This is a genomic window from Paenibacillus sp. J2TS4, from assembly GCF_018403245.1.
Classification (GTDB): Bacteria; Bacillota; Bacilli; order Paenibacillales; family NBRC-103111; genus Paenibacillus_L.
The window spans coordinates 1-202,244 of the sequence record NZ_BOSH01000012.1; the positions used below are offsets into that span (position 1 = coordinate 1).

The 202,244-nt window shown below is 49.3% G+C and carries 166 protein-coding genes, 1 pseudogene, 2 riboswitches and 1 other annotated feature; of the genes and pseudogenes, 120 read left to right on the forward strand and 47 right to left on the reverse strand.

Features of this window, described 5'->3' with window-relative positions; genetic code table 11:
• Window positions 1-41: 41 nt before the first annotated feature.
• The 11 genes from KJS69_RS29775 to KJS69_RS21585 all read left to right on the forward strand — a co-directional run bounded on the left by KJS69_RS29775 (window position 42) and on the right by KJS69_RS21585 (window position 12,025).
• Window positions 42-308 (forward strand): hypothetical protein, encoded by a 267-nt coding sequence (locus KJS69_RS29775; RefSeq protein ID WP_374706701.1) that lies wholly within the window; start codon window positions 42-44, stop codon window positions 306-308.
• Window positions 309-789: 481 nt separating this feature from the next.
• Entirely contained in the window at window positions 790-1,971 is a 1,182-nt protein-coding gene (locus KJS69_RS21540) for an ROK family protein (RefSeq protein WP_249730651.1), read from the forward strand.
• A gap of 22 nt (window positions 1,972-1,993) precedes the next feature.
• The gene (locus KJS69_RS21545) at window positions 1,994-2,992 is read left to right on the forward strand and encodes an asparaginase (protein ID WP_213585860.1); all 999 of its coding nucleotides are present in this window, start codon (window positions 1,994-1,996) and stop codon (window positions 2,990-2,992) included.
• Window positions 2,993-3,113: 121 nt separating this feature from the next.
• Window positions 3,114-4,688 carry a glutathione ABC transporter substrate-binding protein gene (locus tag KJS69_RS21550; protein WP_213585861.1) on the forward strand — a complete coding sequence of 525 codons (1,575 nt, stop codon included), beginning with the start codon at window positions 3,114-3,116 and terminating at the stop codon, window positions 4,686-4,688.
• An 88-nt stretch (window positions 4,689-4,776) separates the two neighbouring features.
• Window positions 4,777-5,748: a nickel ABC transporter permease gene (gene nikB, locus KJS69_RS21555; protein WP_374706692.1), complete on the forward strand. Its 972-nt coding sequence runs from the start codon at window positions 4,777-4,779 to the stop codon at window positions 5,746-5,748.
• A gap of 77 nt (window positions 5,749-5,825) precedes the next feature.
• Entirely contained in the window at window positions 5,826-6,656 is an 831-nt protein-coding gene (locus tag KJS69_RS21560; protein ID WP_249730659.1) for an ABC transporter permease subunit, read from the forward strand.
• A gap of 17 nt (window positions 6,657-6,673) precedes the next feature.
• Window positions 6,674-7,660, forward strand: a complete 987-nt coding sequence (locus KJS69_RS21565; protein ID WP_213585863.1) for an ABC transporter ATP-binding protein — start codon at window positions 6,674-6,676, stop codon at window positions 7,658-7,660.
• Window position 7,661: 1 nt separating this feature from the next.
• Window positions 7,662-8,639, forward strand: a complete 978-nt coding sequence (locus KJS69_RS21570; protein ID WP_213585864.1) for an ABC transporter ATP-binding protein — start codon at window positions 7,662-7,664, stop codon at window positions 8,637-8,639.
• Window positions 8,636-10,261: a leucyl aminopeptidase family protein gene (locus KJS69_RS21575; RefSeq protein ID WP_213585865.1), complete on the forward strand. Its 1,626-nt coding sequence runs from the start codon at window positions 8,636-8,638 to the stop codon at window positions 10,259-10,261. Before KJS69_RS21570 ends, KJS69_RS21575 begins: the two co-directional genes overlap by 4 nt.
• Before the next feature lie 85 nt (window positions 10,262-10,346).
• A complete protein-coding gene (locus KJS69_RS21580) occupies window positions 10,347-11,045 on the forward strand; it encodes a copper homeostasis protein CutC (RefSeq protein WP_306434425.1) in 699 nt (232 codons plus the stop codon).
• Window positions 11,046-11,068: 23 nt separating this feature from the next.
• On the forward strand, window positions 11,069-12,025 hold the full coding sequence (locus KJS69_RS21585) for an ROK family protein (protein ID WP_213585866.1): 957 nt from the start codon (window positions 11,069-11,071) through the stop codon (window positions 12,023-12,025).
• A gap of 57 nt (window positions 12,026-12,082) precedes the next feature.
• Here KJS69_RS21585 and KJS69_RS21590 read toward each other — a convergent pair whose 3' ends face one another.
• The 6 genes from KJS69_RS21590 to pyk form a co-directional block, all read right to left on the reverse strand.
• Entirely contained in the window at window positions 12,083-14,062 is a 1,980-nt protein-coding gene (locus tag KJS69_RS21590) for an elongation factor G (RefSeq protein WP_213585867.1), read from the reverse strand.
• A 557-nt stretch (window positions 14,063-14,619) separates the two neighbouring features.
• Window positions 14,620-15,009 (reverse strand): FixH family protein, encoded by a 390-nt coding sequence (locus KJS69_RS21595; protein WP_213585868.1) that lies wholly within the window; start codon window positions 15,007-15,009, stop codon window positions 14,620-14,622.
• Window positions 15,009-15,590, reverse strand: a complete 582-nt coding sequence (locus KJS69_RS21600; RefSeq protein WP_213586011.1) for an SCO family protein — start codon at window positions 15,588-15,590, stop codon at window positions 15,009-15,011. Before KJS69_RS21600 ends, KJS69_RS21595 begins: the two co-directional genes overlap by 1 nt.
• A gap of 63 nt (window positions 15,591-15,653) precedes the next feature.
• A complete protein-coding gene (locus tag KJS69_RS21605) occupies window positions 15,654-15,992 on the reverse strand; it encodes a c-type cytochrome (RefSeq protein ID WP_213585869.1) in 339 nt (112 codons plus the stop codon).
• A 34-nt stretch (window positions 15,993-16,026) separates the two neighbouring features.
• Window positions 16,027-16,920, reverse strand: a complete 894-nt coding sequence (gene ctaG, locus KJS69_RS21610; protein ID WP_213585870.1) for a cytochrome c oxidase assembly factor CtaG — start codon at window positions 16,918-16,920, stop codon at window positions 16,027-16,029.
• 559 nt (window positions 16,921-17,479) lie between these two features.
• Window positions 17,480-18,913: a pyruvate kinase gene (gene pyk, locus KJS69_RS21615; protein ID WP_283777479.1), complete on the reverse strand. Its 1,434-nt coding sequence runs from the start codon at window positions 18,911-18,913 to the stop codon at window positions 17,480-17,482.
• Between the two features lie 88 nt (window positions 18,914-19,001).
• On the opposite strand from pyk, the gene KJS69_RS21620 reads away from it, so the two are divergent.
• The 7 genes from KJS69_RS21620 (at window position 19,002) to msrA (ending at window position 24,739) form a co-directional block, all read left to right on the forward strand.
• Complete coding sequence (locus tag KJS69_RS21620; protein ID WP_213585872.1) at window positions 19,002-19,784, forward strand: AraC family transcriptional regulator; 783 nt, start codon at window positions 19,002-19,004, stop codon at window positions 19,782-19,784.
• Window positions 19,785-20,079: 295 nt separating this feature from the next.
• Window positions 20,080-21,117, forward strand: coding sequence for an S-layer homology domain-containing protein (locus tag KJS69_RS21625; protein WP_213585873.1), 1,038 nt, complete (start codon window positions 20,080-20,082; stop codon window positions 21,115-21,117).
• Window positions 21,118-21,521: 404 nt separating this feature from the next.
• A complete protein-coding gene (locus KJS69_RS21630; protein ID WP_249730652.1) occupies window positions 21,522-21,800 on the forward strand; it encodes a hypothetical protein in 279 nt (92 codons plus the stop codon).
• A gap of 280 nt (window positions 21,801-22,080) precedes the next feature.
• Window positions 22,081-22,410: a PadR family transcriptional regulator gene (locus KJS69_RS21635; protein ID WP_213585874.1), complete on the forward strand. Its 330-nt coding sequence runs from the start codon at window positions 22,081-22,083 to the stop codon at window positions 22,408-22,410.
• Entirely contained in the window at window positions 22,397-22,942 is a 546-nt protein-coding gene (locus KJS69_RS21640) for an HAAS signaling domain-containing protein (protein WP_249730660.1), read from the forward strand. The genes KJS69_RS21635 and KJS69_RS21640 overlap by 14 nt, the downstream gene beginning before the upstream one ends.
• Window positions 22,939-23,781 carry a DUF4097 family beta strand repeat-containing protein gene (locus KJS69_RS21645; protein WP_213585876.1) on the forward strand — a complete coding sequence of 281 codons (843 nt, stop codon included), beginning with the start codon at window positions 22,939-22,941 and terminating at the stop codon, window positions 23,779-23,781. The genes KJS69_RS21640 and KJS69_RS21645 overlap by 4 nt, the downstream gene beginning before the upstream one ends.
• Before the next feature lie 298 nt (window positions 23,782-24,079).
• Window positions 24,080-24,739, forward strand: coding sequence for a peptide-methionine (S)-S-oxide reductase MsrA (gene msrA, locus KJS69_RS29780; RefSeq protein WP_374706693.1), 660 nt, complete (start codon window positions 24,080-24,082; stop codon window positions 24,737-24,739).
• 238 nt (window positions 24,740-24,977) lie between these two features.
• On the opposite strand, the gene KJS69_RS21655 is transcribed toward msrA, so the two are convergent.
• The 4 genes from KJS69_RS21655 to KJS69_RS21670 all read right to left on the reverse strand — a co-directional run bounded on the left by KJS69_RS21655 (window position 24,978) and on the right by KJS69_RS21670 (window position 29,129).
• Entirely contained in the window at window positions 24,978-25,784 is an 807-nt protein-coding gene (locus KJS69_RS21655; protein ID WP_213585877.1) for a DUF2935 domain-containing protein, read from the reverse strand.
• Between the two features lie 552 nt (window positions 25,785-26,336).
• Complete coding sequence (locus tag KJS69_RS21660; protein WP_213585878.1) at window positions 26,337-27,176, reverse strand: sugar phosphate isomerase/epimerase family protein; 840 nt, start codon at window positions 27,174-27,176, stop codon at window positions 26,337-26,339.
• 19 nt (window positions 27,177-27,195) lie between these two features.
• Window positions 27,196-28,200 carry a Gfo/Idh/MocA family protein gene (locus KJS69_RS21665; RefSeq protein ID WP_213585879.1) on the reverse strand — a complete coding sequence of 335 codons (1,005 nt, stop codon included), beginning with the start codon at window positions 28,198-28,200 and terminating at the stop codon, window positions 27,196-27,198.
• Window positions 28,201-28,319: 119 nt separating this feature from the next.
• A complete protein-coding gene (locus KJS69_RS21670; protein WP_213585880.1) occupies window positions 28,320-29,129 on the reverse strand; it encodes a helix-turn-helix domain-containing protein in 810 nt (269 codons plus the stop codon).
• A gap of 278 nt (window positions 29,130-29,407) precedes the next feature.
• On the opposite strand from KJS69_RS21670, the gene KJS69_RS21675 reads away from it, so the two are divergent.
• The 4 genes from KJS69_RS21675 to KJS69_RS21690 all read left to right on the forward strand — a co-directional run bounded on the left by KJS69_RS21675 (window position 29,408) and on the right by KJS69_RS21690 (window position 34,225).
• A complete protein-coding gene (locus KJS69_RS21675; RefSeq protein ID WP_213585881.1) occupies window positions 29,408-30,088 on the forward strand; it encodes a response regulator transcription factor in 681 nt (226 codons plus the stop codon).
• Complete coding sequence (locus KJS69_RS21680; protein WP_213585882.1) at window positions 30,085-31,461, forward strand: sensor histidine kinase; 1,377 nt, start codon at window positions 30,085-30,087, stop codon at window positions 31,459-31,461. The genes KJS69_RS21675 and KJS69_RS21680 overlap by 4 nt, the downstream gene beginning before the upstream one ends.
• Window positions 31,462-31,529: 68 nt before the next feature.
• Window positions 31,530-33,755, forward strand: coding sequence for an MMPL family transporter (locus tag KJS69_RS21685; protein ID WP_213585883.1), 2,226 nt, complete (start codon window positions 31,530-31,532; stop codon window positions 33,753-33,755).
• Window positions 33,756-33,784: 29 nt separating this feature from the next.
• Window positions 33,785-34,225: a hypothetical protein gene (locus tag KJS69_RS21690; protein WP_213585884.1), complete on the forward strand. Its 441-nt coding sequence runs from the start codon at window positions 33,785-33,787 to the stop codon at window positions 34,223-34,225.
• A gap of 71 nt (window positions 34,226-34,296) precedes the next feature.
• Here the strand turns inward: KJS69_RS21690 and KJS69_RS21695 are convergent, their stop codons facing one another.
• Window positions 34,297-34,980 carry a response regulator transcription factor gene (locus KJS69_RS21695; protein ID WP_213585885.1) on the reverse strand — a complete coding sequence of 228 codons (684 nt, stop codon included), beginning with the start codon at window positions 34,978-34,980 and terminating at the stop codon, window positions 34,297-34,299.
• Between the two features lie 80 nt (window positions 34,981-35,060).
• Window positions 35,061-36,563, reverse strand: a complete 1,503-nt coding sequence (locus tag KJS69_RS21700; protein ID WP_213585886.1) for a sensor histidine kinase — start codon at window positions 36,561-36,563, stop codon at window positions 35,061-35,063.
• A 138-nt stretch (window positions 36,564-36,701) separates the two neighbouring features.
• Here KJS69_RS21700 and KJS69_RS21705 point away from each other — a divergent pair, with 138 nt between their 5' ends.
• The 9 genes from KJS69_RS21705 (at window position 36,702) to KJS69_RS21745 (ending at window position 51,354) form a co-directional block, all read left to right on the forward strand.
• Window positions 36,702-38,021, forward strand: a complete 1,320-nt coding sequence (locus KJS69_RS21705; protein WP_249730653.1) for an ABC transporter substrate-binding protein — start codon at window positions 36,702-36,704, stop codon at window positions 38,019-38,021.
• Window positions 38,022-38,212: 191 nt separating this feature from the next.
• Window positions 38,213-39,097 carry a carbohydrate ABC transporter permease gene (locus KJS69_RS21710; protein WP_213585887.1) on the forward strand — a complete coding sequence of 295 codons (885 nt, stop codon included), beginning with the start codon at window positions 38,213-38,215 and terminating at the stop codon, window positions 39,095-39,097.
• A gap of 21 nt (window positions 39,098-39,118) precedes the next feature.
• Entirely contained in the window at window positions 39,119-39,997 is an 879-nt protein-coding gene (locus KJS69_RS21715; protein ID WP_249730654.1) for a carbohydrate ABC transporter permease, read from the forward strand.
• 48 nt (window positions 39,998-40,045) lie between these two features.
• Window positions 40,046-41,461, forward strand: a complete 1,416-nt coding sequence (locus KJS69_RS21720; protein ID WP_213585888.1) for a sulfatase family protein — start codon at window positions 40,046-40,048, stop codon at window positions 41,459-41,461.
• 134 nt (window positions 41,462-41,595) lie between these two features.
• Window positions 41,596-44,931, forward strand: a complete 3,336-nt coding sequence (locus KJS69_RS21725) for a chondroitinase family polysaccharide lyase (RefSeq protein WP_213585889.1) — start codon at window positions 41,596-41,598, stop codon at window positions 44,929-44,931.
• Between the two features lie 94 nt (window positions 44,932-45,025).
• Window positions 45,026-46,180, forward strand: coding sequence for a glycoside hydrolase family 88 protein (locus KJS69_RS21730; RefSeq protein WP_213585890.1), 1,155 nt, complete (start codon window positions 45,026-45,028; stop codon window positions 46,178-46,180).
• A 512-nt stretch (window positions 46,181-46,692) separates the two neighbouring features.
• The gene (locus tag KJS69_RS21735; RefSeq protein ID WP_213585891.1) at window positions 46,693-47,694 is read left to right on the forward strand and encodes a LacI family DNA-binding transcriptional regulator; all 1,002 of its coding nucleotides are present in this window, start codon (window positions 46,693-46,695) and stop codon (window positions 47,692-47,694) included.
• A 189-nt stretch (window positions 47,695-47,883) separates the two neighbouring features.
• Window positions 47,884-49,674, forward strand: coding sequence for an L-fucose isomerase (locus KJS69_RS21740; RefSeq protein ID WP_213585892.1), 1,791 nt, complete (start codon window positions 47,884-47,886; stop codon window positions 49,672-49,674).
• A 12-nt stretch (window positions 49,675-49,686) separates the two neighbouring features.
• On the forward strand, window positions 49,687-51,354 hold the full coding sequence (locus tag KJS69_RS21745; protein WP_213585893.1) for a ribulokinase: 1,668 nt from the start codon (window positions 49,687-49,689) through the stop codon (window positions 51,352-51,354).
• A 498-nt stretch (window positions 51,355-51,852) separates the two neighbouring features.
• Here KJS69_RS21745 and KJS69_RS21750 read toward each other — a convergent pair whose 3' ends face one another.
• Window positions 51,853-52,338 (reverse strand): NUDIX domain-containing protein, encoded by a 486-nt coding sequence (locus tag KJS69_RS21750; RefSeq protein ID WP_213585894.1) that lies wholly within the window; start codon window positions 52,336-52,338, stop codon window positions 51,853-51,855.
• A gap of 110 nt (window positions 52,339-52,448) precedes the next feature.
• Window positions 52,449-52,763 (reverse strand): hypothetical protein, encoded by a 315-nt coding sequence (locus KJS69_RS21755; protein ID WP_213585895.1) that lies wholly within the window; start codon window positions 52,761-52,763, stop codon window positions 52,449-52,451.
• A 63-nt stretch (window positions 52,764-52,826) separates the two neighbouring features.
• Here KJS69_RS21755 and infC point away from each other — a divergent pair, with 63 nt between their 5' ends.
• The 3 genes and pseudogenes from infC to KJS69_RS21770 all read left to right on the forward strand — a co-directional run.
• Window positions 52,827-53,300 (forward strand): translation initiation factor IF-3, encoded by a 474-nt coding sequence (gene infC, locus KJS69_RS21760; RefSeq protein WP_213585896.1) that lies wholly within the window; start codon window positions 52,827-52,829, stop codon window positions 53,298-53,300.
• A 341-nt stretch (window positions 53,301-53,641) separates the two neighbouring features.
• Window positions 53,642-54,727, forward strand: coding sequence for a lactonase family protein (locus KJS69_RS21765; protein WP_213585897.1), 1,086 nt, complete (start codon window positions 53,642-53,644; stop codon window positions 54,725-54,727).
• Between the two features lie 15 nt (window positions 54,728-54,742).
• Window positions 54,743-55,834, forward strand: a pseudogene (locus KJS69_RS21770) (DUF3900 domain-containing protein); the annotation flags it as partial.
• A 196-nt stretch (window positions 55,835-56,030) separates the two neighbouring features.
• Here KJS69_RS21770 and KJS69_RS21775 read toward each other — a convergent pair.
• Together KJS69_RS21775 and KJS69_RS30310 are read right to left on the reverse strand one after the other, a co-directional pair.
• A complete protein-coding gene (locus KJS69_RS21775) occupies window positions 56,031-56,924 on the reverse strand; it encodes a DMT family transporter (protein ID WP_213585899.1) in 894 nt (297 codons plus the stop codon).
• A gap of 474 nt (window positions 56,925-57,398) precedes the next feature.
• Window positions 57,399-57,521 (reverse strand): putative holin-like toxin, encoded by a 123-nt coding sequence (locus tag KJS69_RS30310; protein WP_374706694.1) that lies wholly within the window; start codon window positions 57,519-57,521, stop codon window positions 57,399-57,401.
• A gap of 605 nt (window positions 57,522-58,126) precedes the next feature.
• Between KJS69_RS30310 and KJS69_RS21780 the strand changes: the two genes are divergently transcribed.
• The 13 genes from KJS69_RS21780 to KJS69_RS21840 all read left to right on the forward strand — a co-directional run bounded on the left by KJS69_RS21780 (window position 58,127) and on the right by KJS69_RS21840 (window position 71,117).
• Window positions 58,127-59,161 (forward strand): sulfate ABC transporter substrate-binding protein, encoded by a 1,035-nt coding sequence (locus KJS69_RS21780; RefSeq protein WP_213586016.1) that lies wholly within the window; start codon window positions 58,127-58,129, stop codon window positions 59,159-59,161.
• Between the two features lie 157 nt (window positions 59,162-59,318).
• Entirely contained in the window at window positions 59,319-60,104 is a 786-nt protein-coding gene (gene cysT / locus KJS69_RS21785) for a sulfate ABC transporter permease subunit CysT (RefSeq protein ID WP_249730661.1), read from the forward strand.
• Between the two features lie 77 nt (window positions 60,105-60,181).
• On the forward strand, window positions 60,182-61,033 hold the full coding sequence (gene cysW / locus KJS69_RS21790) for a sulfate ABC transporter permease subunit CysW (RefSeq protein ID WP_213586017.1): 852 nt from the start codon (window positions 60,182-60,184) through the stop codon (window positions 61,031-61,033).
• Window positions 61,034-61,038: 5 nt separating this feature from the next.
• Window positions 61,039-62,097: an ABC transporter ATP-binding protein gene (locus KJS69_RS21795; protein ID WP_213585901.1), complete on the forward strand. Its 1,059-nt coding sequence runs from the start codon at window positions 61,039-61,041 to the stop codon at window positions 62,095-62,097.
• Between the two features lie 32 nt (window positions 62,098-62,129).
• Entirely contained in the window at window positions 62,130-62,795 is a 666-nt protein-coding gene (locus tag KJS69_RS21800; RefSeq protein ID WP_213585902.1) for a precorrin-2 dehydrogenase/sirohydrochlorin ferrochelatase family protein, read from the forward strand.
• 1 nt (window position 62,796) lies between these two features.
• Complete coding sequence (locus KJS69_RS21805) at window positions 62,797-63,600, forward strand: sirohydrochlorin chelatase (protein ID WP_213585903.1); 804 nt, start codon at window positions 62,797-62,799, stop codon at window positions 63,598-63,600.
• Window positions 63,601-63,669: 69 nt separating this feature from the next.
• A complete protein-coding gene (locus KJS69_RS21810) occupies window positions 63,670-65,289 on the forward strand; it encodes a nitrite/sulfite reductase (RefSeq protein ID WP_213585904.1) in 1,620 nt (539 codons plus the stop codon).
• A gap of 52 nt (window positions 65,290-65,341) precedes the next feature.
• Window positions 65,342-65,581 (forward strand): DUF3906 family protein, encoded by a 240-nt coding sequence (locus tag KJS69_RS21815; protein ID WP_213585905.1) that lies wholly within the window; start codon window positions 65,342-65,344, stop codon window positions 65,579-65,581.
• A 75-nt stretch (window positions 65,582-65,656) separates the two neighbouring features.
• The gene (gene cobA / locus KJS69_RS21820; protein ID WP_213585906.1) at window positions 65,657-67,186 is read left to right on the forward strand and encodes a uroporphyrinogen-III C-methyltransferase; all 1,530 of its coding nucleotides are present in this window, start codon (window positions 65,657-65,659) and stop codon (window positions 67,184-67,186) included.
• Window positions 67,187-67,337: 151 nt separating this feature from the next.
• Window positions 67,338-68,039, forward strand: coding sequence for a phosphoadenylyl-sulfate reductase (locus KJS69_RS21825; protein WP_213586018.1), 702 nt, complete (start codon window positions 67,338-67,340; stop codon window positions 68,037-68,039).
• Between the two features lie 36 nt (window positions 68,040-68,075).
• Window positions 68,076-69,245: a sulfate adenylyltransferase gene (sat, locus tag KJS69_RS21830; RefSeq protein ID WP_213585907.1), complete on the forward strand. Its 1,170-nt coding sequence runs from the start codon at window positions 68,076-68,078 to the stop codon at window positions 69,243-69,245.
• A gap of 48 nt (window positions 69,246-69,293) precedes the next feature.
• Complete coding sequence (cysC, locus tag KJS69_RS21835) at window positions 69,294-69,902, forward strand: adenylyl-sulfate kinase (protein ID WP_213585908.1); 609 nt, start codon at window positions 69,294-69,296, stop codon at window positions 69,900-69,902.
• Window positions 69,903-70,046: 144 nt separating this feature from the next.
• On the forward strand, window positions 70,047-71,117 hold the full coding sequence (locus tag KJS69_RS21840) for a mechanosensitive ion channel family protein (RefSeq protein WP_213585909.1): 1,071 nt from the start codon (window positions 70,047-70,049) through the stop codon (window positions 71,115-71,117).
• A 62-nt stretch (window positions 71,118-71,179) separates the two neighbouring features.
• On the opposite strand, the gene KJS69_RS21845 is transcribed toward KJS69_RS21840, so the two are convergent.
• Complete coding sequence (locus KJS69_RS21845) at window positions 71,180-72,241, reverse strand: stalk domain-containing protein (RefSeq protein ID WP_213585910.1); 1,062 nt, start codon at window positions 72,239-72,241, stop codon at window positions 71,180-71,182.
• Between the two features lie 332 nt (window positions 72,242-72,573).
• On the opposite strand from KJS69_RS21845, the gene KJS69_RS21850 reads away from it, so the two are divergent.
• Window positions 72,574-73,179 carry a TVP38/TMEM64 family protein gene (locus tag KJS69_RS21850; protein ID WP_213585911.1) on the forward strand — a complete coding sequence of 202 codons (606 nt, stop codon included), beginning with the start codon at window positions 72,574-72,576 and terminating at the stop codon, window positions 73,177-73,179.
• A gap of 366 nt (window positions 73,180-73,545) precedes the next feature.
• The gene (locus KJS69_RS21855) at window positions 73,546-75,423 is read left to right on the forward strand and encodes a PQQ-binding-like beta-propeller repeat protein (RefSeq protein WP_213585912.1); all 1,878 of its coding nucleotides are present in this window, start codon (window positions 73,546-73,548) and stop codon (window positions 75,421-75,423) included.
• Between the two features lie 68 nt (window positions 75,424-75,491).
• Here the strand turns inward: KJS69_RS21855 and KJS69_RS21860 are convergent, their stop codons facing one another.
• Window positions 75,492-75,995, reverse strand: a complete 504-nt coding sequence (locus KJS69_RS21860; RefSeq protein ID WP_213585913.1) for a DUF1648 domain-containing protein — start codon at window positions 75,993-75,995, stop codon at window positions 75,492-75,494.
• Window positions 75,996-76,040: 45 nt separating this feature from the next.
• On the reverse strand, window positions 76,041-76,295 hold the full coding sequence (locus KJS69_RS21865) for a hypothetical protein (RefSeq protein ID WP_213585914.1): 255 nt from the start codon (window positions 76,293-76,295) through the stop codon (window positions 76,041-76,043).
• Between the two features lie 66 nt (window positions 76,296-76,361).
• Here KJS69_RS21865 and KJS69_RS21870 point away from each other — a divergent pair, with 66 nt between their 5' ends.
• Window positions 76,362-78,422, forward strand: coding sequence for a 5'-nucleotidase C-terminal domain-containing protein (locus tag KJS69_RS21870; RefSeq protein ID WP_213585915.1), 2,061 nt, complete (start codon window positions 76,362-76,364; stop codon window positions 78,420-78,422).
• Window positions 78,423-78,566: 144 nt separating this feature from the next.
• On the opposite strand, the gene KJS69_RS21875 is transcribed toward KJS69_RS21870, so the two are convergent.
• Together KJS69_RS21875 and KJS69_RS21880 are read right to left on the reverse strand one after the other, a co-directional pair.
• Complete coding sequence (locus KJS69_RS21875; protein ID WP_213585916.1) at window positions 78,567-79,625, reverse strand: Gfo/Idh/MocA family protein; 1,059 nt, start codon at window positions 79,623-79,625, stop codon at window positions 78,567-78,569.
• Window positions 79,626-79,628: 3 nt separating this feature from the next.
• Complete coding sequence (locus KJS69_RS21880; protein WP_213585917.1) at window positions 79,629-80,369, reverse strand: ThuA domain-containing protein; 741 nt, start codon at window positions 80,367-80,369, stop codon at window positions 79,629-79,631.
• 441 nt (window positions 80,370-80,810) lie between these two features.
• Between KJS69_RS21880 and KJS69_RS21885 the strand changes: the two genes are divergently transcribed.
• From KJS69_RS21885 to KJS69_RS21895, 3 genes are all read left to right on the forward strand, one after another.
• Window positions 80,811-81,722: a helix-turn-helix domain-containing protein gene (locus KJS69_RS21885; protein WP_213585918.1), complete on the forward strand. Its 912-nt coding sequence runs from the start codon at window positions 80,811-80,813 to the stop codon at window positions 81,720-81,722.
• Between the two features lie 126 nt (window positions 81,723-81,848).
• Complete coding sequence (locus tag KJS69_RS21890) at window positions 81,849-82,076, forward strand: DegT/DnrJ/EryC1/StrS family aminotransferase (protein ID WP_213585919.1); 228 nt, start codon at window positions 81,849-81,851, stop codon at window positions 82,074-82,076.
• A 271-nt stretch (window positions 82,077-82,347) separates the two neighbouring features.
• Window positions 82,348-82,953: a carbohydrate-binding family 9-like protein gene (locus KJS69_RS21895; protein ID WP_213585920.1), complete on the forward strand. Its 606-nt coding sequence runs from the start codon at window positions 82,348-82,350 to the stop codon at window positions 82,951-82,953.
• A gap of 206 nt (window positions 82,954-83,159) precedes the next feature.
• Here KJS69_RS21895 and KJS69_RS21900 read toward each other — a convergent pair whose 3' ends face one another.
• Window positions 83,160-86,507, reverse strand: a complete 3,348-nt coding sequence (locus tag KJS69_RS21900) for a CapA family protein (protein WP_213585921.1) — start codon at window positions 86,505-86,507, stop codon at window positions 83,160-83,162.
• 617 nt (window positions 86,508-87,124) lie between these two features.
• Here KJS69_RS21900 and KJS69_RS30045 point away from each other — a divergent pair.
• The 5 genes from KJS69_RS30045 (at window position 87,125) to KJS69_RS21925 (ending at window position 97,612) form a co-directional block, all read left to right on the forward strand.
• Complete coding sequence (locus KJS69_RS30045) at window positions 87,125-90,772, forward strand: adhesive domain-containing protein (protein ID WP_213585922.1); 3,648 nt, start codon at window positions 87,125-87,127, stop codon at window positions 90,770-90,772.
• A 148-nt stretch (window positions 90,773-90,920) separates the two neighbouring features.
• Window positions 90,921-92,609, forward strand: a complete 1,689-nt coding sequence (locus tag KJS69_RS21910; RefSeq protein WP_213585923.1) for a hypothetical protein — start codon at window positions 90,921-90,923, stop codon at window positions 92,607-92,609.
• A 34-nt stretch (window positions 92,610-92,643) separates the two neighbouring features.
• Complete coding sequence (locus tag KJS69_RS21915; protein ID WP_213585924.1) at window positions 92,644-93,276, forward strand: class D sortase; 633 nt, start codon at window positions 92,644-92,646, stop codon at window positions 93,274-93,276.
• A 156-nt stretch (window positions 93,277-93,432) separates the two neighbouring features.
• Window positions 93,433-97,212 carry an MHYT domain-containing protein gene (locus tag KJS69_RS21920; RefSeq protein ID WP_213585925.1) on the forward strand — a complete coding sequence of 1,260 codons (3,780 nt, stop codon included), beginning with the start codon at window positions 93,433-93,435 and terminating at the stop codon, window positions 97,210-97,212.
• A 1-nt stretch (window position 97,213) separates the two neighbouring features.
• The gene (locus KJS69_RS21925) at window positions 97,214-97,612 is read left to right on the forward strand and encodes a response regulator (protein ID WP_213585926.1); all 399 of its coding nucleotides are present in this window, start codon (window positions 97,214-97,216) and stop codon (window positions 97,610-97,612) included.
• Between the two features lie 157 nt (window positions 97,613-97,769).
• Here KJS69_RS21925 and KJS69_RS21930 read toward each other — a convergent pair whose 3' ends face one another.
• Window positions 97,770-98,369, reverse strand: a complete 600-nt coding sequence (locus KJS69_RS21930) for a TetR/AcrR family transcriptional regulator (RefSeq protein ID WP_213585927.1) — start codon at window positions 98,367-98,369, stop codon at window positions 97,770-97,772.
• A 978-nt stretch (window positions 98,370-99,347) separates the two neighbouring features.
• Between KJS69_RS21930 and KJS69_RS21935 the strand changes: the two genes are divergently transcribed.
• On the forward strand, window positions 99,348-100,319 hold the full coding sequence (locus KJS69_RS21935) for a 2-hydroxyacid dehydrogenase (RefSeq protein WP_213585928.1): 972 nt from the start codon (window positions 99,348-99,350) through the stop codon (window positions 100,317-100,319).
• Window positions 100,320-100,373: 54 nt separating this feature from the next.
• On the opposite strand, the gene KJS69_RS21940 is transcribed toward KJS69_RS21935, so the two are convergent.
• Window positions 100,374-100,721 carry a hypothetical protein gene (locus tag KJS69_RS21940; RefSeq protein ID WP_213585929.1) on the reverse strand — a complete coding sequence of 116 codons (348 nt, stop codon included), beginning with the start codon at window positions 100,719-100,721 and terminating at the stop codon, window positions 100,374-100,376.
• Window positions 100,722-101,033: 312 nt separating this feature from the next.
• On the opposite strand from KJS69_RS21940, the gene KJS69_RS21945 reads away from it, so the two are divergent.
• The 5 genes from KJS69_RS21945 (at window position 101,034) to KJS69_RS21965 (ending at window position 105,270) form a co-directional block, all read left to right on the forward strand.
• Window positions 101,034-101,750: a cytochrome c biogenesis CcdA family protein gene (locus KJS69_RS21945; RefSeq protein ID WP_213585930.1), complete on the forward strand. Its 717-nt coding sequence runs from the start codon at window positions 101,034-101,036 to the stop codon at window positions 101,748-101,750.
• Window positions 101,751-102,075: 325 nt separating this feature from the next.
• A complete protein-coding gene (locus KJS69_RS21950; protein WP_213585931.1) occupies window positions 102,076-102,267 on the forward strand; it encodes a cold-inducible protein YdjO-related protein in 192 nt (63 codons plus the stop codon).
• 58 nt (window positions 102,268-102,325) lie between these two features.
• Window positions 102,326-102,514 carry a sporulation protein Cse60 gene (locus KJS69_RS21955; protein ID WP_213585932.1) on the forward strand — a complete coding sequence of 63 codons (189 nt, stop codon included), beginning with the start codon at window positions 102,326-102,328 and terminating at the stop codon, window positions 102,512-102,514.
• A gap of 568 nt (window positions 102,515-103,082) precedes the next feature.
• Complete coding sequence (gene rhaI, locus KJS69_RS21960) at window positions 103,083-104,303, forward strand: L-rhamnose isomerase (RefSeq protein ID WP_213585933.1); 1,221 nt, start codon at window positions 103,083-103,085, stop codon at window positions 104,301-104,303.
• Between the two features lie 520 nt (window positions 104,304-104,823).
• The gene (locus tag KJS69_RS21965; RefSeq protein WP_213585934.1) at window positions 104,824-105,270 is read left to right on the forward strand and encodes an NUDIX hydrolase; all 447 of its coding nucleotides are present in this window, start codon (window positions 104,824-104,826) and stop codon (window positions 105,268-105,270) included.
• A gap of 27 nt (window positions 105,271-105,297) precedes the next feature.
• On the opposite strand, the gene KJS69_RS21970 is transcribed toward KJS69_RS21965, so the two are convergent.
• Window positions 105,298-107,409, reverse strand: a complete 2,112-nt coding sequence (locus KJS69_RS21970; protein WP_249730656.1) for an LTA synthase family protein — start codon at window positions 107,407-107,409, stop codon at window positions 105,298-105,300.
• Between the two features lie 306 nt (window positions 107,410-107,715).
• Between KJS69_RS21970 and KJS69_RS21975 the strand changes: the two genes are divergently transcribed.
• Window positions 107,716-109,506, forward strand: coding sequence for a lamin tail domain-containing protein (locus KJS69_RS21975; protein WP_213585935.1), 1,791 nt, complete (start codon window positions 107,716-107,718; stop codon window positions 109,504-109,506).
• 107 nt (window positions 109,507-109,613) lie between these two features.
• Here KJS69_RS21975 and KJS69_RS21980 read toward each other — a convergent pair whose 3' ends face one another.
• Window positions 109,614-110,849, reverse strand: a complete 1,236-nt coding sequence (locus KJS69_RS21980; protein ID WP_213585936.1) for an Nramp family divalent metal transporter — start codon at window positions 110,847-110,849, stop codon at window positions 109,614-109,616.
• An 87-nt stretch (window positions 110,850-110,936) separates the two neighbouring features.
• The gene (locus tag KJS69_RS21985; protein ID WP_213585937.1) at window positions 110,937-112,079 is read right to left on the reverse strand and encodes an MGDG synthase family glycosyltransferase; all 1,143 of its coding nucleotides are present in this window, start codon (window positions 112,077-112,079) and stop codon (window positions 110,937-110,939) included.
• A 277-nt stretch (window positions 112,080-112,356) separates the two neighbouring features.
• Window positions 112,357-112,497: riboswitch (cyclic di-AMP (ydaO/yuaA leader) on the forward strand.
• 10 nt (window positions 112,498-112,507) lie between these two features.
• Here KJS69_RS21985 and KJS69_RS21990 point away from each other — a divergent pair.
• Window positions 112,508-113,287, forward strand: coding sequence for a CAP domain-containing protein (locus KJS69_RS21990; protein WP_213585938.1), 780 nt, complete (start codon window positions 112,508-112,510; stop codon window positions 113,285-113,287).
• 127 nt (window positions 113,288-113,414) lie between these two features.
• On the opposite strand, the gene KJS69_RS21995 is transcribed toward KJS69_RS21990, so the two are convergent.
• Window positions 113,415-114,632 carry a family 10 glycosylhydrolase gene (locus KJS69_RS21995; RefSeq protein ID WP_213585939.1) on the reverse strand — a complete coding sequence of 406 codons (1,218 nt, stop codon included), beginning with the start codon at window positions 114,630-114,632 and terminating at the stop codon, window positions 113,415-113,417.
• 299 nt (window positions 114,633-114,931) lie between these two features.
• On the opposite strand from KJS69_RS21995, the gene KJS69_RS22000 reads away from it, so the two are divergent.
• The 4 genes from KJS69_RS22000 (at window position 114,932) to KJS69_RS22015 (ending at window position 119,584) form a co-directional block, all read left to right on the forward strand.
• Window positions 114,932-115,891 (forward strand): ABC transporter permease, encoded by a 960-nt coding sequence (locus KJS69_RS22000; RefSeq protein WP_213585940.1) that lies wholly within the window; start codon window positions 114,932-114,934, stop codon window positions 115,889-115,891.
• A gap of 45 nt (window positions 115,892-115,936) precedes the next feature.
• Window positions 115,937-116,869, forward strand: a complete 933-nt coding sequence (locus tag KJS69_RS22005; RefSeq protein WP_213585941.1) for a carbohydrate ABC transporter permease — start codon at window positions 115,937-115,939, stop codon at window positions 116,867-116,869.
• Window positions 116,870-116,992: 123 nt separating this feature from the next.
• Window positions 116,993-118,525 (forward strand): extracellular solute-binding protein, encoded by a 1,533-nt coding sequence (locus KJS69_RS22010; protein ID WP_213585942.1) that lies wholly within the window; start codon window positions 116,993-116,995, stop codon window positions 118,523-118,525.
• 219 nt (window positions 118,526-118,744) lie between these two features.
• Window positions 118,745-119,584 carry a sugar phosphate isomerase/epimerase family protein gene (locus KJS69_RS22015; RefSeq protein WP_213585943.1) on the forward strand — a complete coding sequence of 280 codons (840 nt, stop codon included), beginning with the start codon at window positions 118,745-118,747 and terminating at the stop codon, window positions 119,582-119,584.
• 400 nt (window positions 119,585-119,984) lie between these two features.
• On the opposite strand, the gene KJS69_RS22020 is transcribed toward KJS69_RS22015, so the two are convergent.
• A complete protein-coding gene (locus KJS69_RS22020) occupies window positions 119,985-122,054 on the reverse strand; it encodes an LTA synthase family protein (protein ID WP_213585944.1) in 2,070 nt (689 codons plus the stop codon).
• A 356-nt stretch (window positions 122,055-122,410) separates the two neighbouring features.
• Here KJS69_RS22020 and KJS69_RS22025 point away from each other — a divergent pair, with 356 nt between their 5' ends.
• The 10 genes from KJS69_RS22025 to KJS69_RS22070 all read left to right on the forward strand — a co-directional run bounded on the left by KJS69_RS22025 (window position 122,411) and on the right by KJS69_RS22070 (window position 131,238).
• Window positions 122,411-123,481, forward strand: coding sequence for an ABC transporter substrate-binding protein (locus tag KJS69_RS22025; RefSeq protein WP_213585945.1), 1,071 nt, complete (start codon window positions 122,411-122,413; stop codon window positions 123,479-123,481).
• Window positions 123,482-123,486: 5 nt separating this feature from the next.
• Complete coding sequence (locus KJS69_RS22030; protein WP_213585946.1) at window positions 123,487-124,263, forward strand: ABC transporter ATP-binding protein; 777 nt, start codon at window positions 123,487-123,489, stop codon at window positions 124,261-124,263.
• Window positions 124,264-124,267: 4 nt separating this feature from the next.
• Complete coding sequence (locus KJS69_RS22035) at window positions 124,268-125,059, forward strand: ABC transporter permease (protein ID WP_213585947.1); 792 nt, start codon at window positions 124,268-124,270, stop codon at window positions 125,057-125,059.
• A 156-nt stretch (window positions 125,060-125,215) separates the two neighbouring features.
• Complete coding sequence (locus KJS69_RS22040; RefSeq protein WP_213585948.1) at window positions 125,216-126,142, forward strand: ATP-dependent DNA ligase; 927 nt, start codon at window positions 125,216-125,218, stop codon at window positions 126,140-126,142.
• 78 nt (window positions 126,143-126,220) lie between these two features.
• Window positions 126,221-126,934 carry a FadR/GntR family transcriptional regulator gene (locus tag KJS69_RS22045; RefSeq protein WP_213585949.1) on the forward strand — a complete coding sequence of 238 codons (714 nt, stop codon included), beginning with the start codon at window positions 126,221-126,223 and terminating at the stop codon, window positions 126,932-126,934.
• A gap of 223 nt (window positions 126,935-127,157) precedes the next feature.
• On the forward strand, window positions 127,158-127,904 hold the full coding sequence (locus KJS69_RS22050; protein WP_213586020.1) for a (Fe-S)-binding protein: 747 nt from the start codon (window positions 127,158-127,160) through the stop codon (window positions 127,902-127,904).
• Window positions 127,885-129,441 (forward strand): LutB/LldF family L-lactate oxidation iron-sulfur protein, encoded by a 1,557-nt coding sequence (locus tag KJS69_RS22055; protein ID WP_213585950.1) that lies wholly within the window; start codon window positions 127,885-127,887, stop codon window positions 129,439-129,441. Before KJS69_RS22050 ends, KJS69_RS22055 begins: the two co-directional genes overlap by 20 nt.
• Window positions 129,438-130,232: a LutC/YkgG family protein gene (locus tag KJS69_RS22060; protein ID WP_213585951.1), complete on the forward strand. Its 795-nt coding sequence runs from the start codon at window positions 129,438-129,440 to the stop codon at window positions 130,230-130,232. The genes KJS69_RS22055 and KJS69_RS22060 overlap by 4 nt, the downstream gene beginning before the upstream one ends.
• A gap of 88 nt (window positions 130,233-130,320) precedes the next feature.
• Window positions 130,321-130,878, forward strand: a complete 558-nt coding sequence (locus tag KJS69_RS22065) for a DJ-1/PfpI family protein (protein ID WP_213585952.1) — start codon at window positions 130,321-130,323, stop codon at window positions 130,876-130,878.
• 198 nt (window positions 130,879-131,076) lie between these two features.
• Window positions 131,077-131,238, forward strand: coding sequence for a hypothetical protein (locus KJS69_RS22070; RefSeq protein WP_213585953.1), 162 nt, complete (start codon window positions 131,077-131,079; stop codon window positions 131,236-131,238).
• 147 nt (window positions 131,239-131,385) lie between these two features.
• Here KJS69_RS22070 and KJS69_RS22075 read toward each other — a convergent pair whose 3' ends face one another.
• Window positions 131,386-132,249: an endonuclease/exonuclease/phosphatase family protein gene (locus KJS69_RS22075; RefSeq protein WP_249730657.1), complete on the reverse strand. Its 864-nt coding sequence runs from the start codon at window positions 132,247-132,249 to the stop codon at window positions 131,386-131,388.
• A 252-nt stretch (window positions 132,250-132,501) separates the two neighbouring features.
• Window positions 132,502-133,494 carry an L-glyceraldehyde 3-phosphate reductase gene (gene mgrA / locus KJS69_RS22080; protein WP_213585954.1) on the reverse strand — a complete coding sequence of 331 codons (993 nt, stop codon included), beginning with the start codon at window positions 133,492-133,494 and terminating at the stop codon, window positions 132,502-132,504.
• 657 nt (window positions 133,495-134,151) lie between these two features.
• Between mgrA and KJS69_RS22085 the strand changes: the two genes are divergently transcribed.
• The 4 genes from KJS69_RS22085 to KJS69_RS22100 all read left to right on the forward strand — a co-directional run bounded on the left by KJS69_RS22085 (window position 134,152) and on the right by KJS69_RS22100 (window position 139,195).
• Window positions 134,152-135,042, forward strand: a complete 891-nt coding sequence (locus KJS69_RS22085) for a GNAT family N-acetyltransferase (RefSeq protein ID WP_213585955.1) — start codon at window positions 134,152-134,154, stop codon at window positions 135,040-135,042.
• A 163-nt stretch (window positions 135,043-135,205) separates the two neighbouring features.
• Window positions 135,206-137,464 (forward strand): outer membrane protein assembly factor BamB family protein, encoded by a 2,259-nt coding sequence (locus KJS69_RS22090; protein ID WP_213585956.1) that lies wholly within the window; start codon window positions 135,206-135,208, stop codon window positions 137,462-137,464.
• Window positions 137,465-137,527: 63 nt separating this feature from the next.
• Window positions 137,528-137,610, forward strand: a riboswitch (ZMP/ZTP riboswitch).
• A gap of 60 nt (window positions 137,611-137,670) precedes the next feature.
• Window positions 137,671-138,537, forward strand: coding sequence for a bifunctional 5,10-methylenetetrahydrofolate dehydrogenase/5,10-methenyltetrahydrofolate cyclohydrolase (locus KJS69_RS22095; RefSeq protein WP_213585957.1), 867 nt, complete (start codon window positions 137,671-137,673; stop codon window positions 138,535-138,537).
• A gap of 19 nt (window positions 138,538-138,556) precedes the next feature.
• Complete coding sequence (locus KJS69_RS22100) at window positions 138,557-139,195, forward strand: cyclodeaminase/cyclohydrolase family protein (protein ID WP_213585958.1); 639 nt, start codon at window positions 138,557-138,559, stop codon at window positions 139,193-139,195.
• A gap of 99 nt (window positions 139,196-139,294) precedes the next feature.
• On the opposite strand, the gene KJS69_RS22105 is transcribed toward KJS69_RS22100, so the two are convergent.
• The gene (locus KJS69_RS22105; RefSeq protein WP_213585959.1) at window positions 139,295-139,543 is read right to left on the reverse strand and encodes a hypothetical protein; all 249 of its coding nucleotides are present in this window, start codon (window positions 139,541-139,543) and stop codon (window positions 139,295-139,297) included.
• 241 nt (window positions 139,544-139,784) lie between these two features.
• Window positions 139,785-140,129, reverse strand: a complete 345-nt coding sequence (locus KJS69_RS22110) for a YhjD family protein (RefSeq protein ID WP_213585960.1) — start codon at window positions 140,127-140,129, stop codon at window positions 139,785-139,787.
• Window positions 140,130-140,400: 271 nt separating this feature from the next.
• On the opposite strand from KJS69_RS22110, the gene KJS69_RS22115 reads away from it, so the two are divergent.
• The 3 genes from KJS69_RS22115 to KJS69_RS22125 all read left to right on the forward strand — a co-directional run bounded on the left by KJS69_RS22115 (window position 140,401) and on the right by KJS69_RS22125 (window position 142,376).
• Entirely contained in the window at window positions 140,401-141,354 is a 954-nt protein-coding gene (locus KJS69_RS22115) for a phospho-N-acetylmuramoyl-pentapeptide-transferase (protein WP_374706702.1), read from the forward strand.
• A 162-nt stretch (window positions 141,355-141,516) separates the two neighbouring features.
• On the forward strand, window positions 141,517-141,675 hold the full coding sequence (locus tag KJS69_RS22120; RefSeq protein WP_213585962.1) for a hypothetical protein: 159 nt from the start codon (window positions 141,517-141,519) through the stop codon (window positions 141,673-141,675).
• A 194-nt stretch (window positions 141,676-141,869) separates the two neighbouring features.
• Window positions 141,870-142,376 carry a dihydrofolate reductase gene (locus KJS69_RS22125; RefSeq protein ID WP_213585963.1) on the forward strand — a complete coding sequence of 169 codons (507 nt, stop codon included), beginning with the start codon at window positions 141,870-141,872 and terminating at the stop codon, window positions 142,374-142,376.
• Between the two features lie 119 nt (window positions 142,377-142,495).
• Here the strand turns inward: KJS69_RS22125 and KJS69_RS22130 are convergent, their stop codons facing one another.
• The 3 genes from KJS69_RS22130 to KJS69_RS22140 all read right to left on the reverse strand — a co-directional run bounded on the left by KJS69_RS22130 (window position 142,496) and on the right by KJS69_RS22140 (window position 145,871).
• Entirely contained in the window at window positions 142,496-143,470 is a 975-nt protein-coding gene (locus tag KJS69_RS22130) for an ROK family protein (protein ID WP_213585964.1), read from the reverse strand.
• An 84-nt stretch (window positions 143,471-143,554) separates the two neighbouring features.
• The gene (nagA, locus tag KJS69_RS22135; protein WP_213585965.1) at window positions 143,555-144,721 is read right to left on the reverse strand and encodes an N-acetylglucosamine-6-phosphate deacetylase; all 1,167 of its coding nucleotides are present in this window, start codon (window positions 144,719-144,721) and stop codon (window positions 143,555-143,557) included.
• 148 nt (window positions 144,722-144,869) lie between these two features.
• A complete protein-coding gene (locus tag KJS69_RS22140; protein ID WP_213585966.1) occupies window positions 144,870-145,871 on the reverse strand; it encodes a M23 family metallopeptidase in 1,002 nt (333 codons plus the stop codon).
• Window positions 145,872-146,293: 422 nt separating this feature from the next.
• On the opposite strand from KJS69_RS22140, the gene KJS69_RS22145 reads away from it, so the two are divergent.
• Both KJS69_RS22145 and KJS69_RS22150 read left to right on the forward strand, forming a co-directional pair.
• Window positions 146,294-147,013 (forward strand): response regulator transcription factor, encoded by a 720-nt coding sequence (locus KJS69_RS22145; RefSeq protein WP_213586022.1) that lies wholly within the window; start codon window positions 146,294-146,296, stop codon window positions 147,011-147,013.
• Window positions 147,003-148,772 carry a sensor histidine kinase gene (locus tag KJS69_RS22150; protein ID WP_213585967.1) on the forward strand — a complete coding sequence of 590 codons (1,770 nt, stop codon included), beginning with the start codon at window positions 147,003-147,005 and terminating at the stop codon, window positions 148,770-148,772. Before KJS69_RS22145 ends, KJS69_RS22150 begins: the two co-directional genes overlap by 11 nt.
• A gap of 66 nt (window positions 148,773-148,838) precedes the next feature.
• Here KJS69_RS22150 and KJS69_RS22155 read toward each other — a convergent pair whose 3' ends face one another.
• Window positions 148,839-148,940, reverse strand: a complete 102-nt coding sequence (locus KJS69_RS22155; protein ID WP_213585968.1) for a YjcZ family sporulation protein — start codon at window positions 148,938-148,940, stop codon at window positions 148,839-148,841.
• A 267-nt stretch (window positions 148,941-149,207) separates the two neighbouring features.
• On the opposite strand from KJS69_RS22155, the gene KJS69_RS22160 reads away from it, so the two are divergent.
• The 3 genes from KJS69_RS22160 to KJS69_RS22170 all read left to right on the forward strand — a co-directional run bounded on the left by KJS69_RS22160 (window position 149,208) and on the right by KJS69_RS22170 (window position 152,892).
• On the forward strand, window positions 149,208-149,948 hold the full coding sequence (locus KJS69_RS22160) for a nucleotidyltransferase domain-containing protein (RefSeq protein WP_213585969.1): 741 nt from the start codon (window positions 149,208-149,210) through the stop codon (window positions 149,946-149,948).
• Between the two features lie 421 nt (window positions 149,949-150,369).
• Window positions 150,370-151,785 carry a N,N-dimethylformamidase beta subunit family domain-containing protein gene (locus tag KJS69_RS22165; protein ID WP_213585970.1) on the forward strand — a complete coding sequence of 472 codons (1,416 nt, stop codon included), beginning with the start codon at window positions 150,370-150,372 and terminating at the stop codon, window positions 151,783-151,785.
• Window positions 151,786-151,851: 66 nt separating this feature from the next.
• Window positions 151,852-152,892 carry a hypothetical protein gene (locus KJS69_RS22170; protein ID WP_213585971.1) on the forward strand — a complete coding sequence of 347 codons (1,041 nt, stop codon included), beginning with the start codon at window positions 151,852-151,854 and terminating at the stop codon, window positions 152,890-152,892.
• A 50-nt stretch (window positions 152,893-152,942) separates the two neighbouring features.
• Here the strand turns inward: KJS69_RS22170 and KJS69_RS22175 are convergent, their stop codons facing one another.
• Entirely contained in the window at window positions 152,943-153,821 is an 879-nt protein-coding gene (locus KJS69_RS22175) for a helix-turn-helix transcriptional regulator (protein ID WP_213585972.1), read from the reverse strand.
• A 16-nt stretch (window positions 153,822-153,837) separates the two neighbouring features.
• The gene (locus KJS69_RS22180; RefSeq protein WP_213585973.1) at window positions 153,838-154,578 is read right to left on the reverse strand and encodes an IclR family transcriptional regulator; all 741 of its coding nucleotides are present in this window, start codon (window positions 154,576-154,578) and stop codon (window positions 153,838-153,840) included.
• A 674-nt stretch (window positions 154,579-155,252) separates the two neighbouring features.
• On the opposite strand from KJS69_RS22180, the gene KJS69_RS22185 reads away from it, so the two are divergent.
• The 8 genes from KJS69_RS22185 (at window position 155,253) to KJS69_RS22220 (ending at window position 169,821) form a co-directional block, all read left to right on the forward strand.
• Window positions 155,253-156,548 (forward strand): M20 family metallopeptidase, encoded by a 1,296-nt coding sequence (locus tag KJS69_RS22185; protein WP_213585974.1) that lies wholly within the window; start codon window positions 155,253-155,255, stop codon window positions 156,546-156,548.
• Window positions 156,549-156,552: 4 nt separating this feature from the next.
• Window positions 156,553-156,930 (forward strand): RidA family protein, encoded by a 378-nt coding sequence (locus KJS69_RS22190; RefSeq protein WP_249730662.1) that lies wholly within the window; start codon window positions 156,553-156,555, stop codon window positions 156,928-156,930.
• Window positions 156,931-156,948: 18 nt separating this feature from the next.
• Window positions 156,949-157,701: an SDR family NAD(P)-dependent oxidoreductase gene (locus KJS69_RS22195; RefSeq protein WP_213585976.1), complete on the forward strand. Its 753-nt coding sequence runs from the start codon at window positions 156,949-156,951 to the stop codon at window positions 157,699-157,701.
• A gap of 280 nt (window positions 157,702-157,981) precedes the next feature.
• On the forward strand, window positions 157,982-159,865 hold the full coding sequence (locus tag KJS69_RS22200) for a beta-N-acetylhexosaminidase (protein WP_213585977.1): 1,884 nt from the start codon (window positions 157,982-157,984) through the stop codon (window positions 159,863-159,865).
• A 210-nt stretch (window positions 159,866-160,075) separates the two neighbouring features.
• Complete coding sequence (locus KJS69_RS22205; RefSeq protein WP_213585978.1) at window positions 160,076-160,291, forward strand: hypothetical protein; 216 nt, start codon at window positions 160,076-160,078, stop codon at window positions 160,289-160,291.
• Window positions 160,292-160,522: 231 nt separating this feature from the next.
• The gene (locus tag KJS69_RS22210) at window positions 160,523-161,509 is read left to right on the forward strand and encodes an SGNH/GDSL hydrolase family protein (RefSeq protein ID WP_213585979.1); all 987 of its coding nucleotides are present in this window, start codon (window positions 160,523-160,525) and stop codon (window positions 161,507-161,509) included.
• A gap of 756 nt (window positions 161,510-162,265) precedes the next feature.
• A complete protein-coding gene (locus tag KJS69_RS22215) occupies window positions 162,266-163,468 on the forward strand; it encodes an S-layer homology domain-containing protein (protein ID WP_213585980.1) in 1,203 nt (400 codons plus the stop codon).
• 602 nt (window positions 163,469-164,070) lie between these two features.
• Window positions 164,071-169,821 (forward strand): glycoside hydrolase family 78 protein, encoded by a 5,751-nt coding sequence (locus KJS69_RS22220; protein ID WP_213585981.1) that lies wholly within the window; start codon window positions 164,071-164,073, stop codon window positions 169,819-169,821.
• A gap of 164 nt (window positions 169,822-169,985) precedes the next feature.
• Here KJS69_RS22220 and KJS69_RS22225 read toward each other — a convergent pair whose 3' ends face one another.
• Window positions 169,986-170,897: an immunoglobulin-like domain-containing protein gene (locus tag KJS69_RS22225; RefSeq protein ID WP_213585982.1), complete on the reverse strand. Its 912-nt coding sequence runs from the start codon at window positions 170,895-170,897 to the stop codon at window positions 169,986-169,988.
• 760 nt (window positions 170,898-171,657) lie between these two features.
• On the opposite strand from KJS69_RS22225, the gene KJS69_RS22230 reads away from it, so the two are divergent.
• Window positions 171,658-172,272, forward strand: a complete 615-nt coding sequence (locus tag KJS69_RS22230; protein ID WP_213585983.1) for a rhomboid family intramembrane serine protease — start codon at window positions 171,658-171,660, stop codon at window positions 172,270-172,272.
• 140 nt (window positions 172,273-172,412) lie between these two features.
• Here KJS69_RS22230 and KJS69_RS22235 read toward each other — a convergent pair whose 3' ends face one another.
• Window positions 172,413-174,671 carry a helix-turn-helix domain-containing protein gene (locus KJS69_RS22235; RefSeq protein ID WP_213585984.1) on the reverse strand — a complete coding sequence of 753 codons (2,259 nt, stop codon included), beginning with the start codon at window positions 174,669-174,671 and terminating at the stop codon, window positions 172,413-172,415.
• Between the two features lie 245 nt (window positions 174,672-174,916).
• Between KJS69_RS22235 and KJS69_RS22240 the strand changes: the two genes are divergently transcribed.
• The 4 genes from KJS69_RS22240 to KJS69_RS22255 all read left to right on the forward strand — a co-directional run bounded on the left by KJS69_RS22240 (window position 174,917) and on the right by KJS69_RS22255 (window position 179,529).
• Complete coding sequence (locus tag KJS69_RS22240; protein WP_213585985.1) at window positions 174,917-175,894, forward strand: ABC transporter permease; 978 nt, start codon at window positions 174,917-174,919, stop codon at window positions 175,892-175,894.
• A 12-nt stretch (window positions 175,895-175,906) separates the two neighbouring features.
• Entirely contained in the window at window positions 175,907-176,773 is an 867-nt protein-coding gene (locus KJS69_RS22245; RefSeq protein WP_213585986.1) for a carbohydrate ABC transporter permease, read from the forward strand.
• A 34-nt stretch (window positions 176,774-176,807) separates the two neighbouring features.
• Window positions 176,808-178,373, forward strand: a complete 1,566-nt coding sequence (locus KJS69_RS22250) for an extracellular solute-binding protein (protein WP_213585987.1) — start codon at window positions 176,808-176,810, stop codon at window positions 178,371-178,373.
• Between the two features lie 154 nt (window positions 178,374-178,527).
• Entirely contained in the window at window positions 178,528-179,529 is a 1,002-nt protein-coding gene (locus KJS69_RS22255) for a Gfo/Idh/MocA family protein (protein ID WP_213585988.1), read from the forward strand.
• 98 nt (window positions 179,530-179,627) lie between these two features.
• Here KJS69_RS22255 and KJS69_RS22260 read toward each other — a convergent pair whose 3' ends face one another.
• Both KJS69_RS22260 and KJS69_RS22265 read right to left on the reverse strand, forming a co-directional pair.
• Window positions 179,628-181,031, reverse strand: coding sequence for a UDP-N-acetylmuramoyl-tripeptide--D-alanyl-D-alanine ligase (locus KJS69_RS22260; protein WP_213585989.1), 1,404 nt, complete (start codon window positions 181,029-181,031; stop codon window positions 179,628-179,630).
• A gap of 155 nt (window positions 181,032-181,186) precedes the next feature.
• The gene (locus tag KJS69_RS22265; protein ID WP_213585990.1) at window positions 181,187-181,387 is read right to left on the reverse strand and encodes a hypothetical protein; all 201 of its coding nucleotides are present in this window, start codon (window positions 181,385-181,387) and stop codon (window positions 181,187-181,189) included.
• Window positions 181,388-181,642: 255 nt separating this feature from the next.
• Here KJS69_RS22265 and KJS69_RS22270 point away from each other — a divergent pair, with 255 nt between their 5' ends.
• The 9 genes from KJS69_RS22270 (at window position 181,643) to KJS69_RS22310 (ending at window position 193,173) form a co-directional block, all read left to right on the forward strand.
• Complete coding sequence (locus tag KJS69_RS22270) at window positions 181,643-182,413, forward strand: IclR family transcriptional regulator (RefSeq protein ID WP_213585991.1); 771 nt, start codon at window positions 181,643-181,645, stop codon at window positions 182,411-182,413.
• A gap of 400 nt (window positions 182,414-182,813) precedes the next feature.
• Entirely contained in the window at window positions 182,814-184,538 is a 1,725-nt protein-coding gene (locus KJS69_RS22275; RefSeq protein ID WP_213585992.1) for a dihydroxy-acid dehydratase, read from the forward strand.
• Window positions 184,539-184,592: 54 nt separating this feature from the next.
• Window positions 184,593-185,885: an aspartate aminotransferase family protein gene (locus tag KJS69_RS22280; protein ID WP_213585993.1), complete on the forward strand. Its 1,293-nt coding sequence runs from the start codon at window positions 184,593-184,595 to the stop codon at window positions 185,883-185,885.
• Between the two features lie 242 nt (window positions 185,886-186,127).
• The gene (gene yidD, locus KJS69_RS22285) at window positions 186,128-186,379 is read left to right on the forward strand and encodes a membrane protein insertion efficiency factor YidD (protein WP_249730664.1); all 252 of its coding nucleotides are present in this window, start codon (window positions 186,128-186,130) and stop codon (window positions 186,377-186,379) included.
• 96 nt (window positions 186,380-186,475) lie between these two features.
• Window positions 186,476-186,736: a binding site (T-box leader), on the forward strand.
• A 50-nt stretch (window positions 186,737-186,786) separates the two neighbouring features.
• Window positions 186,787-188,793, forward strand: a complete 2,007-nt coding sequence (gene metG, locus KJS69_RS22290) for a methionine--tRNA ligase (RefSeq protein ID WP_213585995.1) — start codon at window positions 186,787-186,789, stop codon at window positions 188,791-188,793.
• 979 nt (window positions 188,794-189,772) lie between these two features.
• Window positions 189,773-190,777: a metal ABC transporter substrate-binding protein gene (locus tag KJS69_RS22295; protein WP_213585996.1), complete on the forward strand. Its 1,005-nt coding sequence runs from the start codon at window positions 189,773-189,775 to the stop codon at window positions 190,775-190,777.
• A 38-nt stretch (window positions 190,778-190,815) separates the two neighbouring features.
• Entirely contained in the window at window positions 190,816-191,610 is a 795-nt protein-coding gene (locus tag KJS69_RS22300; protein WP_213585997.1) for a metal ABC transporter ATP-binding protein, read from the forward strand.
• A 17-nt stretch (window positions 191,611-191,627) separates the two neighbouring features.
• Window positions 191,628-192,434: a metal ABC transporter permease gene (locus KJS69_RS22305; RefSeq protein WP_213585998.1), complete on the forward strand. Its 807-nt coding sequence runs from the start codon at window positions 191,628-191,630 to the stop codon at window positions 192,432-192,434.
• A gap of 22 nt (window positions 192,435-192,456) precedes the next feature.
• Window positions 192,457-193,173, forward strand: coding sequence for a cytochrome c biogenesis CcdA family protein (locus KJS69_RS22310; RefSeq protein WP_213585999.1), 717 nt, complete (start codon window positions 192,457-192,459; stop codon window positions 193,171-193,173).
• A 10-nt stretch (window positions 193,174-193,183) separates the two neighbouring features.
• Here the strand turns inward: KJS69_RS22310 and splB are convergent, their stop codons facing one another.
• On the reverse strand, window positions 193,184-194,242 hold the full coding sequence (gene splB, locus KJS69_RS22315; protein ID WP_213586000.1) for a spore photoproduct lyase: 1,059 nt from the start codon (window positions 194,240-194,242) through the stop codon (window positions 193,184-193,186).
• Window positions 194,243-194,516: 274 nt separating this feature from the next.
• Between splB and mntR the strand changes: the two genes are divergently transcribed.
• Both mntR and KJS69_RS22325 read left to right on the forward strand, forming a co-directional pair.
• Window positions 194,517-194,939, forward strand: a complete 423-nt coding sequence (gene mntR, locus KJS69_RS22320) for a transcriptional regulator MntR (protein ID WP_213586001.1) — start codon at window positions 194,517-194,519, stop codon at window positions 194,937-194,939.
• A gap of 183 nt (window positions 194,940-195,122) precedes the next feature.
• Window positions 195,123-196,103: a patatin-like phospholipase family protein gene (locus tag KJS69_RS22325; protein ID WP_213586002.1), complete on the forward strand. Its 981-nt coding sequence runs from the start codon at window positions 195,123-195,125 to the stop codon at window positions 196,101-196,103.
• Here the strand turns inward: KJS69_RS22325 and KJS69_RS22330 are convergent.
• Together KJS69_RS22330 and KJS69_RS22335 are read right to left on the reverse strand one after the other, a co-directional pair.
• Entirely contained in the window at window positions 196,097-196,402 is a 306-nt protein-coding gene (locus KJS69_RS22330; RefSeq protein WP_213586003.1) for an MraY family glycosyltransferase, read from the reverse strand. The genes KJS69_RS22325 and KJS69_RS22330 overlap by 7 nt on opposite strands.
• A 91-nt stretch (window positions 196,403-196,493) precedes the next feature.
• Window positions 196,494-197,381 (reverse strand): DUF1385 domain-containing protein, encoded by an 888-nt coding sequence (locus KJS69_RS22335; RefSeq protein ID WP_213586023.1) that lies wholly within the window; start codon window positions 197,379-197,381, stop codon window positions 196,494-196,496.
• A gap of 261 nt (window positions 197,382-197,642) precedes the next feature.
• On the opposite strand from KJS69_RS22335, the gene aroQ reads away from it, so the two are divergent.
• The 4 genes from aroQ to KJS69_RS22355 all read left to right on the forward strand — a co-directional run bounded on the left by aroQ (window position 197,643) and on the right by KJS69_RS22355 (window position 201,338).
• A complete protein-coding gene (gene aroQ, locus KJS69_RS22340) occupies window positions 197,643-198,089 on the forward strand; it encodes a type II 3-dehydroquinate dehydratase (protein ID WP_213586004.1) in 447 nt (148 codons plus the stop codon).
• Between the two features lie 5 nt (window positions 198,090-198,094).
• Window positions 198,095-199,168 carry a M24 family metallopeptidase gene (locus KJS69_RS22345; RefSeq protein WP_283777480.1) on the forward strand — a complete coding sequence of 358 codons (1,074 nt, stop codon included), beginning with the start codon at window positions 198,095-198,097 and terminating at the stop codon, window positions 199,166-199,168.
• A gap of 47 nt (window positions 199,169-199,215) precedes the next feature.
• The gene (gene efp, locus KJS69_RS22350; protein WP_213586005.1) at window positions 199,216-199,773 is read left to right on the forward strand and encodes an elongation factor P; all 558 of its coding nucleotides are present in this window, start codon (window positions 199,216-199,218) and stop codon (window positions 199,771-199,773) included.
• A 308-nt stretch (window positions 199,774-200,081) separates the two neighbouring features.
• On the forward strand, window positions 200,082-201,338 hold the full coding sequence (locus tag KJS69_RS22355) for an aspartate kinase (protein WP_213586006.1): 1,257 nt from the start codon (window positions 200,082-200,084) through the stop codon (window positions 201,336-201,338).
• Between the two features lie 3 nt (window positions 201,339-201,341).
• On the opposite strand, the gene KJS69_RS22360 is transcribed toward KJS69_RS22355, so the two are convergent.
• Entirely contained in the window at window positions 201,342-201,806 is a 465-nt protein-coding gene (locus KJS69_RS22360; protein ID WP_213586007.1) for a DUF441 domain-containing protein, read from the reverse strand.
• Between the last annotated feature and the right edge of the window lie 438 nt (window positions 201,807-202,244).

Below are 202,244 nucleotides of genomic sequence, written 5' to 3' on the forward strand. Positions count from 1 at the left end.
TTGGTCACATCAAGGGCAATCGGTCGTTCCGACGGTTTTCCTTGCGGGGCCTGGAAAAGGTTCACACGGAGTTCGGGATTGTGGCTTTGGCCCACAATTTACTGAAAGTAGCAGGCATCCGCCTCGCCGCTTTCTTACAGAAACAAAGGCGAAAAAAAGTTGGACGGAAAACGTGCCTGTTTTCCGCCCAACTTTTTATTTTAGGGACTTATTGGACAGCCCCTTTTTTTAGAATATACACTCTGTCAGATGGAAGAAAAGCGCTGTGGATAATGCGTCATAGTCCCTTTTGGCTCATATCCCCTTAGCTCAGGAGAATTACACCAGGCTGGCAGGATAAGCATGCGTAGACCGACCTGCGGTTTGAAAAAAGAGTTAATTGGAGCGGAAAGCAGGCCTTCCTGATTGAAGGGGATAACAATCAAAAGCACTGCTTATGCAATGCATGCACCCAGAGAAGCAGGATAGATCCGATATTTGATTGATCTGCACCTAAAGTTAGTCACTCGTCTATCAATTAATACCTCGGGTGGAATAATTGCTCCGTAATAAGCAATGTCACATAAGAAAACGCCCCCGTTTCCTTAAATATCCTCAATAAAACCTTTACATTTCTGTTGACACCTAAAAAAATAGTCTGCTATTATTAATACCATTGGAGAATATAAAAGGTTGGTTTTGCACTTGAACGAGCTAAGAAAGATTTGAAACTGAGTTACTTTCTGAGGCGGATGAAGGTATAATCGGGTTTATTTATTCCTCCAGAGAAAATAAATAGGGGGGCAGGTGATGTTCCTCGTGCAAAAACACGACCAGGACTATATTAAAAAGAAAAATAAGGCAACCGTGTTTCAGTTAATCAAGTCTGGCTCTCCGATATCTCGGGCGAAAATTGCCAAGACTACAGGAATGAGTCCGACAACGGTAGGACGGATAGTCGCGGCGCTGTGCGAGCAGGGGTTCGTGAAGGAGGTCAAGGAAGCGGAGGAAGCGGCTGCGACCGGCCTGGGAAGAAAAGCGACCTTGCTGAAGCTGGATCGCACCTCGGTCTTAACCGCCGGAGTCGAGCTCGACAAGTCCAAATTTAAAATCGGTATTGTCGATTTTGACGGACGTATTATTAACTTGCGTGAGGTTCAACGCGAGGTTTCCGAAACTGTGGAGCAGACGATGCATCGGATTGCTGAAGAACTGCGGGCGATGATTGAGCAGGAGCAGATCGAACCCGGTAAAATTATCGGGATGGGCATCGGAATGCCCGGGATTGTGGACGTTCAGAACGGAGAGGTTATTCTGTCGGCTCAACTGGGCTGGAGGAACATCCAGGTAGCCAAGACGCTTAGAGAGTTGACCGGTTATGAAGTGGCTGTCGACAATGAGCTTAAGGTGAAAGCGTTGGCAGAGCATTGCTATGGTGCGGCCAAAGGTTCGAAGCGAACGGCGCTGATCGGCTTCGGCAGCGGAGTCGGCTCGGCTCTAATCATTAACGGGGAAATCTATCGCGGGGAAACAAACAGCGCGGGAGAAATTGGCCATACGATTGTCGATCCTAACGGCGTTATGTGCGAGTGCGGTAAAATCGGGTGCCTGCAAACTTACATAGCGGAGAGCTCGCTTATTGTGGAATCCAATAAAGTTAAACCGATCTCCACGCTGGATGAACTGTTTGAAGAGCGCCGCAAGGGTCAATTCTGGGCGGCCGGTATTCTGGATCGGGCGATTACTTATATCGGCATTACAATCGCCAATGTCATCTGCCTGTACAATCCCGACACGGTCATCGTAAGCGGGGATTTGGTGGAGAAGTATGAGGAGGTTCGCTCCTTCTTCAAGGAGAACCAGCTTCAGCAGTACGTCTGGGAGCCGCTGTGGGATACGTACCGGGTCGTCTACTCCGCTCTTGGCAGCGAGGGAGTCGTTATAGGGTCGAGCCTGTTGGCCCAAGACAAGTTTTTGAGCATTGAATGCTAAAGAACTATCTGGAGGGAAAACGATGAACTTTAAAGTTTTGGTCGAGGAATACCGTGGAGGCGTCCTGGAAAATGTGCATATGGGCGTCGTGTGCGGCCTCAATGAAGAAGGCCGCGTCATCTATTCGGTCGGCAATGAAAATCATATGACGTTCCTGCGTTCGGCCGCCAAGCCATTTCAGGCCATTCCAGTCATTCAGCACGGCGTGGTCGAGAAATTCGGGCTGACTCCGAAGGAGGCCGCTTTGTTCGCCGCTTCGCAGCGGGGGGAGAAATACCATATGGAGACGCTTGAGTCCATTTTGCAGAAGACAGGCATTGCTGAGGAGCAGATCTTGTGCTGTCCGACTTATCCGCTGAATGAAGAACCGAAGGCCGCCTTCCATCGGGAGCACGGCGAGAAACGGAAGCTCTATCATAACTGCTCGGGCAAGCACAGCGGCTTCCTCGCTCTGGCTAAATTGCTCGGATACGAACTGGATGGCTATTGGAGGCTTGAGCATCCGGTGCAGCAATTGAGTCTGGCCGCGATGAGCGAAATGGCGGATTACCCCAAGGAAGAGATTCAAATCGGGGTCGACGGCTGCGGGTTTCCCGTCTACGCTATGCCGTTAAAGCATATCGCCCGTGCGTATCTTAAGCTGGCTTGTCCGGATTTAATCGAGAATCCGGGAACAAGAGAGGCTGTCACCCATATTGCCGGGTATATGAATGCTCACCCGGAGATGGTTGCGAGCCATGATTTCATTTGCTCTGTTCTCCTGGCCGACTCCAATATTGTCGCCAAGGGCGGCGCCAAAGGAGTGTATGGCTTCGGTCTGAAGAAGGAGCGCATGAGCTTTGCTCTGAAGGTGATGGACGGATCGGAGCTGGTATGGCCGACTATTGTCGCTTCGATTCTTGAGCAGATCGGTTATGATAACCGGGAAACGATCGAACGGTTATATGCTCTGGCACCCAAGCAGATCAAGAACGACAACCAGATCGTCGTAGGCGAACGCAAGGCTGTTTTTACTCTATAAGGCTAACTGGCATAAAGCTGACAAGCGATTCGGTTGTCTAGACTATTCTGGCGACTTCCTCCTAACCATGATTTCGATGGGGAGATAAGTATATATTTTAAAAAGGGAGAGAGAAACAGAAATGAAGAAATATTTCATTAGCTTGATGGCTATTGTAATGGCCACCGTTATTTTTGCGGGCTGTGCAAGCAAGCCTGGGGAAACAAAGCCAGAGGGCGACACGGGAAAAGTGGTCAAGAAAGAGGGGAACAGCGTAACGATCGCCGTTAACGCCAACTTTATCACTTTGGACCCGCATAATGCTGCCGATACCCTCTCGATTAGCGGATACCGCACGATGTATCAAGGTCTTCTCGGTTTTGACCAAGACATGAAAGTCGTTCCGGTTCTGGCAGAAAGCTATGAAGCGAGTGAAGACGGGAAAGAGTATGTGTTCAAGCTAAAGGAAGACATCAAATTCCATGATGGCACACCATTCAACGCAGATGCCGTCAAAATTAATCTGGATCGTGTCAAAGATGGCAATCTTCGTATGTCCAAAAGCTTCGCCGTCATTGACCAGACAGAGGTTATCGACGAGAAAACAGTCAAAATCACCCTTTCCAAGCCTTATTCCGCGATGCTGAATAAACTGGCCATGCTGATGATTATCAGTCCGCAAGCACTGGAGCAATACGGCAAAGATATCGGTCAGAACCCGGTTGGAACAGGCCCCTTTAAGTTCAAAGAATGGATGCAAGGGAATCACCTGACGATCGAGAAGAATGCGGATTACTGGGAAGAAGGACTTCCGAAGGTGGACAGCATTACCTTCAAACCGGTGCCGGAGAACGGTTCCCGGGTAGCAATGCTGAAGACAGGAGAAGCCGATTTCGTCTATCCTTTGCCTACTGAGCAAGTGGAGCACATTGATGGCAAAGATGGCATTGTCGTAGAGAAGAATCCATCGACGATTGCTCGTTACATCACGATGAATACGATGAAAAAGCCGTTCGACGACGTACGCGTTCGTCAAGCGATCAACTATGCGATTAACAAGGACGCCTTTATCAAAGTCGTTAAGCAAGGATTTGCCGAGAAGCTGGATTCGGCTATGGCGCAAAAAACTCAGCACTATGCCCAACAAGGCATATATGATTTCAACTTGGAAAAAGCGAAGGAGCTTCTGAAGGAAGCCGGCTACGAAGATGGCTTTAAAGCGGAAATCTGGGGCAATACAGATTCCGAAACGATCAAGGGCATGCAATTTATTCAGCAGCAGTTGGCCGCTGTCGGTATAGAGCTTGATGTGAAGCCGATGGAGGAAGGAACGCTTTCGCAGGAAATCAATGCACCGAATACTCCGGAAGAAGCTAAGGTTCAAATGTGGTATGTAAGCTGGTCTCCTTCTTCTGCGGATGCCGATGCCGCTATCCGTCCTTTGTTTGCGAGCGAAATGTTTCCTCCGAATGGAGCTAACAGCGCATATTACAAAAATGAGCAAGTGGACGAAATGATCGCCAAAGCAAACCAATTGTCCGATCCGGAAGAGCAAAAAACGTACTATTCCGATATTCAAGCGCAAATTTTTAAAGACGTTCCATGGATCTTCCTTGTCGTAGACGACACGGTTTCAGGCAAGAAAAACTACATTGAAGGCATCCATGTGTATCCAGACGGTTCCATCAATGTCCGGGATGCCGAAATCAAGAATTAATTTTATTATCCAATACGATGCTGTGTTGAGCCGTCTTAGTGCTTAACACAGCATCGTTACTAAATGACAGGAACTTAACGTTCGGTGAATGCTGATTACCGGACAGATAAGCTGGGAGGTTTGGAATGTTTTGGCCAAATATGTGTTGAAACGGTTGCTTGGCGTGATTCCGATCCTGTTGATCGTTTCCGTACTTGTCTTTTTCTTTATTCATTTAATTCCCGGCGACCCGGCTCGTCTTGTGGCCGGCAAAGAAGCAACCCTTGAAGAGATCAATCAGATTCGCGCGGAGCTCGGTCTGGATAAGCCAATTTGGGAGCAATATGTTGTATATATGTCCAAGCTTCTGCAAGGAGATTTGGGCACCTCGCTCAAAACCGGTCAACCGGTAACCGAGATCATCTTGTCGCGACTGATGCCTACGGTATGGCTGACCTTGTTCAGTATGGGCTGGGCACTGATTATCGGATTAGTGATCGGAATTATTTCAGCGGTCAATCGTAATAAATGGCCCGATTATTTAAGCATGCTGACGGCTGTCTCCGGTATCTCGGTTCCTCCTTTTTGGCTGGGACTGCTGTTAATTCAGATTTTTTCGGTCCAACTGGGCTGGTTTCCAACCGGGGGTACCGAAACGTGGTCCAGCTACGTTCTTCCTTCCATTACATTAGGAGCGGGAATAATGTCTATGCTGGCGAGGTTTACCCGCGCCTCCATGCTGGAATCTCTTAAACAGGATTATATCCGGACAGGGCGGGCCAAAGGGTTGAAGGAGAGCACGATTGTCAAGGATCACGCGCTCAAAAACTCGATGATCCCCGTCGTCACTATAGCGGGGCTGCAATTTGGATTTTTATTGGGCGGCTCGGTCATTGTAGAGACGGTATTCAGTATTCCCGGACTAGGCCGGCTGCTGATCGATTCTATTTCATTCCGTGATTATACGGTTATTCAAGCAGAGCTGCTGCTGTTCGCTGTCCAGTTCATTCTGGTCAACTTAATTGTGGATGTGCTCTATGGAATTCTTAATCCTAAAATTCGTCTGTCGGATCAGAGTTGAGGAGGGTCACCGTGAATTCAAATGAACTTACTACGCTGCCGGCCGGTGAAGCCGCTCCTGCAGCGAAAAGCGGTCCTATCCGTGATTTTTGGAACAAAATGAAGAGGCAGCGCCTTGCTTTTGCCGCAGGAGTGTTTATTCTTCTGCTGGTCGTCATTGCTATCATTGGTCCTTACATTGCGCCTTATGACCCTGCCGAGCCTGATTACGACAATGTGTTATCTGGCCCGTCCTGGGAGCATTGGGCTGGAACGGATGAGTATGGCCGCGATATTTTCAGCCGGATTCTCGCCGGAACCCGTTTATCCCTATCGGTTGGGATCAGCGCCGTGCTCATCGGAGCTGTCGTCGGAACTATCCTTGGCTTGATCAGCGGCTATTACGGTGGCTGGCTGGACAGGCTCATTATGCGGGGCAGCGACGTTATGTTTTCGTTCCCGGATCTGCTGCTCGCTATAGGGATCGTTGCTATCATCGGACCAGGCTTGATTAATGTCGTCATTGCCGTTGCCGTGTTCGGCGTTCCTTCGTTCGCCCGAATTATTCGGAGCGCGACGCTCGAAACGAAATCGACTCTGTTTGTAGAAGCGGCCCGGTCGATTGGAGCTAAGGACCGGCGGATCATCAGCCGCCATATTTTTCCCGAAACGGTTCCCAGCCTGATTGTCTATTTCACGATGAGAATCGGAACGACGATATTGGCCGCTTCCGGTCTGAGCTTTCTTGGGCTTGGAGCCAAGCCGTCGGACCCGGATTGGGGCGCGATGTTAAGTATGGGCCGGGATTATCTGGAAATAGCCCCGCATGTCGTTTATTTTCCGGGAGCGGCTATCTTTTTGACGGTGCTCGCCTTTAATATTTTGGGAGACGGCCTGAGAGACGCATTGGATCCGAAGATTAAGAACTAGAATAGGAGTAACGCGCTATGGCTCAAAAATTGCTAGAAGTGAAGGGTCTCCAGACACAATTTACTAGAGATCAGGGAAAGGTCAATGCCGTTGACGGAGTAGATCTCCATGTGAACAAGGGGGAGGTTCTCGGTCTTGTAGGCGAATCCGGCTGCGGTAAAAGTGTTACCTCTCTGTCGATCATGAGGCTGCTCAAAAACACTCCCGGCAAAATTGTCGGCGGGACCGTTCATTTCGGTGATCGGGACTTGGCTGCTTTGTCTGAGAATGAGATGCGCAAAATCCGCGGCAAGGACATAGCGATGATTTTTCAGGAGCCTATGACTTCGCTTAATCCGGTGTTGAAAATCGGTAAACAATTGGAGGAAGCGATTAAGCTTCACCTTAAATATGATAAGAAACAAGCCCGCAAGCATGCCATTCATATGCTGGAGCTGGTCGGGATTCCGCGGGCGGATGAAATTATTAACGAATATCCTCACCAGCTTTCTGGCGGAATGCGTCAGCGTGTGATGATAGCGATGGCGATGTCGTGTCATCCGCAGCTGTTGATCGCCGATGAGCCGACGACTGCACTGGATGTGACCATTCAGGCGCAAATCCTCGATTTGATGAAAAAGCTGAAGGACGACAACAACATGTCCATCCTGCTCATTACTCATGATCTCGGTGTCGTCGCCGAGATGTGTGATCGCGTTGTGGTCATGTACTCCGGCCGGGTAGTGGAGGAAGGGAATGTTCTCGATATTTTCGACCATCCGAAGCATCCGTATACAAAAGGACTTATCCGTTCCGTGCCGAAGCTGCGGCAGCCGGTCAAAAGACTCGAATCGATTCCCGGCAATGTGCCGGATCTGACCAATATGCCTGCAGGCTGCAAGTTCGCTCCACGCTGCGCGGAGGCGATGGCGATTTGCCGTGAACGGGAGCCGGAGTTGCAAGTATCCGAAGGGCGAAGCTGTCGATGCTGGCTGTACGATCAAGTGGCCGAAGGGGGGGAATAACGTGGAGAAGCCGTTGGTAGAGGTCAAACACTTACACAAAGTATTTCCGGTTAAAACCGGAATGTTTGGGAAAAAAGCTTATTTGCGCGCCGTGAATGATGTCTCTTTTACTATTCATAAAGGGGAGACGTTCAGTATTGTCGGCGAAAGCGGCTGCGGGAAATCGACCACCGGGCGTTTAATTACTAACCTGCTTACCCCCAGCGAAGGGGAAATTTGGTTCAACGGGCAGGAAATCAGCAGGCTTAACGCGAATCAGATGAGACCGCTTCGCAAGCAAATGCAGATGGTGTTCCAGGACCCCTATGCTTCGCTAAATCCCCGAATGAAAATCAAGGACATCGTGGGAGAACCGCTGTTGATCCATGAATCGATGTCCCCTGCGGAACGGGAGAGAGAGGTTCACAAGCTGCTGGAAGTAGTGGGGCTCAGTTCCTTCCACGGCGAACGGTATCCGCATGAATTCAGCGGCGGCCAGCGTCAGCGTGTCGGTATTGCTCGCGCGCTCGCGGTCAAGCCCAGCCTGATTGTTGCGGATGAGCCGGTATCCGCGCTCGACGTCTCGATTCAATCGCAGGTACTCAATCTGCTGCAGGATTTGCAGGAAGAATTCAACTTGACCTATTTATTTATCTCTCATGACTTGAGTGTCGTAGAGCATATCAGTGACCGTATTGGGGTTATGTATCTCGGCTCAATGGTAGAGGTGGCAGATAAGGATACTTTATATGACAAGCCTCTTCATCCTTACACCCAAGCGTTGTTTTCCTCTGTACCCGTGCCCGATCCTCGCTTGAAGCGGGAAAGAATTGTATTGAAGGGCGATTTGCCGAGTCCGGTCAATCCGCCTTCCGGCTGCCGGTTTCATACGCGCTGTCCGGCTTGTATGGAAGTGTGCAAAACGAAAGTGCCCGAATTCAAGGAAGCGGCGCCGAATCATTATGTAGCCTGTCATTTATATGAAAAGGAGAACGAATGATGAATTTTTCGGTCGGAAGCGAACAGCCCGCGGAAGTCGTCGTTGATTTATGCTGGGAATCGGACGAGCAGCCGATTTCCGGCATCGAACTTAGACCGCATGCGCGGAGCCGTGGAGCGGTCACCTGGTTCTACAGCAGAGGTCAGCAGCCCCATGATCTGATCGTCGGCCTGGGGCCGGAGGAAGGAATCTCTGCTGACCGGGTGCGGGAAGCGGCGGGCAACGCCGCGCGAGCGATTCACAAGGAAGGGTTCAAGACGGTAACTGTCCGATTGGACCGGCTTGTGAAGCAGCTGACGTCGAGTGCGCGTGCCAAGCCGGCTGCAGGTGCGCCGACTAGTGCAGCTGCTTGCGAGGCGGCGGATACGCCGTCTGGTGCAGCTGTACGAGGTGCAATAAGCAGTGCGTCCACCATGCCGGGAAGTCCGGCGGCGGCAAGCACGACTGCGGAAGCGGTTGTCACGGCGTGGGCCGAAGGCTGGCTGCTCGGCTCCTATACTTTCGATTTATATAAATCGAAGAAGGAGGCCCGGACGGTCGAGCAGCTGCACATCGTCGCTTCTGCAGCGGATTCCGAGGATTCGGCTGAAGAGCGGGCGCTGGAGCAGGCGGTAAAGCTGGCCTTCATCCGGGCTGAAGGGACGATGCTCGCCCGAGACCTGTGCAATGAGCCGCCGAATGTTCTGCATCCGGAGTCGCTCGTGGAGCGCGTGGAGGAGCATTTTGCCCATCGTCCGGTTGGCATTCGCATTTATCGCGACGAAGCTCTGGAGCAGCTGCAGATGAACGGTTTGCTGACCGTGGGGCTAGGGAGTCGCTATAAGCCCGCACTGATCGAGCTCACTTATGCAACCGATCCGCAGCTTCCTCTGATCACGCTCGTCGGCAAAGGAATCACGTTCGATATGGGCGGCATGAATGTCAAAACAGGACGGGATCTTAGCGATGCCCGCTTCGATATGGGCGGGGCGTGCGCTGTGCTGGGGGCAATGGACATCATTAGCCGTTCCGGGATTCCGGCGAACGTGACCGCGTTAATAGCGACGGCAGACAATATGCCCGATGCCAACGCTTTCGTTCCGTCGACCGTCATTTCCTATCCGAATGGATTGACGGTGCAGGTTGGCAACACGGACGCGGAAGGACGGCTCGTCCTGGCCGATGCCTTGCTGCATGCCGGCCGTCTCGGCGCCCAAGAGATTATCGATATAGCCACGCTGACCGGCAATGTCGGCCAAGCGCTCGGTCTGAAAATAGCTGGAGCCTGGGGCGACCGTCCTTTCGTCGAAGCTCTCGCCGCCATCGGGGAAGAGAACGGCGACCGAATTTGGCCGATGCCTCTAATCGACGATTACGAGGAATTGCTGCATAGCGACTATGCGGACATGAACAATATGAGTCCGATTCCTTACGGAGGCGCTATTGTGGCCGCTTTATTCCTCCGCCGATTCGTCGATAAATCCGCCCGCTGGGTGCATATCGATATGGCGAACACCGTGCAGTCCAAAGCGGCCAAAGGGTATTACACGGCTGGCGCTACCGGATACGGCGCTCGTCTGTTGGCAGATTTCGTCTCCGCGCGGGCGAGGCTCGCTGCAGACACTGGCAGCCCAGAGGGATAAATGCGAAGATATAGGAGAAGCCTGTGTTAAAGCTTATGGTATGATCAACAATCACTTCAAAATGGCTTCATACAAGGAGGAGTCTATGATGATTTTGGAAATCATTGCTACCAGCGTGGCGGATGCGATAGCCGCCGAACGGAGCGGCGCCCATCGCCTTGAGCTGTGCGCAGCCATGTCCGAAACGGGGCTGACCCCGAGTATCGGTTTAATTGAAGCGGTAGTCGGAGCTGTTCAAATTCCGGTCAACGTTATCGTTCGTCCGCACAGCCGTTCCTTTTATTACAATGATCAGGAATTGTCTGTCATGGCCGCGGATATTCGCCACATTAAACGGGCGGGAGCGGCTGGAATCGTTATCGGCGCTCTTACCGAAGAGAAGAAGGTCGATACGGAAGCCATCTCTCGTTTGTTGAACGAGGCGGAAGGGTTGGATGTTACCTTTCATCGCGCGTTCGATGATATAGAGGATCAGTTGGAGGCTCTCGAAACGATTGCACTCTTTCCGCAAATCCGGCGAATTCTGACTGCTGGAGGACAAGCACCGGCACCACAGTCCGCCGAACAGCTCAAGAGGCTGGTGGATTCAGCGAAGAACACTTCGGTGAACATCATGGCGGGTTACGGAATGACGCCGGAATCGGTGGCGACACTGGTTCCCGCAACGGGCTTGACGGAGGTTCATTTTGGATCGGCCGCTCGCGTCAATCGAAGCTTTACCCATCCGATTGATTCGGCAGCTATAGAAACCATACTAAGCGATCTTAAGCGTCTGAGCGAATAGATCGGAGGATATGAGGAATAGGAATGGAGCAGAACAAGGAATATGTCGTCGGGGTGGATCTCGGCGGCACCAAAATAGCCACAGCCTTATTAGACAAAAGCGGAAGCGTGCTGCGGCGAACCCGGTTTCAGACATCGGAATTGAAGACTGCGGAAGAAGTGATCGACTGCCTGGTCCGATCTGTGGAGGAAGTGCGTGGTGATATGCCGGTCGCCGGAGTGGGCGTCGCTTCTCCGGGAGCAGTCGACACGGAGCGGGGGGTCATTCTGAACGGCACGAATTTGCCGGGCTGGGCCGGCATTCCGCTGCGGCAGGCCATGAAGGAGCGCCTGGGTGTCCCCGTTCAAGTCGTCAATGACGCCAATGCGGCGGCTTGGGGCGAATATTATGCCGGAGCGGGCCAAGGCTCGAAGACGATGGTATATGTGACGCTCAGCACCGGCATCGGCTCCGGCATTGTGCTGGACGGCAAGCTGCTGCTTGGCAGCAATGGAATTGCCGCCGAGCTCGGACATACGATGATCGGCATCGAGGGTCCGAGCTGCAGCTGCGGACGGTCAGGCTGTTGGGAAGCTTACGCTTCGGGGACATCTATCGCCCGCTTTGCCGCAGAAGCAGCCGCAGGGGGAGCTTCCCTCATGACGAAGCTCGCCGCAAGAGACGGGGCTTCGATCGGCGCCCCCCATCTATTCGAGGCAGCCGGGCAAGGCGATCAGGTTGCTCGCCATACGGTCGAGCGGATTACCCATTATATAGCGTTAGGCTTGATGAATGTGGTTCATACCTTTAACCCGGATTGCATCGTCATAGGCGGCGGAGTCAGCCGGGCCGGCGATGCTTTGTTCGGGCCGGTGCGGCTTAAAACAAGCGCGCTGGTTATGGAGCCTTACCGGGAGACCTTCCGCATTGTTCCGGCGATGCTGGGCGATGACGTGGGTGTCGTCGGAGCCGCAACCCTGTGCTTTGAGAGAAAGGAATAGATCACCAGATTCCGATGGAGCTAAAGCTTCATCGGTTTTTTTTCTACGACAGCAAGATTAACTAATGCGGAACACGTGGAGCAAATATTCGTCCCGGTTTAACGGGTTGCCGTCGGTTCGCGCTCTTATCGGAGGATCGGCAATTACTTTGGCGAATCCGGACGATTCCGTCATCATGACGCCTTCGCCTTGGGTAAACGAATGCAAGCTTCTCCTGAAGCCTTCGGTCGCAGACTCGGGAAGCGTGCCCGTCAAAAGCGCGTCATCGTCACGCAATATCGGCTCGTTCACAACTGCTCTGATCCTGGACAGCTTGAACAGCGCCCTGCTCATCGCGGCGGCGGGCACCGTCAGCTCGAACGCATGGACAGGCTCGTAAACGTCTGTGCCCGCACGTGCCAACGCTCCCATCAAGACGAGCGGGACGAGCTTGCGGAAATCTCCCGCCGCCGATACGGGGCTGAAGTACCCCGTATGCGTAAGCGTCACGACAATATCGACGACCTCCCATCCGTACAAGCCTTGTTTCAGCGTGCTGCGGACGGTCTCCTCGATCGCTTTGTGGAACGCCAGCGGCAGCGAACCGAGCTCCGCTTCCAACCGGTAAACGACGCCGCTGCCGGCCGGGCCGGGCTCCACCTTCAACCCGACCGTCGCATAAAACGGGTTGTCCGCCGTCGCGATGACATCCAAAGCATGTCCCGTCCCGACCGGCTTCTCGATGCAGACGACCCGGGTCTCGGAAAACCGCACGGCGACGCCGTACTGCTCCAGCAGCGCCGCTTCGATGACTTCTTTCTGCACCTCGCCGAAAAGACGGAGATAAAGCGTCTGGTGGACATCGTTCTTCGCCATCTCGATCAACGGGTCTTCTTCCGCCATGCCGACGAGCGCTTGGTACAACCGGCTGGCGTCGCCAGCATCCGCCGATTCGATCCGCGTCTCCATCCGGGGAACCGCGAAGCGGACGTGCTTCATCCGGGCGGAACGCTCGCCCAGGACATCCCCGATCCGCACGTCCTTCAACCCCCACACTTTGCCCATATCGCCCGGGCTCAATTCGGCGGCGGAGACGGACTTTCCGTTCAGGAACGCATGAAGCTTTCTGATTTTGCCGGCTCGCGCCGCGATTTCACCCTCCCGGCTTTCCCGCCGTACATCCACCTGCTGCCTGAGACGCAAACTTCCCGAGAACAGGCGGACATAAGCGATTTTTTCGCCCGTCGGTTCCCGCTCCAGCTTGAAAACAACGCCGGACAACGGTGCTTCCGCGGAAGGCGCGTTGTCCGCAAACCATTCCGTCACGCCGGCAAGCAGTTGGGGCACGCCGACTCCGGTAGCCGCGGACCCGAAATAGATCGGGTGCGCCTTCCCGCTCCTGATCCGGTGAGCCAGCGCCGCTCTCACTTGTTCTGCCGTCACGTGTCCGCCGGTCAAATAAGACGCAAGCAGCGCTTCGTCTTCCACCGCCGCCAGTTCGAGGCATTGCTCCATAAACCCCGGATTCGCGTCCCAATCGAACCGGTTATCGTCGAGAGACGCCTGCTTCGTTCCTGCATCCGCTACCCGGTTCAACACGAATGCGTCCTTCGTCAATCCGGTCCGTATGGCCGCTATCAGGGACTCGTATTGCGCGCCGGTTCGATCAATCTTGTTGACGAACAAAATCGCGGGAAGGCCGAGCTTCCGCAACACCGCCATAAATCGCTTCGTCTGGGCTTGTACGCCTTCCACCGCGGATATGACCAGAATGACGCCGTCCAGCACGGACAGCGACCGCTCCACTTCCGCGACAAAATCCGCATGCCCCGGCGTATCGATCAGGTTGACCTTCAGACGGCCGATGCAAAACGAAACGACCGACGCCTTGATCGTGATGCCCCGTTTGCGCTCCAGCTCCATCGCATCCGTCTGCGTGTTCCCATGATCGACCCGTCCGATCCGATCGATCGTTTTCGTTTCGAACAAAATACGCTCAGTCAAACTCGTCTTTCCGGCGTCTACGTGCGCCACAATTCCTATATTGATCACAATCATTGTAGATGAGCCTCTTTTCTCCGTTCATATGGTACTTCTTCCGAATATGGTTTGTTTGCCGCATTCCAATCACGCTCCCATTATTTGTAATGGTTTCATTATACATCGGAAGGAGGAGAAGAGCATAGCCCCCTCTTAAAAGGATTCCCGCCATCATATAAGAGGATGGACAAAGCCATGATTTTCAGAAATGAAATCCGGGTGAATCGGGGTCGTACCTCCAACTCAGTTCGTATCAACTATCCCTATAATGAATGTGCTGCATGGAGATTCTGTCGCGGCCAGGCTTGAGCTGAACGCATTGAACGTTATCGAAAAGCTGCAACTAAGCAATACAAGAGATTGCTTGTTAGAGGAAAATGGAGAAGAGTTTGTCATTTATGCGCTGCGCGGTGGTTCATCAGACTCCAGATGCTTTTAAGTAACCAGGAATCTACGAGTGGCTAGAAAAGAAGAAGCAAGGAGCGGCACGGAATAAAGTGCTGCTCCTTGCTTAAGCTGTACGGCTCACATGGGCATATCCCCGAAGGGTTAGCTCATGATCGAATCGCGCTCCGTCAAGGAATGACTTCAAATTGCTTACGCGGCATGGAATGCACTCCCCGGGCGGTAACATGCGCGACGATATAATAAGTACCCGTTTCTTCAAATTTCGTTTCTATCGAATAAACGCCGTCTTTTTGCCCCGAGCCTTCGATCATTTTTGGTTCGTCGCTGTCGACTTGTCCGATTTCAAAGCGAACTTCCTGGGCGTCCTCGACAGGTTGACCATTCTGGGTGACTCTGGTGGATAAAGCGACGGTCTCTCCGGCTTTAATCTGTGCCGGGGGAGTCAGCTCGACTTCAATCAATTGCAGGAAGTCGGTTTGGTTATTCTGTACCGTTCCGCATCCGGCTAATGATATCGCTGCTAGAATTATGATGAGAAGAAGGAAGGTACGCTTCATTATTTGGCTTTCTCCTTCCTTAGAATAGACTTTGCATCCTGGATGATTTGTTCAAAAGGCGTATCAAACGCACCTTCGTATCTGCTGACAATGACTCCCGCAGGGTTCACGAGATAGAATGCCGTTCCATGAATAACCTGATCCGAATTCGGGTCATTCTGCACCGCCGATCGGAACGTGCCTTCCGAGAACTTCTTAATTTCGTCTTGTGTATAACCGGTCAGGAAGTGCCAGTTGGCGAAATCCGCTTCATAGTTTTGCCCGTATGTTTTTAATACTTCGGGTGTGTCCCGGGCAGGGTCAACCGTGAAAGAGACGATTTCTACATCGACTCCGGCGTCGCGAAGCTTTTGCTGCAATAGAGCCAGATTGGAGGTCATCGGCAGACAGACGGTGACGCAATTGGTGAAGACAAAATCGGCTATCCAAACCTTGCCTTTCAAATCGGCAAGCCCAAAGGCCTGTCCTTCCTGATTGGTAAAGGTGAAGTCCTGCACCGGCCAATTCAGCTTGGAATTGTCAGGAGGTTTGCCGCAGCCTGCAGCAAGCAGAACAATGATAACCGTTAAAACGAACAGCATTCGGCTTTTCAAGATTTTGGCCTCCTTGATAGGTTTACTGGGCCTGATGATTATGGGCTAGAATCATTTTTTGTCGGCCAGCCATTCAGCTAATGAATGAATTTCTTCTTCTTTCAACCGGTTTTTGAAGCCGGACATTCTTCCTTTACCGTCCTCAATAATTTGCACGATTTCGTCTTTGCTTTTCTTAGCGCCGATAGTGCTTAAGGCAGGCCCCATATTTCCTTCGAGCTGCGCTCCGTGGCAGGATAAGCAGTTGCTTTTATAAATCGTATTCTCGGCTACCTCTTCTTTGGAAATGGTGGAGCCTGAGGCCTCCAGTCCATTGGGCTCTGCCTTGCTGCCGCATCCTGCTACAGCAATAGCTATTAAAATAACGGCAGTCCATTTTGTCCACTTCATAGATGAATTCCTCCTAATCGTTTATCACTTTATTTTAATAACGGGGTTCCGGAGCCATTTCTTCGAGATCCCAGTCCTCGTTTTCTTCCTTCGCTCTCTCCATGCGGTACCATCTAAAAAAGTTATAAGCCAGCACCCAGCCATAAATAATCTCTTGGGTGACTTTCATGATGACTCCTCCCGCCTGTTGATCTTCGCGGATGGACATCGGCAGCAGATTGAGTGACTGGGGTGTATCAAAGCTGACGAAGCCAAAAGGCAGGCAGAGCAAGGCCGCCCCTTCGGTATACAGTTTGTACAACGGAACGTCGGCAAAAATAATTAATGCACAGGCGGGCGTGATCAATACCCCATTGGCAAACATATACCCTATTTTCATCAATCCGCTCAAGCGTTCCATATCGGCGATTGGGCATACGACAGGCCACCACATCATAAAAGCGGTAATCTCCAGTAGCAAATGGACAGCGGTATGCAGTGAGAAATTGGACATCACCGGATCGAAGATAAAGGGCATGTGATAGAGCGAGAACAAAAAGTTGAAGGTCAGAATCGCAAAAATAGGCTGAGTCAAAACGGCCACCGTCTTTTTAACCCACTTAGGCCTGAGCAGCTTCTCGAACCATGGAACCGGAAGACTAAGTAAAATCAGCGGAGGCATAGCGAGAAACAGGATGGCCATCTGCAGCATGTGGGCTCCGAACAAAAAATGACCAAGCACATTGAGCGGACCGCCCCATCCCAGATATAAACAAACCATCCCGAAGATAAACAAAATTTTACGGCGAACCGTAACCAACGGAGCCTTGCCCGGCTGTTGGCGCGTCGCATACAAATAAGCAGCAGTCAGTACGATGATGACCGCAATCAGCTCGGGACTAAAAAAAGCTCTGAGGCCGTACAAATCAAGGAGAAGTGAAAACGACATATTCCCGTACCGTCCTTTCATCATGCATCTTTATTAACTATACGGAATGGACGGCAGGCAGGCTATGACTCGAGGGGGCTATGACGGTGAACACTTTGTGAGAAAGTTATGACAAAAGAGTGGACAGTGGGTGGAATAATCTCTTTTGTCGCTGAAAAGAGCGTTTCTAGCAGGAAAGTTCAGTAATAATCAAACTCTCACTCCAGATCTCAAATGGATGTGTAGTAGTATGTTAGGAAAGACTGAACGGAGTGATCTTAGGTTTCGACAAATCAGCAGAGGATTACGATGTTATAGCTTTTTATGGCAAGAATGGTTTTATTCCGGTTGCTACGCTACCGGATGTATACGGCCCAGCGTTGGAAGGGAATGTTTTTTTGCGTAAAATTTTGCGGTGAAAAAGGAGAAGGCTGCCTGAATGGCAGCTTTGTTCCATTTACCGGGTTGGAATGCTTCTCTCTAGGAAGGGGGTATCTATCGGTCTATGTATGGTGACCTACGAGAACAGGCTGCGAAAGACAGTCTTGTCCCGTAAGCTTATTATGATGAGTAAGCTTGACTAAATCTGCTGCACCTTCATTAAATTAGTTCTTCCTGCTTCGCCTATCGGTACTCCGGCCGAGATGACAATGAAATCTCCCTTCCTGATCAAGCCGGTTTGGAGTCCATTTTTGATAGCGGACTCGAACATTTCATCGGTCGTAGTTACGGGATTCCCTTTGACCGGAACGACTCCCCTTAACAGACATAGTCTCGGCAATACCTCATCATGTTGGGTGATGGCCAGGATGGGTGCCCTCGGGCGGTATTTTGCTACCATACGGGCAGTAGTTCCGCTTTCAGTCGGGGTAATGATCGCTGCAGCCCCCAGTTCTATGGAGGCGCTAACTACCGATTGGCTGATGATTTCGGTCATGTTCTTCACAGAACCTGCCTTTGGATAAGGTGAAATTTCTTTGCTCTCAAACATGATTTCCGCTTTTTCCGCAACGGAGGCCATCGTGGTAACAGATTCCACCGGAAATTGACCAACGGCAGATTCTCCCGAAAGCATAAGGACGTCTGCTCCCTGAAGTACGGCGGTAGCTACGTCGCTAACCTCAGCCCTTGTAGGCCGCGGATTGAATTGCATGGATTCCAGCATATGGGTAGCAATAATGACCGGCTTGCCGGCTAGCTGACATTTTTCAACCATTTCTGTTTGAACCATAGGGACATCTTCGACTGGAATTTCTACACCCAAATCTCCGCGCGCGACCATAATGCCATCCGATACGTTTATAATATCTTCTAAATTCCTTACGCCTTCTTCATTTTCTATTTTAGAAATAATCTGAATATGCCCTGTATTGTTTTCCTCTAGAATCCTTCTAATTTCTATAATATCTTCCGCTTTCCTTACAAAGGAGGCCGCAATCATCTCCAGGTTATGCTCTATTCCAAAAAGAATATGCCGAACATCCTTCTTAGTAATTGCTGGCAGATCGGTTTTGATCCCCGGAAGGTTGACACTTTTTCTTGGCTTTAACGTTCCTCCATGGACGATTCTGCAATGAATTTCTTTTTCCTCGATAGCGTCTACACAAAGCTCGATCAGTCCATCGTCGATCAGAATTTTGGTATTAGGTTTAACATCGTCGGGAAGCCTCTGATAAGTAACAGATACCCGCTTGGAATCGCCAATTATTTGTTCAGTAGTCAGAATAATTTTGCTGTCCCTGACCAGCGAATAACTGGAATTGTGCAAGCTTCCGATTCGGATTTCGGGCCCCTTAATATCGAGCATGATGGGGATGATTGCATTTAGCTCGGCAGCCGCCTGACGAAGGTTACGGATTCTTCCGATTTGGTCCTCCGGTTCGCCATGGGCCATATTCAATCTCGCTATGTTCATTCCGGCCTGAATCATTTCTTTTAGAACAGGGACGGTATCGCAGGATGGCCCCAATGTACATAGTATTTTAGTTTTACGCATAGTTTTCCTCCTATACATTTTCCCATATTCTATCTATTTCATTCGTGAGAAACCATGAATTATAGTACTATGATTATAAAATAGTACGGAAATTAGGAGATAGATAATGATAAAACTAAATCATGTATGCCACTTTGGAGGAATGGGCGGGTACGAGGAGGAAAAAGAAGTAAAATCGCGAATATTCCATTTAATCCTAGTGACTTATGGAAAATGCGTATATTGGGTTAATAATGAAAAGTTTATTCTGGAGAAAGGAGATATTCTGCTCATTCCTTCGGGAGCACAATATTATGGAAAAAGCATCCCTACCGTTTTTCATAGCAAGTATGGAATGGATTTCGTGAAAACAGGGGAAGATCCCCAACTGCCTATTTTAGAAAGCAAAGAAGCGGTGAAATTAAAAATAGGCTGTTACGATCTGATCTATGAGCGGGTCAAAAGAATAAAGGATCAGTGGACGGAACGGCCTTCTTATTATGAGGTCATGACCGCTGCACTGCTAACGGAGATTCTGACCTACATAAACATAGAATGGGACCGCAGGAATTTATCTTCCGGGAAGTACAGGTTAGTGGAAATCATGAGGATCTATATTAAAGATCATTATCGGAGCAAAATAACAAAGGAAGACCTTGGGGAAGCTATTCGCAGAAGTCCTAACTACGCCGCATCATTATTCAGCACTATTACCGGGCAAACCATAGGTGAATATGTACATATGCTTCGAGTAAACACAGCGATCTATATGTTGACGGAATCCCAGCTTACGGTTAATGAAATCTCAGAATTTCTGGGCTATAGTGACGTTTCCTACTTTCATAGAATATTTAAAAGAATCACCGGCAAAGTTCCGTCTTCCTACTTAAGCGAGCGACATCAACTGTAACCTTCAAACTACAAACTTTTAACTTTGAACTTCTATATAAATCTCGTAAATATTTTATCTGTATGGAGGGAGAAGCATGTCTAATTTTCAATGGAATCTTGTTGAGGATTTGAACGCTTTCGAATTAGGGGAATCGGGGGCCAAAAACTGGATCGTGGGATGGACGGGATGGGCTGCATTTAAGCGGTTTTCATACGATTCCGGTCCTGCTCCGAGATGCAATTCCTTTCGATTGCTTTTTGGCTTCCTTGTAGCGTCTTACACTATGACCTTAAAATGAGTGGAGGAATGTAGGATGAGTCAAAAGGGAATTCGACGATGTGCCATCTTGTGTATAGTTACACTGTGTCTGGTAGGGTTGCTTCCGGCCGGAGCTCAAGGTGAGAGGGGAGAATTTACAGACGTTACTAAAGATTATTGGGGTTACGACTCCATAGTCTGGGCTACTGAACAGGACATTGTCGATGGTTACCCCGATGGTACGTTCAAACCCGAGCAGTCCGTTACACAAACTGAGTTCATTGCTATGCTTGTTCGTGCTTATCTGGATAAAGATAAGTTACCGGACGAAAATGGCGGTTACTGGGGAGAACCATACTTCCAATACGCATTTAATATGGGATGGGGTGGCAGTATCATCGTCCCTCCATCCAGTAAATTAAGTGATAACTCCATGAGCCCCAAGTATAATGTGCTTATGGCTCGTATGTACGTTGCCAAGATTATTACCAATGCTAACGGCAGAAACTATAATTTTGACGATTCCATTCGTTTTTTATTGGATAGCGGATTGGCTGAAGGTAAAACCGATTCTAGTATTGAAGGTTTTAAAGGACATGATCTATTATCTCGAGCAGAAGCGGTAACCTTTATTAAAAATCTTAAAGCGAAGCAGGATATGCTTTACCCAAGCCCAATCCACGGGAACTCGTATGATCCAGCCACTTTGCAGCTAAGTCCTTTTGAGACTTTTCCTTTAGTTGTAGAGCAGCCCTCAAATGATTCTCTCATTCGATATAGTCAGGTAGATTTTGCCTCGCCAACTGCCGGGTATAACTTGGTCCGTCGTCCATCTTATACGATATCTGGAACTGTTGCTCAAGCCATAGGTAAGGACCTCTTCATTACAGTAGAGTACTGGGATTCGAGTATATTCAATCCTGTAACCACTGTTGAGATACCGATAAAGGATGGCCAATTTTCCACCGATATTGAGCTGCCTAAATCAGGTGTTTATAGGGTCATGGTAGCCTCGGAATATGAAACCGAAGGAAAAACATATGATCAAAAGATGACTCTCACTTCTTTTTATGTAGATTATAAGATTGATTAAAGACTGAGTTGGAAATAGTCGGTTCAATCCCATCAACTATGGGCAGGCAAGGAAACATTATCCAAGGTGTTTTCTTGCTGCCCCGTTTACGGGATTTTTACGGCCAAAGGCCAAAAGACGATGGGTCCCTGTATCCGTCTATCTGATCGATCATCCGAAAGGAAGGCTTTTGGTGGATATCGGATGGCATGAGGACATACGTACCGTTCCACGCAAGCATGTCTGTACAAGTTCTGTTGGTAATCGTCAAGCATTGATTAGAGATTGAGCCTTCTTTATTGCCGCTTATATCGTTCGGATAGGATTTTCTAAACGGATCAATCCTTTGTATAGATCCCATCTTATTCATACAAAATAATGAAACCGGATTGTTTAAGCGGGAATGTTTAGGAGGCTGTGATAACATGAATGTAGGGAATGATTCCAACCAAAATCAAGAACGGACGGAACACTGCGGAGAGGATAGACTTCTTGAACTGGATAGGGAGGGGATGGAGGTCGATTCCGATGTTAACGAGGATTCTAATCGGGAGCATCTTCTGGATGCTTCGTTTAAGGCGTGGTACCAAAACATCGATTATTGGGTAAAGCAAAAGGACCAGATCACCCAAGTCCCGGGGGAGAGCGTCTTTGATGCCGCAGTCGATATCGATGCGGAAGAAGACAGAGTGAATGACGAATAGACGAGAGGGGTTGCGCATGCGGCTGTTCCAAAGGTCATATCAGACCAAGGGACGGCCTTTTTTTAATATTTCACGCCAAGATTTATAACTTAACTTTCGGCGATCAGATTGAAATCGTCACCCAGCAACAGGACAACCCGTCCATTTTACTCTGAAAGCTATAAGTTAAGCAACAGTACCTTGCAATGTATTGTACCGCATGATATTATACAACGAACGGTACTAAGTAATATGCAGTAGATAGTAACGTTTACTACAAAACGAACAGGTGTGATAACCGTTGAACGTACAGTTCAAGAAAGGCGTTCTGGAGTTGTGCGTGCTTGTAATGACGGCGAAGAAAGACCGGTATGGCTATGAATTGGTGCATAGTATTTCTGAAAAGTTTCAAATCGCCGAAGGAACTGTGTATCCACTGCTTCGCAGGCTGACTCAGGAAGGATTATTTACAACCTATTTACAGGAGTCGCAGGAAGGGCCGCCGCGCAAATATTACAAGCTGACTAAGCACGGCTGGATGATGATGACGGAGCTTGTCGTCGAATGGAGGCACTTTACGCAAGGGGTCGACGAGATTATCAGGGAGGCATTGGGTGATGACGAAAGCTGAGTTTATGGAGGAATTGGAACAACTGCTCGCGGGGATTCCCGTTCAGGATCGGCGGGAGATTATGTCCGATTATGAGGAGCATTTTGAAATAGGCAAATCGCAAGGGAAGAACGAAGCAGAGATTGCGATGGGGCTGGGCAGTCCGAAATTGATCGCTAAAGAAATGAATGTGCACTATCACATTAAGCAAGCGATAGAACAAACCAATCTCCGCTCGACATCACGGGCGGTAATTGCGTCGGTTGGTCTTGGTTTTTTCAATCTGATCTTTATATTAGGTCCTTTTGTCGCTGTATTTGCCGTTATAATAGCGCTATTCGCCGCTGCCGGTGTATTGGTGGTCTCTCCCGTCTTGCTGTTCATATTGGAACCGGAGAGTGATCTCGTTTGGACCTTGCTGCTGGGTGTTACTTGCTGTTCTTTAGGGGTTCTTATCGGGGTCGGGGCTGCATCGCTGTCCAAGCTGTTTTTTCGCGGAGTATTAAATTACTTGCGCTGGAATTTGAACGTAATTGGAGGTAGACACAAATGAGCTTGAAAAATGTGGCACGTACAGCGGCTATCGTGTTTGCGCTCGGATTGGCCGGAATGGTCATCATGTGGATGAGCGGCAGGGTTGAACTGTTTATAACCGTGGATGAGAAAAAAACAGTAGACGCCTCCTCCGTCAGCTCCATCGAGGTAGATTCAGACTCTATTAATGTTAAGTTTGTTCCCGGTGACGGAAACGAAGTCGAGCTTCATTTATTTGGTGAGTACATCGATAGAAAATTCAAAGATAAGTTCCGGTTAAGCACCTCCGCTTCGGGAAATAAGCTCAAGGTGAAGGCGGAAGCAACCAAGAAATGGGGAATTCTCATTATGGGCAAATCCAGTCCTACACTAACCATTAAAGTTCCAGAGAAGCTATATGAGGATGTGAATATTCAATTGTCTTCGGGAAATGTGGAAGTGGATAGCTTGCAGGCTAATCGTTTGGCGATCCAGACCAGCAGTGGAAATATGCGGGTTAACCAGTTTGCCGGCCAGCGGATGAAGCTTCGAGGAAAGTCAGGCACTATCTCGATCCAAGAGGCGCAGGGAGAAATTGATGCTGCCTTAACATCGGGGAACGTAAAAATAACCAATGCTGCCTTGTCTGACAACATAACCGTCGAAACGACAAGTGGCGATATCCAGCTAAATGCTCATGAGCTGCCCCCGTCATTCAAGGTAGATATGCGGGCAGGATCGGGCGATGTATCCGCCAAAGTGCCGAACTTAACATTCCAGGAGAAGACGGAGAACCGAATTCTTGGCGAAGTGGGGCAAGGTGGTCCCCTTCTGAAATTGCAGGCGACCAGCGGCAATGTCCGTATTCGCCAACAGTAAGGCCGTCACAGCTTGCGGCAGTGCCGGTGCAGTATCGATTTTTCTCGATCCAGCTAAATAAAGATTTGTTGGCATCCCGGATTGGTATCCAGGGATGCTTTTTCATAATTTTAATAAACTAAACTATGAAATGATTCATCCGGGAGGAGATATGGGAATGGGGAGGAGCAAAGCGCTCTTATTATATCGGTACCGACGGAGTACTGGTGACGGTTGCGCCCGGGCACCAGTCCAATGAGATAATTACGAGTACGTTTAAGGACATTCAATAAATTAAGGAGGAACAAAAGGGGGGCAAATGATGAGGCGAATCTACTATGTCGGGTTATTCTGTCTGCTGACACTGTTAGTGACTGCCTGTGCACCTCAGTACGACTCGGTAACAGCTGGGGGCTCCAATGTTTTGCCGAACCATCCGCAAACGATGCCGGATAATCCCAATGCTACAGTAGATTATTCCAACATCGAGCTGCGAACGATTTATTTGGCAGGAGGCTGCTTTTGGGGAGTGGAAGCATACATGTCACGGATCTATGGTGTCAGCGATGTGACGTCCGGATATGCCAACGGTTCAGGGGAAGATCCGACTTATGCAGAGGTTATAAAAGGGGACAGGGGATTTGCGGAGACTGTTGAAGTGAAATACGATCCCGAGCGGATTTCGCTGGAGGAGCTGTTGACAGCCTTCTTCAAGGTCATTGACCCGACCAGCCTGAACAAGCAAGGGAATGACAGAGGAGTTCAATATCGCACGGGAATCTATTACGTGGAAGAGGAAGATCTTCCCGCCATTACGTCAGCCGTTGAACGGGAGCAGGATAAATACGACAAGCCTGTAGTTACCGAAGTGCTTCCGTTAACCAACTATTATCTCGCGGAGGAGTATCATCAGAATTATTTGGAAAAAAATCCGAACGGATACTGTCACATCGATCTGAGCCTTCTGGATGATCCGTAGGAGCAAGGGGGCAAAAGATATTGCATTAACAGCGCCTCAATCCGCTTCGTTGCTCTGGAGGACATGGAGCGGGAAGGCTACGGATTTTTAGCAGAAGCCGTCCAATAACCTTCGAGAAGGCTCTATTTCAGGTTTGGCGGGCTGCCCTACCTGAAATAGGGCATTTTTTATGCTGCGGCTGGGGATCTCTTGGAAGATTGAATTCGGTTGGATCTGCTAGTAAGAAAAGTGCTATCACTCATTTTTTTGCGGAGGCCACGGCCTTCAGGTTATGCTCAAACATGTCGATGATGGAAAGGAATCTTTCCGCTTCACGAAAAACATGATCAGCCAATAACGGATGAATGATGCTTTTTATCCGACAAGCTTCAATTAACTCTTTGGCTGTCTTTTTAAAGTTGACAAGGGATTGGACGGAAACCCGATTTTGATCCAGAAATTGATCCAGCAGCGGAATCGTTTGCGATTGGGGACGCATGGAATCCAAATCTCTGGCTTGAAATAATAATTGATCGAATTCATCACTAAAATTTCTGGCCTGTTCAACTAACTGTCGTTCCGAAGGATCCAGAAGATGACCGATAAATTTGGCGTGGTCGGCCATTATCCGTAAGAAGAATACATTTTCGTCAATAATAGCATCTGGCAGCGGCTCTAGCTGTCCTGAATTTAATTCATCCAAACGGTTCCTGAAATAGTTGGCTTCCCGGCTTATATGATCGACCAGAAGGGGGAAATTATTGGATCCTGGAAGCTGGCAACGAAGGATCAGACCTAGCACTTTTCTTTTAAAAGCCCAGATATGAGCAGCCGCGTTGCGGACTTCTGCATTAAACCGTCTTATAAGCTCTGGATCGGTTCCTGAATTGAACGTATGTGAACGCCGTTCAATTTCATCAAATACCGCATAAAACTGATTCGCCTCCCGGATCAATTGCGTATCCTCACATCGAAATCCTAATCTCAGAAAAAAGGAATGCTCCTTCATAATCCGTGACCAGAAACGGATTTCGTCCAATGAACGCGATACAAAAACATCTGACATATCCTCTTATTCCTCCCGCATGTATTTTTAACAGCATATGCGTGGTTTGGGGTATGTGCCCATCATCCACGAAATTCGCTTGCCGGCAGGCCGCTCAAATTCGCGCGATCGGCGGCAAATTAATGATCGAAGCCTGCTCGGGCCAACTCGTTGCGTGGATCTATTAACCTTTGGGTAACTATAAAACTGAACTTCAACAAGCTGTAATATGCTGTCGCCTTCTCCTTCTGACTTATATCCCCTTGGATCAGGAACGCTTAATTTAGTCCGCGGGGCTCAATACCTGACTTACAAAAACCATGTAGCAAAATAATAATCGAAATATTTCTCTAATAAGAGAAAGTTTGCCAGCGGTCCAGAAGCATGCTTTGGATGGCCTCCTGATTAAAGGGGATAACAGTCAAAAGCTTCTGGCGGGAGGGTTTAAGTATCCTATTTGTCGGTGAGCTTGACTTTGGCCCAACCTCAAAAACCGTCCTGTGGATTCAGTTATCCGGGACGGTTTTTGCTAGCTATTTTCATTGTGACACTTATATTTTCTATTCTACCGTGCTAAACCTCTGAATGTCTTTCTTTGCCGATAATGACATTCAGATGATGGGAAGTGTCGTAGACGGCTTGCAGCGGATCCGCGGCGTATCGTCCAATTTCGGCGGTAAGCGTGTCGGTATAGCCGATTTCTTGCAGGGCGGCTCTCACTTCGGGCCAGTTTACGTCACCGGCGAGCAACGGCACGAAGCCTTGACCGGTACCGACACCGGGGCGGAAATCCTTCACATGAATTTTGAAGATGCGGGCTCCGAGGATGCGGATCCATTGCTGTGGAAAACCGTAGGCCAGAATGTTGCCTACGTCAAAATAGACGCCCACGTTAGGAGAATCTATGCTGTCTACATATTGCTTCATTTCAAGCGGAGACAGCAGGAACTTATTCCACACGTTTTCGACTCCTATTCGAACGCCGCGCTGTTCTGCCTCCCGCGCGAGTCCATTCAATTCTTTCAGGCTCCGTTCATAGCAAGCGTCGTAGGAGGTAGCCTCATTAACTGCGCCCGGCACTACAAGCACTGTATCCGCGCCGAGCAGCTCCGCCAGCTCCAATTGCTTGCGGACGATCCGGCCTCCTTGCTCACGAACGGCGGCATCATCGGAAGAAAGCGGGTGCCTCCAGAGAAGGGAGGTCGAGATACTGCGCAGCTGCAATCCGTATTGGCGGGCCAACCGACCGATTTGCTCCGCTTCGGCGGCGGTCGTCTCCATGGTCAGCCCTACTCCTCCTTCGGGATTCACGTTAAGCTCTACCGCATCATAGCCCGCTTCCCGACTTACCTCAAACACCCGCTCTAATGGATAACCTTCGGGAAAACACCATTGATTAACTCCTTTTAGCATCTGCAGGTCCTCCTTCCTACTATGGGTTAAGCGGCTCATCTGCAGCGGCTATGAGCGGTGCCGCTTCCATTCCGCGTTCGGCTGCCGATTCATTCGCCGCTAACGTTGCGGCCAGCGTTGCGACCGCTTCAGAGTAATCACCGAGCACCAGTTCGCGTCGCCCTGTCCGGACGGCTTCTACGAAAGCCCGATCCTGCTCGAAAACAAAGTCGACATCGGTCGTTTCCTCCAGACGCTGCTCGTCATCCACAATGCGAAGCGATTTTCCATTTACCGAAACATAGAAATCATGTCCAAACAGTTCGACCTCGCCGCGGCCGAGATGTCTGGATAGACAGGTATTGCTGATCGTACCGACCGCCCCGGATTGCAGGGTGAACGATACGACACCGACATCGGGAACGGTGGCTTCCGGATGAACCCGGTGGATATGCCTCCGTGCATAGATCGCTTGGACATCCCGGAAATCACCAGCCATGTAGCGGATCAAATCGACCTGATGGGTGGCCATTTCCACAAGCTGTCCGCCGGATCGCTCCATGACTCGCCACCAAGGAACGCCGGGCATTCCACCAAGCCGGTACGCAAGGATCATGTCGATTTGTTTGCCTGCCAGGTACTGCTTCGCCTTTTGCACGGTATCCAGATATCGCAGACAGTAGCCGGACGAATGGATGATACCGGAGTCGCGAATGATCTTCTCCTTGCGGCGGGCTTCCTCCAGACTTAAGCCAATCGGCTTCTCTGCCAGCAGGTGGATCCCTCGCTTGGCCGCAGCTTCTTCAATGCTGTCCCTAGCGAACGGCGGAGTGCAGATAAATATAGCATCGACCTGACCGGAATCCATCAGCTTCTCACTGGATTCATAGGCAGTGGCATCGTATTCTTTGGCTATTTGCCGGGCCCTTGCTTCGTTAATATCAAAGACGGCTGTAATCTCGGCGGCTTCCACTTTCCGAAGCGTTTTCAAATGTCCCTCGGCCATGCCTCCTACACCGATAAACCCGATTCTTACTTTTTTCATCCTTGCTGCCTCCTCACATTCAAAAGTTGAATATGTACAGGAACAACATTAATCGATCCGATCGTTAATGTATTTATGGAAATCGAGCCATAATTTACGCAAAAAAATGAAAGAGAGGGTCACTTCCAGGAATGTCCCCCGTCTTTCATTTGATGCTTTCTGCGCCACATCGTTGGCGAAACGCCTTCCACGGCCTTGAACCATTGGGAGAAGGAATGAAGCCGGCTGAAACCGACCTGGGAGGCGATTTCGTTCACATCCCGATCGGTAGAGTTAAGCAGCCATTTAGCCTCCTGCATGCGGCATTGCTGCTGATACTGCTTCGGACTCATCCGATAAACCCGCTCGAACATGCGGCGAAATCCGGCTACCGTCATTCCAGCGAGCTCGGCGAGGTCCGTCATCTGTACGGATTGGCGCAAATTTTCGCGGATATAATCGGCCGCTTTCGTGATGGTCATCGCCTGCAAATCCGATTTCGTATGCTCTTGCAGGAACAGCAGCAGCACCTCCATCCATGCGGTATATGTTCTTGACCTATCCTGCAGAGGAGATGCCTGCAGGCGCAGCCATTCCCGGTACAGCAGCTCGAACCGTTCCTTATCCAGATTGGACAAAGTGGCCAGAGCGGGCTGCCCCTGATCTGGGGCGAGCTTCGCGGTCAATTCCAGCAGCCTTGGAGGAATGCCCTTCAGATGAATCACTCCGAATCGAACGTGCGAAACTGCGGCAAAACGATGAGGAATTCCGGGCGGAATAATAATGACGTGGCTAGCTTCGATATGTCTTGTTCTTTCCGTCCACTCGAACAATCCCCGTCCTTCCAGGACGAGACTGATTTCCAGTGTCGGATGATGATGAAATCCATCATCATGCCAGGTTTTGTCGTGGGTGCCGATGAAGCTCCTGACTTCGAAAGGAATTTGCATAGGAATGGGACCTCCACGGATCCAAGCCGTAAAGTTGTCGTTAAGGGGATTATGGCACTGAAACGTAAATGGTGCAATAGGTTCTTCCAAAGCGCTTTACTAAGAAAAATTTGCTATTATGATCCTATTAAGCCAATGATAATTACAAAGCCACATGCCGTTATGTTTTCATATATTCACCGGGGATAGTTTAGAGGTTTGAAACTTCGGAGGCACTTTCCTTCGAAACGGAAGGACAGCTTTCTTTAGTACTGTATATTTTGAAGGAGTAGGATAATTTGAGAATTCATATATTGACAGCAGACGATGATCCGAATATTCGCGAGTTGCTGCGCTTTAATCTGCGGAAGGAAGGTTATACCGTGTTTGAAGCGGAGGATGGGGAGCAAGCCTCGTCTCTAATGGAAAACGAGCAAATTCATCTGGCTATTGTAGATATTATGATGCCGGGCAAAAATGGCTGGGAGCTGTGCGAGGAAATTAGAAAATATTATGATATTCCCGTCATTTTATTGACGGCAAAAGGGGAAATAGCGGATAAAGAAAAAGGGTTTCTGTCCGGTACTGACGATTACTTAGTCAAGCCGTTCGAGCCGCAAGAGCTGTTGTTCCGAATCAAGGCGTTATTGCGCAGGTACCAGTTGGTATCGTCTGAATGGATCAAGCTTAATCAGATAACGATCGACCGCCAAAGCTATGAAGTTCGGAAAGGGGACGAAACGGTAGTCCTTCCGTTAAAAGAGTTTGAGCTTCTGTCCCAATTGGCCAGTCATCCGGGTCGTATTTTTACAAGGGAACAGCTGCTAGGGCTCATTTGGGGAGCAGATTACGAAGGAGATAGCCGGACGATCGATGTTCATATCAAACGATTGCGTGAACGGTTTCAAGACAGATCCGATGACTTTGTTATAACGACGGTGCGAGGAATAGGCTACAAGCTTGAGGTGCCGGAACAATGAGAACGCTATACATTCGAATCGTTCTTACCTTTATCGGGATTTCTATGATCAGTAGCATCGTCGCTCTTGCACTGGTCAATTTTTATTATCTTGGCAACATGCGGGAATACAGCGAGCAAAAAATAATGAATATTGCAAACGAAATCCGGAAGTTGTATGAAGAGACGCCTGAGATGAATAGGGAGAACTATCTTACCCGCGTCGCGAACATGGGATTTCAAATTTATGTGGTCAACGGCCGGATGGAGGGCGAATTCTATGGAGCGCCTTTTAAGCACACCGACTTTGATGAGGAAGAGGTGCATCGCGTACTAGCTGGTGAAACGTACCACGGGATTATGGAAGAACGCCATTTTCTGATGGTGACGGGCTTCTTCGAAAACAGCATCCGGAACAGCGTAGGTCTGCCGCTCCAGGTAGACGGCGAGACGTACGCTATTTTCGTTCGTCCGAATCTGGAACAGCAGATCGGGGAAGTAAGAATTCTGGTCGCCTTGCTGCTGGGCATCACCTTCATATCCAGCATTGCGCTCATTGTCATCTTTACGAGATACATCGTCAAGCCTGTGAAAAAGCTGACGGAGGCAACAGATAAAATTGTTCGTGGAGATTATAACATCGAAATGGACGTATCGCGGCGGGATGAAATCGGGAATCTGGCCCAGCATTTTCAAACGATGGCCCATTCGTTAAAACAACTGGATGAAATGAGACAGGAGTTTGTAGCGAACGTATCTCACGAAATTCAATCCCCGCTGACATCCATTCAAGGATTTGCCCAAGCCATTCTGGCCAAAGAAGTGTCGCCAGAAGAGGAGGAACGATATATGCAAATCATTGAGGACGAGAGCCGACGCTTGTCCTCCTTAAGCAAGCAGCTTCTGACCTTGGCCGCATTGGACAAAGAAACGAGCGTGATGAAGCCAAGCGCCTTTCGTTTGGACGAGCAAATCCGGCAAATTCTCATCGTTACGGAGTGGCAGTGGGCGGACAAAAATTTGCAGGTAGAGCCGGATTTGCCCGAGATGGTAATCACGGCCGACCCGCAGCTTCTGTACCAGGTCTGGTTCAATTTAATTACGAACAGCATTAAGTTCTGTCGCCCCGGGGATACGATCCGAATTGAATTGCGAGTGGAACAAGAGGTGGTCATCGAAATTAGTGATACCGGCATTGGAATTCCGGCGGCGGAGCTTCCCTATATATTTGACCGTTTTTATAAAGCCGACAGGACAAGAGGCCGATTGCGGGAAGGAAGCGGTCTAGGGTTGTCGATTGTCCATAAAATTATCGATCTGCATCAAGGAAGAATCGAAGTGGAAAGCGAGCTTGGCGAAGGAACGACCTTTACCGTGTACTTGCCTTATTTGTAATGTTCCGTTCATGGTGCGTTCATATTCCTGTCCTACAATCATGTAGGAGAAAAGGAGGCTAAGGCACTATGGATCGTTTTTTTCATCGTTTGGCCCGTTCCGTCAGCAGTCCAAAGGGCGCGAAAATTGTTATTGCCTGCTGGCTTATCGTTATTGTCGCCTTGAGCGGAATCGGTCCGGGAGCCAAACAGTATGCCGTCAACAGTGGAGAAGGGAGCGTGCGCGAGAATACTCCTTCGGCTGCCGCTCAAGCGATTATGGAAGAGCAGTTTCCTTCCGATGACGGGTTGGTCGCTCTGCTTGTTTTTCATGCTCAGGGGGAGATAACACCGGATGAAAGGGGCAAAATCAGCGAAATCAGCGAATGGCTGGCTTCGGAAAGCAAACCGGAGCATGTCTCGGGAGCCTTGCCGTTTCACCAGTTTCCCGAGTCCGTCCAGAATCAGATGTTCTCTGAGGATGGATCGACTCTGCTGCTGAATGTCGCTCTGCAAAAGGATTTGGAGTCGGATCAAATTTATGACACTTTACAGCAGATTCGAAGCGAGGTTGAACAAATAGGGACAGGGGGCCTGCAGTTCGAAATGACTGGCCCGGCCGGGATAGCTGCAGACACGATCACCTTGTTCAAAAATGCCGATCTCGTCCTGATGTTTGCCACAATCGGGTTGATTCTGATCATTCTGATCGTTATTTATCGCTCGCCGCTGCTTGCGGTGCTTCCGCTCTTAATAGCCGTCATGGTATATCAGGTAGTGGACCGCCTATTGGGGCTCGCGGCGCAGAACGGCTGGTTTGTTGTAGATAAACAGGCTTTATCTATCATGATGATTCTTCTGTTTGCCGTTTTGACCGACTATTGTTTATTCGTTATTTCCCGTTACAGGGAGGAATTGAAGAAATTCGGTTCCAAATACGATGCGATGAAAGTGGCGATGGCCCAGGTTGCAGAGCCGATATGGTTCAGCGGCGGTACGGTGTTCGTGGCAATGCTGACTTTATTTACGGCTGTTTTCAAACCGTATAATCATTTCGCTCCTGTATTTTCCGTCGCGGTTGTTGTTATTTTGCTGGGAGGCTTGACCTTAATTCCCGCTTTGTTCTCGTTGATCGGACGGAAGGTATTCTGGCCCTTCATTCCGAAGCTGGAGGATGGAGAGGCCAAGACCAAAGGATTTTGGAGCCGAATGGGGACCTTCGTCACTAAAAAGCCGGCGGTCACAGCGACGGTACTCCTGGTGCTGCTGACAGCGGCTTCCATAAATTTCGGCACAATGAGCTACTCTTTCAACCTGCTGAAATCTTTCCCTGAGGATATCTCTTCGCGTCAAGGCTTTGATATTCTGGAAGATCGTTTTCCGCCTGGCAAGCTGGCACCGGTTTCCGTTGTTTTGAAATCGGATAAGGAGCTGGAGCTGAATTCAGATTTGGTGGAGAAGCTGGCCTCGCTAAGTGAAGCTATTGAACAAGGCGGCGGCATCTATGAGATCAAGCCGGCCATCACTGCCGATTTGGCTGATCCCGATGCACCGCTGCCGAGGAATTTCTTGGCGGAATCGAAGCATGCTCTCAAGCTGCAGGTAACGCTGGAGGCTAACCCCTATGATCCCGCAGCACTGGATTGGCTCGAGTCGCTCAGGGATAACAGTACGGCGTTATTGAAAGACAGCGGGCTCGATCCGTCCCAATATTCGCTTCATTACGCTGGTCAAACCGCGGAGCAAGCGGATGTGCGCATAATGAACCAGCGGGATATGCTGCTAATTTTTTCACTCATTGCGATTTTTATCACGCTTATGCTGGCCTTGCAGACCCGATCCATTCTTCTAGCTTTCTATATGATGGCAACGATTCTGCTTTCTTATGCAGCGACGATGGGGTTGGGCTGGGCCATTTTTCACAAGGTGCTCGGATATGATTCAATCAGCTATCGCTTGCCCGTCTACACTTTCGTGTTTCTCGTAGCGCTCGGGGTGGATTATAACATCATGCTTGTATCACGAATTAAAGAAGAGGCCCGGAAATATGAGTGGAGAGAAGCGATCCGGCGAGGAGTTTCCCGCACGGGAGGTGTCATTTCATCGGCCGGCATTATCCTGGCCGCTACCTTCTGCGTGTTGATTACGCAGCCGCTGCAGGAGCTGTTTTTGTTCGGCATGACGATGGCGATGGGGATTCTGATCGATACATTTCTCGTTCGCGGGATGCTGCTTCCATCGGTGCTGGCTTTGACCGGCTATAGAAAGTCAAAACCTCATCAGACGCGAGCGGATCATCCGGCAACCCGGAATTGAAGTGTGCATTCAAAAGGAGGAGAAAGGAAATGTTTGGATTTTTATTGTTCTTGCATTTGGCCGGATTAATGATTTGGCTCGGAGCTCTTCTGGGCAAGGTGGTCACATTGGGGATGCTGAAAAAGCAGCTGGGCTCGACAGAGGGAAATACGCTGGCCCAACGGTCTATTCGAACGTTCAGCCTGTTCTCTCATTCCAGTGCGGTTATTGTGTTGATCACGGGAGTATTCCTGATTGTTCAAATGGGATTGGGGTCAGATAAGCCTGTATGGCTGGAAGTAATGGAGAAGGGCGGGGGAACTATCATTCTTCTTGCCCTGATTATAACCGGCATCATGGGGAGCAAAGTAAAGAAACGTTTAATCGGCGGGTCAGGTCGGAATGTTAAGCTCGCAGGATATATGACGGTACTCGCTAGCTTCATGGTGCTGATTCTTGGAGTCGTACTGGTCGTTAGCCTGAGAATTTAAGTTATCTGGTATTAAAAAAGGGTTGTCCCGTTGGGGCAGCCCTTTTTCTTTTCTATTAATCTTACTTGGCATTACAGCTTTTTCAATACATCGAAAATTTTCAGCTCGTTAACCGCACTGACCACGTCCGCGGCGCTTGGCATATCGAACTTTTTCAGAATGCTGCTGATCTGCTTCTTGATCGTCTCCAGTTCGACGGAGCGCTCAAGGGCGATTTCCCTGCGGGATTTGTTCTCGCACAGCAGCTTGAGCACCTGCAGCTCGCTTGGAGTCAGCTCCGAGATGATGCGAATGATGTACAGGAGGCTCGCTTCATTGCGTTTGACGCGGACGAATTCATCACGAATCTTCTGGGCGATAATCGGCCGGATAGGCGATTGATCGCCGTGTGCTTGGCGAATGGCGTCAGCAATTTCCTCCGCGGGAGCCGACTTAAGAATATAATCCTTAATGCCGCTTTGGAAGGCGGCAAAAATAATGTTGTCGTCATTATGCACAGTGATCACAATGATCCGGATATGCGGCAGCTTCTCATGAATTTGCTTGGCGGCATGAATGCCTGCATAAGCATCCTCCATCTCGATATCCATCAGGATGATATCGGGCTGATGCATAGCGGCATACAGCACGGCTTCATATCCTGACTTGGCCGAAGCGACCAGCTCTATGTCCGCACATCCGGCAATGATCCGCTCCAATCGGCGGCGATGGGCTTCCATGTCGTCTGCAATCAATACCCGGATAGGTTCTTTCATGGAATTCACCTCCAATAGGGGAATGTTTTATACCCCCCTGCTTTCGTTAGCGGGCTGAGGGGAACCGAAATAGCGGGAGATTATAGGATCGGCAGTATAATTTTGAAGGTCGTGCCTTCTCCCTTCCGGCTTTCCGCTGTAATTTTGCCGTCATGCCCCTCAACGATCCGGTGGCAGTATGACAGCCCGATTCCCCAATTATTGACCGAAGCCTTCGTAGTGAAGAACGGCGTGAAGATCCGCTCCAGCAATTCCTCGTCCATTCCCGGTCCGTTATCAGTCAGCGAAATAATCCCCCATCGGTTCTGCTGCTCGAGATGGATCACAATCCGCCCTTCGCGATTGCGTTCAACCATCGATTCCGCAGCATTGATGAGGAGGTTGTAAATGGTCTCGTCCATCTGTTGTGAATCGATATACGCGCTTGGAAGCTCAGGCGCTGCCGAAACATTAACCTGAATGTCCGGGTATTGCTGCCGGAAGCGGCTGACGGCGGAAAGAACCGGCTCGTGAAGGGAAGTTGGCTGCAGATTAAGCTGAATATTACGAAGCCTTCCCGCTGCGGAATGAATGTTATCCATAGCTGTCCGGCAAGAGGACAGCATCAGTTCCAGGCTGTAGACGGTTTCTTCGTCATCGGCATGCTTCTCTTTCAAGTACTCCGCTTCCGAATGGATGGCCAGCAGATGATTTTTCAAGGCATGGGTAAAAGCCCGGACCCCCAAAGTCGCCGTATCTATACTTTTATTAATCTGAATGTCCCGATTTCGGCGATAAGTTTCAATGGAATTGTAAGTGTAGATGATATAAATCATAAACGCAAACGCGAGAAACACGATATAGGGAAACCAATTAAACAGCAAGCCGCTAGCCCGAATATGAGGCTGCAGATAGTTCGTGTAGCCCGGAATGACCGTCGCCCGCACCAGCACCCGCGGCGCCCAGGAAAATAAAAGCAAGTAGATGAGTGATACGGGCAGCAGGCTAAGCAGATGGAATAGCGAGTAATTTCTTAAGAACCGGATTTTGGGGTAGGTTACATAATCATATGCCAGAACGATAAAAGCGGCGGCAATAAACAGCCGGTTAATCCAGTGAAATCCTTCGTCCAGCGCGAAAACGAGCGTTCCAGACCAGTCCAGATCGCGAGCGCCTCCATACATCCAATTCTGCAGCCAGTCCTGAAACCCGGGGTCATAGTACACGACTTGGATCAGCAGCAAGGCCAGAGCGGTCCATTGATAGACAGCGGGCCTGAACGTCCTGCGTCTGCTCGTAAAGGTAACGGCAAAGCCGAGCAGGCAGTACGGAAACATAAGCACTCCGATGTTCAGCAATCGGATCAGCAAATCCGGGTTCAGACTATTGAGAACGAGATAGTTCCAGGTTCCCGGACTGAAGTCGAAAAACCGGTGAATCACATTATAGTAGAAGTTAAATTTACTCAAATAAAGCACTAGCGAAATAAACGCCAGAATCCAGCCGAACAGAATCCCGTAAAGCCAACGTGTGGAAGAGCTGTTCAGCTTGCGATAAGTGAGCAGAACGGCAATTAAGACAAAGCTTAGTGTAAAGTAGAGCATGCTTTCATCTCCGATGTTGGACGGCAGCGGGAGGAGGGGGTATAAAGTTTACTCCTTCTCGAATCCCCTTCTGGCCCGATACAATCAGAAGTACCAGTTAAGCGATTTCATCATACTAAACTTCCGGGGGGTTTTCAAATGAAAATAAAGAAAAAGGTTCTCAGTGTGGCAGCGTTTACGCTGGTTGTCGGGATGCTGGCCGGCTGCGGAGCGAACGCAGACAAGCCGGGGGATGGGGATAAACAGGGCGGAGGAGAATCGGCCGGCGAGGTCAAGCTGCGCATGACGGTTCTGCCCGACGATCTGGATGAATTCCAGTTGGCTTATGAGGAGTTCAAGAAGGAAAATCCGAACATTACCGTCGAATTTGAAACGATTCCTCAGAAGCAATACTACGACAAGCTGAGGCTGCAGCTTTCTTCCGGAGACAACATTGATTTGTTCAGCGGAAACATGGACTCCTTTCTCGACACGGGAATTTTAGAGGAGATTGACGATGAAATCAAAAACAACAACACCGACGTCTCCGGCTTCGGTCCGCTGTACGACACGTTAAAAGTGAATGGCAAAGTATACGGATTGCCGTATCGAAAGTCGAACTGGATGTTGTACTACAATAAAACGCTGTTCGACCAAGCGGGAGTCGATTATCCGAAGGATGATATGAATTGGGAAGAATTCCGCGAGCTGGCGAAAAAAATGACTCAAGGCGAGGGCGCCTCGAAAATTTACGGAGCTTACCTGCAACAATGGCCGCAAACCTGGTATATGCAAGGGGTTCAAACAGGGGCTTCTATTATTGACAAAGATATGACACCGTTCAAAAAAGCGCTGCAGCTCCGGCTTGACATGGAAAAAGACGGTTCCATTATGCCGTGGTCGGAGCAGGTGACGACATCTGCTCACTATAATTCGGCATTCCAAAAAGGCAACGTAGCGATGAATCTGATCGGGGATTGGCATATTGCCCAGCTGCGTCAAGCAGAGGATGAGGGAAAGATCGATTTCGACTGGGATGTTGTGCCCGTACCGCATCCGGAAGGAGTTCCGGCCAATACAAGTCTGGCTACTCCAGTGTCCGTCATGATTAATAAGAACACGAAGCATAAAGAAGAAGCTTATAAAGTATTGGAGTTCATGACCGGTGAAAAGGGCGCGAAGGTGTTCGCAGGCAGCGGCTTGCTGACGGGCTTCACGAATGATGAGATCAAGAAAGCCTATACGGGTGACGGTTCACGCAAGCCGGAAAATATCCATTACTTCCTGGAGCAGAAGGAATATCCGGAGTATCCGCTTCTTCCCGGGGTGAAAAACATCATCGTTAATACTATATTCACTCAAGAGGGAGAGCTCGCATTGTCGGGGCAGCAATCCGTCGATCAGGCGATTGAAAAAATTTCCGACCGGGTGCAAAAAGAATGGGCCGACAAGTTCGGTAAAGAATTTGCAGCAAATTAATAGATGAACAGGCCGGAATCGGAGCCGTATATGTATCGGCTCCGATGGCCGTATTAAGGTCAGACGTTCGCGAGGCCGCCTGCAACTGCGCCGGGAGGCGCCCGTTCAGAGAGGACAATAATGTAATCTGCACAGGGAACAGGGAAATCCCTGCCCCGCGAAGGTCTGATTTCAAGAAGGAGTGATGGGATTTGAGAAGGCTTCAATCGGCAGGCCGAGCCAGATTAATCGGTTATACGTTCCTCCTTCCGAATATCCTTGGCTTTCTAATCTTTATCCTGTTTCCGGTAATAGCCTCGTTCTTGATGAGCTTCACCGAATGGAACGGATTTGGAAAAATCGAGTGGATCGGATTGGACAATTACATCCGGCTATGGTCGGATGAGAACTTTCGGATTTCGTTCTGGAACAGCTTGGTGATGACCGTTGTATCCGTACCGGCCACGTTATTCTTGTCAATTCTCGCGGCAGTGGCCTTGAACCGCGGAATCCGAGGCATGAAGCTGTTCCGGACGGCTATGTTCTTGCCTCATATTACATCTACGATCGCGATTGCGGTCGTCTGGCAGCTGCTGTTCAACCCGACAATGGGACCGATTAACGGGTTTCTTCACAGCATCGGTGTCGACAATGCGCCTGGTTGGTTATCCTCAACGAAATGGGCGTTAATCTCCGTTATTATCGTCAACATCTGGCATTCTGTCGGTTATTATATGGTTTTGTATTTAGCCGGGTTGCAAGGGATTCCGAGAGATTTGTACGAGGCTGCGGAAATCGACGGGGCCGGTAAAGTATCGCAATTTACGAACATTACGATTCCGATGCTGTCGCCGGTCATCTTTTTCACCGTCATCATGGCCGTTATTAATTCGTTTAAAGTGTTTGACCTTATTTTCATGCTGACGCAAGGCGGCCCCGGCCGTTCGACCCGGGTGCTAGTGTATGACATTTATTATACGGCGTTCCAGAGATACGAGTTCGGCTACGCTTCCGCGATGGCCTATATCCTGTTCGCACTCATTCTAGTCATCACACTGATCCAGTTCCGCGGCCAGAAGAAATGGGTCCATTATTGAACCGCCGGAGGGGAGTAAACTATGAATTCAGTTATGGCAACGTCGCCGGGATATGGTTCTTCTCGCAGAAGCGGTAGAGCAATGCCGCGGATTCGTAAAGGCTTGTTATATGTTTTTCTGATCCTGGTCACTCTTTCCATGGTCGTTCCGCTAATCTGGATGATTTCGGCGTCTCTAAAGTCTGAGGCGGAAATATTCGGTTTTCCCATCCAGTGGATTCCGAGCAAATTTTATTGGAGCAATTACGCTGACGTATGGACGAAGGTGCCGTTTCTTACCTACTATCTCAATACGCTGAAAATTGCAGGGATTACGACACTGCTGCAGGTGTTCACCTGCTCGATGGCGGCTTATGCCTTTGCCAAAGTGCGGTTTCCGGAGCGCGACAAGCTGTTCCTGCTCTATCTCGCCACGATGATGATTCCGTATCAGGTGATGATGATTCCCCAGTTTCTGTTGATGAAGGAGATCGGCTTGGTCAACAGCCATTGGGCGCTGATTTTGCTGGGAGCCTTTAATCCATTCGGGGTCTTCCTGTTCCGCCAGTTCTTCATTACAATTCCCGAAGAGCTGTCGGAGGCGGCGCGAATCGATGGGCTTAACGAATTCGGAATTTATTTTCGGATCATTCTGCCGCTGACTCGCCCGGCTATCGCCAGCCTGATTATTTTCACTTTTATGCATTCGTGGAACGATTTTCTAGGGCCGCTCATTTATTTGAACTCGGATAGTCTGTTTACACTGCAGCTAGGGATGCAGCATTTCCAAACCGAGTACAGCACCGAATATGGCCCGTTGATGGCTGCCGCTGTGTCGGCTATCGTTCCGATGATCATTGTCTATTTCCTCGCCCAGGATCATTTTATCGAAGGCATTTCGGCCGGGGCGGTCAAAGGGTAGGCGAAATTCAGGCAACGGATTTCTTATTGGAAAAAAGGATGTGATGGGATGGCTGCAAAAGGTCCTAACCTATTGTACGTATTTGCAGATCAATGGCGGCGGCAGGCGGTCGGCTTTGCGGGAGAGGATCCGGTGATGACGCCTCATATCGACCGGTTCGCTCAACAGAGTCTGGTTCTACGCAACGCTCTGTCCAGCACTCCGCTTTGCTCGCCGCATCGCGCGGCGCTTATGACAGGTAAATATCCGCTGTCCACCGGCGTCTATACCAATTGCAAGCTGGGAGCGGAATTCATGCTTCGGCCGGAGGAGATCGGCATCGGAGATGTGTTGAAGGAGGCTGGTTACCAGACCGGCTACATCGGCAAATGGCATCTTGACCTGCCGGAGCAAAATGTGACGGAGGAGCCGGAATCGGGCGCTCGCGATTGGGACGCCTATACTCCGCCGGGACCGAAGCGGCACGGCTTCGACTTCTGGTATTCTTACGGCGCGTACGATCACCATCTGGAGCCTCATTACTGGCGGGATACCCCGGAGATGATTCAAGTGTCACAATGGTCTCCCGAGCACGAGACCGATGTTGCGATAGATTATATGCGCGGGCTGGACAGGGATCGTCCTTTTGCTTTATTTGTGTCGTGGAATCCGCCGCACAGTCCGTTTGAGCTGCTGCCTGACAAATACAAGGAGCTCTATCGGGACCGGGAGGTTCCTTTCCGTCCCAACGTACAGTGCGATACGCTGCAGGCTCATACCGGCGAGCCTTTCGCTGGCGGACGCGACAATCTGGAGCAATATATGCGCGATTATTTTGCGGCAGTGACCGGGATTGACGAGCAGTTCGGACGGCTGCTGGCCGCGTTGGAGGAGCTCGGGCTGGAGCGGGATACGATCGTCGTGCTGTCGTCCGACCATGGCGAGCTGCTGGGAGCTCACGGCTTGATGGCGAAGCATTCCTGGCACGAGGAATCGATCGGCATCCCGTGCGTCATTCGCTGGCCGGGGAAAGTCGCTCCAGGGACGACCGACGTCCTGTTCAACAGCCCGGACATTATGCCGACGCTGCTTGGCCTGGCCGGCCTCCCGATTCCGGACACGGTCGAGGGGACGGACGTGGCCCCGGCACTGCTAGGCGAAACGATGGAGGGGCCGGAGTCCGCTTTCCTCGCGGCGATTCCGGGCCGGCGCGAGGCGCTCGAGCAGTTCGCCCAGGCCGGCCTCGACAACAAGCGGTTCGGCTGGCGCGCAGTGCGGACGGATCGATACACCTATGTGGTCGATCGAGGATATTCGCCGGACGGTACGACTGTACGGCTCTTGTACGACAACGAGGCCGATCCGTACCAGCTTCACCCGACCCGCTTGGCAGGCGCCGCCGATTCGTCGGTCGCCGCGCGTCTTGAGGAAGAGCTGCGAGCGTACTTGCGGCGGACGAACGATCCTTTTGATTTGGCCGACTAGCCGCTGTATAAGCTGAAGAGTTCAATTGAATAATGAATAGCCACTTTCTGTGGAATCCGCCCTGTAAAGGGCGTTCCTATAAATCATTTTTGGTAGCGATTACATACCGGATTAAGAGAGGGGAATGATTGATAATGTCACGATCGAACCGTCCACAGAACCATTCAGAAGGGCAGGAAAAGCTATCTCAGGAACGAAATCAGCAGCGAAACGGGTCTCAGACCGGAATTGAACCGGAAGGTATGCAGCGTTTAATGAATCTACTGGCGTTAAAGAACAACCGAGACCGCTGGAGACGATTCATTGCGCTTCCGCTTGCGGCCGCTATGATCATCCCAGCGGCTTGGCCGGCTGCGACATTGGCCGCATCAGGGCAGCCGTTGGCAGCGATGAGCCTTGGAGGGACTGCATCAGCGGCCAGTCTGGCTAGTACGGCCAGTCTGGCCAAGGACTTGGAACAGCAAGCAGCGGCGCTGGGAATTCCGCTCTATACATTCGAAGACGGCGTCCCCAAAGGCTTTACGGCGGAAGGCGGGGGCAAGCTCGAGGTCAGCGGCCGTCATGCCAAAGACGGAGAGCAATCGCTCCGCTGGGATTATGTAGCCGGTTCCAGGCTGCTGGCGAAGGCGAAGATCGGTTTCGAGCCGTTCGTTGAGAACGATCGCGATCAGTCGATTCGGACGTTCGTCGTCTGGGTCTATAACGAAGAACCGAAGGATGATGTGATCACCTTTCAGTTCGGAAGAGGCAATAAGGCGGACAGCTGGTTTGAGATGAAGCTGGATTTCAGCGGCTGGAGGACGGCATGGGTATCGTTTGAGCGGGATATGGAAGGAACTCCGCATAAAGCGATGAACCGAATGACGGTCACTGCTCCCGACTCCGGTTCGGGTACGCTGTATTTTGATTCGATGATGCTGTCCACTCCGCTGGATCCGCGTCATCATACACCAGATATGCAGGTGCCGTTTGTTAATCCGGGAGTAATGGAGGCCGCCAATGCCCATTGGCTGGGGCTGCTGCATTATTCCCGGCAGACTCCGCCAGAATCTCCCGCTGAAGTAACGGATGGGGATTTGGCCGCCTTTAGGGCGATCGAGGATAAGTTTACGGAACTGGTCTTTAAGCGGCAAAAAGTGACGGATGCTCTCTTGGGCGACATTCGCAGCAAGTATGCGGCGTTCGGAATCGTGCGCGAGGAGGGGACGATTCGAGGGGGCTCGCTGTTCATGCCCCATTTTGACCAGGTACCCAAAGAACTGAAGGATTCTTTCAAAGAGCTGAATAACACAGTCGATCTGAGAGCTTTTACCGATTTCATGCTGTTGGTCGCCAATACGTACCTTTCCACAGAAGATTCTGCATGGCGGGAAGAATTAAAGCAGATGTATATCGATCTGGCGGAGCATTTGGCCGATCAGGGCTGGAATTACGGGAGCGGCCAAGGGACGATGCATCATCTAGGCTACAACGTACGCGGTTACTATTCTTCAGCGTTCCTGATGCGTGACGTTCTGGAGGAGGCCGGTTTGCTCGGGCAGACCCAGCAAACGCTGTTCTGGCTGAGCGGAGCGGGTAAAATGTACATGCCTTCCGACCAAGTGGAGGGGAACATCGATATTTTGAATACGACGCTGAACGGCATGCTGGCCAGTATCCTCGTGCAGAAGGATACGACAGATAAGGTGCGGGATCTTCAGAGCTTCTCGTCCTGGCTGTCGCAAGGACTTCGTCCGGCCAATGGATTGGATCCTGCATTTAAGAAGGATGGCTCCGCCTTTCACCATGACAATCATTACCCGGCATACGCTAAAGATGCCTTTAACGGGGTAACCCCCGTCATGTACGTGTTGTCCGGTACGCCGTTCCGGGTAGCCGAGGATGCCCACGAAACGTTGAAAAAAGCGCTGCTGTCCATGCGCTTGTATTCCAATAAGACACAATGGCTGATCAGCATCGCAGGCCGTCATCCGGATGGAAAAGGCGCCTTGGTGCTGCCTCCGTTCCGCTATATGGCTCTGGCAGGGTCCCCGGATGGCACGGAATCCGTTGACCGCGAAATGGCGGCTGCGTTCCTGCGGCTGTCAGATAAAGAAGACGCGACCGTCCGTCAGTTCCGGGCGCTGGGAATTGAAGCCGAGCCGGATCCGAACGGACACTGGACGATGAATTATGCGAGCCTTGGCTTGCACCGCCGTGACCAGTGGCTGGCTGGAGTTAAAGGATACAGCCGATATTTATGGGGCAACGAGACTTATTTGGACGCCAACCTGTATGGACGTTACATTTCCTATGGCCAGCTGCAGATTATGGGGCAAGGCGCTCCGGTTAATCATCAAGACAGCGGATATGTCCAGGAAGGCTGGGATTGGAACCGTTGGCCGGGAACGACGACGATTCATCTGCCGTTCGACAAGCTGCGTTCGGATGTCCGCAATGTAGACCGCTTCAGCGGATTCGAAGAAATGCTGCTGTCGGATGAGACGTATTCGGGAGGCCTCAGTCTGGAAGGCAGGAATGGAATGTTCGCAATGAAGCTTCACGAGCATCCGAAATATGACGGCTCTCATCGGGCTCGTAAATCCTACTTTTTCTTTGATGACCGCATCGTCGCTCTCGGTTCAGATATCGAGAACAATAACAGCGAATATCCGACGGAGACGACATTATTCCAGAATCATATGCCGCAAACAACGGATCCTGTCTGGATGTCGGCCAAAGGAGCGATCAGCGAATTTCCGTTCCAGGATCGTCTGGAGCTTAGCGAAGACAGTTGGCTGGTTGACAATAAAGCAAACGGCTATTATGTGCCTGCCGGACAAACGATTGCGATAACGCGCTCGGAGCAGCAGTCGAAGCATCAGAAGGATGATTCGGACACATCCGGGACGTTTGCGACGGCGTGGATCGATCACGGTAAAGCGCCTAAGAACGGGAAGTATGAATATGCTGTTCTTGTGAATACGGATGCGGATCGAATGGCGGGCTTTGCGGAAACGATGGCTGATCCGGATCAGGCTCCATATCGTGTGCTGCAGCAGGACCGGATGGCGCACATCGTCTATGACCGGGCCACGGGTATCACCGGCTACGCCTTGTTTGAAGCCAGCGAGGATGTGAATCAGGGGCTGATCCGCGCCGTGGATACTCCGTCGATGGTCATGACCCGCCAGGAGGAAGATCGGCTCGTTCTGAGCGTGGTCGATCCCGATCTGCGCCTGTATGAAGGGATCGAGGAAGATCAATACGATGAGAACGGCGTGCAAAAAGAAGTGAGCGTCTATTCCCGCACCTGGCGCCACTCCGAAAGTATTATGCGTCCTATGAAGCTGACGATAGAAGGAGAATGGGAGCTGGCTTCCGCGGACAGCCGGATCCGGATACTGTCCTCCGAAGGCGGCCGGACGGTTCTGGAGCTTGACTGTAAAGATGCGGAGCCGTTGGAGCTTGCCCTGCTGCCCAAGAGCTGACCTAGCCGGAATCGCGCGTCCGGGGCATCCGGTATGGCGAAGCCTGCAAACCTGACAGTGTTAAATATAAAATAGGATAGGAGTGGCCAGGCCAATGTGGAAGCAAGCTATTGAAGACGCAGTATTGAAAACGAGACGAAATATCGAGAAGCATGGGCTGAAGTTCCCTCATATTATCGAAAAACAAGCGGACTGGAAGCCCTCCAAGCTTGGGGAGAGCCGTTACCAATGGGAAGAGAACAACGATTGGATAGATGGCTTTTATACCGGCATGGTTTGGCTATGTTATCAGTATACGGGAGATGAATTTTTCCGGGAGGCGGCGCTTGCCCAGGTGCAGAATTTTAGCGAACGGTTGGATAAGGACGTGTATCTGGATCATCATGACATCGGTTTTTTGTACTCTTTATCGGCTAAAGCGGGCTGGATCGTGGACAAGAATGAAGAAGCTCGTCAGCTCGCACTGCGTGCCGCGGATAAGCTGATGCAGCGCTGGCGTCCGCAAGGGCAGTATATTCAGGCTTGGGGGGCGCAGGGAGACCCCGAGAACGGGGGAAGAATCATCATCGACTGCTTGTTGAACCTTCCTCTGCTGTACTGGGCCTACGAGCAAACCGGCAACGCCAAGTACCGGAACGCCGCCATGATTCAGGCTGACAAAAGCCGGCGTTATCTAGTCCGGGGGGACGACTCCTCTTATCATACCTTCTACTTCAATCCCGAAGATGGAACTCCGATCAGAGGAGGAACGCATCAAGGCTATCATGACGGCTCCACTTGGACTCGCGGGCAGGCATGGGGAATTTATGGATTCGCCCTGTCTTATCGATATACTCTAAATCCGCTATATTTGGAAACAGCCAAGCGAATGACTGCCTATTTTATCGATCATTTTCCCGAGGATGATGTCGTATATTGGGACTTTGATGTGCCTGTAGTGGAAGAAACCTCGCGGGACAGCTCGGCTTCGGCGATTGCCGCGGCCGGCATGCTCGAGCTTCTTACTCATATGGAAGCGGGTGATCCTGATCGGAGCCGATTCGAGAAGGCGGTTCAGCGGTCCATGGAATCGCTGGTTAATAACTATTCCACTATGAAAATGCCTGAAGCTGAAGGTCTGCTTCAGCACGGGTCCTATCACGTTCGTGGAGGAAGAGGACTCGATGACTTTATGATTTGGGGAGACTACTATTACCTCGAAGCCCTTATGAGATTGGAAAAAGGGCTGACCGGGTACTGGTATGAATGAATAAAATCGTAAGTACCGCTCGTTAAAGGAAAGGGTCTACGCTGCAAAAATTATGAAAATGCCCCGCAAGAGGCAGGACGCCGGGAGTTTGCGAACGGTTCGATTTGTTTCTAAAAAGAGGCAGATCGGACCGTTTTCCCGTGTAATGGGAGAGAGGTTTTGTTCACATCTGTATCCCATTGTCATCGCTTTGGACTAATATCCCCTTGTCTCAGAAAAAACTTGATGACCGGGACCTGTCGGTCTGCTTTGCAACTTCCCAATCCTTATCAGTCCCTAATCTGCCTCCAAGAATAGTTCCCTATAAATAAGTTCGACCAAATCCTTACATCGGACAAATGGGAAAAGAAAAGTCTTGTCAAAAATCGGTATGTATATTATTTTCATATAAAAGGTAACATTTTTACGCAAAGCGAAGTTTGTTTTGATTACTCAAGAAAACCGGATATTGGACGGGTTTTTTGTTTATGCGTTATGTAAACGATTACTAAACAGGAGACGGATGAAGGCAAGTGACCAGGATAACCATTAAAGACGTAGCCAAGGAAAGCGGAGTCTCCATAGCCACTGTATCTCGGGTTCTTAACCATAAGGGATACGCGACGGAAGAGGTCAAGCAAAAGGTTTATACCGCTGTCGAGAAGTTGAATTATCAGCCTAATGCGGTTGCAAGGAGCTTGAAGATCGAACAAACCAACACTATCGGAATCATCATTCCCGACATATCCAATCCGTACTTTATGAAAATATCCAAAGGAATAGAGGATGTGGTGCATTCCAAGGGCTATAACCTGATTTTTGGCAGTGGAGACGAATCACCGGATAAGGAACGCGAGCTGCTGCAGGTTTTGTACAAAAAACGGGTGGACGCACTCGTTCTGGCCACCTCGGGCGCCAATGAGGAGCTGATTCGGAGCATCCAAGCTACCGGCACCCCTGTGATCCTCATCGATCGAAGGCTGGAGGAAGAGGACGATTCAATGGACCTGATCCAGGAGGACAATATCCGCGGCGCTTATATGCTTACCGAGTCCCTCATCCTGCAAGGACATGAGCGTATCGGGGTTGTTCACGGTCCTACCAACGTAAGCACGGGAGCTGACCGCTATGCCGGATATCTTCAAGCGATGCGGCAATATCATTCCCCGGTTGAGGAGGAACTGCAGTTCTTTGGCTCTTTCACCCGGGAAAGCGGGGAGAAGGCAACGCAGTATTTTTTGCAATTGGATCACCGGCCTTCCGCTTTGTTATGCTTCAACAATACGATGGCCTACGGCATGATGCTGGAATTGGTTCAGAGAGGCTGCCGGCTGCAGAACGATTTTATCCTCGCTTGTTATGGCCAAGTAGAGGCTGCTGAGCTGCTGTGGCCCGATATGATTTCGATCCGGCAATCCCCTTATGAAATGGGCAGAGCCGCCGGCCGTATTTTGTGCGAACGGCTGTTGGAACGGGGAAGCGGGCCCTATAAGGAAACCTTTAAGCCGATTATGACCGGTGCGCAGAGCAGATAACGCTCCAAAGCGGTAAAAAAATCGGAGGAATGGCAGGCTGTTTAGGTAAACGATTACCTAATGCAGGATCTATGTCTTTATGAAATTGAACGAGTGAAAGGAGGTGATTTTTACAGAAATGCTGCTGCTAAGAGAACCATAATTTTTTTCTAAAAATATGAATACAAACCCAACAAGAGGAGGATATCGATGAGCATATCCATTAAGAATCGATTGAATGGGCAGATGCCCAAGGTGGGAATCCGTCCGGTTGTCGATGGGCGCCGGGGCGGAATCCGGGAATCGTTGGAAGATGTAACGATGGAGATGGCCCGGTCGGTGGCCGCTTTGATCACGCACAAGCTGAAGCATGCAGGCGGGCTGCCTGTGGAATGCGTTATAGCCGATACGTGTATTGGAGGAGCGGCGGAAGCTGCTCAAGCGGCCGAGAAATTCGCCCGCAACGGTGTCGGGCTGACGATCACGGTCACCCCTTCTTGGTGTTACCCTACCGAAACGATGGATCAGGACCCGTTGATGCCGAAAGCGGTATGGGGCTTCAACAGCACCGAACGCCCGGGGGCGGTCTACCTGGCTGCTGTAAGCGCTGCGCATAATCAGAAAGGGCTGCCGGTCTTCACGATCTATGGTAAAGATGTTCAGGATATCGATGATACGACGATTACGGAAGATGTTCAGGAGAAGCTGCTGCAGTTCGTCAAATCCGGCCTTGCGGTGGCGGAAATGCGGGGAAAATCGTATTTATCCATAGGAACGGTATCGATGGGAATTGCCGGATGTATCGTTAACGAGGACTTCTTCCAGAATTATTTAGGCATGAGAAACGAATATGTCGATATGAGCGAATTCATCCGCCGTGTCCAGATGAATATTTTCGATCCGGAGGAATATGAGCGGGCATTGAATTGGGTAAAAAGGCACTGCAAGGAAGGCAGGGATGTCAACCCGGCTTCTCTGCAAAGAACCCGTGCCCAGAAGGATGAGGATTGGCAGTTTGTCGTCAAAATGGCTCTGATCGCCAAAGATTTGATGGCCGGCAATCCCAAGCTGGCGTCCCTCGGTTATGGCGAGGAAGCGCTTGGACATAACGCGATTGCGGGGGGCTTCCAGGGGCAACGCGCCTGGACCGATTATTTCCCTAACGGGGATTTCATGGAAGCGATTCTGACCAGTTCCTTCGATTGGGACGGGATCCGGCAGCCTTATATGTTTGCTACTGAAAACGATTCCCTCAATGCTGTCACGATGCTGTTCGGACATCTGCTTACAGATCGGGCGCAAATATTCGCCGATGTGAGAACTTACTGGAGTCCGGAAGCGGTCCGGCGGGTGACCGGAAAGGAGCTTGAAGGGCTGACGGTCGGCGGAATGATTCATTTGAGCAATTCGGGAGCCGCAACTCTTGACGGCACGGGTTGCCAGCAGGTCGATGGCCGTCCGGTCATGAAGCCGTTCTGGGAAATAACGGAGGAAGAGATGCGGGCATGTCTGGATGCGACGGAATGGTGCCCGGCCGTCGATTTTTTCCGGGGGGGCGGGTTTTCCTCGCAGTTCGTGACGGCAGGGAACATGCCCGTAACGATGGCGCGTCTTAATCTGGTGAAGGGCCTCGGGCCCGTTCTGCAGCTGGCAGAAGGGTATTCGGCGGAAGTACCGGATGACATTCACTCCGTGTTGGTCGAGCGGACCAACCCGACCTGGCCGACCACCTGGTTTGTTCCCAACCTTACCGGGAAGGGCGCGTTTAAAGATGTGTACTCCGTCATGTATAATTGGGGCTCTAACCACTGTGCTTTGAGCTACGGGCATATCGGGGGCCAACTGATTACGCTGGCGTCCATGCTCCGGATTCCGGTATCGATGCATAATGTGCCGGAGGAAAGGATTTTCAGGCCTAGCGCGTGGTCTGCCTTCGGAGAAGCGGAGCCAGTCGGGGCGGATTATCGTGCTTGTGCGGCTTTCGGGCCGCTCTACAAGTAAGGAGGGACGGCCATGAGCAAGTATGTTATAGGAATCGACTATGGAACGGAGTCGGGGAGGGTGCTGCTGGCAGATGTAAGCCGCGGAAAGGAAGCTGCGGTTCATATCGTCCGATATCCGCACGGTGTCATTACGTCGGTCCTGCCCGATACCGGTGTCAAGCTGAAACGGGATTGGGCGCTCCAGCATCCGGGCGACTACCTGCTGGTTCTTAAAGAAGGGATTCCCGCTGTGCTGCAAGCATCGGGGGTCAACTCCGATGATGTGATCGGTATAGGCATTGATTTTACATCCAGCACGGTGCTGCCGGTCGATGAATCCGGAGTGCCTCTATGCTTCAAGGAGGAGCTTAGCAGGCAACCGCACAGTTGGGTGAAGCTTTGGAAGCACCATGCCGCTGAGGCGGAAGCGGTCCGAATAACGGAGCTTGCTGCGCTGCGGGGAGAGCCGTTTCTGCAACGGTATGGGGGTAAAATATCATCCGAATGGATGCTGCCGAAAATTTTGCAGTTGCTGAACGATGCCCCGGATCTTTACGATCGTACGGACCGGTTCGTTGAAGCGGCTGACTGGGTCGTTTATCAATTAACCGGCCATTGGGTGCGCAACAGGGCCGGCGCCGGTTATAAAGGCATGTGGCATGACGGTTTTCCCCCTGCCGATTATTTACGGGAGCTTCATCCCAAGCTGGAACGGGTCGCCGAAACGAAGCTGAGAGGCGATGTTGTTGCGGTAGACCATAAAGCCGGGGGCTTAAGTCCCGAGATCGCCCGTCAAATCGGGCTTCGGCCCGGCACCGCCGTAGCTGCGGGAATGGTTGACGCTCACGCCGCCGTGCCCGGCTCTGGAGTATATGAACCCGGTGTCATGGTCATGGTGATGGGGACGTCAACGTGCCATATGCTTATGTCTCCCGAGGAGCAGTTCGTTCAGGGAGTGGCTGGTGTAGTGAAGGACGGCATCATCCCGGGCTATTACGGCTATGAGGCCGGTCAGGCGGCCGTGGGAGACTTATTCGGCTGGTTCGTTCAGAACGGCGTTCCTCCATTATCCGGCTCGATAGACGGCGAGGAGCCGGAATCCGTTCATGAACGGCTTGAACGGGAGGCCGGTTCTTATCGGCCGGGGGAAACCGGCCTTGTGGCGCTGGATTGGTGGAACGGAAATCGCTCGGTCTTGATGGATGCCGAGTTGACAGGGATGCTGGTCGGATATACCTTGTCTACCCGTCCCGCGGAGATTTACAGGGCACTGCTGGAGGCGACTGCCTTCGGCACTCGTAAAATTATCGATACGTTCGAGGAGAACGGGATTGAGGTAAACGAATTGTATGCAGCCGGCGGGCTGCCCATGCGGAACCGGCTGCTTATGCAAATCTATGCGGATGTCACCGGCCGCACCATTCAAGTGCCTTTGTCCAACGAAACCGGAGCGTTAGGAGCGGCGATGTGCGGTGCGGTAGCGGCCAGCGCTGCAGAAGGCGGCTACGATACGATGGAGGACGCCATTCGGAATATGGCTGCCGGCAAGACGGAGGTATACACGCCGATAGCGGAGCATCGACCGGTTTACGACAAGCTGTATGAAATCTATTTAAAGCTTCATGATCATTTCGGCAAGGAAGCGATGGGCATTATGAAAGATTTGAAGACCCTTTCGCGGGCGGCGGAGGAAGGATAGCGGATCGTATCGGGGCCCAGTGGTTGTCCGACGTTACGATGATGGATCGTACCGGGCCCAGGAGTTTGTCCGACGTTACGACGGCTATCGGATATTTTGATAGGGGCTATGTTTGCCGGTTAAAACTTGTCTCTAAGTGCCATAGAAAAGCCTAAAGAGCCTAGAAAAGCCTAACACATCGTTAAAAAGCGGCAAGAACCAGCAATTCCGCAGGTCTTTATCGGGTGGGCATTACAATCAGCCAAAGACATGCAAATGTGCAGGTCAATTTAATCATTTGGCTGATTTTCGGGTTTTTCCGGTGATTGACCTGCAGTTTGGCTCGTCTTCGCCGGGATTTGTCGGATTCTCGCAAAAAGACATGCACTATTGCTTGTATTTGGTCAGTGCAAGGACAGACTCCCAAGAACGGATTTATAAGGCTGAAGCAGTGAGGCCGATTCTGGGCAATTGGCTCCAGCCTTCTTTTTTGTATCCGAGACTAGAGCTAGATATCAATCACTTCCGGTATTTCTCCAACTGTATTTGATGCTCCTCGACGTAATTGCGATAGCTATGTCCGTTGCAATAATTAAGAATGTCATCCGCAATTTCCGGGTATAGCTGAACCGAGCTCAATTCCGATAACGGCACCCATTTAACACCTGTCTGGGTAGGATCGGGACGGTCGGGGAGACGGGGAACAGATCCGTCCTTAAGCCGGCAGACGAAGGTAATGCCGACGGAATGAACATCCCCATAGATGTAGTTGTTTTTGACCGGCTGATATTCATAGACGAAGGCAACCGGGCCTACTTCGATTTCGACGGCAGCTTCTTCTCTGGCTTCCCTAATAACGGCTTCTACTAATGTTTCCCCGGGCTCTGCTCCTCCCGCCGGAAGATTGTAATGGACTCCGTCATCCTCCTCATTCCTGTACTCTACGAGCAGGATGGATTGCCCTTCAATAATTAATGCGGCGGCTCTAAGTCTGATTTTCTCCATACTTACTCCTCCATAGAATAGATTTCAGTATGTTTGGAATCACTTGACTGAATTCAGTATGACATTTCCTTTATTCTCGCGACTGAATTTGTCAGTCTTGCTATATTTAATTATTTACGCTGTTTTGTCTGGCGGGTTCGTTTGATTTCCTCCGTGACCACGAAGGCCAAATCTTCGTTGCCGAACATGGACAAAACGCCGAGCAGTGTATCATCCGGAATATCCCCGGCTTCTTCCTTGGGAACGGTCAATTCGATCGCTTGCTGAAGGGCAGGATTGGAGGACTGATCGGGATAGGCCCGCAAGTATAACTCTACCGGATCCAGATCGTGATTCACGCACCATTGAGCGAATACGAGAATCATCATTTGTTCGTCGCGCTGATAGTTCTCTATGATTTGTTCTTCCATCTCTTTGCGGCCCATTGAAAAATCCCCTTCCAGGCGGTAATATGGGTTCATTATAGCGAAAGTACAGGTGGATTCACAATGATCAAAAATGAAAAAATCAAAGCCTCCGAGGTTCAACTGACTGGAATCAGCGGCGAAGATTTGGGCATTATTGCTACATCTGAAGCTCTGGCCATCGCTAAAAAGCTGAAAGTCGATTTAGTATGCAAGTCGCTAATGAGTAGTCCACCCCATTGTCAATTGATCGGTGCGGCGGCCGCGAGGCAGGAAGCGCAGCAGGCCCGCAAACGGGAGCAAAGACTCAAGCTGAAGGAAATTCGTTTGACGCCGAAGATCGAGCAGCATGACTATGAGACCAAAAAGCAACAAGCCGAGAGATTGTTAAAAGCCGGCCACTCGGTATGGCTGGTCGTTCGTATTCAAGGCAAGGAAGGCCTGCAGGCAAAAGAGCTGCTGGAGGAATTGACGAAGGATTTAAGCTCCGTGGGACGCCGAAAGACAGGAATTCAGCTTAGCGGCAAACAGGCGGCTGTGCAGGTGGACCCGGTTTAGTGTGATGACATAGAATGGAAAGGTAATTATGGCTTGCTGAAGAGACTTACGATCAGTAAGCCATAATTAGGTCAGTGAATGTTTCGTTCACTAATCTAGTGTCATAAAAAATAGTAAATTTAATCCAATATTTTTGAAGGACAGATGCAAGGTTCACAGTAGAAATTCAGCCATGCGGCTAATCATGTAATCGTACATATAACTTCTCGAATTTGTCTTCCCAGCACGAAAAGTGTACATTTAAAGTGGGCATTTATTGCATATTGTGGGCAGTGGAAGGAAGCTTTTCTATAGGGCTGCCCAAGCCTTAATTGTTAAACAGGAAGAGGAGGAGTTGTACAATGACAACCCATTCGGTTCGTATGCTTGTTTTTATCGGCTCTTATGCGGAAGCTTCAGATAGCGGGGTGTATGTTTATTCCTTTGACGGCGCTTCCGGAGAGCTTGCTTTGCTAGATCAAGTATCAGGTCTTAAAAATCCAACCTTCTTAAATCTCGATGCCGCCCGTTTAAAGCTATATTCTATTGAAGAAACAGAAACGGAGGCCGGACGTTCGGGAGGCGCGGTTTCGTTCAGCATTGATCCGCAACAAGGGACCATTTCCAAGCTGAATCAGGCCGTGACGGTCGATTCTCCGACCTGCCATATTCAGAGAGACGCAGATGATCGTTATCTGATCGTATCCAGTTATCACGGAGGACAGGTTGGCTTGGTGTCTCTTAACGAAGACGGAACGATCGGCAAGCTGCTCGACGTGAAGCAGCACGAAGGAAATAGCGTTCATCCCGAGCGCCAGGAGCAGCCCCACCCGCACTCGGCCTTTTTCAGTCCAGATTACAAGTATGTATATATTTCTGATTTAGGCCTGGATCGCATAGTTGCCTACAGCATTGATGCTGCCCATGGAACCTTGAAGCAATGCGGGGAGACGGTCATTCATCCCGGCGCGGGACCGCGCCATCTGGCTTTCCATCCAGATGGCAAATATGCTTTTGTCATTAATGAGCTGGATTCGACGATCACCTCTTTGCGCTACGAAGCGGATAGCGGTCGATTACTGCCGTTCGAAACGGTTACGACGCTTCCTGTAGATTACAATGGCGATAATTCTTGTGCAGAAATTACAGTGTCCCGAGACGGAAATTTCTTATACGGGTCCAACCGGGGACACGACAGTATCGTTGTCTATTCCATTGACAAAAGCTCCGGAAAACTGACCCTTGTCGAACATGTATCGACGGAAGGGAAGCATCCCCGTCACTTTGCACTTACACCGGACGGAGATTTCTTGATCGCGGCTAATCGGGATACGGATAATTTGACGGTATTCCGGGTGAATCAAGATACTGGCAAGCTGACGTATACCGGTAATTCCTTCTCCGTTTCCAAGCCGGTTTGTGTGCAGATGGCTTATTTTTCGGTATAGCCCTAAGGAGACCCCATGGAATTTTCTGTACAATACTTATCTTTCTTCGTTATCATAACCGAGGAAGAAGATTCCTCGACTAATAAACGCTTCAAGCACTATCAGACAATGGACGCCGATCAATATGAGTCAAGCGAGCTTAAGCAATTTCTCGATGGGGAGTTCGCCCGGATAAGTAAGCGAAAAGTAGAAAGAAACCCCAGCTCCGATCAGGCGCCAACCAAAATCGGCCGATTTATTGTAGAGCCGGGACACGAGTTGACCAGTAATCCGAACTTTAATCTGTTCCAAAGCCTTCGTCAGGCGGGCAGCCTGGAAGAATTCCGGGGCCTTGCTGATGATATGGTGCGAATGTACATGGATACCAGTGCCGTTCGGGGAGGCGCGGTAATTGTAGCTAGCGCCAAGCTGCCGTCTTTTTTCGATGAGCCCTTTGTTTTTGTGATGAAATGTGACTTTGAGCCGAAGATTGCTCGGATTTCGGAGATCAGCCTAGTCACTCAGGTAGAAATGGCGATCAGCGCCCGCAATATCAAGTCGATTCAATATCCCTTCATGCCGGAAGACGGAATGCTCGAAGAGCAGGAGCTGAAGATTCATCAGGCGTCTCATGCACGGTATTTTGAAGACTTCCTGAAGTATGTGTCGTATGAGAAGCCAATGCCCGAAATCGTTAACGAGCAAGTGGTTCATATGGTGCAGCAGTATATGGAGCAAAAATGGGAGGAGCAGGCCTGCGAGGAAAGGCAGGAGGAGGAAGAAAAGCTGGAGGTGTGGGCGGCCAGCGACAAGCGGGAGCGGCTGCAGGAAAAGTGGGAGCATGAGCAGGTGATGGAGGCGACCTATCAGCTGGTGCAGCATAATCAGGAACTGGAGCTGAAATTCAAGCTGGATAGCGTTACCGTTAAAGGCCATCTGGCCGACTACGGAAGCAAGCTGCATCTGGCTCGCCTCGGAGACCGGTATGTCGTGCTGATTGAAGGAGAAACGTTTCAATTCGATAAAGGAGTATCGCCAATCGAGCTGCTGAAGCCGCAGGAGCTTGCCGATGTCGTTCAAAGAATCGGCACCCGGCCCTCCGTGTCTACGGAAGGACCATCGGCTGAAACGGCAGAGTGGACTTCCGATTCGTCAGGAGAAGTCACCTCCACAGAAACCTCCGAATGGATCAGTCAAGAAGAACAGTCCGGCGAAGCTTCTGGGTACTCAGAACAGGAGAGGCATTCCGGCGAAGGGCCGGAATCTGTAACACTGAGCCGAGGCGGCGATCCTCTTGAGCGGGACTGAACATCTCGCCGCCGACTTAGCGGTCAGGCTTGACGACATGGGCAACTGGCCGATTAACCAGGTAAATGCTGAGCATAATCATAACGAGCCCAAGCAGAAGCAAGGCGTGGAAGGGCTCGCGCAAGAATAGCGTGCTGGCCATAACGGAAATTAACGGCACAAGAAAAGTGCTGGCCGCCACCTTGCTGGTTTCGCCGGAACGGACCAGGACAAAATAAATGACCCATGCCGTCGAGACTCCCAGCACGGCCCCGAATAATAACCCGGAGAAATAAGGAACGTTCCACACAATCTCCGTCCAGGATTCCATAGTCGAGCCGACCCCGGTCAGCAGGAGACCGCCGATCATGCTCTGAATGGCGACCAGCCACAGAGGATCGGTGTTTCCTGCTTTTTTCTTCAAAAAAACAGAACCGATCGCCCAACTCACTGCTGTAAGCAGAGCGAGAATAACGCCGATAGTGGACAAGCCCCCGCCCAAACCATCTACGCTGATGACGGCGACTCCGGCAAAACCAAGCAGCAGCCCGATCGATTTCGGCACCGACATCGATTCGCCCAACCAGAACCAGGCCATTAAGCCAACGAGGACCGGCTGAAAATAGACGAGGGCCGAAAACAAGCCTCCGGGCATATAGGTCAGCCCGATGGTCTGCAGTCCAAAAAAAAGAAAAACATTAAAAAGCGATGAGATTAAGTATATTTTAATATTCTGCTGGAATCGGATGTTTTTCCAGCGAGGCAAAGCGAACAGCGCCAATCCCAGCCCTCCCAGAAACGTTCGCATGCCGGCAAATAATACGGGCGGTGTGTAGTTCAGAGAGATTTTATAAATAGGCCAGGAAATTCCCCAGATGAGGACAAGAACGCTAACCAAACCGATAGTTTGAATGCGGGAAAGCTGTGACATGTTGACAGGACTCCTTTGGTTGAGGTCATCGTTCAGATGGATCGAAGCTTTGGAGGCACTTTCTTCGGAATGGAAGGGACAGCCTTCATTAAGTGCCATTCATATATTATCAATCATAAGTAGATATCTGTAAACGATCTTTTCGAACCATTGTTCGGCAAGGCAGATTTTTCGAGGGAGCGTCCGTATATCGGCAAAAATATCGGGAAGCGATGAATTGAAGGATAATGTTCCGGGGCAAATGTGGAGAAAAGATGAAGAATACGCAAAAAACACGCGGGGATAAAGCTTTCAATAACCTTCCATATTTGCATTGCTTGTCCTATGTGTTAAAATGAAATTAATCGACATACAATAAAAAATGTGACCGTCAGGTGGTGGCACACCTACGGTCAACAGGCACATCGCAATTTAAGTGCGGTTGCTTATTGAAGGACAAGGAATAGACCGTCACCCTCAGCACATAAGGGCGGTCTATTTCTTTTTGTGGAACCCAAGGATCAGAACGACTAATGTAGCGAAGCTGATCATTAGTGTAAACGCTTGGTAGATTTCCACGGGCTTCACCCCCTTTCTTAGGGGATTTAGCCTCCGCACTTTAAAATCAGTCTATATGGTTAATTATACCAGATTTATGGGCACTTGGAAATGATTAATCGTACGGTTGGCCAATTGTGGACATTAACATTATGTTAAATTATATGTTGAATTCTGTTGGTTCAGACGCTTGTTTGTAGAACTTTCAGAGCGCAATGAAACTAAATGGGCCGTCTCACTTCCAAACCTCCTGATGCCAGACAAATACGTCGCCTGTGAAGCGTCTCACTAACTTCTCCACCACATAGATCTTCTTCAGTTCTGCCCTGCTCCGTGTAATCTTCTCCTGTCCCATAGTGACATTATCTCAGAACAGTTATGGGATGACATTATCACAGCACAATAACACATCCCAAAAAATGGGTTGACATATTTTTGAGGCAATGGTAACATGCAAACATAAAACCAAGTAAGCTCATGGGAATAATCGATTGGATCGTTATCCAGTGCAGTCGACCGGATCACCGGAGGCACAACCACACTTGTTACAAGGGGGGTGTCTCTTTTTTTCGTTCCATTTTACAAAACTAGAGAAACCAGAGAGAAAAAATAACGGGGAGAGGGGAGAACCCAGCTTGAGAAAACATACTACATTTTTGTTAATCATGAGCATTATCGCTTTGTGGACTCTTGCCGCTTGCTCCGGCGAACAGCAGAAGCTGTCGGGAGAGCATGCAGTCAATAGCGGCTCTGGAACGGGAGCTAAAGCACCAATTGAGCTGCTTAACGTATCCTATGACCCGACGCGAGAGCTGTACGACCAGTTCAATCAAGCCTTCAAGGAGCATTGGGAGAAGGAGACCGGGCAGACGGTGACCATCCGGCAATCCCACGGAGGCTCCGGCAAGCAGGGGCGTTCTGTTATCGACGGCCTCAAAGCGGATGTCGTTACTCTTGCGCTAGCCTATGACATTGATGAAATCCAAGCGTCCGGCTTAATTAACGAGGGCTGGCAGCAGCGCTTGGAGGATAACAGCTCGCCTTACACGTCCACCATCGTTTTTTTGGTCCGAAGCGGGAATCCGAAAAATATTAACGATTGGGATGACCTGATTCAGCCGGGAGTTTCCGTCATAACCCCCAACCCGAAGACATCAGGAGGAGCAAGATGGAACTATCTGGCAGCCTGGGGGTATGCTCTGAAAAAATATGACGGAGATGAGGCTAAGGTCAAGGAATACGTTACCGCCCTCTTCAAGAACGTTCCCGTCCTGGATTCCGGCGCCCGCGGTGCTACCACCACGTTTGTCGAGAGGGAAATCGGCGATGTTCTGATTGCTTGGGAGAATGAAGCTTTCCTGGCGATCAATGAGCTCGGCAAGGATAAATTTGAATTGGTCGTCCCTTCCATCAGCATATTGGCCGAACCGCCCGTAGCTGTTGTAGACAAAGTGGCGGATCAAAAAGGGACGAGGGAAGCAGCCGAAGCCTATTTGAAATATTTGTACTCCGAGGAGGGACAGAAGCTTGCGGCGGAGCATTATTATCGCCCGCGGTCGGAGGCGGTTGCCAAGCAATACGAGAGTCAATTTCCTCAATTGGAGCTGTTAACGGTGGATGAGCATTTTGGCGGCTGGCAGAACGCGCAGAAGGTTCATTTTGCGGATAACGGTACCTTTGATCAGCTTTATAATCCTTAAAAAGTTTTTTCGATCTTATGAGACCGGGGATGTTCTGTAAGTGATTTTATAAGATGGAGGCTTACGGGTCATCGAGTCCCAGTCTCATAGCATATTGGAGTGACGCCAGGTGAGAAGAATCAGAAAACCAAATCGTCTGCCGGGATTCGGCTTATCGATGGGCTTTACCTTGTTTTATTTAGGCATGGTCGTGCTGCTGCCGTTGTCCGCCGTATTCTTAAAAACCTTTGCGCTCAGTTGGGAGCGATTTTGGGAAATTGTGCTCGCGCCCCGCGTGCTGGCTTCTTTCCAGGTCACATTCGTGACGGCCTTTCTGGCCGCGCTGGTCAACGCGGTATTCGGACTGTTGGTCGCCTGGGTTCTAGTGAGGTATTCTTTTCCCGGCAAAAGGTTTATTGACGGTCTGGTGGATTTGCCCTTCGCCCTCCCGACCGCTGTTGCGGGGATTTCGCTAACCGCTATTTATGCAGAAAACGGTTGGGGCGGCAGCCTGCTCAAGCCATTGGGCATCCAGGTGGCGTTTACCCCGCTTGGAATTACGATAGCGCTCGTATTTATCGGGTTGCCGTTTGTCGTCCGGACGGTTCAGCCTGTGCTTGAAGAGATGGAGAAAGAAGTGGAGGAAGCGGCGGTTTCTTTGGGCGCGTATCGCTTTAGAACGTTCTGGAATGTACTGCTGCCGCAGCTTGCCCCGGCCCTGCTTACGGGCTTTGCGCTCGCATTTGCACGGGGGATCGGAGAGTATGGCTCAGTCGTCTTCATTTCCGGGAATATGCCGATGAAGACGGAAATCGCTCCGCTTCTGATCATGACCAAGCTGGAGCAATATGATTACGCGGGGGCGACCGCGGTCGCCCTGGTCATGCTGATCGTCTCCTTCCTGCTGCTGCTGTTCATCAATTTCATGCAATGGCGACTCAGCCGACGAATGGTTCGTGTTTAATACTTAAGCATCATGTTAGACGGCAAAGGGGGGAAGGACTTATGGGGAATTACGGGGCGGCGACCGCTTCGCCACGAATGCCCGCCTCACAACAACCAGGGCAGCTGAGGCACTTGACCGAAAGCCATGGCGTCAAATGGCTGCTAATTATTCTCGCTCTTATTTTTCTTGGAGTCGTACTTGTGCTGCCCTTGATATCGGTATTTGCTCAAGCATTTAAAAAAGGGGTCGAAGCTTACTTAGCTGCAGTAACGGAGCCGGATGCGCTCTCTGCCGTTCGTTTGACGCTGCTTACCGCTGTTATCGCCGTACCGCTCAACACGCTGTTTGGGGTTGCCGCGGCCTGGGCCATCACGAAATATTCATTCCGGGGCAAGAATGGGTTAATCACCTTGATTGACTTGCCGTTTGCCATCTCTCCGGTTATCTCCGGACTGATTTTCGTTCTGTTGTTCGGCTCGAGGGGAATCTTTGGACCTTATCTGGAGGAGCATAATGTACAGATTATTTATGCTTTGCCGGGAATTGTCCTCGCCACGTTGTTCGTCACTTTTCCGTTTGTGGCGAGGGAGTTGATTCCCCTCATGCAAGCTCAAGGAACGCAGGAGGAAGAGGCAGCGATGACGATGGGGGCCAAGGGGTGGCAAATTTTTTGGCGGGTCACCTTGCCCAATATCAAGTGGGGATTGCTGTACGGAATCATTCTGTGCAACGCCCGAGCGATGGGGGAATTTGGCGCGGTATCGGTCGTGTCAGGTCATATTCGCGGAGAAACCAATACGCTTCCGCTGCATGTGGAGATTTTGTATAACGAGTATCAATTTTCAGCCTCATTTGCGGCCGCATCCTTGCTGCTGCTGTTGGCACTGGTCACTCTGGCTGTGAAAAGCTGGGTGGAATGGAAGCACGGTCGCGATAAAGGAGGATAGCATCCATGCAGATTGAAGTTAGCGGGTTGAGAAAGCATTACGGCCATTTTGAGGCTTGCAAAGATGTGAGCTTCCGGATTGGCCAAGGTAATCTGATAGGGCTCTTGGGACCGAGCGGAGGAGGAAAAACGACCATTTTACGGTTGCTGGCCGGTCTGGAAATCCCTGATTCCGGGGAAATCCGCTTTGCTGGACAGCGGGTTAATGAGGTGCCCCCGCAAAAGCGGGGAATTGGCTTTGTTTTTCAAAATTATGCGCTTTTTAAACATATGACGGTGTTCGAGAACATTGCTTTCGGCCTCCATATTCAGAAGGTAAAAAAATCGGACATTCGGGAACGGGTGCTGGAATTGGTGGCGCTGACCGGATTGCAAGGAATGGAGCGCCGGTATCCCCACCAATTGTCCGGGGGCCAGCGGCAGCGGGTCGCTTTTGCCCGGGCATTGGCGCCCAAGCCCCAGTTGCTGCTGCTGGATGAGCCGTTTGCCGCAATCGACGCCAAGGTGCGCAAGGAGCTGCGTTCGTGGCTGAAGGAGATGATAAGCCGGGTCGGAGTGACGACGATCTTCGTCACTCATGATCAGGACGAAGCGGTGGAGGTGGCGGACGAAATCATTATCGTCCATCAGGGAAGATTGGAGCAGGTCGGGACGCCGATCGAGATTTATAACCGTCCAGCCAGCGCATTCGTCGCCCATTTCATAGGAGAATCCAATGTGGTTCATCGGCCGTCGGAGTTGAAAGGCTTTGCCGGTGTGCCTGAGGAGGCCCAGGCGATTGTTCGCCCCGAATTTATCGATGTCGGCCGCGGGCGGGAGTTGGCGACCCCTTCAGCCGCTGAGAAGGGCGTCGTCAAACAGGTCTATTTTCGCGGCAGCAGTTGGCTTGTGGAAGCGGAGGTCGGAAGCCAGGCCTTGTTCGCTTACCGGTCGTTGGAATCCCCTCCGCTCCATCCGGGGGATGAGGTGCTTGTGCTGATTCACCGTTTATATCTGTTCGCGGATAATCGGATGCAGACCATCGAGAATGAGCACAGGTACGATCCGATGCCTGTGCATATTTAGAAGGCGGGTAAAAAAGGAGAGGGGGAGCGGCTATGAGAAGCTATCCGATGTTCGCCAATTTGCAAGGAAAGCTCTGCGTTGTCGTGGGCGGCGGGCATGTGGCCGAGCGGAAAACAGCGTCCTTGCTGGATAGCGGTGCTCGAATCAAGCTGGTCAGCCCCCGCTGTACCGAGCAATTCGAGCGATGGGCGAGCCATCGGGACATCGAACTCATTCGCCGACGATTTGAGCCGCAAGACGTGGCGGAAGCGGCGCTTGTTCTGGCAGCTACCGATGATCCCGAGACGAATCTGCAGGTCTACCGTTCGATTGGCCCGAATCAATGGATCAACGTCGCCGATCGGCCGGATCTGTGCACTTTTACTGTGCCTGCCATTGTAGAACGGGGGAAGCTGCAGATAGCCATCGGCACAGGAGGACGCTGTCCGGGTTTGGCCAAGAAGCTGAAAGGAACAGTGGAGCGGGCGATTGGGCCCGAATATGAGGAATACGTCGATTTTGTAGGGGCGTGGAGACAGCGGATGATCCATCTAAAGCTGCCAGCGTCTTTAAAGAAGCAGCTGTTGGAGCGCTTGCTGGATGATTCACTGCTGGAGCTGACCCGCAGTGGGAAGCGGGAAGCAAGAAATCAGGCAGCGGGCAGGCTGCTGGAAGCGCACCGCTCCGCGGCGCAGAAGACAGATGCGGAGGAGGGATGACTTGAACAATACGGCTGTGCTCGTTATCGCTCACGGTTCACCTGATCCCGGATGGGTGGCGCTTGTCGACGAGACGGTGCGTCAGGCGGCCCTTCCGCTGCCAGTCGGCATCGGTTATTTGGGCGGAGTGCCGGATCGGGGCATCGCCGAGGCATTGCGTCATTTGGAGCGGACCGGTGTGCATACCGTCCTGATCGTCCCGTTATTCGTGTCGGCAGGGAGTACGCATATCAACGAAATCCGGTATATGCTCGGCCTGATCCCCGCCCCCGAAGTCGCAACGGACCTCACCCCGTTGAACGTCAACGTCCGGTTGGTATGGTCCGATCCGTTGGAGGACAGCGAGCCGGTGCAGCTTATTTGGGAAGAGCGGCTGCGGGAATTGTCCACAGAGCTTTCGCAGGAGGCGCTCTTGGTCATAGGGCACGGCAGTGGAGAGCCGGGTTTTCATGAAATTTGGGAAAATTTGCTGCAAAGCGTGAGTGATTCATTACAGCGGAAATTTCGCTTGAAAGCGGCGGCCTACGCCACGTTAAGGCCGGATACGGTGGCCGCGCAGGCGGAATCCTTGCTTTCTCGAGGCCGCCTGCTCGTGCTGCCCCTGTTTTTGAGCGAAGGCTATTTTACAAGACAAGCGATTCCTGATCGATTGGAAGGTATCAGCTACGCGTACACCGGGAGGACGTACTTGCCCCACCCGCAGGTGGCGATCTGGATCCGCCAAACGGTTGAGCAGGCACTGCAGCGGCATGCGGTCCCTCCTAATGATGCTGCTTTTGTATGCAGCACGCAGCAAAGAGAATAACGGCTATCGGAATCTTTAGGAATGGAAGAGAAACTGACTGATGAAAAAAATGGAGTGTGAATAACAATTATGACAGAAAAGCGGATTTGGAAATGGGCGGACGATCCGAACCTCAATAAGATGGAACTGACCAAGCTGGAGAAGGATGGCCTCGACGTCATTGAAACGATTATCAATAAATATTCGCTGGAGGGATGGGAATCGATTGAAGCCTCTGATATGGACCGCTTTAAATGGGCGGGAATTTATCAGCAGCGTCCGAAGGAAGGCTTCTTCATGATGCGTGTCCGGATTCCCAGCGGCATCTTGACGAACAAGCAAGCCGTTGCGCTGGCGGAAATCGCCAAGGATTACGGGCGGGATCTGATCGATGTAACGACGCGGCAGGCGATTCAGTATCATTGGCTGACGGTGGAGAGCCTGCCGGACATTTTCGAACGATTGGCCTCGGTCGGGTTGTCATCCTTCGAGGCATGTGGCGATTGTCCCCGTACCATCGTCGGCAATCCGCTCGCTGGAATCGATCCGCATGAGGTATTGGATACCCGGCCGATTGTCAAGCAGCTGGAGCAGTTCTTTTTGTTGAACCGCGACTTCTCCAATTTGCCGCGCAAGTATAAAATGTCCATCTCTGCCAATGTGCACAACACCGGACACGCGCAAATCAATGATCTGGCCTTCACTCCGGCCAAAAAAATAATCGAAGGGAAAGAGGAAATCGGTTTTCATGTATGGGTAGGCGGCGGACTGTCGACCAAGCCGCATTTGGCCGAGCAGCTTGACGTGTTCTGTCTTCCGGAAGAAGTGGTGAAGGTGGCTGCCGGAGTAACGACGATTTTCCGTGATTTCGGCTATCGCAAGAGACGAACCCATGCCCGTTTGAAATATCTCGTTGCCGATTGGGGGCCCGATAAATTCCGCGAGGAGCTTATTAAAATTACCGGGGAATTGCCAGCCCGGGGTGACGATTTGACCCAAGGGTGGAATGCCGGATATTTCTACGGCATTCACGAGCAGAAGCAATCAGGGCTGTATTATGCCGGACTTTCCGTTCCGGTTGGGCGGATGAACGCCGGCGAAATGCACGAATTGGCTCGTCTTGCCCGGGAATACGGAGATGGCACGATCGGCACCTGTAATTCTCAGAACGTGCTTATCCGTCATATCCCGGCGGACAGGATCGAAGCGTTCCGCAAGGAGCCGCTTATCGTCGATCGTTTCCGGCTGGAGCCTAATACATTCGTCGGCTATGCAATATCTTGCACCGGGATAGAATATTGCAATCTCGCTGTCGTGGAGACGAAGGAACGGATGCGGAAGCTCGCCGAGTATCTGGACGAAACCGTGGAGCTGGATACTCCGATCCGGATTCATATGGTCGGCTGTCCTAATTCCTGCGGGCAGCACCAGATTGCCGATATCGGGCTGCAGGGAGCTTTGGTGAGGACTCAGAATGGTGTGACGGATGCGTTCGACGTTCATGTGGGAGGAACGCTGGAAGGGAAGCCGCGTTTTAACACGAAGCTCAAAGCCCGGGTCGAAGTAGATCGGCTGGGACCGTTCCTGGCACAGCTTGTAGGAGTATACAAGGAAGAACGTCGGGAAAGCGAAGCGTATTGGCAATATGTAGAGCGGGTAGGGATCGAGACGATTCAGAATCAGGTCGACCGCATTCTGGCACCGGCTTAAGACGGAATCTCGCTTTTATTAGCACATACCAGGGAGGAAGGAGGAGGGAGAGATGGCGGAATCAAACTCGGAATCGTATTTGTATAAGCTTGAGGCGATTTTAGCGGATGAGCGGCAGATGACTGTAATCGTCGTTTCGTCTTCGGATGAGAAGGCCTTTGTCTATGCAGAAAACAATTTGCTGCGGCATACGGTTGCTCCGCCGGGAATTCAGTCGCTTGGCATCGTCGAGAAGAAGCCGTTGGTCAGGGATGGAGTCGGTTATACGGTGGAGACGCTGCAGTTCGATTAGTTTATAAGCTGTGGGAGAGAAAACAAAGAAAGAAGCGGAATGGGATGCTGAATGGGCTCGGGAAGAGGTGGAAGGATGAAGTTTGGAAAAGTGTATTTTGTCGGAGCGGGTCCGGGAGACCCGGGGCTGATTGCTGTTAAAGGCGTAACGGCGCTGCAGGAAGCAGACGTTGTTGTCTATGACCGGCTGGCGTCCCCCCAGTTGTTGAAGTATGCGAAGCCGGACGCTCGTTATCTGTATTGCGGCAAAGAACCGGGAGCTCATTCCATGGCACAGGATGAGATTAACGAAATCCTGGTTCGCGAGGCGATGCGCGGCCATATTGTCGTCCGCTTGAAGGGCGGCGATCCGAGCATCTTCGGCCGTGTAGGGGAAGAGGCGCAGGCGTGTGCCAAACGGCAAATTCCGTTTGAGATCGTTCCCGGCGTCACGTCAGGCATTGCCGCCGCTTCGTATGCCGGCATTCCGCTCACTTACCGGGAGATTAGCTCTAATGCGGCCTTTGTGACCGGACATCGATGTGCAGGGAGCGAGGAGAAAGAGACGAATTGGCAGGCGGCCGCCGGCTTTGACACTCTCGTCGTCTATATGGGAGTCAAGAACCTGCCCTATATTCGGCAGCGACTTCTTGAAGGCGGTAAACCGCCGGCGACTCCGGCCGCATTGGTGCGCTGGGGAACGACGGGAGATCAGCGGACATTGACCGGTACGCTCGATGACATAGCCGCGAAGGCCAAGGAAGCGAAATTGGAAGCCCCGGCCATCTTGGTCGTTGGGGAAGTCGTCCGCTTAAGCGAAGCGCTCGGCTGGTACGAGCGGAAGCCGTTATTCGGCCGCAAGCTGCTGTTGTTTCCGTCTTTGCAGCCCGCTCGGGACGATGCGCGCCTTCTGGAGCAATGGGGGGCCGAAACGGCGGAAGCCGCCATCCTGCCCGAGCCCTCCGTTATGGCGGAGCGTCTGCTTGTAGAGATCGCCGCTTATGACTGGATCATCTTCGCGGATGCCTGGGAAGTGAAGCTCTTCTTCGCCGCATTGCAAGCGGTCCGACGGGATATTCGCAGCATTCGGGCCCGCGTCGTCGCGCTCGATGAAGGAGCGGAAGCTGAGCTTGCGGCGAGAGCGATTGCCGTCGATTACAGCTTGGCTGCGGATCGAAGCGAATGGACCGGAGAGGTGCGTCCCGGTGTCCTGGGGCGGCGGATTGGCGTTCACCAAGGGGCCAGGCTGCTTATGCTGACCCCGGAATATGCCGGAATTAACATTCCCTATACAGAGGGAGGGGCTCATTGGCTGTTGACCGGCATGTACACCCCGAAGGTGCGGGCCACCGGATATTTGGCGGAGCTACTGCAAGGAAGGGGCTTCGATACGCTGTGGATCGGGGATATTCGCGCATTGTATGCGCTGCAGGAACTGGCTAATCGGGAGGAACTTTTGGGCAACGAATTGCGCCGCATATCCGAACTGGTTTGTGTCGGGGAACGAACAGCGGCGAAAGCGAAGGCTTTCGGCTGGCAGGTATCCCGCGTCATCCGGGATGGGGTATTCCTGGAAGCGGACGCGAAGGAGTGGCTGAGCGCCATTCCGGGAGGCCGCGTTTCTTGACTGCCATGCCATCGGTCATGTGCTGCTGCGACGTACTTCGGAAAGAGACAACTTGGGGATCGTCCGCCGTTGGTACAGCTTTACTCTTTTACGCTGTCTGACCGGATGATAAGTGGGGAAAAAGGAGGGAGCTTTAATGTCTGACAAGTCGATGAGATATGAAGCTTTAACGGAGGAGCAGTATCGTGCGATTAATGCCAGGCTGGGAAGTCTGGATACGCTGGAGGTGCTTAAATGGGCCTATGGGCAATTCGGGGATAAGCTTGTATATGCTTGCAGCTTTGGGGTGGAGGGAATCGTGTTGATTGATTTGATCAGCAAAGTGCGCCCGGACGCCAAAATCATTTTCCTCGACACACACGTTCACTTTAAGGAAACCTACGAACTCATCGTTCGGGTGCAAAACCGATATCCGGCTTTGCAAATCGAGTTTATCGAGCCGAATCTGACCTTGACCGGTCAGGCGGCGATCTATGGGGATGAACTGTGGAAAAGCAACCCTAACCTGTGCTGCCAAATGCGCAAGGTGGAGCCTTTGGCGCAGGCGCTGAGTGGAGCGGACGCCTGGATGTCGGGACTGCGCCGGGAGCAGTCTCCTACGCGGGCCCATGTTCAGTATTTCAATAAAGACGACAAGTTTCGTTCCATCAAAATTTGTCCGCTTATCCACTGGACGTGGGACGATATATGGGAATACGTTCATGCCCACAATTTGACCTATAATGAGCTGCATGATCGAGGTTACCCCAGCATTGGCTGCGAGACATGCACCCGCCCGGTGGCGGGAATCGACAGCTCACGGGCCGGAAGATGGGCAGGCAGCGGCAAGACCGAATGCGGTCTTCATCAATAGAGCAGGAAAAAAGAGATGGCGGAGGAGATGAACACAATGAGCATTAACAGACCTCATGGCGGAACACTTGTAAACCGTATAGATTTGAATGCCGATTATACAACACTGCATCAAGAAATAGAGTTGGACAATACCGCATTGTCCGATTTGGAGCTAATTGCCAACGGAGCTTATAGTCCGCTGGCCGGATTTATGGGAGAGGCGGATTATCAGTCAGTCGTCCGGAATATGCGTCTGGCGGGCGGGGACATCTGGAGCTTGCCGATCACGTTACCGGTTACGGAGGAGACAGCCGAGCGGTTAAACCTAGGCGATCCAGTCAAGTTGGTGCAGAACGGGGTCGTCTACGGTGTGATAGAAGTGGAGGAGAAATACCGGACCGACAAAAAACTGGAAGCGGAGCTAGTCTACCGGACAACCGATTCGGCCCATCCGGGAGTTAAAAATTTACTGGAGCGACCTGACGTCTACGTAGGCGGCCCTATAAAGCTCGTTAATCGGCCGGATAAAGGAACCTTCGCCGATTATTACCTGGACCCGGCGGAGACCCGGAGCTTGTTCGCGCAGCGAGGTTGGACATCGGTGGTCGGTTTCCAGACCCGTAATCCGGTACACCGGGCGCATGAATATATTCAAAAATCAGCGCTGGAAATCGTTGACGGGCTTTTTTTGAACCCGCTGGTCGGGGAGACCAAAGCGGATGATATTCCGGCGGAGGTTCGCATGGAGAGCTATCATGCGCTGCTGCAATCGTATTATCCGGAGGATCGCGTCTTCCTGGCAGTCTTCCCGGCTGCCATGCGCTATGCCGGACCGAGGGAAGCGGTTTTTCATGCATTGGTCCGTAAAAATTTCGGCTGCACCCATTTTATTGTCGGCCGCGATCATGCCGGAGTCGGAAACTACTATGGCACCTACGATGCGCAGCGGATCTTCGGTCAATTTACGGAGGAGGAGCTGGGAATAGTGCTGCTTTTCTTTGAAAATAGCTTCTACTGTAATAAATGCGGAAACATGGCGTCGACCAAAACCTGCCCGCATGCTGCCCAGGATCGTGTCGCTTTGTCGGGAACGAAGGTTAGGGAAATGCTGAGCAGGGGGGAAGCCCCGCCGCCGGAATTCAGCCGCAAAGAGGTCGTCGACGTTCTGATTCGCGGACTGAGGGAGAAATCTGCGGATCACCGTGACTCGGTTGCCTCCATTTAGCCCGCAGCAATGATTAGATCGTCAGTTTTTGAATAGGGGAGGGAAGAGATGTTGAAATCATCCGCGGCAAATCATATTATTTGGCACTCCGCGACGGTAACGAAACCGGACCGCCACCGTTTGAACCGGCATAAAAGCTGTGTGTTATGGTTTACCGGGTTATCGGGGTCGGGCAAGTCCACTCTGGCCAATGCGGTACAAAAGCGGCTTCACGAGTTAGAAAAAAGAACCTACGTGCTGGATGGAGACAATATCCGCCATGGTTTAAGCAAAGGATTAGGCTTTAGCCCGGAGGACCGCAAGGAAAATATTCGCAGAATAGGCGAGGTTTCCAAATTGTTCGTAGATGCGGGAATCATTACGCTGACCGCCTTTATTTCACCCTATAGAGAAGATCGCGATATGGCCCGTCAACTGCTCGATCCGGATGAATTTATAGAAATTTATGTCAAATGTCCGCTGGAGGAATGTGAGCGTCGCGATCCGAAAGGACTTTATCAAAAAGCAAGAAACGGTGAAATTCCCGAATTTACCGGAATTTCCTCTCCTTATGAGGAGCCGCAATATCCTGATTTGGTTATCGATAGCGGGCAGCTCACGATTGAGCAATCGGTAGAGAAAGTCGTTCAATACTTATATGCGATATCGGCTATATGAGCTTTCTATCCTATGGCAGAGCGTTTTATAAGCATTGAAATTGTCAAAAAGCGCTTAAGGGGTAGGTTAAACGAAGCAAATATGATAGAATATAACCCAATTTTCCAACGGGGGTGAGCGAAAATTTTCGTTTATGATTGGGTTATGTCGCAGTCAGACTGGATCGATTGGCTGTATGCACTTGGGATCCTGCTGCTGTTTCTGTTGTTTCGCAAAGTTTTTACTTCCTACCTCTTCGCGCTGCTGTTGCGTTGGTTCAAGAGGTCGAAAGGCCTCACCAATGGCTTGCTGTCTTTTGAGAAACCGCTGCGGTCTTTTTTTGTAGTGCTGGGTGTTTTTTGGGCGCTTCATCTTATATTGCCGGATCATTGGCCGTACTTTTCGGTATTGAACAAACTATACCGGAACGTCGTTATAATTTTAGTCGGTTGGGGATTTTACAATCTTTCCGCGAAATCCTCGAATCTGTTTGCCGGTCTCAGCTCCAGACTCGGTTTGGACGAATCGAGCATGCTCATTCCTTTTTTATCCAAAATTCTACGTTTTATAGTTGTTGTTTTAGTCATAACTATGATCATTTCGGAGTGGGGCTACAGTATTAACGGCTTGGTGGCGGGACTTGGCCTGGGGAGTCTGGCGATCGCGATGGCTGCGAAGGATACGCTCAGCAACTTTTTGGCGGGGATTATTATCATTACGGAAAAGCCTTTTTCTAAAGGGGATTGGATTCTCACTCCCGATATAGAAGGAGTTGTAGAGGACATTACATTCCGCAGCTCCAAAATTCGTACCTTCGCCAACGCGCTTGTGACAGTACCGAACGCAACATTGGCTGACCGTCCGATTACTAATTGGAGCCGCATGGGGAAGCGGCGGATTACGTTTACTCTTGGAGTAGCGCTGGACTCTGACCGACCCTCGCTGCAGAGGGCCGTCTCCAGAATAGAGCGGAGGCTTCGTGAGGATGAGGCCATTCATCAAGAGACGATTATGGTTCATTTTACCGATTTCAATGAAAGCAGCCTGGGGATCTACTTCTATTTGTTTACCAAATCGACGGTCTGGGCGGAACATCTGCAGATTCGTCAGGACGTCAACTTTATGATTATGGAAGTGCTCGAGGAGGAGGGAGTGGCCTTGGCCCTGCCAAGCCAGCGATTGTTTGTCGAATCCGCCTCAGGCCCCGGAAGACGTCGGCTTGCTGACGAGACATAGAGAGCATGAAAGAGCCTCCATACCCAGAATAACTGGAATGGAGGCTCTTTCTTGGTGACGCATTATTGCTTATTCATAAGGGCTTCTATATTCGAAATGATGTCGTCAACGGACGTTTCTTCTTCTTCATATCCGCTTTCCACCGTAAATTCGGCATCCGGTGTTAGGGAAACCTGATTAGGGATAACCAGTTGACCGGTCTCCTGAACATAATCGTCGACAATGTCTTCGGCTCTAATCGTTCCGATATAGAACCAATCCTCATAGAGCTCACCGAATTTGTCTAAAAACCAATCGCTCGTATAGCGGCTGAAGCTGCCGAACAGGCTGTACAAATCACCAACGGTGTTATATCTTGTATTGCCTGCATCATCGACCCACTCGATGATTTCATTCAAGTCTACCTCTCTTATTTCATGCATTTGCGTAGAGAGAATAGTGCCGTTGATTTTATAGTAAATTTCGACCAGGTCTTCATATTCGTGACCTTTCAGCAGCTGCCATCCCGCCATATCTCCTGTCGCGGGTACATGGGATAATGGGCGCTTGGCATCGGGATACCATTCTTTATAAACCTCGAACGGAATTTCATGCTGGGGCACAGTACCAATATAAGCTGTGGAGGTCGGTCCATAGAATTGAACATCCATTTCGAGAATTTCCGCTACGGCCCGGATTGGCGCGTAGGTCGTTCCATTGTACACAATATTGCTGGTATCGACCGTTTCTCCATGAACTTTAATAGTGATATTATCGAAGACGACCGGAATGGTCTGTACTCCCTTGTTCTCCATAACGGTATCTTCGTCGGAAGCAGAGGCCGCCTCTTTCTCAGCGGCACCGATCACTTCATCCGGGACTTCGCCGGCGGGAAGCATTCCGATATAAGCTGTTCTCGTTTCATCATAATAAATAACGCCCCAATCCAGCATTTCGGCAAGATTTCTAATGGGAACGTAAGTGGTGCCATCATATAAGAGGTTGTTGCTCATGGCAAGCTCGCCGTTAACCTTGACCTGAATCTGGTTAAATCCGACCTCGATCGTTGTGGAGTCGGCAGCCAGCGCAGCATTGGGCAGCAGCAGCAATACGGCCAGCACTAAAGTGACTAATCTTGTTTTCATTAAGCTGTTCTTCTCCTTTATGTATAGGTATGATTACCAGATTATAGCATGTCTAGTTCTAAAGCATCAATAGAATTGTGACTAAAGGCGTAAATTTAATAGTTTAAAACGAAATAAAGGTCAAAACCTAGAAAATTCTGATCATAACTGTCCATCGCGAAAACTGAAACCTGTTCACAACGAGTGTGTTATCGGTTTGGTAAATTGCAGGGAACCGATCCGATACGTTAACTGCGTGCGCCTTATTTTACAAAAGAGTCTGTGTTTGGAGGAGGATGGCGTGCTATAATAGGGTGCGAGCCATCAGAAAGACGGATTGGAGTCGTGCCCAAATGCAAGCAACGATTGAACAATGGATCGAATGGCTTCTAGAAGTAACCCAATTGGAAGGCTATTCGATTCTGTTGATTACCGCACCGTTGGCCGTCATTCAAGGATTTTTTGGATTTTTTCCGTTTGCTACATTAATTGTGCTGCATCTCACAGCATTTGGATTGGGCCAGGGCCTGCTGGCGAGTTGGATGGTCGGGACCCTTGCTTCTGTCGTCGTTTTTTCAGTGTGCCGCTACTTCTTCTTCGATTGGTTTAATCGCCGCTGGGGAAAAAAATTGCAAAAATATGAGAAATGGCAGTATTATATGGACACCTACGGAGTCTGGGTCATTATTTTTTTGCGGACGCTGCCTATTATGCCTAACAACCTCATTTCTTTCATGTCCGCGATATCTCCGATCAAGCTTTCGGCTTATTTATGGTCGTCATTGATAGGGAACCTGTCTCATATTTGGCTAGTTGGCCTCATCGGTTCTTCCATTGTCATGCCCGAGCTGGATGTTAAGAAGCATTTATTGTTCTATGCGAAGTTCTGTCTTGTTTTAATTATTATTTTTATTGCCCGACATTATAAAAGCTTCCGAAAACGCCGAGGCACGATGTAGGCTGATGGATTCTGCTGTCCTATCGGTTGTCTGGTCATATTCTTGTTCCTGCACGTGCTGTTCGGGCGTTTGTTTTTTCGGATTGCCGCGGTCTCCAGCCCCTTCCTCCTCTTCCTTCTTTAGTTGCTAATCCTCTCTGAATAAAATTTCAAGTATAGATCCATCCGCCGGGAACTCGATAACCTATCGTAGTGCGGGGCATATCCTGCCGTAGTTCGGGAATTTGCGAATTAAATCACCGGACACCTGGAATTTCATGACCGGAAGTCGTGGTACAATGCTAGAAGATCATGGTACAATATAGCCGAATCACAGCATATATTGCCGGATGGGGCCTTGACCATCCAGAGAACAGGAGTTGTATGAATGAGCGCTCGTAAAATTGGGGAACCGATCGAAGCGGTCCATGTCTGGACAGCGGCTTACGGACAAGAGCAAGGTCAGGATCGGATCTACGCTGTATCCTCAGGTCAGCCTTGTGTTTTATTTGTTGTAGACCCTCATACTGGAGATTGCCTGGGGCGCCATCTATTAGATGGAGCTAATCATAGCTGGGGGGTGGTCGCCACCGAAACCGGCGTATATGTCGGGGGAGACGGGAATTTGTACCGTTATACTCCGGAGCAGGGTGTTGTTAATCTGGGAAATGCCATCCCGGGAGAGCACTATACATGGAGGATTGCCGCGGATGACCAGGGGAGAGTCTATGGGGGCTGTTATCCGGGGGGGAAAGTGTATCAATACAATCCTTCCAGCGGAACATTTCGCGACTATGGACAAATTGTCGAGGGAGAGCAGTATACCCGCTGCATGAAGGCACTCGGCGACAAGCTATACATTGGCGTCGGAACTAAAAAACCGCATTTAATGGAGCTGCACACCGAAACAGGAGAGGCCAGGGAGATTCCTCTTCCTGCCGAATGGCAGAATGAGCAGTTGGTTTATGATCTGGACATCGCCTATCCTCATTTGTTTGTTCGGATTACTCCTTCCAATGTGCTGCTTGTTTACGATATGCAGTCCGGGGAATGGACCGATAGTATTAAAGGAGTGGCGGGCCTGTCTGTTTCGACGGCCGGCGAGGATGGGCGTGTATATTTTGTTAAGGACGGACAGCTTCATGCCTATGATCCGCTAGCGCTGGAGTTGACGGTTACTTCGCTGTCATTATCCGAGCCTGCCTCTGATTTCGGATGGCTGGAGTGGAAGGATGCGGAGTTCCCCGGCCTGAGCCTGGTGAGCGTCAAAAGGGACGGAAGCTATTGGATCTATCATCCGCCAACCGACCGATACCTAACGAAGCATCCGAAATTGCTGGGCCGCCCGATCACTATTCAATCCATCGCCCAAGGGCCGGATGGGCGGATCAACGTCGGCGGGTATTTTGCCGGAGGCTTTGCCAGCTATGATCCGGCAACCGGAGAGTGGGAAGCCCATAGAGAAATAGGCCAGATCGAGAATATGATTGCCTTTGGCGATAAAATGTATTTGGGTGTCTACACCTCGGCGAATATTTTCTGCTACGATCCGAAGGAGCCCTGGAAGCCTGACCTTAACCCGAAGCTGTTATTTTCGCTGAGCGGGGAAGAGCAGGATCGTCCATTCGCATTTGCGGCAGCAGGAGATGAGGTCGCGATTGGAACGGTGTCCTCTTACGGGCGCCTGAGGGGAGCCTTGTCCTTATACCATCCGAAGGAGGACCGTCTGGAGGTTTATCGGAATATTGTCGAAGCCCAAAGTATTATATCGCTGGCTTATGATGACGGGATGATCTTTGCCGGAAGCTCCATATGGGGCGGGCTTGGCATCGTCCCGGAGCGGTCGGAAGCCTGTCTTGTTATGTGGGACACGACTAGCAGACAGAAAGTATGGGAAGGAATCCCGGTGCCGGGGGAAAAGGCGATTTCCGCGCTGGCCTTGGATCGCGACGGCTTCCTCTGGGGACTAACCGCAGGAACTCTATTCCAGTTTGATCCCGTGAGTAAGCAAGTGCTTCAGACGAAGGAACTGTTCCCTTATGATTGGAGTGCAGTTCCTCATTATTGGAGAGGAGGATATCTTCACTATCATTCCGATCATTATTTTGTCGGCTCCACGCTGGGACGACTGTTCCGTTACGACCTTTCCTCGCACAAGCTGGAGATTCTCGACGATAACGCCTTCCTGCTGGCCTGTGATCGGAACGGAGATTATTATTTCGCCCGCGATACCGAGGTTTATAAATATGAGTGGCCGGAAGAATAATTCCTTGGCTTCCAAATAAAGAAAAGCCCGTTGAATGGATTGGTTCAATGGGCTTTTCCTATGGACGCTTATCGTTTTAGGCGAATGGATCGGATAATAAACAATGTGAGGGAGCCGAGAATTACGGTAAGGAAGAGGGGCAGATCCCAAACTCCTAATCCGGCATCGTATCCCTGAGCCAATCGGATGCCCTGCCATTGATAATAGACAAGGAAAAACGTAAGCTCGGCTTTCAAGGCGACTAGCATAAGCCGAGCGTTTTTGTATTGCCGTTCCACATTTGCTTCCGTTAAATTGGTGTAGTTGTAGATATGAGGGAACTTCTCAAGAATCGTCGAACCCGCCCATAATAAGCACGCTACAGCCGGCATAAACCACAGAAAACCTTTTCCGCCCCAGCCGTCCGCTTCGCCAGCCGCGTTAAAATGAATGGGGATTTGATCGGGCAGGCCTGACCATTCCATTGAAAGGTAGACCACAATCCCAACAATAAGTAACAGGCTGAGGATATCCAATGTTTTTTCCAGCGCTGTTTTGGGAAGCGCCAATACAGGACGGTGTTTAAGCTGCATCTCCATCCTCCTTCCGCGCAAGTTTAGATAGTCTATTTATATTCATTACGGGGAGAGGAGGGTTGAAGTTTCATTATGTGAGCCGGTATCAGCAAGCCGCAAAAGATGGCCAATGCTAACGAGAATCAAGCCTTGGCCGAGCAAATCATCCGCTACATGCGAGACAATATTGCCGAAGGATGATCCATTAACCAGCTGTGCAGCGAATTTCAATTGGGCCGGACTCATTTGATGACACGATTTAATGCCCGCTCGGCGCGCCGGGAAGGGATTAACTAAATCATTACATAGATTTAACAACCCGTTGAACTTCTCCGCTTACAATGGACGGGACAACCCATTATACAGCGAAGGAAGTGCACTAAGATGTCCCGAAAACATTGGTTAGCCGTTCTCGTCTTCTTATGGATGTCGGTCGGAGTTGTTCCGGCTTACGCCCAGGGAACTCCTGTATTTACAGACATTGAAAATTCACCGCACAAGGAGGCGATCCTGGACTTGCACCGGGATGGGGTGATCCATGGCTTTGAAGATAGCCGCTTTTATCCGCAGAAGCATCTGACCAGAGCCGAAGCGGCGTCTCTATTGGTCAAAGGCTTTCATTTGACGCCGATCGAACCGATCGCCTTGAGCGATCCGCAGATGGTAAAATCGTTTAGTTATTCTGATCCGCTTGGAGTCATTGACGAATCGTTCTCTATTCCATCGGCCCAAGATTTAATTGGGCATTGGGGAATGAACGATATAGAAGGCTTGATCAAGGTAAGAGCGGTTGGCGTGGAAGCCAATACATTCTCCCCGGATTCCTTCGTTACGAGGGTGGAGTGGAGAGAGATGCTGGCCAAGCTCATCTTGGGGGCGAATTCTGCCGCAGGCGCGGAGGAACTGGTCGAGCTCGGTCTTCTGACGAAGGAAGAATCCGGTTCGGCGGAACTGATCACGCGGGAAGAGGCCGCTGGGAGTCTTCATCGGATTTTGCAGCATCCTGATTTTAAAATCGTTACGGTCTTCGCCACCTCGGATATTCATTCTCACCTGGAGCCGTACCAACCGGCAGGAACGGAGTATGTCATTGGCGGACTGGCCAAAATGAGTCACATCCTTAAAGAGACCCGGAAGAAGCAGCCCAACACTTTGCTGGTAGATGCCGGGGACGCCCCTTACAATACCAATATCGGAAACTTATTCGAAGGGGCTTCGACGATCGAAGTGATGAATGAAATGAATTACGACGCGATGGTGCTCGGCAATCATGATTTTGATTTTCCATTCGACGTGATGGAGAGGAATGCAGAGAGCGCGCAGTTCCCTTTTTTGTCTGCGAACACACTCTATAATCAGCAAAAGCCCTCATTCTTGCACTCGTCCGTCATTAAGGAAGTCGATGGGGTCAGAATCGGAATTGTGGGCGTGACGGATGATGAAAGCCACTATTACACTCATCCGAAAAATGTGGAAGGAATCAGCTTTATCGATCATTTTGAAGCAGCGCAGCGAGAGGTCGACGAATTGCGGGAGCAAACCGATGTCATCATAGCGCTGGCTCATCTGCATGGAGATAATCCGGTGCTGCCGACCAAGGTAAAGGGCATAGATGTGGAAATCGGGGGCGGGCAGGATGTCGTTGATTTTCCCAAGCTAATCGATGGCACCTGGCTTATTTCGCCGGGCAAACATGCGGAGGTGCTTAACCAGATCAATATCCAGATGTTTGCAGGACAAATGATCGGTCTGAACTTCGCTCATCTTTTCATGACGGACAATTTGCAGTCCGACCCGGGAGTAACCGGCATTATTGAACGATACAGCAGCCAGCTCGATGAAAAAATGAAGCAGGTCATTGGGAAAACGGAGGTTCATTTGGACGGGGAAAGACAAACCGTGCGGATGAAGGAATCCAACCTTGGCAATGCGGTAGCCGACAGCCTGAGAGAGTTGACCGGAGCGGATATCGCGCTGCAAAATGGAGGCGGCATAAGAACGAGCATTCCCGAAGGAGAGATAACGCTGGAGCAAATCTACGCAGTGCTTCCGTTTGACAATACGGTAGTGATGGTGGAGGCCAGCGGTCAGACGGTGTGGGATGCATTGGAACACAGCCTTGCCAGCTACCCGGCCGCGGCAGGAGGCTTCCTGCAAGTATCCGGAATCGAGTACACGTTTGACGCGGCGAAGGAAGCCGGCTCCAGATTGGTCGAAGTGACGATTGACGGCCAGCCGCTGGATAGGGCCAGAATGTACAAGGTAGTCGCTAATGATTTCCTGACCGGTGGCGGGGATAAATTTACGATGTTGAAGGAAGAGACGGTTTTGATGCAGCAAACAAAGCATTATTTAAGGGATGCGTTTACGGAATATGTGCAGAAGCACGGAACGATTGCTCCCCAACCGGAGGGGAGAATCCAAATCCTGAATGCGGAGGAGTAGAATATAGTTGGGTGCACCTTATAGGCATAGGGACAGGCTGCGAAGCCTGTCCCTGCTTATTGGGGGAGTGCCCCTTATTGTTCCTGTAGACTTATCCTAGCATTACAGACGACCTCGGACTGGGGGCCGATGACGGCTGAATGATTACAATCGGACTTCTCTTTGGGTTTCCGCCGATTCGTATATAGCCGATAAGATTCCGATCATGTCCACTCCATACTCCGGTGTAATAAACGGCTCTTCCCTGCCCAGTACGCACTCTACAAAGTGACGGATGTTGAGATGATGCCCGGATTCATTAGTTTTTGGGAACCGGGGAACGATGTCGCACAATACTTGTTCGATTTCCGTGAACAGCTTTAATTCATCGTTATGCAAGCTGCAGCCCGCCAGCGTTCCGCGCAGCTCCAGAAATCTGGATTCCTGCTCGATATTGGAAGCCCAGCTGAATTCAATTTGCAGCGTGGCTCCGTTCTGAAAGCGAATGAAGCCGGTGGCCAAATCTTCGACATCGAATGTTCCTCCGGATTGCCCTGTCACTTGTTTGAGCTCGGGGTCAGCTATCGTCGTCCCTGCAAATTTGGTGTAGGTCGATCCGGATACAGACAGAGGACGCGGGTTTCCCATTAGCCATATAGCCAGATCAATCATATGCACGCCCAGATCGATAAGCGGCCCCCCGCCGGATAATGACTTGGTCGTAAACCAGCCGCCTTGTCCGGGAATGCCGCGGCGGCGAATCCATCCGGTCCGCCCGGTGTAGATTTCGCCCATCGCCCCGGAGTTAATATATTTCTTCATAAATTGGGAGGCCGGTGTAAAGCGGTTATTTCTCATCACCATAAGCACCTTGCCCGATTGTCGGGCGGCTTCCGCCATTTTGCGCGCTTCGGCCGGATCGATGGCATCCGGTTTTTCGCAGAACACATGAATCCCGCGGCTCAAAGCAGATATGGAAATTTCTGAATGGAACAAGTTCGGAGTGCTGATGCCGACGGCATCCAGCTCCTCTTGCTCCAGCAATTCCCGATAATCGGTATATACACGGGCGATGTCAAAATCTGCAGAAGCCGCATCGGCCATTGCCCGATTCGCATCGCACACCGCTACAAGCTCCACATCGGGATGGGATAACCAGCCCGGAGCGTGTGCATGTCTAAAAATATTCCCTGCTCCAATAATGCCTATCTTCAGTTTGCTCAAATCCTACACGCTTCCTTTCTCCTTAATAGGCTCCAGCGGGGGAACGGTATGACCGTACTTTGGCTTCTTGTCTCCCGTCGGCATGGCCCAGCGGATACTATTTGCAATAACCTGTTGAACTCCTTTGTTATAATAGGTAGGGTACGTCTCGTGGCCGGGTCGGAAATAGAAGATACGGCCCAACCCCCGTTTGAAGCAGCTGCCGCTGCGGAACACTTCTCCGCCTTCGAACCAACTGACAAAAACGACTTCATCCGGCTCCGGAATGTCAAAATGCTCTCCGTACATTTCTTCCTGCTCCAGCTCAATATATTCGCCAACGCCCTGGGCGATGGGATGCCCGGGATTCACGACCCACAGCCGCTCCTTCTCTCCAGCTTCCCGCCATTTTAAGTCGCAGGACGTCCCCATCAGCTTTTTGAAAATTTTGGAAAAATGTCCCGAGTGAAGAACGATGAGCCCCATTCCTGCCAACACTCTTTGATACACCCGTTCGACGATTTCATCCTGGACCTCTTTATGGGCAAGATGACCCCACCAGATCAGAACATCCGTCTCATTCAAAACTTCCTCGGTCAGTCCGTGCTCGGGCTCGTCCAGCGTGCAGGTGCGAAGATCAAATTCATCTCCCAATCCTTCCGCAATGACCGCATGCATGCCATTCGGATAAATACTCCGGACGGCTTCATTTTTTTGCTCATGCCGGTATTCATTCCATATCGTCACTTTCCGTTTGCCGCTCATGTACATTTCCTCCTGTAACTAGAATTGGTGATGTCCCCTCTATCATAAAAAAACATATCCATGGGGGAAAGGACCGATTCTGACTAAAATGTATCCAATTGTGCTCTTTTTACATTTGGCGTGTTATAATAACGATAATTTTGACAATATAAATTGAACTAAAGAATTCATAGATCATGGAGTGGAGAAAGAAAGATGCTTCCAGGGCGAGTTTTGGCTTTGTATTCCTACTATCCGAAGGCCCATCCAATGAGTAAGGAGCTCGGTTTGGTCGGGGCCCCCGAAAAGTACCTGGAATCGCTTCGAAGCTCATCTTCACTTTTTGGGGAAAGAGTATGATGTTTGAAGCTTCGGAGGCACTTTCCTTCGGAAAGGAATGATCGCTTTCTTTAGTGCCCCTTATATAGCTAGGAAATGCCGGATGGGCCGAGGAGGATAACGATGCAAATCAGCCATGAGCAGGTACATTATCAGAATCCATTTCTGTGTCTCAAAATATGGGAAATTGTCCATGAAGGCAAGCAAGGGGCTGTAACTATTCGTACCGACGACCAGCCGGATCGCTGGCATTATCATAAGGAAGCGGAATTTTTATTTATTCTCCAAGGAGAAATGGAGGTAGGCGTCTCCGATGAGCGCTGGACGATAGGCCGCGGGGATGTACTGCTGATCGGCTCGTCTCAATTGCACTGGACACGCCCGATCACCCGGCCGCTTAAATATCTTGTGTTTCAGCTTGATTTAACCTCTCATTTTGACCAGTCGGTAGTGATCCATCTTAAATACTTTCAAGAGCGAATTCGTCCCTTAAGCGCTTTGAATTATATATTTAAAGAAGATGCGGCTGTGAGGCAGCAGGTGGCGAACGCCATTGTCGATATTTATGAGGAAGTAAGCCAGCAGGCCAAGGGCTACGAAATCGCGATTTCGATGTTGATCAAGCGGATCCTCTTGCTGCTCGTTCGCAGTGACCACCGGGACATGCTGAACTATGAGCGCGGGGAGCAGCTGCAAATGCTGGAGCCGGTCATGTCGTACATCGATAAGGAACTCGATGGCAAGATAACGGTAGCGGAAGCAAGTCGAAGGGTCAATTTAAGCTACTATCACTTTATGAGAACGTTCAAGAAGGCGATTGGCATGTCGTTTACAGAATACGTTAATTTCAAGCGGATTAAAAAGGCGGAGCAGCTGCTGCTGACGGAGGATAGGAGCATCGAGCAGATTGCCCATGAGGTCGGGATTCCTAACCGGGCGCATTTTTATGAGCTGTTTAAGCGCAAGCACGGAAGCTCCCCCGCTCAATTCAAGCGCAGGATGCATACGCAGCTCCCGCCAGGGACGGGAGGATAGCGAATTCGGTTGCTGCACGGCATAAGAGGTGTACTATTGAGGAACATATGCGGCTGATTAGCGCACTGGCCGTGTCACTGGAAATGTAATGCGTGGAGCCTACGTTCGAAGTCGATGGATGAGGATATGTTTAAATGGCCGATTATTACAGAGGAAGATGAAGCAGCCGTCTTGGACGTACTTCGCAAAGGGGCCATGTCCGGCACCGAGGTGACGTTGCAGTTCGAGAAAGAATTTGCGGAATGGCTTAGGATGGACTATGCGTTGGCATGCAATACTGGTACCGCATCGCTCCATGCAGCGATGTTTGCTTGTAAGATCGGCGTCGGGGATGAGGTGGATACAAGGGCGTAAATTCCTCTCACGACTCAAGTCGCGAGTATCCTTTACCCAGATCATGAAAGGTATGGCGACAATATTTTGACGGAGGATTTGCAGCCCTTATAAAGGGCTGCCACTCGGAGGATACAAGTACAAAGGCTGAGATGGATCAGTTAGAATCATTCGTCCGACCGTTCAGATGACACTCGACGTTATAGCGGTTATCGGTGATAATAAGAGTATTAACGGTCTTTTTGGACCATAAGGGTAGAGGACAGAACGGATACGGACAGGAGTGTTGAGGATGAGTGAGCAGCACTATGAAATGGATTGCAAATATGTAGATTATGATGACAGTGTATGGCGAAATATGGAATCAACTCCTCTTGTCGATGTCGTCGATGGAAGACCGGTCCGGGAGGCGACCGGCATCAAAGCTTGCTGGGATGATGATTTTCTATATGTTCGGTTCGATTGCGAGGACAGTTATACGGTAGCCACCTATACGAAACGGGACGATCCGCTGTATGAACAGGACGTTGTTGAGCTGTTTATCGATGAGGAAAGAAATGGAAGCCGTTACATGGAGTTCGAATTCAGTCCGAACCAAGTTATTTTTGACGCGATGATCGACAATCGGGAAGGACATATTACTATCGATACGGATTGGAACGCGGAAGGATTGGAGGTTGAAGTCCGCACGGAGGAGGATCAGCGCACTTATATGATTCGATTGCCGCTCTCCCATTTCCAGAGGCGGCCTGAGCACGGCACCTCCTGGCGAGTCAATTTCTACAGAATTGACGAACAGCGGGATGGAACGCGGGAATACCAGGCTTGGTCGCCGACCGGCGCGATTAATTATCATATCCCGGCCCGTTTCGGCACGCTTCGCTTCGTTCGAGGCTAAAGAGGAACATTGCAAGTAAGGTGCTATAAGAAGAGGGGGAGTCACCCCCCCCCCCCCTACTCGATAGAATTGATAAGTTTTCGGACTCCCCGCAAAGTCATGTATAAACTTCTTTTAACCCAGTCAGAAAGATCGTTAGACGCAGATCCTGTTAGGGGACGTGCGGAATACGCTCCGAAGGCCATACGTCATTATGCAGGATTATTTCATAAGGATATAGCAATATAGTATCCATGATCGTCTCTGCCAGTTTTCACTGCTTCATCATTCTTGATTGGTGTCCCAAACGATGCTTGTACATGCAGCACATGCTGGAACTGCTCTTCATTAACAGGACAGGGCTGCCAGAATGTTTTTAAATTATCGGAGTGGATCGGATAAAGAAATAGTTTGTTGGCGCCATGCTTATCAAATCTCAACTGGGCAATAAAGCTGTAAGGGGGGACATGACGTAATTGATACTCCCCGTTGCTATTAAATACTCCGTTTCCGATCCCGTAAAGTACCCATTTATTATTAATGCGACTTATTTCCTGCATCAAATGGGCTCCATGGCCGATGATCAAATCGACCCCGGCTTCGATCAATTGCTTAGCATAATTTCGCTGCATCGGCTGGACAACCTCAAAATCAAAGCCCCAATGTGCAAAGAAAATAATGTAAGCATTCGGATTTCTCTGTCTTTCCTCTTGGATTTGATCGATTAGCCCTTGATTAAGACAAGCGGTACCCGCCTCTTCTCCGATAGCATAAAAATTAAATGTTTGGTACATATACGGCCGATACCAATAGGCATTATAACCTATAATCTCTTTCTCTCCAACAGAGATATGCAGCGGTTTTTCCGCTTGAACTGCATTAAGTCCTGCGCCAAAGGTTAATATACCCGCTTCATGGAGTGCAGAAAGCGTAGTCCGCAAACCTTCTTCACCGTAATCCATAATATGGTTGTTGCCCAACGTAACCGCATCAATTCCATAATGCTTTAATGTATCGACGCTCTTGCCGGGATGTCCTCCCAAAACGAAAGGCTTGCTTCCTTGAAGCGGCGACCGCTCTAATTCTGTGAGCACGGCTTCAAAATTGGCAATGTTGTAATGGCCTGATTGTAGAATGGGTTGGATGGAATTAAAAGAATGACGATAACCGTATTTGGTTAATGCATCTTCCACATTATTTTTTTGGCGCCGCTGCGTATAAAATTCGCCAAAGTAGGTATCTCCCAGGATATTAATCTTAACCTGTTCATCATCTGCATTTAATTTCACTGTATTAGAAGGTTGATTTAAAGCTTTTGGCTTTAACCCGATCGCTTTTTCAATAGTTTTGATTAATAGATAGTCGCGGTGAAATTCGTCACGTGCTCCAATTGCTATCGAAATGATTTTTTGATGATTGGCATAGGTCATAGCAATACCCATGGAGTGGTTGTGGCCGAACATAAATCCAGCATTCGCCTTTCCATTCGCAATTAGATTACTTGATGCAGTAAAAGTTTTACTTTTGTAGGTGACGGTCGTCACATTTAATAATTTCAATAGAAAAGGAGGATTAGCAAACAAATGCCGTGCTCCTTTAACCAGGTCATCCACGGTTACTTTCTGCGGTTTATTTCTCATTTGCCGTCCCGTAATATTTTCAACGGCATGATGGCTTATCCCCAGGTCAGCAGCTAACTGCTGAATTTCGTTCAGTGCCTTTCCTGTCGAGCCAAATAATCTTTCCGCTAGGGCCAGCGTAGCATCAGGTGCGTTATGGCACACCATAGCATTTAACAGAGTATGAACGGAAACCTTATCGCCTTCCCTTAAGCCGATCGCATAAGCTGCACGGCTGTCTCTTGCCGGAAAGTTGCCAATGATCGCTTCATCATGCAGCTTTATTTTTCCTCTACCAAGGTTTTCTAATAAAAGAGATAACAATAAAAGGCTGCCCATACCTTGAGATTCTGCTGCAGCTTGCGCTCCTTCTGATCCAAGAACTTCTCCGGATTGGGCGTCCACACTTATCGCACCGTAATGCTTCGTCTGCGGATTTACTGTATTCAACGTGACCATCGTTGCCGTCTTCACATTTTTCTTCCGCAAACATTGTTGAATTAAACTATCTCGGATCTGGGCGAAATCGCTTGCGTCCCGCGAACCTTTGAGCAATATAAAGTCATCTCGTTCTATGATATTCGAAACCGCCTGAACGCAACTTTTCGCATCGCGAAAATAACCTCCAACCATAGTGGGCGGCAATTCCTTTAACAAATACTTCATTTCTTCGCCGTGCGCAAAAACCAGGTCAATTCCCGCTTGCATTAATGGTTTGGCCAACTTTTGATGCATTTCCTGGGCCTTATCTCCCAGATCCACAATGCGACCCAATATGGCGAGCTTTTTTCCTGTAAAAGCCGAGGATTGCTGCTTAAATACATCAAAGGCTGACATCAACGAAAGATACTGGGCGTTCCAACTGTCATCCAGCAGGTAGCTTTGTCCGTTGCCCACTTCCATGGTGACTAATTCTATGACACTTCTCCTTTTAGGCAAGGTTCTAAAAGCAGCGATACTTGATGTTACGTTTAAACCCAAAAGATGAATCGTCGTTAATGCGGCAAGAGAATTAGCGACCATCGCTTTGCCCGGAAGCGGCAGCTCGTAACTTATTTCTGTACCGAAAATACTTGCTGTGACCCATGTTCCTTCTCTGGTCGTGTGCCAATCCTTAACATACACGTCAGCATTGTTAGAAAATCCATAGCTTACAGCCGTGGCACCGAATTCTTCTACTCCTTGTCTGGCTATATCATAATGCTCCATATCCCTGTTTAATACGGCATATCCGCCCGGGACCATGCCTTCACATATTCGTGACTTGAATTTAGCGTTTTCTGAAGCGCTTTTTCTATGTCCTTCTCCCATCTCCGTAATAATACCGATATGAGGACGAGCCAAATTACATATACTTCCGGTTTGCATCCATAATGCAGAAACGGAAATTTCCAAAACGCAGTAATCAGGATTGCTGATGCAGCGTGATAAAGTAAGGGGGACTCCAGTCCGGGAATTATGGTTACCCCTTGTGGATACAACTGTTCCATGCTGTCTTAATAAATGATCCAGCATTAATTTGGTAGTAGATTTTCCAACAGTCCCTGTTATCGCCACGATTTTTCCGTTCATGGCATTTCTTGCAGCGGTTCCCAGTTTCTTGATCGCTTCATAGGAGTTATCTACCAACAGCTGAGGGATCCTCGGGTCCAGATTGGCTATCGGTCTTTGTACAACAGCCCCGACCACTTTGTTTTGAAATCCGGGCAATAAAGGGTGGGTATCGGTCCAGCCTCGATACATTCTCGTATTGGAAGACCCTTTATACCAGGTCTCCTCATCCATTGCAATAAATAGCGTGTTTTCACTATAAGCATCGTCACATTCGTGTTTGGCGATAGCTACATTAAGCGCTTGCCATAGCTTATCAGGTGGATTTACCCATTGTCCGCCCAGAATTTCTTGCAAGTTATTTGTTGTCCATCTTTTTCCTGATAGATTGTTCTGATTTGGCATGATGATTCTCCTCTACGATATTTACTTGAGAATGGATGTTCCACCTAGACTGTAAAAACGTTCTCACGCATAGGTCAACGAGTTCGTCCATTTTAAGGCTTAAATGGAATTTTATATTTATTAACTTTCCAATGTTCGTGTTTATCATAGCTTTCTAAGATTATTGTTGAGAGATTTCACAGTTTCAAGCCTTTTTTACTTCGGTAACTTCATAAGGGCTTTTATCATAGAATTTTCCATAAACTATAATCAACAACATATCCTAACAGTAAAATACCTGTCAACATCGAACTTTTTTATTCTGCTGCTTTCTCCTAGGTCTCATAAAGGGCCAATCTTTAAGAAAAGGCAGTAGGAATGCAACTTCAAAGAAATTTAATATATTCGACTAATATTACTTAAAATCTACATAATCCAGCAAAATGGAAGAAATTGCGACGATAAAACGGTTGCATAATTTAAACATCAGTTTTATACTGGTGTTTAAAAGGCTCTACTGCCTTATTTTACTAAAAATCTAGAAATAAAGGGGGGGACAATTTATTTACCAGATTATGGAAATCGCGCAGCCAATTTGGCTGTAGCATGGAAGGTTGCTCCAAAGGAGGAGGAAAGTAATGAAAAGGAAAACGAAACAATTTGATTACAAAAGAATTATGAATAGCAGAAATAGTAAATCCAATCGAACTAAGAAGAAATTGCTTCCGATCATTGCTGCTGCTTCTACCATTGCACTCGCGGCATCACCTTCTGCCAATATTGCCCAAGCATATTCTAATATTGCAAGCCCGGTGGCGGCACTGAACGTGTCCATGGTTAATCCCATGGCTCTTGGATTAGCGGAGATCAGCATTCTTGGAAACACATCGCTAGTATCCAATCCGGACGGTCAGCAATACAAGAATGAAGCTGGAAATTATGATATTCAATTAACATTTAGTGGAACAGGCCTTGCTAACGTAGGTCTTGCTAATCCTAAGGTCGTTGTATTCACTTTGCCGCCAGAGCTGCAAGGAAAAGTGGTTGGCGAAGTCACAATCGATATTAACTCTCAGTTAACAGCTATTACTCCGGCGGATATTCCCGGGGTGGGCCCGCTTCTCGATGTTCTGGGAACAGCAATTGCAGCTGTAGCGGCTGTCCCGGGATTGCCTATTGATCTTGATCCGTTAAACACAGCTTTCGAGGGAGTTCGCAGTTTACAAGACCTTGGGTCTTATGAAGCGTCCGTTCAAGGAATTGTATCGGCGGACGGACAATATATTTATGTTGATTTTACAGATGGATTAGGGGAGTACGTACGTTCAGCGGTTGGCAACTTATTCGGTCCGCTGCGTCAAGCGGTTCAAGAGTTGGAATATACAGGATGGGGTCCCTTGGATCCGCTGCCGGCAATCCTTAATCCGCTAATTGATGCTGTAAAAGTTGCTGCTAATCCTATTTTTGATATTGTAGACGGAATTACAGCCGGCACCAGTGACGTATTAACGCAATTATTGGATGCTGAATTGCTAGGGGCAACTAATTTCACGCTTAATGCTGAAATGTCCGATCCGCTAGTGGCTGAAGCTACAGTAAGTGCAGCCGCTGTCAACGACCCTCTTATTACGGCTGATATATTAACCAGTATTAATTCAGAAGGGGCTCAGACTACTTTACTGTTCGATTTTGATGATACAGATGCCGACGCGGATGCTGACGCCGATGCGGATGCCGACGCCGACGCAGATGCTGACGCCGACGCCGATGCGGATGCTGACGCTGATGCGGATGCTGACGCCGATGCTGACGCCGACGCAGATGCCGACGCCGACGCCGATGCGGATGCCGACGCAGATGCCGACGCCGATGCTGACGCCGACGCCGATGCGGATGCCGACGCTGACGCCGATGCGGATGCCGATGCGGATGCCGACGCCGACGCCGATGCGGATGCCGACGCTGACGCCGATGCGGATGCCGACGCGGATGCGGATGCCGACGCGGATGCGGATGCTGACGCAGATGCCGACGCCGACGCCGATGCGGATGCCGACGCAGATGCCGACGCCGATGCCGACGCTGACGCCGATGCGGATGCCGATGCGGATGCGGATGCCGACGCCGATGCGGATGCCGACGCCGACGCCGATGCGGATGCCGACGCCGATGCGGATGCCGACGCGGATGCGGATGCGGATGCGGATGCCGATGCTGACGCCGATGCGGATGCTGACGCCGATGCGGATGCGGATGCGGATGCTGACGCCGATGCGGATGCGGATGCGGATGCGGATGCTGACGCCGACGCCGATGCCGACGCTGATGCTGACGCGGATGCGGATGCCGATGCTGACGCTGATGCCGATGCGGATGCCGACGCCGATGCGGATGCGGATGCCGATGCAGATGCCGATGCGGACGCTGATGCGGATGCGGATGCCGACGCTGATGCGGATGCTGACGCCGACGCCGATGCGGATGCGGACGCCGACGCGGATGCCGATGCTGACGCTGATGCCGACGCTGACGCGGATGCGGATGCGGATGCTGACGCCGATGCCGACGCTGATGCGGATGCCGATGCTGACGCCGATGCGGATGCCGACGCCGATGCGGATGCCGACGCGGATGCCGACGCTGACGCCGATGCAGATGCTGACGCGGATGCCGACGCTGACGCCGACGCCGACGCAGATGCGGATGCCGACGCAGATGCCGATGCTGATGCCGACGCCGACGCTGATGCCGACGCTGACGCTGATGCCGACGCCGACGCTGATGCCGACGCGGATGCGGATGCGGATGCTGACGCTGATGCCGACGCCGATGCGGATGCCGATGCTGACGCTGATGCAGATGCCGATGCAGATGCCGACGCTGACGCTGATGCAGATGCCGATGCGGATGCTGACGCTGACGCTGACGCTGATGCCGACGCGGATGCTGACGCCGACGCTGACGCTGATGCCGACGCTGACGCTGATGCCGATGCTGACGCGGATGCTGACGCTGATGCCGATGCTGATGCGGATGCGGACGCTGACGCCGACGCGGACGCTGACGCGGATGCTGACGCCGACGCCGACGCCGACGCTGACGCCGATGCTGACGCTGACGCCGATGCTGACGCCGACGCCGATGCTGACGCCGACGCGGATGCCGACGCGGATGCGGATGCTGACGCCGATGCCGACGCTGATGCAGATGCCGACGCTGATGCAGATGCCGACGCCGATGCGGATGCTGACGCCGATGCGGATGCTGATGCTGATGCCGACGCCGATGCTGACGCGGATGCTGACGCTGACGCTGATGCGGATGCCGACGCCGACGCTGATGCCGACGCCGATGCGGATGCCGACGCGGATGCGGATGCGGATGCGGATGCTGACGCGGATGCCGACGCGGATGCGGATGCTGACGCTGACGCGGATGCCGACGCTGATGCTGACGCCGATGCAGATGCTGATGCTGACGCAGATGCCGACGCGGATGCGGATGCGGATGCCGACGCTGACGCCGACGCCGATGCGGATGCCGACGCGGATGCGGATGCCGACGCGGATGCGGATGCCGATGCCGACGCTGATGCCGACGCGGATGCGGATGCTGACGCCGATGCTGACGCAGATGCCGACGCTGACGCCGATGCGGATGCCGATGCAGATGCCGACGCTGACGCTGATGCAGATGCCGACGCCGATTCGGATTCGGACTCTGACGACGACGATGATGACAACGGTGGAAACAACAACGGTGGAAACAATAGCGGCGGAAACAACAACGGTGGAAACAATAGCGGTGGAAACAACAACGGTGGAAACAATAACGGCGGAAGCAACAATGGAGGAAACAATAATAACGGCGGAAGCAACAACGAGGAATACATTGCAATCACTCCGGTTGAGAGAATCGACAGCGGAATCGCGCCAGGTCGAGATGCCGACAACGATGGCAGCAACTCAGGCGGAGGTTCCGACTCCAATAGTGGTTCCGGAAATAGCACGGAAGAGGACACAGATCCGGACTCCACAAGCATTGTGGATCAACCTTCCATTCCTGCGGATGGTGCCGGGAATGCGAATACGGATGCTGGCGAAGGGTATTCGAATGTGAGTGACCCGGGAGCTAACGCAAATGCGAACGCGAACGCGAATGCCAATGCCAATGAAGGCGCGAAGCTGCCCAACACTTCGACCGGAATGGCCAATTGGGGACTCGCAGGGATGCTGGCTATGCTCGGAGGATGGTTAACTCGGAGAAGATTTACTAAGAAACAATAAGCTATATCTATAACACGGTCTATTAAATCATTATGCTTTGGAGAAATCCCCTGCCTTTAATGCGATCGGATCATTTGAACAAGCGAATGACATTAAGGAGTGGGGGATTTCTCAATATACTATAGTAGTGTGCTACGAGGTGATCCTGATGGGTGCAGCTTTAGATATCGAGACCTTTGAAGACAAGGTTTCCGTTCTGAAACCAAAAATCATTTCACATGTGAACGAAGTAACCGAAGCCATGGAAACATTTTTCGGAAGAACCCCCAAATATGTTATATTTATTTCCATCAGCGATATCAAGGAACGGGCGCGTGTTTTTGTCGGAATTGGGAACTCGGCCGAATCGAGTTGGCAGAATGCTATGATTGCTTGCAGGAAAGAAATCAAGAATAATCGTTGGCAGCCTGTGTGGGTCAAGGTAGACCTGGTTAAAGAGATCAAAACCTACACACTGGAGGAATTTCTGGAGTACTCTACCAAAACGAGAAAAAATTATTTGCGTGAAGGACTTTCGCTGGATCCTTTTTTTCATACTGCTTTTCTGGAGCAGGAATGGAATGCCAACGGGTTTATAAAAAGAGAGGACAGCAAACCAAAGGACGAGCTCCATTTATCCAATATTAACTTTTATTTAAAAACATACCGCTCCTTAAAAAATCCGATCCAGGCCGAGCATATCCAACAAGTTTATTTGTTCAGTACATACAGCTATTTTTACGATACCGAATGCCATGAATTGCACAGCGGACCGCTGCATAACGGACGAAGGAAGATAGACCACATCGACAAAGAGACGGTCTATCAACTGATCGATCATTCTTCGACCTATTTGGCCAACCAGGTGGGACCGAACGGGAAATTTATATATGGTTATTTTCCCAGCTTTAATAGACAAATACGCTTCTACAATATGCTGAGACATGCAAGTACGACGTATTCCATGATCGAAGCGTATGAAGTAACGCGTAATGATCAGCTCGCCTCCCACATTCAGCGGGCATGCGATTATTTAATTAAGGAAGGGATCGAGTTTGTCCAGGGCCGGGGGACGGAGACGCTCGCTTATGTTGTGGAGAGAGAAAGCGGGAACGAAATCAAGCTAGGCGCTAATGCGGCGGCGATTCTGGCTTTGTCCAAGTTCACCAGCGTTTTTCAAACCTCCCAATTTAGAGGGGTTATGACCGCTCTTGCGAACGGCATCGTGGCGATGCAAGATCCGGACAGCGGAGGCTTTGTCCATGTTTTGAATTTCCCCGATCTATCGGTTAAAGATAAATTCAGAATTGTCTATTATGATGGAGAGGCCGCCTTTGCCTTGATGAGGCTGTACGCTATCGACCAGAACCCGAAATGGCTGCATACGGTTGAGAAAGCCTTTGCCTATTTTATTAAGAACGATTATTGGAAATATCATGACCATTGGTTAAGTTACTGTACGAATGAGTTGACTGAGTATAGACCTTTGAAGGAATATTTTGAATTCGGAATTAAAAATGTGGAGAAGAAGCTGGACTTTATTCTGCATCGGGATACGACCTACCCGACCTTCTTGGAATTGTTGATGGCTTCGTATAAAATGATTCGTAAAATGAAGTCGCTTGGCATGGAGGATTTGCTTGAAGAATTCGACCATGACAAGCTGATGGCCGCAATTGAAGGTAGAGTAAGGCATCAATTGAATGGCTACTTTTTTCCGGAAGTGGCCATGTATTTTAAAAATCCGCAAACAATTGCAGGGTCATTCTACATTCGTCATCATTCATTTCGCTGCAGGATTGACGACGTAGAGCATAATATTTCGGGCTACTATAATTACTATAATGAATTTATGTAAAGGGAGACCCGTGCCATGAAAGAGGAAGATGACGATGGGGAAAAAAATCGGCTCTTTGTTCATTCTGATAGGTTTCCTTTTCGTTTCCATTAGTATCTATCAATATTTTAACCATAAGATAGGGATGCAGAAAGCGTTGGCTGAGGCCGAAGCTTTGATCAGCTCTGTGGAGACGGAGCCCGCTACACCGGAACCGGAGGACGACAAGGAATCTTTGGCCGCTCAGCTCGCGGCTCAGCTTGCGGCCAGACAGCAATTTAATCCGAACGATCATGATGCTGTCGGGGTATTGCAAATTCCTAAACTTGATGCGAAGCTGCCTATCATTGAAGGAACGGAAGAAGAAATGCTCGCTAAAGGAGTGGGGCATTACAAGACGACGGCCTTTCCGATGGACAATGAACAAATTTTGTTATCGGGCCATCGCGATACCGTGTTTAGAAATTTTGGCGAGCTGGCGATCGGAGACCGTTTAATAGTAGATATGCCTTATGGATCTTTTGAATACGAGATCCAAGAAACTGAAATTGTCTCCAGCGATGATACAACGGTGATTGGTCCTAAGGGGGAGGAAGTGTTAACCCTGTCGACCTGCTATCCGTTTCGATACGTAGGCGACGCTCCAGATCGATTTATCGTTTATGCTTATCCAGTTGCAGATGAATGAGCAGTTGAAAGCAGCCTTTGTTCCGGTATTCCATTATATGGATGCCGGGCTTTGTTGTCTAGTGACGCTCGTTGATGGTGAGATGTTCAAAAATTGTTCAGTTTCTTATGAGACTATACTGAGTTATCATACAAACTGAGCCAAAGGTGTGATCTTTTGCACGATGTACATTCTTCCTACAACGTACCTCTTGTAGTGCTGTCCGTCTTTATCTCTATTTTTGCCTCCTATGCTTCATTAAATATAGTAGACAGGGTTATCCTACAGCAAGGGCGATCCAAGGTGGTTTGGATCATTATCGGGTCCTGTGTCAAAGGACTCGGGATTTGGTCTATGCATTTCGTCGGCATGCTGGCGTTTCATCTGTCCTTCGAGGTACGATATGATCCGTGGCTATTAGCGCTATCGATGGTGCTTCCCATTGTTGCCGCCTTTGTTGCGCTGCAGTTTGTCACCTGTGAAGTCGTCTCTAATTTCCAGACGGTTATTGGCAGCCTGTTTATGGGCCTGGCGATTACCGTTATGCACTACACAGGGATGGCCGCCATGATTATTCCTGCCAACATCAGCTACAATCCGTATCTTGTCATTCTGTCCCTTCTTATTGCGATTACAGTTTCCTACGCAGCGTTGTATATTTATTTTAACTACAAGAAGGGCTCGCGGAAATCGACCTATGGTGTGAGGATTGCCGGGAGCTGCTTGATCGGCCTGGCTATTGCCAGCATGCACTATACAGGGATGGCTGCGGCTAACTTTACACTAACCGAGGAAGTATCCGATTTGCCAAGCGAGCCATCGGCTGTCAACAATGTCGAGCTGGCCGTATGGATCGGGATAGCGGCTCTGTTTATTTTGCTGCTGATCATTTTCCTTCAGTCTATTGAGCGCCGCGTCGAAGTTCGCTGGGCCAAATGGAATGAACGGCGCTATCAATTTATGTTCGAGCATAACCCGGATATCGTCTGCCTCTATGATTTGCAAGGCAAGCTGTTGCAGGCCAATTCCTCCCTGGAAGCTAAAACAGGCTATATGCTTGGGGAACTGCAGGATCAAACGATTCTTGAGCTTCTCGATCCGCGGGACCGGAATAAAGTGTTGGCCAAATTTAAAAGAGTATCTGCAGGCAGATCCCAGAGTGTTGAGTTTGCTCTGCGCCATAAGAACGGACAGATCCTGTATTTAAATACAACGATCGTACCGTTGATTGTAAATGGTGAGATCATCGATATTTATACCATCTCGAAAGATATTACAGAACGCAAGCAAGCGGAGAATGCGCTTAAGAAAAGCGAGGCCAGCTTGACAGAGGCTCAACAGATTGCCAAGCTCGGCAGCTGGGAATGGGACTTGCTGACGAACGAATGGAACTTGTCGATGGGATTGCGCCGAATTTTTGGGGATATGGAGAAGCTAGCGATGGAGGAGATCATTTCTTTTGTCCATTTGGAAGACCGCCCGCACTTTAGGCGCGTAGTCAAAGCTGCGATACAGCAAAGAAGTGAATGTACGCTTGACTTTAGAGTGGTTCTGCCGGATCGATCGCTCAGGTACTGTTATACGGAGATTCATGCCGAAAGGGATGCCTGGGGCACTGCTCTCCGCATGTATGGCTTCGTCCAGGACATTACGGAACGTAAGCTGTTAGAAATGAAATTACGTGAAGCGACTCAAGCCAAAAGCAAATTTCTGGCCAATATGAGTCATGAAATCCGAACACCGCTGAACGCTATTATAGGATTGAGTCATCTGGTTCAGACAACGGAGCTGTCTGACAAGCAAAAGGATTATGTCCATAAAATTCAGTCTGCCTCACAATCTTTGTTAGGCGTTATTAATAATATTCTGGATTTTTCCAAAATCGAAGCGGGGAAAGTAGAGCTGGAAGCCATCTCTTTTCAGCTTGACCGTGTTCTCAAGGAAGTTACGGACGTCATCTCCCTAAGCGCTGCCGAGAAGGAACTGGAAATTTTCCTGTTCTCCGAATGGAATGTTCCACGAGAGCTGATAGGAGATCCGCAGCGGCTGGCGCAAGTTTTAATCAATCTATCGTACAATGCCGTTAAATTTACAGATGAAGGAGAAATAGTTATACGTGTTCAACTGATCTCGCAAAAGGAGGATCGGGTGAAGCTGAAATTTTCCATCAAGGATACAGGGATCGGACTTACTTCGCAGCAGCAAGCCGTTATTTTTCGATCGTTTACTCAGGCCAATGAGTCGACGACACGCAAATATGGGGGCACCGGATTAGGCTTGGCGATCAGCCAACAATTGGTCGGGATGATGAACGGCAGTTTTACTGTACACAGCTGGATCGGGGAAGGAAGCACCTTCTCTTTTACGGCGGAGTTCGGATTGCAGAAGATTCGGTCACGTCTTCTTATGCCTATGGGTAAGGAACGATACAAGCTTCTGGTAGTCGATAATAATACAACATCCCAAGAGGCCATTAAAGCCTCCCTGTCACCTGAGTTTTTTCAAGTGATTTGTACGGACGGAGCATCAGGGGATGGGGATCAGGGATGGCTTGACGCGCTTGGCGAGAAATGTCCGGGTTCAGGCTGCGATCTTGTTCTGCTTGATTGGAACACAGACAAAAGTAATGGATTTCAAGTTCTGAGAGGCTTTGGGAATAGTTCTAAAGAAAGTGGTATCCCAATCCTTACCATGATAAACTGGTTTCAACGAAACGAAATAGATGCTATTACCGGTTTAAACCGGCCAATCTCTGTTATAGAAAAGCCTTTTAACCATGTCGAGCTGCTCACCGCTCTTCAGAAGCTTCTGCTGCCGGCCAACAAGTCTTCGGCTGAAGAAATGTACGATCCTTCTCTTTTCAGTACAATGGAAGAAGAGTTAAGGAATGCGCGGATTTTGGTTGCTGAGGATAATCCATTAAATCATTTGATTTATCAGGGAATGCTTGAGCCTTATTTCCATGATATCTCTCTGGTTAGTAACGGAAAAGAAGCGGTCGATAAATTCGTTCGTATGTCATTCCAGCCGTACGATATCGTGTTGATGGATTTGCAGATGCCGGAGTTGGACGGGTTTGAGGCCGCTCGACTTATTCGCCAGCACGATGCCCGGACTCCGATCATCGCCATATCCGCATCAGCCTTGTTAGAGGATAAACAGAAGTGCCTGGAATTGGGGATGAATGATTTTATTTCTAAGCCGATCGTTCCGACCCATCTGATTTCGACTATTATTAAATGGCTTAAAGCTGGAATGGACGATTCGGGAGAGCCGTTCGTTGAGTCTGCCCTGCTGTCTGCTGCCAGCCGTTCTGACTTTCCGTCGAGGCCATCGGACGTACTGGACCAGGACGCTTTATTAAACCGGCTTAATGGAGATACCAACCGTCTCTATCATATATTAAACTTGTTTCTTAAGGAGCATTTGCAGATTATTGAACATATTCGAGAATCCTTGATCAGAAGGGATTATAGCGCGGCTGGCCGATTTGTACATAATTTAAAAGGAGCGGCTGGCAATCTGTCGATGAATTCTGTTTTCCAGAATACTGCCGAATTGGAGCAAGCTCTTAAACGAGGGGAAGAAACGAAGATTGCAGAGCTAATGGAACAACTGGAGCTTCTTCTGGATTCCGTCAGACAAAAAATACCTGTTCTGTTGAAGGAAGCCGATGAGGCTCCGGAGCTGAAGCTGCCCGAACCAGCTGTGAACAGGGAGGAGGTCAGATCTCTCATTAAAGAGCTGGACAGCCAGTTAAGCCGGAACAGTATGACCGCTCTTAAGGTAGTGGATCACCTGTCGGCGGCACTCGGCGGACATTCCTTGACAAGCGAAAGAATGAAGAGCATCTCACGTTCTATCAAGGAATTGGATTATATACAGGCAAGACAAGCGTTGCAGGAACTGGATGAAATATTACAATATCAGCAGCCCGAAAACAGGATGGAGGTATAAATTGAAGAATAAACGAACCATTCTAATAGTCGATGACACTTCGTCAAACATTCTGTTATTTGATACGATATTGGGGGAAGAGTACGAGGTTCTGTATGCAACCAATGGGGAGGAAGGGCTGGACATTGCGCTGAAGTTCCAGCCCGATCTGATCCTGCTGGATGTGATGATGCCGGGCATGGACGGCTACGAAGTATGCAGGCTTTTAAAGAAAAATCCATTAACCATGGCCATTCCAATCATTTTTATCTCTGTGCTGGATCATGAAGAGGATGAAGGGAATGGACTGAAGGCGGGAGCTATTGATTACATAGCTAAGCCTTTTAATACGGCAAACGTCAAGGCCAAGATCAAGAATCATCTGGAGTTTAAGGATTTACTTCTCCGTAGAAATGCGTAATGATTATGGCTACTGTAATGTGTGAGCGAAGGCATATCCCGTATCCGGAATGTTAATTATTATTAAAGCGCTTAAAATGGAATTAATTCACACCGGGGGTTATAGAGTAGGAACGATCTCAAATAAGCCCCGCTGCAAAGCTTACTGGCGAGCTTGATTAAATGGGATTGGCTGGTTGACAATGGAGCCCTGCAAAAATAAAATCGGCTGTTTGCTTGATTTCGTCCATCAATTCGGATTCCGATGTCAGGTGGGGATCGATTAGAAAGGAATCGTATGCGGGGTAGACTAGAATAGAAATGATAAAGATCAAAATCAAATCCAGCGATTCATAGTGAAAAACCCCTTCCTCTTTACCAGTCGTTAAAATACGTTCCAGATGATCAAAATAAGGGGTCACGATTTTGCTTATGGCTTCTTTCCTGGTATTCTCAGAGGACAGCTCGTGTCTTAAGAGCATATTAAACTGCTTATCCTGCTTTCGCATATGTACGAAAGTATCTATAAAATGGTATAGTGCCTCTCGAGGATTGGTTATGGGCTTGTCAAGCTCCAGATCGTTAATATGATACAAGTAATCAATGACGGTATAATATAAATTTTCTTTGGAACCGAAATAGTAAGAGACGAGAGCGAGATTAGCATCGGCCGCTTCGCAGATTTGTCGGACGGAGGTTCCGCTATACCCGTTATTTGCAAAACAAACCTTCGCCGCTTCCAAAATCCTTTTTTTCGATTCGTCCAGTTTGTGATTCATTCATATCCTCCAGATAGTCCTTTTAACACAATTATATTAAATTTAGACTCAAACTACAATCCTATTGAAATTCATGGAAATTTAGACTGTAGTCTCCAGGAATGGGTCGGAAGATGGATTGGGATGATTCTTTTGATCTATATTTTGCTTTCACGGAAAAAAAGCGGGCATTGGAAAAATGCAGGCTCGAAGAGATCATTGAAGGGCATACATTCCTTCCCAACGGAAGGACGGCTTTTCTTCCGTGCCACTTCATAGAGATAAAGGGACTATCGCCCTCTTAACTAGACAGCGATAGTCCTTTTCTTTGATTTACAGCGAGCCGTAACGGAATGGAGTCAATACTTGCCTCCGCCTTTGGATTTGGATGGATAACTGGCGATTCCGGCAACTCCGGGCATTCCGGCGAATTCGTCTCTTTCAGAGTAGGTACAGAAGTGTCTGGGAACAGGTACGCAATGATGGCGATTCACAACTTCTATTGGATGAATGACCGGGACGATCTGTGGATGAAAAAAATCTCTGACTACTCTAGAAGTCGGAGCTACAACTGGGCTGGCTGGTGGACATAGATGATGACAGTGGCGCATTCGGATCAACTCCTTCTTTAACGAAGTATGATAACACTATACGCAGACAAGGCGAATGGAGACTGTTCATTAGTCTAGATTCAGAAGAGTTTTTGAAAATTGGGGGAATGCCCCTATAGGAATTCATGAGCCGCCGTTGTAACCTTTCAGACAGAGCTGATCGTTAGCCGCTCTGCCTGAACAATTCAAGGGATGTTATTCCCCGCTGGATCCGGAACTGCTGATTAACTGATACTTTATTTAACGTCTGTTCCGCATTGTTTTTTAATGATACAAGAATATGTTAAAGTGTTAAAGTGCTTTAAAAAGTTCGATCATCCAGGCATAATGAAAGTAGTGGATTTACAAGAAGTTGAAAAATAACTCAACCCGGGAGGATGACGATCTTATGAAGCCTAGAGTATTTATTGCCAAACCCATTCCAGAGGAAATCCTCGACTTTATTGGACAACACTGTGCGATAGATCTGTGGAAATCGGACGATCCGGTTCCCGAACAGGTTTTGCGTGAGAAGCTGCTGGAGGCGGAAGGACTCCTTATTTCCGGATTAAGGGTAGATGAGCAGCTTCTGAATCAAGCTCCCAAGCTTAGAGTCGTAAGCAGTATGTCGGTAGGATACAACCATTTGGATATTGCTGCGTTGAAAAAGCGGGGGATTATAGCTACGCATACTCCAGGCGTGTTGGACGACACAGTGGCGGATCTTATTTTTGCACTAATTCTGGCTGCCGCGCGGCGTATTTCCGAATTGGACCATTATGTAAGGGCTGGAAATTGGAAGGCGGGAAGGCAGGATCCTCTCTTCGGCATAGATGTCCATCATTCTGTATTGGGCATTATTGGTATGGGACGGATTGGAGAAGCGGTGGCGAGAAGGGCGAGATTGGGCTTCGGAATGGATGTGCTGTACTCTAACCGGACTAGGAGGCCCGAGGCAGAGGCTGAGCTCGGAGCCCGCTATTGCGAGATGAATGAGCTGCTGGAGAAAGCGGATTTTGTCGTGCTGATGGTCCCTCTGACCGAGCAAACTCAAAGGCTTATCGGACAGGAGCAATTCGCGCGGATGAAGCCGACCGCCGTTTTCATTAACGCTTCTCGCGGCCAGACCGTGGATGAGCAGGCGTTGATCGAGGCGTTAAGGAACCAGACCATCCGGTCGGCCGGATTGGATGTTTTCGAGGAGGAGCCGCTTCCCGCTAACCATCCATTAATGACATTGCCGAATACCGTGTTAGTGCCGCATATCGGATCGGCAACGGCCCAGACCCGATATGATATGGCCATGCTGGCCGCCCGCAATTTAGTTTCTGCTTTGCAGGGAATTAAACCAGACCACGTCATTCCCGAACTGCTAGTCTGACCCCTCATAATAACAACTGATGAGATCATGAAGAAAGCTACAGGTCCAGTCCAGCTATGACGGGCTTACACAAAAGTAAATTTCATATAATGGAGCTTGCGAGGAGGAAAGAATAGTTACGCAGATATCATTAGGAGAGAGATTCCACTGCTTGCGGACGAATGCAAACAAAGGAGTATAATCGATTCCTTCTATTAAATAGAAAGCGGGGGCGCGGAATGGCTTGCCGCTCAACCAGCCTACACAGCCGAGGCAATCCTTCCCCTCGTATAAACCACAGAATTGGACTGAGCTAGAGAAAACGGTTAAATCCATATACATAATTATATGTTCTTCTTTAATGGGGGCGAGCTTCTGCAGAAGCCGCAGCCTGTCTTCCGCGTTCATCAGCCTGACGATCATAAGGGACATCCTTCCTGTCTGTTATTCTATTATTATTTCATAATTGGCTGATGGAAGAAAAGAAAATCTCTTATACTGCTATGTTGCTCCCATTAGAGAGTTTATTTTTTACCAAACGCTCGTGCGCGTTCCTAAGGCATTGCTGTATATTAGCTGCTGACGGTCGAGGTACATGTTGTTTTTTTGTCAAATTTACATTAAGCGGAGTCATTGACATGCTTTCATCCTTATACTACAATTCGTAGTGTGGCGTTTCCGTTCCTCGCGTGATAGCCCGGATTGGGCGTTAGACATTTATTTAAGAAGGTGAATATGCTGAATACGGCGGATTTAAGTCTATGGATTGTTTTCGGGGCAGGTGTTCTCTCGTTTATATCTCCCTGTTGCTTGCCTTTATATCCCTCCTATCTGTCTTATATAACGGGGATTTCTGTTAAAGATCTTCAGGATGGCAGAGGCATCTTGGAACGAAGGGCTATGCTTCATACGGTCTTTTTCATGCTCGGGTTCTCTATTATTTTTATAGCGCTTGGCTTGTCCTTGAGCTTGGTCGGTTCCGCTTTTGCAGAATATCAAACTCTGATCCGCAAGCTGGGAGGAATTCTGGTAGCCGTTATGGGTCTAATCATGCTGGGCATCCTTACTCCCAAAGCTCTTATGAAGGATCGGCGCTTTACCTTTCAGAGCAAGCCCCTTGGCTACCTGGGGTCCGTGTTAGTCGGAGTGACTTATGCCGCCGGCTGGACTCCCTGTGTCGGCCCTATACTCGCTGCAGTCGTCGCTCTTGGGGTTAGCAATCCGGATCAAGCCCTCTTCTATACCGTAGCTTATACTATCGGATTCGCGATTCCGTTCTTCGTCATGGCATTCTTTATTGGCAAAATGAAATGGATTATGCGGCACTCCGGGCTGATTATGAAAATTGGCGGAGGCCTGATGGTCATTACCGGAATTCTGCTTTATACGGACCAAATGACAAAGATTACAATATTTTTTATTGAATTGTATGGGGGCTTTACTGGTTTCTAAATAGTTGAAAGAGCAGCTTTCCTCAGTGCCCTCCATCAAACAAGCCAATATATACATTGAATGTAAAAAAGAAGGGAAATTGACAGACCATTCCTTTTATGCTATAGTTAGCTTAACAAGGCATTTCGCTCAGGTGGGCGGGATGCCTTCCTGTCTATTTAATCGTTTGTCTGAAACGGAATATGGCAGCCTTGCCTGAATCAAGGTGGTGATGAAGCCATGGATCGCTTGGGGAAGTAACCCATCCGTTGGCTGGAGAGAGTTTTAGAGCACTAAAAGGCAGTGTCAGGTCATATCATGAATAGTATAGGGTGAAGGATGAATCATGAAAAATTTTCCCAATAAAAATAAATCGGTGAAGGAACCGCCCGTCGTTGAGGCGAAAGTATGGATATGCGTCAATGAGCAATGTTCAGGGTGGATGAGGGCGGAGTTTGCATTTAAGGAAGAGCCGGAATGTCCTCTCTGTCATTCCGCCATGAGTCTTGGTGTGAAGGTTGTGCCTAAAATTTCGTAATCTGGAATACGGGCTAGTCGGAGCCAAGAGTTCAATTTAAGACGAAAGGGGAACTTTTATGATTCAAGTCAAGGAATTTTTGGATACTAATAATTCATCTGCGGAGAAAAAAACGAATGACTTTCTGGCTACCATCCGGGAGGATCAACTGATCGATATTCGATATTCAACCGGCATGAAAGCGTTCGGCACGACCACGGAGCAACGAAGCTACATTCTCGTGATTTATAGGGCAGATCCGGCATAATCCATGTCGTTACTTCTTGAATATTTAATACAACGCAGCGCCCCTAACCGTCCTTGACGACCGGGGCGCTTTATTATTGGTTAGGGATATAATCAAAACAAGAAATTGGATAAGTATGCATTCAAGTAGGAGACCCTGCCATGAGAAAACAAATGCTCGATTTTAGCAATCGTAAAAATTTACTATATTACATGTTGATTGTCATTCTTCCTGTTCTCCTGTCCGGTTATTTATATTCCGATCGTATGCGGGTGGAATAAATTGGAGGAAAACACTATACAAGATAATAAATCTGTGTTATTATCCAAATCAATAATAAACGGGGGTAAACAGACACAAATAAAAATAACGCAAACGATATATTGCCTTGCTCGGAGAATTCGTCTCGCCCAGCGAAAGCGAATCTTATAATATCGAGCATTGGCCAGCCTCCGAGATCAACGACCGATACAAGCAAGGGCGTGCCATTGCTGTTTAAGATGGATGTACCGTAAGGAGCAGGCGGAAGAAGCCATGCGGCAGACGGCGCTAGCCTTTGTAATTCGGTCAGGAAAGGGTGATTTGGAAGATGATGGATCGGGCTTATGCTTTATTTGAAGAGCAGCAGCTTAATCGCGGAATTGTGCTGGAACAGGTTAGAGCGAGGTTGAAGGCATTTCAGGTGGAAACGCCGTCCTGGGGTTATGGAGATTCCGGAACGAGGTTTAAGGTCTTCAAGAAAAACGGTGTTCCGCGAAATCCGTTCGAGAAGCTTGAGGATGCTGCTCAGGTTCATAAATTTACCGGATTGTGTCCCTCTGTAGCGATTCATATTCCATGGGATCAAGTCGATGATTTCGGAAAGCTCAATCATCATGCAGAAGAACTGGGGTTGAGCATTGGCGCCGTTAACCCGAACTTGTTTCAGGAAGACGATTATATGCTGGGCAGCGTCACTAATTCCGATCCGCAAGTTCGCAAGCGGGCAACGGCCCATTTGCTTGAATGCGTCGACATTGCCAAGGAGGTCGGCTCCAACGCTATCAGCCTCTGGTTTGCCGATGGGACCAATTATCCGGGTCAAGCGAGCCTGCGCAGACGTAAAGAGTGGATGTACGAATGTCTATCGAGGACGTACCGGGCGATGACTCCGAACATGAGGATGCTGATCGAATACAAGTTTTTTGAACCGGCCTTTTATCATACCGACCTGGCGGATTGGGGTATGGCGTTTACGATGGCGAACAAGCTGGGACCGCAGGCTGAGGTGCTTGTCGATACCGGGCATCATGCTCCTGGAACGAATGTGGAGCATATCGTCGCCTACTTGCTGGACGAGCAGAAGCTCGGGGGCTTTCATTTCAACTCGCGCAAATATGCCGATGACGATCTGATCGTCGGGAGCATTGATCCTTATGAACTCTTTTTAATATTTTATCAAATTGTCGATGCGGTGGAAGATTTGAACGAAGGCGTGCGGGCGACAGCCGAAAATATGGCTTATATGATCGACCAAAGCCACAATATTGAGAGAAAAATTCCAGCAATGATTCGTTCTGTGCTCAATGTGCAAACTCAATATGCTAAAGCTCTGTTGATTAATCTGGAGGAGGTAAGGGAAGCGCAGGAGACTCAGGATGTGCTGGCAGCGGAGAATGCCGTTCGCAGCGCATTTGAGCTGGATGTTGCTCCGCTGTTGTACTCGGTGCGGGAAGAAATGGGGCTTCCCATCGACCCGATGAAGGCCTATCTGGCCAGCGGCTACGAAGAACGCATCCTGGCCAGAGGCAAAGGCGGGGCAAGCTGGTGAACAATGCTCTGAATAGAGCTAAGTAAAAGCGAGCGGGGTTATGAATAGGATAGAGATGAATGAACGGCTGGCGGCCTTAACGGGTTGAGCAGCCGTTTTTCTCATGCCGAAGTGGAAACTTATCAATTCAAGAAACGATTACATCGAGGATATCCGATATTCGAGCTAGAAAATCTGCTTCTAAATTCAATGAAGCCATGGTTTTAAATAGGCCAAAAAGTACTTATGCTTACGCATGATTTCATAGGCAGCCATAGTTAAAGCTGGGTGATTTACTGTTTTGGAGAAGAGATTGGGCTTTGTTTGTATTTTTTGTTAAAATAATAATAATCAGTTGTATGAGGTTTAGGGTGAGCAGTTGGGAAAGACACAAGAAATCAACCGTATCTGTTGGAATTTCTTCAAATGGTGCATACTTGAAAGGAAGAGCTACACAGAAAGCTGATCTTGTATAAAAGTGTGTTATAAGAATAGATCGCCGATTTGTTAGGCATAAGTTGTGTTGAAGGAGTATTCGATTATGATTCTATATGAGCGGAGCGATGAATCGATCCAAGTCGTCAAAGTACTTGCCGTTCATCGGCAAAAAATTGTGATCGTCAGACAATTCAGACGATCTATGAACGAATATACATATGAGCTTCCCGGAGGCCGTCTCGAGAACGGAGAACAGCCACGGGCCGCCGCACTTAGAGAAATGCAGGAGGAAACCGGCCTGAAGTGCAGCCGGCTGACCGAACTGGGAACCTTTATCGATTCGGAACGGCGTGTAGCTGCCGGGCTGTATTTTACTAATGAGATTGTAGCCGAAGGGCCTCAAAGCCTGGAGCCGGACGAACGGATTGAGGTCCGTTTGGTGGGCATTGAAGAAGCTTTCTCTAATGTCCTTCACCGCAGGTGGAGGGACCCCCGCCTTGGTGTCGCGTTAATTCTCGCCCGTTCCAAAGGCTTCTTGGATCGGAGATGATCGGGCAGGGTCAGCCCGATTGTCTCTTCAGCTGCTGCTTGAAACGACGGCAGTGACGGTATTGGATTCGGCAATAACCGTTTCCTTGCTATCCAGAATTCGCACTTGCAGCTCCCAGGTTCCAGCCTTGTATAGATCGGATGCTGGCTGGAAGGTTAGCTGATCCCAGCTCTTCCATTGCGTGGGCTGACGTTGGCCGTTAACGTAAATGATGCTTTGCGGGGCGAAATGGCCTCCTTGCACCGTAATCCTTGCTTCAGCTTCCGTTGCAGGCAGGGTGTCCCCAATAACTAACGGGGAAGTGAGCGGTTCCAGTGTCATGGAACCATAGCCCAGGGTGTAGCCGGGCTGCATGATGCTATTTTTCCAATCCGTATATCCTCGCTGCTCCCCGAACAGAATATCGTATTGAAGGGTTTCATACTCCTTGAGGTCAGCCTCGGACACGTTCATCGCCTCATAATGGTCCTTAGGGGGAATGACGGGAATGCGCGCTGATAGATCTAATAAAAAGTCAGTATAGTAGCTTCCCTTTACTTCCGCCATATCCAGTACGTAGGGGCCCAAAAAGGAAGGGCTTAAATCGATATTTGTCTTTTCCAAGGAAAGGAAGTTGTTCCATACAAGAACGGGAACACGATACATTTTATTAAGGAAATCGGGATCGTCTTTTTGCAAATAACCTATATCTCTGTAGGTTTTATAATCGTCCCCAAGAAAAGGCAGATGATCTCCGAAAAAAACGAGGACGGTGGGCTCCTCTTCTTGGCTGTAAAAGTCCACCAGCTGCTTCAGCATGGCGTCCGCCCCCTTGGTTCCCTGAGCATACGTTTCCAGAAGCCCCCTGGATTCCTCGGACATTTCCCCTTCGACCTCAATCGTATTCTGCTCGAATTTTCCCGGATAATAGTGAAAATGATTCTGCATCGTATTGGCGAAGATGAAGGCAGGGCCTTCCGTCTTACTGGTTTCGGAAATAATGACATTCGCCACTTCCCGATCGGCAATATAGGGCCCTTCATAAACCGGATTGAAAAATTCCATGCTTATATATTGAGAGAAGCCTAAATATTCATATACTTTATTGCTGTTGAAATACCAATTGTGATAAGGGCTAATCGCCTTGGCCGTGTATCCCTGTCTGGACAAAATGCTCGCAAGCGAATCAATCGGGCGATCGATATACTGGTTGTAAACAATCGACCCTTGAGGCAGAAAGCGCATCGTATTGCCGGTCAGCACCTCGAATTCAACATTGGCGGTCCCGCCGCCGAACTGGGGCGAGAGCATAGTGCCGCTAGGGTAGTGGAGCTGAAGGGAATGGTAGAATTCCAGAGGATCCTTGCTAAATGTAACGTTATCCAGCACGGTTAAATCCCATAGGGATTCGCTTAAGACAACGATAATATTTGGCTTCTGCTCCCCCCCATCTTTAATGACAGGGCGGTAGGATTGAACAATGGCCTCCACCGCTTCCGCATCATAATCATCCGGATCTTTTCCAACAACCATTTTCGCATTCATCAGAGAGGCCAAAGCAAAGCCGTTCGAGGCGACGTTGTCCGCTTGATTATAAGCCAGATTTTTCAGGCCGATAGCTTTCTGGAGCGGGGGGAAATCGGTATAAAGAGAGGTCAAGAGAAGGATGGACATAGCGGCCAGCACCGCTCTTTCCTTCCCGGCGACTTGGACCGGCGAATGGGGAATACGGACTTGCAATGCATAGCTGCCGCCAAGATAAACAACCATTCCAGAAATCGTGGAGAGAGTGAAGATATTAGTTACGTAGGGAACCATATCTTGGGCCTCTCCGGCTAAAGTGAAGTCCCAGGGAAGCAGCGGAAGACCAAGTATTTTCAGCTTGATTCCGCTAACGAGAGACAGAAGGATAATCGAGGAAGAAACAATCCAATAAGCGATCCGGGTTTTTCCAATGATCGCCGACATTATAAGAAGCAGTCCAAGCACAGTCAGGACGTTGAAGGTGAAAGGGATGCCGTGCTTCAGAGTCCAGAGTAGTGTGGAAGCGGCATCTCCACGGACAAGAAACTCGGAAATCCATACTATCCAAATAGAGGAGAGAACCATCACGTATCTAGATTTTACATATCCCATTATTGGCTCAACCCAGCGGTCCATGCCATCGCACTCCTCATGGTTAAGAGTTTGTAAATTAATGATTACGCTTACACATTATATCAGGGTTTATCGGGTTGATAAAGAAGTGATTTTTTCCCTGCAATCCTGATCATCCTTTACGATTCGCACTGATTTTATTATTAATTACATGTAAAAGTCGAGATTCGACAAAATAATTTAAATTATTAACGATGTTTGTTGTCGGGAAAACATTATTATTGTGTAAAATTTTAATATATAATGGCATATATCGTCGTTTGTTGTTATTATAGGATTATATTGGCAATTAAAGGAGGAGAAGCGGTAATGAAAAGGCGTTTTATCATTTCTTTATTTATCCTATGCTTAGTCGTAGCGGGAGCAGGCCAAACAGGGTATGCCTCAACAATGGCCGTCGAGGAGGAGCCGGGAGAGGAAATTACCCAAGAGGAATTAGGAATGATTCACCGGGTTCAGTCTCCGAACTATCGGGATCTGGAGTCTGTAAGTGAGCTTGGACCGGTCATTCCCGGTTTAATGCAGGGATTGATCCCTCAAGGGATTGCCTTCTACGAAGCAATGGACTGGATAATCGTATCTTATTATCGGGATAATGGAAAACCGAGCATGGTTAGTGTAGTGGACAAGTCCACTGGCGAGCTCGTCAAATCGTTAAACCTGTACAGGGATGAGACAACCCCGTATACAGGTCATTCGGGTGGCTTGACTGTCAGCGAGAAGCATTTATGGGTGACTTCGGAGAAAAGCGCTTACGCGGTAAAACTCGAGGATTTGGCGCATTCCGAAGATGGGGGTAGGCTGGTTTTTTCAAATATTATCCGCACGGAAACGAACGCCTCTTTTGTAACCTATGATTCCGGCATTTTGTGGGTAGGGGAATTTTCCAGATTCGATTTTAAAACAGAGCCGTCTCACCATATGAGAAACCGGCAAAACATCGAGCATTCTGCATGGGTGGCCGGATACCGGCTTACCTCCGAAGATATGATCGATACTTCTCGAGTGGTGGAGGGAACGAATGCGGCGGTTCCGGATGTTCTGCTGTCCATTACGGATGAAATTCAAGGGATGGCCTTCGCAGACGGACATATCCTTCTTAGTCAATCCTATGGGCGTGCTATTGAAAGCTCCTTGCATACTTACCAATTATCCTTGGAAGAAGCGCCGCATGCCTATACGGACCGTTTCGATACGGGACCGGTTCCCATATGGTTCCTGGATGGATTGAATAAGCTGCATACCGTCGTTATGCCTCCGATGTCGGAAGGAATTGTAGAGAGCAGCGGAAATTTATACATTTTGTTCGAATCGGGCGCAGAGACTTACCGGGACAGCTTTTATCCGATAGACCGTATTTACATCGCGAATACCGATAATCTGCTGGATATGACTCCAACAGTTCCCGGTGCTCCAATTGGAGAGGCTCCTCTTCTGATTACCGAAGTTGTTGCAGCATCACCTGGAGAAGGAGAGCCGTACGAATATATTGAGCTTTACAATAACAGCAATCGAACGATTGATCTGGCGGGTTACAAAATGTATTACTACTACGATCCGGCCAATCCGGAACGTTGGAATACGAAAGTGACGAAATGGCTGCTCATGACGGCGGAAGACGTCGATCCGAATTCACCGGACCGCACAGATTCGACTATTAAGCCTCATCATACCAAAATCGTTTGGCTCAAGAAGCCGGGACATTACGACAAAACTGTCCAAGATTTCAATACGGCTTACGGAACGAAGCTGAAGGCTAAAGATTTTGTGTATATCAAGCTGACTCCCGGTCAGGGTCTTTCGAATACGACCCAAAGATTTCTATCCATCGTTGCTCCGAGAGGAGACCAATACTTCGACCGGATCAGTTATGTGACTTATAACGGCAGCTCGGAGAATGCCACTTCCGCAAGCTGCGGCAAGGCAGAGCTTCCATGTGATTTCGAGGTAGGGGAGAGCATCATTTACTTCTATCCGGAGGAGTCGCAATCGGAGGACGTGCTGGAGATGAGTAGGAAGGTGCCGCAATCTCTGCATCAAGCACCGACCCCAGGGAAGCTTCTGCCGGAGCAAATAAGGTCGATCGCGCGGGGAAGATAACGGGAGCTCCACTAAATTTTCGTGCACCTCTGCACAAAGAAGTGGTCCTGCAAAACCTTCACAGAAGGCTTCAGGACCACAGTCTTTTACTCGTAAGGTTCAATACATCAAGTGAAGAAGATGTTACGAACATTGTTGACGGCTAGAACAAGCAGAACCAGAATACCGATAATCGCCACCACATTTTTAAACGCAGTATTTTTTAACTCGCCCATGATTTTGGAATCATTGGCGACGCTAAACATAGCTGCGCCGATGATAGGCACGACAATAACGGTTACCGCTTGGGCAAATACAATCATCTCGAGCGGTACCTGGCCGAACAGGAGGGCAACCAGAGCCCCGACGGCCATCACAATCATTATGCAGATTCTTACCCCTTTATCGCTCAGCTTGCTTCCCAATCCAAGCGATTCCGCGAGCATGACTCCTCCGATAGTGGCATTTCCAGTAAGAGAGGAGAAGGAGGCGCCGAATAGGCCGATAATAAATACCGCGTTGGCCCAGCTTCCAAAAACCGGCTCCAGCGCTTTACCGATATCACCGGCCGTATTAACCTGAATGCCTTGCGGCATAAGGATCGCCGCAGCGCTTATCATAATCATGGATGAGATAACTCCAAGGATGATTATTCCGGTAAAGCTTTCCTTTACTCCATCCTTCAATCGGTCTTGGGTCAATCCTTTTTCTTGCACCAAGTACGATTGGTAGAAGGCTCCAACGATACTGAAGGTGGTCGCTACGAGCCCGATAATGAGCAGGATCGATCCTTGCGGCACCGTCGGAACCAGTCCGCTCACAATCCCGCCAATGCTCGGTTTGACCATAATTAACGTTAAAAGAAAGGAAACGATCATTAACGCTACCATGATCAGCATCATTTTTTCCAATATTTTATAAAAGTTTTTAGTAAACAATAAAGACATACCCAACAAAGCCGTAATAATGACCCATAACGGAGTGGGAGTTTGGGTTAAATCTGCGATGGCGAGTCCGGAGCCGATGGAATTACCGGCCTGGAAGGAAGAAGTAACCAGGAAAGCTCCGATACCGATAATGAACGAGGCGAATTTACCCCATTTATTGCGAATGACGGACAGCAGAGAGTGCCGGGTAGCCATGCCTATTCTTGCGCTCATTTCTGTAAATACAAGCATGAAGCAAATCGATAAAACCAATACCCACAACAGGTCATAGCCGTAGAGGCTGCCCAGCTTGGAGGTAAGCGTTATGCTTCCCGGTCCCAGCACGAGAGCGGCCGTAATTAATGAAGGGCCGAGAGTTCCCAGCCATTTGGCCAGTGACGAAGGCTTGTTATCAGACAATCTAGGCTCGTTACTCATAGTATAACCTCCCAAATTTGTTAAAGCGCTTACAAAAAGACTTGCTAATAGTATTTTAGAGATGATTTATTAATTTTGACAAGTCTTTTAATTGTCTTTAATTATAAATGAAGCAGGGCATGTGATTTCATCAAGGATTCGATTGACGATGGAGTCCGAGGCATAGCGGCTGCTTTTGCTTAACTCCTCTACTCCCTCCTTTTCCGGTGCGTCGGGTGAAAGGAGGCGCTTAATCTGTTCTACCAATTCCGATGGAGTATGGGCGATGGCGGCTGCTCCTTTGCGGTATAAATATAATGCGTTCTCCGCTTCTTGTCCGGGGAGCGGCCGATAGACAATGATCGGCAGGCTCGAGGCTATCGCTTCCGATAACGTAATGGCTCCCGCCTTGGTGACTATGCAGGTGGCAGAAGCCATCAGGTCGGCCATTTTTTCCACAAAACCATAGACTTCAACATTAACACTTCGGCCGTGCTTGGCGTGGATAGTTCTATACAGTTTCTGATTTCGGCCGCAAACAACGACGATTCTAGCCTGGATTAAGCTGCGGCGGATTCGACCGATTAAAGTGGATAAATTACTCAGAACTCCATAGGCTCCCGCTATGATCAAGACGACTTGGCGTTCATCCTGAAATGGAGACAGCCCGGTATCTGCATCAACTGAAGAACGGAGAGATGGGGATTGGAAGGAGGCTCTGACCGGAATACCGCCGCTGACTTCGATTCGGCGGGCGTCGATGCCTCGTTGGATGATTGTGGTTTTTAATTCGTTAGTTGGTACAAATAGAACATCATACTCTGAATGAATCCAACGATTATGAATGGCGAAATCGGTCAGGACAGTAAAGATCGGGGGACGCGAATTAGTTTGGGCGCGGACGGACGGCATCGGGAACGTATGGATGAGGACATCGGGCTTCTCCTGCTCGATAATCCGCTTCATCTGTTCGGCTCCCCAGGATTGAAAACATTTGGCGAGCCATTGATCTTGCTTCATGTTCTGTGTGTATTTATACGTCCACCCATAGAAATAGGGAAAGTAAGCAGACCCTTTAATATATAACTGGCGAATAAGCTCATTGAAGCGCGGATAAGAATCGGTGTACAGATCGATCATCTTGATTTGCTCAACTCCCTTTTGGAAGAAGGCCTGTTGAAGAGCGCGGGCTACTTGGAAGTGACCATCGCCATAGCTGGCGTACAAAATAAGGATCTTATATTCATTCATAGTCAGATCACCTGGTTCTCTGCTGAATTTGATCGTTGCGTTAATCTGCTTTTCAGTCAGGCGAATCCAAATTCGCGAACGTTCCGCTTATCATTAATCTCGCTTGGTTCAACAAAGAAGATAGCTGAGTGGTTTTGTATGAAAGGCGCTCCCAGCATTTTGCCGATACATAATTAATGTGCTTCCTCTGATGGAGAATCATTCATCACCATGAGTGGATTGGAATAATTGCCAAACATTGTAGAATGAAAGAGCCAATCTAGCATGTTACAATCTAGTAGACTTCTGGCCGAAGCACAAAAAACTGAAATTGTGCGCGGGGGAACCAATAGTGGGGTGAAACGGCCTCAAGGCCGTCGGGCGATTACTCTTTGACCCGAACCCGTCAGCTAACCTCGCAGGCCAACAAAGAGGAGGAACTGTACACCATGAAACACTTTAAGAAAGTAGCCCTTTCCGGAGTCTTGCTTGTGGGAACAATGCTGTCCGCTAGCGCGGTGTCTGCGGCTCCACAAACTGTTCAGCCAGGTGATTTGGAAAATATCGCCAAGCAGTATGGGGTTGATCTCTCATCTCTGCTAAAAGATAATCCGAATCTCAGCAAGCTTATCGAGATCGGTATAGGAAAGGACATGCCATTCCCTTGCTATCCTACTCCGGATCAAGGAAATAACCAAGGCAGCCAGCCAGCTCCGACTCAACCGGACCAAGGCAGCCAGCCGGCCCCAACTCCTGCCAAGCCGGAGCAGCCAGCGCCAAGCCAGCCAACCACGCCGACTCAACCGGACCAAGGCAATAAGCCAGCCCCGACCGAGCCAAGCCAAGGAGATCAGGCTGAAATTTCTGATTATGCCAAGCAAGTGGCAGACTTGGTGAACGAAGAACGGGCCAAAGCTGGACTTAAGCCACTAACGTTAGACTCTGCACTTTCTGCAATGGCTTTGGACAAAGCCAAAGACATGTATCATAACAACTACTTTGACCATAATTCTCCGACGTACGGCTCTCCATTCGACATGATGAAAACTTATGGTATTAAATATTCGACTGCGGGTGAAAATATTGCTAAAGGGCAGCGTAATCCACAGGAAGTAATGAATGCTTGGATGAACAGCCCGGGACACAAGCAAAACATTATGAGCCCTAACTTTACTACAATAGGCGTTGCTTATTACCAAGGGGTATGGGTGCAAGAATTTACCGGATAAACCGGAAAGCTTAACGCAATAATGCTAATATTTTATTCCTAACTTTATAAAATAAAGAAGAAAAGGATGCTGATCGGTTGAGGCCGTCAGCATCCTTCTTTCATGTTCGTTATAGATGTGAGGATCCTTAATCTCCATCCCTGTTCAATGATTTCCAGCCGCCGTAGGAGAAAAAGCTGATCCCGGTGGCTCCCGCATCTAAAGCGATAGATACATATTGTTTATATTTTTCATCGTCGATGGGGAACTCGCTGGAACGAAGCAATCCCGCGTAGAGAGGCACCCGATTATCCGACTTGGCGAGCTGGTCGCGAATCACTTGACCGAAGCTATCCGGCGTCAGCCAATAATTCATGGGGCAAATGAAATCCACTAACCCTTCTTTAACCCATTCCCACCACTCTTGGCCGAACTGTTCGTATTCGCTGTTTGGGCGAAACGGCTCGCTTCGCAGTTCATTGCCATAAGGCGAATTGTACCAAATAGCCGCCGATAATTGCACTGACTCAGATACCGACTTGATGGTTCGTCTAATTGCCCGCACGACATTGGTAATTAATGAAGCGCGAAACGCATACCAGGCTGCTGCATGATGGGTCATTATCCATTCCGCCTGCTGTCTGGTTTCTTTAAACTGCGAGGGCAAAGCGATATCATATTCCAGGCGGAATCGATCCAGACAGCGTTTACAGAAGCAATAATGATAGGAGCGTTTAAGAACGAGCCTATCCCCTACTGGGGGGTCATTATATCGATTATTAGCTTGTTCGACAAAGAACGTTGCAGAGACGCCGTTCGCCGTTGCCAATGTAATGGATTGGCCGGAGCGAGGGATGACGGTCCAATGCCCGGCATCTCTAGTATCGATAATCAAGCGGCTTTCATAATGATAATAGCGTATAAAATCGAGATGAATGCCCGCCAGTCCGGAATGCTTGACGAGCAGCTTGCGGCAGTGGTCGGCGATTAAGGAGACGGCTTCCGGATCGGAAGGGTCTAGGACATAACTTCTCCCCAATAAAGGTTCCTCCCAATTGGAAACCCCATCATAATCCACACAATAAGCGTCCTTTTTTGACACTAGCAGTTGTTCTCTGGTCGTGGCCTTATGCTGTAAAGTTCCAATCATTCCGTGAACCTCAATGCCTGCCGATGAACAGGCCTCAATCACTTCATCTATTCGTTTGTCCGCGTCCGGGTCCTGCTTGGAACCGGTCTCCAGATGAAGAAGCAGCTTGCCTACCCGATGGCGCAAGCACCAGTCGATCAATGTGTCGTTATCCTGCTTGGTCCGGCTTTCTTTCCCCAAGTAAAGCCAGGCCGCATGACTTGAAGCATGATCCATCTCCTTAACCCCCGTTCTTTCCAATATTCTTATACTCCAGACGCATCCATTAACTTCCGTCCGGCCCGAGTAATTTCATTATAACCTTTCCTCAACTTGACTCAAGGGGGGATGGACCGGCTTTATCAAATAGTAATCAAAGTGCTAGAAAAAGTAATCGCTGTCCGCTATTCACCAGCCGCCAACACAGGTAAACTTGAAAGCATAAGAAAAAGCACTCCTTTTTAATTTTATGTGCAGGATATTTTCTTCAAATTATAATCACCCAGAAAGAAATTTTCAGAAATAGGGGGAATCCAATGAAACCATCGACCAACACGCCACCGGCCATTCCTGCTTCCCGCAAAGGATATTGGGGTCAATTAGGGGCGGATGTCAGGAAGGATTGGGATTTATATGTCGCCTTGATCCCGGGAATTCTGTTTCTGCTTCTATTCAAGTATACACCCATGTACGGAATCATTATCGCGTTTAAAGATTTCAACATTTTCACAGGATTTGCGGATAGTCCCTGGGTGGGCATGGATAACTTCAAGAGGCTGTTTACTTCGCCTGATTTTATCAACGTATTCAAAAACACCCTCATTATTTCCGTATATAAGATTGTATTTCTGTTTCCGCTTCCGATCGTCGTTGCTATATTGATGAATGAACTAAAGAATATGATCTTCAAGCGGACGATTCAGACGATCGTCTATTTGCCTCATTTTTTATCGTGGGTCATTGTAAGCGGTTTATTTATTGATCTTCTTTCTACCAACGGAGGATTGATCAACCGGATGATCGTAGCGCTTGGCGGAGAGTCGATCGCTTTCTTCCTCGATCATACCGTGTTTCGTTCCGTGCTGATCTCCTCAGCCGGGTGGAAGGAAATCGGCTGGAGCACCATCGTTTACCTTGCGGCCTTGAGCGGGATTGATCCGCAGCTTTATGAAGCGGCCAGGATTGATGGCGCCAACAAGTTTAAGCAAATTTTATACATCACCATCCCGGGATTGACCCCGATAATCCTTCTGATGTTTATTCTCCGTCTGGGCAGTATTCTCGAAGCGGGGACCGAGCAAATTCTCGTTATGTACAATCCGAACGTATACAACGTCGCTGACGTTATCGGAACTTATGTCTACCGGGTCGGGCTGGGTGAACAAGATTACAGCTTCTCAACAGCCGTTGGTTTGTTCGATTCGGTGATCGGCTTCATTCTGATCATTACAGGCAACTATTTATCGCGCAAATATTTGCAGCGGGGCATATGGTAAGCGATTCTAAATGGATTCTGCTGAAGCGAGAGGGGAGATCATAGCATGGAAACACCAGAAACAGCTTCTGTAAAAAACAATAGAAGCCGCAACACCATTAAAGAATCGACCGGGGAAAGAATCTTTTACTTCTTCAATTACTTGCTATTCATTCTTATGGGAGTGGTCACCCTATTCCCGTTTCTGAATCTCATAGCCAAATCATTAAGCAGTGAGGCGGCCGTCATTTCCGGAATGGTCACCCTTTTTCCGGTAGATATTCAATTCGGAACTTACCAATACGTTCTCAAAGACTCCATGTTTATCAACTCTTTTAAGGTTTCAGTGCTGATTACGACCGTAGGTACGGCGCTCAGTCTGTTTATGACCGCATTGGCGGCCTACCCGCTTTCCAAGCCGAGACTTCGGGGGCGAAAATTTTTTATCCTGATGTATGTCTTTACCATGCTGTTCAGCGGCGGGCTGATTCCGACCTACCTGCTGATGCACAAACTGGGGCTCATCAACCAGCTCCCGGTGTTATTTCTTCCGGCAATGATTAGTGTTTTCAACATGCTGATTATTAAAAACTATTTTGAAAGCTTGCCCGAAAGCCTGGAGGAATCCGCCAAAATTGACGGCGCCAGCAACCTGAGGATTTTATATAAAATTACGCTGCCTTTATCCATGCCGGTATTTGCAACCATCGCTTTGTTCTATGCCGTAGGCTTCTGGAATGATTTCTTCGCTTCCATGATCTATATCAACAGTCCGGAGAAGAAGCCGATGCAGCTATATTTGAAGGAATTGCTCGTTTCGGCCAGCGACGCCTTTATCTCCGGAGGAAATGTCATCAATATAGATGCCGCTATGAACATGACTCCGCAAGCGATCCAGGCAGCTTCCATTTTGCTGGCTACTATACCTATCCTGCTTGTGTATCCGTTCCTGCAAAAGTACTTTGTGAAGGGTGTGCTGATCGGCTCCGTCAAAGGATGAGGGATTTATGATATTGAGCAGGTCAACGAGTATGGAAAGGCGGTGATATCATCTCCGTATATCGCGCTTTGACAGGATTAATCCAGGATTAAAACTTTCAAAAGAAGAAAGGGAGGTTCATCTATGGAAAATTTTAAAGTAAGCAAAAAGTTGCTGTCCTCAGTTTCTATTGCCGCACTAGCTGTAACGGTGGCGGCTTGCGGAGGTGGCGGGAGCGATAATAAGGGCGCTGCTCCAACCAGTTCTCCCCCCGCTTCCCAAGCTCCCAAAACAGAGGGTGACGACAAAACGGAGAAGCCGCAGCTGCGCCAATTGATGCCTTTTGACCGCTTTGACCCGAATAAAGAACCTGTTGCTGCATACTTAAAAGAAGCAACAGGTTATGATGTCAAATATGAGCAGCTTCCCGCAGAGAATGCCGATGAGAAGCTGAACCTGCTGATGGCTAACCAGGAGTCGTATGATTTCATGAAGATTGCCAAAAATCAATTCGCCAGACTAGCTGCCTCAGGGGCGCTTGAACCGCTGGATGAACTGATTGAGAAGTACGGGACGAATATGCAAAAAGTGATCTATGAAGAAACCTGGAACAGTGTGATCATCGATGGCAAAAAGTACGGAATCCCGGAAGGAACGGCCGGAACACAGGTAGGTACCGAGCTGGTTGTACGTCAGGACTGGCTGGATGAGCTCGGATTGGAAATGCCGACCAACACCGATGAATTGTACGATGTATTGAAGACGATCAAAGAAAAGAAAAATATCATTCCTTTAACGGGGGGCAAGGACCCGATGGTTGGAGATATTGCCTCGACCTTCGGAATAACGACGGATTGGGTAGAGCAAGACGGCAAGCTGGTGCATGCAGTAGAGCTGCCTGGGATGAAGGAATATTTGGCTTTTATGAACAAGCTGTATCAGGAAGGATTAATGGACCCGGAATGGGGAATTAATACTTCAGCCAAGGCGATTGAGAAGTTTTCCAGCGGCAAGGCGGCTATGTACCGGTTAGCTTGGTGGGATGCGGGGAATATCAATAATGCCCTGGCCAAAAATTTCCCGGATGCCAAGATCTCGATTGTGCCATTTCTTAAAAACAAAGACGGCCAAGTGACGGTGGTCGGTACGGCTGGTGTCAGCTACGTCATAGCTATCCCTAAATGGTCCAAACATAAAGAAGACGCCATAAAGTATATTGATATGAAACTGGAAGAAGATATTTTTAAAGGTTTGGCTATTGGTGAAGAAGGCGTTCACCATGAAGTGAAGGACGGCAAGTATTACCCGATTCATCCGAAATTCGCAGATGAGTGGAGCAACGCCAGTGCTTTCTTGACAGGGTCGGATCAGGAGAAGTATCCGGATTACTGGCAAGCCCGCGTACGTAAAGACGAAAATGTCCAAACGTATTTTGAAACCTTCCAGGCGAACGCCGAAGATAAAAAAGTGATCGATCCGTTATCTTACGCTCCTCCGATTGACGCCATCTCCAAAAACACCCAGAAGCTTGCCAAGCTAAGGGAAGACAGCTTCATCAAATTTATCGGTGGAGTGGATTCGCTCGACAATTACGATAAATTCCTGGAGCAATGGAGAGCCCAGGGCGGCGACGAAATGATTAAAGCCGCCAACGAATGGTATCAGTCCAGTAAATAATTTTAAATTGAAAGCATGAGGCCTGTCTCATGCTTTCTTTCATTTGAAAGGCACTGGAAATTTTGGGTGGTTATTTACCCTCAGTTCATATTGTAATTTTTAATGAGGAATCGATCTTTTCGTCCCTAGAGTGCATGGACCAACCTTTTCTTTTTATGGTACTATCTAGTTGAACATGAATACTATAATGCAGCCTGTGCATGGAAAAGAGGATGAAGGATGAAATATTCTGTTTTCACAGTTATGCTTCCGGAATTATCGCCTGAAGAAGCGATACCTGCGCTTAAGAAGGCGGGCTATGATGGAGTGGAATGGAGAGTAACGGCTATCGATCCAGCCAAAGCAGAAGAGGCGCCCTCTTTCTGGGGGAACAATCGGTGTACGGTCGATATTCATTCGTCTGAAGAGCAAATTCTGAGCTTGAAGGCGGCGACGGAGCAAGCAGGCTTGGAAATTCCCGCACTGGCCTGCTATTTGGCATGCGGTGATGTAGAAGGGACGGAACGGGGAATGAGAATAGCTCAATGGCTAGGTGCTGCGGCTATTCGAGTTGGTGTGCCGATGTACAACCGGAGTAAGCGCTATCAGGAACTGTTGAAGGAGGGCCGCGCTTATTTGAGTCAGGTTCAGGAGCTAAGCCGCAGGTATGGGGTACAGGGATGGATTGAAATTCATATGAATAATATTGCGACCAGCGCAAGCTTGGCGCATAAACTTGTCGATGGCTTTGACCCTGCTCATATCGGGGTTATTTATGATCCCGGCAACATGGTGTATGAAGGATACGAGCAGTACCGTATGGGCTTGGAGCTGCTGGGGCCTTATCTTGCCCATGTTCATGTCAAGAATGCTCACTGGGTGCGCAATGACGATCCGAGCCGCCATATTTGGCAGGCAGATGCTTGTCCGGTGCCGGATGGAGTCGCCAATTGGAAGCAAATTCTGGACGATCTGCAGGCGGTCGGGTATGATCGATGGCTGAGCTTTGAAGACTTCAGCCGATCGGCTCCCAGTGAAGAGCTGCTGGTACGCAATCTGCAATATATGAAATCATTATAGGTAAATGAAACGTTTAACGGGGCCGAAACGATGTTTCGGCTCTTTTATCTTGAAATGGGTTGGGGAAGGAGGAACTCTCCTATTGATAAGGCGCTATGCAGGTAGCCAGGCTTTTAACTACTATCCCCTTAAATCAGGAAGGCGAGCCATTCGTACTTCGACAGAGAAATCCTTCGAGATTCCGGGCAGTTAAGTTCCGCCATCGATCAAGTAATATGTTACGCTATCGATCGAGTATTTAATTTCTGAGCGAAGGGGATAAGGACCAAAAGAGCGCAGGGAGAGCAGGCTGGCTCGGCGAGAACCAGTAAATAAGAAAGAGACCGGGAAGACAGACGAATCGAATCGTTCATCGTTCTTCCTGATCTCAATTCAAGGTAATGATTGGCAGCAGTCGCCCCTAATGGACATTAAAGGGCAGCGAATTGGTTTCGACAATAGCTATCGATTGTGAATCGATCAATTTAACCTTAATTTCCAGCTTGCCCGGTTTACCCAGCAGACTGGCCGGTATGACGGCGGTCACGGTCTCCCGGTCGACGTAAGTCGTCTCGAGGGAGTCGCCATTTGCGTAAACTAATCCCCCCGGGACAAAATTCTTTCCTTTCAGTTGGATCGTTACTGAAGCATCCTCACTTGTTTGGACAGAGCCTTCAACCGGAGATAATTGATCCAATTGCATGGGACCAAAACCGAGTATAAAATTCGGATCAACGATCTGGTCCTCGAAATCTGTATACCCGTGTCGTGCCCCAAACATAATATCGTACTGCAAGTATTCGTAGGTGCGCAGCTCGTTCGCCCATTGCTCGCTATCGGGATCGGGAAGCACGGGTGATTTCTCATACAAGGAATAAAGGAAGTCCGTATAGTATGATCCTTCCTTCTGGGCCTTATTCAGCACATACGGTCCAAGGAAGGAGGTGCTGATATACAGGTCCTCCTTATCGCTGGGCAGGTAATTATCCCAGACAACGAAAGGAACACTGTACATTTTTCTAAAGAAGTCCGGATCGTCCTCCTGTAGATAGTTGCTTTCCTTGTATGTTTTATAATCATTGCCAAGCACGGGCAAATGATCACCGAAGAAGACGATAATGGTTGGTTCGCCGGAGGCTTCGAAATGCTCGACCAAATTTTTTAACATTTCATCCGCGCCCGTTAATCCTTGGGCAAAGGTTTCCAGATGCCCTTTGGATTCTTCCGACAGGTTAGCCCCTTCCACCTTAATCGTATTCTGGCCGAATTTCCATGGCTCGTATGGATAGTGATTTTCCATCGTGTTAGCAAAAACGAATGCCGGTCCGGGACTGGCTTCCACCTGTTCTATAATATTATTGGCCACCTCTGTATCCGCGAGGAACGGTCCCTTGTATACCGGATTGAAGAACTCGCTGCTGATAAACTTCGAGAATCCGAAGTTGCGGTATACATTCCTGCTGTTGAAAAACCAGTTATGGAACGGGTTAATGGAGGCCGTTGTATACCCCTGTCTCTTCAGAATGCCCGCAAGAGAGTCTACAGGGTGGTTGACATATTGAATGTAAGGGAGCGAGCCCTGCTGCACGAAGCGCATCGAATTGCCGGTCAGCACCTCGAATTCCACATTAGCCGTTCCTCCGCCGAACTGGGGTGATCTCATCCAGCCTCCGCTATATTTTTCCTGCAGCGAATGATAAAAAGGAATAGGGTCTTCACTGAATTTGATGTCTTTCATGATGGTGGGATCCCAGAACGATTCATTCAGGATGACAATAATATTCGGATCGATCGGATTCTTCTCCGATTTCCGCGGAATTTCCGCGATCAGACTTTCTATCTTGTCCTTACTGTACCCTTCCGGTTCGCTGATCAGAATCAGATCCACATTTAATAAGGTAGTCAGAAGGAGTCCGTTGGTCATATAGTTCGCGGTCTGATCCCACGGAATAGTGGATATGTTGAACGCTTGCTTGACCGGAATCGGCTTGCCCGAATAGACGGATATAAAAAATACAACCGAAAGCAGGGCCAGCACGATCTTGGTTTTCCAACGGAATTTTCCGTTGAAATGAGGCAAGCGATAAAGCATCAAATAGCTGCCAAGGAGAAAAATGACCGCCCCGGAAATCAGATTGATGCTAAAGAGGCTGTTAACGTACTGGAGAACATCCTTGGCCTCACTGCTAAGGAACACATCCCATGGAAGAAGCGGGACGCCCATAATTTTCAGCTTGATTCCGCTGGCAATGGCGATCGTAATGAAGATCAGCGCGGCTATCCAATAAGCCCATCTGGTTCTGCCGGTAAGTGCCGTTAGAATGAGAAGGGCAAAGACCACGAAGAGATAATTCAAGAGCAGCTCGAGAGGGTTGGTCATCAACCAGGACCAGACGGCGGCAGCGCTTCCCCGACTGAAAAATTCAACGAACGATACTATCCATAAGGACAGAATAAATAGAGGGTATATCGATTTTAGAGGCTTGGCCATCCGGATCGTACTCCTAACCTTTAATGGAAATAAGTTAAGCTTTTGTAAACATACAAATCATTATAACATGAGGGCTGTGACACATTTCAAATGAATTTATGGGAAATCGCAACAAATACTAATAATTCCAGTTATTAATGACCTTATATATGGTAGAATAAGATGAATTTCGATCCAACGAATAAGAAGGTATTCCCTTGCCGCCAGATTTATTCGATTTTTGGAACCAGGTGACATAGGTGTTTTGACCTGTGTTTTCTTTGATTTTTTTTATTTTGGCAGGAAACCGTCGAAAGTTGTCGAATATATAGCATTTGGATTTTATTATTCGGAGAAAAATTGGAGGCATTGTTAGTATGAAGAAACGTGCAATTGTAATGTGGTTAGCTGTTTTTATCCTGGCGACGGTGTTGGCAGGATGCGGTAAGCAGGCGGAGAGTGAGCCGACCCCATCATCCAAGCCGGAGGGGGAGCAAAAAGAGGCCGCACCTGTATCTATGAGCATCGGTTTGTTGAAACTGACAAGCTCGGCGCCATTATTTATCGCGGTTGAAAAGGGGTTTTTTGAAGAGGAAAATATCGACGCTTCTTTGAAATGGTTCGATGCGGCTCAGCCGATCGCCGTTGCTACGGCTTCGGGGAGTGTTGATGTAGGAGCTACCGGAATTACGGCAAGCTTATATAATATGATCGCTGGCGGCCAGAAGCTGACCATCGTCGCGGATAAAGGAAGAGAAGAGAAAGGTTATTCCTCCTCGGCTTTGTTGGTTCCGGCTGATTCTGAAGTGCAAACCATTGCGGATCTCAAAGGGAAGAAAGTAGGGATTACCCAAACCGGCTCGACTTATCATTATATGATCGGCAGAATGCTGGAGAACCATGGCCTGACGCTTAAGGACATTGAACTGACTCCGCTGAACAGCATTAAAGGATTGATGGACAGCTTAAACAGCAAGCAAGTGGATGCGGTTCTGCTGAATGAACCGAACATTTCGGCTGTTCTTAAAGATGGATACGGAAAAGTGATTGCCCAGGTTGGTGATGAGATCCCCTATCAGACTTCCGGGATTTTCTACTCCCCGAAATTTGCCGAAGACAAGGATGCGGCTGTCCGTTTTCTGAAAGCTTATGCCAAAGCAACTCGTTATTACTATGACGCTGTGCTGGTTCAGGAAGACGGCAAAATTGTACCCGGCGAAAACTATGATGAAGTGGTAAGCATTATCGCCAAATATACCGATCAGCCAGAAGAAAATATTAAAGCCGGACTTCCGTATATGGATCCGGACGGCCGATTGCTCGCAGAGGACATCCAGACGCAAATCGATTGGTATGCCAAGGAGAAGCTGATTGAGAAAGCTGTTGAAGCAAGCACAATCGTGGATACGGAGATGCTGGAGCAAGCGTTAAAAGAATTAGGGAAGTGACCGCAATGAGAGTTGTAATCGAGAATGTGGAGAAGAAATTTATAGACTCCAAAAAGCGGGAAGTAACCGCACTGCAAAATATTAATTTTGCCATCGAAAAACAAGAGTTTGTCGTTCTTGTCGGGCCCAGCGGGTGCGGCAAATCAACCTTGCTCAACATTGTGGGAGGGCTGCTCTCTCCCAGCAGCGGCTCGGTCTATTTCGAAGGAATTGAGACGGCGAAGGAGCCCAACCTCGGAATCGTATTTCAGGAAATCGCCTTGTTTCCGTGGCGGACGGTATACGAGAACGTTATTTTTGGGCTCGAGGAAAGAGGGGCCAGCAAGCAGGAGCAGCAGGAAAAGGGCCGGCATTACATCGACATGGTTGGCTTGAACGGATTCGAGACGGCCTTCCCGAAGCAGCTGTCCGGCGGGATGAAGCAAAGGGCAGGAATCGCGAGAGCGCTGGCGATCGAACCGGATCTGCTGCTGATGGACGAGCCATTCTCCGCTTTGGATGCCCAGACCCGTACATTAATGCAGGAAGAGCTGCTGACGATCTGGAACCGGACGAAGCTGAGCACGCTTTATGTAACTCATAATATCCAGGAAGCCGTCTATTTGGCGGACCGGGTCGTTGTCCTCTCCAGGCATCCGGGGAGGATCAAGGAAATTATTACTATTGATTTGCCAAAAATGGGCAGGGATCAGGAGAAGTACCGAAATCGGTTCGAGCAATATGCCGATCAAATCTGGCAGTTGATTCGCCACGATGCCCAAGAAGCGCTGAAAGAGGGGTAAGACGGTGAAAGAAAACAGACAATATATTAAAAATCGGGTAGCCTTTCTCGATCAGAAAATACCGGCTTACGCTTCCGCCATCGGTGTGGTTGGATTACTCGTCCTCTGGGAAATCATCTGCCAGCTCGGGCTGGTTTCACCGGTCGCCCTTCCGGCCCCATCCGCTATCGTCATGGCGGGTTGGGAGCTTCTGTCCAGCGGCGATCTGCACAAAAATTTGCTCGCCAGTTTATACCGAATAGGGATGGGCTACGCGATCGGATCAATCGTGGGCATTACGGTCGGATTGCTGCTCGGCTTCTCCAAGTGGGCCGACGCGATTGTTTCGCCTATTGTCTACTCGATCTATCCCATTCCTAAGATTGCTCTCTTGCCCTTAATTATTCTCTGGTTCGGAATTGGAGAATTGCCTAAAGTATCGATTATCGCTCTAGGGGTATTTTTCCCGGTCGTTATTAATACTTTCTCCGGAGTCAAGAATGTCGACCCTATTCTCATTAAGGCGGCGGTAACTTTTGGCTCCAATCATTTTAATGTCATTCGCAAGGTGATTCTTCCGGGTTCCCTGCCGATGATCTTTGCCGGACTGAAGCTGTCCGCCGGTACTTCGCTGCTGCTGCTGGTAGCTGCGGAGATGATTGCGGCGCAGCAAGGCTTGGGCTCGATGATCAATCATTACGGGAACCTGATGCTGACGACCAAGCTTATGGTCGGAGTCGTTATTCTATCGCTGTTAGGGGTATTCTTTAACCGCAGTCTGCAGTGGGTGGAGAAAAAGCTTCTCCCCTGGAAATAACTTGTCCCTTGCGGGGGATTTCATAGGATCGTTTGGCCGGCGCTCACGGATGAGCCGCCGGTCTTTTTCTTGTTATTTCGCAGGCGGTTATGGACTGCTTCTCGCATAACCTTCAAGGCGTCCCCTGTTTTTACCTGCCTTGATCGGGGTTGAATCATGATACAATTAACATTGGTGAGAGCTATGAACTATGAACCTATGCTTCCGGCTAATCAATATAAGCCGTTCGATGACCCCGCCTTTTTATTCGAGCCGATGGTAGACGGACGTCGATTATTACTGGTTTACCAAAAAGGCAAGGCACGGCTGTTCACTCGTTACGGACATGATATTACCCATCGTTATCCGGAGCTTGCGAGAGTTCCGGCAGATGAGGATGTCATCCTGGACGGGGAAATAGCGTGTATCGATAGAGAATCGGGGCACCCTGATTTTAATTTGACCCGGGAAAGAGGCCGTTTGAATAATCAAGCTCAAATTGAATACGCCCGGGATCATTTTCCGGTGCGGTATTTTTTATTTGACATCTTGCAGCGGGGGGAGCAGGATTTAAGGAAGCTTCCATTAGTAGAAAGAAAAAAACATCTGCACGAAACGATAACGGATAATGACTTTTTTTGCAAAATGAAATATGTAGATGGGTACGGGACCGCTTTATTTGAGGCAGCGGCAGAAAGCTCCGTGGAAGGAATTGTTGCCAAGCGCAAGGACAGCCTCTACACAGCCGGTGAATCTTCGGATTGGCGGCAAATTGTTTGCTACAGAACCGAAGAGGTCTATGTGACCGGCTACTGCAAGCGGGGCTCCGGTTGGTTAGTCGGCGTTCCAAATGCGAACGGAAAAATCCGACCGGCGGGAATAGTCGGCACGGATATTATGACTTCGGAGCGTTCGTTCTTCCTTCAACAGGCTAGAGAACGATATGCCGGGGAAGACCATCAATTCGTCTATTTAAAACCCGGGATAGAAGCGAAATTAACTTTTCGCGGCTGGACCCGGGAAGGAAGGGTGCGCGATGCCGTCTTTATGGAGCGGGCCGGGGCGGAGAACGATGGCGATCCGGTTACGATAAAAATATCGTAAAGGTCATCTCTTGCATCCCTTTATCAGGTAAGCAATAATAGAGAGGATTGGAACAACCGGATGAAAGAGTGAAACTTAGTGGAGATAAGCAAAATATCGAATCGTAAAATATATGAGGAAATCGCGGACCAGATTAAAAAGCAAATTGTCGGGGGAGGGCTGCCGCCCGGGACGAAGCTTCCTTCGACCAGGGAATTGTCCGAAAGCTACCAGGTCGGAAGATCGACGGTCCGAGAAGCGCTTAGCGCCTTGAAGGCCATGGGATTAGTCGAAATCCGCCAAGGGGAGGGCAGCTATGTGCGCTGCTTTGATCCGGAGGATTTGGCCATGCCGGGTCTGGAGTCGATTCTGATGAGCCGGACGACCGTGCTGGAGCTGCTGGAAGCCCGCCAGTCGTTAGAAATATCCAATGCCGGGTTGGCCGCGACCAAACGGACGGAGGAGGATCTGCGCACCTTCGAATTCATCCTGTCCACGATGGAGGAGAATATCGGCAACGAGGAGGAAGGGGAGAAGTACGATCTGCTGTTCCACATGGCGCTTGCCCGGGCCACACATAATTCGATTATGGTCCGGCTGCTGGAGACGATCTCTTCTCAGGTCGAATTGGCGATTCGCGAAACCCGGAGACTGCAGCTATACTCGAAAACCTCCGCATCCAAGCGATTGTGGATGGAACATAAAGAAATCTACGAGGCGGTTCAAGCCGCCGATGCCAATCTGGCGCAGGACAAAATGAGGACCCATCTTTATCATGTCGAACAAGTGCTGATTCGCCATCTGCCCTCATAGCCAAAATTCGCACAGAGGGTTCGGCAGATTATAACGGACCCTACTGGAGCCTTTGGTGGGATAACCAGTCTTTGCTATTCTTTCGTATAACAAGGCCAGTCGGGCTTTATGATAAAAAGATAAATTTTTTTTAAAAAAATACTTTAAACTTTCCAACTTATCTGATAACCTGATAAGCAGATAGCCTAAACGAAAATCGTTGAAGAGAGAAGGAGTCATCATGATGAAAGTATCCTTGTTCATCACCTGTCTGGCAGATCAGCTTTATCCTCAAGTTGGGGAAAGTGTTGTACGCTTGCTGCAGCGTTATGGTTGCGAGGTAGATTTCCCGGAAGGGCAAACATGCTGCGGTCAGCCGGCTTTTAACAGCGGTTATCAGGACGAAGCCAGGGAAGTGGCCCGCTCGATGATCCGCGCTTTTGAACACAGTGATTACGTAGTCTCTCCCTCGGGATCCTGTACAGGAATGATCCATCACTATTATCCGTACCTGTTCAAGGATGAGCCGGAATGGTTTCATAAAGCGGAAGCGCTTGCAGCGAAAACCTACGAGTTTTCCCAATTTTTAGTTAATGTTCTGGGAATTAATGATTTGGATGCCGAGTTTTCGGCGAAGGTTACGTATCACCCGTCTTGCCATGCGATGAGATTGCTCGGAGTGAGGAACGAGCCGCTGGAGCTGTTGAAGAATGTCCAGGGAATGGAATATATCGATCTTCCTTATAAAGAGGATTGCTGCGGATTCGGAGGAACCTTCGCTGTGAAGATGGCGGATATGTCCGAAGCGATGGTATGCGAGAAGGCAGCCAACGTATGTAAGTCTAACGCCGAAGTGCTGGTTGGCACCGATATGGGGTGCTTGATGAATATCGGGGGGCGGCTGCAAAAAGAAGGGAAGCCGGTTCGCGTCATGCATTTAGCCGAGCTGCTGGAGGAAGGAGTGAAGCGGAATGAGCGAAAATCGCAATAAAGCAACGGCAGTGGCGGAGGAAGGAATTGGTTCCGGTCTCCACAGACGAACGGAGGAAGCGCTCTCCAATCCGTTTCTGCGCAAAGCCGTCGCTTTTACAACCGATAAACTGCGCAGCGGCCGGCTTCAGGCGATGGAGGACTTCGGCAGTTGGGAAGAGTGGAGAGAGCGGGGCCGAGCCATCCGGGAGCACACGATCAGCCACCTGGATTACTATCTGAATCAGTTTGCCGACAATGTCGTCCGAGCTGGAGGTCATGTTCATTTCTGTCAAGAGGCCGGGGAAGCGGTCAAAACTTTTCTCGATATTGCCAAGAAGCATCAGACGAAGCTTGTAGTCAAAGGGAAATCCATGGTATCCGAGGAAATCCATTTAAATCAACATTTGGCGGAGGAAGGAATAGACGCGATCGAAACGGACTTGGGAGAGTATATCCTGCAGCTCGCTAAAGAGACTCCCTCGCATCTGATCATTCCGGCGATTCATAAAAATAAAGAGCAAATTGCCGACTTGTTCACCGAAGATTCCGGCCAGCCGATGGCTCCGGAAACGTCCACCTTGGCCCAATATGCCAGGCAGAAGCTGCGACAGTACTTTCTGGAGGCGGGCATCGGTTTGACCGGATGCAACTTCGGCGTAGCGGAATCCGGCTCGATCACTCTTGTGTCCAATGAAGGGAACGGCCGGATGGTCTCTACGGTTCCGAAGGTTCATGTCGTCATTATGGGCATGGAGCGGCTTGTGCCGACGTTCGAGGATTTGGAGGTCGTGCTTAATCTGCTGGCGCGCAGCGCTACCGGTCAAAAGCTGACCGTCTATACCTCCATTCTGACCGGCCCAAAGCAGCCGCAGGATCTCGACGGCCCCGAGGAGCTTCATGTCATCGTACTGGACAACGGACGATCGGCGCAGCTCGGGGACCCGGTCTTCCAGGAGGTGCTTCATTGCATTCGCTGTGCGGCATGTCTGAATGTTTGCCCGGTTTACCGACACATCGGCGGGCATTCGTATGGATCGGTTTACAGCGGTCCTATCGGAGCAGTGCTGACGCCGCTTCTCAAGCAAGACATGAAAGAGGCGGGGGAGTTGGCTTACGCGTCCAGTTTATGCGGGGCCTGTTATGAAGCTTGTCCGGTCAAAATCCCGCTACACGACATGCTGGTTCAATTGCGCAATCGCAAGGTGAAGCTGAAGATGACTCCTTGGGCGGAGCGGATGGCATTCAAGACGTTCCAAACCGCATTTGGCAGTGTAAAAGTATATCGGATGGCTACGAAAGCCGCTTATTATTTGCAAAAGCCCTTCGGAAGCAACGGCATTATCCGCAATGGACCGGGACCGCTGGCTGGCTGGACGCAATCGCGTTTCTTCCCGATGAAGCCTAAGCTGTCCTTCCGGGATAAGTGGCAGACGCTTCAACAGGAAATGAAAAGAGCACAGGCAGATGAGAAGAAGGCTGCGCCTCCGGCTCAGAGTCCTGCTGCGAGTAAACCAAGCAGCGATCAAACAGCAGACACAGGGAGGGAGCGGTCATGAGTCAAGCGGGAACGATGACAGGGCGAGATGAATTTATGCGGCGGATTGCCGGACGACTGGGGCGCACCGAGCCGCTGTCCACCGCCCCGCAGCGTACGAGCCAAGGGGTTCCGGAGTTCTATGGAGATCTGCGCCTCAACAAGGAAGAAAAGCTGCAAATGTTCATTCGCAATTGGACAGCCCTGACGGGCAAAGTGTGGGTGGTGCCGCGGGAGGAAGCCCAGAGCGGGATCCGGCAGTGCTTGCAAGAGGTACTGGTGGAGCAGGGCGTTACGAAAGTTTCCCGTTGGGATCATCCTCAGCTTAATCGCCTGGAGTTGGATTCATGGTTGGCGGAGGAAGGGGTGAAAGTCGTCCCCTGGTCTGGTGACCAACCGGCCAACGGGGGGACAGACCCGGCCCATGAATGGAAGCCCGCTACACATGCCTCCGGCCCTAACTGGGCTCAGCGAAGCGCCTTGCTCCGGCAAACGGAGCAGTGCCAGCTTGGGATGGTCTGGCCAGAATACGCCGTGGCCAACTCGGGCACGCTGGTGCTGCTTTCTCAAGGGGGCAGCGGCCGTTCAGTCAGTTTGCTGACCAACATTCTGTTCGCGGTATTTCATGCGGATCAGCTCGTCTCGCGGATGGGTGAAGCGTTCGCCGGCATCCGGGAGGCTTATCCGGGCATGAAGGATTTGCCTTCCTCCATTAACCTGATCACCGGTCCTAGCCGGAGTGCAGATATCGAGAATGATTTAACGATAGGTATTCATGGACCGGGCAAGGTATGCGCCGTCATATTGGAATGAATGAGAATTAAATTGTTTGTAAAGTGACTTTACAAAAAATGGATATTGATAGACAATAATAGGGAAGAAATCAGGAAGGAGTGATTCGATGTCTAAAAAGATTCTGATCATTACCGGAGATGCAGCCGAGTCTTTGGAGGTATACTACCCCTATTATCGGCTGTTGGAGGAGGGATGGGAAGCCGTGATTGCTTCACCAACCCAGAAGGTACTTCATACTGTCGTTCATGATTTTATTGGTTGGGATACGTACACGGAGAAGCAAGGCTACTTGTTGGAATCGCATGTGGCATTCGATCAGGTGAAGCCAGAGGAGTTCAACGGACTCATCATTCCCGGTGGACGGGCACCTGAATATATCCGACTGGACAAGCATCTTCCCCACATTGTAGGCCACTTCTTTGAAACTAACAAGCCGGTCGGGGCCATCTGCCACGCGGCTCTGGTTCTGAATGCATTGGAGGATAAGGGTGTTTTTGCAAATCGTACTATGACAGCTTATTCCGCCTGCCGTTATGACGTCGAGAGCTTAGGCGCGACCTATACGACCGAGACGCTGCATGTCGACGGCAATCTGGTATCGGGTCATGCCTGGCCGGATTTACCCGGATTTATGCGGGAATTTTTGAAGCTGGTCCGAGGATAAAATTTATTAAATAGAGGCCGCTTCTTATCGGAGCGGCTTTTTGCTATGTGCTCGCAACATTTAAGCGCGTTACATACTGCAGAGCGAGAGCTTAATAATATTCCAACTAGATTAGACAATTTCTTTACGGATCATTTTCCATTCCTTCTCATAGGATTAGAGTAGAACCTTCTTATTTGGGAAAGGGGTGTGAACGGGATGGTCCTTTTCATCGTGATCATGCTTTTGTGCTTCGGATTCCTCGGTCTGTTATGTGTAGTGCTGTTGAAGGGGTTAAAAAAAGACTCTTACGAGCATGACGTCCGGAATCTATGGGAAGCTAATGATATCGATAAATCCAAAATAGATTATGACAAGTGAAAAATTTCGGTCAAATCCAATGACAGCTTCCGTCTGCTATCCGTATGCACGCAATGAAGACCGGGCCTCCAGCCTGACAGGAGCCCGGTCTTCCGACTTAAAAGAGCTAATTAACGGTGCGCATTTACCATTAAGCCGCTTAGTTGCTTATCTTCCATTGTTAAAGGGAGCCTCTCTCTTTAACGTAATATCACCGATAATCGGCAGATGATCGGAGGACAACGAAGGAATGGTTGATTTATTTAGCAGCTCCGCAGACTCCGACAGGAAAATATAATCTATTCTTACTCGGGGAAGGTTAGCTGGAAAAGTATAGGCATCGTTCTGATCGGAGAATCCGTCTTGATAAAGCGTCTTCATCAGGTTAATTTCTTCACTCGCCGGATCGGCATTGAAATCGCCAGTAATAATGGTAGTCCGATCGTATTGGCCGGTAATGGCAAGAATCTCATCTATCTGAGCGAGCCGCTGCTCCAACGTCAAGCCGAGATGGGTGGTATAGAACTGAACATGATTTCCCTTAACATTAATGGTGGTTTCCAGCAAACCCCGCTGCTCTGCGCCAAAGCTGCTTAGCAGATGGTTTTGTGATTGAATGATCGGGTATTTGCTCAGCACCGCCGTTCCGTATTGCCGCCGCTTTCCGCCCGGCTCTAACGGATCTCTATCGAGATTGGCTGCATACCTGTAATGCATCCCAAGAGCTTCTGCAAGCTTCTTGGCCTGATCCTCGAAATCGCTTCTGGCGGAGTAATGCCTGTCCACTTCTTGCAGTCCGACGATATCCGCCCCCGAATCCCGGATGACGCTCGCTATCCGTTCCAAATCAAGCACTCCATCCATCCCTACGCCATGTCGGATGTTAAACGACATGACTTTTACCGTTACTTCTTTGCCTCTGGCCATCTCAGAGGGACGATCATAGTTGCTTTCGGAAGCGCCGGCTGTCGTAGTCAAAGTAACGAAAATCGATAGAATTAATAGAATAGCGGATAATTTCCTCCATTTCACATTCCATCATCCTTTCTAAGCGTTTCAATAATGGGCACTTCGTTCGAAAACCGGCTGTCCTCCTTCCTTATAAGATCCTATCATCGTCGCTGTATCGTATCGTATGTATTCTAATTATAGCTTAGGGCATTTATTTGAATATAGTAGAAAGCTACTAATTTTAGCACAGAAGAAAAACCCCACAAGCAACGCAGCAGGCATTGCTTGTGGGGTTATCGTTAGAGTCTGAACGTTCGATCCCTATCAGCTTATCTAGCTGTTTAATATAGCATCGATCCGCTCCAGTTCTTCGGCGCTGAACTGAAGATTCCGGATGGTGGCGACATTTTCCTCGATTTGGCTGACCCGGCTTGCGCCGATTAAGGCGGAGGTTACTCTGCCTTTCCGCAGCACCCACGCCAGAGCCATCTGGGCCAGCGATTGCCCGCGTTCCGCAGCTATTTCCGCCAAGCGGCCAACTTTGAGTACTTTGTCTTCCGTTACGTCTTTTTCTTTGAGAAACGTATTCTCCTTCGCTGCCCGAGAATCGGCAGGAATTCCTTGCAAATATTTATTCGTCAGCAGTCCTTGGGCTAACGGGCAAAAAGCAATGCAGCCAGTGCCGCCGTCTTGAAGCACATCCTGCAAACCGTCCTCAATCCAACGGTTGAACATAGAATAGGAGGCTTGATGGATCAGAAGAGGAGTCCCTAATTCCTTCAGGATGCGAATCGCTTCTTTGGCTGTTTCCTCTCTGTAGTTAGATATGCCTACATAGAGCGCCTTGCCCTGACGGACGATTAAATCCAGAGCGGCCATCGTTTCTTCGAGCGGTGTATCCGGATCGGGCCGGTGATGATAATAGATGTCGACATAATCCAATCCCATCCGCTTCAAGCTTTGATCCAGACTGGCGACCAGATTTTTTTTGGAGCCCCATTCTCCATAGGGTCCCGGCCACATATAGAACCCGGCTTTGGTGGAGACGATGATTTCATCCCGATAGGCCCGCAAATCGGATTGCAGCACCCGTCCGAAGGTTTCTTCCGCGGAGCCTGCCGGAGGGCCGTAATTGTTAGCCAAATCGAAATGAGTAATCCCGAGATCGAATGCTTTCCAAATCATGGCTCTCGAATTATCGTAAACGTCAACTCCTCCAAAGTTATGCCACAGGCCTAATGAAATAGCCGGCAGCTTTAACCCCGAACGTCCGCACCGGTTGTAAGTCATTGTGGAATACCGGTTTTCACTGGGCAAATAATTCATCTTGTCTTCCTCCTCGTATAGTTGATCCCCTCTTTTTAAAATGATAGCTTATAACTAGTAGAATGGACAGGTGGAATTCTCCGATCGGCATGGGGTCGAATGGCGCATATGGACTAGACTAGACAAGTGTAAACGGCTGCCGCCGTCCTTTAACGGTGGGTTGACGTTTCGCGGTGAATTTGGAAAAGCTGCATTTAAAATGGCGGATTTTTGCTGATATCCCTCTTTTTGCTCAAAATAGATGGAGGTTTCCAGATTGTTGAAAAAGCATCTACGTGGCTTGTATGCGCTATCCACCGGGCCCCTTGCATAGTCGAATAGACGTAGAAATGAGCGAAAGATGGATGCGAACAACTACGGTTTGTACGAAATATCATACAGTCGGACATGCGTCTGCCGCGAAGGTTTCACTTTTGTATGAATAATCGTACAAATGGGCACGCCCGTTCCGTGAAAGGGTCTTCTTTGTACGAAATATCATACAAATTAGCTATCAATAGGTCTCGAAGATCCGCATTTGTACGAATAATCGTACAAATGAATACACAAGATCCGTGAACCGATTTTTTCAACGCTCTGAAGAAATCCATTTAGATCCCCAGTAGGAGTTTCTCCCTATTCAAAAAGATGGATTTATCATTATAAGAAGAGGTGTGCATGATGAAGCTTCCCGTATTGACTAATGAATGGGTGGAAAGGCTGGAGCAATCCGAGATCGGGTACATGGTCTCCAGAATGAATGCGATCCGGGAACGGGAAGGAAATCCCGAAGGGGTGGAGATGGCGTCCTTTGGGGGCGCAACCGCCTTTTACAGCCGAACGATGCCTTGGCCGCAATTTAACACGGTCAAAGGAATAACTTCTCAAGAAATAGGGAGGCTGGACGATATCCTCGCTTTTTACCGAGAGAGGGATCGGGCGTGCCAATTCGAGATTGTTCCCGGAAGAGTCGATGGGCACTTGCTGGAAAGTCTGGCCGCAAGAGGATTCTATCAGCGATCTTTTCACAGTACGATGTATGGGCTGACGGAGGAGAAGCTTGAGAATCAGAGCGAAGGTCTCCCTGTCCAGGAGCTTCGGAAAGAAATAGGCGCAGGAACGGACTTCGAGGAGGGTCTGGAAGAGGAGAGTGGCGGAATTAGCATTCGCAAGCTGCGGTCGGATGAATTTCTTTTGTACGGGGAGTTGCATTGTCTCGGAACAGGCCTTTCCGCAGATGGAGCGCCTTATGTTGCGGAGAATAACCGGGTGCTTTACGGGCGGCCCGGCTGGTCGTTCTTTATCGGTCAGGTGGACGGCATACCTGCGGGAGTCGGCGTTATGTATGCCCAAGGAAATATCGCATCCTTGACATTTGCCGCTACCTTGCCGGACTATAGACGAAGGGGACTGCAAAGCGCTCTTATTCTCCGGCGGATGCGCGAAGCGCGCCAGCTCGGCTGTTATTTGGTTGTCGGTCAAGCAGCGTATGCTTCCAGCAGCCAGAATAACATGGAGAGAGCCGGGATGCGGTTGGCTTACTCCAGGGCTACATGGGTAAAGCGCTGAGCTGCTTGGAAGGAAGGAAATTTGCTGTGAAGGATTATGCTCGATAAATAAAAGAGCGCATTAATTGAGCTGTAAATGTTAGAGTATGGAATTAATGAAAACGCATGACGGAATGAAGAGCATTCCTCTGGAAAAGATAGATGCGCACGAAAGGAGGGGGGAGATGAAGCGTTGGGCATGGGGGATGGTGCTGGCGGCTGTCTTGATGGCTGTCGGAGCAGCAGGCTGCGAGACGGACGAAGCAGGAATCATTATGACCGAATATCGGCTTCCTCAAGGAAAGGACGGGATGGATAGAATATTGCGAATCCGAATGGCTCACGGAACGATCGATCGTACGGATAGAGGAGGCGAATCGATTGAAACCGGTTCAGGGCAATTTCTGCTGGAAGTGACGGATGCGGAGGGCCGGTTAGTATCGCAGTTGGATCTTAATGAACGATTCGGTCAAGAAATTCTGTCCTTTGATCGGAATTTTAAGCTTGTATCTGACGATTACAATGATGATAGCGTTCCCGATTTTGCGATCGGCCGCCCGCTCAATCCGGGAATATCCGAGTACAGGCTGTTTACGTTCCAGGACGAGGAAGGACTGGTTGAGCTTGAAGTACAGGAATCTGCCGAAGCGGGAATTGTTCAAGACGGGGAGGAGCTATCTATTCGATTGGATAGAATAGAGGGCGGCTTTGTCGGAACTTGGACTGAACCCGAGCAATCGGAGCCGGATAAGACTTATTATATATGGAAGGACGGCGTCTTCGAGCCTTATAAAAATGAGGATGAAGCGTATCGCGAAGGCATGCTGGTGCGTCTGGAGCAAAATTCCATTCCCCATTGGGAAGCGGCTTACCCCGAAACGAACAAACGCTTGCACTTGGGCCATCATCAGGAGCAGGTAAAGGAAATCTTCGGCGAGCCTTCCTTTCGAGAGCTTGTCAGAGACCCGACGGGAGTTAGCTTGCATGCCGAAGTATGGCGTTATGAAAGTGATCAGGCGCAGATGACCGTTACGTGGTCGGAGGAGCAGACCGTATCCGAGTATATGATAGCTTATCCAATGAATACGGATATTTCCCGAACACAAATTTACAAGGTGAATTCTTATCTGCAAGACTATACGACAGAGACCAAGCTGCCTCTGATCCCAACCCTCTCGCCTGAAATGGAGTGGAATTTCGAGAGTGAGCTGCCGTTCAACTACTTGATCGGCAAGGCGGGAAAGACCCTGCTCGTGTTGGGCGACGATGGTTGGATAAGCGGGTATCACGACGACACGACCTTGTATGGGATTCATGAAGAAACAGGGGACGTGATGTGGAAGGCCGAGGGCAAGTATGCAGGCGTTCAATACGCGATTTCCGAGGATCGCCGCCATGTTGCTGTTATGACCCAATTGAACCCGGAAACGATGGAGCACGAAATTAGACTGCGCTATCTGGATTCCGAGACGGGACAATTGCTGTGGGAGAAGAAGTGGGCGGAGAGCGACGCCTGGCTAAGCGGAGCTCAGGGGGTGCTGGCTGTTGGCCTGGGAAATCCGGATAAGGAGTGGACTCTGCTTGGGCTTAAGGAGACGAATGGCGAGCGATTGTGGACACGAACGATGTCTCCGCAGGAACGGATGTATTCGGATTCCTTTGCCAAACCGGTCATTCTGGTTGGACTGGACCAAGAAATGACCGCTTATGATCCATGGACCGGAAAATTCGTATGGAGTAGAAAACGCGATGCGGAGCCATATCGATCTTACACTTTTACTCATCCTGCCATAGACAAGGTGAGTGCGGATTATCGAAATATGCAGGCTTCCGAGAAGGAGGAACGCTGGTTTCAGATTGAGGATCAATATGAACTGATCGATTTGGCCACGGGTCAGACGCAAGCCTCCGTTCCTTATGATAAGGGAACTTATATTTCTTTAGTAAATTCAGATTCGATGTTGATTCATCGATCCGATGATGCGATTTTTTGGCGGGGAGAGGGATTTGGAACGGTATGGCACGACATTTCGGATAATAAACCGCGATGGGAAACCGAAGGGAAGCTGATTACCGGGACGTTAGATGGAGATATACTATATGGCTATATCAATGACCGACTGACCGCCGTCAATCGCAGCAGCGGGGAGATCATCTGGACAGCGAGCTATACTTGGAAAGATATGAATCTGGGAGTAGACGGGGTTCCCTACCCGAATAAACGTCCCATCCTCTATCAGAATTATTTGGTGCTGCCGGCGGAGGGCTCTGTCTACTTGGCGAGCAAGGAGACCGGGGAATTGCTTGGCCGCATCGAAGGAGCAATCGTAACCAGTGCGGAAGGAAGGGAGCTGCAGACGGCTTATGGAATGGCGGACAGCCATGCCGGCAAGCTGTGGCTGGGCTCGGCCAACGGCACCTTTCGTTCAGTGAAAATCAAATAACTGTGCACAATAACCATATTGTTCCACTGTGCTATCCTTTATGTTATAATCACTCTAATTATCAAAGGCGTGCGTGACTGGCGAATGAAGTGGGGAACCACGGGGGAGCGTACGAACATATAGTGCCGTTCGCCTGGGCAAAGTATTTGAACTCCGGTTCAAATACTTTTTCTTTTTTCTAATAAGAGTCTGGGAGGAATGGAACGATGGGACAATGGTTACATGCGAAGGAGGCGGCGGAATCTATCCGCCGTTCGATTGCGGAGAACGCAGGGAGAATACGGGAGCAGCAGGGAACTGAAATCAAAATGGCGGTCGTTCTGGTGGAAGGAGACCCGGCTTCCTTGGCTTATGCGAAGGCCAAGCAGCGATGGGCCGCCAGACTCGGCATCGGATTCGATTGGGTGCGGCTTAATCCTGACGTTACCGAGGAAGAATTGATTATGAGGATCCATGCGTTGAATTCGGACGTTACGGTCCACGGCATACTGTTAGAACTGCCCCTGCCCCACCATTTGTCCGCCCGAACAGTCATCGAAAAGATTGCACCGTGGAAGGACGTTGACGGATTGACTTCTGGCAACCGAATGGCTAACCAGACCGGCGCACCCGGACTATACCCGGCCACGCCCCTATCCTGTGTGAGGCTGCTGGAGCATTACGGATATGCTTTGGAGGGGAAGCACGCCGTAGTGGTGGGCCGCGGAGAGACGGTGGGAATGCCTCTGCTTCATCTGCTATTGCGCAATAACGCTACCGTAACCGTCTGTCATTCCCGTACTCCGGATTTGTCCGTCCCCCTTCGTCAGGCGGATTTTCTGTTTGCAGCGGCGGGGCGCCGGGGATTAATATCGGAAGAGTTGGTTCATCCTAATCTTGTAGCTATTGATGCGGGTATTAACGAAACGGAGGATGGGCAGTTGGCTGGAGACATTGCCCTCGAGGCGATAGGATCATTGAAAGCTATGTCACCGGTACCCGGTGGAGTCGGAACGCTCACGACCGCTATATTGTTTGAAAATTTGCTTAAAGCTTATGAAATGCAGCAGGGCCAAGAGCGGCTGCCAAAATAACAAGAGGAGGGGAGCAGCTATGTCTTCCATAATGAATCTGTCTGTACGCTCCTTTATCCAGGAGGCTTCATCGAGAACACCGACTCCGGGAGGCGGGAGCGTCGCAGCCCTAGTCGCCGCACTTGGGGCGTCCATGGCTTCGATGGTGGCTCACTTCAGCCAAGGCCCTAAGTATGCTTCCATTCAAGAAGAGATGGATGGGATTGTCACCCGAATGAAAGCCGATATGGATCAGTTCGAGGCCCTTCTCGAAGAGGATATCCGTTCGTTCGAAACATATATGGCCGCCTCCAGAATGCCCGCCCAAACCGAAGAGCTTAAACAAGCGAAAGACATTGCGCTGGCCTCCGCTTCCGTTCTCGCCACGGAGGTTCCGGTCAGGCTGCTGCGAAGATGTCTGGCCTCTCTGGAGACGATCGAGGACATAAGCGCCAGAGTGAACCGGAATGTGCTGTCTGATCTCGGAATCGCCGTCCATCTGCTGGAAGCAGCGGCGCGTTCTGCGATGATTACCGTAACTATTAATCTATCAGGCTTGAAGGACGATTCGTTGAGAGATAAATATGAAAGAGAGTGCGAACGAGCGATAATCCGGATAGAAGCGATCCGTGCCCAAATGCTGGCGGTCATTGACTCCCGCATTAATGAACTGGAGTAATTGTAAAATTCAAGAGAATCATGATGCCGCTGCCTGATCCGCAAGCTGGAGTGGGCAGAGAGAGAACAAAGAAGCACTCGGATAGGAGTGCTTCTTTGTTTAGGTATTCAGAATGGGCTGCTCAGATAGAAGCTGCTCCAAGTGCTTACAGCATGTATCCAAGTCTGTGACCTGCGACCAGTACAGCTTCAATTCCCCGCGAATTTGTCTCAATCGCTGTCCGGATAAGCCCATCTTGGAATGCAGGTGAAAGCTGGGAATGATCTCACGGTACAGTTGAAAATGGGAAGGCTCCGCGATCACTCGATGCTCGGCCGACCCGAGGCCATCGAGGTGAAATAGATGCATCTTTACCTTTATTTCACGGTAGTTGAGGCCATTGAATTGAAATAGATGCATGATTACCTTTATTTCGCGGTAGTTGGGGCCATCGAATTGAAATAGATGTATTATTGCCATTATTTCACGGTAGTTGAGGCCATCGAATTGAGATAGATGCATTGTTACCTTTATTTCACGGTACTTGAGGCTATCATGGTGAAATAGATGATACAACCCGGGATTATCAGGGCCAGGCTTGTACGTAATGTCAGCCCATTAATTCTTCCACCACTTTTTTTCCGGTGTCCTGCAATGCTTTTTCGTGGACTCTGACCTTGTGCGGTTCTTCCTTAATATAGTACTCGTAAGTAATTTTGCCGGGTACATTTTCGTTCGCCGCCAAAGGCATGGTCATTTGTCCCTCGTCAAAACGGGCCTTTAGCTTGACGTATTCATCCCGTATCTTCTGCTGCACTTCCTTGAATTGCTTCATATACAGTTCGGAGAAATGAAGCTCCTGCAGAGCAGTCTCGTCATGCTCCAGCATACCTTGAATAAAATCAAGAATAATAAAGTCTTTGATTAGCTGTTGTTGTTCCGGTGTCGGATTCATGGCTAACCCTCCTTTTTCATTTCTTTGGATAAGGTTCGGCCGGTGCCTCTCTTTAGCGATAATCTTTGCTACTCGCGCCGGTACATCGCAACTCTTTTAAAGTATTCGCAATGAAAAGCCGTTTTCCTTCCTTGGGCCGCATTTTTTCAAAAAGTAGAAAATATTTCTGCTGAAGCTTCACTTTTTAAGCTCGTGTTTTTCTATACAATATAAGTAGGTAAGTGCAGTGTTGGCCAGAAACATTACCCAAAAGGGAGGCGGAAATATGTTCATGCTTGGAATGAGCCTGCTGTCGTTTGCGGCCGTGGCCCTGCTTACACCTCTATTAATTTTAGCATTAAAAAGATTAAGACTTACACAGCCCATTCGCAAGGAATTGCCGGCGGGACAGCAGGCTAAGCAAGGAACTCCGTTAATGGCCGGGCTGATCCTTACGGTCGGGATATGGATCACTGTAGTTACCCAACACGAGCCGTTAGCTCGTCTGGCAGCTATGGCTTTTATTCTGTTTGGCGGGATTGGCTTCCTCGATGATTTCAAGAAGGCCTATTATCAGGACCCGTCTGGCTTGTCCGGCAGGATTAAATTGCTGTTGCAATTTATAGTAACCGGCTGGCTAATTTGGGAATGGGCTCGCATCTCTCCTCTCGATCCTACTCTTATTATAACTGATAAATTGGAGTTCTCGCTTCCCTTGGCGGGATACATAGTGATCGTCCTGTTGTTCATGGTTGGGACGGCGAATGCGGTCAACTTCACGGACGGAATGGACGGGCTGCTAATCGTTGCTTCCCTCCCTACTTATTTGTTTTTTTTCGCGGTATCGGATAGACAGGAAGTGCAAGCTTTTTGCTTGATTATGGTGGGCTGCTTGCTCGGGCTTCTTCTTTACAATGTACATCCGGCGAAAGCGTTCATGGGAGACACCGGTTCGCTGGCTATCGGAGGGTCGCTGTCCTTTCTGGCCGTTATAGAGAAGGTGGAAATCCTGATTCCTGTTCTTTTTCTTGTCTATTTCGCTGAACAGCTGTCGGTGATCCTTCAGGTTTGGTACTATAAGCGAACCCGGCTCAGATTATTCCGGATGGCCCCAATCCATTACCATTTCAGTCTGAAATACAGTTGGAAGGAGCCGCAGATCGTCCTGTTGTTCGGGGCGGTGTCGTTCGCGTGTGCCTTAATTTGCTGGGTATATGTCGTCCTGTTGTTTCCGCAAGGCGCCTAGCGCAGCAGGGACGAGTCCCCTCTATTTATGATTTATGACAAAGTAATGAACTTTCTCCTGTACGAGTTAGCCGGGGGAGGCTGCATATTCCTTTTTCGGTTGCAATAGGGTAGACTGGTAGATAGATAAAAACGATAATTATGTGAAATGAGGGGAATAACGATGAAGCTGGAATCGGAAAAATCTAGCAATCAGTTTAACGGATTAGGGTTAATTGTCTTTCTGGTTGTTGTTTTGTTGGCTTCACCGATGATTTATTTTCTTATTCAAATGATGCTTGGCAACGAGCACGTGTTTCTTAAAGAGGGAGTCCATTATTAAACTCAGCTTAGTGTTCCAGTTCTATGGGGGCCTATCTATATTAAGGAATAATAGAGGTTCGGAGGGCGCTTACCTTCGGAAGATGGACCGTTTTCTTTAAGCCGCTTTTATTATAGAAAGCTCTACACTCAGCTCAAGGAGATGCCGGTATTCCCTTCCTTGAGTTCTTTTTTCTTCTTGGGAGGGATGCATGAATGAAATTAACGCTCATTGCGGCCATGGACCGGAATCGGGTCATAGGCCGGGATAACGATATTCCGTGGAAGCTGCCGAAGGATCAAATGTTTTTTAAGCAGACAACGATGGGGCATCCCATTGTGATGGGAAGAAAAAATTACGAGTCTATGGGCCGACCCTTGCCCGGCCGGAGAAATATTGTTCTGACTCGAAATCCTGACTATCGGGCAGAAGGCTGCGAGGTCGTCGCCTCTCCGGAGGAAGCTTTAGCGCTCGTTGCAACGGATCCGGAAGTATTTATTATCGGGGGAGAAGAAGTGTACCGGCTCTTCTTGCCTTACGCTCATCGATTGGTGCTGACGATGATCGATCATGAGTTTGGGGGAGATACCTTCTTTCCTGAAGTAAATGAGAAGGAGTGGAAGTTGATTTCGGTCACTCCCGGCGTGACGGATGAGCGCAATCCGTATCGTTACGATTTTCATGTGTATGAGAGATTATCCGGGGGAGAACGCCTTATTTAGAGGTCTTCTTAGAATCAGTTTGAATGACCGTTTCTACTGCCCGGCAGCTCATTGACGAGTTGCCGGGCAGTTTTTTTGCTTTTATTGCTAAACTAATTCAGGACAGCCTGCAGCAAGCATTATTCTGGTAGGGGATCCAGCTTGGCTCTCGCATAAGCGGCAGAACCGATTAGCCCTGCGTCGTTACCTAATTGGGCTGTCTCGATCTTCAAATGGCTCCAGTACTTTGGCAGGATGGATGCCTGCAGCGACTCCCGGACAGGGGCAAGCAGCTTCTCGCCGGCGGAGGCTACGCCGCCACCGATGATGATGACATCCGGGCTGAGCAAGGTAACGGCGTACGCCAATCCTTGGCCGAGCAGCCTTCCCGTATGACGATAAACTTCCGCCGCTAATTCGTCGCCTTCGTCATATGCGGCGGAGATGGCATCTGCGGTCAGCTCGCCCGGCTCTCGCAGGGCCAGCTCGGCAAGACGGCTTGGCCGCCCGCTGCGGACGGCCTCGGTCACTTGCCGGATCAGGCCGCGGGCCGAGACGACCGTTTCGAGGCAGCCCTTCATGCCGCAGGAGCAACGGGTCTGCTCCCCGCTCATCGGAATATGCCCGAGCTCTCCGGCCATGTTCTGGATCCCGCATAGGATCCGCCCCTGATCGATATATGCTGCGGCCAGACCTGTACCGATCGTTATGCCCAGCACATGCTGGAAAGACCGGCCTGCTCCCTGGATGGCTTCACCATAAACGTACATTCTAACGTCATGATGAATGCATACAGGCAGGCCGATTAAGTCCTTCAAACGTTCGGCCAGCGGAACGTCCTTCCACTGCAGGTTAGCCGCGGATCGGACAATCCCCCGGTCGATATCGATAAATCCGGGCACGCCGGCTCCAATGCCGGCAATTTCAGCGCGGTTCACCCCGGATTGTTCCAGCAGCTTCGCCGCAACGCCGGCAATTCGTTCAATCACCTTATCCGCCCCGAGACGTGCATCCGTCTTTTCTTGAGCTCTGCTGACAATCCGGCCATGCGGATCGATTAATCCACCCTGGATATTCGTTCCGCCCACATCGATACCGATAATGTATTTCCCCATGGCTACCTCCTGTTTCGCCAAGCGAGCCTATCGGCGCGTGGCTTGTGATCAATTACTAGTGTCTGAAGATTGGGAGTCCTGCAGCTACAGCTCCAGCCAATGCCCAAGCGACATCACCCGCTGGACCTCGAACCGTTCATTCAGGACGACGAGATCAGCATCCTTACCGGGAGCGAGCGATCCCTTCCGCTGATTCAGCCCAAGGATCCTTGCCGGATTAAGGCTGGCCAGGCGAGCGGCTTCATAGGGCTTCAGGCCAAGCAGCTCGATTGCATTCTTCACGGCGATGTTCATCGTCAACGTGCTTCCCGCCAGGCTTCCGGTAGGAAGACGGACGATTCCGGCCTCAACAGTCAGCGAATCTCCGGCCTCCGTTATATACTTGCCGTTCGGCAATCCTGCTGGGCGGACGGCGTCTGTAATCAGCACCACCCGGTCCAATCCTTTCATGTGAAGCAGCACTTGCGCGGCGGCCGGATGAGCATGGTGAGTATCGAAGATCAGCTCCGCGGTAACCCTCTCATCTAACCAGGCTGCAGCCAGCATGCCGGGCTCTCGGTGATGGAACCCTCTCATCCCGTTGTAGCAATGGGTGACATGCTGAACTCCCCAGCCTGCTGCACGTATCATATCCTCGTACGTGGCACCGGAGTGGCCTGCCGATACGATGATATTCTGTTCACGCAGATGGCGGATGACTGATTCCGCACCGTCCAGTTCGGGGGCGATCGTCACCAGTCGAATCTGCCCGCCGGAAGCGTCCAGCCATTCTTTCATCTGTGGCAAGGAAGGCTGGAGCAGCTCCTGCTCAAACTGAGCTCCTCGATATGCCGACGCCAAAAAAGGCCCCTCCAAATGGATGCCCGCGATAAGTGATCGCAGAGGCTCCTGTGAAGAGGCCATATATGCCTTGGCTGCGGTAAGCGCTGAAGTAATGGCTGCGATCGGCGCCGTTCTGGTCGTTGGCAGGAGTGTCGTCGTCCCGTGGGCGGCATGATAATGACACATTCCCTCGATCGCTTCCGGCGTTGCATCCATCAAGTCAAAGCCATTCCCCCCGTGGACATGGAGATCGATAAAGCCAGGATAGATGAACGCTCCCCGGGCATCATATTTGTCGGCCGCTGCTGAATCGGGATCGGGGGCATGTTGGCCAATTCGGACTATCTTCCCGCCGTCGATAGTCAGGGAGCCTCCAGTGATGGTCTCGGTCTCCATCACTATGTTTGCATTCTCGATTACGATAGTCATAACTAAGCCTCCTTGGCGGTCTTTTACGCTCATCTTAATCGAATCGCGGCTGAAAGACAATGGCCAAATTAGCTTTCTCAATGGATCGATGATGCTCGGTCTAGGAGGTCCTTCTCGTTCCCTATTGTCATTAAAAAATGATTCGCTCTTAACTTCCGCGGACGTAGTCTCCCTGCTTGACGTCCCCGCCATCTATGAATTGGATGCGGACAGAGTTGCCTTGGTCAAGGTCCGGAGAATCGGACACATGATAATGGATATGAGGCTCGCTGGAGTTGCCCGAATTTCCGCATAGTCCCAACAAGTCCCCGGCTTTGACTTCATCTCCGACTTTGACTTGAATGGACTGCTTCTGGAAGTGAGCCAGCATGCTGTATTCCCCATTGGCGTGCTCGATGACGACATGGTTTCCTGCGGGGTTGGAAGGGTCCATCTTTCCAACGGGAGTGTTATCATCCAAATCGTTCTCTACCTTAACGATTTTGCCATCGGCCGGCGCCAGTACCTCTTGACCGAAAGCGTAATAGCTTTCATTCTTGGTCGGATCACCTTCGTAGGAACGGTCTTCTTTAAGCATGATCCAGTCGAAGGCGTATCTCTGGCTTGGGTGAGCGTAATGATAATTGACCAGCACATTGGTTCCCCCCCAGAAAGTAAACCATTCCCCGGCAAAAGGATACTGGTATTTCCCTGATGTATACTGCCCGTCCGTCTCCGGGAAGGCCTCAAGAAGAACGACCTGCAGACCAAGAATCGTGCCTGGCGGATCAAAAAAAGCGGTCATTCCTTTGCTGCCGTCCTCGCTCGCCCACGTATACCTTACATTATTGTCCAAGGGCACTTCGGATTGAAGCTTATAAGCGGCTACCCCTTGGTTAAAATCGGCAGCCAGCGCCTGAAATTCAGTATTTGATACTTGTTGCTTGAATTCCTCGCTAAACTGTTTGTAGATTCGCTCATAATCCCCTTGCAGAAACACCTTTGCAAAAAGGTCGGGGGCCACTTGGCCGTCCTTCTCCTCGGCCTTATTACCGGGAGAGGCGGAAGGCTGATTAGTATCGGGGGAGGAAGGCTGGATGGCACTGGGGGCTTCCGAAGCGCAACCGGACAGCAGGCCCGCTGCAGCGGTTTTCCATAATCGATTAGTCATAACTTATGTCACTCCTTGTTGGCGGGCAGTTCCATTGCCCGTCCTTTATTCGTAACTATCATAGCATGCTGGTCTTTCCCGCGTTTCAACGGAAGCTTACCGCTAGCTTAATTTTTTTGCAGAAGGAACTAAAAGCAAAAATAGATTTGTAGCCATTTTCCAAGACGATACCCGGAATCATACCTCTTGCCACTTCTCGCTGATCCTCCCTGTTGTCGATGCATATTTTTCGGTTCGCTGCTGCTGAGAAAGAACAAATCGAGAGCATACATGCATCTCCAGAGAGCATTTTCGATAACAGGCCTTAACCCGTTGCCTTAATCCGTTAAGGTCTTGTTAAGGTTAGGGTATGCTTCCGGAAATGAGTGCATGGTATGATGGAGAAAAGGAATAGTTACGGGGGATGCTGCCGGATGCATGAGATGAAAGACGCTAAGCTGCTTATAGTTGATGATGAACCGTCCATCTTGAAAATGCTGAAAACCGTTTTGGCCAAAGAAGGATTCGAGAAAGTGGATACGGCGGGGAGCGGGGAAGAAGCCGTCGAGCTGTGTCATAGAACACGCTACGACTTCATTATTCTGGACGTGATGTTGCCCGGGCGCAGCGGCTATGAGGTATTTCCGTTTTTGCGCCAGACGACGGACGCTCCGGTGCTGTTTCTTACGGCCCGGACGACCGATTTCGACAAGCTGACCGGATTTGCCGTGGGCGGGGATGATTATATGACCAAACCGTTTAATCCTCTTGAAGTGGTAGCCCGGGTGAAGGCCCAGCTCAGGCGGTATTTGAGCGTCACCCCCGCCTTTGTTGATATGGAGGAACGCTATCGGTTCGGCCGGTTCGAGGTCGATGTGAGGGCCGGGGAGCTTATAGTGGAGGGCAGTCCGGTCAGCTGTCCGGCTCAGGTTTTTCAGCTGCTTGTTTTTCTTTGCCGCCATCCGAATAGAATATTCAGCAAAAGTGAGCTGTATGAGCGGGTGTGGGGGGAAAGCAGCGTTAGCGAGGACAACACCGTTATGGTCCATATCCATCGGATTCGTGAACGGATAGAGAAGAACCCCGCAGCGCCGGAATATTTGCTGACGGTCAGAGGACTCGGATACAAGCTCGTTAACCGGGAGATTTCTGATGGACGTTAGGAAGCGGCTGATTCTTCAATTTATTTTGCAGCTTGTTTTTGTCGGGGCGGTGCTGATCGGTTTAATGGTCGGGATGATCTACTATCTTGCCGACCAGATGACGGAGATGGAGATGAGAAGGGAGTTTGCCAAAGCCGGTCTTCCCAAATTGGTGGAGTCTATGGAAATGAAGGAGGGGACGTTTCAATTTGATGAGAACTTGCTTGATAGAGTCAAGCAGAGCGGCGGCTGGCTCCAGACGTTGGATGAAGAGGGGCAGGTCATCACTTCCCACTTCACCCCTGCCAATGTTCCAGACCGGTATAATCCGGGGGAATTAGTCGATTATTGGATGGGAAAGAAGCCTTTTCCTTATAGTCTCTACATTTGGATACAGGTCAAAGGAGGGACAACCTACACTTTACTTTACGGAGTAAAGCCGGAAGGAGGAGAGCTTGTCCAAAGCCTGACTGAACAGGCGGCATTTTCCGACGGGAAAATCCTGATTCCCGATGATATGGAGCAAACGCTGAAAGCAAAGCATGGCTGGGTTCAAGTGCTTGATGAGCAAGGGGATGAGGTGGCATCTTTATACAAGCCTTCTGAGGCTTTGACTCATTATACGCTTAAAGATTTGATTTTTGGTTCATTCAGTACTTTTTCGGATTCCTATCGGTTGTGGTCGAACTATGAGGAAAAAACAGGCTTGACCTGGGTTGTCGGATTGCCGGTTTTTGAGGAAGAAGGGACGGTACAACCACCATTCGTGTTCGGGTCGGAGGGGCAATTGCTGCTATTTGGATTCGCTTTGTTTCTCGCCGCCGTTTTGTTGTTGTTTGGAGTTCTGTCCTTCTGGTATGGCCATCGGTTCGGAACCCCTATTCTGCATATGATCCGATGGCTGCAATCGTTGGGCAGTGGAGTCTACGAGGAGCCGCTCGATCACCAAGGGCTTCCCAGAAGCAGAAGGCCGTCTGGAAAGCTTAAGCGCCGGTACAGATTATATACCGATGTGGTGCAAATGCTGAACGGGTTGACCGAAACGCTGAAACGAAATAACGAAATCCGAACCAATCTGGAAAAGTCACGGGAGGAATGGATTGCCGGAGTTTCCCATGATTTGAAAACCCCGCTCTCTTCGATTAAAGGCTATGCCCACATGCTGGAGTCCGAACAGTACGACTGGTCTGTCGCCGAAATCCGCGAATTCGCCGGAGTGATCAAAGATAAAGCCGACTACATGGACGAGCTGATTGCGGACTTGAGCATGACTTACCGGCTGAAGAACGGGGCGCTGCCCTTAAAGATGGAACAGACCGAGATGAATGAATTCATCCGTGGAACGGTGATTTCCTTCCAGAACGATCCCGGATTTAGGCAGGCTAACATTTGTTTTCGCGATGCCGGGAAACCGATAGATTACCGCGTGGATGTCCACTGGTTCCGACGCATTCTGGACAATCTGCTGGCTAACGCACTACTCCATAATCCGGCAGGGACCCAAGTAGAGGTCTCGCTTAACGCCGTGGCAAAGAGTGGATTTACAATAACGGTTAGCGACAACGGAGAAGGAATGGATGAAGACGAAATCAAGAATTTGTTTGAAAGATATTACCGGGGAACCAACACAGAGGGGGCCAGCAGAGGAACCGGATTAGGGCTTGCCATTGCCAAGCATCTCGTTCACGAACATGGAGGCACAATCGAAGCGGAGAGCGGGCCCGGAGCCGGTGTCACTATCCGTATGCGGTTCGGGATGAAGGTAGCAAAGGATGGTTAGGGCCCGGATTCAACTGTAGGGACAGCGGCCTGCGTACTAGCAGGCCGTTGTTTGCTTATTCGATCATTAGAAGCAAAATGCACGGGAGACGATGACAAGAAGAATAAACAGCACCAGAATCGTACCTGTAGAAGTGAAACAGTGTCTGAAACCGCCAACTGCGCTCATTGAACTTCCTCCTCTCATTTAGGCCTAAGTTATTTTATGATTTTGCATTCACTTCGCTTGGGTGAACATCCCGAGAAGCTAAATATTGTGCAGGAGTGTATTTTATTTAACGTTATATGCAAAGAAGAGTAGGAATCGAACTTGCTAAAACCTTTAGAAGTCCGGTGAAAAACTGCCGATTAACGTGCAAATGTGCAGGTCATTATGGGAAAAGCCATCGGCATAAAATGTTGGATAACCGACTTTTGGCAAAGGGGATGGCATGATTTGAAACCGACAGGAGAGCAGGCGGCCCGGCTTTTTATTGATCATTGGTACCCCGATTGCTGTATAGCTATTCTGGCGGGAAGCGCTGCCCAAGGGAGGGAAAATGATTATTCCGACCTGGATTTGGTCATCATGGATGAAACGGTACCCAGGCCATACAGGCGAACTTACCGTGAGTTCGGGAGGACAATCGAGGCCTTTGTCCTGAACCGTGCATCCTGTCCGGCGCTATTCATGGTCGGGATTACAACGGTCCTCCCCTCCCTGCAGAGAATGGTGGCGGAAGGAGTAGTCCTGAAAGATGATGGAACGGCCGCCGAAATCCGAGAGCAGGCCAGGAATGATTTGGCGGCGGGCCCTTTTCCCTGGATGGAGGAAGAGAAAGAGGCGGCCAGATACAGGATCAGCGAATATTTGGAAGACTTATCGGGCTCGTCGGACCGGGGAGAAAATTTATTCATCGTCCAACAGCTCGCGGAGCTGGTGACGGAATTTGTGCTGAGGGCCAACAATCAGTGGCTCGGAGAGGGCAAGTGGGCGCTGCGGATGCTTCAGCGATACGACGCTTCCTTCAGCCGCAGCTTGATCGCCTGTCTGGAGGACTTCTACGTAAGAAACGATCGCCGATCGCTTGTCCGGCTGGTGGACAACGTGCTCGAGCCATGGGGGGGCAGACTGGCGGAAGGACATATTATTTATGCCGATGCCGATCTGGAGGAAGGAGAAGGCTGGGGGGGCTGATGCAGTCTATTACCAAACGCGTCTTATTGCCGTATCCAAACAGAAAACCTTTCACATCAAATTCTTTCATATAAAACTTTCTGGTAGTTTCAGCAGAAAGTTTTTTTGCTGTTTAAAGTAAATATCAATTCACTTAATTGACCATATAGTCCAAGCGTTTAGACATATAGAACATTTATTGCCCGTGGGACCGAAAGGTATAATGAAGCTGTAATGTTCAGCAGCTCCTTGCCAATATCGTTTCGATCCTGTTTTGAATACGGTTTCATTAAGCGAGCTTATGGACCTTTATAAATGCCGGAATGGCTGCTGTAACTAATTAGAATACTTCATAGATTAGGCACATCCTTTGACTATTGTAGTGATATCATCCGGCGATTCCTGTTTAGCAAAGTAAAGGACAATGAGGAGAGAGGTTAAGATGGCTAACGTAACCGTTCAGGAAAACTCGCTGCCAGGGACTCTGGATTGGCAGACGACTCTGTTTAAGTTTGATTATCCGGAGACGCTGCAAGCTTCCCCGTTAATTCGCGGCTTGCGCTCCTCCGTTATAGAAGGCTATGCCTCTCGTACGAGTGTTTATCCGGGGGAGAGCATCGATCTGATGGTAAGCACTAATCCGGCGTGCCCCTATGTAATAGATATTTATCGAATGGGTTACTATGGCGGCTTAGGCGGTCGGCACATGCTGCATCTGGGTCCGTTAGCCGGAGAACAGCAGCCGGTTCCTATGGAAACAATAGAGCGCCTGAGGGAATGCAACTGGCGGTCAAGCATTACTCTGCCTATTCCCGAGGATTGGGTCAGCGGCGTCTATCTGGCTAAGTTAACCTTGAATGGAGAGTTTCCTGCACAAAGCTACATTATCTTCGTGGTGAAGCAGCGACGAAAAACCGATGTGCTTGTCCAGGTAAGCGATTTGACCTGGCAGGCCTATAATAAATGGCCTGGAACCAATTCTCTTTACGATGACGGGACGCCTGAACTCTGGTATTCCGGACCGAATGTCAGAGTCAGTCTGGACCGCCCCTATTCCAAGTATTGTCAGATTGTAGACGCGCCCTTATCCTGTGGTTCAGGAGAATTCCTGTTATGGGAGTTTCCGCTTTCCTATTGGATGGAGGCTGAAGGGTATGATGTCACCTATTGCTCGAACCTCGATCTTCACGGGGACCCGGATTTGCTGGAAACGTGCAAAGTTTTTATCTCTGTTGGACACGACGAATACTGGACTAGACAAATGTACGACAATGCCGCTAAAGCCCGGGATGCCGGGGTTAGCTTGCTTTTTCTGTCGGGAAATGATTTATTCCATGAAATCATTCCGTATCCTAACCAGCGAACGGGAGCACCGTTCCGCGCATTTGCGCGCAAACAGCGGTTTTCTGACGAGCATGAGCTTATGGGCTCCTCCACCTTTGGTCCGGGGTATGGTGATTGGACGGTAGTTAAGCCGGAGCATTGGGTATTTGAAGGAACCGGAATGAAGGCTGGAGACCGCATTCCCGGATTAGTCGGGTGGGAGTATCACGGTACACCTTTCAAAAATATTGATGGCCTGGAAGTGCTGGCTCATGGTGAATTGTTCGGGGTTGGCCCCGAAGAAGAATACAATGATCCTGTTATCGGGGACGGGAAGCATGCCGCGGTAATCTATCCGGGGCCACGCAATAACTGGGTATTCAATGCGGGGACCATTTGGTGGGCAGAAGGGCTAAGCAGCCCGCCGGGGCATATTCCCGCTACGGGAACCTTCGGGCGTGTTCAAGGTCCGGATCCTAGAGTGCAACAAATCACCCGGAACTTGATCAATCGTTGTATTGGAGACAATAAATAGTATATAGATAAGGAAGTATTTTACAGCTATATAAATGATTAAACATAGAGTTGGGGGTTATGACAGATGAAGCACGATAAATTAATTAAAGGAGTTGCCTATCATGGCAACCGGATCCTTCGTCATGTGGAAACAGATATGAGGGATATTATTGAGCGGCATTTTAATCTAGTGGTTCATATGTTTTCTCATACTGATTGGGATCGCCATCGGAATATAATGAAAGAAATTATTCAAATTACCGAAGGCTACGGACTGGATGTATGGGTGGATAATTGGGGGCTCGGCGGCCCACCGGGAGATAAGGCGCATTTTCTCGGTTATTCCCCCGATAGCCGTCAGGTCTATTCCGACGGAGCGGTCGATCCTGTCAGGGCTTGCTTGAACAGTCCGGATTTTCGCAATTTTACGAAGGAATGGATTGATGTCGTTCGGGATATTGGCGGCAAAAGCATTTTCTGGGATGAGCCGCATCTCGCTGCGAAATCGATGGAAAACGGCCAGCCTCAAGTGTGGACCTGCCGCTGTCCGCGCTGTCAGAGCCTGTTCGAGGAGCGGTACGGCAAGAAGATGCCGACGGAATTTACAGAGGAGGTTAGTCAGTTCAGGATTGGGTCGATCGTCGATTATTTCGCCGAAGTGACCCGATACAGCAAGAGCAAGCAAATGGAGAATATCGTTTGTGTCATGCTCGGTGCGGAGTACGGCATCAACCTGTCGACCATCCATGAGATTGCCTCCTTGGATTCCTTGGACAACATTGGTTCGGATCCTTATTGGCTAGGGAGTGATGCCGATCCGTACCAGCTCGTATACGATTCTACCAAAAGAAATCTGGAAGTGTGCGGGCAATACGGCAAATCCCACAACCTGTGGATTCAAGGCTACGGCACCCCGGCGGGACGTGAAGAAGAAATTATTCTCGCAACGGATGCTGCGTATGATGCGGGCGCGCGCACAATTTTGGTTTGGGGCTACCGGGGCTCGGAATCGAATGATTATCGAGCACACCATACTGACCTGACATGGAAAATTATTGGTGATGCCATGCGGAGAATTACCGATCGACATATGGACGCCCAGCGGGCAAAGTATTTGCTTCCATAAATCCTTTCTTCTGCCAGATTCTAGCGGGAGGACTCACAGCAGATAAGGTCCTATTCACCAAGCTTTGTTTTTTCCCGATAATCGGCTGCTGAGGTGCCGGTGTATTTTTTGAAGAGCCGGGAGAAATAGGCGGGGTCCTGATAACCAAGCCTTTGTGAAATTTCTTTGATTTGCCATGTGGTCAGGCGCAGCAGCTTCTTCGCTTCGGAAATTTTAAGCCGGTTAACATATTCGTTCAAGGGATAACCGGTGTTTTGCTGCACAACCCGACGCAGAGTGGAGCGAGAGATATGATTTCGCTCCCAAACCTGCTGCTCCTCCCAAGGTTGGTACAGATTGCTGGCGATGTCCTCCAGAATTTGCAGCACAAATTCCGGCTTTTTGCTAGTTGAGTGAGCAGCTCTTTGATTCGCGTCCTGAACAGAGAAATCGAATACGAGGGATTCCAGCAGCAAGGCCGCCCGATCCGTATTGTCCGGAATTCCGCTTTCTATCAGATCGCCGATCGTTTCGATTTTACGAATGAAGTTTCGGTCGGAGCCGACCCGCAGCACCGTACCTGGAATCACGATTTTATTATCTAGCCATTCCTGTACCCGGCTTCCTTCAAAAGTGATATAGTATTCATCCCAACCGTCCTCACTATCGGGGCCGAAGGTGAATCTATCACCGGGCCATTCCCAAAAGAGACAGCCTTCTTCCAAACGCTGGACCGGTTCGTCGTTGAACTGAACGCTTCCTTTTCCCCGGACGATGTAGGTGAAGGCCCAATGCTCGTAGGAAATCTCTTTCTGCTTAAGCGTTCTCCCGGGTAAATGTCCATATTGAAGGACCGTGAGGTTTTTGATCCGTAATTTGGATCGTTCCAGCTTCAGATCAACGATGCGGATGGGCTGAGGACCGATCATATCATCCAGAAATGTACTCAAATGAAAAGCCCTCCAGTCAAGAGGTTGGATTTGTTATTTCCGAATACCCGAGCTTGCCGGAAATCGCGTTGGCTTGCTCCTTCATATATTGTCCAGTTAGGGTGAATTCGGAGCTGGATAGCTCATTACGGAGACAGGTGGCTCCAAGAGCTGCGATAACTTCGCCCTTATGATCGCGGATAGGGGCGGCAATGCAGCGAATGCCTGTTTCTCCCTCTTCATCTTCCAGGGCATAGCCGTTCAGCCGAACGAGCTCGAGAGTTTTCTTGAATTCCTCTGCACGGGTTATGGTGTTCTGAGTGGCGGCAGGCATCCCGCGTGCTTCGAGAATTCGATCGAGATCCGCCTCTGGCAGCCAGGCAGCCAGTGCTTTGCCGACTCCGGAATTGTGCAAGGGCCAGGCCTGCCCGATCTTAGTCGCAAACTGGACGAAGCCGGGACCGGGCACCTTCTCAATGTACATCGCCTGCTCGTTCTCCAGGACAGCCAGATGAATGGTGAAACGCATATCCTCGGCCATTTTCTCCATAATGGGGCGAGCCACCTTGCGGATATCCAGCTTGGAAAGAACGGTCATCCCGATGTTGTAGATTTTTAATGTGGGGCGGTACTTGCCGTCCTCCAATTTGTGGACGAAGCCAAGCTGCTCCAATGTCGACAGCATCATAAAAATGGAGGTTTTGGGAAGCTTGCTTAGTTCATACAGATCATTGAGACTCCCACGGCTAAAGCCGCAAGCTGATACCTTCGGTATCATTGGGTTCTTGGGTGGTAGTCGGCAGTGCATTTCTGCTAACCGTAGTTCCCCCAAGTTCAGGGCTGTCTCATCAGCCCATCCTAAGACAGTGCATTTAGCATCTTAGGCTGACAGACTGTTACCATCTGCCACAGGTTTGCTCTGAAAATGTTTTAGCGTCTTCGTCTTGACGACTTCATACATTTTACGCTCAAGAAGATTCGCTTGAGCAACCTCATATGTATGCTGTTTTCAAAGAGCGAGTGTGTTTTAACGTCTATTGCTTGACGGCACAAAGGACATACCCTAATTATACCAAATCAGGTTTGCCCTGCCCATCCCATGAAGGGATGTTCTGGCAAAGCCGTCTTTCATCCCACGATTAAAACCGTGGGCTTTCAGTCGGAAATTCTTGTAATTCCTAGCGGCCCGTCAGAGTCAGCGAGTATTTCTATCAGGTGAGCCCTTTTTCCAATGCGGGTACAATGTAGCGGTTTTTCCCCATAGCAGACTCCTTTGTGAGACATATGGAACATTAATCATAAAAACTGCTGCTTTTCAATAAAGACCCGTTGCAGTGCGGAATCCATTGGCTTGAGTCTTTAAAATGAAAATAGTATATCGTAAGCGTTTTATATATAGAAAACACTTTCGATAAAAACGTTCGATTTTAAATCATGATGGAGGTGGGATTTTTGCAGTCTATCACTAGGGAAGAATCTGTTCGCGCGTGGGCAGAGGCAAACCGGTCGCGAATGATTGATTTCATTTCTGGCCTGGTCCGATTTGATACGGTCAATCGATTTGTGGATGGTGATGAACGAGACTGTCAGCACTTCTTCGCCGATAAGTTGAAGAGTATGGGGCTGGAGGTCGAGTTGTATTCACCCGAGGATGCCCCGGGCTTCCGGGAACATCCGGCTTATTATCCAGGCAAGGATTACAGCGACCGTCCGAATGTAGCTTCCAGGTGGAAAGGGACCGGAGGAGGAAAATCCCTGTTGTTCTCGGGACATATGGATACGGCGGTCGTCGCTCCAGGCTGGTCCCATAGTCCTTGGGAGCCTCGGGAAGAAGGAGACCGACTGTATGGGCTAGGATCGTTCGATATGAAGGGCGGGCTGGGTGCGGCGGTTATGGCTGTGCTCTGTTTGCAGGAGCTAAATCTCCGTCCCCAAGGAGACGTGCTGATCGAATCGGTCGTCGATGAAGAATTTGGCGGGGCCAATGGGACACTGGCCGGAAGATTGAAAGGAATAGAGGCCGATGCGGCTATCATTCCTGAACCGACCAATCTCGATATTTGCCCGGCCACGCGCGGCGGAGCTATATGGCGACTGACGTTTCGCGGGAAGACCGGCTTGTCGTTCAGTGGCGAGACGCTTATTAACCCGCTGTATGACGCTGGCAAATTTATGGCCTATCTGGAGCAATTTGAGCAGGAGCGAAGCTCCAAGCCCGGACCGGCTCCCTGGTATGAACAACGTCCGGAGCTTCCGGTAATTATTACAAGGGTAGAGGCAGGAGATATGACCGCTGCTCTATGTGATGTTGGGCCGGAGGAATGCCATGTCGATATTTGGATAGAGTGTCATCCGGGAACGACGGAGGAGCAATTGAAGCAAGAAATGATCGACGGTTACCTGCGCCAGTACGGGCCGGACGCCAGGCTTCCCGAGTTTCGGAAGATGATCCGCTTTTTGCCGGGAGCACAGTTATCGCCGGATTTCCCTTTGCTGCCCCTGCTGGCGGAAGCGGCCGGGGATGTTACCGGGGAAGAAGCCGTCATTCAGGGAGCTCCCTTTGCATGCGATTCCTTTATGTTTAACTTGTATAGCCCAACTCCGGCTGTCGTGCTTGGACCGAAAGGGGCCAATGCTCATGCGGCTGATGAATATATCGACATTCCTTCGCTTCTTCAATTGGTCGAAATCTACGCTTTGACGATTCTGCGTTGGTGCGGAGCGGAGGAAGGGAAGAAGGAGGAGTAGAGTGATGAGAGATGCGGTTCGTTCTGATAAGGCTTCCAAAGGAGATGGTCCATACTCCCAAGGAATTGTGTCCGGGGGATTCGTGTTTGTCTCCGGACAAGGACCGTTGGATAGCGTAACAGGGGCAGTCCTTGGGCAAACCGTAGAGGAGCAGACCGAGTACACGCTGCAAAATATTATTCATATTTTGGAAGCGGCAGGATGCTCGATGAATGATGTAGTCAAAGTAAATGTCATTCTATCGGATTTGCAAAATTTTGCTGCATTTAATGAAGTGTATCGCCGACATTTTAGTGAGCCCATGCCGGCAAGAACTTGCTTTGGCGGGCAATTGGACGGAATTCTGGTGGAAATTGATGTCATCGCCAAAATTCCGGAATAACAGCAAAGGGGCCGAATCATGAAGCGTTATACGGATCAAGTTGTATGTGTCACCGGGGCAGGAAGGGGAATCGGCCGTGCGGTCGCCGAGCGATTTGCGCAGGAAGGGGCCGATCTTATATTAATCTCTAATGAAGAAAAAGATTTGCTGGAGGCCGAAGCGGACTTGCGGCAAACCGGGTGTCGGACATTCGCTTGCGTAACGGATGTTTCCGATCCTGAACAAGTCGATCAAGCCGTCGCTCGCGCCTTAGATAAGTTTGGCAAGATCGATGTGCTGATTAACAATGCCGGGATTGCATGGGAGGAAGATTTTCTCGACATTTCCGCCTCTAATTGGAACAAAATCATTGACGTCAATTTAAACGGAATGTTCTATGTGGCACAAAGAGTGTCCAGGCAGATGGCCGAGCAGGGCGGGGGAGTCATTGTCAATATGGCCTCCACGAACGGTTTGGTGGGCGAAGAGAAATATGCCCATTATAACGCATCCAAGGGGGGAGTCGTGCTGCTGACGAAGACGATGGCGTTGGAATTGGGCGCTAAAAACATCCGCGTCAATGCCGTATGTCCGGGATATATCCGCACCCCGATGTCCGATGCAATCGACAGCCCGGAATTCGTCGCCGAATATATTCGCCAGAGAATTCCGCTTGGCCGGGCGGGTACGATGAAGGACGTAGCCGGAGTGTTCGCGTTCCTCGCGTCGGAGGACGCTGCTTTTATCCATGGAGAGATGATTGTCGTGGACGGTGGACAGCTTGCCATGTAGGAGGGCCGCTAGGCCGCTATATAAATTGAACTAAAGAATCCATAGATCATGGAGTGGAGAAAGAAAGATGCTTCCAGGGCGAGTTTTGGCTTTGTATTCCAACCATCCGAAGGCCCATCCCATAAATAAGGAATACAAAACAAGATGTTTGAAGCTTCGGAGGCACTTTCCTTCGGAACGGAATGATCCCTTTCTTTAGTGCCACTTATATAGTTCAACGCGCGCAGGTTACATCTGCGGCCAAGTCCGGAGATAGACGGAGATAGGGGGAGAGAATTGGATGAAGCTGAATTTAGAGGGAGATTTGGCAGATTTGGAGGCAGGAATAGCCACGCTAAGTCCGGATCTGCTCATTGAGAGGGGCGCCGACGGTCTGACGGTATCCGTTGAAAGAACCGGGGATCCCCGGATTGAGGTATCCATGGACGGGGAACGCGCCGTCATCCGTTATTCGCGGCCAATCCATTTTTACCGTGCGCTCGGACTGCTTGTCGAATCACTTCGCGAAGGCAAGCCATTCGCTGTGACGGAGGAACCTCAATTCGATACGATCGGGCCGATGTTCGATGTGTCGCAAGGGAATGCTGTATTGAATTTGGAAACCGTAAAGCGGATGATCCGGCTAATGGCGGTCATGGGGCTGGATATGTTCATGCTTTACGCCGAAGACAGCTATGATGTGGAGGAACAGCCCTACTTTGGTTACATGCGGGGAAGATACACGCAGCAGGAGCTGAAGGAGCTGGACGATTACGCATCACAATTTGGCATCGAAATGATCCCGTGTATTCAGACACTAAGCCATTTGAAGGACGTGCTGAAATGGGCTTGCTTTGCCGACATTCGCGATGATGAAGAAACCATGCTGGTTGGTCATGAGCAGACCTACGAATTTATTGAGCAGATGATCGCGGCTGCCATGCGCCCGGTTCGTACCAAGCGGATTCATATCGGGATGGACGAAGCCTGGAAGCTGGGCCAAGGAGAATATTTGCTGCGAAACGGATACCGGTCCAAGTTCGACATAATGAACGACCACTTAAAACGGGTGCTGGACATAACAGATAAATACGGTCTTAAGCCTATGATGTGGAGCGATATGTACTTCCGCGCCGGGTCCCAGACGGGCGATTATTACGATAAAGACTGCGTCATCCCTGATGAAGTGGTAGAGGCTATGCCAAAGGGAGTGCAGCAGGTGTATTGGGACTACTACCACTTCGACGAGGAGTTCTACATCGATTGGATTCGCCGGCATAAAAAATTAGGATCGATGCCCGTATTTGCCGGGGGGATCTGGAATTGGAAAGGATTTGTCCTTAATTACGGAGCGACCTTCGTCTCTACGAATGCTGCACTCCGGGCGTGCAAGCAGGAAGGAGTCCGTGAGGTTATCGCTACGCTGTGGGGGGACGATGGCACGGAATGCGATATTTACTCGGCTTTATTGGGCCTGCAGCTGTTCGCCGAACACGCTTATTCCCGGGAGCTGGGTGAGGATAAGCTGGCCCGCCGGTTCCGCTTCTGTACGGGGGCGGAGATGAAGGCCTTTATGGATATAAAATTTGTAGATGAGGTGCCAGGAATCCAGCCCGACAATCTGGAAACCTACAATCCTTCCCGCTATATGCTTTGGCAGAACGTTCTGCTAGGCTTGTTTGACCGCAACATCGAGGGACTCTCTATGGGGGAGCATTATCGGATGTGGAGCGATAAGATGAAAGAATACGCCTCGTCCAACGGAGAACTGGGATTCGTCTTCGAGCTTCTGCACAGGCTGTGCTCGGCCCTTGCGCTCAAAGCAGAAATGGGATTGAAAATCACGGGGGCTTATCGTGAAGGAGATAAAGGCGCGCTGGAGGAAATAGCCTCCGTTCATTTGCCTGAACTGACTAAGCGGGTCAACTCCTTAAGAAGCTTTCATAGAGAGAGATGGTTCACTTCTTATAAAGCTTTTGGCTGGGAAGTTATTGACGGACGTTATGGAACTCTTCTTCTTGGCTTGGATACGGCAGCGGCCCGAATAACTGATTATTTAAAAGGACGAATCGCCGTCATAGAGGAACTGGAGGAAGAAAGACTGTTGTTCAACGGGCAGGAAGGCCTGGTCGATTGTTATTTTTATAAAGCGATGCCTACGGCGAGCCGAATCGCTCAGCCTTAATTCATATAGGATTCGGATATATTAAACACTTGCGGGCTATTGTATTTTCGTGGCCTTGCGAGTGTTTTTCTTTTGTTCATTTTACGATTATACTGAATAATCTCTTAAAGACAACGACATTCCTCCTGGCTGCAGAAGGAGAACACGATGATTCCTTCCTGATAATAGGCTATAATAGAAGGAGACCGATAAGAAGTGGAGGCGGAGGGAATGAGTAACCAGACTGATCCTACAGATCCGTATGATCCGGTAACTCGGGTCAAGAACGTCTATTTGGCATGGGGCATCGCCCTTGGAGTAATCGCGGGCATCGTTATCGGCGTATTCTCACAAAATGTCGGTACCGGTTTATTATACTGCGTTCCGATCGGGATGCTGGCCGGGCTTGTGCTCGGAAATTTGCGCAGCAAATCCAAGAAGCCCTAGTTGCTTTTGGGATAGATCAAGCCTTTGTTTGGCGTAGGCTACGCATGCGAAGGCTTTTTCGACATGCCTCATCCTCTGTCTCGTCAATTACTTCTCACAATTCCGTGCCGTCGTCGAGAACAGGTCATGGTTCTGCATCTTTTTGAATGTTTGGCAACGCTTTCTTTTGATGGAAGCTTGCTTTAAGATTAGAATAAAGTAGAGTCAAACAGTATGGGGGGGAAGACCAACATGATATCGAAAGCTTGGTTTAAGAACGTTCTGGACGTTGTTCCAGGCGAAAAAGGCTATCATCCAGTCCGGTTTACTGCAGAGCAACTGCAGCTATACGGTGAAAATGAAGCGTTTCGCGTGCGCAGCCAATGTTCTTCCGGCGGAATGCTTGATTTACTTACCGATTCCACCTTCGTTCGGATAACTTATTATGTAGAGGAAGGGTGCCGGGACTGGTTATATTTTGATCTATATGTAAATAACCGGTTTGTTGGATCGATAGGCTCGGACGAGCTTAAGACGGGGGAAGGATCCGTACTTTTCGAATTACAAGGCATTCATAAGCCGGGAAGCCTGCGGCGGGTAAGCATTTATTTGCCGCATGTCGCTGTTTTGCATATTACCGGGATAGAGTTCTCGAATGAATCTGTCGTCGAGGAAGCTCCGTCCCACGCCAAGCAGCTGCTGTGTCTGGGAGATTCGATAACCCAGGGGATGGATGCGAAGCGGCCGTCATCAGCTTATCCGGTACTGTTGTCCAGATATTTGGGGATGAATCTGCTGAATCACGGGGTGGGCGGCTACTTTTTTAATAAAGATAGCTTGGATCGTCGGCTTCCCTATCAACCGGACTGGATAACGGTCGCTTACGGGACTAACGACTGGCACCGGTGGAATACTCTCTCTGAATTGGAAAGCAAAGCGGAAGGATATTTATCGACTTTGAAGGAGCTCTATCCGGATGCGATGCTTTTTGTCATGACGCCTATCTGGAGAGCGGATTGGAACGAGCCTAAGGCTATGGGCTCATTTGCTGAAGTGATGGGTACGATTGAAAAGGTTAGCCGCTCCATCGGGGGTATTCAGCTGATCGACGGGCTGGATATAGTTCCGCATCAACCGTCCTATTATGGAGACCGGACCGTTCATCCATCGGATGAAGGCTTTCTTCATATGGCGCTGAACATGCTAAAAAGGATGCGCGCTGATGGGAATCGGGGCTAATGAGCGAATGAAGGGTGTAATTAACATAGAAGTAGTCGTACAGTAGTAACTCTCCTTAGGTAGCACTCGTGCTGTGAGTAGCGTGTGGAACAGCGCAAGTGAGCGACTGCGTCGGAGCGATATATGGACCAGCGCATGGAAATGCCGTGCAAGCGAGCTGTGTATGTGAACATCGGATATTTGCACCAGCCTTGGGGGCGCGTATGTGGATAGCGTATGTGAGCGCCTGCCTGGGGTCATATCATCGCCAGTAAATTGTGTCGGGTCGGGGATTGCCTCAAGCATTCTAACGAAACTGTGTAGCCTTATTTGGGCAATAACAGGCACAGTGAGATTGTAACGAAACTCGGCAACGCTATCAGCAGAAAAATCGATAAAAAGAGGAGGAAAAAGGAAATTAGCGATACCCAGTTTCATTAAAAATCGAAACGCGGTAAAAATAGCGATTTAACGAAATGTAGTTTCGTTACGATCAAATAGCACGCAGCACTTGCCAACGATTGGAAAATAGCTTATAGTATAACCAAATTGAAAAACTAGAGTGCGGAAGAACCGCCCTTATTCTCCTTTGTGAGAGTAGGGGCGTTTTTTATTAATTTTGGGTTTAAATAGATAATTTTGTAAAAATAGGAGGAATGGACTAGGTTATTGAAGAAGGAGTGGTAGGTATAAAAGACTATATTTTCGAACTCGATTCGAACCTATTTCACGGTGAAGCATTTAGCCGCAAATACAAAATATATGGAGGTTTTTTCTATGAAGAGCATTCGCTTGAATAACAAATTTGTAACCGCAGGTATAGCCACAGCACTTATGATGACAGGATGCACTAATAATGCATCATTACTGTCGGCAGCTCAAGCGGAAATCAGTGGGAGTAAACAATCGACCATTACTTCGGAGAAGGCATCAGTGAATCATACCTTGTCTGATATTCAAGGCCATTGGGCAGAACAAGCGATTCAGGGAGCTATACAAGCTGGATATGTGGATGGTTATGAGGATGGCACGTTCAAACCGGAGCAGGAGGTTACGCGGGCTGAGTTTGTGACGATGGTAACTAAAGCTATCGGCTTAAATGCTTTGAAAAAAGAGACTGATTCAAATTGGTACGATCCGTTTATATCTGCCGTTGTAAATGCCGGATATCACCGTTATACGGACTTTAATAGCGGAACCTGGAATACTGCTATTACTAGATTGGAAATGGCCAGAATTTCCGTTCGTGCGGCTGATGAAAAACTGCAATCAGCAGATAATCAAACCAGTGATGAAGAATTGATGTTCCTGGCGACCAAAACAGGACTGATTACCGGAATGGCCGATGGACAGTTGGGGAAAGAAGAAACGGCCACTCGGGCGCAATCCGTAACCATTATTCAACGCATCCTGGATTTGAAGGAAGGCAAAGAGCTGGAAGTTGATAAACGGGCAGCCAGCTACGCTGAGGTGGAGTGGCGCAGCACGAATATGGAATCGATTTTAGGAGTTTTGCCGGAGGGTGAGTTTCCCATGGATCTATCCTATGGGGCCGAGGTAGACGTTACATTGAAGCAAGTTTTGGTGGTGGATATGGAAGATCCGGATGCGGCATTTAGATCTTGGTTTCCTAAAGTTTTAAGGTCAATTGATGGAAAGTATTCTACAGATGATTACTTAGTTGCTTTGAAGATGAACGTATCCAACAATGCGGTTCGTGAAGGTTACTGGGATATAAGTCAGTATATTGGTCCAGGGTATCACTTCGGACGTGCTGTTATTGATTCAGATTTTGAAGATTTAACTCATGTATCAACATATGGAACTTATTTAATGAAGAAGAAATTTAATAATATAACTTGGATGTTGATGATAATGCCTAAAACGGAAGTGGAAGAAAGATTATCGAATAGGGAGTTTTGGATATCAATCTCAAATAATTATGAACCTACTCGTCGTGTCAATTATTTATCAGAATGACATAAAGAAATGATGGTGATGTAGACGTGAGAGTAGGGAAAAGATCCAAACAGGTTGCCGCTGTTTTATTATCTCTTATTTTACTAGCAAGTATTTTACTGCTTTTTCCTAGTGGAAAACTGCAAGCGGAGTCTTTGGATATTAGTTTCGGTGGGGCAGAGGTAACAATAGATAACGAAAAATACTCCTACCTGCCTTCGAGCAGTCTTTCCGGATTAACAGTAAATCTTAATTTCGGTGATCGAGAAATTGATTATTGGGAAGTAGAAGTGAACGGAAATAAAATTAAAAACGGTGGGACATTATCCGGAAATGTGCTTACGCTTCCCGACATTAAAGGCATTGAAAAACTTGTTGTAAATACTACAAATACTAATCCCGGTCATTATATTTGGCGAAATGCAGCGGGTACCCACTGGCAAACTCAAGGGGAACGGACTGCAAAATATTCATTTCCGGGTAGTTGCATAGAAAATGGTGTATCAGAATGCCCAGGAGTATTCCCGAGCCATCTTCCTTATGATTTACAATATCAAGGCAAAGCAGTGACGACGGCCTATGAAGTAGAATCTCCAAGCTTATATTATTTGGATGAAAATAAAATGGGTAATAAGGATGCAAAAACTATTCCTGTATCTGCAGTGGTACCCGAAAGCATACGAATCATTAAAGAAAAATCAAAAAATATAACCGATAATGTAGATATTCTTGAAACCGGAGGTGTTACTGAAGGTGCCGAACCGGGAAAAGGAATGGTTAGGGTTGCAAAACTATTAGACAAAGAAAATAGCAAGAAAGGCTTCGACTGGGATCCTATTCCATCTGATACTCCTATTATCCCACATACCGAAGGTCGCAACTATAAAATGGAGATCAATGCCTTTTGGCAAGGGATCTCCTACGAATACAGAGGGAAAGTAACGGTATATCTGAAACCAACAGAGAAACCCGATTTAGGCAGCCTTGACTTTAAAACACTGGTGGATTGTATTGCTTTAAACGTAGAGACTCCATTTGAATTTTCCTTCAGCAATGGTGGAGGAGTGATCGATACACCATTTACGGTCCAGGTATGGGTCGCTGGTCAACTCCATAAGACATTCAATTATCCGAAGATGGGAACCAACAAGACAATCACGGAGAAGTTCACGTATACGTTTACGAACGAACGGTCCACCGAATTTGTCATCAAGCTGGATCCGGATAACCGCATCGTCGAAGAAACAAAGTCCAATAATGAGATCAAGAAGCTCTATGCGGCCAGTCGGTATTGTGACGACAAACCGGGAGAAGACAAGAAAATCACTGGAGATTTCGATGTGGTTCCTAGTGAAATCACATTTCGAGATTCATTTAAGATTATTCCCAAAGATATTGAGGTTACCGGTCCTGGGTGTACGTATGTCAGTCATCAGTTCCGAATAACCCTCAACTATAGCAACATGTTGCCAAAATCGACCAACAAGACGCAGCCGACCGAAGTCACCTATCCGTATCCAAGTAATGTAGGGGTGGGTACGAATCAGGTCTACATGAAAATCTTCACGACATGTGGAGAATCGGAATGGATCGGCCCCAAGCCAATCAAGATTTTAGATAACCCGAACAACCGACCTCCCGTTTTTCAGATTGGCTGGTTTCAGGGCGGGGATTTCGAAGGCTGGAAACCTAACGCACATATCGTTGTCAAAGATTCCTGGGTCAATCTGCGGGTCATTCAGAACCCGACAACCAACCCACCGGAGCCTTACGATCCGGATGGCGATCCAATAGAATACTATTTTCATTTCGAAGATAGTAATAGTACTTGGATACGAGGATTGCCGGATTATTATCGGTTTGGGCCCTGGAATACAGAATACAATAGCATGCGGGCGACCGAACTAGGTACGCATGAGATCATGGCGACGGCCACCGATTCCCAAGGGGCCTCTTCGACAAGCAAGGCGATGATTACCGTAGTCGAGCCCAACCCGATACCGATGATTACAGCACCTGATTCCGTAGTGGAGGGCCGTCCCGTCACTCCACCTATTACTGGGGAAAAGAGTTTCACCTACGTACCCGGGCGGACCATATCCCGATTCGATTGGGGAAATAGACGAGATATGTACCCAACACCGGGGATCGAAACCATCACTTTGGAAGTGGAGGACAGTTCTGGATTACGTTCATTGCCCGAGAGTAAAGCCGTTCACAAGCTTCTAGTGAAGGAAGATCTGCCTCCGATACCTAAGTTGGCCTACAACGCCATTGGACTCCGGAATACACCGCTGGCGATCAAGAACGAATCGTACAGCCCGGATGGTGACGCGATCGTTATCAATGATTTATATGTGGCCTATGATGCCAACAATGACGGAAAATGCAACGAAGCAGACTATCGGAAAATTAGCGAAAATGGACAAACTGTCAACTATACAGCGGATAAAGTAGGAAAGTACTGTCTGAAGGTGTATGCCGAAGAGGATTGGGGTAAACAGGCTACCGGGTATTTTTCCTTTGAAATCGTGAACCAAGCGCCAGAAGTAGATTTTACGCCGGTCGGCATTTCAACCGAGCCGGAACCGATCGAATCTACGGTTTACCCGGCAAGTGAGTTTATGACCAATAAATGGGTAAACACTTCGTTAGATGAAGCCAGTATCCTTAAATATTGGTCAGCGGCTCCGGATGGAACTTTGGTTACAGTTCCTATCATTCAGGATAGACCGAATAACATTGCCGATAAGACTCCAGAGTATTTATATGAGGTACTTCCAATTTCGCCTGAAAAAATAACCGCTGGCAAAGCAATTAACATGCCAATAGGGTGGAGCAGAAGTTTCAAATTGTCGTATTTTCTAGGGGGAGGGAAGTATATAGGGGAAAATTGGGAAAGTGGATCCGGAAGCTTTGAGTTTAGCTACCACTTGGTAGATACAAATGGTAGTGCCCCTAAATTATTATTTAAAGGTATAAGGCCGGACCTGTTTGTCCGGGAAGACTTAGGGGAAATTCTATTTTACTATGAGTATCACTACGGTCTAGAGGGAAATATAGATAAGTTCAGGAGGTATTACAAGAAATACAAAATATCTGAACTAGCCAGAGGGAACACTAGGCCTCTGGATGAGTCTGAGCAAGTGATCGAGCGGAATAACAGTACGTATGAGTACAGGGTAATTGAAGGCCGGGCTCTAACCTTTTCTGACGGATCGGATCCTCGGAGAAATAGCAGGATGGTCAAATTCAATTATGACATTAAAGAAATAGATCGCACGAACCGGAAAATCTATTCGTATCGTTATGATGATTTAACGACACCTTACAAGGTGGAAAACTATACGGGAATTCCTGCAGTGAGGATGGAATATGAAGGACAGGACGGTCATCCAGACCATGGGCCTAAATTCCAAAATTACTCTGATTTCTCTGCAATGGACTTCAAGGGAAATCGTTATGAAATCCTAAGTGAGATGGTTCTACTCAATCCTGGATACAGGTATGATAGTCACCTTGTGCGCTGGGACGGAAATACAGGACAGCCTAAAATCATCTATACCTTTAATGATGGAACGAGCATGAACACTAGAATTTGGAATACGGGAGGGAATCATAGGTATGTCAATCTAGACCGAGGTTTTAGATGGGAAGAGAAATGGTACTTTGACACTCTTACGGAAACTATGCACAGGGGAGAAAAACAGGATGCGTCTGCATTTTACCTGACTGGACTAAACGGAATTGGCGTTTTTAGGAATCCCATCAGAGATCCCTACGATGACGAGCTTATGGGCTATATTTTCGAGCTTAGAGACCGTAAATCTCAAAGAGTCTTAGGAGAGCTTCCTTTCAGATCAGGAAGGTATGAGGACGGAAATGCCCAAGTACTCGGCGGGCATATCTATTTTATGGATGGTAAAAAACTTTTCTCTTATACCTACGATGGGGAGCAACCTCCCGATCATAACGAATGGCATACCAACGGGCAGTTAATTAACTCCCAAATGGCTCCAATGACGAACGGAACGATTGCTTGGAGCCAGAAGATCGCGTATCAAGAAGAGAGTTATGTTCCTACGGGAATGAGCTTCCGGATACAAGATCATAAAAATATGTATCGTGTGGAGGCAACAAGCTCCAAGTTAAAATTACTCAAAATCGTCAACGGGAGAAAACAAGTACTGCGAGAAGTCACTCATTTTGTTCCGGACAATACGTGGACAGGCTACAAAGTTGATATGCGAGGCAGCAGTCTGAAGGTGTACGAGAACGGGGTGCCAGTCATTGAAGTGACGGACAGCACGTTTACCCGAGGCACATTTGGGCCGTATTCCGTCCATGATACGGTTGCCTTCAAAGGAATCTCTTCACGAATGATGCCGGCTGGAACCGACAGCGATGTGAACGGATATGCGATCGTCGATACAACGGTAACCTATGACACGACGTACAGCGACTTTGAATCCGACCCTAAGATTGCGGATAAGACGGAATGGAAGACGGAGCATACCAATACGACCATGTTCCTAGATGCCGGGGATGGCAAAAGCGGACTATCTGCGTTCCATAATTCCGTGAGGAAGACGCCGGTTCCGGTTTTCGATAAGGTGGGCATGTACCGCATATCGTACCGGGAAATGGATGATCCTCATCCGAATTACCGTTATCCAAGCAACGTGTTTGGGAAATACCGGAAGTATTCAGATTTTGATGTCAAAACGCTGATCGTCCATCGAAGGCCGATAGCGAATTTCACGGCCAGCGTGGATAATAACAACCTGGTGGTTTGGAATGAGCGCAGCTACGATCCGGACCGCTGCTACAGCTTCGGAAACTGTCAGCCGGCTTATGCTGGCAATCACGGGATCTATCAGAAGAAATATTACTATGTGACCCCAAGTGGACATACCGTCCAAGGGAAGCTGCAGAGGCCTACGGAGCAGGGCGTCTATACCCTTGGGCTGGCCGTAGCGGATGAATACCGGGCATGGAGTGACTGGTACGAGCAGGATATCGTAGTGAAGCAGCCTGTAGCTGCCAACCGTCCACCAAGTGCGACACTCACTTATCCGAACGGAAGCAAGGCGAATCCGACTTATGTTCCTACGTTGACACCAACAATTAAATGGAATCAAAGCGATCCGGATCCCGGCACGGTCTTTGAACTGTTTGATGTCCAGATTAAAGATGAATGGGGCCGAATTTTCCTCAAGAGAACCGGACTAGTCCAGAATACGACAGCGACCTCGAACCAGTGGACGCTTGATGTTCCTCTGGAGCAGGGACAGAAGTATGAGGTGCAAGTGCGAGTCGCGGATGGCCAAGACTATTCGCTCTGGTCCAACGTCGGCTGGATGATCACGAACCGTCCGCCAGCGGCTCAAATGACGGTTCCGGACGGCACGAGGGACAAGCCGACCATGATGGAAACCTTGCGGCCGACGCTGCAATGGCGGCAAACCGACCCTGATCCGGGAACCGTATTTAAAGCCTATCAGTTGCAGATCACTGATGAGTCCGGAACGATCATTCTGGATACCGGACAGAAGACACAGAATACTTCCAATACATCTGCGAGTTGGAAGGTAGATCGGGATTTGCCGCCGCGGCAAAACATGCAGGTGCGTGTTCGAGTCCATGACGGTCATGTCTGGTCTCCCTGGTCGCCCCAGGCCTGGATGATGATTAATCGCCCACCGCGAGCTGACTTTAATTGGTCGCCCAAACCGGTATGGGAAGGAGATGCGGTCGAAGTATTTTCGCTCGCGACCGATCCCGATAACGATCCACTGAGCTACGAATGGCTTGTCGTCAGCCCGGATGGAACGAGGACAAGTTACGATACCCCTCGTTTTAATGCAAAATGGATGGAGCCCGGGCGTGTGGAGGTCCAATTGACGGTATCCGATGGTCTTGCCTCGGATTCGATCACTAAAACGATCATCGTTCAAGAGCTGACTATTCAGTCGGAGGTTCACCATACGCCTAAGTGGTTGAAAAACCATGAAGATAGGGGGCATAATACGACGGAACCGCCCAAAGATTTTTACTCCGGCGAAGTGTTTGTCGTTCAGACCGAGAGTGCGCCAGCTCCAGTGAAGGAAGCTTCCGCTTCTTTGCGAGCGAAAGGGAAGGATGGCACCTCCATAGACATTACCACTCGGCTGGAGCCGGAGGAAAGCGGCATTCGGTTCCATGGGGAATTGTATGACGAACAGTTGGGTTCTTTAGATGGGGGGCTTCCGACTGGACTGCACTCGATCCGCTTCAAGATCATCTATGAGAATGGTGTAGTCAAAGAAGAGGATGTGCCTATTCGGATCATTGGATCGGTCCATCAATTTGTGGGCGTTCACCGGATTCAATAGCGGCTGGGAAGCCTAGCATCCGGCTGGGGCAAGACAATTGGGAAGCCTAGGAGTCGGCTGGTGAAAGGCGTACAGAACCTTTAGGATTGCTTTGCCCAATAATCAGGCGTGAACGGTACGGATACTGTTCACGCCTTTGTTGTTTGGCCAGCGGACATGGTGAGTTAATTCGCGGAGTCTTCCGGTTCTTGGATTTCAAATTCGGCAGCCAGCGTATACTCTGATTTGTAGCCCTCCGATGAAAAGGTTTTAATGACTCGATACTGACCTGGGGTCCATTCCTTCAGCTTGATTAATTCTTCGTAGACTTCACCGGGATACAGGTGGATTCCAATTGCTGGAAATGCCTCTTCCGAAGGGGCCCATGTCCACAATCCATCGATTTTCTTCTCCAGCCGATAATCCTTGCCAAAGAATAGAAGGGAGGGCCCGGCATTAAACAGCTTAAGCATTTGCTTCCCGTCCTCCGCCTGCTCCGGCCTGTCTATCGTCAGCCGCGCATTGACTTCCCGCTTAGGGACATAGATGGGAGATAGTACGGTATCCTCAACCTCCTCGTTCTCTCCCACTATTTCAATGCTAAGCAGGTAGAGTGCTCCTTCTTCATCCGGAAGCTGAAAATCGAAGAACGCTGCGGGGAAGGTAGTCCCAGACAATCGGTCCCTACTTTCCTCCAGCAATCCGGTATTTTGCAAGTTATCGTCTCGTTTGGTCAACTGAATACGGATGATTCGATGGCCCGGATTCGAGCGAAAGGCTACGGATAGATTGGCTCCCGGCTCGTGAATTCCGGAAGGATACGAAAAAAGCAGCGGTTCTCCGCTATTCCCATGGAACCATTTTCCCGTTCGAGGGCCATATTCAGTCTTTTCATGAAGCTTATCCAGGTCTTTCTCCATTAGATCGTGCCAACGGAATCCGCCAGGGCTTCGTTCTGGATCCCCTATAACATCCGGCACCTCTTGGAGATCTGCAACAACGGGGGAAGGCGCATTGGGCATTTCCGGCCGAACCGCTTGTGAACAGCTTATTAGCAATAAAGAAATTGCCACCGCTAGACCGACTGCTTTCATCATTCCGATTTCCCTCTTCTTTCTATATGTTCTCACCAAATGATTTGAATTCAGACAAGGAACTCATATAGAATAGACGATATTTTTTGTAAAAAAGTTTCCGCAGTCCGAGAAAGATCTATTTTAATATTTTAATTATGGCTCAAAATGATAATCAGTCCTTGACTTTGTCGGGCAGCAATGGACAGATCGTCGCTGGCTGACTGGGAGTTTGTCCGATGAAACGATTTTAAGATGGGCAGAGTGCAGCTATGCAAAAGACTGCAGAAGTGCATCTTTTTAGAGAGAACACTTAAGTAGTTGGATTAAAGGCTGCAATAGTGCATCTTTTTGCTTGTTGAAACAGGGAATCAGCCATTTGGAAAGAGAATTCATGTATTTTCGCAGGCTTTTCTTTCGAACAGCTCCATTCATTTCACAATTGATGTAGTATTGCAGCCATTTAGGTTCGTCCCATCCAACAAGGGAGGAAAAACGGTCATCCATCCACAACGGTCATCCATCCACTAGGTCAGGCAGTCCCGAAAAACTTGCCTGTCCTAAAATCCAGTTAGACCCCCATGCCTCTGGCCGCGGCACCATCAGATGATGAAAATAGACGGATTTGCAAGGTAGAATGGCGGTAAAGAAATTCAAACACTGATTTCAATGTTGAGCCTATAGTTTACAAAGTTGCCGGGAAAATGCGATTTTTTTGTTCTGCGGCTTGTGTTTAGGGAGCGAAGTTGATTATATTGGTAATGACGAAAGGGGAAGAGGCTGCATGATTTTTTTGAGAAGAGAGAGCCTGAAGCAGTATATCCGGTGGTATCCGATTACCTCCCTATGGATTATTATCAATTTGATTATGTTCGGCTTGATGGAATGGTTCGGCTCCTCAACCGATACGTTGACGTTGTTGAAATTTGGTGCGATGTTTCACAATCCGTTGCTCGGAAGTCCGGAACCGTGGAGATACGTAACCTCCATATTCCTTCACATTGGGGGAATGCACCTTATTATGAACAGTTTCTTCTTATACGTGTTCGCTCCTCCGCTGGAACGGTTGCTCGGGTCGTTTAAGTATGTCATTTTTTATTTGCTCAGCGGGGTGGCCGGCAGTATGGTCAGTTATTGGCTGGCGAGCGGACCCACCGTATCGGCGGGAGCCTCGGGGGCGATTTATGGTATATTCGGCGCCTATCTATATATCAGCTTATACCATAAGCATCTAATGGATCAGCAGTCACAGAAGACGGTTATGACCATGCTTATCGTCGGGTTTGTATTTTCTTTAGTCATGCCCCAAATCAGTTGGACGGCCCATCTCGGCGGATTGGCCGGGGGCTTCGTGCTGATGGCTGCAGGAACCCCGCTTTGGAGCAGGCGTGGCCGATGACCTATCCCATAGATGAAGAGGACAAAGGAGCCCAATGCGTTAGCAGGGCTCCTTCTCCTTGGGGCGAGAAACTTGGCAAGGTGATGACCGACCGACTTCGCTACAGCGTGCAGATAGACGGCTTGCCAGGCAGTTTACCACTACATCCTCCCGCTTTCCTTGCGGAACTCTCCTGGGGGAACACCGGTAAATTTTTTGAAGATCCGAATGAACGAATTAACGTTCTGATAGCCTACTTGAACGGCGACCTCCTGGATTTTTAAATCGGTCTCCCGCAGCAGCTCCTTCGCTCTGTCCATCCGGAAGGTATTGACGTAATCACTGAAATTGATTCCCCGTTTTTCTTTAAAGTAAGTAGACAAGTAAGCGCCGGTGATGTTCAGCTTATCGGCTAACAGGTCCAGGGAAATGTCCTCCCGGTAATGATTCTCCACGTATTGGGTCACGAATCCGGTAATCGGATCGTTCTGCATTCTCTTCTGTTTAATGTGTCCCGCCACCTCGGGAAGCAGATCGTCAAAAAACTTCTCGAACTGCTCCAGCGTCAAGCACTGCTCCAGCTGTTCGGTCGAGTAAGTCACTTCCATCCGCCCGACGGCATCCGCATTCATGGAGCGAAGCACATGAAGCACCTTGTTGACTATTTCTTGGGAGAAGTCGCGGAATTGCTCCAGAGTGGCCTCTTTTTTGGCCATTGCGGCCAGCATCCGGCGAATGATAGGAGCTAGTGCCGCTTCATTGCCTGCTAACAGATTGCTGGTAAATTCCTGCTCCTCCACAGCGTTAAGCCGATAAGTCTTCCGTCGTTCGTCCAGATGGTCGATAACCTGCGTTTCTTCCCCCAGCTTTCTTTGTGCGATCATAGTGAGCAGCCTTTCATAGGCAGGTGTGAAAGCGGCAGCTTCGTGATGCTGTGCGCTGACCGCGATCGTAACCGTACAATAGGAACGGTCCAGGTCGAAGGCTTGCTTCAGACTTCGCAGAGAATCATCCAGCTCCGAATCGCCTTCCTCATCCAAGAAGAGAAGAGACAGAATCTTATCCTTTTCCACCTGAAACGTAAATGCTTCTTTAAACGCCCGGCTAAATTCCGAGTGAATGAATTCACGGATGAAATAGGCCGCCCGGTTGGGGGCAATGTCCAATTCCCGTGTAACAAGCTCCCGGAACGTTAACTGAAACAAGACGAGCTGAAACGGTCGATTCTTATCCAGCGGCAGCTTGATATCCTTCACCTGGGTTTCAATACTTTTTAACTTGTCGATATAGGCGTAGTAGGTGAGCAGTGAATTTTTGTTCGACAGGTCTGCGTTAATCGTCTTATTCTTCTCCATCAAATCACTGAGCTTGTCGCTGATCCAATCGTATTCCCGAATTTGGCTGCGGGGAGCGGCCGAGAATTGAAGCTGCTCGATAGAACGAATAATCCGGGTCAACGGATGATTAAACTTTCGAGTAAAGAAAATCGACGTCGATAGTCCGATGACGATCGCTAAAGCAAGCAGTGCAATGAGAATGACGTTTAAGCGAACAATTTGCGCAGATATTTTCTCATAGGGAATGATCGACCAGTATCCGTAACCGCTCTCTTCTCCGCGCTGATAAAAATAATAATAAGATCCTTTTTTAAAATAGGTTTGGTGGATGGCGGGCTCTATTAACGTTATCCCGTCAGAAGGCTCCTCAGTGTTACTGTATAAGGTCAGACCTTGATCGTCCACCATATAGAACTTCTCGTCTTGGCCTGCCTGGTGAAAGGACTGAAAGAGCGGTTCTGCATCCAGCAGCGCCAGAATGACGAAGCTGGAGTTGTATCTGTTTTTAATTAGCACGGGAATAAGCTGCCCTTTGGGGACTTCGTTCTCCAGGTTATACTCCACAAAAGGAGCGACCGGATACACTTTAAAAATGAACGGCTTATCCAGCTCCTGCTGCCAGAAGTCGAGAGAATACTGTCCGCTAGCATAAAATTTGGAGAACATTTTATCTGCTGTCGTCGTCCCGTCCTTCTCAATAATTAGTCCGCTGTCAACTAAATAGTAAATAATATTATTTAAATACAGATTGGACGTATTTAACGTATGCTGCAAATCTTTACGAACTTGATAAACAATATCGTAGTTGATTTGATCAGAGGAACGGATTAATATTTGGGCTTTATCGTTAAAATACATGCCGAAGCCCATGTTTTTGACCAGCTTGATGTGCTTCTCTATATTTTCAGCCGTCGCGCTCATATTGAGACGGTTATTTTTAATAATTTCCTCCTGAATGTTGGACAGGAAGAATTGATAGGAAATCACGTTAAAGGAGACCAGCAGCAGAATGATAGTCATGAAGCTGGTGAGCAATTTGAAAAATAAAGAATGTCCCCTGGTTTTAAAAAGTGATTTCAGCATGGATAGCAAATCTCCTGTCTCCTTGATCGACTATAATTATTGTGTATAATTGCCAAAATTATATCATTAGAAGGAAACGATGGGAAGAATGGCGCCGGGAAAGGGTATCTTCATTCTTTTAAGAAGTTAGCAATATTATGGATTCCAGTAATTCTGGTAATCCTTTAAAGTTTTGACCATTCCCCACGGGGCCCTATCCGGGTAAGATAACGTTATCATAAGGCAAGGAGAGGATGATGACCCCGATGGAATGGACAGAATCGGCAAAGCAGACCGGCATTCGGCAAAGAAGTCCAACGAACCCCGGTCCTAACAAAAAATCGCGGCTATCCAGCAAATGGATCAGAGGAAAATATTTAGTTCTCATGTTCGTTCCGTGTTTACTCTATTATTTGTTGTTTAAATACTTGCCGATGTTCGGCATCGTCATTTCGTTCAAAAATTATAACCTGTATAAAGGAATATGGGCGAGCGACTGGGTAGGCTTGAAATATTACATCATGTTTTTTCAAAATCCCGATTTCCCAATTTTGCTCCGCAATACGTTCTTGCTGGGCTTCTATAAGCTGCTATTCGGGTTTCCCGCTCCGATCGCGCTCGCTCTGCTGCTGAATGAAGTAAAGACGATAGTATTCAAACGATTTGTACAAACGGTAAGCTATCTGCCGCATTTTATTTCCAATGTGGTCGTGGCGAGCATGGTTATTCTTTTTCTTTCTCCCTCGGGAGGAATGATCAATAAGATTATTGAATCTTTAGGCTTTGAGTCCATTAACTTCATGGTGGAGCCGAAGCTGTTCCGATCTATCTATGTCGTATCAGAGATATGGCAGCATATCGGCTGGGAGACGATCATTTACTTGGCAGCGCTAACATCGATTGACCCGATGCTCTACGAAGCGGCGGAGATCGACGGGGCTTCCCGCTGGAAGAAGCTGTGGAACGTCACTTTGCCGGGAATTGCCCCGGCAATCGTTATCCTGTTTATACTCAATGTTGGCAAAGTGCTGGAAATCGGCTTTGAGAAGGTGTTCCTGTTGTACAACCCGGCCACTTACGAAACAGCGGATATTTTGAGCACTTATGTTTACCGCACCGGGCTGATGCAAGGCAATTTCAGCTATGCGGCCGCCATTGATCTGTTCACCGGCGTCGTCAGTCTCGTCTTTATTTATTCCACCAATTATTTGAGCCGGAAGCTTGGCGAAACGAGTCTGTGGTAGGGAGGGCCCGCTATGAAAAGAAAGCTGTCTTTATTTGCTGTTGTCAACACGTTCATTCTGTGCGGAGTAGTTCTTGTTACTCTCTATCCGTTCGTTCATATGATTGCGGTATCTCTCAGCCAGAACATCTATGTGATGAAGGGTGAAGTGACGTGGTATCCTAAAGGGTTGAATTTTGACATGTACCAGATCGTGCTTCAGGATTCCCGGATTCTCAAGTCTTATGTCAATACGATTATTTACACTAGTTTTGGTACAGCGATATCGCTGGCGATAACCGCACTGGGAGCCTATGCGCTGGCTAAGAAAGATATGCCGTTTCATCGCGGCTTTACACTGCTGATCGTGTTCACGATGTTTTTCAGCGGCGGGATGATCCCGACCTTTCTGGTCGTCAAATCGATGGGAATTATGGATACGGTCTGGGCGATGGTGCTTCCCGGTGCTGTCAGTACGTGGAATTTGCTTATTATGCGCACGTTTTTTGGCGGAATTCCGCTGGAGCTGGAAGAGTCCGGCAAGATGGACGGGCTCAACGATTTTGGCATCTTCATTCGCATCGTCGTCCCTTTGTCCAAAGCTGTGTTTGCGACAATCGGTCTTTTCTACGCCGTCGGCATGTGGAATAACTTTATGCTGCCGCTGTTATATTTACGGGACCCGGAGCTGTTTCCGCTTCAGGTCGTGCTTAGAAATATCGTATTGGCCGGACAGATGAATTCCGGTGACGTGACGAGTATTGGCGGCGATAATATGGTTGTCGAGGAATCTTTAAAGTTCGCTACCATAATGGTTTCGACGCTTCCTATCCTGCTGCTGTATCCGTTTCTTCAGAAATATTTCGTTAAAGGCGTTATGATCGGAGCGGTCAAGGGGTAGATAAAAATATGACAAAAAGGGAGAGGTTATGGCTATGAAAAAAAGCGTATCGGTCGCAATGTCTTCAGTGTTGGCGTTATCCATGCTGGCAGCATGCTCAGGAGGCAACAAGCATCAAGGAGGAGGTAATCCGGCCGGCACTCCGGGAGCGGCAGGGGAGACAGAGCCCAAGGTAAGCACCGCCCCGGTACAGAAGGAACAGACGTTTACGATGCTTACGGAATCGCATCCTAACTGGCCTTATGATAAGAATGCGTTGGTCTGGAAAATCATTAAGGAAAAAACGGGTGTTTCTCTAAATATGCAGACTCCGTCCGGAAAGCTGGATGATACGATTAATCTGAACGTCGCTTCCGGCAATATGCCTGATATCACGTTCATGCTTTCTCTGAACCAGGCGAACAAATACGGACAGCAAGGGGCGCTCGCCAACATTCTTGAATATACGGAGCTTATGCCGAATTTTCAAAAATGGATGGAGCAATACCCGGATGTCGTCAAGTCGACGCTGGCGGCCGACGGCAACCTGTATGTTTTCCCTAACGAAGGGATTGGGGAGACGAACCGGATGATTTGGCTTTATCGGGAAGATATATTCACCAAACATAATCTTCAGCCTCCGACCACCTATGATGAGCTGTACGAGGTGTTGAAGAAATTGAAGGAGGAGTACCCTGACAGCTATCCGTTTACATTCCGGACGGGGAATAACCTGGAGATTTTGCGGAATTTATCCCCGGCTTTTTTGACGAATGAAGGGTATTACGTGGATGAAGCCACCAAAGAGATCAAGTACGGACCGGTTGAAGATAGTTACAAAACGATGATCGGGTATTTAAATAAGTTTTATAAAGACGGCTTGATGCCGAAGGATTGGCTCACGGTCGATACGAAACAATGGCAGGATATGATATCGACCAATCAATCGTTTATTACGATAGACTATATTAGCCGGATTGACTTTTTCAATATAGCGATGCGGAAGGAAAATCCAGAGTTTAATATGCAATTTATGGCCCCGCCGGCCGGACCGGACGGCAAGGCGCTCAACGCCTATACTCATACAAACTATTCGGGAATGACGGTCAGCTCCAATTCCAAACATATCCCGGAAATAATGCAATATATGGATTGGTTCTATTCGGAGGAAGGCAAAGATATACTGAGCTGGGGGATCGAAGGAGAAACGTATGAGGTAGAGAACGGCAAGAGGAAGATCAAATCCGATTTCATTGATTTGACTGATCTTCGTAAGCGGACTAATTTGTCAACCAACGGAGCTTACATTTGGATTGATTATGACGCCCATTTGGCCATGTCCTCTGAGGACCTGCAGCAGGCTTACGAGGAAGCGAGAAAGTACGATGACGTTCTGCGTCCGCTGCCATCCTTTAGCGAGCAGGAACAGGAGTTGATTTCAACCAAAGGCGAAGCAGTGCAAAAAAACCGCAACGAAACGATCAGTAAATTTATTCTTGGCGAAAGAAGTCTGGACGAATGGGATAGATATGTGGAAGGAGCCTACAAGCTCGGTCTTGAGGAAGTACTCGCAACTTATAGAATTGCTTTTGAGCGGGCGGCTAACACCAAGCTGAATTAAGCTGAATTCAATACCTGAATCAGGCGGAGAAACTCCGCCTGATTGTTTTGACGAATAGAACTTCCCGAAATTTACTAATAGGGAAGTTACTTCTATCGTATTGTGCTACGATAAAGGAGAATTCGCGACCAAAATAGCCGGGGAGGCGATGAGAATGACTTACCGTGTAGCCGTAATAGGGGGAGGCGGCATTGCCGTCAAACATCTGCAAGCGATGAAAAGCACAAGGGAGTTGGAGCCGGTAGCTTTAGCCGAGATTGACGAAGGAAGGGCAGGACAGCTCGCACAGCAATTCGGAATACGGGCCTATACGGACTATCGGGAAATGGTGAAGCAGGAGCGGCCGGACATAACTATAGTGACTCTTCCTCATTTTTTACATAAAGATGCGGCAGTTTTTTGTGCTCGTGAAGGCTGTCACGTTCTGTTAGAAAAACCGATGGCCATGTCCGTCAGCGAATGCGATGACATTATCGAGGCAATTGAGGCGAGCGGCGTGCAGCTTCTGGTCGGGCATACCCAGCACTATTTTCCGGAAAATCAGAAGGCGAAGGAATTAATTGAGAGCGGCGAGTTGGGTCGACTCGTTATGATTAACGATATAAGGCACGTTCCCTATTTTCGGCCGGATCGGCCAGCGTGGTTTTTCGAAAAAGCCAAAGCGGGCGGCGGAATATTAACTAACCTCGGCTCGCATTCGATTGACAAATTCCGCTGGCTTGGAGGCAGTCCGGTTACGGGTGTCAGGGCTTCCGTCAGCTATTTTGGGAACCGAGGGGATATTGAAGGAAGCGGTATCATTTTTTTGGAGAATGCAGATGGCCTGCCGGCTACCATCTCTCAGAGCGGCTACGGCGGCGTCTCGAAGAACGAGACCGAGCTAATTTTTACCGGCGGAATGGCCAAACTCGTTATCGGACAGGGCCTGTGGATCAGTCGGGACGGAGCGTTCGTGCCGGTTCCCGTAGAAGCGGTGGCGGAGCCGTTTGTCCTTCAATTTCGCGATTTGATTACCAGCATCGAGACGGGCCGTCAGCCGGAATGCTCCATGTACTATTCTCGCGAAATTGTAGAAGTGGTGGAAGCTGTCTATCAATCTCATGAGCAGAAAAGAGAGATTGTTCTGGCTTCTTCGATTGGCAGCCCAGCAGACTAACGCCCTTGGTGACAACTTTGACCAGCACCCAAACCGAGCCTCTGGGCACGAACCACGCAGCAAATATGGGTTTGTAAGATCATCCGGGTATTCTTCCGTCAGGAGTCTTGGAGATCGGAATCAGCAAGCAGCTGTTGAACGATCTCCTCCATCCCGGCTCCTCGAGAACCTTTGACGAGAACAACTTTGTCAGGAGAGGAATCTGCAAGTAAATGGGCGGCTAGCGACGGCTTATCCTGAAAGGATAGCGCTCGCTGCGTCCCGAACCTTATTCTGGCCTCTTCCGCAATATAAGCTGCCAGTTCGCCGTACGTATAGACGAAATCAATCGTTTCAGGGGAAAGCAAGCGGCCGATTGCCCTGTGCATTTCCTTCTCCTCCGGCCCGAGCTCCAGCATATCTCCCAGCACAATCGTTTTATTGGCAAACCCTTGCATGTCACTTAACACTTCGATAGCGGCCTTTACCGACGAGGGGCTTGCATTGAAAGCATCGTCAATTACAGTTAATCCCGTAACGGACCGTTTAACTTCCATTCGCATTCCAGAAGGATGAACGGAAGCGAGCCCTTCTTGGATATCCGCATCGGGAATTTCGAACCCATCAGCGACAGCTATTGCCGCTAATGCATTGCACGCATAATGCTTGCCGGGAAGCGGAACGGCATAACGATCATCCGATCGGCCGCAAACCTTAAACTCTGTTCGCTGCGAATCGATTCGGATGTCGGCAGGAGAATAATCGTTGGCTGGACCCAGCCCAAAACGAAGCTTGCGAATGGTGTCGGGAGGAGCGATCTCGGCAAGCACCTCTTCAAGCAGAGGCTCATCTCCATTAAAGAGGAGGGTACCGTTGGGCGCCAGGCCGCTTAATATTTCCAGTTTGGCCGAGGCGATGGCCTTTCTGGAACCAAGTGAGGCCAGATGAGCTTCACCAATCATCGTGATAACCGCTACATCCGGACGAGCGATCCTCGCCAATTGCTTGATTTCTCCTGCCCCGCTCATCCCCATTTCTACAACCGCAATTTCCGTACCTTCTTCCATCTGCAACAGCGTCAAGGGAAGTCCGTAATGATTATTCAAATTTCCTTCCGTTTTGCACACTCGTCTGCAACGGGAAAGGACGGAAGCGATCATGTCCTTGGTTGTTGTTTTCCCATTGCTTCCGGTGACTCCGACCACTTTAATGTTGAGCTCCTGCCTATACCGGGAGGCCAGACGGTGAAGGGCGGAAAGGGGATCGTCCACGAAAATCAAGGGAACCTGGTGAGGCGGATCAGGCTCGTGTCGGCTCCATAAGCTTGCCACGGCCCCTTTGCGGAATGCCTCCTCCACAAATCGGTGCCCGTTCTGGGTACGCACAATAGGGATAAATAGATTCCCCGGCTGTAATGTTCTCGTATCGGTGCTGACGCCAACGACGGAAAGAAAATTCCAAGCGGAATCACTGATCATTCCTTCACTCATTCTTTCGATTTCATACAGCTTCCTGTTAATCATGCAAAGCCCCTCACAGTCTACAGGTAGGATAGAATAACGCCCTTCATGGAAATTTAGTTGTAAGCATATCGCTTACTATGGCATTATATACAATCCACATTACCAGAAGATGGGATTCAAGGAAACCATCCACGATCAGGGAGGAAGAAAAAATGCTAATACTCAGCAGGCATATACGTCCTCTCCAGCTTGGCGGCCTGATCCGCAAAATGCTGGAAGCTGCGGATCCCTATTCCGTGCTCGTAATAACGGCAAAGTTCAGCGAATGGCTTTCCTTTAATCATTTGATAGAAAGAAATCCGCGGGCATTCTCCTCTCAAGGCGGCGATCCACTGTTTTTGGTTAACCGATACCATTCCTGCTCCTCCATCCAATGCGATATATAGTTACAGGATGGGCTGAAGGCTTCCTTATTAAACACAGACAAGCTTCCTCAATTCGTTATTTCATATGTTGACTTGTATTTTGTATGCTGAATATCGGGGTATAAACGATTACGATTAAACTATGCTAATGATTGCATTCAATAATCTCGATTAACATTAAAGTTGTTGTTGAGGGTCTTTGTTCTCCTGTGATAGTATGTTGTCATATGAGGGGGTAGTGCGAACATGGCCAAGCCAAAAAAAGATTATTCCGTGCCTGCAATTGAAAAGGCAATTACAATACTGAATTGCATCTCTAGAAAGGAAAGAATGAACATCAACGAGCTTCATACCGAGCTTAATATTCCTAAAACGACGGTATTTGTCATAGTAAACACGCTGGAGCGTCATTCGCTTATCGAAAAACAGGAGGATGGCAAATATATTCTCGGCCACGGGGTATTGTATTGGGGAATGAATTATTATCAGCAGAACGATATTAAGCAGATTGCGCACCCGCATTTGATCAAATTGGTAGCAGAAACTCCCTTCACGGCTCATTTGGCCATCATGGCAAATTACAAAGCGGTTTATATCGATAAATGCGAAGGGGACGGCTTCGTCCGTTTTGCCACTATAGCAGGACAAGCACTGCCGCTGCATTTGTCAGGCGTAGGCAAGGCATTGGCGTCCGGTCTGCCCGATAAGGAGATTACCGCCGCAATTGACGTTATTGTAGGGCCTTCGGAGACGAGACCAGAGCTCATGCTGGATAAATTGATGGAAGATGTGCAGTTTGTTCGACAGCATGGCTATTCTATTGAGGATGAGCAGATGGAAGAAGGAATCCGCTGTATAGGGGCGCCGGTTTTTGATGAGAATGGCCGTGTGATTGCTGCCATTAGTCTGACGGCATTAAGCAAGGATTTGCCTGCGATTAAATTCCAGGCTATCGGAGAAACGATCAAGGAAACCGCCTTGCGGATCTCGCAAGAAATGGGCTATTCCAACCGTTAATCGGAGTATGAAGGAAGAAGGAGAAAGAGATTAGTTATATATAGAATTCAGCATATCAATTTGTCATTCGGAAGTTAAGGTTGCAGTTTGGAAAGAATTTAGAAGAAGGTGAAAGGACTTAACAGGAAGTAGGATGAAATGAAAAAAAAAAGCAGATCGCAATAGCGGCCTGCTCTTTCTTGTGCCCAACGTTTGCTATTCAGCAAGCCTGCGAACTCGTATCTGTTCGAGAAAAGGAATTGACAACGGTCGAAGGCTATGATAATTTTGACAAATAATCACTATATTAAATTTTATTCAATATTTGGAACTTATGCAAGAAGTGATTCATATTCTGAACCAAAACTTTATTATATGAAAGAAGTCTGGTTCCCATTATTTTAGTAATAAGGAGTAATGAATGATGCGCTTGCGGAGTGAAGAGTGGTTTAATCATCCGTCCTTTGAAACGAGATTCCAGCATGCTTCAGCTATGCGCGCCTGCGGACATGATCCGGAATCGTACGCTGGCAAGCCGATTATCGGGATTTTTAATTCATGGAACGATTTGAATAGTTGTAACGCTCCACATAAAGAGCTTGTTGAATATGTTAAAAAAGGGGTACTGGCCGCGGGAGGATATCCCGTAGAAATGCATACGATTACGACAGCGGCCGATTTTAACAAGCCTTCCGATTTACCCTACAGAAATCTGATGTCGATGGACGTAGAGGAGATGATTCGTTCTTTGCCGCTCGACGGGATTGTGCTGCTTTGTGAGTGCGACAAGACAACACCCGCCCAGCTGATGGGAGCGGCGAGCTGTGATCTTCCCACGCTGCAGTTGGCTGCAGGGCACCGATCGACTGCCTATTTTAAAGGAAAGCCAGTCCATTATGGAACCGATTTATGGAAATATATGGACATGTATAAGGCTGGAGAGCTTTCGGCGGAGGAGATGAAGGGGCTGGAGAAGGGCATTTCCTGCTCCTTCGGCGGCTGTCCGGTCATGGGCACCGCGTCCACGATGAAGAATCTTTCGGAAATATTGGGCATGATGCTCCCCGGGACATCGGATATTCCGGCGACGGATTCCAGAAGAAGAATAGCCGCCGAACAAACAGGCAAGAGGATCGTCGCCATGGTGAGAGAAAGGCTCGTTCCCTCCAGGCTGATGACGGAAGCGGCGTTTCACAACGCGATCAAATTATTGGCTGCTCTCGGCGGTTCGACGAACGCTGTCCTGCATTTGACCGCTATAGCCGGAAGACTGGGGATTCGAATTAGCCTGAAGCAGTATCAAGAAATAGCAGACCGTATCCCTCTGCTCGTTAACCTGCAGCCAAGCGGTCAGTTCGGAATGGACGACTATTTTCATGCCGGGGGACTGTCGGCGGTCATCCATGAACTGCTGCCCGAGCTGGATGGCGAATGCTTGACGGCACTAGGCAAGCCACTTGCGGAAGTGTATACGACAGAAACGGACAATCCGCAGATTATCACTTCTTTGGACCATCCGTTTAAGGCAGAATCGGGCATTAAAGTGCTCAAAGGGAATTTGGCTCCATCGGGAGCGATTCTGAAGCTCTCGGCCAGCTCCAAGAAGCTTTGGAAGCACCGCGGGAAGGCTTATATTTTTGACAGCTATGAAACTATGCTTCAAGAAATCGACAGGGATGATCTGGATGTGGACGCTTCAACCGTGCTAATCCTGCGAAATTGCGGACCTTCCGCCTTGGGAATGCCGGAGTGGGGAGAAATTCCTATCCCGAGCAAGCTCTTAAAGGAAGGCGTCGACGATATGGTGAGAATCAGCGATGCACGCATGAGCGGAACCAGCTATGGGACGGTGATTTTACACGTTTCTCCCGAAGCGGCCGTTGGCGGCAATCTGGCTGCAGTGCAGAATGGAGACGTGATTGAGGTGGATGTGGAACAAGGCTTGCTTCAGGTTGATCTCACCTTGGAAACGATACAGGAACGGCTGCGGCAGCTCCCGCCTTTTCCCAGAAGACATCCGAGAGGCTTCCTGAAGATGTTTGCCGATCACGTGCTGCAGGCCGATGAAGGCTGCGATCTTGATTTTCTGCGCCCCGAGAACAAGGAGGATGCGCGTTTTGTGCCTCCGATTGTCGGCAGAGGCTAGGGCTGTAGGATCGCAATTTCTTTCTATATATTCATATTAAGAGGAGGAACCGAAATGGAGTTCAAAGAAAGCGCAAGATTGTATGAAGAAGCAACTAAATATACACCAGGCGGTGTACATACCTCGATTCGTAATCTGGAGCCTCACCTTGTTTTCAAGAAAGCGGAAGGAGCCTATATTTACGACGCTGACGGCAATAAATATATTGATTATCAAGCGGCTTTTGGTCCTTATATTCTCGGTCATAACCATCCTTATGTTAATAATAAAGTGATCGAGGCCTTGGGGCGCACCGACCTTTATGGAACGGGCTCAACTGATCTGGAGATCGAACTCTCACAAAAAATTTGCAAGCATGTCCCTTCCGCAGATCAGGTGCTATTCTGTAACTCGGGGTCGGAGGCTACTTACCATGCTATCCGCTTGTCCCGCGCAGTTACCAAGCGCTACAAGCTCATTAAATTCCAGGGCTGCTATCACGGCTGGCATGATTATGTAGCCCGCAATATGCTCAGCTCCTGGGATAGGATCGGCAAACGCGATCCAGGCTCGGCCGGAATGATGGAAGAAGCAATCGATAATACGCTAATCTGTACCTTTAACGATCTTGAAGATGTAGAGCGCACCTTCAAAGCTAATGAGAGGGAAGTGGCTGCGCTGATCGTTGAGCCGATTCCTCATAATATCGGCTGTATTATGCCTCAGCCGGGATTCCTTGAAGGCCTTCGCAAGCTTTGCACTGAGCATGGCGCCCTGTTAATCTTTGACGAGGTCATCACTGGATTCCGTCATAATATCGGCGGCTATCAGAAGGTAGCCGGAGTTACTCCGGACCTGACAACGATGGGCAAAGCGATGGCCAATGGCTTCCCGATTGCTGCGGTAGCGGGCAAGAAGGAGTACATGCAGCGGTTTAACACACAGCCGGGAGGCGACGTTTGGTTCGCAGGAACCTACAACGGTCATGCGGTAGGAACAGCAGCTTCGATAGCCACATTGGAGATGATGGAGAACGAGCCGGTGCATGAGCACGTATTCCGCCTGGGCGATAAAATGCGCTCAGGTCTGCGCGAAATCATGAACAGGCTCGGAATTGATGCTTACGTGGCTGGCTTCGGCTCCGTGTTCACGACCTATTTCATGAACTTCGAGCCTAAAAATTATACAGACCTCCAGCATAATGATGCGGAGTTCTATGTAGCCTACCGCCGCGCTTTGATGGAAAAAGGAATCTTCAAGCTTCCTATGAACATCAAGCGGAATCATATCAGCTACAGTCATACGGACAAGGAGATCGACTATACGCTCGAAATGATCGAGGAAGTTCTGCGTGATCTTAAAAAGTAATGGATTAGTAAAAGCGGGGTAAGCGGGGGCCCATTCGGGCTCCCCTTAATGTGTTTATGTTATACGAACCTCTGGCAGTTTGACTAAGGCCGCTTTTGTATTGCATGATTAGAGTATAAGTTTTACTAGGATTCATGCAAAGATGAGGGGGCGGAGGAATGAACAAAGGAGCTAGAAGAAAGGATCAAATAAGAACAGAACTCCAGGCTGATCCTACCGCGCCCCCAACTGAAAAGCCTGCTGTGCTTAAAACCGTTTTTAAAGCGCCCATCCTTTTTTATAGAAAATTCATCTCGCCGTTAAAGCCGCCGACCTGCAGATTTTATCCCACTTGCTCCCAATACGCCCTCGAGAGCATTGAAGTGCACGGGGTATGGAAAGGGTCCGCCCTCGCCGTGAAGAGGATTTGCAAATGCCATCCCTTTCACCCGGGAGGAATCGATCCGGTTCCGCCCGCTAAAGAAAAGCTGCGGCCGAACGGCCGGCGACCTTGACACGAGCTACATGGATTAGGTATATTTTTGTATAATTATACCGGATAGAAACAAATTCTATTGCGGAGAGTAAATAACGACAAACCGCATCATACGGATCTTTCAATGAAAGGATAAGTACGCAGCCGCCGCCTATGATCAGAGAGCCGGGGAAGCTGAGAACCGGCATAGGAACGCTGTGGAAGATGATCCTGGAGAAATCGTCCTCGAGTAGGCGAGCCGTTTTAAGTGCTCGGACTATAAGGGGATGACGCTTTCCGGCGTTAACGGATTAGCCTTCATGGCTGCAGAGCCCCGTCTTCGCAAGAAACGGGGGAACCTGGGTGGTACCGCGTGAGCCAAGCTCTCGTCCCAAGACGGACGGGGGCTTTTTTTGCATGGATATAGAAAAAGCAGGAGGGTATACAATGGCAGATCAGAACAAAACTTTTTACATTACGACACCGATTTATTATCCGAGTGATAAGCTTCATATCGGTCATGCTTATACAACGGTTGCGGGAGATGCGATGGCCCGATATAAACGGCTTCGCGGCTTTGATGTGATGTATTTGACCGGAACCGACGAGCATGGGCAAAAAATTGAGACCAAGGCGAAGGAAAAAGGAGTAGCCCCGCAGCAATTTGTTGACGAGGTTGTGGCCGGCATCCAAGAGCTGTGGAAAAAACTCGATATTTCCTACGACGATTTTATTCGGACTACAGAAGAAAGGCATAAGGAGCCGGTTGGGCGAATTTTCAAGCAATTACTCGACCAAGGTGACATCTACCTGGGGGAATACGAGGGCTGGTATTGTACTCCTTGTGAATCGTTCATTCTGGAGCGGCAACTTGTGGATGGCAAATGTCCGGATTGCGGACGCCCGGTAGAGAAGGTGAAGGAGCATAACTATTTTTTCCGAATGAGCAAGTATGCCGACCGTCTTCTGAAGTACTATGAAGATAATCCGGATTTTATCCAGCCGGAATCGAGACGGAATGAGATGATCAATAATTTCATCAAGCCGGGTCTGGAGGATCTGGCGGTATCCCGCAGCACGTTCGATTGGGGAATCCGTATTCCCGGCGATCCGAAGCATGTGATCTATGTATGGATCGATGCCTTGTCCAATTATATTACCGCTCTTGGCTATCAATCGGATGACCAATCGAAATATGAACGGTACTGGCCAGCCGACGTTCATTTAGTAGGGAAGGAAATCGTTCGTTTCCATACGATTTATTGGCCCATCATGCTGATGGCTCTCGATCTGCCCTTGCCTAAAAAAGTGTTTGCGCACGGGTGGCTGCTGATGAAGGATGGCAAAATGTCCAAATCGAAAGGGAACGTTGTCGATCCGGTTACGTTAATCGACCGTTACGGTCTGGATGCGCTGCGTTACTACTTGCTGCGCGAAGTTCCTTTCGGATCGGACGGAACCTTTACTCCGGAAAATTTTGTGGAAAGAATCAATTTTGATTTGGCCAACGATTTGGGGAATCTGTTGAATCGGACGGTAGCCATGATTGATAAATATTTCGGGGGCGAGATTCCGGCTTACGTTTCCGATGCAACTCCTTATGATGCGGAATTGCAGCAGACCGCACTTACGGCCGTAGCCAGGACGGAGGAAGCCATGGAGAAGATGGAATTTTCCGTTGCGCTGGGCGCGATTTGGCAGCTCGTCAGCCGCACGAACAAATATATTGACGAAACCCAGCCTTGGCTGCTTCATAAAGAGGAAGCACGACATGTCGAGCTTGGTTCCGTTATGTATCATCTGGCGGAATGTTTACGGATTGTGTCGGTGCTGCTGCAGCCTTTCATGACCCAGACGCCCGCCAAAATATGGAGGCAGCTGGGCATAGAAACCGGAGAACTGACAGCCTGGTCCAGCCTGCAGAGGTTCGGAGAGCTTCCGGCCGGAACCGTTGTACGCAAGGAAGAGGCTATTTTCCCTCGTCTGGAAGTGGATAGCGAGGTGGAATTCATCGTGGCGGCGATGACCGGCAATCCAGGGGCGGCGGCCGCTTCCCCGGACTCCGCCGCTAACGCAGCGGGCACTGCGGCTGAGCAGCCGGATCCCGCCGAAGAGAAGGTGGAGCGGGCTGAGGAAATTTCGATCGACGATTTTGCCAAAGTGGAGCTTCGCGTCGCCCAGGTGCTGGCTGCCGAGCCGGTGAAGAAAGCCGATAAGCTGCTTAAGCTGCAGTTGGACCTCGGCTTTGAGCAGCGTCAGGTTGTATCCGGCATTGCGCAGTACTATACTCCGGACGAGCTGGTCGGCCGCAAGGTAATATGCGTGACCAATCTGAAGCCGGTCAAGCTTCGCGGTGAAATGTCCCAGGGAATGATCCTCGCGGCATCCAAGGGAAGCCAACTGACGCTAGCCACCGTACCGGCTGACATGCCCAACGGCGCGATTGTGAAGTAAGCTATCCATGGAAGTAGGCAATGTACGGAAGTAACCCAAGCCATGATTGGAAGTACGCCAAGCTATGAGCGGATGTAAGTCAATGGATGCAATTCCTGAGTCCTCGATTTTCCTGAGGGAGTTCAAGGGCTATTCAAGTCACAATGAAGCCTGTCGTTCTTGGCAATGACAGGCTTTGATTTTTGTGGATCGCATGTAGTTGCCGCGATTTCGCCAACCTAGGGCCATTCGAGCGAGATAAGTGCATTTCCTGCCACTATTTCAGCGCTTTTAAGCAATTGAGTCTCCAGCGTCAAAGTACCACTACAAGACAAAAGAGGTGTTTTCCATTATGAAAACCAAGTTCAACATTAAAAGCGGCCCTCTATTTCCCTGAGGGGGACTTATCGCATCGGATCGGATTTGGTACCGCGTCAGCACATGGGGGGGTCTAACCGTATACTCCGCCTAGTTGTCATTTTTCGCCTGGGAGAAGGATAGCGTCTAACTGTAGTTTGTGTAGGTAAATTGAAGCGAATGGGGCAAATGGATTAGACTAGATGGAAAAACCGCACTTAAGATGGAGTATTTTTGCTGATATCCCTCTTTTTGCGCAAAATAGATGGAGGTTTTCCATTTATTTTTCGTTTTTAACCTCAAAAGAAGCAAATTAGCTGCATGAAATCCTTTTAGATCCCCATGCTGTACGAGTAGACTGCTAACGTGGCACCAGCAGTTATCATATTTTGCGACTGTTTAGCATGAATTTAAATCCCATCGCTCTGGGCATTCATCGTAAAGCGGGAGTTCAAAGTAATAGTAATTAATCTGTGTTTTTACTACTTATAGCGAGGAAGCCTGTCCATCTATCACTATTTATTTCTCCTATGTTTGTCACGCAGTTTGGTTGACAAATTAAGAAATCAGCCCGTATAATCAAAATTGTAAATTAGGAAAATTACGATTTACAGTAAGCAGACTTTCGGGGGAGACTACGGCTATGAGAAATCGGAAAACGATATACTGGGTGCTCGTTATCCTTACCAGTTTGGCAATACTGCTTGGAGGATGTGGAGGCAGCCAAGCCGACCTTGTAGAGGGTAAGACTAATGTCATCACCAGTTTTTATCCCCTCTATGATTTTGCTTCTAAAATAGGAGGAGACCGGGCACATGTCATCAATCTGGTGCCGGCCGGGGTGGAGCCCCACGACTGGTCGCCGAAGAGCAAGGATATCAGTCAAATTAATAAAGCGGACGTGTTCGTGTATCAGGGAGCGGGCTTTGAAGGCTGGGTCGACGAAGTGCTCGGCAGCATGAAGCCGGATTCTGGCGTCATCGTTGTGGAAGCCAGTCATGGTCTGGAGCTTCTCGCAGGAGAGCAGGGCCACGCCGAGGAAGGTCAAAGCGATGAGCACGATAGCGACAAGGAAGAAGCTCATGGCCGTGTTGAAGCCGAAGAAGGCCACCATCATGATCATGGTTCGATAGATCCCCATGCCTGGTTGAGCCCGCCTAACGCTAAAGTGATGGCAGAGTCAATCAAGAATGCCCTGCTGGAAGCGGACCCTGATAATAAAGACTATTATGAAGCCAACTACAGCAAGCTGGCCGAGGATTTAGACCGGCTGCATCAGAAATATAAGGAAACCTTAAGCGCTCTGCCGAAGAAAGAAATTGTCGTCTCACACCAGGCATTCGGATATTTGGCCCATGAATATGGCTTGACGCAAAAGGCCATTATGGGACTGGCCCCCGATGGAGAGCCGACCGCCCAGGATATGAAAAAGATTAGCCAGTTTGTCAGAGACAATGGGATTCAATATATTTTCTTTGAAGAGCTTGTATCGGATTCACTGGCCAATACTTTGGCTGAAGATTTGAAAATCGAAACCCTGGTGCTCAATCCTTTGGAAGGATTGACGGACAAACAGCTTGCGGCCGGAGAGGACTATTTTTCCGTAATGGAGAATAATCTGAATCATTTGGTCAAAGCTCTGAAATAAGAGTCCACTCAGAGATTCGCCCCAAAGGAGCGTTAACGATGGTTCTACAATCTAATCCAGCATCCTCCGGCGAGCCTTGCCACGATCAAGTGGTTGCGCTGGATCATATCTTTTTCTCCTACGAACGGAAGGACGTCATCAGCGATCTGTCCCTGCGAATTCTGCAAAGGGATTTCGTGGGAGTGGTCGGCTCCAACGGAGCGGGCAAAACGACGCTGCTCAAAATGATCGTCGGTCTGATTAAGCCTGTCCAGGGCGAGGTTAAGCTCTTTAACGAGCCGATATCCACCTTTAGGGATTGGGATAGAATCGGCTATGTTCCGCAGAAGAACAGCTTCAATCCGCTGTTCCCTGCAACCGTTAAGGAAGTTGTGCTGTCCGGGCTGTACGGTAGAAAAAAGCTGTTTAGAAGAATGGGAAAGAACGACTACCGCAAATGCGAAGAAGCGCTGGATGCGATGGGAATCCGCAATTTGCAGGATCGTAAAATCGGACAATTGTCCGGAGGTCAGCAGCAGAGAGTCTTCCTGGCGCGAGCTCTTGTTAACAATCCCGATCTGCTCATTCTGGATGAGCCGACGGTTGGCATTGATGCGGAGACGCAGGAAAGCTTCTTTCACATGATTCGTCATATGCATCAGCATCATCATATTACCTTTATTATGGTTACGCATGATCTGGATATGCTGGAGTCCTATTTGGGCAATGAGCCGGTACATTCCTCCGGTAAAATCCAGTTTTATATCAAACATACCCACAGTCCGGAAAATTGCGCGGAAACGGATTTGACGCATACACTTACCGACTTGCGCGAGCCGGTTGAACTCGGATAAGAAAGAGGCATAGACGAGTGGATATATTTTTGGAACCCTTTTTTCAAAGAGCTTTAATAGGCGGCATTCTTATTGGGATTACTGCCCCTTTAATGGGGGTGTTCCTGGTACTCCGGAGATTGTCCATGATTGGGGATACGCTTGCTCATGTAACGATCGCCGGAGTCGCCCTCGGTTTTTTGATCAACATTTATCCGGTGGTTGTCGGGCTCATCTTCGCCCTGCTTGCTTCCTTCGCCATTGAATGGCTTCGTAAAGCATACAAGACCTATGCGGAATTATCTATTGCCATAATCATGTCCGGGGGAATTGCTCTGGCCACGTTCCTGTTTACTATGGGAAAAGGCTTCAATGTGAAGGTGACCAGCTACTTGTTCGGAAGTATTTACACGCTGGACCGATTGGATTTGTCGCTTGTGTTTATAGTGACTGCGATTGTCATTGTCGTGGTCGGCATTAACTTCAAAGAGTGGTTCCTGATGTTCTTCGATGAGGAAGCGGCTGCGGTCAGCGGTCTGCCTGTCCGTTTTTACAATATTCTCATCACGATGCTGACCGCTCTGGTTATCAGTGTAGCGATCAAAATCGTCGGTGCTCTTCTGGTTTCCTCTTTATTGACTATCCCGGTAGCCGCAAGCTTGGCCGTAGCCAGAAGCTTCAAGCATTCTGTATTTATGGCGGTGCTGTTTTCGGAGACAGCGGTTATTGCCGGCTTGGTGGCGGCAGGAGTATGGAATTTGGCGCCCGGCTCATCGGTTGTGTTATTATTAATATTAATTTTAATCGTAACCCTGCTCTTCCGGGCCGGTACGAGGGCCAGATAAGAGCAGTCGGAGGGAACCTTCCATGGAAATCAACATCGGAATTGCATTTTTAGCGGGAATAGCATCGTTCATTTCACCATGCTGTCTCCCGCTTTATCCATCCTATTTATCCTACATAACCGGTATATCGGTTAATCAACTGAAAAGCAGCGACAACAGCAAATCTGTACGAATTCAGACGTTCGTCCATTCTTTGTTTTTTGTCCTTGGCTTTTCGGTTATTTTTTATGTGTTGGGATGGGGAGCCGGGACATTATCTGGCCTGTTTAGTCAATATCAGGATTTGATACGCAAATTGGCAGCCGTTCTAATATTAGCTATGGGCTTATTTATGATCGGATTATTCCAACCTCAATGGTTGATGAAGGAGAGGAAGCTTCAGTTCAAATGGAAGCCGGCTGGTTATTTGGGCTCCTTCCTTATTGGAGTAGGCTTTGCCGCGGGCTGGTCGCCCTGTGTTGGCCCTATTCTGTCCGCGATTCTGGCCCTGGCTGCCTCCGAGCCCAGCACCTGGTTTGCCATGATCACTGCTTATTCTCTTGGCTTCGCTTTGCCCTTCCTGGTTCTGGGCTTTTTCATCGGCTCAACCCGTTGGATTCTTCGTTATTCCTCCATGCTGATGAAGGTGGGAGGAGCGCTCATGATCATCATGGCGGTTCTGCTATATACGGACCAATTGACGAGAATTACGATCTGGTTCAACGAATGGACCCCGGATTGGCTGTTGAATTTGATGTAACTTTGGCAAGTTAAGTAAAATAATCGATAGTCGCTTCCGGGAATTTATCGAAAATTTGTTCCGCTATATGCTCTCTGAGCGCGCTAGCCTGTTCGTCGGGGTAGACGTATTTTCCTTGTCCCCAGCGGCCCCATTTGTATTTCCGTTTGGCCTCGTCCATTTCCAGCTTGGTTTTTGGATACCGCTGTAGGATGACGTTTTTCGCCGTCTTTGTGTACCGATGCTGGATGAGCTCGAACGTAAGCTGGGGAATCGCCTCGCTGGGCAAAGCGGCTTTAAGCTTATCCAACAGCTCGGAATACCCTTCCTCCCAACCGTCATACCAAATAATCGGAGCAATGATGAATCCGAGCGGGTAGCCTGCATGTGCGATTTTGCCCGCGGCCTCGATTCTTTCCAGGAAGGTGGAGGTCCCCGGCTCGAACTGCTTGATGACGTAATCCGCATTGACGCTAAACCGGATACGGGTATGTCCGTTATGCTGCAAGCCTAACAGCGGATCCACATGGTGGAACTTGCTGACGAACCTCAGTCGTCCGTAGCGCTCCTTCGCCATGAATTCAATCAATTCTGACAGCGAGCCGCTAATATGCTCCAGACCGAGGGGATCCGAAGTACACGCTGCTTCAAAGCGGGTGATTTCCGGAATTCGTTCATCAATATACTTTTTGGCGGCCTTCATAATGTCATCGGTATTGACGTAAATTCGGATATACGGCTTCGCTCCGAGTGTCGTTTGCAGATAGCAATAATGACAGTGGGCCATACAGCCGGTTGCAATCGGAATGGCGTATTCGGCCGACGGCTTGGATTGGTCGAAGGTTAGTGTCTTGCGCACTCCGACAACGAGCGTATTTTTGGCCATTCGGTATTTTGCGAATTCATTATCTCCGGGCAGATTTGTTATTCGGTTATGCGACGTCGTCATCCGAATAGGGAGTCCTTTTTGCTTAGCCCATTCCATAATTCGGACTCCTTTAGGATAATTTAGGGCGTCCGGTTCAAAATAGACCAGCTCCGGAATAAAGACTTTGGTGCTTTTTGGCGGACGTTGGGTCTGCACAGACATGATTACGCTCCTTTCTTTTCATTTGTTAAGAAAAGTCCAGTGGAAAGATAGCAGTCAGGGTGGTTAGAACGGGGGAAGTATTTATTACCGAATTTTAGATCATGTACGGTTAAGGTTAGTGTTAGTCCTGCTATAAAGATTCACACATGGAAATATCCGACTAAAACGACGTCTTTTGTGGTAAACTTGCTTTAGTGAGCAAATATGGTATATCATACATAGAGTACTAGTGACCGGTTAGATAGCGGAATACACGGTTAAGGAGGGGATATGGATGGCTACACCGAGTATGGAAGATTATTTGGAGCGTATTTACAAGCTGATCGATGAGAAGGGTTATGCCCGTGTATCGGATATTGCAGAAGGTCTGGCTGTTCATCCTTCCTCTGTGACCAAGATGATCCAAAAACTCGATAAAGACAGCTATCTAGTCTACGAGAAATATCGTGGACTTATTTTAACACCTAAAGGTAAAAAAATGGGCAAGCGGTTGGTGGAGCGTCATCATCTTCTAGAGCAATTTTTAGAGGTCATCGGAGTCCAGGAAGAGAACATTTATACGGATGTGGAAGGCATTGAGCACCATCTGAGCTGGGATTCTATTACATGTATCGAAGTATTGGTAGAGTATTTCAATCGTCATCCGGAAGCTACGAATCAGCTTAAGCAGCTTAGAGCCGAAATGGAAGCAGAATAGCTTAGAAGAAAGAGGGCGTATCAGGCGCCTTCTTTTTTTTGTGGACGGAACCTTTCTCGCAATTAATTAAGATGCGCCGAACTAAACCGGCACAGCTCCAGATGGTTCTATGGACTTCTTCCGCTTCATAAATATACAACGACTCTTTATTAGCGGAGATCCGGGAGATGGGGAGGCGATCGGATGAAGGTGAATGCCGTCTTTGAAGGCGGGGGGGTTAAAGCGATCGGACTGGCGGGAGCGGTTAGCGAAGCGCAGAAGAGGGGAGTCACGTTCGATAAGACGGCCGGAACCTCCTCGGGGTCTATCGTGGCGGCGCTGTTGGCGGCCGGCTATACCGGAGAAGAAATGAAACAGATTATTTTGAGCACTCCATTCACCAAGTTTTTAAAAAAAGGTTGGCTGCACCAGATTCGGTGGATCGGCCCTGCCGTTCGGCTGTTCGTCAAAAAAGGGCTCTATGCCGGTGAGGAATTGGAGTATTGGATCTATAAACTGTTATTAGCCAAAGGAATCCGCACTTTTGCGGACCTGCCGTATAATCGGCTGAAAATCATAGCTTCCGACATATCCCTCGGCAAACTGCTCGTCCTGCCTGACGATATTTCGCGATATGGCATCGATCCCCACAAGCTTACCGTAGCCAAGGCGATCCGGATGAGCACCAGCATCCCTTATTTTTTCGACCCGGTCATTATCCGTAAAAAATACCCTCGCAAAAAGAAAGAGAAGTTTACCGATCAATTGGTCTATGTAGTTGATGGAGGGCTGTTGAGCAATTTTCCGTTGTGGCTTTTTGACATCCATGAGCTTAAGCCCGGGGAGAAGTCATTGCCTACTCTTGGATTTCAACTGGTCGGCCGGGGGAGCAACGAGCCTAACCGCATTGTTGGTCCGCTCAGCATGTTTCAAGCCTTGTTCTCGACAATGATGGATGCTCATGATGAAAGATTTATCGAAGACCATAAATCATTCCGAACGATCAAAATCCCTACTCTCGGGGTCCATACGACCGAATTCGATTTAACTAAAGAAAGAAGCCTGGAGCTGTATGATTCGGGGATGAAGGCGGCGGCCAAATTTTTTAACAAATGGTCATATGAGGATTACTTGGCTAAATGTAAAAAGACGGACGCGACCGCCAGGGCCTTGGTCCGTCAGTGATAACGAGGTGGTTCGTCCTCGTCGTTGGAGCTTTTCTTGTTTCCTTCTATAACTCTAAAACGCGCTTTCTTCGTGCGCTGCGTCTTTGCCTTTGGTTTCGTCTTGGGACGGTAATAAGAAGGACCGGAAGTAAACATGCGACGGAGACGGGAGGGGGGGAACTTGTATAGTAAAAACACCGCTCCAAAGATGATGACCGGGAGCAAGAACGATCCCGGATTTCTAAATAAGTTATAAAGAATACCGATGGCGATCAAGGATAGAACGACATACACGGCAGTCGGATATCGTCTTCTCATTACAGCGGCCTCCTTCCTAGAGGGAACGGATCGTTAATAAGTCTTGGTTCAACGCGCACCTCCATAGCGGTGCGCGTCGCCGTGCATGGAATCAGATCACATGCGGCTTGGTGATTTCCGAATCCAGTTCTCTCATTCGGTTGAACGAGGCGATGGACACTTCAACCTGTTCGTCTGTCGGCTGTTTTGTCGTCAGCATCTGCAGCCACAACCCAGGGTAGCCTAAATATTTAAGTACCGGGGTATCTCGGAGCACGTTGGTAAAGCGCAGAGCTTCATAGGAGACACCGATGACAACCGGCAGCAAGGCAATGCGCTGCCACATTCTGTCCCACAAGTTATCGTATGGCACAAAGGAATAAATGATGACACCAATCAAAACTGTCAACACTATGAAGCTGCTGCCGCAGCGGTAATGAAGAGTGCTGAATTTCTGTACATTGGAAACCGTCAAGGGTACGCCGGCTTCATAAGCGCTGATCACTTTATGCTCCGCGCCGTGATATTGAAACAGTCTTTTAATAAGGGGAGTTAAGGAAATAATATAAATATAACCGACCAAAAAAACAATTTTGATCAGGCCTTCGATCAAATTATGCAGAATTTGGTTCTCAAAGTGGTTGTTAAATAAAGTATGCTCGACAAAAGCAGGAACCAATGTAAATATGAGCTTGCCAAAAATAAAAGAGATCACTCCCACAACGGCTACTCCGAGAAGCATCGAAATTTTACCGAAAAGGGAGGGCTCTTCCTGTTTAACTTCTTCCCCTTCTTCTTCCGCAAATACTTCCGCCGAAAAATTCAAATGACGCGCACCGTTCGCAGTCGATTCGATAATCGCCACCAATCCTCGCAATAATGGAACCTTCTTGAGCTTGCGAACCCATTCCTTGCTGCTTGAGCGGGGGACCTCCAAAAATGAGATTTCGTTGTCCTTCCGGCGAACCGCCGTGACATGGACGGACTTTCCGGCAAACATAACGCCTTCGATTACCGCTTGTCCTCCATAAATGTTATTTTGAGACAATAAGTTCACCTTCTCAGTAGTTATCTTTTTCTTTATTTTAACGAAAACACGTCAGGAATGCCAACAGTTTGCAAAACAAGATAATGGATATACTATCCGGGATCAGGTTTTAATTGGGGCGCTTAAGCCGGCGGATAGTAAAAAGTATTCTCAAACCAGTGAAACTTATGGTAAAATGGCTACGTTATCAAGGCAAACAATTGGGTGATTTTATTGAAAAAAATTTTGGTGCTGCACGGTCCGAATTTGAACATGCTTGGAATTCGGGAGCCCGGCGTCTACGGCACAGTATCTTTGTCCGCCATCGAGCATAATTTGCGACTGCTGGCCAAGGAACTGTCCATGGAGATCGAATCCCTGCAATCGAATCATGAAGGGGAGCTTATTGACCGTATCCATCAAGCGTATGGAGTTATGGACGGCATCCTCATCAACCCCGGGGCTTTGACCCACTACAGCTATGCATTGAGGGATGCCCTCGCCTCTGTCCACCTGCCTGTGGTGGAGGTGCATTTGTCCAATATCCATCAACGGGAAGCCTTCCGTCATGTATCGGTTACCGCACCGGTGTCGTTAGGCCAAATATCCGGCTTTGGAGATTACAGTTACGAGCTTGGGCTGATGGCTTTACACCGGCATCTTAATAAGGAAGTCAGGTGAGTGCTTTGAAATTGTCCAGATTGACACGGCTGAGAGAAGCGATGCAGCAGGCTGAACTGGAAGCTCTGTTCATTACGAATGGTTATAACCGCAAATATTTGACCGGATTTACTGGAAGCTCGGGGTATGTCCTCGTAACGGAGGAGCGCGCAGTGCTGCTGACGGATTTTCGCTATACCGCGCAGGCATCTGAGCAGGCTCAAGGTTTTGAGGTGGTGGAGCATTCGCGGAAAGCTATCCTTACGGTCCGGGAAATTTTGCAAAAGCACCAAATCGGCAGACTGGGGTTCGAGCAGAATGACGTTACCTACGGTACATATTTGAGCTATTTCGCCGACTTGGGAAGCATCGAGCTGGTTCCAACGGAGCGAATAGTGGAGAAGCTGCGCATGATTAAGGATGAGGATGAGCTGCAGATTATGAAAGAAGCGGCTGCTTTGGCGGATGAGACCTTTTCTTTCATTCAGACGAAGCTTAAGCCGGGTGTATCGGAGAAGCAGATCGCTCTTGAAATGGAATTCTTCATGCGCAGCAAGGGGGCGACTTCGACTTCGTTCGATACCATCGTCGCTTCGGGAGAAAGATCGGCCCTCCCCCATGGGGTGGCCAGCGAACGTTTGCTGGGGACTAATGAATATGTTAAGCTCGATTTCGGAGCATACTACAAAGACTACTGCTCCGATCTGACTCGCACGGTATGCCTTGGCCGGCCAACGGATAAGCACAAGGAAATCTACCAGATTGTGCTGGAAGCCCAAATGCATACGCTCGCTCATCTGCAACCCGGGATGACCGGCAAACAAGCGGACGCCTTGGCCCGGGACGTCATTAAGCGGGCGGGGTACGGCGATTGCTTTGGACACAGCACCGGACACGGGCTGGGCATGGAGATTCATGAGGCTCCGACCTTGTCTCACGTATCCGATACCGTGCTTGAACCGGGAATGACGGTGACGGTGGAGCCGGGAATTTATTTGCCGGGCTTCGGAGGCGTTCGAATTGAAGACGATATCGTCATTACCGAAACTGGAGTGGAACGGTTGACCCACTCTGACAAAAATCTGATCATCATCGATTAATTCGTGAGCCAACTCTCAAGGTTCACTTTCATCAAGGAGGATAAACCATGATTTCTGTTAACGATTTTAAAACCGGCTTGACCATTGAAGTAGACGGTGATCTGTTCACTGTGCTCGATTTCCAGCATGTTAAACCAGGGAAAGGAGCTGCTTTCGTCCGTTCCAAATTGAAGAACATGCGCAATGGCAACACGGTGGAAAAAACGTTCCGCGCAGGGGAAAATGTCGGCCGCGCTCACGTGGAGAACCGGGAAACCCAGTATCTGTATTCGGCAGGAACCGAGCATACCTTTATGGATACAGAAACGTATGACCAATTCACACTTCCTTCCTCGCGGCTGGAATGGGAATTGAAATTTTTAAAAGAAAATATGAATGTTAACATCATGAGCTACCAGGGAGAAATTCTTGGTATTAGCCTGCCTAACAGTGTGGAATTGAAGGTAGTGGAGACGGAGCCGGGAATTAAAGGAAACACCGCCACCGGGGCTACGAAGAATGCTACCCTGGAGTCAGGCCTTACGGTTCAGGTTCCTTTGTTCATCAACGAAGGGGATGTACTTCTGATCGATACTCGCGACGGTAAATATATTTCCCGCGCATAACATCGACACTTAATAATGTGCCAGTGGCCTTCGATACGGGACGAGCTTGATCGCCTCCTCCGAATCGGAGGTTTTTGACATTATAGAATTTGTTTCGGGGCTCACAGCTTCTTTCGAAGCAAAGTCAGGAAGATCGACCGCGATTATAGGAAGGTCTAGACGCCGACTCTCTTAGGGTGCGGACGGAATACGTTACGAAGGCAACACGTCAATTTTGTGGGGTTATTTTGTCACAATTTGTCGGGAGTATGCTATAATAGTGCGAGTTTATACAGTCAATTTTTCAAATGCTTGGGGGAGTGAGCAACTTGTCATTGATCGTAATGAAATTTGGCGGCAGTTCTGTTGGGGATGCTGAACGGATGAAACGGGTCGCGGCCCGCATCGTGGAACGAAAAAAAGCCGGAAATCAATGTGTAGTCGTTGTATCCGCCATGGGGGACACAACGGATGATTTAATAGATTTATCCAAACAAATAGTTTCGGGGGATCCGCCTGCTCGTGAAATGGATATGTTGTTGTCGACAGGGGAGCAAGTATCGATGTCTCTTCTCGCCATGGCGATCAGGGAACTCGGGGAATCCGCCGTTTCCTATACCGGCTGGCAGGCCGGAATGATTACGAATTCGGCTCACGGCAAAGCCCGGATTACCGATATCCGGCCGGATAAGGTGCGTAATGCTGTGTCAGAAGGTCATATCGTCATCGTTGCCGGGTTCCAAGGAATGAGCGAGGATGGCCAAATAACGACGTTGGGCCGCGGCGGATCAGATACGACGGCAGTAGCCCTGGCTGCGGCAATTGAAGCCGATTTATGCGAGATATACACCGACGTGGATGGAATCTATTCTACCGATCCTCGTGTGGTCAAGGTGGCCCGGAAGCTGAATGAGATCTGTTACGATGAAATGCTGGAGCTGGCCAACCTGGGAGCTGCGGTACTGCATCCGCGCGCTGTAGAATATGCAAAGCATAATCAAGTTCCATTAGTCGTTCGGTCCAGCTTTTCGAATAACGAAGGTACTTACGTGAAGGAGGAAGCAGTTATGGAACAAGGAGTAGTCGTTAAAGGCATTGCCTTCGATAAGAATGTCTCCCGCATTAGCATATTGGGCGTTCCAGAGCAAGTGGGACAGCTGGCCAGAGTATTCTCTGCGCTTGCCAAAGAAAGTATCGATGTCGATATTATAGTACAAAGCGGAGTTAAGGACGGAGCAGCCGATTTCTCGTTTACTGTTTCTTCCTCTGATAAAGACAGGGCAATGGAAGTCATCGGCTCTATCCAATCCGAGATCGGTTTTCGCGAAGCGGTGTCCGAGACGAATCTGGTCAAAGTATCCATCGTCGGAGCCGGCATGGTGAGTAACCCTGGGGTGGCCGCGACGATGTTCGAAACGATCTCCGAGCTGGGAGTGAGCATCAACATGGTAAGCACTTCCGAAATTAAGATGTCCTGCGTCATTGACGGAGATCGCTTGAACGATGTCGTCCGAGCGCTTCATACCGCTTATGGTCTGGATACAGACGTGCAAGCCTTCGTGGGCGGACCCGCCGAACGCCGATAAGATTTACCCGAATCGTTCGAATAAATAGCTAAAAATTTTTAATAATAGAGCGGTTATTCCGGCGGCCATCAGAGGGCCGACCGGGATACCGCGCATGAAGACGATCCCGAAGATCGACCCAATAACGAGACCCACAATGATTTGTGGGTCTATTTTTAACAGCTCCAGCCCTTTTCCATTCATATAAGTCGCGATGGCGCCACCGGCAAGCGCCAGGATTCCCGGCCATGATGTGAAGACAGTGGAGACTTCCTTCCAGGTTATTTTCTCACTGGCAAAAGGAACAAGCACTCCCATAGTAAGGAATAGCAGTCCCAATTCCAGCCCTCTCCGTTCGATTCCCGGCAAATAACGGTCGAGACTGACGAGCTTGACAACCAATAATATGCAGGAAGCTGTAGTAATGATATGGGAGCGTCCGATAAGACCGATAATAATCAGGACGACCAGGATGACGTTTCCGTTCATATAGGATTGCCCCTTGTCCTAGTGGATTCTATATTATGTGTATGATAGGGGCGGATTGAATTAGAACAAGCTTTTCCCGGCTTCCTTTAATTCGCCGAAGTTGGGGCTATCGTGGTAAAATTAACACCAATCCACCGCCCGCAGCGCTTTCGGGTTGAAACAGATGTACTTTCAGGCTGTTGAAAAAAGCATCTATGTCGCTCGTATCCGCCCTGTAGTAGACGGTACAAATGGGCGATAGATCTTGATGCGATTGAGTGCGTTTTATACGAAAAATCGTTACTACTTAGGTCTCTCGTCAACGGGAGATATTTTTTTGGTGCTGGTAAGGAATTCCGGCCCCTCGTGTAGAAGTATATAAAACAGCGACTAAAGATCAAGGAGCGAACCACGTGAAACTAAGGCCGAATCAAGTGTTGACCATATGCAAAGGCGACA

Bases quoted from the DNA above. Each gene is read 5' to 3' on its own strand.
- KJS69_RS21540 (WP_249730651.1), top strand. From the start codon at position 790: ATGTTCCTCGTGCAAAAACACGACCAGGACTATATTAAAAAGAAAAAT.
- KJS69_RS21545 (WP_213585860.1), top strand. From the start codon at position 1,994: ATGAACTTTAAAGTTTTGGTCGAGGAATACCGTGGAGGCGTCCTGGAA.
- KJS69_RS21550 (WP_213585861.1), top strand. From the start codon at position 3,114: ATGAAGAAATATTTCATTAGCTTGATGGCTATTGTAATGGCCACCGTT.
- nikB (WP_374706692.1), top strand. From the start codon at position 4,777: ATGCTGATTACCGGACAGATAAGCTGGGAGGTTTGGAATGTTTTGGCC.
- KJS69_RS21565 (WP_213585863.1), top strand. From the start codon at position 6,674: ATGGCTCAAAAATTGCTAGAAGTGAAGGGTCTCCAGACACAATTTACT.
- KJS69_RS21575 (WP_213585865.1), top strand. From the start codon at position 8,636: ATGATGAATTTTTCGGTCGGAAGCGAACAGCCCGCGGAAGTCGTCGTT.
- KJS69_RS21580 (WP_306434425.1), top strand. From the start codon at position 10,347: ATGATGATTTTGGAAATCATTGCTACCAGCGTGGCGGATGCGATAGCC.
- KJS69_RS21585 (WP_213585866.1), top strand. From the start codon at position 11,069: ATGGAGCAGAACAAGGAATATGTCGTCGGGGTGGATCTCGGCGGCACC.
- KJS69_RS21590 (WP_213585867.1), bottom strand. From the start codon at position 14,062: ATGATTGTGATCAATATAGGAATTGTGGCGCACGTAGACGCCGGAAAG.
- KJS69_RS21595 (WP_213585868.1), bottom strand. From the start codon at position 15,009: ATGAAGCGTACCTTCCTTCTTCTCATCATAATTCTAGCAGCGATATCA.
- KJS69_RS21600 (WP_213586011.1), bottom strand. From the start codon at position 15,590: ATGCTGTTCGTTTTAACGGTTATCATTGTTCTGCTTGCTGCAGGCTGC.
- KJS69_RS21605 (WP_213585869.1), bottom strand. From the start codon at position 15,992: ATGAAGTGGACAAAATGGACTGCCGTTATTTTAATAGCTATTGCTGTA.
- ctaG (WP_213585870.1), bottom strand. From the start codon at position 16,920: ATGTCGTTTTCACTTCTCCTTGATTTGTACGGCCTCAGAGCTTTTTTT.
- pyk (WP_283777479.1), bottom strand. From the start codon at position 18,913: ATGTATAGGAGGAAAACTATGCGTAAAACTAAAATACTATGTACATTG.
- KJS69_RS21620 (WP_213585872.1), top strand. From the start codon at position 19,002: ATGATAAAACTAAATCATGTATGCCACTTTGGAGGAATGGGCGGGTAC.
- KJS69_RS21625 (WP_213585873.1), top strand. From the start codon at position 20,080: ATGAGTCAAAAGGGAATTCGACGATGTGCCATCTTGTGTATAGTTACA.
- KJS69_RS21630 (WP_249730652.1), top strand. From the start codon at position 21,522: ATGAATGTAGGGAATGATTCCAACCAAAATCAAGAACGGACGGAACAC.
- KJS69_RS21640 (WP_249730660.1), top strand. From the start codon at position 22,397: ATGACGAAAGCTGAGTTTATGGAGGAATTGGAACAACTGCTCGCGGGG.
- KJS69_RS21645 (WP_213585876.1), top strand. From the start codon at position 22,939: ATGAGCTTGAAAAATGTGGCACGTACAGCGGCTATCGTGTTTGCGCTC.
- msrA (WP_374706693.1), top strand. From the start codon at position 24,080: ATGATGAGGCGAATCTACTATGTCGGGTTATTCTGTCTGCTGACACTG.
- KJS69_RS21655 (WP_213585877.1), bottom strand. From the start codon at position 25,784: ATGTCAGATGTTTTTGTATCGCGTTCATTGGACGAAATCCGTTTCTGG.
- KJS69_RS21660 (WP_213585878.1), bottom strand. From the start codon at position 27,176: ATGCTAAAAGGAGTTAATCAATGGTGTTTTCCCGAAGGTTATCCATTA.
- KJS69_RS21665 (WP_213585879.1), bottom strand. From the start codon at position 28,200: ATGAAAAAAGTAAGAATCGGGTTTATCGGTGTAGGAGGCATGGCCGAG.
- KJS69_RS21670 (WP_213585880.1), bottom strand. From the start codon at position 29,129: ATGCAAATTCCTTTCGAAGTCAGGAGCTTCATCGGCACCCACGACAAA.
- KJS69_RS21680 (WP_213585882.1), top strand. From the start codon at position 30,085: ATGAGAACGCTATACATTCGAATCGTTCTTACCTTTATCGGGATTTCT.
- KJS69_RS21685 (WP_213585883.1), top strand. From the start codon at position 31,530: ATGGATCGTTTTTTTCATCGTTTGGCCCGTTCCGTCAGCAGTCCAAAG.
- KJS69_RS21690 (WP_213585884.1), top strand. From the start codon at position 33,785: ATGTTTGGATTTTTATTGTTCTTGCATTTGGCCGGATTAATGATTTGG.
- KJS69_RS21695 (WP_213585885.1), bottom strand. From the start codon at position 34,980: ATGAAAGAACCTATCCGGGTATTGATTGCAGACGACATGGAAGCCCAT.
- KJS69_RS21700 (WP_213585886.1), bottom strand. From the start codon at position 36,563: ATGCTCTACTTTACACTAAGCTTTGTCTTAATTGCCGTTCTGCTCACT.
- KJS69_RS21705 (WP_249730653.1), top strand. From the start codon at position 36,702: ATGAAAATAAAGAAAAAGGTTCTCAGTGTGGCAGCGTTTACGCTGGTT.
- KJS69_RS21715 (WP_249730654.1), top strand. From the start codon at position 39,119: ATGAATTCAGTTATGGCAACGTCGCCGGGATATGGTTCTTCTCGCAGA.
- KJS69_RS21720 (WP_213585888.1), top strand. From the start codon at position 40,046: ATGGCTGCAAAAGGTCCTAACCTATTGTACGTATTTGCAGATCAATGG.
- KJS69_RS21725 (WP_213585889.1), top strand. From the start codon at position 41,596: ATGTCACGATCGAACCGTCCACAGAACCATTCAGAAGGGCAGGAAAAG.
- KJS69_RS21730 (WP_213585890.1), top strand. From the start codon at position 45,026: ATGTGGAAGCAAGCTATTGAAGACGCAGTATTGAAAACGAGACGAAAT.
- KJS69_RS21740 (WP_213585892.1), top strand. From the start codon at position 47,884: ATGAGCATATCCATTAAGAATCGATTGAATGGGCAGATGCCCAAGGTG.
- KJS69_RS21745 (WP_213585893.1), top strand. From the start codon at position 49,687: ATGAGCAAGTATGTTATAGGAATCGACTATGGAACGGAGTCGGGGAGG.
- KJS69_RS21750 (WP_213585894.1), bottom strand. From the start codon at position 52,338: ATGGAGAAAATCAGACTTAGAGCCGCCGCATTAATTATTGAAGGGCAA.
- KJS69_RS21755 (WP_213585895.1), bottom strand. From the start codon at position 52,763: ATGGGCCGCAAAGAGATGGAAGAACAAATCATAGAGAACTATCAGCGC.
- infC (WP_213585896.1), top strand. From the start codon at position 52,827: ATGATCAAAAATGAAAAAATCAAAGCCTCCGAGGTTCAACTGACTGGA.
- KJS69_RS21765 (WP_213585897.1), top strand. From the start codon at position 53,642: ATGACAACCCATTCGGTTCGTATGCTTGTTTTTATCGGCTCTTATGCG.
- KJS69_RS21775 (WP_213585899.1), bottom strand. From the start codon at position 56,924: ATGTCACAGCTTTCCCGCATTCAAACTATCGGTTTGGTTAGCGTTCTT.
- KJS69_RS21780 (WP_213586016.1), top strand. From the start codon at position 58,127: ATGAGCATTATCGCTTTGTGGACTCTTGCCGCTTGCTCCGGCGAACAG.
- cysT (WP_249730661.1), top strand. From the start codon at position 59,319: ATGGGCTTTACCTTGTTTTATTTAGGCATGGTCGTGCTGCTGCCGTTG.
- cysW (WP_213586017.1), top strand. From the start codon at position 60,182: ATGCCCGCCTCACAACAACCAGGGCAGCTGAGGCACTTGACCGAAAGC.
- KJS69_RS21795 (WP_213585901.1), top strand. From the start codon at position 61,039: ATGCAGATTGAAGTTAGCGGGTTGAGAAAGCATTACGGCCATTTTGAG.
- KJS69_RS21800 (WP_213585902.1), top strand. From the start codon at position 62,130: ATGAGAAGCTATCCGATGTTCGCCAATTTGCAAGGAAAGCTCTGCGTT.
- KJS69_RS21810 (WP_213585904.1), top strand. From the start codon at position 63,670: ATGACAGAAAAGCGGATTTGGAAATGGGCGGACGATCCGAACCTCAAT.
- KJS69_RS21815 (WP_213585905.1), top strand. From the start codon at position 65,342: ATGGCGGAATCAAACTCGGAATCGTATTTGTATAAGCTTGAGGCGATT.
- cobA (WP_213585906.1), top strand. From the start codon at position 65,657: ATGAAGTTTGGAAAAGTGTATTTTGTCGGAGCGGGTCCGGGAGACCCG.
- KJS69_RS21825 (WP_213586018.1), top strand. From the start codon at position 67,338: ATGAGATATGAAGCTTTAACGGAGGAGCAGTATCGTGCGATTAATGCC.
- sat (WP_213585907.1), top strand. From the start codon at position 68,076: ATGAGCATTAACAGACCTCATGGCGGAACACTTGTAAACCGTATAGAT.
- cysC (WP_213585908.1), top strand. From the start codon at position 69,294: ATGTTGAAATCATCCGCGGCAAATCATATTATTTGGCACTCCGCGACG.
- KJS69_RS21840 (WP_213585909.1), top strand. From the start codon at position 70,047: ATGTCGCAGTCAGACTGGATCGATTGGCTGTATGCACTTGGGATCCTG.
- KJS69_RS21845 (WP_213585910.1), bottom strand. From the start codon at position 72,241: ATGAAAACAAGATTAGTCACTTTAGTGCTGGCCGTATTGCTGCTGCTG.
- KJS69_RS21850 (WP_213585911.1), top strand. From the start codon at position 72,574: ATGCAAGCAACGATTGAACAATGGATCGAATGGCTTCTAGAAGTAACC.
- KJS69_RS21855 (WP_213585912.1), top strand. From the start codon at position 73,546: ATGAGCGCTCGTAAAATTGGGGAACCGATCGAAGCGGTCCATGTCTGG.
- KJS69_RS21860 (WP_213585913.1), bottom strand. From the start codon at position 75,995: ATGCAGCTTAAACACCGTCCTGTATTGGCGCTTCCCAAAACAGCGCTG.
- KJS69_RS21870 (WP_213585915.1), top strand. From the start codon at position 76,362: ATGTCCCGAAAACATTGGTTAGCCGTTCTCGTCTTCTTATGGATGTCG.
- KJS69_RS21880 (WP_213585917.1), bottom strand. From the start codon at position 80,369: ATGAGCGGCAAACGGAAAGTGACGATATGGAATGAATACCGGCATGAG.
- KJS69_RS21885 (WP_213585918.1), top strand. From the start codon at position 80,811: ATGCAAATCAGCCATGAGCAGGTACATTATCAGAATCCATTTCTGTGT.
- KJS69_RS21890 (WP_213585919.1), top strand. From the start codon at position 81,849: ATGTTTAAATGGCCGATTATTACAGAGGAAGATGAAGCAGCCGTCTTG.
- KJS69_RS21895 (WP_213585920.1), top strand. From the start codon at position 82,348: ATGAGTGAGCAGCACTATGAAATGGATTGCAAATATGTAGATTATGAT.
- KJS69_RS21900 (WP_213585921.1), bottom strand. From the start codon at position 86,507: ATGCCAAATCAGAACAATCTATCAGGAAAAAGATGGACAACAAATAAC.
- KJS69_RS30045 (WP_213585922.1), top strand. From the start codon at position 87,125: ATGAAAAGGAAAACGAAACAATTTGATTACAAAAGAATTATGAATAGC.
- KJS69_RS21910 (WP_213585923.1), top strand. From the start codon at position 90,921: ATGGGTGCAGCTTTAGATATCGAGACCTTTGAAGACAAGGTTTCCGTT.
- KJS69_RS21915 (WP_213585924.1), top strand. From the start codon at position 92,644: ATGGGGAAAAAAATCGGCTCTTTGTTCATTCTGATAGGTTTCCTTTTC.
- KJS69_RS21930 (WP_213585927.1), bottom strand. From the start codon at position 98,369: ATGAATCACAAACTGGACGAATCGAAAAAAAGGATTTTGGAAGCGGCG.
- KJS69_RS21935 (WP_213585928.1), top strand. From the start codon at position 99,348: ATGAAGCCTAGAGTATTTATTGCCAAACCCATTCCAGAGGAAATCCTC.
- KJS69_RS21940 (WP_213585929.1), bottom strand. From the start codon at position 100,721: ATGATCGTCAGGCTGATGAACGCGGAAGACAGGCTGCGGCTTCTGCAG.
- KJS69_RS21945 (WP_213585930.1), top strand. From the start codon at position 101,034: ATGCTGAATACGGCGGATTTAAGTCTATGGATTGTTTTCGGGGCAGGT.
- KJS69_RS21950 (WP_213585931.1), top strand. From the start codon at position 102,076: ATGAAAAATTTTCCCAATAAAAATAAATCGGTGAAGGAACCGCCCGTC.
- KJS69_RS21955 (WP_213585932.1), top strand. From the start codon at position 102,326: ATGATTCAAGTCAAGGAATTTTTGGATACTAATAATTCATCTGCGGAG.
- rhaI (WP_213585933.1), top strand. From the start codon at position 103,083: ATGATGGATCGGGCTTATGCTTTATTTGAAGAGCAGCAGCTTAATCGC.
- KJS69_RS21965 (WP_213585934.1), top strand. From the start codon at position 104,824: ATGATTCTATATGAGCGGAGCGATGAATCGATCCAAGTCGTCAAAGTA.
- KJS69_RS21970 (WP_249730656.1), bottom strand. From the start codon at position 107,409: ATGGACCGCTGGGTTGAGCCAATAATGGGATATGTAAAATCTAGATAC.
- KJS69_RS21975 (WP_213585935.1), top strand. From the start codon at position 107,716: ATGAAAAGGCGTTTTATCATTTCTTTATTTATCCTATGCTTAGTCGTA.
- KJS69_RS21980 (WP_213585936.1), bottom strand. From the start codon at position 110,849: ATGAGTAACGAGCCTAGATTGTCTGATAACAAGCCTTCGTCACTGGCC.
- KJS69_RS21985 (WP_213585937.1), bottom strand. From the start codon at position 112,079: ATGAATGAATATAAGATCCTTATTTTGTACGCCAGCTATGGCGATGGT.
- KJS69_RS21990 (WP_213585938.1), top strand. From the start codon at position 112,508: ATGAAACACTTTAAGAAAGTAGCCCTTTCCGGAGTCTTGCTTGTGGGA.
- KJS69_RS21995 (WP_213585939.1), bottom strand. From the start codon at position 114,632: ATGGATCATGCTTCAAGTCATGCGGCCTGGCTTTACTTGGGGAAAGAA.
- KJS69_RS22000 (WP_213585940.1), top strand. From the start codon at position 114,932: ATGAAACCATCGACCAACACGCCACCGGCCATTCCTGCTTCCCGCAAA.
- KJS69_RS22005 (WP_213585941.1), top strand. From the start codon at position 115,937: ATGGAAACACCAGAAACAGCTTCTGTAAAAAACAATAGAAGCCGCAAC.
- KJS69_RS22010 (WP_213585942.1), top strand. From the start codon at position 116,993: ATGGAAAATTTTAAAGTAAGCAAAAAGTTGCTGTCCTCAGTTTCTATT.
- KJS69_RS22015 (WP_213585943.1), top strand. From the start codon at position 118,745: ATGAAATATTCTGTTTTCACAGTTATGCTTCCGGAATTATCGCCTGAA.
- KJS69_RS22020 (WP_213585944.1), bottom strand. From the start codon at position 122,054: ATGGCCAAGCCTCTAAAATCGATATACCCTCTATTTATTCTGTCCTTA.
- KJS69_RS22025 (WP_213585945.1), top strand. From the start codon at position 122,411: ATGAAGAAACGTGCAATTGTAATGTGGTTAGCTGTTTTTATCCTGGCG.
- KJS69_RS22030 (WP_213585946.1), top strand. From the start codon at position 123,487: ATGAGAGTTGTAATCGAGAATGTGGAGAAGAAATTTATAGACTCCAAA.
- KJS69_RS22040 (WP_213585948.1), top strand. From the start codon at position 125,216: ATGATACAATTAACATTGGTGAGAGCTATGAACTATGAACCTATGCTT.
- KJS69_RS22050 (WP_213586020.1), top strand. From the start codon at position 127,158: ATGAAAGTATCCTTGTTCATCACCTGTCTGGCAGATCAGCTTTATCCT.
- KJS69_RS22055 (WP_213585950.1), top strand. From the start codon at position 127,885: ATGAGCGAAAATCGCAATAAAGCAACGGCAGTGGCGGAGGAAGGAATT.
- KJS69_RS22060 (WP_213585951.1), top strand. From the start codon at position 129,438: ATGAGTCAAGCGGGAACGATGACAGGGCGAGATGAATTTATGCGGCGG.
- KJS69_RS22065 (WP_213585952.1), top strand. From the start codon at position 130,321: ATGTCTAAAAAGATTCTGATCATTACCGGAGATGCAGCCGAGTCTTTG.
- KJS69_RS22070 (WP_213585953.1), top strand. From the start codon at position 131,077: ATGGTCCTTTTCATCGTGATCATGCTTTTGTGCTTCGGATTCCTCGGT.
- mgrA (WP_213585954.1), bottom strand. From the start codon at position 133,494: ATGAATTATTTGCCCAGTGAAAACCGGTATTCCACAATGACTTACAAC.
- KJS69_RS22085 (WP_213585955.1), top strand. From the start codon at position 134,152: ATGATGAAGCTTCCCGTATTGACTAATGAATGGGTGGAAAGGCTGGAG.
- KJS69_RS22090 (WP_213585956.1), top strand. From the start codon at position 135,206: ATGAAGCGTTGGGCATGGGGGATGGTGCTGGCGGCTGTCTTGATGGCT.
- KJS69_RS22095 (WP_213585957.1), top strand. From the start codon at position 137,671: ATGGGACAATGGTTACATGCGAAGGAGGCGGCGGAATCTATCCGCCGT.
- KJS69_RS22100 (WP_213585958.1), top strand. From the start codon at position 138,557: ATGTCTTCCATAATGAATCTGTCTGTACGCTCCTTTATCCAGGAGGCT.
- KJS69_RS22105 (WP_213585959.1), bottom strand. From the start codon at position 139,543: ATGCATCTATTTCACCTCGATGGCCTCGGGTCGGCCGAGCATCGAGTG.
- KJS69_RS22110 (WP_213585960.1), bottom strand. From the start codon at position 140,129: ATGAATCCGACACCGGAACAACAACAGCTAATCAAAGACTTTATTATT.
- KJS69_RS22115 (WP_374706702.1), top strand. From the start codon at position 140,401: ATGCTTGGAATGAGCCTGCTGTCGTTTGCGGCCGTGGCCCTGCTTACA.
- KJS69_RS22120 (WP_213585962.1), top strand. From the start codon at position 141,517: ATGAAGCTGGAATCGGAAAAATCTAGCAATCAGTTTAACGGATTAGGG.
- KJS69_RS22125 (WP_213585963.1), top strand. From the start codon at position 141,870: ATGAAATTAACGCTCATTGCGGCCATGGACCGGAATCGGGTCATAGGC.
- KJS69_RS22130 (WP_213585964.1), bottom strand. From the start codon at position 143,470: ATGGGGAAATACATTATCGGTATCGATGTGGGCGGAACGAATATCCAG.
- nagA (WP_213585965.1), bottom strand. From the start codon at position 144,721: ATGACTATCGTAATCGAGAATGCAAACATAGTGATGGAGACCGAGACC.
- KJS69_RS22140 (WP_213585966.1), bottom strand. From the start codon at position 145,871: ATGACTAATCGATTATGGAAAACCGCTGCAGCGGGCCTGCTGTCCGGT.
- KJS69_RS22145 (WP_213586022.1), top strand. From the start codon at position 146,294: ATGAAAGACGCTAAGCTGCTTATAGTTGATGATGAACCGTCCATCTTG.
- KJS69_RS22150 (WP_213585967.1), top strand. From the start codon at position 147,003: ATGGACGTTAGGAAGCGGCTGATTCTTCAATTTATTTTGCAGCTTGTT.
- KJS69_RS22155 (WP_213585968.1), bottom strand. From the start codon at position 148,940: ATGAGCGCAGTTGGCGGTTTCAGACACTGTTTCACTTCTACAGGTACG.
- KJS69_RS22165 (WP_213585970.1), top strand. From the start codon at position 150,370: ATGGCTAACGTAACCGTTCAGGAAAACTCGCTGCCAGGGACTCTGGAT.
- KJS69_RS22170 (WP_213585971.1), top strand. From the start codon at position 151,852: ATGAAGCACGATAAATTAATTAAAGGAGTTGCCTATCATGGCAACCGG.
- KJS69_RS22180 (WP_213585973.1), bottom strand. From the start codon at position 154,578: ATGATACCGAAGGTATCAGCTTGCGGCTTTAGCCGTGGGAGTCTCAAT.
- KJS69_RS22190 (WP_249730662.1), top strand. From the start codon at position 156,553: ATGAGAGATGCGGTTCGTTCTGATAAGGCTTCCAAAGGAGATGGTCCA.
- KJS69_RS22195 (WP_213585976.1), top strand. From the start codon at position 156,949: ATGAAGCGTTATACGGATCAAGTTGTATGTGTCACCGGGGCAGGAAGG.
- KJS69_RS22200 (WP_213585977.1), top strand. From the start codon at position 157,982: ATGAAGCTGAATTTAGAGGGAGATTTGGCAGATTTGGAGGCAGGAATA.
- KJS69_RS22205 (WP_213585978.1), top strand. From the start codon at position 160,076: ATGAGTAACCAGACTGATCCTACAGATCCGTATGATCCGGTAACTCGG.
- KJS69_RS22210 (WP_213585979.1), top strand. From the start codon at position 160,523: ATGATATCGAAAGCTTGGTTTAAGAACGTTCTGGACGTTGTTCCAGGC.
- KJS69_RS22215 (WP_213585980.1), top strand. From the start codon at position 162,266: ATGAAGAGCATTCGCTTGAATAACAAATTTGTAACCGCAGGTATAGCC.
- KJS69_RS22220 (WP_213585981.1), top strand. From the start codon at position 164,071: ATGGGTAATAAGGATGCAAAAACTATTCCTGTATCTGCAGTGGTACCC.
- KJS69_RS22225 (WP_213585982.1), bottom strand. From the start codon at position 170,897: ATGATGAAAGCAGTCGGTCTAGCGGTGGCAATTTCTTTATTGCTAATA.
- KJS69_RS22230 (WP_213585983.1), top strand. From the start codon at position 171,658: ATGATTTTTTTGAGAAGAGAGAGCCTGAAGCAGTATATCCGGTGGTAT.
- KJS69_RS22235 (WP_213585984.1), bottom strand. From the start codon at position 174,671: ATGCTGAAATCACTTTTTAAAACCAGGGGACATTCTTTATTTTTCAAA.
- KJS69_RS22240 (WP_213585985.1), top strand. From the start codon at position 174,917: ATGGAATGGACAGAATCGGCAAAGCAGACCGGCATTCGGCAAAGAAGT.
- KJS69_RS22245 (WP_213585986.1), top strand. From the start codon at position 175,907: ATGAAAAGAAAGCTGTCTTTATTTGCTGTTGTCAACACGTTCATTCTG.
- KJS69_RS22250 (WP_213585987.1), top strand. From the start codon at position 176,808: ATGAAAAAAAGCGTATCGGTCGCAATGTCTTCAGTGTTGGCGTTATCC.
- KJS69_RS22255 (WP_213585988.1), top strand. From the start codon at position 178,528: ATGACTTACCGTGTAGCCGTAATAGGGGGAGGCGGCATTGCCGTCAAA.
- KJS69_RS22260 (WP_213585989.1), bottom strand. From the start codon at position 181,031: ATGATTAACAGGAAGCTGTATGAAATCGAAAGAATGAGTGAAGGAATG.
- KJS69_RS22265 (WP_213585990.1), bottom strand. From the start codon at position 181,387: ATGGTATCGGTTAACCAAAAACAGTGGATCGCCGCCTTGAGAGGAGAA.
- KJS69_RS22270 (WP_213585991.1), top strand. From the start codon at position 181,643: ATGGCCAAGCCAAAAAAAGATTATTCCGTGCCTGCAATTGAAAAGGCA.
- KJS69_RS22275 (WP_213585992.1), top strand. From the start codon at position 182,814: ATGATGCGCTTGCGGAGTGAAGAGTGGTTTAATCATCCGTCCTTTGAA.
- KJS69_RS22280 (WP_213585993.1), top strand. From the start codon at position 184,593: ATGGAGTTCAAAGAAAGCGCAAGATTGTATGAAGAAGCAACTAAATAT.
- metG (WP_213585995.1), top strand. From the start codon at position 186,787: ATGGCAGATCAGAACAAAACTTTTTACATTACGACACCGATTTATTAT.
- KJS69_RS22295 (WP_213585996.1), top strand. From the start codon at position 189,773: ATGAGAAATCGGAAAACGATATACTGGGTGCTCGTTATCCTTACCAGT.
- KJS69_RS22300 (WP_213585997.1), top strand. From the start codon at position 190,816: ATGGTTCTACAATCTAATCCAGCATCCTCCGGCGAGCCTTGCCACGAT.
- KJS69_RS22310 (WP_213585999.1), top strand. From the start codon at position 192,457: ATGGAAATCAACATCGGAATTGCATTTTTAGCGGGAATAGCATCGTTC.
- splB (WP_213586000.1), bottom strand. From the start codon at position 194,242: ATGTCTGTGCAGACCCAACGTCCGCCAAAAAGCACCAAAGTCTTTATT.
- mntR (WP_213586001.1), top strand. From the start codon at position 194,517: ATGGCTACACCGAGTATGGAAGATTATTTGGAGCGTATTTACAAGCTG.
- KJS69_RS22325 (WP_213586002.1), top strand. From the start codon at position 195,123: ATGAAGGTGAATGCCGTCTTTGAAGGCGGGGGGGTTAAAGCGATCGGA.
- KJS69_RS22330 (WP_213586003.1), bottom strand. From the start codon at position 196,402: ATGAGAAGACGATATCCGACTGCCGTGTATGTCGTTCTATCCTTGATC.
- KJS69_RS22335 (WP_213586023.1), bottom strand. From the start codon at position 197,381: ATGTTTGCCGGAAAGTCCGTCCATGTCACGGCGGTTCGCCGGAAGGAC.
- efp (WP_213586005.1), top strand. From the start codon at position 199,216: ATGATTTCTGTTAACGATTTTAAAACCGGCTTGACCATTGAAGTAGAC.
- KJS69_RS22360 (WP_213586007.1), bottom strand. From the start codon at position 201,806: ATGAACGGAAACGTCATCCTGGTCGTCCTGATTATTATCGGTCTTATC.